General features: G+C 66.5%; 211 protein-coding genes, 1 tRNA gene and 1 other RNA gene (2 of these 213 only partly in view). 137 read left to right on the top strand and 76 right to left on the bottom strand.

Translation table 11 applies throughout. The annotated features are described in order from the left end of the window. The 35 genes from ACEN9H_RS23490 to ACEN9H_RS23320 form a co-directional block, all read left to right on the top strand. Positions 1-137 carry the 3' portion of a hypothetical protein gene (locus ACEN9H_RS23490; RefSeq protein ID WP_413672285.1) on the top strand. Its footprint begins 67 nt before the window's first position, so the window shows 137 of its 204 coding nt (coding positions 68-204); its start codon lies beyond the left edge, outside the window; the stop codon is at positions 135-137. Further along, positions 134-589, top strand: a complete 456-nt coding sequence (locus tag ACEN9H_RS23485; protein WP_413672284.1) for a hypothetical protein — start codon at positions 134-136, stop codon at positions 587-589. The genes ACEN9H_RS23490 and ACEN9H_RS23485 overlap by 4 nt, the downstream gene beginning before the upstream one ends. Then, positions 589-658, top strand: an RNA gene (locus tag ACEN9H_RS23480) — hammerhead ribozyme type II. Before ACEN9H_RS23485 ends, ACEN9H_RS23480 begins: the two co-directional genes overlap by 1 nt. Positions 659-665: 7 nt before the next feature. Further along, on the top strand, positions 666-1,163 hold the full coding sequence (locus tag ACEN9H_RS23475; RefSeq protein ID WP_413672283.1) for a hypothetical protein: 498 nt from the start codon (positions 666-668) through the stop codon (positions 1,161-1,163). A 3-nt stretch (positions 1,164-1,166) separates the two neighbouring features. Next, positions 1,167-1,592 (top strand): gp16 family protein, encoded by a 426-nt coding sequence (locus tag ACEN9H_RS23470; protein ID WP_413672282.1) that lies wholly within the window; start codon positions 1,167-1,169, stop codon positions 1,590-1,592. Further along, complete coding sequence (locus tag ACEN9H_RS23465; RefSeq protein ID WP_413672281.1) at positions 1,582-2,010, top strand: hypothetical protein; 429 nt, start codon at positions 1,582-1,584, stop codon at positions 2,008-2,010. Before ACEN9H_RS23470 ends, ACEN9H_RS23465 begins: the two co-directional genes overlap by 11 nt. A 185-nt stretch (positions 2,011-2,195) precedes the next feature. Further along, the gene (locus ACEN9H_RS23460; protein WP_413672280.1) at positions 2,196-2,447 is read left to right on the top strand and encodes a putative holin; all 252 of its coding nucleotides are present in this window, start codon (positions 2,196-2,198) and stop codon (positions 2,445-2,447) included. After that, positions 2,444-3,058 carry a transglycosylase SLT domain-containing protein gene (locus ACEN9H_RS23455; RefSeq protein ID WP_413672279.1) on the top strand — a complete coding sequence of 205 codons (615 nt, stop codon included), beginning with the start codon at positions 2,444-2,446 and terminating at the stop codon, positions 3,056-3,058. Before ACEN9H_RS23460 ends, ACEN9H_RS23455 begins: the two co-directional genes overlap by 4 nt. Next, entirely contained in the window at positions 3,055-3,471 is a 417-nt protein-coding gene (locus ACEN9H_RS23450) for a hypothetical protein (RefSeq protein ID WP_413672278.1), read from the top strand. Before ACEN9H_RS23455 ends, ACEN9H_RS23450 begins: the two co-directional genes overlap by 4 nt. Before the next feature lie 78 nt (positions 3,472-3,549). Next, positions 3,550-3,798 carry a TraR/DksA C4-type zinc finger protein gene (locus ACEN9H_RS23445; RefSeq protein ID WP_413672277.1) on the top strand — a complete coding sequence of 83 codons (249 nt, stop codon included), beginning with the start codon at positions 3,550-3,552 and terminating at the stop codon, positions 3,796-3,798. A gap of 22 nt (positions 3,799-3,820) precedes the next feature. Continuing rightward, entirely contained in the window at positions 3,821-4,156 is a 336-nt protein-coding gene (locus ACEN9H_RS23440; RefSeq protein ID WP_413672276.1) for a hypothetical protein, read from the top strand. Beyond that, positions 4,156-4,665 (top strand): DUF1804 family protein, encoded by a 510-nt coding sequence (locus ACEN9H_RS23435; protein ID WP_413672275.1) that lies wholly within the window; start codon positions 4,156-4,158, stop codon positions 4,663-4,665. Before ACEN9H_RS23440 ends, ACEN9H_RS23435 begins: the two co-directional genes overlap by 1 nt. Next, positions 4,662-6,434 (top strand): hypothetical protein, encoded by a 1,773-nt coding sequence (locus tag ACEN9H_RS23430; RefSeq protein WP_413672274.1) that lies wholly within the window; start codon positions 4,662-4,664, stop codon positions 6,432-6,434. Before ACEN9H_RS23435 ends, ACEN9H_RS23430 begins: the two co-directional genes overlap by 4 nt. Continuing rightward, positions 6,431-7,996 (top strand): DUF935 domain-containing protein, encoded by a 1,566-nt coding sequence (locus ACEN9H_RS23425; RefSeq protein WP_413672273.1) that lies wholly within the window; start codon positions 6,431-6,433, stop codon positions 7,994-7,996. The genes ACEN9H_RS23430 and ACEN9H_RS23425 overlap by 4 nt, the downstream gene beginning before the upstream one ends. Before the next feature lies 1 nt (position 7,997). Further along, positions 7,998-9,242 (top strand): phage minor head protein, encoded by a 1,245-nt coding sequence (locus ACEN9H_RS23420; protein ID WP_413672272.1) that lies wholly within the window; start codon positions 7,998-8,000, stop codon positions 9,240-9,242. A 121-nt stretch (positions 9,243-9,363) separates the two neighbouring features. Beyond that, positions 9,364-9,870, top strand: a complete 507-nt coding sequence (locus ACEN9H_RS23415; protein ID WP_413672271.1) for a phage virion morphogenesis protein — start codon at positions 9,364-9,366, stop codon at positions 9,868-9,870. A 125-nt stretch (positions 9,871-9,995) separates the two neighbouring features. Next, a complete protein-coding gene (locus ACEN9H_RS23410; protein ID WP_413672270.1) occupies positions 9,996-10,796 on the top strand; it encodes a DNA adenine methylase in 801 nt (266 codons plus the stop codon). Between the two features lie 271 nt (positions 10,797-11,067). Beyond that, positions 11,068-12,198 (top strand): phage protease, encoded by a 1,131-nt coding sequence (locus ACEN9H_RS23405; RefSeq protein WP_413672269.1) that lies wholly within the window; start codon positions 11,068-11,070, stop codon positions 12,196-12,198. Between the two features lie 31 nt (positions 12,199-12,229). Continuing rightward, complete coding sequence (locus ACEN9H_RS23400) at positions 12,230-12,634, top strand: hypothetical protein (RefSeq protein ID WP_413672268.1); 405 nt, start codon at positions 12,230-12,232, stop codon at positions 12,632-12,634. A 10-nt stretch (positions 12,635-12,644) separates the two neighbouring features. After that, a complete protein-coding gene (locus ACEN9H_RS23395) occupies positions 12,645-12,848 on the top strand; it encodes a hypothetical protein (protein WP_413672267.1) in 204 nt (67 codons plus the stop codon). A gap of 8 nt (positions 12,849-12,856) precedes the next feature. Continuing rightward, the gene (locus tag ACEN9H_RS23390) at positions 12,857-13,780 is read left to right on the top strand and encodes a Mu-like prophage major head subunit gpT family protein (protein WP_413672266.1); all 924 of its coding nucleotides are present in this window, start codon (positions 12,857-12,859) and stop codon (positions 13,778-13,780) included. A gap of 63 nt (positions 13,781-13,843) precedes the next feature. Further along, positions 13,844-14,437: a hypothetical protein gene (locus ACEN9H_RS23385; RefSeq protein ID WP_413672265.1), complete on the top strand. Its 594-nt coding sequence runs from the start codon at positions 13,844-13,846 to the stop codon at positions 14,435-14,437. Between the two features lie 2 nt (positions 14,438-14,439). Continuing rightward, on the top strand, positions 14,440-14,838 hold the full coding sequence (locus ACEN9H_RS23380; protein WP_413672264.1) for a gp436 family protein: 399 nt from the start codon (positions 14,440-14,442) through the stop codon (positions 14,836-14,838). Then, the gene (locus ACEN9H_RS23375; RefSeq protein ID WP_413672263.1) at positions 14,835-15,257 is read left to right on the top strand and encodes a hypothetical protein; all 423 of its coding nucleotides are present in this window, start codon (positions 14,835-14,837) and stop codon (positions 15,255-15,257) included. Before ACEN9H_RS23380 ends, ACEN9H_RS23375 begins: the two co-directional genes overlap by 4 nt. Next, the gene (locus tag ACEN9H_RS23370) at positions 15,254-15,496 is read left to right on the top strand and encodes a hypothetical protein (RefSeq protein ID WP_413672262.1); all 243 of its coding nucleotides are present in this window, start codon (positions 15,254-15,256) and stop codon (positions 15,494-15,496) included. Before ACEN9H_RS23375 ends, ACEN9H_RS23370 begins: the two co-directional genes overlap by 4 nt. Then, the gene (locus ACEN9H_RS23365) at positions 15,489-16,436 is read left to right on the top strand and encodes a phage tail tube protein (protein ID WP_413672261.1); all 948 of its coding nucleotides are present in this window, start codon (positions 15,489-15,491) and stop codon (positions 16,434-16,436) included. Before ACEN9H_RS23370 ends, ACEN9H_RS23365 begins: the two co-directional genes overlap by 8 nt. A 45-nt stretch (positions 16,437-16,481) precedes the next feature. After that, entirely contained in the window at positions 16,482-16,847 is a 366-nt protein-coding gene (locus tag ACEN9H_RS23360) for a hypothetical protein (protein ID WP_413672260.1), read from the top strand. 77 nt (positions 16,848-16,924) lie between these two features. Beyond that, the gene (locus ACEN9H_RS23355) at positions 16,925-17,296 is read left to right on the top strand and encodes a DUF1799 domain-containing protein (protein ID WP_413672259.1); all 372 of its coding nucleotides are present in this window, start codon (positions 16,925-16,927) and stop codon (positions 17,294-17,296) included. Positions 17,297-17,311: 15 nt separating this feature from the next. After that, positions 17,312-23,164, top strand: coding sequence for a phage tail length tape measure family protein (locus ACEN9H_RS23350; protein WP_413672258.1), 5,853 nt, complete (start codon positions 17,312-17,314; stop codon positions 23,162-23,164). Further along, positions 23,161-24,753 (top strand): hypothetical protein, encoded by a 1,593-nt coding sequence (locus ACEN9H_RS23345; protein WP_413672257.1) that lies wholly within the window; start codon positions 23,161-23,163, stop codon positions 24,751-24,753. Before ACEN9H_RS23350 ends, ACEN9H_RS23345 begins: the two co-directional genes overlap by 4 nt. Next, the gene (locus ACEN9H_RS23340) at positions 24,750-25,778 is read left to right on the top strand and encodes a hypothetical protein (RefSeq protein ID WP_413672256.1); all 1,029 of its coding nucleotides are present in this window, start codon (positions 24,750-24,752) and stop codon (positions 25,776-25,778) included. The genes ACEN9H_RS23345 and ACEN9H_RS23340 overlap by 4 nt, the downstream gene beginning before the upstream one ends. Beyond that, complete coding sequence (locus tag ACEN9H_RS23335) at positions 25,778-26,359, top strand: DUF4376 domain-containing protein (RefSeq protein WP_413672255.1); 582 nt, start codon at positions 25,778-25,780, stop codon at positions 26,357-26,359. The genes ACEN9H_RS23340 and ACEN9H_RS23335 overlap by 1 nt, the downstream gene beginning before the upstream one ends. Before the next feature lie 4 nt (positions 26,360-26,363). Then, positions 26,364-26,918, top strand: a complete 555-nt coding sequence (locus ACEN9H_RS23330) for a hypothetical protein (protein WP_413672254.1) — start codon at positions 26,364-26,366, stop codon at positions 26,916-26,918. A gap of 11 nt (positions 26,919-26,929) precedes the next feature. Continuing rightward, on the top strand, positions 26,930-27,226 hold the full coding sequence (locus ACEN9H_RS23325; protein ID WP_413672253.1) for a DUF5658 family protein: 297 nt from the start codon (positions 26,930-26,932) through the stop codon (positions 27,224-27,226). A gap of 8 nt (positions 27,227-27,234) precedes the next feature. Beyond that, complete coding sequence (locus tag ACEN9H_RS23320) at positions 27,235-27,381, top strand: hypothetical protein (protein ID WP_413672252.1); 147 nt, start codon at positions 27,235-27,237, stop codon at positions 27,379-27,381. Positions 27,382-27,387: 6 nt separating this feature from the next. Here ACEN9H_RS23320 and ACEN9H_RS23315 read toward each other — a convergent pair whose 3' ends face one another. Both ACEN9H_RS23315 and ACEN9H_RS23310 read right to left on the bottom strand, forming a co-directional pair. Beyond that, positions 27,388-27,942, bottom strand: coding sequence for a hypothetical protein (locus ACEN9H_RS23315; RefSeq protein WP_413672251.1), 555 nt, complete (start codon positions 27,940-27,942; stop codon positions 27,388-27,390). Between the two features lie 263 nt (positions 27,943-28,205). Continuing rightward, positions 28,206-28,296, bottom strand: a tRNA-Ser gene (locus tag ACEN9H_RS23310). A gap of 162 nt (positions 28,297-28,458) precedes the next feature. On the opposite strand from ACEN9H_RS23310, the gene ACEN9H_RS23305 reads away from it, so the two are divergent. Continuing rightward, on the top strand, positions 28,459-29,241 hold the full coding sequence (locus tag ACEN9H_RS23305; protein ID WP_413672250.1) for an HNH endonuclease: 783 nt from the start codon (positions 28,459-28,461) through the stop codon (positions 29,239-29,241). A gap of 16 nt (positions 29,242-29,257) precedes the next feature. Here the strand turns inward: ACEN9H_RS23305 and ACEN9H_RS23300 are convergent, their stop codons facing one another. Then, positions 29,258-30,154, bottom strand: coding sequence for an AraC family transcriptional regulator (locus ACEN9H_RS23300; RefSeq protein ID WP_413672249.1), 897 nt, complete (start codon positions 30,152-30,154; stop codon positions 29,258-29,260). A gap of 97 nt (positions 30,155-30,251) precedes the next feature. Between ACEN9H_RS23300 and ACEN9H_RS23295 the strand changes: the two genes are divergently transcribed. The 5 genes from ACEN9H_RS23295 to ACEN9H_RS23275 all read left to right on the top strand — a co-directional run bounded on the left by ACEN9H_RS23295 (position 30,252) and on the right by ACEN9H_RS23275 (position 35,557). After that, a complete protein-coding gene (locus ACEN9H_RS23295; protein WP_413672248.1) occupies positions 30,252-30,995 on the top strand; it encodes an SDR family oxidoreductase in 744 nt (247 codons plus the stop codon). Between the two features lie 124 nt (positions 30,996-31,119). Continuing rightward, on the top strand, positions 31,120-32,085 hold the full coding sequence (locus ACEN9H_RS23290) for an HDOD domain-containing protein (RefSeq protein WP_371765773.1): 966 nt from the start codon (positions 31,120-31,122) through the stop codon (positions 32,083-32,085). A gap of 109 nt (positions 32,086-32,194) precedes the next feature. After that, on the top strand, positions 32,195-32,647 hold the full coding sequence (locus ACEN9H_RS23285) for a nuclear transport factor 2 family protein (RefSeq protein ID WP_413672247.1): 453 nt from the start codon (positions 32,195-32,197) through the stop codon (positions 32,645-32,647). Continuing rightward, positions 32,644-33,297: a methylamine utilization protein gene (locus tag ACEN9H_RS23280; RefSeq protein ID WP_413672246.1), complete on the top strand. Its 654-nt coding sequence runs from the start codon at positions 32,644-32,646 to the stop codon at positions 33,295-33,297. Before ACEN9H_RS23285 ends, ACEN9H_RS23280 begins: the two co-directional genes overlap by 4 nt. Position 33,298: 1 nt before the next feature. Then, entirely contained in the window at positions 33,299-35,557 is a 2,259-nt protein-coding gene (locus ACEN9H_RS23275) for a putative bifunctional diguanylate cyclase/phosphodiesterase (RefSeq protein ID WP_413672245.1), read from the top strand. Positions 35,558-35,575: 18 nt separating this feature from the next. Here the strand turns inward: ACEN9H_RS23275 and fliD are convergent, their stop codons facing one another. Both fliD and ACEN9H_RS23265 read right to left on the bottom strand, forming a co-directional pair. Continuing rightward, a complete protein-coding gene (gene fliD, locus ACEN9H_RS23270; RefSeq protein ID WP_413672244.1) occupies positions 35,576-36,889 on the bottom strand; it encodes a flagellar filament capping protein FliD in 1,314 nt (437 codons plus the stop codon). A gap of 54 nt (positions 36,890-36,943) precedes the next feature. Continuing rightward, positions 36,944-37,876 carry a PAS domain-containing protein gene (locus ACEN9H_RS23265; RefSeq protein WP_413672243.1) on the bottom strand — a complete coding sequence of 311 codons (933 nt, stop codon included), beginning with the start codon at positions 37,874-37,876 and terminating at the stop codon, positions 36,944-36,946. A 229-nt stretch (positions 37,877-38,105) separates the two neighbouring features. Here ACEN9H_RS23265 and ACEN9H_RS23260 point away from each other — a divergent pair, with 229 nt between their 5' ends. Next, a complete protein-coding gene (locus ACEN9H_RS23260; RefSeq protein ID WP_056126260.1) occupies positions 38,106-39,506 on the top strand; it encodes a GntP family permease in 1,401 nt (466 codons plus the stop codon). An 84-nt stretch (positions 39,507-39,590) separates the two neighbouring features. Here the strand turns inward: ACEN9H_RS23260 and ACEN9H_RS23255 are convergent, their stop codons facing one another. The 6 genes from ACEN9H_RS23255 to ACEN9H_RS23230 all read right to left on the bottom strand — a co-directional run bounded on the left by ACEN9H_RS23255 (position 39,591) and on the right by ACEN9H_RS23230 (position 47,704). Beyond that, positions 39,591-40,181 carry a PEP-CTERM sorting domain-containing protein gene (locus ACEN9H_RS23255; protein WP_413672242.1) on the bottom strand — a complete coding sequence of 197 codons (591 nt, stop codon included), beginning with the start codon at positions 40,179-40,181 and terminating at the stop codon, positions 39,591-39,593. A 22-nt stretch (positions 40,182-40,203) separates the two neighbouring features. Next, positions 40,204-41,697 (bottom strand): PhoX family protein, encoded by a 1,494-nt coding sequence (locus ACEN9H_RS23250; RefSeq protein ID WP_413672241.1) that lies wholly within the window; start codon positions 41,695-41,697, stop codon positions 40,204-40,206. Positions 41,698-41,823: 126 nt separating this feature from the next. Next, a complete protein-coding gene (locus ACEN9H_RS23245) occupies positions 41,824-42,504 on the bottom strand; it encodes a GNAT family N-acetyltransferase (RefSeq protein WP_413672240.1) in 681 nt (226 codons plus the stop codon). 7 nt (positions 42,505-42,511) lie between these two features. Then, complete coding sequence (locus tag ACEN9H_RS23240) at positions 42,512-43,312, bottom strand: alpha/beta hydrolase (RefSeq protein WP_413672239.1); 801 nt, start codon at positions 43,310-43,312, stop codon at positions 42,512-42,514. Between the two features lie 133 nt (positions 43,313-43,445). Further along, positions 43,446-45,233: a phytase gene (locus tag ACEN9H_RS23235; RefSeq protein WP_413672238.1), complete on the bottom strand. Its 1,788-nt coding sequence runs from the start codon at positions 45,231-45,233 to the stop codon at positions 43,446-43,448. Further along, positions 45,233-47,704 carry a TonB-dependent receptor gene (locus ACEN9H_RS23230; protein WP_413672237.1) on the bottom strand — a complete coding sequence of 824 codons (2,472 nt, stop codon included), beginning with the start codon at positions 47,702-47,704 and terminating at the stop codon, positions 45,233-45,235. The genes ACEN9H_RS23235 and ACEN9H_RS23230 overlap by 1 nt, the downstream gene beginning before the upstream one ends. A gap of 252 nt (positions 47,705-47,956) precedes the next feature. On the opposite strand from ACEN9H_RS23230, the gene ACEN9H_RS23225 reads away from it, so the two are divergent. The 5 genes from ACEN9H_RS23225 (at position 47,957) to ACEN9H_RS23205 (ending at position 53,495) form a co-directional block, all read left to right on the top strand. Then, positions 47,957-48,796: a GGDEF domain-containing protein gene (locus ACEN9H_RS23225; protein ID WP_413672236.1), complete on the top strand. Its 840-nt coding sequence runs from the start codon at positions 47,957-47,959 to the stop codon at positions 48,794-48,796. Beyond that, positions 48,772-49,809, top strand: coding sequence for an AraC family transcriptional regulator ligand-binding domain-containing protein (locus ACEN9H_RS23220; protein WP_413672235.1), 1,038 nt, complete (start codon positions 48,772-48,774; stop codon positions 49,807-49,809). The genes ACEN9H_RS23225 and ACEN9H_RS23220 overlap by 25 nt, the downstream gene beginning before the upstream one ends. 120 nt (positions 49,810-49,929) lie before the next feature. Next, complete coding sequence (locus ACEN9H_RS23215; RefSeq protein ID WP_056126276.1) at positions 49,930-50,142, top strand: tautomerase family protein; 213 nt, start codon at positions 49,930-49,932, stop codon at positions 50,140-50,142. 118 nt (positions 50,143-50,260) lie between these two features. Beyond that, positions 50,261-50,818, top strand: coding sequence for a type II secretion system protein (locus tag ACEN9H_RS23210; RefSeq protein ID WP_413672234.1), 558 nt, complete (start codon positions 50,261-50,263; stop codon positions 50,816-50,818). Between the two features lie 106 nt (positions 50,819-50,924). Continuing rightward, on the top strand, positions 50,925-53,495 hold the full coding sequence (locus ACEN9H_RS23205) for a PAS domain S-box protein (protein WP_413672233.1): 2,571 nt from the start codon (positions 50,925-50,927) through the stop codon (positions 53,493-53,495). Between the two features lie 9 nt (positions 53,496-53,504). Here the strand turns inward: ACEN9H_RS23205 and ACEN9H_RS23200 are convergent, their stop codons facing one another. After that, positions 53,505-54,488, bottom strand: a complete 984-nt coding sequence (locus ACEN9H_RS23200) for a GlxA family transcriptional regulator (protein ID WP_413672232.1) — start codon at positions 54,486-54,488, stop codon at positions 53,505-53,507. 92 nt (positions 54,489-54,580) lie between these two features. Here ACEN9H_RS23200 and ACEN9H_RS23195 point away from each other — a divergent pair, with 92 nt between their 5' ends. Together ACEN9H_RS23195 and hisN are read left to right on the top strand one after the other, a co-directional pair. After that, complete coding sequence (locus tag ACEN9H_RS23195; RefSeq protein WP_413672231.1) at positions 54,581-55,381, top strand: MBL fold metallo-hydrolase; 801 nt, start codon at positions 54,581-54,583, stop codon at positions 55,379-55,381. A gap of 43 nt (positions 55,382-55,424) precedes the next feature. Then, positions 55,425-56,219 (top strand): histidinol-phosphatase, encoded by a 795-nt coding sequence (gene hisN / locus ACEN9H_RS23190; protein ID WP_413672230.1) that lies wholly within the window; start codon positions 55,425-55,427, stop codon positions 56,217-56,219. On the opposite strand, the gene ACEN9H_RS23185 is transcribed toward hisN, so the two are convergent. The 4 genes from ACEN9H_RS23185 to ACEN9H_RS23170 all read right to left on the bottom strand — a co-directional run bounded on the left by ACEN9H_RS23185 (position 56,196) and on the right by ACEN9H_RS23170 (position 63,722). Continuing rightward, positions 56,196-59,786: a GAF domain-containing protein gene (locus ACEN9H_RS23185; protein ID WP_413672229.1), complete on the bottom strand. Its 3,591-nt coding sequence runs from the start codon at positions 59,784-59,786 to the stop codon at positions 56,196-56,198. The genes hisN and ACEN9H_RS23185 overlap by 24 nt on opposite strands. A gap of 164 nt (positions 59,787-59,950) precedes the next feature. Next, the gene (locus tag ACEN9H_RS23180; protein WP_413672228.1) at positions 59,951-62,251 is read right to left on the bottom strand and encodes a xanthine dehydrogenase family protein molybdopterin-binding subunit; all 2,301 of its coding nucleotides are present in this window, start codon (positions 62,249-62,251) and stop codon (positions 59,951-59,953) included. Continuing rightward, the gene (locus tag ACEN9H_RS23175; RefSeq protein WP_413672227.1) at positions 62,248-63,246 is read right to left on the bottom strand and encodes an FAD binding domain-containing protein; all 999 of its coding nucleotides are present in this window, start codon (positions 63,244-63,246) and stop codon (positions 62,248-62,250) included. Before ACEN9H_RS23175 ends, ACEN9H_RS23180 begins: the two co-directional genes overlap by 4 nt. Then, the gene (locus tag ACEN9H_RS23170; RefSeq protein ID WP_413672226.1) at positions 63,243-63,722 is read right to left on the bottom strand and encodes a (2Fe-2S)-binding protein; all 480 of its coding nucleotides are present in this window, start codon (positions 63,720-63,722) and stop codon (positions 63,243-63,245) included. The genes ACEN9H_RS23175 and ACEN9H_RS23170 overlap by 4 nt, the downstream gene beginning before the upstream one ends. A 295-nt stretch (positions 63,723-64,017) precedes the next feature. Here ACEN9H_RS23170 and ACEN9H_RS23165 point away from each other — a divergent pair, with 295 nt between their 5' ends. From ACEN9H_RS23165 to ACEN9H_RS23135, 7 genes are all read left to right on the top strand, one after another. Continuing rightward, the gene (locus ACEN9H_RS23165) at positions 64,018-65,862 is read left to right on the top strand and encodes a diguanylate cyclase domain-containing protein (protein ID WP_413672225.1); all 1,845 of its coding nucleotides are present in this window, start codon (positions 64,018-64,020) and stop codon (positions 65,860-65,862) included. A gap of 93 nt (positions 65,863-65,955) precedes the next feature. After that, positions 65,956-67,806 carry a potassium transporter Kup gene (locus ACEN9H_RS23160; RefSeq protein WP_413675624.1) on the top strand — a complete coding sequence of 617 codons (1,851 nt, stop codon included), beginning with the start codon at positions 65,956-65,958 and terminating at the stop codon, positions 67,804-67,806. A 72-nt stretch (positions 67,807-67,878) separates the two neighbouring features. Beyond that, positions 67,879-69,468, top strand: coding sequence for a diguanylate cyclase (locus ACEN9H_RS23155; RefSeq protein ID WP_413672224.1), 1,590 nt, complete (start codon positions 67,879-67,881; stop codon positions 69,466-69,468). Between the two features lie 84 nt (positions 69,469-69,552). Then, positions 69,553-70,017, top strand: coding sequence for a MarR family winged helix-turn-helix transcriptional regulator (locus tag ACEN9H_RS23150; RefSeq protein ID WP_413672223.1), 465 nt, complete (start codon positions 69,553-69,555; stop codon positions 70,015-70,017). A gap of 102 nt (positions 70,018-70,119) precedes the next feature. Beyond that, the gene (locus tag ACEN9H_RS23145; RefSeq protein ID WP_413672222.1) at positions 70,120-70,773 is read left to right on the top strand and encodes an outer membrane beta-barrel protein; all 654 of its coding nucleotides are present in this window, start codon (positions 70,120-70,122) and stop codon (positions 70,771-70,773) included. A gap of 21 nt (positions 70,774-70,794) precedes the next feature. Further along, positions 70,795-71,496, top strand: a complete 702-nt coding sequence (locus ACEN9H_RS23140) for a hypothetical protein (RefSeq protein ID WP_413672221.1) — start codon at positions 70,795-70,797, stop codon at positions 71,494-71,496. Beyond that, entirely contained in the window at positions 71,493-72,530 is a 1,038-nt protein-coding gene (locus ACEN9H_RS23135) for a glycoside hydrolase family 43 protein (protein WP_413672220.1), read from the top strand. The genes ACEN9H_RS23140 and ACEN9H_RS23135 overlap by 4 nt, the downstream gene beginning before the upstream one ends. Here the strand turns inward: ACEN9H_RS23135 and ACEN9H_RS23130 are convergent, their stop codons facing one another. Continuing rightward, entirely contained in the window at positions 72,531-73,412 is an 882-nt protein-coding gene (locus tag ACEN9H_RS23130) for a LysR family transcriptional regulator (RefSeq protein ID WP_413672219.1), read from the bottom strand. Positions 73,413-73,527: 115 nt separating this feature from the next. On the opposite strand from ACEN9H_RS23130, the gene ACEN9H_RS23125 reads away from it, so the two are divergent. The 6 genes from ACEN9H_RS23125 to ACEN9H_RS23100 all read left to right on the top strand — a co-directional run bounded on the left by ACEN9H_RS23125 (position 73,528) and on the right by ACEN9H_RS23100 (position 79,248). Beyond that, positions 73,528-74,397, top strand: coding sequence for an SDR family oxidoreductase (locus tag ACEN9H_RS23125; protein WP_413672218.1), 870 nt, complete (start codon positions 73,528-73,530; stop codon positions 74,395-74,397). 149 nt (positions 74,398-74,546) lie between these two features. Then, positions 74,547-75,359 (top strand): prohibitin family protein, encoded by an 813-nt coding sequence (locus tag ACEN9H_RS23120; RefSeq protein ID WP_056126330.1) that lies wholly within the window; start codon positions 74,547-74,549, stop codon positions 75,357-75,359. 226 nt (positions 75,360-75,585) lie between these two features. Continuing rightward, a complete protein-coding gene (locus ACEN9H_RS23115) occupies positions 75,586-76,146 on the top strand; it encodes a porin family protein (protein WP_056126331.1) in 561 nt (186 codons plus the stop codon). 218 nt (positions 76,147-76,364) lie between these two features. Further along, on the top strand, positions 76,365-77,567 hold the full coding sequence (locus tag ACEN9H_RS23110) for an MFS transporter (RefSeq protein ID WP_413672217.1): 1,203 nt from the start codon (positions 76,365-76,367) through the stop codon (positions 77,565-77,567). A gap of 274 nt (positions 77,568-77,841) precedes the next feature. Beyond that, on the top strand, positions 77,842-78,444 hold the full coding sequence (locus ACEN9H_RS23105) for a hypothetical protein (RefSeq protein WP_413672216.1): 603 nt from the start codon (positions 77,842-77,844) through the stop codon (positions 78,442-78,444). A gap of 87 nt (positions 78,445-78,531) precedes the next feature. Beyond that, on the top strand, positions 78,532-79,248 hold the full coding sequence (locus tag ACEN9H_RS23100) for a hypothetical protein (RefSeq protein ID WP_413672215.1): 717 nt from the start codon (positions 78,532-78,534) through the stop codon (positions 79,246-79,248). Positions 79,249-79,344: 96 nt separating this feature from the next. Here the strand turns inward: ACEN9H_RS23100 and ACEN9H_RS23095 are convergent, their stop codons facing one another. After that, positions 79,345-81,786 carry a TonB-dependent receptor gene (locus ACEN9H_RS23095; RefSeq protein ID WP_413672214.1) on the bottom strand — a complete coding sequence of 814 codons (2,442 nt, stop codon included), beginning with the start codon at positions 81,784-81,786 and terminating at the stop codon, positions 79,345-79,347. A gap of 245 nt (positions 81,787-82,031) precedes the next feature. Here ACEN9H_RS23095 and ACEN9H_RS23090 point away from each other — a divergent pair, with 245 nt between their 5' ends. The 5 genes from ACEN9H_RS23090 to ACEN9H_RS23070 all read left to right on the top strand — a co-directional run bounded on the left by ACEN9H_RS23090 (position 82,032) and on the right by ACEN9H_RS23070 (position 90,606). Continuing rightward, positions 82,032-83,039 (top strand): LacI family DNA-binding transcriptional regulator, encoded by a 1,008-nt coding sequence (locus ACEN9H_RS23090; protein ID WP_056126339.1) that lies wholly within the window; start codon positions 82,032-82,034, stop codon positions 83,037-83,039. 61 nt (positions 83,040-83,100) lie between these two features. Continuing rightward, the gene (locus tag ACEN9H_RS23085) at positions 83,101-85,458 is read left to right on the top strand and encodes a glycoside hydrolase family 65 protein (protein WP_413672213.1); all 2,358 of its coding nucleotides are present in this window, start codon (positions 83,101-83,103) and stop codon (positions 85,456-85,458) included. Further along, on the top strand, positions 85,455-86,099 hold the full coding sequence (pgmB, locus tag ACEN9H_RS23080) for a beta-phosphoglucomutase (protein ID WP_413672212.1): 645 nt from the start codon (positions 85,455-85,457) through the stop codon (positions 86,097-86,099). The genes ACEN9H_RS23085 and pgmB overlap by 4 nt, the downstream gene beginning before the upstream one ends. A gap of 27 nt (positions 86,100-86,126) precedes the next feature. Further along, a complete protein-coding gene (locus tag ACEN9H_RS23075; protein WP_413672211.1) occupies positions 86,127-87,392 on the top strand; it encodes an MFS transporter in 1,266 nt (421 codons plus the stop codon). A gap of 355 nt (positions 87,393-87,747) precedes the next feature. Next, a complete protein-coding gene (locus tag ACEN9H_RS23070) occupies positions 87,748-90,606 on the top strand; it encodes a TonB-dependent receptor (RefSeq protein WP_413672210.1) in 2,859 nt (952 codons plus the stop codon). A gap of 74 nt (positions 90,607-90,680) precedes the next feature. On the opposite strand, the gene ACEN9H_RS23065 is transcribed toward ACEN9H_RS23070, so the two are convergent. Both ACEN9H_RS23065 and ACEN9H_RS23060 read right to left on the bottom strand, forming a co-directional pair. Beyond that, positions 90,681-92,792, bottom strand: coding sequence for an EAL domain-containing protein (locus ACEN9H_RS23065; RefSeq protein WP_413672209.1), 2,112 nt, complete (start codon positions 92,790-92,792; stop codon positions 90,681-90,683). A 109-nt stretch (positions 92,793-92,901) separates the two neighbouring features. Beyond that, positions 92,902-93,687, bottom strand: a complete 786-nt coding sequence (locus ACEN9H_RS23060) for a hypothetical protein (protein WP_413672208.1) — start codon at positions 93,685-93,687, stop codon at positions 92,902-92,904. A 408-nt stretch (positions 93,688-94,095) separates the two neighbouring features. On the opposite strand from ACEN9H_RS23060, the gene ACEN9H_RS23055 reads away from it, so the two are divergent. From ACEN9H_RS23055 to ACEN9H_RS23005, 11 genes are all read left to right on the top strand, one after another. After that, complete coding sequence (locus ACEN9H_RS23055) at positions 94,096-95,442, top strand: MFS transporter (RefSeq protein ID WP_413672207.1); 1,347 nt, start codon at positions 94,096-94,098, stop codon at positions 95,440-95,442. Positions 95,443-95,555: 113 nt separating this feature from the next. Beyond that, the gene (locus ACEN9H_RS23050; RefSeq protein WP_413672206.1) at positions 95,556-96,503 is read left to right on the top strand and encodes a glycoside hydrolase family 43 protein; all 948 of its coding nucleotides are present in this window, start codon (positions 95,556-95,558) and stop codon (positions 96,501-96,503) included. A gap of 11 nt (positions 96,504-96,514) precedes the next feature. Then, complete coding sequence (locus ACEN9H_RS23045; protein WP_413672205.1) at positions 96,515-97,573, top strand: aldose epimerase family protein; 1,059 nt, start codon at positions 96,515-96,517, stop codon at positions 97,571-97,573. Positions 97,574-97,594: 21 nt separating this feature from the next. Further along, complete coding sequence (locus ACEN9H_RS23040) at positions 97,595-98,482, top strand: SMP-30/gluconolactonase/LRE family protein (protein WP_413672204.1); 888 nt, start codon at positions 97,595-97,597, stop codon at positions 98,480-98,482. A 140-nt stretch (positions 98,483-98,622) separates the two neighbouring features. Further along, the gene (locus ACEN9H_RS23035; RefSeq protein WP_056126361.1) at positions 98,623-100,365 is read left to right on the top strand and encodes an IlvD/Edd family dehydratase; all 1,743 of its coding nucleotides are present in this window, start codon (positions 98,623-98,625) and stop codon (positions 100,363-100,365) included. Positions 100,366-100,438: 73 nt separating this feature from the next. Beyond that, positions 100,439-101,431 carry an AraD1 family protein gene (araD1, locus tag ACEN9H_RS23030; RefSeq protein ID WP_056126363.1) on the top strand — a complete coding sequence of 331 codons (993 nt, stop codon included), beginning with the start codon at positions 100,439-100,441 and terminating at the stop codon, positions 101,429-101,431. After that, positions 101,428-103,008, top strand: coding sequence for an aldehyde dehydrogenase (NADP(+)) (locus ACEN9H_RS23025; protein ID WP_056126365.1), 1,581 nt, complete (start codon positions 101,428-101,430; stop codon positions 103,006-103,008). The genes araD1 and ACEN9H_RS23025 overlap by 4 nt, the downstream gene beginning before the upstream one ends. A 59-nt stretch (positions 103,009-103,067) precedes the next feature. After that, positions 103,068-103,835 (top strand): SDR family NAD(P)-dependent oxidoreductase, encoded by a 768-nt coding sequence (locus tag ACEN9H_RS23020; RefSeq protein WP_056126368.1) that lies wholly within the window; start codon positions 103,068-103,070, stop codon positions 103,833-103,835. A 170-nt stretch (positions 103,836-104,005) separates the two neighbouring features. After that, entirely contained in the window at positions 104,006-105,559 is a 1,554-nt protein-coding gene (locus ACEN9H_RS23015; RefSeq protein WP_056126370.1) for an alpha-N-arabinofuranosidase, read from the top strand. A gap of 3 nt (positions 105,560-105,562) precedes the next feature. After that, on the top strand, positions 105,563-106,567 hold the full coding sequence (locus ACEN9H_RS23010; RefSeq protein ID WP_413672203.1) for an arabinan endo-1,5-alpha-L-arabinosidase: 1,005 nt from the start codon (positions 105,563-105,565) through the stop codon (positions 106,565-106,567). Next, entirely contained in the window at positions 106,564-108,927 is a 2,364-nt protein-coding gene (locus ACEN9H_RS23005; RefSeq protein ID WP_413672202.1) for a beta-L-arabinofuranosidase domain-containing protein, read from the top strand. Before ACEN9H_RS23010 ends, ACEN9H_RS23005 begins: the two co-directional genes overlap by 4 nt. Positions 108,928-109,053: 126 nt before the next feature. Here the strand turns inward: ACEN9H_RS23005 and rsgA are convergent, their stop codons facing one another. After that, positions 109,054-110,076, bottom strand: coding sequence for a ribosome small subunit-dependent GTPase A (gene rsgA / locus ACEN9H_RS23000; RefSeq protein WP_413672201.1), 1,023 nt, complete (start codon positions 110,074-110,076; stop codon positions 109,054-109,056). 371 nt (positions 110,077-110,447) lie between these two features. Between rsgA and ACEN9H_RS22995 the strand changes: the two genes are divergently transcribed. From ACEN9H_RS22995 to ACEN9H_RS22945, 11 genes are all read left to right on the top strand, one after another. Next, positions 110,448-111,410, top strand: coding sequence for an ABC transporter substrate-binding protein (locus ACEN9H_RS22995; protein ID WP_056126376.1), 963 nt, complete (start codon positions 110,448-110,450; stop codon positions 111,408-111,410). 11 nt (positions 111,411-111,421) lie between these two features. After that, positions 111,422-112,939 carry a sugar ABC transporter ATP-binding protein gene (locus ACEN9H_RS22990; RefSeq protein WP_413672200.1) on the top strand — a complete coding sequence of 506 codons (1,518 nt, stop codon included), beginning with the start codon at positions 111,422-111,424 and terminating at the stop codon, positions 112,937-112,939. Continuing rightward, entirely contained in the window at positions 112,936-113,970 is a 1,035-nt protein-coding gene (locus ACEN9H_RS22985) for an ABC transporter permease (protein WP_056126380.1), read from the top strand. The genes ACEN9H_RS22990 and ACEN9H_RS22985 overlap by 4 nt, the downstream gene beginning before the upstream one ends. Beyond that, positions 113,967-114,950 carry a galactofuranose ABC transporter, permease protein YjfF gene (yjfF, locus tag ACEN9H_RS22980; protein WP_056126382.1) on the top strand — a complete coding sequence of 328 codons (984 nt, stop codon included), beginning with the start codon at positions 113,967-113,969 and terminating at the stop codon, positions 114,948-114,950. Before ACEN9H_RS22985 ends, yjfF begins: the two co-directional genes overlap by 4 nt. Positions 114,951-115,047: 97 nt before the next feature. Beyond that, the gene (locus ACEN9H_RS22975) at positions 115,048-116,001 is read left to right on the top strand and encodes a glycoside hydrolase family 43 protein (protein WP_413672199.1); all 954 of its coding nucleotides are present in this window, start codon (positions 115,048-115,050) and stop codon (positions 115,999-116,001) included. Between the two features lie 53 nt (positions 116,002-116,054). Next, on the top strand, positions 116,055-116,996 hold the full coding sequence (locus tag ACEN9H_RS22970) for a LysR family transcriptional regulator (RefSeq protein WP_036238599.1): 942 nt from the start codon (positions 116,055-116,057) through the stop codon (positions 116,994-116,996). Between the two features lie 151 nt (positions 116,997-117,147). Continuing rightward, the gene (locus ACEN9H_RS22965; protein WP_413672198.1) at positions 117,148-118,833 is read left to right on the top strand and encodes a methyl-accepting chemotaxis protein; all 1,686 of its coding nucleotides are present in this window, start codon (positions 117,148-117,150) and stop codon (positions 118,831-118,833) included. A 98-nt stretch (positions 118,834-118,931) separates the two neighbouring features. After that, a complete protein-coding gene (locus ACEN9H_RS22960) occupies positions 118,932-119,630 on the top strand; it encodes a fumarylacetoacetate hydrolase family protein (RefSeq protein WP_413672197.1) in 699 nt (232 codons plus the stop codon). A gap of 5 nt (positions 119,631-119,635) precedes the next feature. Continuing rightward, positions 119,636-120,565, top strand: a complete 930-nt coding sequence (locus tag ACEN9H_RS22955) for a 2-hydroxyacid dehydrogenase (protein WP_413672196.1) — start codon at positions 119,636-119,638, stop codon at positions 120,563-120,565. A gap of 79 nt (positions 120,566-120,644) precedes the next feature. After that, complete coding sequence (locus ACEN9H_RS22950) at positions 120,645-121,673, top strand: M4 family metallopeptidase (protein WP_413672195.1); 1,029 nt, start codon at positions 120,645-120,647, stop codon at positions 121,671-121,673. Then, a complete protein-coding gene (locus tag ACEN9H_RS22945) occupies positions 121,673-121,963 on the top strand; it encodes a protealysin inhibitor emfourin (RefSeq protein WP_371765839.1) in 291 nt (96 codons plus the stop codon). The genes ACEN9H_RS22950 and ACEN9H_RS22945 overlap by 1 nt, the downstream gene beginning before the upstream one ends. A gap of 1 nt (position 121,964) precedes the next feature. On the opposite strand, the gene ACEN9H_RS22940 is transcribed toward ACEN9H_RS22945, so the two are convergent. The 5 genes from ACEN9H_RS22940 to ACEN9H_RS22920 all read right to left on the bottom strand — a co-directional run bounded on the left by ACEN9H_RS22940 (position 121,965) and on the right by ACEN9H_RS22920 (position 127,913). Continuing rightward, entirely contained in the window at positions 121,965-123,113 is a 1,149-nt protein-coding gene (locus tag ACEN9H_RS22940) for an HlyD family efflux transporter periplasmic adaptor subunit (RefSeq protein ID WP_413672194.1), read from the bottom strand. Between the two features lie 4 nt (positions 123,114-123,117). Next, positions 123,118-124,542 carry an efflux transporter outer membrane subunit gene (locus ACEN9H_RS22935; protein ID WP_413672193.1) on the bottom strand — a complete coding sequence of 475 codons (1,425 nt, stop codon included), beginning with the start codon at positions 124,540-124,542 and terminating at the stop codon, positions 123,118-123,120. A gap of 16 nt (positions 124,543-124,558) precedes the next feature. Beyond that, positions 124,559-126,061: an MDR family MFS transporter gene (locus ACEN9H_RS22930; RefSeq protein WP_160410626.1), complete on the bottom strand. Its 1,503-nt coding sequence runs from the start codon at positions 126,059-126,061 to the stop codon at positions 124,559-124,561. A gap of 26 nt (positions 126,062-126,087) precedes the next feature. Further along, a complete protein-coding gene (locus ACEN9H_RS22925; protein ID WP_413672192.1) occupies positions 126,088-126,534 on the bottom strand; it encodes a MarR family winged helix-turn-helix transcriptional regulator in 447 nt (148 codons plus the stop codon). A 329-nt stretch (positions 126,535-126,863) separates the two neighbouring features. Further along, positions 126,864-127,913 (bottom strand): asparaginase, encoded by a 1,050-nt coding sequence (locus ACEN9H_RS22920; protein ID WP_413672191.1) that lies wholly within the window; start codon positions 127,911-127,913, stop codon positions 126,864-126,866. Positions 127,914-128,245: 332 nt separating this feature from the next. Here ACEN9H_RS22920 and ACEN9H_RS22915 point away from each other — a divergent pair, with 332 nt between their 5' ends. Further along, positions 128,246-128,614 (top strand): hypothetical protein, encoded by a 369-nt coding sequence (locus tag ACEN9H_RS22915; RefSeq protein ID WP_056126400.1) that lies wholly within the window; start codon positions 128,246-128,248, stop codon positions 128,612-128,614. 64 nt (positions 128,615-128,678) lie between these two features. Here the strand turns inward: ACEN9H_RS22915 and ACEN9H_RS22910 are convergent, their stop codons facing one another. Further along, positions 128,679-129,533 carry a pirin family protein gene (locus tag ACEN9H_RS22910; protein WP_413672190.1) on the bottom strand — a complete coding sequence of 285 codons (855 nt, stop codon included), beginning with the start codon at positions 129,531-129,533 and terminating at the stop codon, positions 128,679-128,681. A gap of 120 nt (positions 129,534-129,653) precedes the next feature. On the opposite strand from ACEN9H_RS22910, the gene ACEN9H_RS22905 reads away from it, so the two are divergent. From ACEN9H_RS22905 to ACEN9H_RS22880, 6 genes are all read left to right on the top strand, one after another. Beyond that, the gene (locus ACEN9H_RS22905) at positions 129,654-131,183 is read left to right on the top strand and encodes a dipeptidase (protein ID WP_413672189.1); all 1,530 of its coding nucleotides are present in this window, start codon (positions 129,654-129,656) and stop codon (positions 131,181-131,183) included. 322 nt (positions 131,184-131,505) lie between these two features. Beyond that, positions 131,506-132,600, top strand: a complete 1,095-nt coding sequence (gene galT, locus ACEN9H_RS22900; protein WP_056126407.1) for a galactose-1-phosphate uridylyltransferase — start codon at positions 131,506-131,508, stop codon at positions 132,598-132,600. After that, complete coding sequence (locus ACEN9H_RS22895) at positions 132,597-133,712, top strand: M24 family metallopeptidase (protein WP_413672188.1); 1,116 nt, start codon at positions 132,597-132,599, stop codon at positions 133,710-133,712. Before galT ends, ACEN9H_RS22895 begins: the two co-directional genes overlap by 4 nt. A gap of 1 nt (position 133,713) precedes the next feature. Next, entirely contained in the window at positions 133,714-134,814 is a 1,101-nt protein-coding gene (gene galK / locus ACEN9H_RS22890; protein ID WP_413672187.1) for a galactokinase, read from the top strand. After that, the gene (locus ACEN9H_RS22885; RefSeq protein WP_413672186.1) at positions 134,801-136,603 is read left to right on the top strand and encodes a glycoside hydrolase family 2 protein; all 1,803 of its coding nucleotides are present in this window, start codon (positions 134,801-134,803) and stop codon (positions 136,601-136,603) included. Before galK ends, ACEN9H_RS22885 begins: the two co-directional genes overlap by 14 nt. Positions 136,604-136,825: 222 nt before the next feature. Beyond that, positions 136,826-139,429, top strand: a complete 2,604-nt coding sequence (locus tag ACEN9H_RS22880; protein WP_413672185.1) for an NAD(P)-binding protein — start codon at positions 136,826-136,828, stop codon at positions 139,427-139,429. A 22-nt stretch (positions 139,430-139,451) separates the two neighbouring features. Here ACEN9H_RS22880 and ACEN9H_RS22875 read toward each other — a convergent pair whose 3' ends face one another. The 8 genes from ACEN9H_RS22875 to ACEN9H_RS22840 all read right to left on the bottom strand — a co-directional run bounded on the left by ACEN9H_RS22875 (position 139,452) and on the right by ACEN9H_RS22840 (position 145,224). Further along, complete coding sequence (locus ACEN9H_RS22875; RefSeq protein ID WP_413672184.1) at positions 139,452-140,132, bottom strand: hypothetical protein; 681 nt, start codon at positions 140,130-140,132, stop codon at positions 139,452-139,454. A 141-nt stretch (positions 140,133-140,273) separates the two neighbouring features. Next, on the bottom strand, positions 140,274-140,675 hold the full coding sequence (locus tag ACEN9H_RS22870) for a VanZ family protein (RefSeq protein ID WP_229412275.1): 402 nt from the start codon (positions 140,673-140,675) through the stop codon (positions 140,274-140,276). Positions 140,676-140,748: 73 nt separating this feature from the next. Beyond that, complete coding sequence (locus ACEN9H_RS22865) at positions 140,749-141,072, bottom strand: hypothetical protein (RefSeq protein ID WP_082577584.1); 324 nt, start codon at positions 141,070-141,072, stop codon at positions 140,749-140,751. A 533-nt stretch (positions 141,073-141,605) separates the two neighbouring features. Next, a complete protein-coding gene (locus ACEN9H_RS22860) occupies positions 141,606-142,373 on the bottom strand; it encodes an SDR family NAD(P)-dependent oxidoreductase (RefSeq protein WP_413672183.1) in 768 nt (255 codons plus the stop codon). A 48-nt stretch (positions 142,374-142,421) separates the two neighbouring features. Continuing rightward, positions 142,422-143,231, bottom strand: coding sequence for a TPM domain-containing protein (locus ACEN9H_RS22855; protein WP_056126425.1), 810 nt, complete (start codon positions 143,229-143,231; stop codon positions 142,422-142,424). A 41-nt stretch (positions 143,232-143,272) separates the two neighbouring features. Continuing rightward, positions 143,273-143,782: a TPM domain-containing protein gene (locus ACEN9H_RS22850; RefSeq protein ID WP_371768451.1), complete on the bottom strand. Its 510-nt coding sequence runs from the start codon at positions 143,780-143,782 to the stop codon at positions 143,273-143,275. Further along, positions 143,782-144,636, bottom strand: coding sequence for a TPM domain-containing protein (locus ACEN9H_RS22845; RefSeq protein WP_413672182.1), 855 nt, complete (start codon positions 144,634-144,636; stop codon positions 143,782-143,784). The genes ACEN9H_RS22850 and ACEN9H_RS22845 overlap by 1 nt, the downstream gene beginning before the upstream one ends. A gap of 9 nt (positions 144,637-144,645) precedes the next feature. Continuing rightward, the gene (locus ACEN9H_RS22840) at positions 144,646-145,224 is read right to left on the bottom strand and encodes a LemA family protein (RefSeq protein WP_056126473.1); all 579 of its coding nucleotides are present in this window, start codon (positions 145,222-145,224) and stop codon (positions 144,646-144,648) included. A 153-nt stretch (positions 145,225-145,377) separates the two neighbouring features. Between ACEN9H_RS22840 and pyrF the strand changes: the two genes are divergently transcribed. Further along, complete coding sequence (gene pyrF, locus ACEN9H_RS22835; RefSeq protein WP_413672181.1) at positions 145,378-146,199, top strand: orotidine-5'-phosphate decarboxylase; 822 nt, start codon at positions 145,378-145,380, stop codon at positions 146,197-146,199. A gap of 84 nt (positions 146,200-146,283) precedes the next feature. Here pyrF and ACEN9H_RS22830 read toward each other — a convergent pair whose 3' ends face one another. The 3 genes from ACEN9H_RS22830 to ACEN9H_RS22820 form a co-directional block, all read right to left on the bottom strand. Then, the gene (locus tag ACEN9H_RS22830; RefSeq protein WP_413672180.1) at positions 146,284-147,507 is read right to left on the bottom strand and encodes an MFS transporter; all 1,224 of its coding nucleotides are present in this window, start codon (positions 147,505-147,507) and stop codon (positions 146,284-146,286) included. 41 nt (positions 147,508-147,548) lie between these two features. Beyond that, positions 147,549-148,997, bottom strand: coding sequence for an exodeoxyribonuclease I (sbcB, locus tag ACEN9H_RS22825; protein ID WP_160410566.1), 1,449 nt, complete (start codon positions 148,995-148,997; stop codon positions 147,549-147,551). Between the two features lie 66 nt (positions 148,998-149,063). Then, positions 149,064-150,017, bottom strand: a complete 954-nt coding sequence (locus ACEN9H_RS22820; RefSeq protein WP_371765860.1) for a GGDEF domain-containing protein — start codon at positions 150,015-150,017, stop codon at positions 149,064-149,066. A 108-nt stretch (positions 150,018-150,125) separates the two neighbouring features. On the opposite strand from ACEN9H_RS22820, the gene ACEN9H_RS22815 reads away from it, so the two are divergent. Next, entirely contained in the window at positions 150,126-150,914 is a 789-nt protein-coding gene (locus ACEN9H_RS22815) for a helical backbone metal receptor (RefSeq protein ID WP_413672179.1), read from the top strand. On the opposite strand, the gene ACEN9H_RS22810 is transcribed toward ACEN9H_RS22815, so the two are convergent. From ACEN9H_RS22810 to ACEN9H_RS22785, 6 genes are all read right to left on the bottom strand, one after another. Beyond that, positions 150,907-152,001, bottom strand: coding sequence for an acyltransferase family protein (locus tag ACEN9H_RS22810; RefSeq protein ID WP_413672178.1), 1,095 nt, complete (start codon positions 151,999-152,001; stop codon positions 150,907-150,909). The genes ACEN9H_RS22815 and ACEN9H_RS22810 overlap by 8 nt on opposite strands. 120 nt (positions 152,002-152,121) lie before the next feature. Then, positions 152,122-152,496 (bottom strand): HPF/RaiA family ribosome-associated protein, encoded by a 375-nt coding sequence (locus ACEN9H_RS22805; protein ID WP_056126439.1) that lies wholly within the window; start codon positions 152,494-152,496, stop codon positions 152,122-152,124. Between the two features lie 75 nt (positions 152,497-152,571). Next, a complete protein-coding gene (locus ACEN9H_RS22800) occupies positions 152,572-153,240 on the bottom strand; it encodes a DUF1345 domain-containing protein (protein WP_413672177.1) in 669 nt (222 codons plus the stop codon). Then, entirely contained in the window at positions 153,240-154,502 is a 1,263-nt protein-coding gene (locus tag ACEN9H_RS22795) for an MFS transporter (RefSeq protein ID WP_413672176.1), read from the bottom strand. Before ACEN9H_RS22795 ends, ACEN9H_RS22800 begins: the two co-directional genes overlap by 1 nt. 78 nt (positions 154,503-154,580) lie before the next feature. Continuing rightward, a complete protein-coding gene (locus ACEN9H_RS22790) occupies positions 154,581-155,339 on the bottom strand; it encodes a methyltransferase domain-containing protein (protein WP_413672175.1) in 759 nt (252 codons plus the stop codon). A gap of 120 nt (positions 155,340-155,459) precedes the next feature. After that, positions 155,460-156,488, bottom strand: coding sequence for a CDP-6-deoxy-delta-3,4-glucoseen reductase (locus ACEN9H_RS22785; RefSeq protein WP_413672174.1), 1,029 nt, complete (start codon positions 156,486-156,488; stop codon positions 155,460-155,462). 11 nt (positions 156,489-156,499) lie between these two features. Between ACEN9H_RS22785 and ACEN9H_RS22780 the strand changes: the two genes are divergently transcribed. Further along, a complete protein-coding gene (locus tag ACEN9H_RS22780; protein ID WP_413672173.1) occupies positions 156,500-157,381 on the top strand; it encodes an SDR family oxidoreductase in 882 nt (293 codons plus the stop codon). 147 nt (positions 157,382-157,528) lie between these two features. Then, positions 157,529-157,792 carry a hypothetical protein gene (locus ACEN9H_RS22775; protein WP_371768440.1) on the top strand — a complete coding sequence of 88 codons (264 nt, stop codon included), beginning with the start codon at positions 157,529-157,531 and terminating at the stop codon, positions 157,790-157,792. A 5-nt stretch (positions 157,793-157,797) separates the two neighbouring features. Here the strand turns inward: ACEN9H_RS22775 and ACEN9H_RS22770 are convergent, their stop codons facing one another. From ACEN9H_RS22770 to ACEN9H_RS22740, 7 genes are all read right to left on the bottom strand, one after another. Next, positions 157,798-158,517 carry a glycine-rich domain-containing protein gene (locus tag ACEN9H_RS22770; protein ID WP_413672172.1) on the bottom strand — a complete coding sequence of 240 codons (720 nt, stop codon included), beginning with the start codon at positions 158,515-158,517 and terminating at the stop codon, positions 157,798-157,800. A gap of 164 nt (positions 158,518-158,681) precedes the next feature. Continuing rightward, positions 158,682-160,535, bottom strand: a complete 1,854-nt coding sequence (locus tag ACEN9H_RS22765; RefSeq protein ID WP_413672171.1) for a CHASE domain-containing protein — start codon at positions 160,533-160,535, stop codon at positions 158,682-158,684. 190 nt (positions 160,536-160,725) lie between these two features. Then, complete coding sequence (locus ACEN9H_RS22760; protein WP_413672170.1) at positions 160,726-161,796, bottom strand: hypothetical protein; 1,071 nt, start codon at positions 161,794-161,796, stop codon at positions 160,726-160,728. Positions 161,797-162,091: 295 nt separating this feature from the next. Further along, the gene (locus tag ACEN9H_RS22755) at positions 162,092-163,948 is read right to left on the bottom strand and encodes a CHASE domain-containing protein (protein WP_413672169.1); all 1,857 of its coding nucleotides are present in this window, start codon (positions 163,946-163,948) and stop codon (positions 162,092-162,094) included. A 213-nt stretch (positions 163,949-164,161) separates the two neighbouring features. Beyond that, a complete protein-coding gene (locus ACEN9H_RS22750; RefSeq protein ID WP_413672168.1) occupies positions 164,162-165,088 on the bottom strand; it encodes a glycine-rich domain-containing protein in 927 nt (308 codons plus the stop codon). 312 nt (positions 165,089-165,400) lie between these two features. After that, complete coding sequence (locus ACEN9H_RS22745; protein ID WP_413672167.1) at positions 165,401-167,191, bottom strand: CHASE domain-containing protein; 1,791 nt, start codon at positions 167,189-167,191, stop codon at positions 165,401-165,403. Between the two features lie 235 nt (positions 167,192-167,426). After that, on the bottom strand, positions 167,427-169,175 hold the full coding sequence (locus ACEN9H_RS22740) for a glutamine--tRNA ligase/YqeY domain fusion protein (RefSeq protein WP_413672166.1): 1,749 nt from the start codon (positions 169,173-169,175) through the stop codon (positions 167,427-167,429). A 183-nt stretch (positions 169,176-169,358) separates the two neighbouring features. Between ACEN9H_RS22740 and ACEN9H_RS22735 the strand changes: the two genes are divergently transcribed. From ACEN9H_RS22735 to ACEN9H_RS22715, 5 genes are all read left to right on the top strand, one after another. Next, the gene (locus tag ACEN9H_RS22735) at positions 169,359-169,649 is read left to right on the top strand and encodes a DnaJ domain-containing protein (protein ID WP_413672165.1); all 291 of its coding nucleotides are present in this window, start codon (positions 169,359-169,361) and stop codon (positions 169,647-169,649) included. Between the two features lie 41 nt (positions 169,650-169,690). Beyond that, positions 169,691-170,206 carry a hypothetical protein gene (locus ACEN9H_RS22730; protein ID WP_413672164.1) on the top strand — a complete coding sequence of 172 codons (516 nt, stop codon included), beginning with the start codon at positions 169,691-169,693 and terminating at the stop codon, positions 170,204-170,206. Next, a complete protein-coding gene (locus ACEN9H_RS22725; protein ID WP_413672163.1) occupies positions 170,203-170,985 on the top strand; it encodes a hypothetical protein in 783 nt (260 codons plus the stop codon). Before ACEN9H_RS22730 ends, ACEN9H_RS22725 begins: the two co-directional genes overlap by 4 nt. 17 nt (positions 170,986-171,002) lie before the next feature. Next, the gene (locus ACEN9H_RS22720) at positions 171,003-171,896 is read left to right on the top strand and encodes a hypothetical protein (protein ID WP_413672162.1); all 894 of its coding nucleotides are present in this window, start codon (positions 171,003-171,005) and stop codon (positions 171,894-171,896) included. Positions 171,897-172,042: 146 nt separating this feature from the next. Next, positions 172,043-172,363, top strand: coding sequence for a hypothetical protein (locus ACEN9H_RS22715; protein WP_056128981.1), 321 nt, complete (start codon positions 172,043-172,045; stop codon positions 172,361-172,363). A 7-nt stretch (positions 172,364-172,370) separates the two neighbouring features. Here ACEN9H_RS22715 and ACEN9H_RS22710 read toward each other — a convergent pair whose 3' ends face one another. The 3 genes from ACEN9H_RS22710 to rfbD are packed head-to-tail and all read right to left on the bottom strand — an operon-like array spanning position 172,371 to position 177,771. Beyond that, positions 172,371-173,639: a CaiB/BaiF CoA transferase family protein gene (locus ACEN9H_RS22710; RefSeq protein ID WP_413672161.1), complete on the bottom strand. Its 1,269-nt coding sequence runs from the start codon at positions 173,637-173,639 to the stop codon at positions 172,371-172,373. A 35-nt stretch (positions 173,640-173,674) separates the two neighbouring features. Next, complete coding sequence (locus tag ACEN9H_RS22705; protein ID WP_413672160.1) at positions 173,675-175,456, bottom strand: cation:proton antiporter; 1,782 nt, start codon at positions 175,454-175,456, stop codon at positions 173,675-173,677. A gap of 53 nt (positions 175,457-175,509) precedes the next feature. Further along, on the bottom strand, positions 175,510-177,771 hold the full coding sequence (gene rfbD / locus ACEN9H_RS22700) for a dTDP-4-dehydrorhamnose reductase (protein WP_413672159.1): 2,262 nt from the start codon (positions 177,769-177,771) through the stop codon (positions 175,510-175,512). 300 nt (positions 177,772-178,071) lie between these two features. Between rfbD and trpS the strand changes: the two genes are divergently transcribed. Together trpS and ACEN9H_RS22690 are read left to right on the top strand one after the other, a co-directional pair. Next, positions 178,072-179,094 (top strand): tryptophan--tRNA ligase, encoded by a 1,023-nt coding sequence (gene trpS / locus ACEN9H_RS22695; protein ID WP_036238519.1) that lies wholly within the window; start codon positions 178,072-178,074, stop codon positions 179,092-179,094. A 125-nt stretch (positions 179,095-179,219) separates the two neighbouring features. Next, a complete protein-coding gene (locus tag ACEN9H_RS22690; RefSeq protein ID WP_371764866.1) occupies positions 179,220-180,269 on the top strand; it encodes a serine endopeptidase in 1,050 nt (349 codons plus the stop codon). 3 nt (positions 180,270-180,272) lie between these two features. Here the strand turns inward: ACEN9H_RS22690 and ACEN9H_RS22685 are convergent, their stop codons facing one another. Continuing rightward, positions 180,273-180,731 (bottom strand): DUF3597 domain-containing protein, encoded by a 459-nt coding sequence (locus ACEN9H_RS22685; protein ID WP_413672158.1) that lies wholly within the window; start codon positions 180,729-180,731, stop codon positions 180,273-180,275. Positions 180,732-180,762: 31 nt separating this feature from the next. Continuing rightward, complete coding sequence (locus tag ACEN9H_RS22680) at positions 180,763-181,281, bottom strand: hypothetical protein (RefSeq protein ID WP_229412274.1); 519 nt, start codon at positions 181,279-181,281, stop codon at positions 180,763-180,765. Between the two features lie 136 nt (positions 181,282-181,417). Here ACEN9H_RS22680 and ACEN9H_RS22675 point away from each other — a divergent pair, with 136 nt between their 5' ends. From ACEN9H_RS22675 to ACEN9H_RS22630, 10 genes are all read left to right on the top strand, one after another. Then, entirely contained in the window at positions 181,418-182,383 is a 966-nt protein-coding gene (locus tag ACEN9H_RS22675) for an alpha/beta fold hydrolase (protein ID WP_413672157.1), read from the top strand. Positions 182,384-182,434: 51 nt separating this feature from the next. Then, positions 182,435-182,776, top strand: coding sequence for a DUF1294 domain-containing protein (locus ACEN9H_RS22670; RefSeq protein WP_056129002.1), 342 nt, complete (start codon positions 182,435-182,437; stop codon positions 182,774-182,776). A gap of 22 nt (positions 182,777-182,798) precedes the next feature. Continuing rightward, positions 182,799-183,551, top strand: a complete 753-nt coding sequence (gene ugpQ, locus ACEN9H_RS22665) for a glycerophosphodiester phosphodiesterase (protein WP_413672156.1) — start codon at positions 182,799-182,801, stop codon at positions 183,549-183,551. Between the two features lie 69 nt (positions 183,552-183,620). Then, positions 183,621-185,279 carry a flagellinolysin gene (locus ACEN9H_RS22660; RefSeq protein WP_413672155.1) on the top strand — a complete coding sequence of 553 codons (1,659 nt, stop codon included), beginning with the start codon at positions 183,621-183,623 and terminating at the stop codon, positions 185,277-185,279. 114 nt (positions 185,280-185,393) lie between these two features. After that, on the top strand, positions 185,394-188,009 hold the full coding sequence (gene alaS / locus ACEN9H_RS22655) for an alanine--tRNA ligase (RefSeq protein WP_056129012.1): 2,616 nt from the start codon (positions 185,394-185,396) through the stop codon (positions 188,007-188,009). Between the two features lie 323 nt (positions 188,010-188,332). Beyond that, on the top strand, positions 188,333-188,560 hold the full coding sequence (locus ACEN9H_RS22650) for a sulfurtransferase TusA family protein (RefSeq protein ID WP_036238555.1): 228 nt from the start codon (positions 188,333-188,335) through the stop codon (positions 188,558-188,560). A gap of 201 nt (positions 188,561-188,761) precedes the next feature. Continuing rightward, complete coding sequence (locus ACEN9H_RS22645) at positions 188,762-189,511, top strand: electron transfer flavoprotein subunit beta/FixA family protein (RefSeq protein WP_198118438.1); 750 nt, start codon at positions 188,762-188,764, stop codon at positions 189,509-189,511. A 13-nt stretch (positions 189,512-189,524) separates the two neighbouring features. Beyond that, the gene (locus tag ACEN9H_RS22640) at positions 189,525-190,457 is read left to right on the top strand and encodes an electron transfer flavoprotein subunit alpha/FixB family protein (RefSeq protein ID WP_413672154.1); all 933 of its coding nucleotides are present in this window, start codon (positions 189,525-189,527) and stop codon (positions 190,455-190,457) included. 131 nt (positions 190,458-190,588) lie between these two features. After that, positions 190,589-192,379: an acyl-CoA dehydrogenase gene (locus ACEN9H_RS22635; protein ID WP_413672153.1), complete on the top strand. Its 1,791-nt coding sequence runs from the start codon at positions 190,589-190,591 to the stop codon at positions 192,377-192,379. Between the two features lie 170 nt (positions 192,380-192,549). Further along, on the top strand, positions 192,550-193,269 hold the full coding sequence (locus ACEN9H_RS22630; protein WP_413672152.1) for a hypothetical protein: 720 nt from the start codon (positions 192,550-192,552) through the stop codon (positions 193,267-193,269). A gap of 17 nt (positions 193,270-193,286) precedes the next feature. On the opposite strand, the gene ACEN9H_RS22625 is transcribed toward ACEN9H_RS22630, so the two are convergent. Beyond that, on the bottom strand, positions 193,287-193,700 hold the full coding sequence (locus tag ACEN9H_RS22625) for an NINE protein (protein ID WP_413675623.1): 414 nt from the start codon (positions 193,698-193,700) through the stop codon (positions 193,287-193,289). A 203-nt stretch (positions 193,701-193,903) separates the two neighbouring features. On the opposite strand from ACEN9H_RS22625, the gene rpsP reads away from it, so the two are divergent. The 10 genes from rpsP (at position 193,904) to ACEN9H_RS22575 (ending at position 202,481) form a co-directional block, all read left to right on the top strand. Continuing rightward, positions 193,904-194,152 (top strand): 30S ribosomal protein S16, encoded by a 249-nt coding sequence (gene rpsP / locus ACEN9H_RS22620; RefSeq protein ID WP_036238507.1) that lies wholly within the window; start codon positions 193,904-193,906, stop codon positions 194,150-194,152. Positions 194,153-194,217: 65 nt separating this feature from the next. After that, positions 194,218-194,748, top strand: a complete 531-nt coding sequence (gene rimM / locus ACEN9H_RS22615) for a ribosome maturation factor RimM (protein ID WP_371764853.1) — start codon at positions 194,218-194,220, stop codon at positions 194,746-194,748. A gap of 26 nt (positions 194,749-194,774) precedes the next feature. Further along, positions 194,775-195,536, top strand: coding sequence for a tRNA (guanosine(37)-N1)-methyltransferase TrmD (trmD, locus tag ACEN9H_RS22610; RefSeq protein WP_413672151.1), 762 nt, complete (start codon positions 194,775-194,777; stop codon positions 195,534-195,536). A gap of 90 nt (positions 195,537-195,626) precedes the next feature. Further along, positions 195,627-196,013, top strand: coding sequence for a 50S ribosomal protein L19 (gene rplS / locus ACEN9H_RS22605; RefSeq protein ID WP_056129035.1), 387 nt, complete (start codon positions 195,627-195,629; stop codon positions 196,011-196,013). Positions 196,014-196,073: 60 nt separating this feature from the next. Beyond that, positions 196,074-196,739, top strand: a complete 666-nt coding sequence (locus tag ACEN9H_RS22600) for a CoA pyrophosphatase (protein WP_056129038.1) — start codon at positions 196,074-196,076, stop codon at positions 196,737-196,739. Positions 196,740-196,818: 79 nt separating this feature from the next. Continuing rightward, on the top strand, positions 196,819-197,778 hold the full coding sequence (locus ACEN9H_RS22595; protein ID WP_413672150.1) for a CobD/CbiB family protein: 960 nt from the start codon (positions 196,819-196,821) through the stop codon (positions 197,776-197,778). A 113-nt stretch (positions 197,779-197,891) separates the two neighbouring features. Further along, complete coding sequence (locus ACEN9H_RS22590; protein WP_056129044.1) at positions 197,892-198,236, top strand: DUF3579 domain-containing protein; 345 nt, start codon at positions 197,892-197,894, stop codon at positions 198,234-198,236. Between the two features lie 62 nt (positions 198,237-198,298). Continuing rightward, positions 198,299-198,748, top strand: a complete 450-nt coding sequence (locus ACEN9H_RS22585) for a CBS domain-containing protein (RefSeq protein ID WP_413672149.1) — start codon at positions 198,299-198,301, stop codon at positions 198,746-198,748. 67 nt (positions 198,749-198,815) lie between these two features. Beyond that, on the top strand, positions 198,816-201,548 hold the full coding sequence (locus tag ACEN9H_RS22580; RefSeq protein ID WP_413672148.1) for a M16 family metallopeptidase: 2,733 nt from the start codon (positions 198,816-198,818) through the stop codon (positions 201,546-201,548). 150 nt (positions 201,549-201,698) lie between these two features. Beyond that, complete coding sequence (locus tag ACEN9H_RS22575; protein WP_371764849.1) at positions 201,699-202,481, top strand: SDR family oxidoreductase; 783 nt, start codon at positions 201,699-201,701, stop codon at positions 202,479-202,481. Positions 202,482-202,492: 11 nt separating this feature from the next. Here the strand turns inward: ACEN9H_RS22575 and ACEN9H_RS22570 are convergent, their stop codons facing one another. The 15 genes from ACEN9H_RS22570 to ACEN9H_RS22500 form a co-directional block, all read right to left on the bottom strand. Beyond that, the gene (locus ACEN9H_RS22570) at positions 202,493-202,750 is read right to left on the bottom strand and encodes a hypothetical protein (protein ID WP_371764848.1); all 258 of its coding nucleotides are present in this window, start codon (positions 202,748-202,750) and stop codon (positions 202,493-202,495) included. 23 nt (positions 202,751-202,773) lie between these two features. Beyond that, entirely contained in the window at positions 202,774-203,514 is a 741-nt protein-coding gene (locus tag ACEN9H_RS22565) for a GntR family transcriptional regulator (RefSeq protein WP_056129052.1), read from the bottom strand. A gap of 55 nt (positions 203,515-203,569) precedes the next feature. Then, positions 203,570-204,637 carry a flavodoxin family protein gene (locus ACEN9H_RS22560; RefSeq protein ID WP_413672147.1) on the bottom strand — a complete coding sequence of 356 codons (1,068 nt, stop codon included), beginning with the start codon at positions 204,635-204,637 and terminating at the stop codon, positions 203,570-203,572. A 410-nt stretch (positions 204,638-205,047) separates the two neighbouring features. After that, entirely contained in the window at positions 205,048-206,346 is a 1,299-nt protein-coding gene (locus ACEN9H_RS22555; RefSeq protein WP_056129057.1) for a tetratricopeptide repeat protein, read from the bottom strand. Between the two features lie 194 nt (positions 206,347-206,540). After that, entirely contained in the window at positions 206,541-208,025 is a 1,485-nt protein-coding gene (locus tag ACEN9H_RS22550; protein ID WP_413672146.1) for a glycoside hydrolase family 3 protein, read from the bottom strand. Positions 208,026-208,034: 9 nt separating this feature from the next. Then, positions 208,035-209,045 (bottom strand): SIS domain-containing protein, encoded by a 1,011-nt coding sequence (locus tag ACEN9H_RS22545; protein ID WP_413675622.1) that lies wholly within the window; start codon positions 209,043-209,045, stop codon positions 208,035-208,037. Further along, positions 209,038-210,147, bottom strand: coding sequence for an N-acetylglucosamine-6-phosphate deacetylase (gene nagA / locus ACEN9H_RS22540; RefSeq protein WP_413672145.1), 1,110 nt, complete (start codon positions 210,145-210,147; stop codon positions 209,038-209,040). Before nagA ends, ACEN9H_RS22545 begins: the two co-directional genes overlap by 8 nt. A gap of 11 nt (positions 210,148-210,158) precedes the next feature. Next, the gene (locus ACEN9H_RS22535; RefSeq protein ID WP_413672144.1) at positions 210,159-211,034 is read right to left on the bottom strand and encodes a BadF/BadG/BcrA/BcrD ATPase family protein; all 876 of its coding nucleotides are present in this window, start codon (positions 211,032-211,034) and stop codon (positions 210,159-210,161) included. A gap of 64 nt (positions 211,035-211,098) precedes the next feature. Beyond that, entirely contained in the window at positions 211,099-212,217 is a 1,119-nt protein-coding gene (locus ACEN9H_RS22530; RefSeq protein WP_413672143.1) for an AI-2E family transporter, read from the bottom strand. Beyond that, entirely contained in the window at positions 212,214-213,083 is an 870-nt protein-coding gene (gene htpX, locus ACEN9H_RS22525) for a protease HtpX (RefSeq protein ID WP_056129068.1), read from the bottom strand. Before htpX ends, ACEN9H_RS22530 begins: the two co-directional genes overlap by 4 nt. Positions 213,084-213,206: 123 nt before the next feature. Further along, the gene (locus tag ACEN9H_RS22520) at positions 213,207-213,605 is read right to left on the bottom strand and encodes a GFA family protein (RefSeq protein WP_413672142.1); all 399 of its coding nucleotides are present in this window, start codon (positions 213,603-213,605) and stop codon (positions 213,207-213,209) included. 8 nt (positions 213,606-213,613) lie between these two features. Further along, positions 213,614-215,542: a CocE/NonD family hydrolase gene (locus ACEN9H_RS22515; protein WP_413672141.1), complete on the bottom strand. Its 1,929-nt coding sequence runs from the start codon at positions 215,540-215,542 to the stop codon at positions 213,614-213,616. 58 nt (positions 215,543-215,600) lie between these two features. Beyond that, entirely contained in the window at positions 215,601-215,975 is a 375-nt protein-coding gene (locus ACEN9H_RS22510) for a hypothetical protein (protein ID WP_160410538.1), read from the bottom strand. Positions 215,976-215,985: 10 nt separating this feature from the next. Next, positions 215,986-217,353 (bottom strand): GIN domain-containing protein, encoded by a 1,368-nt coding sequence (locus ACEN9H_RS22505; protein ID WP_413672140.1) that lies wholly within the window; start codon positions 217,351-217,353, stop codon positions 215,986-215,988. 234 nt (positions 217,354-217,587) lie between these two features. Continuing rightward, positions 217,588-218,568 carry a hypothetical protein gene (locus ACEN9H_RS22500; RefSeq protein ID WP_413672139.1) on the bottom strand — a complete coding sequence of 327 codons (981 nt, stop codon included), beginning with the start codon at positions 218,566-218,568 and terminating at the stop codon, positions 217,588-217,590. A 205-nt stretch (positions 218,569-218,773) separates the two neighbouring features. Here ACEN9H_RS22500 and ACEN9H_RS22495 point away from each other — a divergent pair, with 205 nt between their 5' ends. The 8 genes from ACEN9H_RS22495 to ACEN9H_RS22460 all read left to right on the top strand — a co-directional run bounded on the left by ACEN9H_RS22495 (position 218,774) and on the right by ACEN9H_RS22460 (position 224,703). Next, a complete protein-coding gene (locus ACEN9H_RS22495) occupies positions 218,774-218,959 on the top strand; it encodes a hypothetical protein (protein ID WP_036238481.1) in 186 nt (61 codons plus the stop codon). Then, the gene (locus tag ACEN9H_RS22490) at positions 218,941-219,426 is read left to right on the top strand and encodes a hypothetical protein (protein ID WP_056129086.1); all 486 of its coding nucleotides are present in this window, start codon (positions 218,941-218,943) and stop codon (positions 219,424-219,426) included. The genes ACEN9H_RS22495 and ACEN9H_RS22490 overlap by 19 nt, the downstream gene beginning before the upstream one ends. 15 nt (positions 219,427-219,441) lie before the next feature. Beyond that, a complete protein-coding gene (locus ACEN9H_RS22485; RefSeq protein WP_413672138.1) occupies positions 219,442-221,031 on the top strand; it encodes an AAA family ATPase in 1,590 nt (529 codons plus the stop codon). Position 221,032: 1 nt separating this feature from the next. Then, a complete protein-coding gene (locus ACEN9H_RS22480) occupies positions 221,033-221,740 on the top strand; it encodes a general secretion pathway protein GspB (RefSeq protein WP_413672137.1) in 708 nt (235 codons plus the stop codon). Further along, positions 221,727-222,263 carry a molybdopterin-guanine dinucleotide biosynthesis protein B gene (gene mobB / locus ACEN9H_RS22475; RefSeq protein WP_229412271.1) on the top strand — a complete coding sequence of 179 codons (537 nt, stop codon included), beginning with the start codon at positions 221,727-221,729 and terminating at the stop codon, positions 222,261-222,263. The genes ACEN9H_RS22480 and mobB overlap by 14 nt, the downstream gene beginning before the upstream one ends. 93 nt (positions 222,264-222,356) lie before the next feature. Further along, a complete protein-coding gene (locus ACEN9H_RS22470; RefSeq protein WP_371771517.1) occupies positions 222,357-222,557 on the top strand; it encodes a YjfB family protein in 201 nt (66 codons plus the stop codon). Between the two features lie 236 nt (positions 222,558-222,793). Next, the gene (locus ACEN9H_RS22465; protein ID WP_056129100.1) at positions 222,794-223,063 is read left to right on the top strand and encodes a DUF2282 domain-containing protein; all 270 of its coding nucleotides are present in this window, start codon (positions 222,794-222,796) and stop codon (positions 223,061-223,063) included. An 8-nt stretch (positions 223,064-223,071) separates the two neighbouring features. Then, the gene (locus ACEN9H_RS22460; RefSeq protein ID WP_413672136.1) at positions 223,072-224,703 is read left to right on the top strand and encodes a DUF692 family multinuclear iron-containing protein; all 1,632 of its coding nucleotides are present in this window, start codon (positions 223,072-223,074) and stop codon (positions 224,701-224,703) included. A 17-nt stretch (positions 224,704-224,720) separates the two neighbouring features. On the opposite strand, the gene ACEN9H_RS22455 is transcribed toward ACEN9H_RS22460, so the two are convergent. From ACEN9H_RS22455 to fumC, 3 genes are all read right to left on the bottom strand, one after another. Beyond that, positions 224,721-224,984 (bottom strand): DUF883 family protein, encoded by a 264-nt coding sequence (locus ACEN9H_RS22455; protein ID WP_413672135.1) that lies wholly within the window; start codon positions 224,982-224,984, stop codon positions 224,721-224,723. Positions 224,985-225,144: 160 nt separating this feature from the next. Then, a complete protein-coding gene (locus tag ACEN9H_RS22450; protein WP_036238457.1) occupies positions 225,145-225,357 on the bottom strand; it encodes an RNA-binding S4 domain-containing protein in 213 nt (70 codons plus the stop codon). A 118-nt stretch (positions 225,358-225,475) separates the two neighbouring features. Further along, complete coding sequence (gene fumC, locus ACEN9H_RS22445; protein ID WP_371764829.1) at positions 225,476-226,870, bottom strand: class II fumarate hydratase; 1,395 nt, start codon at positions 226,868-226,870, stop codon at positions 225,476-225,478. Positions 226,871-226,957: 87 nt separating this feature from the next. On the opposite strand from fumC, the gene ACEN9H_RS22440 reads away from it, so the two are divergent. Beyond that, positions 226,958-228,031, top strand: a complete 1,074-nt coding sequence (locus tag ACEN9H_RS22440) for a hypothetical protein (protein ID WP_413672134.1) — start codon at positions 226,958-226,960, stop codon at positions 228,029-228,031. A 355-nt stretch (positions 228,032-228,386) separates the two neighbouring features. Next, positions 228,387-228,782: a winged helix-turn-helix transcriptional regulator gene (locus tag ACEN9H_RS22435; protein WP_056129116.1), complete on the top strand. Its 396-nt coding sequence runs from the start codon at positions 228,387-228,389 to the stop codon at positions 228,780-228,782. A 6-nt stretch (positions 228,783-228,788) separates the two neighbouring features. Here the strand turns inward: ACEN9H_RS22435 and ACEN9H_RS22430 are convergent, their stop codons facing one another. Beyond that, a protein-coding gene (locus tag ACEN9H_RS22430) for a flagellar protein FliT (RefSeq protein ID WP_056129118.1) crosses the window boundary here: on the bottom strand, positions 228,789-228,916 show its final stretch. The gene runs 157 nt beyond the window's last position; 128 of the gene's 285 nt are visible here — the last part of the coding sequence; its start codon lies off the right edge, out of view — the gene reads right to left on this strand; the stop codon is at positions 228,789-228,791.

Genomic DNA, 228,916 nt, shown 5'->3' with positions numbered 1-228,916 from the left:
CTACCGTCCGCGTGCGCGCCGCGCAACTCGCGCCCTACCTGAACGAGCGCGCCAAGCTGCGGATTCTGGACGATCAGAACAACGCCCGGGCGCACTGCAAAGGCCCGGACTTTACTTGGGAGGAATGGAAGCAATGAGTGACACCGCACAGATGGTCAGCGATATCGATGTGCAATGCACTCGCTGCCGCAACAAGCACAAGGAATCCGACCGTCAACATAAAACCGGGAGCAACGGCTGGGGGCAACTGGTCTGTCCTCGCTGCCAGTGCACTACCTACTTTGACATCCGCCCGCAGGTGGCGTGGTGCTGGGCATCCGGATTGATCGAGACGGGTGATGTGGATGCGATGCCCGAAGGCGCCATCCTCGTCGCGAGTGGACCGAAGGCGCACCTGCACGGGACGATCTCCGCGCTGGCTCGCATCGGTCGCGGCGCCAGCGAGGGCAAGTTCCTGGTGCCGGGTGTTCCCGAGTTGGACGACCAGAAGGCGAAGAACGATGCACTGGCGAAGTGGCTGACCTGGTGCGCCCGGAACAACGGGCACAAGGGCCGGCATGGCGTCGTGTTCGTGACGCCGAACTATTGAAGCGAAACCGGCCGCTATCGGCGGTCGGTCTGCCAGGCATGGTTGCCTGGTACTGACGAGCAGCCAAAGGAGAATTATGAAACTGAGCAAAGAGCAACAACAATCTGCAGTGGACAAATTGAGCACACCCTGGGGCCGGGCTACGCTTCGGTGCGATGGCTACCTGGTTACCCTGGACGTTCGCCGGATTAGTAAGGCGAGCATGTCCTATCGCGTCTTCGTCTACGTCAACGGCACCATGAATTCCGCCTGGTGCTACGAAAAGAATGCGGCGCCAGAAGCCAAATTCCTGCGCAAGTCGGTTCGGCCCAACGTGAGCCCGGTAAAACGGAAGGAGGTCGAGAAGGCTTTGGGCAAGCGTCGCATGGCGAAGGACCCGTATTGGAGCGGTTCGATGACGCTGTATTTGCCTGACTTCGCAAATGGCAAGGCGGCCATCAGCCACCTCTGCAAGGTGTGTGAATCCGTTGAGCTGCTGGACGACGATGCCGCTCGGGAAGCGCTGGCCGCGATCGCGGCGCCGGCCGGTGCAGCGGAAGCCGACGCGACCGCTGGGGCCGCACTGGAGGCGTGACAAATGCCGCGCAACGCATCCCTCGCCAAAATCCACATCGCCAAGAAGCAGCTCGGCCTGGACGATGACACCTACCGCGCCATGCTTCAGCAGCACGGCGGCGTGACCACGGCGAAAGACCTGACGCCGCTTGGCGCCGCCAAGGTGCTGCACCACCTGGAGAAGGCCGGCTTCAAGCCGAAAGGCAACCCCGGCAAGCGTCCGAAGCCCGCAGCCGGCCGGGCCGCACTGGTCAGCAAGATCGAGGCGCAGCTTACGGACGCTGGCCGGCCGTGGGCGTACGTCGACGGTATGGCGAAGAAGATGTTCAAGGTCGAGAAGGTCGACTGGCTTGACGAGCAGCAGCTCGGCAAGATCGTCGCCGCGCTCGCATACGACGCCAAGCGCCGAGCCAAACAAGCCGGCAAGGACGGCGCCGATGGGCAATGACCTGTCCCATCTGCCGGACAGCGTGCAGAAGCTGATCGCATTGATCGGCCTGCCGCTGACCCTGCGCATGGTCGACGTGTTCGGCGGGACGACGCTGTACCTGTACCGCAGCGACGCATGCGCCGAGAAGCTCTCGGCGGTCGTCGGCGCCGGCGCGGCCGACAAGATCATCCGATTCTTCGGCAATACGCCGTTGACGATCGCAACGTGCAAGAATGCGATGATCATCGTGCGTAACCGCGACATCCTGGCCAAGTTCGACCAGTTGACCCTCCGCGAAGGCAAGTCGGCGCGGGCCAGCGTTCAGGAGATCGTGCGCGACTATACGCCGCACTTACATGAGCGTACTATCTGGCGCGTGTTGAAAAAGACCGGCGAAGTGGAGCCGGTCGATCCGCGCCAGATGAGCCTGCTGTAACCGGCCTGGCGCTTCCGCGTCAAGGCCGCACCTCTCTTTTCCCCTCCTGTATTACCCACCGCTGACATCCGTCAGCCTTTGGCGCCGCGCCGCGCGCCCGTACAGTCCTCCCGTATCGCGTTTCCGCGAATCACTAATTGACCGGAGGAACTGTGCATCAAACCCAACGCAAGGATTGGCACCGCATGATGAAGTGGCTGCTGGTCGCGCTCATGCTCTACACGGCCGCGTTCGTCATGCTGCAGGCCGGCTACAGCGGCCCCGTGCAGACCGTGGTCTGGAAGCTCGGCCATGTCACCCTGGGCGGCTACGCCGGCTACTGGCTCGACCGTGCCGCGTTCCGCGACCGCATCCGCTGGGATACCCCGCCGCTGGTGATGATCCGCCGCGCGATCATCATGGCGGCCGCGATGTACACCTTGGGGACCGGCCTGTGATTCGTCTCCTGTCCCGTGCCCTGGTGATGGCGGCCAGCGTGCTGCTGACCACCTGTTTGTCGCCAGCCCATGCGGCCGACCCGTGCGATCGCTACCGCGCGACGATCACCCGTGAAGCGCAGGCCGTGTTCGGCCTCGGCGCTCCGGTTCCGGCATTGGCGGCGCAGCTCCTCAAGGAAAGCAGCTGCCGTGCAGACATCACGGCATGGGACAACGGCCGGGGCATCGCCCAGTTCATGGACCCGACCGCCGCCCAGGTCGCCCGCCTGTTCCCGGAGTTGGGCGTGCCCGACCCGTACAACCCGACCTGGTCGATTCGTGCCCAGGTCCGTTTCGACCGCTGGATTGGCCAGCGCGTCCAGGCCGTCGACGAGTGCCAACGCTGGGCCGCGACCTTCAAGGGGTACAACGCCGGCCTGGGATACGTGCAGCGTGCGCAGCGGATCTCCCCGCAGCCTGGCACATGGTTCGGCGTCACCGAGGACATCAACGCCGGGCAGAGCGTCGCCAACTTCAAGGCGTCGCGCCAGTACCCGCGCACGATCCTTTTCACCCATCAACGCCGCTACCTCGCCTGGGGAATGCCGCTCTGCGTCCAGGCGGCACCATGAAAGCCGGCGCTGCCGTCATCGCTGCCTTGGTCTGGTCCCTAACGGTCGGCGGTAGCGGCTTCGCGCTCGGCTACCTCGTCCGGGGCGCGCGGCAGGCGACAAAAGAAGTGCAAACGCTGCGCTCGGCCGCGACATCCAAGGTCCGCCAGGACCGTAAGGCGTTGGCGGCCGGCGTGCGCACCGAGCAGGCCAACACCGGCGCCGACCATGCCTTCCAGACCATCCGATCCGACTATGAAGCAGACCTACGCAAGAACCCTGACGCTGGCTGCGTGCTTGACGCTGACAGCCTGCGCCGTTGGAACGAAGCCAACGCCGAGTCCGAGCGCGACGCCGCAGGCGAACCTGCTGCAGCCGTGCCCGGCGCTGCCGAAGGCCAAACCGGGACAGAACGCGGTAACGAACCACATTGAAGTCGCCAGGTTGTACCGGCTCTGCCAGATCAGGACGGCGGGCTGGATCGACTGGTACGAGAGCACGAAGGAGACCGATTGACCGAAATCCTGGACGAAGCAAGCCGCGTCGAGATGGCCGAGCGTGAGGCGTTGGTCGTCGACCAGCAGGCCCGCGCCCGGCTCGCGGCGAAACAGGCCGGTGACCGCGAAGCAGCACGCGCCGGCCAGGTCGCCTTATGCGTCGGGTGCGAATCACCAATCCCTGAAGCGCGGCGCCTGGCTGTTCCTGGTTGCCTGCGCTGCATCGAGTGCGAGCGCGCCAAGACCGCCCGCGTTCCCCGATAACCTACAAATGGACCGCATACCAATGCAACCACTGCAAGTCAGCAACGACGATCTCGGGCGTATCCTGGGTCGGATGGAAGCCCTCCTCAATGAGCAGGTTTCCGCTACCAAGCGCGTCGAGGAGGCTGTCGCCAACGTCGACCGCAAGGTGACGCAACGCCTGGACGAACATGACGTCCGGCTGCGCCGCCTCGAAGTGGCGAACCCGGAGAAGATCGCCGAGGCTGTCGCCGCCCACGGCAAGCGCATCGAGGCGCTGGAGCAGACCGCCGCTCGCTCGGGAGTGATCGCCGGCATCGCGTCCGGTGTCACCGTCAGCGCGCTGGCAAGCCTGCTGCGCGCCAAGCTGGGGCTGTAATGGCGAAGGGGGCGGACGTCCGCGCCAGGGTGCGCAAGCATTACGTGTTCGACCGGCTGTCCCTGGAGCAGTCGGCCAAGCTCGCCGACGTGTCGTACTCGACGGCCAAGCGCTGGCGTGACGCGGCCGCTACCGAAGGCGACGACTGGGAGCGCATGCGCACCGCGTCCAGCCTGAGCGGTGGCGACGTCGAGCAGCTTTCCCAGCAGATCCTGACCGAGATGCTCATCCAGTTCAACGCAACGCTCGACCTCATCAAGGCAGACGCCGAGATGCCGGCGCTGCAGCGTGTCGAGCTGCTGTCGAGCCTGATGGACAACATCCACAAGAGCATGGCGGCAATGAAGAAGTTCCTGCCGGAGGCCAACGCGCTGTCTATCGGCATGGCCGTCGTCCGTGGCCTGGTCGAGTTCGTTCAGGACCGCTATCCCCAGCATGGCGCCGCCATGGTCGAGATCCTGGAGCCGTTCGGCGACGTGCTGCCGAAGATCCTCGCGAGTGTCAAATGATCAGCAAGGATCTCACGCCCAAGGAACTCAAGGAAGAGCTGGCCGACCTGGTCGGCTCTTTACGCAAGGATATCGAGGCTCACGCTGCCGGACTGGACGGGTCGCCCGCCGCGATCGCGGCGCGGCGCAAGCGCGTGCTGTCGGGCGACTTCCAGTTCTTCGCGTACACGTACTTCCCCCACCATATTCGGGGCACGCCGTCCCTGTTCCAGGCGCAGTTTTGCCAACGCTACCCCCAGCTGCTGGCGCAGCCGGGCGGCGTTAAGGAATGGTGGATCGCGCCGCGTGGCGAGGCGAAGTCGTCGATGCTGACCAAGATCGGGCCGACGTGGGTCGCCGTTCAGGCGCTGCTGCAGCGGCCCGAGGTGCGCAAGGAAGTCGGCGTCGCCGCGCCGCCGCAGTTCATCGACTACGTCATTCTGCTGGGCGCCGAGACCGAGCTGCCGACCAAACTGGTCGAGGTCGTCAAGACGGAACTCACCGGCAATGCGGCCCTGGCCCTGGACTTCCCCGAAGTGTGCGGCCGAGGGACGATGTGGAAGATCGGCGAGTGCGTCACCAAGACCGGTGTGAAGCTGGAGTCGTTCGGCGCCGAGCAGGCGATCCGGGGCACCTTCCACGGCGCGAGCCGGCCGAAGCTGCTGCTGGGTGACGACCTGATCACCGACGCCGAGGCGAAGAGCCCGACCGAGCGTGAGAACCGCTGGACCTGGCTGACGAAGGCGATCGACTATCTCGGCCCGCCTGATGGCTCGGTCAAGTACTGCGGCGTCGGCACGATCCTGGACAAGGACGATCCGATCAGCCGGGCCAAGCGGACCATCGGCCACGTCGTCCACCACTTCCGCGCGCTGGCCCAGATGCCCCAGCACATGGACCTGTGGGCGAAGTGCGAGGAGCTGATGCGCAACGACGACGTCGGTGCCGTCCAGGAAGCGGCCGAGCGAGGCCAGGTCATCCCCGACACGGGAATGCCCTCGTATCGCTTTTACCTGGCCAATCGGGCGCAGATGGACGAAGGCGCAGTCGTGTCCTGGCCGAGCGTGCGCAGCCTGTTCTGGCTGATGCGCCAGCGCGCCACCGCGCCCAAGGCGTTCAACACCGAGATGCAGGGCGACCCGCGCACGGACGAGGACAAGACTTTCCACCACATCACGTACTGGGCGCAGCGGTCGAAAGACTGGCTGATCTTCGGCGGCTGCGATCCGTCGATGGGTGCCAACGAGAAGTCCGACCCGTCCGCGATCCTGGTCGGCGGTCTGGACCAGCGCATGAAGCGGCTGCACGTCATGCATGCCGAGATCAAGCGCCGTGTGCCTTCCAAGCTGGAGAGCGACCTGATCGCCGCTCAGCGAGAATTCCGCTGCCTGGCTTGGGCGTTCGAGAACAACAACGCCTACGAGCACTCGCGCCAGACCTTCATTTTGGCCGGCCTGGCCAAGGGCGTGCCGCTGCCGCTGGTGGGCGTCACCGCGACGGTGCCGGCGCCGGTACGGATCGACTCGCTGGAGCCTTTTGTCACCGACCTCCTGATGCCGCAGATCTTGCTGCACGCCGGGTTGACCCAACTCCTGTCCGAGTTGGACACCTGGCCGGAAGCGCAGACCAACCACCACTACGACGGCCTGACCGCGCTTCACCTGCTGTGGCATGTCGCCATCACGCGCGGCATGGGCAAATACGAAATTCAGACGACGCCGCGAGCCGGATCGTCCGGCGGCGGCCGCGACGATGACGACTTCGGCTCGTCTTCGAGGAGAATGTTTTGAGCAAGATTCTTGACCAGTTCGGCAAGCCGATCGCGACGGCGTCCCTGGACGAACCGCAGACCTCGCGGGTCCATACCTTGCAGAATCAGTACCTGACCCCGATGCTGGCCGGGCTGACGCCAGCGCGCCTGGCGCGCACCCTGCAGGCCGCCGACCAGGGCGACCTGGTGGAGCAGCACCGCCTGTTTTCCGACATGGAGGAGCGCGACGGCCACATCCGCAGCGAGATGGACAAGCGCAAGGCGGCGGTCGCTCGGCTGGAGTGGAATATCGTCCCGCCCAGGAACGCTTCGGCGGCCGAAGAGGCCGCCGCCGAGTGGGTGCGGGAAACGCTGCAGGACGCCGTCGATCCGATCGAGGATGTGATCCTGGCCATGATGGATGCCGTTGGCCAAGGCTTCGCACCGATCGAGCTGGAGTGGCGGCGCGAGGGCGTAGAGTGGCTCCCGACCATTCATCCTCGCCCGCAGGAGTGGTTCCGGCTGAACACGGAACGCACCGAGCTGCGCCTGCAGACCGCGTCAATGGATGGCGACGTCCTACAGCCGTTCGGCTGGATCATGCATACCCACGGCAAGGCCAAGACGGGCTATCTCGGCCGGATGGGCCTGTATCGCACCCTGGTGTGGCCGTTCCTCTACAAGGCGTATGCGCTGGGCGACTTCGCCGAGTTCCTGGAAACCTACGGCCTGCCGATCATCGTCGGCAAGTACTTCGCCGGCGCCACGGCCGATGAGAAAGCCAGCCTGATGCGCGCTGTGACGGCGCTGGGCCACGACGCCCGCGCGATCATGCCGAAGGAGATGGAGCTGGAAATCCAGAAGATCACCGGCGGCGCCGGCGACTCGGCGCACCTGTCGATGATGCAATGGGCCGAGGGTTCGCAGTCCAAGAGCATCCTCGGCCAGACCCTGACCACCGATGCCGGAAAGAACGGTGGCGGTAGTCTGGCCCTGGGCAAGGTGCACAATGAAGTGCGGCATGATATTCGCGACAGTGACGCGGAACAGATCGCCGGTACACTCACGCGGGACTACATTTACCCTCTGGTTGCCCTGAACCGCGGCGTCGATGGATTGCGGCGCAGCCCGCGCCTGGTGTTCACGCTGACCGAACCCGAGGATATGAAGCTGTACGCGGACGCGCTCCCGAAACTGGTGGCGGTTGGCGTCCAGATCCCGGCTGCCTGGGCGCATGAGAAGCTGCGTATTCCGGTCCCGAAAGATGGCGAGCCGGTGTTGCAGGTGACAAATAAGCTGCCAACCGATAGCGAGGCGACCGACTCCGCGACCGCGCGCCTGTCGGCGGATGTCCCGCCGCCGGCCGGCAAGCCAGCCCAGCAGACGGCGGACGATCTATCCTCGGCCGCCGCGCCGACGTGGGCCCAGCTGCTGGGCGAGATCCAGGCGAAGGTCGAGAGCGCGGCCGACCTGGCGGCGCTGCAGCGCGACCTGGTCGAGTCGTTCGCGGACCAACCGCAGGAGCAACTGGTCAAGCTGATGGCGGCGGCGTTCGCCCTGGCCGAGCTGAAGGGCATGGTCGACGTTCAGGACGGGGCATAAGATGCCACTGGCAATCGGCAAGAACACGCCGTTCGAAGAGCAGCTGACGTTCTTCAAGAACAAGCTCAACCTGCCCACGGAGCGTTGGGACGACATCATGCGTGCGGCACACGACCGTGCCTTCGTCGTCGCCGGCGCCGCCAAGGCCGACCTGCTGGCCGACCTGCGCACGGCCGTGGAGCGCGGGATCGAGACCGGCAGCGGCCTGGAACAGTTCCGCAAGGACTTCAAGGAAATCGTCCAGAGGCACGGCTGGACCGGCTGGACCGGCCAGGGCACGGCAGCCGGCGAAGCCTGGCGCACGCGGATCATCTACCAGACCAACACGGCAACCAGCTACGCGGCCGGCCGCTGGCAGCAGCTCAACAACCCGAAGCTGCTGCAGCTGAAGCCCTACTGGAAATACGTTCACGCTGACGGCATCGCTCATCCCCGGCCACTGCACGTGTCGTGGGACGGCCTTGTGCTGCGACACGACGACGAGTTCTGGAAGACCCATTTCCCGCCGAACGGCTGGATGTGCCACTGCCGCGTGGTCGCCGTTGACGCGCGCGCTTACCAGGCGGCCGTCGACGCCGGCAAGGGTGCGGCTCCGGAAGGCTGGGCCGAGATCAGCCCGAAGACCTGGGCGCCGGTAGGGATCGACAAGGGCTTCGACTATGCACCTGGTGCGCGTGCCAATGCCCCGCTGCGCTCGCTCATCGACGACCGGCTGGTGCGCCTGGCGTCGCCGATCGGCTCTCGCCTGTACCAGGCGATGCAGCCGGTCCTGCAGGCCGAGCAGCGGCAGGCTTACCAGGGCTTCGTCGCCGAGGTGCTGGCCGACCCGGTCAAGCGCGGCCGCACGGCGATCGTCGGCGCCATCGAGCCGGCAGTCCTGGACTGGCTGCAGGTGAACAAGGGCATTCAGCCGGCCAGCGCCGAGATCGCAGTCCAGGACAAGTTGCTGGTCGGGAAGAAGGCCCAGCGGCACGACGCCGCCGGCGACGCGCTGACCGACGAGGAGTGGCTCGGCCTGTTCGACACCCTGGCCAACCCGTTGCAGGTGCTCTACGACGTCAACACGGGCAAGCTGCTGTATGTGCTCCCGGCGGCCGACGGCCGAGCGCAAAAGCTCGCCGTCGAGTTCGACTTCCAGGTGAAGAAGCGTGAGGGAGCGCTGAATATGATCGTCTCGGCCTTCAAGCCGCTGCTGGAGAAGATCGAGGGCGCAATCGTGGGCGGGCTGCTGCAGGTAGTGAAATGAGCCGGAGGGAGGCCGGACGTCCCTCCATCCATGATCGGCCACGGCGAACCGTGGCCGGACAAGCCTGTGGACTCCGAATTTCCACAGCTCCCCGACTCACCTGGCCATTATAGGCAAAACCGTGAACCAGCATATCGAAATCAACAACGGCTCCGTCGACCAGCTGCTGAAGCAGCTCGGTCAGCGCGCCGGGGACATGGAGCCATTCCTGCGCGCCCTGGGCGAGGACATGGTGGAGCGGATCAAGGGACGCTTCGGCACCGGCACCGCGCCGGACGGCGTGCCATGGGCACCCAACAGCGCGGCGACCCTCGCCCGGTACATCCAGTCACGAGGACGTAGAACCGGCCGACGCGCCCCGCCAGCGCCCGCCAAACGGCCGCTGATCGCCAGTGGCGAGATGAGCCGGGGTATCCACTACCAGGTCGGCACGGACGCGCTGTTGATCGCCTCGCCGGCGCCACAGGCATTTATGATGCAGTTCGGAGGGACGAAGGCGCAGTTTCCGCACCTTTGGGGAGACATTCCAGCTCGCCCGTTCTTTCCCGTCCGGCCAGACGGATCGCTGTATCCCGACGAAGAGCAGGACATCGTCGACGCACTTACGTTTTACCTGACTGTCGAATAAGGACAGAGCGACCGACCAGGTGCTGTAACACCGGGCCGGCCACTCCGCACGCAGCCTGAACTGCATGCTTCGCCAAGGCTCTGCCACCCCGTACGGAGGCGGGCGGAATTTTAACACGGAGAAACATGTACCAAACCGCAACTCCCATCATCCCCTGGATGGGCGGCAAGCGCCGCCTGGCAGATAAGCTGCTGCCGCTGTTCCCCAGCCACGAATGCTACGTCGAGGTTTTCTGCGGCGGCGCCGCGCTCTACTTCCTCAGGGCCTTCCCGGCCAAGACCGAAGTCATCAACGACATCAACGGCGAACTGGTGAACCTGTACCGGGTGGTGCAACATCACATGGAAGAGTTCGTCCGCCAGTTCAAATGGGCCATCTCCAGCCGCCAGATATTCAAGTGGCAGCAGATGACTCAGGCGGAAACCCTGACCGACATCCAACGCGCGGCCCGGTTCTACTACCTGCAGCAGCACGCTTTCGGCGGCAAGATCGACGGCCAGACCTTCGGTACGGCTACGACCGGATCGCCGATCAACCTGTGCCGGATCGAGGAGAACCTGAGCGCGGCCCATCTGCGCCTGGCCGGCACCTATGTCGAGAACCTGCCTTGGCGCGAGTGCGTCAAGCGCTACGATCGCGCCCATACGTTCTTCTATATGGACCCGCCGTACTGGCAGACCGAAGGGTATGGCGTCGACTTCGACTTCCAGAACTACCTGGACATGGCGGAGCTGATGCGCACCACCAAGGGCAAGGTCATGGTCAGCATCAACGACCACCCCGACATCCGCCGCGCGTTTGAAGGGATGCACTTCCTGGAGTTGGACATCAAGTACTCCGTCGCCAACAACCACGGCGCGGCGGCGACGAGCGGGGAGCTGGTGATCACGAACTGGGATTGCAACGCTCCAGGCGGGCTGTTCTAATATATAGATGCGCGGAAAACGACAAATGAACATTCCGCGCCGCAAGAAAATCGAAATCCGCGCTTTACGGCGTTTTTCTGGCTCGGGTGGGCACATGCCCTCAAGCTCGATAGGAAAACGCCTCCTAGCCCCGTTAGTCCGCCGTTAATTCCGATGCCCAGTCCATGTGCTGGGCGGCAAGTCGGATTTCCTGTTGGATTTTAAGTTCCGCAAGGCACTGCTGACATCTGTCAGTCTGTTTCCGCATGGCTATCGCTGCGACGATAGCTCCATGCCCAAACGTTCCAAACCCACCGTCACCCAGCCCTTCGGCATCGCCGCGTGCGCGCTGGCCGTCACCTCCGGCAGCGAGCTGCAACTCCTGCCGGCCGGTGGCTTCCACGCCCGCGATGGCCGGCCCCACGACGCGCCAGGCTGGCACGTCGACGCGGCGCTGGCTCAACGCCTGATCGAGGCTTCGGCGGCGCGCGGCACCCCTTACGTCATCGACTACGAGCATCAGACCCTGCTGGCCAAGGAGAACGGCAAGCCGGCGCCTGCGGCCGGCTGGTTCCATCGGCTGGAGTGGCGCGAGGGTGTCGGCCTGTTCGCTGTCGACGTCGAATGGACGGATGGCGCGGCCGCGATGATCGAGAAGAAGGAATACCGCTTCATCTCGCCGGTCATCGGTTACGACAAGGCAACGGGCGCCGTCACCTCTTTATATATGGCGGCAATCACCAACAACCCGGCGATCGACGGCATGAGCGAAGTGCTGCTCACGGCTGCGGCCCTGCATTTCACTCTTTCCCCACCCACTCCATTAACCGAGGACACCGCAATGGAAGAACTCCTGGAGCAGCTCCGTTGGCTGCTCAACCTGCCGGTCGGCACGCCGGCCGAGGGCATCGTCTCGCACCTGCAGACCCTGATCGACCAGCTCAAGGCCGGCGATCCGGAAGCGACCGCCGCCGCATCGTTCGACCTGGTCAGCTACCTGGCAACGCAGCGCCAGACCCTGGCATCCCTGTCGACCGCGACTCCCGATCCGGCCAAGTACGTGCCGATCGGAGCCATGGTCGCGCTGCAGGGCCAGCTGGCCGCGCTGACGACCAACCAGTCCACCACCCGCGTCGACGAAGTCGTGTCGGCTGCGCTGGCCAGCGGCAAGCTGCTGCCGGCCCAGGAAGAGTGGGCGCGCAGCTACGGCGCCCAGGACATCGCCGGCCTGACCGCCTATCTGGATGCTGCACAGCCCATCGCGGCGCTGTCCGGCCTGCAGACCCACCAGACCAAGGTGGTGCCGCCGAACCCGTCCCACGTCGCGGCGCTGACGGCCAGCCAGAAGAGCATGTGCCGAATGATGGGCGTGTCCGAGGCGGATTACCTCAAAACCCTGCAGGAACTGGCCACCGTCGCGTAAGCGCCGCTCGGTCCCTCAACTGGAGAAATAGATGGTTGCACTGACTGCATCCCGCAACACCCCGAACAAGGACGGCCAGCTGGCCGTCTTCCCGGTCGCCGCCGGCGTCAAGATTTTCGCCGGCGCCTTGGTCGCGTTGAACGCGGCAGGCTTCCTGGTGCCCGGCTCTGTCTCGACCACCCTGCGTTACCAGGGCCGCTCCGAAGACTGCTGCGACAACACAGGCGGCGCCGACGGTGCCAAAACTCTCGCTGTCCGCCGCAAGCTGGCCTTCAAGTTCGCCAATCACGCGGGCGATCCCGTCGCCCAGGCCGACGTCGGCAACGTGGTCTACATCGTCGATGACCAGACCGTGGCCAAGACCAACGGCACGAACACCCGCTCGGCCGCCGGCAAGCTGCTGGCTGTCGACGTCGACGGCGTCTGGATCGAATAAGCGGCCGGCCATGAAAACCACGATCTCCGTTACCTGGTGCGTGCTGGCCCTGTGCCTGGCGGTTACGGCGGGCGCCCTGGTGTTCGCCGCCGTGCCCGGCCCGGCCCGGCCGGCCGTGGTGCTGCCGGAAGTGTTTCCGCAGCCCTGCGGCCTGCGTCCCGATTGCGCCGCCAACGCGCGCCTGGCCGCCGCCCAAGCCCCCCTGAACTCCTAGGAATCAACATGCTCATCAATCGCGAAAACGTCAACAACCTCTTCATCAGCCTGAAGACCACCTTCAACAACGCATTCAACGGTGCCTCGGGCGACTGGGAACAGATCGCCATGAAGGTGCCGTCGACTACCGGCCAGAACGACTACGCCTGGCTGTCGAAGTTCCCGCGCATGCGCAAATGGATCGGCGAAAAGACCGTCAAAGCGCTGGCCGCGTTCAAGTACGTCATCGTCAACAACGACTTCGAGGCCACCGTCGAAGTCGATCGCAACGACATCGAGGACGACAACCTGGGCATCTACCAGCCGCAAGCCATGGCCGCCGGCGACTCGGCCGCCCAGCTGCCCGACGAGATCATCGCGGACGTCGTCAACAGCGGCTTCGTGACTAAGTGCTACGACGGCCAGTACTTCTTCGACGTCGACCATCCGGCCAAGGATGAAAACGGTCTGGATATCTCGGTATCGAACAAGGGCACGAAGGTGCTGAGCGCGGCCAGCTACCAGGCCGCGCTGGACAGCCTGGGCGCCGCCGAGACCGCGATGATGGAATTCAAGGACGACGACGGCCGTCCGCTGAACATCAAGCCCAACATCCTGATGGTCCCGCCGGCGCTGAAAGCAGTCGCGAACACCCTGGTCACCGCCGATCGCCTGGATGACGGCAAGGCAAATCCGTTCAAGGGCGCCTATACGGTTCGCGTCGACGCCCGCCTGAAGTCGCGTACGGCCTGGTTCCTGCTCGATACCACCAAGCCGGTCAAGCCCTTCGTCTACCAGGAGCGCAAGGCACCCGTGTTCGTTCAACAGATCGACTCCCAGTCGGACGATGTCTTCAGCCGCAAGAAATACAAGTTCGGTGCGGAAGCGCGCGCGGCCGGCGGCTACGGCTTCTGGCAGCTGGCCTACGGATCGGACGGCACGGTCGCCTGAACGTAATGACGTGTCCATCTGGACCAGGTGGGCACCGGCGAAACATCTAAAAGGGAAGCGAACATGGCAAAAAACGGATCGGCCGCCAGAGCTCGGGACGGCGGCAAAGCGCAGGAGACGACTGTCCAGAGCAGGAGCGGAGCGGCGCCGCGCTCCGAATTGAGCGGGGCAACCCAGGCGGTTGGCAACCCGGCGCTGAACTCTGGTTCCGGGACCGACAACCTGCAGGGCAACGCCAGCGGCGGGACGGAAACCGGCAACTCGTCGGCAGCGGACAACAGCAGCCTGCAGGAAACCAGCCTGGCGACCGGCGGCACGCTGAGCATCGGCACCCAGCTCATCGGGGAGGACGGCCACGAGCTGCGCCTGGACCTGTCGACGCTGCTCAACCGCGACGCTTCCAGCGACAAGTCCAATACGGGCGCGGCGGCCGTTATTGGCGAAAGCTTCGACAAGATGCTCGCCGACTCGTTCCGAAGCATGCATGGTCTCAAGGTGACATCCAGTCAGGCGGGCTTCCGCCGGGCTGGTCGCGCCTGGAATACCACGCCGACCGTGATCGCGCTTTCTGAGCTGACCGACGACCAGGTCACGCTACTGAAGGACGAGCCGATGCTGTCGGTCGAACTGGTCGACCTCGAGGGCGAGGACGCCTGACCATGCCATACCTCGACCAATCCGCCCTGGAGCGTCGTTACGGAGCCGACGAGGTCGCCCAGCGCCTGTCCATGCTGCCGCCTGGCGCCCTGGACGACATCCTGCGCGACGCCGGCTCGATGATCGACGGCTACCTGGCAAGCCGCTACACCCTGCCGCTGACCGACGTGCCCGAGGCTCTGGTTGCCAACGCCTGCGCGATCGCGCGTTACAAGCTGCTGGGCGACTCCGTGACCGAGAACGCCCGCACCCAGTACGTCGACGCCGTGGCATGGCTGCGCGACGTGGCCGCCGGCCGGGTCCAGCTGCAGCAGCTCGCGCCGGTTCCGGGCAACTCGCCCGCGACCGTAGTCATGTCGGCCCCGAGCGAGCGGGTATTCGGACGGAGCTGCCGGCCATGATCAACCAGACTGTTGAGCGCATCCATGCGGCCGTTTCGGTATTCAAGCTGGTCGGCGGGGCGATCGACTTCCAGGCGGCCGTCGAGAGCAATCCCAAGGCCGTGCCGGCGTGCTTCGTGATCCCGATGCGCGAGCAGCCCGGCCCGAGCATCGCGGCCGACATCCTGCAGCAGAAGGTAACCGTGACGATCGGCGTGATCCTGGTCGTGAGGAACCTGGGCGACCAGGTCGGTGCTGCAGCTGGCGCCGACCTGGAGCAGCTGCGCCGCGCCGTGCGGGAACAGTTGTACGGCTGGACGCCCGATCCGGTGTTCGACCCGCTTGAACGCGGTATGGGCCAGTTGCTGGCCTTCCGCGATGGCCACGCATGGTGGCAAGACCTTTTCACCACTTCCTATTACGACAGGAGCGTTCTGTGAGCACAGACAACGACAACGTCCAGGCAGAGGCACCGCACGCCCTGCTGGACTTCATCAACTGCCCCGACTGGGGTAAGGGCGGCAGCTACATCTACGACCCCGCGACCAAGATCCGCATCCGCGTCGAATCGGAAGATCCGGCGACGGACGCCCAGGCGCAGGCCGCGTCGGCGCAACTGGAAGCGGCGCCGGCGGCGGATACCCCGACCACGGTTAAGAAGGAGCGTACGCGTGCCTAATATCCTCACCGCGCCACGCAAGTGGAAAAACAAGGTGTTGCTGCTGAAGCAGGAAGTCACCTACGGCGTTGACTCGACCCCGGCCGGGGCGACCGACTGGATCGAGGCTCGCGACGTGACGCTGACGCCGATGGACACCGACAAGGTCGACCGCAACATCATCCTGCCGTATTACGGCGACCCCGGCAGCATCCTGACCGGCTTCTGGGCGAAGCTGTCCTTCAACGTCGCCCTGGTTGGCTCCGGCACCGCCGGCACCGCGCCGAAGTGGGCTTCGGCAATGCTGGCCTGCGGCCACGCGCAGACCATCGTTGCCACGACGTCGGTGGCGTACAACCTGGTCAGCACTGGCCAGGTCAGCGTCGTCGGCTACATGAACATCGACGGCGTCCTGCACAAGCTGCTGGGTATGCGCGGGAACTGCAAAGGCAGCTTGGCCAAGAAGGACATTCCGAAGCTGATGTTCGACTTCGATGCTCTCTACGTGACCCCGGTCGCCGGCGCCTTGCCGACCGTGACGCGCACGGGCTGGCAGATCGAGGAAGGCATCAACAGCGTGAACACAGGGCCGGCATCGATCAACGCGATCAACCTCGCGTGGTCGACCTTCGAATGGGATCTCGGCAACCAGGTCAACCGCGTGGATATGCCGGGTCCGCAGAAGGAGATCGTGATTGCCGATCGCAAACCGACCGGTTCGATCACGGTACTCGCTCCTGACCTTGCGACGTTCAACCCGTACACGCTGGCCGAGTCGAACAGCACCGTGCCGATGAGCGTCACCCACGGGACCGTGGCGGGCAAGAAGGTCAAGGTCGACCTGCAGGCCAAGATCCTCGACGTCGGTTACGAAGAGATCGACGGCATGGTCGGCTACAAGCTGACGCTCGATCCGACTCCGGTCGTCGGTAACGACGAGATCGCCGTCACCTGCCTGTAATCCAAGTGCCCCGCAAGGGGCCAAATAAATCGCAAAAGGAAAAATATGTTCAAGATCAGCTCCATCAGCCAGACCTACATCACTCCCGTCACCGTCGACGTCCCGGACGGCAAGGGTGGCAGCGACAAACACAAGTTCGCCGTCGTCTTCAAGCGCCTGCCACAGGACGACCTGGACGAGCTGCACCGCCGCCTGAACCGCGACAAGCTGCATGAAGGCGAAACGCTGCTGAGCGACGACGAAGTGCTCGACCAGGTCGTCACCGGCTGGCAGGACGTGCTGGACACGAACGATCACCCGCTGGAATTCAACCCGGAAAACTTCGCCGCACTGAAGAACGTATTCCCGACCCGTCCGACCCTCGTCACGGCCTTCTTCGAGTCGATCAAGACGGCCAAACGAAAAAACTGATCGGCGCCGCCGAGTGGTGGGGAAAGGCGGTCAGCGGCGCCGCTCCGAAGCCTACCCGGCCGGCGGTCTCCGACGACATGGCCGACGACATGAAGTTCTTTGGCCTGGACGACGAGATCGCCGATGTGCCACGGGAAACCGAGGTCGAGACCGAGAGCTACACGGTCTGGTCCGACAACCTCCTGACGCTGCAGTTGTTCCTGCGTCTGGAAAACAAATGGAACGTCGTCATCGCCCCGGACGGCGAACTGATCAGGACCGGGATCTGGTTCCCCAACATCGAAGGGGTTCTTCGGACAACGAACGGCATCCCCAAGAGAAAGTGGCCTGAGGTGCTGGCGGACCTTGAGGCAATGGAAGATGCCGCCCTGGAGGCCATGCACAAGGTACAGGGGGAACGGCGAGAGAAACGTCTGCGGGAAATGCAGACGAAACACTGGCAAAAGTAAGGAAGACGCGAACGCATGAGTAACCAGGTCGAGTACGGTATCCGCATCAACGTCTCCGGTAACCGCGCAGCGGTCACCGCCGTCGACGAAGTGAGTGCGGCCCACGATCGGCTTGGTGCCTCTGCCGAGCGTGTCGGCGGCGCCCTGCAGGACGTCCTTGGGGCGCAGGGCGCCGCGACAACAGCACTGACGGGCACCGCGAACGTGAGCCGGACCACGGCTGATGCGATCGACCAGGTCAGCGCGGCCAATGACCGCCTCGGCGCCTCCTCGGATCGTGTCGGTGGCGCCCTGCAGGTGGTGCAGGTTCACCAGACCGCGAGCACGGCCGCGATGACGGCGACCACCACGGCCGGCCGTTCGGCCGCCGACGCCATGGACCGCGTGGCTCAGGCCGACGCCGGCCTGAGCACAGCAGCTCAGCACGTCACCCAAGCTCAGGTCGGCCAGGCCGCGAGCGCGACAACGCTCCAGGCCGCGCAGCAGAACCTGAGCAGTACGCTGGCGACGCAGTCCTCCCAACTGAACAACACCGTCGGTGGGCATCAGGCCGTCCAACAGGCCACGCGCAACACGGCGAACGTCACCCAGCAGCTCGGGGTCAGCCAGGCCCAGCTCAACAACGCCATGCGCCAGGTGCCGGCGCAGTTCACCGACATCGTGACGTCCCTGCAGGGCGGCCAGGCGCCACTTACGGTCCTGCTGCAGCAAGGCGGCCAACTGCGCGATTCGTTCGGTAGCGCCGGCGCGGCCGCGCGTGGATTGGCATCGTACATTGTCGGTCTGATCGGCCCGTGGACGGTCGCGGCCGCCGTCGCCGGCGCGCTGGCGATCGCATACAACGCCGGCGCGAACGAGGCCGAGGAATTTGCAAAAGCTTTGGCACTGAGCGGCAACGCCGCCGGCGCCACTGTTGGCCAACTGCAGGACGTCTCCCGCGAGATCGGCGAGATTACGGGATCGCAGCACGAAGCGGCGGCGGCCGGCGCCGCGCTGGCTGCGAGCGGCCAGGTTGCGATGGGCAACATGCGTCTGTTCGGAACGGTGGCCGTGGAAGCCCAGCGCGATCTCGGCCGCAGTGTGGCGGACACGGTCGAAGAGTTCGCCGCGCTCGGCAAGGCGCCGCTTTCCGCTCTGGAAAAGATCAACGACAAGTACCACTTCATCACAGCCGCGACGTTCGACCAGGTGAAGGCGCTGCAGGACGTGGGCCGGGCGGCAGAGGCGGCCGACGTGGCCCAGCGCGCCTACGCGGACGGAGTCGACAAGCAACGGCAGAAGGTACTCGACAGCCTCACCGACTGGGAGCGCGGCTGGATCAGGATCAAGTCCGCGGCCTCCGGCGCCGCCGACGCCGTGATCGACTTCGCAATGGGACGTGGCCAGACCGCCCAGCAAAAGATCGACGCGCTGCTGAAACAGCGTGGCGAGATCGAAGAGGATCAGCGCCGCGCCCGTGAACGTGGGCTGACGCGCGACGTCGCCATCTACCAGGCCGAGCTGGACAACAATCAACGTCAAATCAATGTGATCCGTGGTCGGACGGATGCAGAGAAAGCAGCAGCGAAAGCACAGGACGAGGCCGCGCAGAAGGCCGTCGCCCGCAAGAAGTGGAACGACGATAGCGATAAATACCTGCCCCGTAGCCAGCAGCGGGACCGCGACCTGGAGAAAGCGCAGAACGAAGGCGTCGCCGCCGGTATCTCCCAAAAGCAAATCGACGAGCGCAAGGCCGCGATCCGCAAGTCCTATGCCGACTTGAACAACGTCGCTCTCGCCGCGATCGAAGGCCAGCGCAATCTGGAGAAGGAACAAACCGCGAACAGCCTGGCCGAGCTGGACAGCCGGCACAACCGGCAGCTGGTCAGCGACGTCGATTACATCAACAAAAAGCGGGTACTGGACGTCCAAGATCTGCAGCGTGACATTGATGCCGCAAAAAAGCGCGCGGACCTCGCCGGCGGCGTGGGCGACATCGCCGAACGAAACAAGTACCTAGCCCAAGTGCAAGCGCTGGAAGAGAAGCGGCGCGGCATCATCAAAGGCGCCGACAACGCCCTGGCCGAGTCGGCGTTCGCCGCGACCAAGGCCATTTCCGGCCAGGTGCAGGCATGGAGCAACTCGACGGCCACCGAGAAGGCGGCACTGCAGGACGAGACCGAACTGTTCGGAAAGTCGGCTGAGGCGCGCAAGATCGCGGCCGAGCAAATGAAGGTCGACGCCGAGCTTCGCCAGTTCGTTACGAATTGGCAAAAGCAGGGCCACGTTTTCACTGCGCAGGAGACTGCCGACCTGCAGGCATCCGCTGCGGCGCGCAAGGACGAGATTGCGTCCATCATGGGGCAGCGCCAGGCATTGGCCGGTGCCGAGCAGTTGCGGCAGCAAAACGCGAAGTTCGCAGCGGAATCGATCGTGGACGATAAGGCTCGCGCGCTCGCGCAGCTGGAGATCGACGCCGGCGTATGGCGCGAGCGCATCGAGCTGGCCGGCGACGGGACCAAGGCGCAAAAGCAGCTCCAGGCCGAGTACGACACCTGGTACGCCAACCGGCTGCAGGCGGCCCTGTCGAACGTCGACGTCACGAAGGCCAAGGATCTGTTGGAGATCATGTCCGCCCTGGACGAGTCGGCCAAGTCGGCGGCGGACGGCATGGCGGCGTCGTTCGGAAGGGTCGGGTCGGCGATCGGTGGCCTCACCACCACGTTTAGCGGTTACGCACGCGCTCAGGCCGCGATCGCCGCACAACTCGCAGCCGCGACCAAGGACGCTGGCGGCAACCAGGTGAAGATCCAGAAGGCCAATGAGGCCGCTGCTGCTGCCTCGGCCCAGGCACAGATCAAGTCGTACGGCGACATGGCCGGCGCGGCCAAGGGCTTCTTCAAAGAAAACTCGGCCGGTTACCGCGCCATGGAAGGTGTGGAGAAGACCTTCCGCGCGTTCGAGATGGCGATGGCCGTCGAGAACATGCTCCGCAAGACGGGGCTGCTGACCAGCTACACCACGGCCTTCATGGCAAGCAAACAGGCCGAGACGGCCGCCACCCAGGCCAGTGTCGCGCCGGACGTCGCCGCCTCCGTGGCGAAGGGCCAGGCCGCTGCCGCAGCCGGCGTCGCCAATCAGGCGCAGGGCGACCCGTACACGGCATGGGTGCGCATGGCCGCGATGGCCGCCGTGATGGCCGGTCTAGGTTTCGCCGTATCGGGTGGGTCGAGCGGTCCGAGCCTGTCCCAGCAGCGTCAGGAAACCCAGGGCGCCGGGTCCGTCCTGGGCGACAGCAGCGCAAAGTCGGAGTCGATCAAGAACGCGATCGAACTGTCGGCGTCGAACTCGTCCACGCAGATTAACTATCTCGCGGGCATGCTGGCGTCGCTGCGCAATATCGAGAACAACATCGGCAGCTTCGCCAGCCAGCTGGTGCGCACGACCGACCTTTCGGGATCGGGCGTTAGCCTGAACTCCAACAACGGCCTGGCGACCACCCTTGCTTCCGGCGGGATGACCGTTGGTGGCGCCGCGCTGGGCACATACTTGGGCATGGGCTCGTTCATGTCCGGTGGCGCCGCCATTGGTGGTCCGCTCGGGTTGGCTGCCGGAGCGCTGCTGGGCTACCTGGCCAGCAAGAGCAACTTCGTCGGTAAGATCGCCACGTCGATCTTCGGCGGCAAGCAAAGCGTCGAGGACACGGGCATCACGATGAGCCCAACCGCGCTTGCGGCCGTGCTCTCGGCCGGGGCTAACGCCAGCCAATACACGGCCGTCAAAACGTCCGGCGGCTGGTTCGGCAGCGATAAGCACGACACGGTCGACGCCGCTCTGGGCGCCGATGCGAACGCCCAGATCACGGCCGTCATCAAGTCGCTGGCGGATAGCGTGCAGGCCGCTGGGAGCCTGCTCGGCCTATCCGGGGACGAGTTCACCAGCAAGCTCAACAGCTTCGTCGTCGACATCGGCAAGGTGAGCCTGAAAGACCTCAAGGGCGACGATCTGCAGAAGGCGCTGGAGTCGGTATTCTCCAAGCTCGGCGACGACATGGCCCAGTTCGCCGTGGGTGGCCTGCAGCAATTCCAGAAAGTCGGTGAAGGCTACCTCGAGACGTTGGTTCGGATCGGATCGGACTACGCCAAGCTCGACGCCTCGCTCACGTCCATTGGCAAAACTTTTGGCGCTACCGGCCTGCAGTCGATCGCTGCCAGGGAATCCCTGGTCGAGATGATGGGCGGGATCGACGAGCTGCAATCGAAGGCGTCCAGCTACGCCGAGAACTTCCTTACGCAAGCGCAGCGCCTGGCGCCGGTACAGAAGTACGTCGGCGACGAACTGGCCAAGCTGAACCTGGGATGGGTCGATACCCGCGAACAGTTCGCCCAGGTCGTGGCCGGGCTCGACCTGACAACCGAGGCTGGTCGAAACACCTACGCGACCTTGATGGGCCTAGCCGACGCATTCGCCGCGACCCATGCGGCGCTGCAGGATACGTCCAGAAGCGCCCAGGACATCGCCGATGAACGCCGCGACCTGCAGAATCAGCTGGACGAGCTGACGATGACGTCCGTCCAGCTGCGCGAGAAGGAGCGCGCGGCGATCGATGGCAGTAACAAGGCACTGTACGACCAGGTGCAGGCGCTCCAGTCACAGGCCGCCGCGATTCAAGCGGTCCGGGACAGCGCGACGAGTCTGCTTGGCAACGTAGACAGCGCGTTCTCTCGATTGCAGAAGGTGGTCGATCGCGAGAAGACTGCTGTGCAATCCGTCATCAACACGCACACGGCCGCTGTCTCCAAGCTGCAGTCGCTGTCTCAATCGCTGCGGAGTACGCTCGACAACCTTAAGTCGCCCGACCAGAAGCTGGCGGGGCGCGCGGTCGGGCAAGCACAGATTCGCGCCGCGCTCGCGGCCGCGAGGGCTGGTCAGTCGCTGCCGGATGCCGATGACCTGAAGGATGCGTTAGGCGCTGTCGCGCAGGATGCGTCGAGCCAGTTTTCGTCGTACACGGACTATCTGCGTGACTTGTACGAGACGCAAAATGACATCGCGGCGCTGGGCGACGTGACTGACGACCAGCTATCTGTCGAGCAGAAGGCGCTGACAGCGGCTCAGGATCAATTGCAATCGTTGGACGATCAGCTTTCAAAAGCCCAAGAGCAGGTGGACATTCTGAAAGGGATCGACACGAACGGCCTGACCCTGATTGACGCGATGGCGGCACTGACCTCGGCGGTCCTGGCTGCAAATAGCAACCCGATCGTGAGTGCAACGTCTGCCATCAACGGGGCATACCAGTCGGCTCTGCACCGCGCGCCAGATGCAGCTGGTCTGGAGTGGTGGCAGAACGCTGCGGCGAATGGCGCACCGGTCTCGGAGATCGTCGACGGCATCAAGGGCTCGACCGAAGCAAGCCTCAATACGCTCTATCGAGACGTGCTGGGCCGCGAGCCAGATGCAGACGGGTTGGCCTTCTGGATGAATGCGTACGGCTCGACGATGAGCGAAGCCGAAAAGGCGGACTGGTTGAAGGCAGCCCAGAAAGATCCGGGCTACAAGATTCCAGGCTTTGCGACCGGTGGCAATTTCGCTGGTGGCTGGCGCATCGTTGGCGAGAACGGTCCGGAGCTCGAAGCAACGGGGCCGTCTCGGATCTTCAACGCAGGCCAAACGTCGGATCTGTTCTCGCGCCTGACCAGCTCGTCGAGCAACAACGATGCGCTCGTGGCCGAGGTCAAGGCTCTCCGCTTGGAAGTCCAGGCTTTCCGCACCGCGAACAGTGCGGAGAACATGGCGATTGCCAAGAGTTCGGCGAAGTGTGCCGACGCTCTGGACAATGCAAGTAACGGCGATAAGCCACTGGCAATGAAGGTTATCCCGGCATGATGATTATCGATCCCGTTACTTTCGGCGACGTGGCTTTCACGCGCCCGGCGCCCAAGTGGGTGTTTGACCGGACTGGCACGCTGGTACAGGTGCCGGCCGGTTCGTTCGCAGTGACGTATGACCCGATGGATCTGACGAAGGCACCGTATGCACTCATCGAGCCTGCGGCCACGAACTTGATCACCTACTCTGAAAACCTTGCGGCAGGTTGGACAGGTTCGGCGTCAGCGTCATTGTCCGGCGCGGATTTTCACGGCATCCCGTACTACTACGTTACCAAAACAAACAGCGGCACGTCCGAATTTCGCCAGCACTACGTGGGCGCCAGAAGCGCGGGGCAAAAGGTAGTTGCTACCTTGGCCATGCGCGCCGGCTCGACTGACTCGGCCACTGTTGGACTGTACGACTGGGCCGTCGGCGGGCCGGGGTGGGGCACTTTGGCGGATGCAACCATAGAAGTTTCGGGGGCAGGGAGCGTATTCTTCCAGACCGGGGCTGCGTTTTATATCTCAGGCCTAAGCCCCTCGGTGGACACTTTTATCAAAGTGACGCGGACCTATCCGGCGGGAACCCCTAGCGCGGCGCTGCTCATCTACCCTGGTACGGTCAATTCCTCGACGATCGGGCACTCCGTGCAGGCCACGCGGGTGCAGGTAGAGATCGGTCGCGCCACGAGTTACATTCGTACTGCCGGCGCTGCAGTAACCCGCGCAGCCGATGGCATCGCCTCTGGTGCCGGTCTGGTGTATTCGAACGTTCCGATCACGGAGCCTGATTACAGCAGCACGTCGTCGTACGCGAAGGACGTTGTTGTTCACGATCCGGCCACGCACAACACATACGTGTCGATCATCGCTGGCAACGTGGGCAAGGCTCTGACCGATACCTCGGCCTGGGCGCCAAATGGCGTGACGAACCGCTGGGCGATGCTGGACCAGTACAACAACACGCAGACCTCGAGCGCCGAGGAAATCATCGTCGTGTTGACCTCGCAGGAGCTTGCCCAGGGCGTCTACATCGGCAACGCCGACGCGAGCGATGTGCGCATTTCCTGCTATGACCAAAACGATGGATTGGTATATCAGGAGACGCAAGATCTGATCATCCCGGACTCCGGGAGTTCGTTCTACAACTGGTGCTTCAAGCCGATCCGAAAAAAGTCGTATGCCGTGTCGGTGCAGCTACCACCATATTACGCCGGGCTTGTGACTATAGCGCTGAGAAAGCCTGCCGGCACGGCCAAGTGTGGCATGTGTGTGCTGGGCCCATTGGTCGACATCGGTCTTTCGAAATACGGGCTGTCGCGCGAAATCAAGGACTACTCGACCGTGAACTTTAACTTCGACGGAACGAGCAACGTCCAGAAGCGCAACTTCGCGAAGGTCATGGACGTCGACGTGCTTATTGATAACGCCTATATCGATAGTGTTATCGAGGCGCTCGAGAACTACCGGCAGAAGCCGGTTGCTTGGATCGGCGTGGCCGCGTACGGGTCTGCTTGCCTGTTCGGCACATACACCAGCTTCAAGAGCGTTATTCAATACCCAACACAATCTGCAATGAACCTGCAAATCCAAGGAACTGTATGACGATTACCGCACTCACGGATATCACCAAGCTGCCGGCGCAAACACAAGACCAAAAAACCTTTAACGCAAACGTGGCGGACTACTTCGTCAATCTGCCCTTGCGCGCGCAGCAGGAGAACGATCTCGCCGCAAACCTGAACAGCATCGCGTTTGGCGGTGCCTACGCCATGCCATATACATTCAGCAGTTCGGCTTCGGAGGTTGATCCGGGTTCAGGCAAATTGGGCTTGTCGAGCACACCCCAGTCGTCATCCATCGCGCTACGCGTCAACCTGACAAGCTCGGCCGGCGTGGATATGACGAGCTTGCTAAATGATTTTGGCGCATCTACGTCTAGCGTGCCTGGTACTGTCCGGTTGCAGAAAGTTGGTGACACATCGAAGTGGCTTGTCTTCAACGTGACGAGTGTCGTTGACTATACGGCCTACAAACGCATCAACGTCACGTTCCGAGGTGGTAGCTCGGCCAGTCCGTTTGTTGCGAGTGATGCGGTCATATTGTCCTTCCAGAGGACCGGCGATAAGGGCGACATGGGCTCGTTCCCAACGCTGCACTTACGCGAGGAGCGCGCGAGCGGTACGGCCAGCACCGCGCCAACGAACAAATCCGCCAACGTGTGGCGTCGCCCGCTCAATGTGGCCAAGGTGAACACGATCACGGGGGCATCGCTCGGAACGGACTGGTTCGTTCTGCCAGCCGGAACCTATCGCGTACGCGGTGACAGCTTGAGTCTCGTGCAGACAGGATCTACAGGTCAAAAATACTGGCACAAGATGGCCTTGTACAGCGTAACCGACAGTGCGTACTTGGTCATCGGCCTCAACGGTCTCAGCTACGACCCGAAAGGCACTCAGGAATACGTGCAGATGAGCCCGCCGGTCCTGACCGGCAGCATCACCCTTACCGCGACAAAGACCTTGGAACTCCACCACCTCACGCCGAACGCAGCAATGTACGCTGTTCCGGCTGCTGGTTCCGGCCAGGTTGAAGTCTACACCGACCTCATCATTGAAAAGACCTCGTAATGGACAGCCAGACCATCACTGATATCCCTGAGCCGCAGCCATTCGGCTACGTTACGTATGACGATGCCGGTATGCTGGTCGGCTCTTACTTCCAGTTGTTGCTGCCTGAGCACGCGGCGAACCACATCGCGGTCGACGAGGAAACGCGGGCCAATTGGTATGCCTATCGCGCCAATGACGCACGCGATGGCGTTGAGCTCACTCCCGCCGCGCCGGCATCCGTCGATTTAGTTGAGATGAAGGCGGCAAAGAATGCCGCGATCAACGCCTGGCGCGCCACGGCGAACCAGACGACGTTCCCTCACGCCGGCAAGCTGATCGCGTGCGACGCACTATCCCGCTCGGACATCGACGGCGTTGCGAACAACATCGCGTTGTTCGGCGTCTTTCCGGATGGCTTCCCTGGAGCCTGGAAGGCCGTCGATAACACGATGATTCCGCTGGCCGACGTCGACGCCTTTCGGTCCATGTACGCCTCGATGACCGCACAGGGCACCGAGAACTTCAACCACGCCCAAGCTCTCAAGGCGCAGCTGGCGGCCGCCAGCACGCCGGAAGAGGTTGCGGCCATCGAATGGTGATGCGATGACGGGCCTTGCAGCGAGAACGTACGACGGCGGCCTGCCGCGAAAGGCCGGCTATGTCACCGTGCGTCTGACCAGCCGGTGGCCGTACAACCCGATCAGCCTGGTGGTCGGCGTGCTGTCCGGATCTCGCCAGTTCAGCCATGCGATCGCCATCATCGGCGATCTTGCATACGAGGCCTCGATGACACACGGCTGCCGTGCGGGCACCGTGGCCGAGCTGATGGAAGGGGTTGTCGTCTACCGCGACATGCGCGTATGGGTGCCGGACCTTGATGCGGCGATCACGTTTGCCAAGGCCCAATGCAACCCTGCTGCTCCGGCAGCGCCCAAGAAGTACGACTGGGCCGGCGCAATCGGCATCCCGTTGACCTACTCCGAGGACTGGGCCGACGACAGTCGCTGGTGGTGTTCCGAACTCGTCTTCGCCATTGTCCTGGCCGGCGGCGCGCGCCTATTCGACCCGGCCGTCATGAAACGAGTGCGCCCGATCGATCTGCAGATGTGCGACTACCCCAAGACGGCGCTCGTCTCCCTGAAATCTATTTCATTATAGGAGCAAATACGATGCACCCTCAGTCGCTTATTCCGTTCGCTCTACTGACGTTCCTGCAGACCGCCGATGCATACCTGACCTGGCGCGTACTGGCCAATGGCGGGCGCGAGCTGAACCCGATCGTCCGTATTTTGATGAAGTGGTTCGGAGTCGTTGCAGGCCTGGTTCTCGCCAAGGCTGCGCTGTTGGCCGCTGCGGCCCTTTGGTTGGTGGGCCACAGCGTGGCGACACTACTGTTGGTCGGGCTGTATTCCTGGGTCGTGGTGCACAACTGGAAACAGTTGACCGCACTGAGCAAGCGGTCCTAGGGAGGGAGATGGACTTCCATGTCATCACGCCGCGCGGCAGCGAGCTGATCATACAGATCGTCGATGATCAGCTTGTCATCGTTCCGCCGGTCGCGCTACCGGCCAGCCAACTCGACGAGCCTCGCAGTAAAGTTGCTATGCCGACAGGTGGATGAAGGCGTTCAAGTTGAGTTCCTGTCGGCTTTCGGAAATGGCTTCAATCCGGCCACAGTGAACTCGAAGTCTTGAAATCCGTTCTGATAGAAAAATACACGCAAGGTCATATGATTCGCGCTCGTCAGCCGAGCCAGCATCGCCTTGTCGTAAATGTTGAGCAAGCGCCGCTCATCCCCTGAGGCATACCATCTATACTCAGTCGCCTTGGCATCGTCGAATTTCACGAACAATAGGCAGCTATCGCGGCATTCAATTTGCCCCTTCTCAATCCCAAAATCAACACCCCCTCTGTCGTGTATCGTCAGTTCCCCTCGCTGTGTACCTTCGTAAGGGAACTTCAATTCCACAGTGTTATTGCTTTTGACCCAAGCATAGCTGGTTGTCTCCTCGGTCATCTTGTCTTTGTAGCTGGAGTAACTCCAGCCTTCTGGTGCGATTGAAGCCACAGCCAACTCAGCGGTCTTGGCGTCCTGGTCTCTTATTTCAGTGGGCTCACGGCTGCAGCCTACGGTAATAACCCCGAGGGCAATGGCGATACTGGCAACGGGAAGCGGTTTCATACAACGGCAGTGTGTTGAACGGAGGCAAATAGTAGCACCTAACGGTGACGCTATTTACCGATCGTTCCGCCTCGCTGTCGCAAGGATGGGTGACAAACGGACCGCAAAAGTTCGTGTCGATTCGTCAGTTGAGCGCGCCAAAACGCTCGCAAACGGGTGACAAACTCGCCGCGACGCTACACTTAACCTTTGTGGTCGCGCAACAATTACGGCGGTGGGCACAAAAAAATAGGCCACTCGAGGGTGGCCTATCTTTCGTGTTCTGGCGGAGAGAGGGGGATTCGAACCCCCGATAGGCTATGAACCTATACACGCTTTCCAGGCGTGCGACTTAAACCACTCATCCATCTCTCCTGATGGCTTCGCGAGCCAGTTGCTCGCGAAGCCGCCTATTATAGCAAGGATTCTCGGCTGTACAAGGGTGTCATGCTACGCCCACTAAAACGCGCCCCGTCCAGATCTCTCTGTTCAAAATCAATGCTATCTTGCCTGTTCAATATCTATTGAAGAGGCGATATGGATTTCGTGGAATGGATGCGGGCAAGTGGCTTATCCGAAAAGTCGGCCAATAACTACCTCAACGCCATCAAGGGAAGCTTGACCAACTGGGCGATCAGGCACAAGTTGACGACGAAACCGATTTCCGACATCTCGGATGTGGACGAACTCGCTGTCCTCATCGAGCGGCTAAGCCGAACCACCGAGTTCATCAATCGGAACGCGACAGGGAAGGGCATGCACGCTGCAGCCCTCAGCAACTATCAAAAATACTTGCTGGCCCAATATCATGGAAGGCCGAACGATTACGGGCCATATCGACAGCAAGTTGAAGAACTCGCAGCGGACACCGACGAGCCGTTCGATCCGACCGGCCTCAAGGACGCGCGCACGCGTGTCCTGCGCGACGTCGTCCAGCGACGCGGACAGCGCAAGTTCAGAGAGAAGCTGCTCGAAGCGTATGGCGGCCGCTGCGCGATCACGGGCTGTCCCGTGGTCCCCCTGTTGGAAGCAGCGCATATTACGCCCTATCTCGGCCCGGATACCAACACGATCAAGAATGGCATACTGCTGCGTGCCGACATCCATACGTTATGGGACTTGGGCTTATTGGCCGTCGAGCCCGATACAGGTGAGGTATGGGTCAGCCCCGACGTCGACGATCCGACTTATCGTATGCTGTCGGGACAACCGCTGAAGCATCCATCGCATCCCGCCCAGCATCCAGCGGTGTCTGCCTTGCAGCAGCAATGGGATCTCGTGCACAAGAAACACGATGAAGCAGCGTTAGGCATGCGGTAAGTCGGTTCGAATCCGATCATGCCGCCCGCGCATACCGTCCCGGCGGCTCCCCCACATGCCGCGCGAAGGCAACCGTGAACGTGCTCGCCGAACTGTACCCCACGCGCTCGGCCACCTCGGCGATGCTGCCCGCGCCGCGGCGCAGCAGGTCCTGCGCCAGCGCCATCCGCCAGGTCAGCAGATAGGCCATCGGCGCCATGCCCACGGTGCGGCTGAAACGCTCGAAGAACGTGGAGCGCGACAGGGCCGCTTCCCGTGCGAGATCGGCCACCGTCCACGCGCGTTCCGGCGCCGCGTGCAGCGCGCGCAACGCGTGCGCCAGGCGTGCGTCCGCGAGACCGCGCACGAGCCCCGGCGACGCGTCCGTGCCGCCGGCGCCGCGCAACGCTTCGATCAGCAGCACTTCCAGCAGGCGCGCCAGCACGACGTCGCGTGCGGGACGCCCAGCGCGCGCTTCGTCGTTCACCAACTGCACGAGTGTGGCCAAGCGTGCCTCGCCGCGCACGTGCACGACGCGCGGCAGCAGCGACACGAGCAGGGCCGCATCGGGCGCCGCGAACTCGCAGTGGCCGATGAGGAAGCGCACGTCCGGCGGGCCGTCGCGCGTGCCGTGGCGGACTTCGCCGGGCGCGACCTGTGCGGGCGGCTTGTCGAAGTCGCGTGCGGGCGGCGGGCGCAGGCTGGACATCGAGAAGTCGTACGTGGCAGGGATCAGCACGAAGTCGCCCGGCTCGAGCGCGATGGGATCCATGTCCGCGGCCGTGAGCAGGCAGGCGCCGTCGAGTACGACGCAATACGACGGCTCGCCCGTTTCCGTGCGCCGCACGCCCCAGCGGCCCGCCGCGCCGACGATCTTCGTGTAGCGCACGCCCGGCCGCAGCAGGCCGACCACGTCGGCCAAGGGATCGATCATTCCGGACTCCCGCAAAAGATATGTGGACTGGCGATTGTAGCGCGTCCGGGCGCCGGCAGCTATCGTAACGGTATCGCCAACCCACACAGGAGTTCACATGAAAACCGTCATGATCACCGGCTGCTCGTCCGGCTTCGGCCTCGAAATCGCCCGCCATTTCCTCGACCGCGACTGGCAGGTCGTCGCCACGATGCGCACGCCGCGCACCGACCTGCTGCCGGCGTCAAGCCGCTTGCGCGTCGTCGCGCTGGACGTGACGGACGCGGACAGCGTCCGCGCGGCCGTCGCCGCCGCGGGGCCGATCGATGCGCTCGTCAACAACGCCGGCGTCGGTCTGATCAATCCCCTGGAAGCCGTGTCGACGGACACGATCCGTGCGGTGTTCGAGACGAACACGCTCGGCACGATCGCCATGACGCAGGCCGTGCTGCCCGCGATGCGCGCCCGGCGCGCGGGCGTGATCGTGAACGTGACATCGACCGTTACGCTCGCGCCGCGGCCGCTGCTGTCCGTCTACACGGGCAGCAAGGCGGCGGTGAATGCGTTCACGGAATCGCTGGCGCTGGAGCTGGAACCGCTGGGTATCCGCGCGCGCCTCGTGCTGCCGGGCCGCGCGCCGGACACGCGCTTCGGCGAGAACGCCCGCCCGCTCATGCAGGACGACGTACCGGCCGAGTACGCGCCGCTGCGCGACAGCCTGTTTGCCGGCATGCGCGCGCCGGGGCCGGTGACGCATGCCGAGGACGTGGCGCGGGCCGTGTGGCGGGCTGTCACGGATCCGGCTGCGCCGATGCGCATCCCGGCCGGTGCGGATGCGGAAGCACTGGCGGCCTCGCTCTGACGCGCGGCGATAGGGAACGTTGTCGCGAATGTTGCCGCATGGCATCATTCGCATGCAAGTTCATGCGCGCACAGCCTGCAACAAGCTACAATGAAGCCATGACCGCAGCGCAGTCCCAACGCCTATGAAAAACTGGATCAGCCGCCTCCGTGGCGGTGCCGACAATACCGCCGACACGAAACCCGCTCCCGCGGCGGAGGCGGACGAACACCCGGGCGGCGTTCCCGCCGAAATCGAGGCCACGTATTACCGCTGGCTGACGGCGTCCTCCGGCTACGACGCATCGGACGCCGTCCAGACGGCGATCCTCGACCAGGTGCGCGCGCTCGCGCGCGATCCGGCCAGTGCGGCCGAGCTGGTGCCGCGCGTGCCGGAAGTGATCCCGCAACTGCTGCGCAGCCTCCAGGACGAAGCGTCGAACGCCGAACTGGCGCGCCAGGTCGCACAGGACGTCGTCCTCGTGGCCGAGGTGATCCGCGAGGCGAACAGCGCGTATTACCGGCCGATGTCGCCCGTGAAGACGGTCGAAGCGGCGCTCATGATGCTGGGCCAGAACGGCTTGCGCATGCTGCTGGCGCGTATCGCCTTCCGCCCGATCATCAAGCTGCAGACGACGGGTTTCACGCGCCTGGCGGCGCCGCACGTCTGGGCCCAGTCCGAGAAATGCGCGCTGGCCGCGAGCCTGATGGCGCCGGGCCTGACGGCCGGGCCGTTCGAAGCCTATCTGTCCGGCCTGATGCAGAACCTGGGGCTCGTCGTCGGCTTCCGCCTGGCCGACCGCCTGTGCGAAGAGAACAAGGTGCCCGGTTCCAGCGAATTCGGGGCGCAGTTGCTGGCCGAAGGCCGCCTGCTGTCGGCCGCCATCGCGAAGCACTGGGACTTCCCGCAGGAGGTCGCCGACGCGATCGCGCACGCCGGCGATCCGGGCGAGGAGAACCTGGCGCAGGCGCTCGCGCTGGGCGACCGCATCGCCAAGCTGCGCATGCTGATCGACGGCCATGTGATCGACGAGGACGACGATTTCGTCACCGACGGCCTGGACAACTTCCAGCGCCGCTGCCTCGGCAAGCTGGGCACCGTCGAAAGCTGATCCGCCACACCGTTCTTCTTCCGTGTTGCCACGGCTGGGTTTCCGTGTAATTATGATTTTCGGACAGGAAACTTTTGCTTGGGCAATAAATATACGTGGAGGAGACACCATGATCCGCAAGACGAAGGTTGCATCCCTGCTGCTGGCATGCGCATTGCTGCCCGTGTGCGGCGGCCAGGCCGTGGCCGGACCGCTGGACGAGGCGAAGGCGAAGGCCCACCTCGATGCCGTCGCCGCCGGCGACCTGGAAGCGCTGATGCGCGACTATGCCGATGACGCCTATATGGAGTGGGTCGGCGGCCCGCTCGACGGCCGCTACCGCGGCAAGGCCGCGATCCGCGCCGTCTGGCAGAAGTTCATCGCGGCGAATGCCGGCAAGCCCCGTCCCGCGTCGTTCGGCAAGCTGACGGCGCTCGGCAATCCGCGCGGCACGTCGCTGCAGGCGAAGGCCGACTACGGCGGCGCCGTTCCCGTGAAAGTCTGGCATGCGCTGACCTACCGCGACGGCGATTTGACCACCGAGGTATGGCAGATCGCACCCGCGCTGCAGATCGAACCGTGAGACGCGTGCTGCTGCCGCTGTCGTTCGCGGCGGTCCTGGCGGCGGGTAGCGCGCGCGCCGCGACGGTCGAGGTGCTCGTGCAGACGCCGGCCGGCACGCCGCTGGCCGACGCCGCCGTGCTCGTCGAGCCCCTCGCGGGCACGCCGGCGCGCCCACGTGCACGCGCCCCTGGCGCGAAAGGGGTAGCAATCGAGCAGCGGGGCCGCGAATTCATCCCGTGGATGACCGTCGTGCAGACCGGCACCAGCGTCGACTTCCCCAACAACGACACGATCCGCCACCACGTGTATTCGTTCTCCGAGCCGAAGCGCTTCGAGATCAAGCTGTACGCCGGCAAGCCGGGCCAGCCCGTCGTGTTCGACAAGCCGGGCCAGGTCGACATCGGCTGCAATATCCACGACTGGATGGAGGCGCACGTGCTGGTCGTCGACACGCCGTACTTTGCCCGCACGGGCGCGGACGGCCGTGCCGCCGTCACGAATGTCCCGGCGGGCCATTATCGCGTGCGGCCGTGGCATCCACTGCAGAAGGCGGCCGTGGCGCCGCAAGACATCGAGATCGAGGAGGCGCCGGTGCGCATGACGCTCGTGCTGGACGCGCGCGCCCGTCAACCGAAGCCGCACACCGAGGACGACCCGGACCGTTACTGACATGTCATCGAGATCGCTGCGGCATCGGATCGCCATTGTCTTCGTGGGCCTGCTCGTGCTGGTCATGGGGCTCGTGCTGGCGCTCGTCCACCACAGCAGCGAGCGGATCGTGGAGCGCGAGACGCGGCGCGAACTGGCCGTCGGCGCCAAGGTGTTCCAGCGCCTGCTCGAACAGAACCAGCGCCAGCTCGAGACGGCGGCCGCCGTGCTGTCCGCCGACTTCGCGTTCCGCGAGGCGATCGCCACGCAGGACCAGCCCACCGTGCGCTCGGTGATCCGCAACCACGGCCAGCGCATCCACGCGCAGGTGATGATGGTCGCGGGCACCGACGGCAGGCTGATCGCCACCACGCAGCGCGCCAGCGCGGCCGGCGATCCGTTCCCGTTCCCCGACCTCATCGCCGCCGCCGAGGTGTCCGGGCGCAGCGCGGGCTTGCGCCAGATGCGCAACGGCCAGCTCAGTGGCCAACTTTATCAAGTCGTACTCGTGCCGATCCAGGCGCCCACGCGCATCGCCTGGGTGGCGATGGGCTTCCACGTGGATGACCGCTGGGCGGCCGACATGGCCGGCATCACGGGCCTCGGCGTGCAGATCGTGCGGACCGGGGCGCCCGGCGTGCTCGCGTCCTCCGGCGCATCCGCCGGCACGCAGGATGCGTCCGTGGAGGTGCCGCTGGACGGCGGCCTGCAGGCCGTGCTGCGGCTGCCCGTCGCGCAGGTCCAGGCGCCGTTCGAACAGTTGCAGGGACGGCTGCTGGGCGTGATCGTCGCGGCCGTCGCGGTGTTCGCGGCGGGCAGCGTGATGCTGGCCGGGCGCATCGTCCGGCCCCTGCACGAATTGTCCGCCGCCGCGCGCCGCATCGCGCAGGGCGATTACGCGCAGCCGCTGCCGCCCGCGCCGCGCGACGAGATCGGCCAGCTGGCCGGCAGTTTCGAGCAGATGCGCACGGAGATCGCGAGCCGCGAGGAGCGCATCGCCCGGCTGGCCTATGTCGACGCCTTGACGGACCTGCCCAACCGCACGCGCTTCCTGGAAGCGTTCGGCCGCCTCTCGCCGGGCGCGGGTGGCGCCGTGCTGGTCGTGAACGTCGACCGCTTCGCCCTCATCAACAATGCGCTGGGCCACGTCGTCGGCGACCGCCTGCTGCGCGCCGTCGCGGGCCAGTTGCAGCCGCTGGTGCCGGAGGCCGGCATGCTGGCGCGCCTGTGGGGCGACCAGTTCGCGTTCCTGCTGGAGAGCGCCGGCCCCGAGGCCGCGCGCCGCTTCGCCGACACCGTGCTGGCCGCGCTGCGCGACCCGGTCACGCTGGACGGCCAGCGCCTCGACATCGGGGCCAGCGTCGGCATCGCGCTGTTTCCGGACGACGGCCTCGATGCGGCCACGCTGCTGCGCCGTGCCGAGCTGGCGCTGGCCACCGCCAAGCGGCGCCATGCCGGTATCGCGTTCGCGCAGGAGACCGGCGGCGAGCCCGCGCACGAGCAGCTGTCCCTGATCGGCGACATGCGCCGTGCGCTGGCGGCCGGCGAATTCACGCTCGCTTATCAACCCAAGCTGGCGCTGGGAAGCGGGCGCATCGTGGCGGTGGAAGCGCTGCTGCGCTGGCAGCATCCGGAGCGCGGCAGCATCGCGCCGGCACGCTTCATCCCGTTCGCCGAGCAGACGGGGTTCATCCGCGAGATCACGCCGTGGGTGCTGGAATCCGCGGTGCGCCAGGCCGCCGCGTGGCATGCGGCGGGGCTGGACATCGCCGTGTCGGCGAACCTGTCGACCCTGGACCTGCTCGATCCGCACCTGGGCCGGCGCGTGCGCGACCTGCTGGAGGCGCATGCGGTGCCGGCGCGCCGCCTGTGCCTGGAGATCACGGAAAGCGCGCTGATGGACGATCCGGCGCTGGCGCAGGCCCACCTCGACGAACTCGCGGGCCTCGGTATCAAGCTGTCGATCGACGACTACGGCGTGGGCCAGGCGTCGCTGGCCTACCTGAAAAGCCTGCCCGTGGACGAACTGAAGCTCGACCGCAGCTTCATCACCGCGATCACGGAGTCGCCGCGCAACGCGGCCATCGTCGAATCGACCATCATGCTGAGCCACGCACTGGGATTGACGGTCGTCGCGGAAGGCGTGGAAACGCCGGCGGAACTGCGCTGGCTGCGCGAGCACGGCTGCGACATCGCCCAGGGCTACGGTATCGGGCGGCCGATGACGGCGGCGCAGTTCGAGCACTGGCTCGCGGAGTTCGCCCTGCGTACCGTCGCTTGAACTGCGGTCGCCTGGACGTCAGGCGAGGAAGTCGAACGCGGACATCGGGCGGCCGCCGTTCATCAGGCCGAACAGCGAATTGCTGCCGGCATTCGCGTACTGCTGCACCAGGCTGCTGGCCTGCGCGTTGACCGCCTGCGTCATCTGCGTCTTCTTGTCCGTGAGCGTGTCGCGGTCCTTCGCCACGGCCGCGGCCTGGCCGGCCAGCGTGCCGCCCGTCGCCAGCTGCTGCGCGATGCCGGTGCCCACCTTGTCGGCGAGGCCCGAGCCGCCGTTCGCGAACAGCTTGGCCACCCGGTCCGGGTCGGCGGCGATGGCGGCGTCCAGCTTCGCCGCGTCGACCGCCAGCTTGCCGTTCTTCGCGCTCACGCCGATGGCCGCCAGCGCGGCCGGATCGACGCCGCCGACGAGGCGCGTGACCTGGTCCTGGATCTGGGCGAGCGTGCGGTCGGAGGCGGTGTCTCCCGTCTTCAGCGCGGCCAGGCGGCCAGGCAGCGCGTTGACGGCGTCGGCGAACGCCTTGACGTTCTTCGCGATGGCCGTGTTGTCGCCGGCCAGCGTCACGGTGCCGGCACCCTTGGCCTTGAGGTCGAGCGTGACGCCGGCGATGGCGCCCGTGAGCTTGTTGCTGCCGCTGGTGACGGTCTTGCCGTCGACGTTGACGACCGCATCCTGCGCGGCACTCGCCTGCGTCACCGCGCCGCGCGTGCCGGGCTGGTAAGACAGCAGCGCCTGCAGGGCCGGGTCGCCGGACACGCCAATGCGCATGGCATTCGCCGCGCCGGGCTGGCTGGTGAGGCTCAGCGCGACGCCCTTGTCGGCGGAGACGAGCTTCGCATCGATGCCGGCCGCCTTGAACGCGGCGGCGATGCCGTCCGGCGTGTTGTCGGGCGCGCCGATGCGGATGGTCTGCGTGCTGCCGCCCGCTTCGATCCTGACGACGGTCGGCGCGCCGCTGCCGATCGTCGTCGTGGCCGTCGGCACCCGGATCGTGACCAGTTGCTGGGCCTGGGCCAGCTGCTTCACGTCGATCTTGTGCGTGCCGGCGGCCGCGCCGGAAGCGGTGATGCGCGCGTCGAGGACCTTGCCGTCGACCTGCGTCGCGAGTTTCAGGCCGCTCGCGGCGAGGGTGCCGGCGACGGACCTGACGTCGTCCAGCACGTTGGCCAGGCGCCCCAGCGTGGACAGGCGCGCGTCGTCGCGCTTGATCTGCGCGTCGATGCCCTGCAGGCCCGTGTTGCGGGCGCTCAGCGACTTCACGGCGGCGCCATACAGGTCGGCCAGGCCCTGGTTGGCGGTCGCCGTCGTCCTCGATGAAATGGTGGTCGTCATGGCTCGATATTATCGCTGCAAGCTTGCCGTTTCATTTACTGAACATCGTCCGGTTTACCCGTCAATCTCTGCGTTTGCCGCGGCGGCGGGTGCCTCGACGAAGCCGGCGACGGCGCCCACGACTTCGCCCGCTTCGTCGCGCAGGGGCAGGGCGTTGATGACGACGTGCAGCCGCTCGTCGTCGGCAAAGCGCACCGTCAGCGGCTCGTCGCGCACTTCCTCGCCGGTGGCGGCGGCGCGCTGCAGCGGCAGCTGGTCGAGGGCCAGCAGCGTGCCGCCCGCATACACGGCGAAGGCGCGGTGGCCGGGCGCGTCGGCCGCGGGGTTCTCGCCGCGGCGCAGGCGCAGCAGGCGCTCGGCGGCGGGATTCGCCTTGATGCGCCGGCATTCGCGGTCGCTGGCGACGAACAGCGCGGCGGGCGCCGCCTTCATCAAACCTTCCAGCTCGTTCGTGCGGCGCTGTTCGCGCCGCTGGCTGTCCTTCAGGGCGCCGGCGAGGCGCTGCTGTTCGGTGATCTCCTCGACGACGACGGTCACGCCCAGCATGGCGCCGTTGCGGTCGACGACCGGGTAGATGCTTTCGCGCCATACGCGGCGTACATGCGCCTGGGCCGGCGTCGCGCCTTCGAACACGAAACCGAGGAGGGGCGCGCTGCGCGCCATGACCTGGCGGATGCGCACTTCGGCGGCGGGGGCGATGTCGGGAATGACGTCGTGGATCGATTTGCCGATGTGGTCCTCGGCCGGCAGGCCGTTGATCTCGGCGAGCAGGCGGTTGATGCGCACGTAGCGCAGGTCGAGGTCCAGCACGGCCAGTCCGACCGGCACGTGGGCGAACGCGGCTTCCAGGGTCAGGATGGCGCGGTGCGTGTCCAGGCTGTCGCGCCGGGCGTCGGCCAGACGCTGCTGCTGCCATCCCAGCAGGATGGCGATGACTGCCGCGAGCGGCATCAACATCAACAGGAGTTCTGCACTGACAACAGGCACGTCGGTCTCCGCAATACATCGATGGGTGTTTCACAAAATATCATTTCTTTTGCGAAATTCCTAATGTATGTACACCGATCGGCGACGCTGAACGAGGGAAGTGGAAATGCAAACCTTTCCATATGTGGCAACGCAACGTCACCCCTGAATTCTGTAACAGTAATTTTACGTATTTCAAAGATTTGCCCAATCAATAATAATCGGCTGCATCAAAAGAAAGAGGAGGCCTATGTCATTTCTGATCGTTCTCGCCGCGCTGGCGTTCCTGATGTTCGCCGCCTACCGCGGCTACAGCGTCATCCTGTTCGCCCCGATCGCCGCCCTGGGCGCGGTGCTGCTCACGGCGCCGGACGCCGTCGCACCCGTATTCACCGGCATCTTCATGGAAAAGATGGTCGGCTTCGTCAAGCTGTACTTCCCCGTGTTCATGCTGGGCGCCGTGTTCGGCAAGGTGATCGAGCTGTCCGGCTTTTCGGAATCGATCGTCAATGCCGCCATCCGCTACATCGGCCGCTCGCGCGCGAACGCGGTGATCGTGGCCGTGTGCGCGCTGCTGACCTATGGCGGCGTGTCGCTGTTCGTCGTCGTGTTCGCGGTGTACCCGTTCGCGGCCGAGCTCTACCGCCAGAGCAACATCCCGAAACGGCTGATGCCGGGCGCCATCGCGCTGGGCGCGTTCTCGTTCACGATGGATTCGCTGCCGGGTACGCCGCAAATCCAGAACATCATCCCGACGACGTTCTTCAAGACGACGTCGTGGGCCGCGCCCGTGCTGGGCACCGTCGGCTCGCTGTTCATCATCGTCGTGGGCCTGTCGTACCTGGAGTGGCGCCGCCGCGCGGCGCTGGCGCGCGGCGAGGGCTACGGCACGTCGCTCGTCAACGAGCCGGAACGCACGCCGGCGACGTCGCTGCCGCATCCGGCGCTGGCGATCCTGCCGCTGATCGTCGTGGGCGTGGCCAACTTCGTCCTCACGCGCATGATCCCGCAATGGTATGGCGATTCGTTCACGGTGCCGGCCGAGATCCTGCCGGGCGTGCACACGCCGGTGACGGCCACGATCAAGACCGTCGTCGCGATTTGGGCGGTGGAAGCGGCGCTGCTGCTGGGGATCGTCGTCGTGATCCTGACCGCGTTCCGGCGCGTGAGCGCCCGTTTCGCGGACGGCTCGAAAGCCGCTGTCGGCGGCGCGCTGCTGGCCGCGATGAACACGGCGTCAGAGTATGGCTTCGGCGGCGTGATCGCCGCGCTGCCGGGTTTTATCGTGGTCGGCGATGCGCTCAAAAGCATCCCGAATCCGCTCGTGAACGCGGCCGTGTCGGTCAGCTCCCTGGCCGGCATCACGGGGTCTGCATCGGGCGGCATGAGCATCGCGCTGGCCGCGATGTCGGACCTGTTCATCAAGGGCGCGCAGGCCGCGCAGATCCCGCTGGAAGTGCTGCACCGCGTGGTGTCGATGGCGAGCGGCGGCATGGACACGTTGCCGCACAACGGCGCCGTCATCACCCTGCTCGCGGTGACGGGGCTGACGCACAAGGAATCGTATCGCGAGATTTTCGCGGTGACCGTCATCAAGACGCTGGCGGTGTTTTTCGTGATCGCGTTTTATTACGTCACGGGACTTGTATGACTCGTCGTTCCCGCGAAAGCGGGAACCCATACTGAGCATCAGAATTCAGCTCAGCATGGATCCCCGCGTTCGCGGGGATGACGCTCAGCCGCGCTTGCGCTTGTACGCCGCCGCCATGCCCAGCAGCGCCGTCATCGCGAGCAATGCGGTCGACGGCTCCGGCACCTCGGCCGCCGCCACGGTCGCCGCGGTGATCGTGAACGTGTCGCCCGCGCGCAGGCCGTTCGTATCCAGCAGCCAGTCGGCAGCACCCGGCACGCCCAGCGCATTCCCGAACTGGAACTCGGCCCACTCCGGCGCGCTGAACACGACGTTCGCCGTGTGCGCGCCGGACGTCGTCGAGCCGACCGTGCCGAACGCCGGCGTCACGCTGCCTGCCGCGAAGAAGGCGATGCCGTTCAACGAAAAGCTGAAGTCATCGAGCGCGGTGCCGGCCAGGTTGCGCACGAGCGCGTTGAAGGCGAGGGGACCGGCCAGGTCGCCGGCTTCCAGCACGAAGCTGAACGTCGTCGGCGTGAACGTGGCGAGGTCGAGGTCGAACGAGGCCAGGCCCGCGCCGCTGTAATCCGTCACGGTATTCGATCCCGTGGTGCCGGTCAGGACCGCGGCCTGGGACAGTTGCGGCAGTGCCAGCGCGGCCGCCAGGGCGAATGCGCCCATCAGTTTGTTGTTCATGTCGGTTCCTTTCGATGGCGGATCAGAGCGGGCCCTTGGCCCACGGACCGGAGATCGCGAACGTGATGCCCGGCGTCTGGATGTTCACGAACAGGTAGCGGCCCGTCGGGTCGAAGCAGGCGCCCGCGAACTCGTTGCCGCGGTGGTCGCCCGCCAGCGCATCCAGCTTGCCGGCCACATTCAGTTGCGACGTCGTCAGCTGCACGTTGTTCTTGGCGAAGATGTAGGCGTCGCCGCCCTGCGTTATGCCCATCAGGCGCTGGCCGTAGCCGAAGGCGTCGGTCGTGGCCGTGGACGCGTCCTCGCAGATCAGGATGGCGTTGCGCGGGCTGACCGTGAGGTTGTCCCCCATATTGCCCACCGTCGTGTTCGGGCTCGAATAGATGCAGCGGAAGACCTGCGTGGCGAGGTCCAGTTCCCAGATCGCGCCGCGCGCCACGCTGCCGCCCGACGTGTCCATCACGTACATCTTGCCCTGCGCGTACCAGATGCCTTCGCCGCGGTTCATGCGCAGCGCTCCCTGCAGCCAGCCCTGCACGAACGGGCCGGCCGCGTTGTTGATCGTCGTTCCGGACGGCCCCGTCGCGTTGCCGCGGTTCTGGTCGGGATCCGCGACGGGCACCCATTCCAGCACGTACGCATCGCCCTTCAGCGCGCCCGCCACGTTGGCGTTCGGCGTGCCTTTGACTCGCGCCATCTGCAGCACGCCGCCGCGCGCCAGCGCGCCGTAGCCGCCATTTTTATCGTCCGGGATGTAGCGGTAGAAGCCCGACTTGCCCGACGAATCCTCCGTCATGTAGACGATGCTCGTGGCCGGATCGACGGCCGCCGCCTCGTGCGCGAAGCGGCCCATGCCGACGATCGGCTGGCCCGTCGTCTGCGTGGTGTCCGGCGACACTTCGAACACATAGCCGTGCTTCTTGCCCGATGCCGTGACGTTGTCGGAGCCGATCTCCTCGCACGACAGCCACGTGCCCCACGGCGTGATGCCGCCGGCGCAGTTGCCGTCCGTGCCGCCCAGGCTCGGGGTCACGCTGACCCAGGCGCCGTCGCGGAACAGCAGGTTCGTCGTGCCGCCGCCCAGCACCGTGCTGGCGCCGGCGCTGCTCGCGCCCGTGTCGTACGCGCCGAACGCGTTGATGAATTTGTTCGGGCTGACGGCATGCGCCTCGTGGTTGCGGATCAGGACGAGCTCCGTGCTGCGGCCCACCTTGCGCGCCAGGACCACGCCCATGCCGTCGTGCGCGGCGGGGCAGGGTTTACCGTCGGTCATGGTGTCGCCGGTCCAGCCGAAGCTCTTGTACGTGAACCCGGCCGGGAGCTGCAGCAGCGGCAGGCCGGTGGTCAGGTCGTTGACGGGGGCGATGGGGCCGTACGGGCTGTCGATCAGGGCGCTGGCGCCGCCCGCGGCCAGCGCTTCGCGCGCCTGCAGGGCGGCGAAGGCGCCGATGAACGGTAACGTGCCCATGCCCTTGAGCAGGTTGCGTCGCGACGGCGAGATGTCGTTGTGAGTCATGCTGAGCTTTCTCCATAGGGATGGATTGCACCGGCACTTCGCGGCCGGTTTGCGTGCCGGGATGGCACGTGCTCATGCATTAAAACAAACGAAAACTACCGTTCGATGACAGCAAAAAGACAATACTCAGACGGGCGTGACGACCCGCACCACCGTCTCGCCATAGTCGCGGAAGCCCATGCGCAGGTAGAAGTCGTGGGCGGCCTGGTTGGCGCTCATCACATGCAGGAACGGGATCTCTCCGCGCGCGAGCTGGCGCATGATGAGCTTTTGCATCAGGCGCTTGGCGTAGCCGCGGCCCTGGTGGCCGGGGTGCGTGCAGACCCCGCTGATCTCGCGATAGCGGCCCGCCGTCGTGCGTTCGCCGGCCATCGCGACGAGGCGGCCGTCCTCGAAGCAGCCGAAGTATTCGCCCATCTCGATCGTGCGCAGGCCGAACGGGCCGGGACGCGTCAGCCGGGCCAGCGCCAGTGCCTCTTCCGCGTGGGTGGGGCCCAGCGGCAGGGCGTCCGGCGCGGGATCGTCGGCCGGGCCCGGGCGGCCATCCCACGCGAGGCGGAACATCTTCGCATCGACCTCGATGCGCCAGCCGTCCGGCGCGGGACCGGACCAGACGTCGCAATAGAACTGCTCGCCGGGCGTACAGAACGGGCGCAGCGCGGCGAAATCGGGCCGCTCGGGATCGGGAAAGCCCACGATGGGCGACAACCCCGGCGCATAGCGGCGCGCCCGGTCGGTGCCGGTGGAAAGATGGCGGTGCGGGCCGTCGAGGCAGTTCCAGAAGATGTTGTCGAGCGGGTGGGTCATGGTCTTATCATGCAGGCAGCTTCAGGATCCAGTCCAGCAGCGGCCGGGCCGCGTCTTCCCAGTGCGGATCGAGCATCAGCGCATGCGCCAGCTGCGGCACGAGGTGCGGTTTCACGCCGTAGTAGGTCGCGGTGCCGCGCACGGCGTCGGGGCGGATGAAGCGGTCGTCGTCGCCGCCCAGCACGAACACGGGCGGCGCCTGCCAGGGCATCGGCGCGAACGGCCGCCAGCCCTGCAGTTCGATGCCCACGTGGCGCGATTCGCCCTGCACGCGGCGCGCGAAGCGGGCATAGTCGGCATCGGGCAGGTCGTCGGAAAAGAGGTGGCGGCGCATGACGTCCGGGTCGAGCGTCCGCGGTTCGGCGAAGGAGAGGCGCGCCAGCTGCTGGAACAGGTCGGGCGAGGACAGCATCATCTGCCACGCCGAATACGCGAGGCCCCACGGCGGCACGGACGCGAGCAGCGCGACGCCGGCCGCGTGCCCGCCGCTGCGGATCCAGTCCTGCACGACGGCGCCGCCGAGCGAGTGGCCGACGACGACCAGCGGCCCGTCGCCCAGCCGCGCGATGGTCGTGCGCAAGTCCTCGGTGTAGTCGGCCAGGCGCCAGTCGTTCAGCCGTTCGCGCCCGCCGCTGCCGCCATGGCCGCGCAGGCTGAGCGCATGCACTTCGAAGCCAGCGTCGGCGAACCAGGGCAGGACGTGTTCCTCCCACACCCAGGCGCCCACGCAGATGCCGTGCACCAGCAGCAGGCGCGGGCTGTCCGGACGGGGCGTTGCCGGGCGGCGGGTGATCAGTTCGAGTTCCATGCGGTCGTCGTGAGTCGCTCTCGACTGTATGGTAGCGCAAACGTCATTACCATGTAATACCGCCGTTCGCCTCATGCAGAGCGTCCTGGTCACCTCAGTATGGGTCCCCGCCTGCGCGGGGACGACGGTCACTTCAGTCGCCGAGCCTCAACGCCTTCGCGACGTCCTCCCACGCCACCAGCTTGAAGTTCTGCGGCCCGTCCGGCAGCCGCTTGTGGCCATCCTGCACGACGAGCAGGCCTTTGCCATACGGCCCGCCCAGGCGCGCGGACGTGACGTCCAGTCCATCCGTCTCGGACGTCCCGTCGATACCCCTGGCCGCGTCGATGCCGATCCGGAACGCGCCGCGCACCGTGAACGGCGCCGTGCCATCCAGCACGACATAGCTGTCGTTGCCCTGGCTCGACACGACGATCCAGCTGCCCGTCTTGCCGTGATAAACGCCCATGCCTTCGACGTCCGCATGCAGCAGGCCGCCCACCGGCAGCACGAGGCGCGGTGTCATCGGCTTCGCTGCGTCGGCATCCGCCACCCACAGGCCGCGCTTTTCCTCGCCCATGAACAGCAATCCGGTGCGTTCGTCCGCCACGCAACCCTCCGGCTGGCTCGCGAGGCGCCAGCTGCGCGCCAGCGTGGCGCCGAACCGGCCGTCCGTACGCGTGATGCGGTATTGCTGGAAGCGTCCGTCCTTGTCGTTGACGATGGCATCCAGCCCGCCTTGCCGTGTGCGATAGAGGCAGGCGCCGTAGATGTCGGACAGCGTCGTGGGCAGGCGCGCGGCTTCCTCGACGGTGCCGTTGCCGTCGATGGCGAACAGCACGATCGCGTTCTCGTCGCGCTGCGTGGCCATCGCGAGATCGACGCGGACGCCGGCGCCGAACGCGAGGTCCTGGCGTACGTCCACGTTGTTCAGGCGGCCCGCTTCCAGCAGCTGCGTCTGGCGGCCCGCGAGGTCGTACACGAGCAGGCCCTGTTTTTTGTTCGTGCCGAGGATGCGCGCGCCGTCCGGGTCCGCCGGGTGGATCCAGAGCGCGGGATCGTCGGCGGCGTCGCCGGCGCGCGCGACGGGCGCAGTCTGCGCGCGCGGCAGCACGACCGGCAGCGCCGCCGGCTTCGATGCCGACGCTTTCCATGCCAGGCCGGCATCCGTCCAGCCGGCGTCCGTGCGCGCGAGCAGGCGCGCGCCGGATGCCAGCGCGTGTGCATTCAAAGGCAGCGCAGCCTGTTCGCGCCACGTGTCGCCCGCGCGGCGCCATGCGTGCAGCGTGCCGCGCCCATCCAGCGCGGCCACGCCGCCGGGCAATACGGCGATGGCGCCCGCACCCTTGGCCAGCTTGCCGAACGGCGCCGCCAGTGCGACCGGCACGCGGGCGCCGGCGCTTTCCGGAGCGGCGTCGTAGGCCCACAGGCCCAGGCCACTTTCGGCTACGTACAGCGTCGCCTCCGTATCGTCCACGCGGCAGTGCTTCACGTGCGGCGGCAGCGCCATGTGGCGCACCAGGCGGGCCGGCTCGCCCAGCAGCCATTGCTGCGCCTGGCCATCCTTCGCGATCAGGAACGCGTGGTCGAGGTGCTGCGCGTCGCGGTACAGGCAGGCCGCTTCGATGCCGAAGCCGGTCTCGGGCAGCGGGGGCAGGGCGTGCAGGCCCTTCGCATCGATGCGGACGGGGACCGCGCGTTCGGCGTTCGCATCGACGACGAGCGCCAGGCCGTCGCGCACGTCGAACTGGCGGCCGCGCACGGCGACGCTGGCGCGTTCGTTACCGCTGCCATCGACGAGGCGCAGCGCGTGCTTGTCCAGCGCAAGCCAGCCGCCGCCGGGCAGCGCGGCCAGCTCGTTCGCACCGTGCAGCGCGGGCGGGATGACTTGCGCGTGGGCCGTCGTGGCGAGCAGGGCGGCGTACAGGAAGATTGCTTTCATCAGAACAGGCTCGCTTTCAGGCCGATCTTGTAGGTGCGGCCGTAGCGTTCGTACTGGACGTTGTGGCCCTTCACGCCCTGGTACACGTAATAGGTTTCGTTGTTCAGGTTCGCGGCGTCGAACGACAGCTGCCAGCGCTTGCCCAGTTGCCAGGCGAGCGAGAAGTCGACCTGCTTCTGCGCGTCGACGAGATGGTCCTGCATCGGGTCGCTCACGTCCCCGCCCAGCTCCAGCAGATACGGCGACTTGTAGTTGACGGCGATGCGCGTGGACAGCGGACCCGCCTCGTACCCCAGCATCACGTTCGCCATGCGCTGCGCCTGGCCCGGCATGCGGATGCCGCGACCGCCGATGTCGGCGCTGGACGACGTGAGCGTCGCGTTGGCGCCGACGAGCAGGCCGTTGAACGGCGCGGGCAGCATGCGCAACGGCTGCTGCCAGGCCAGTTCGAGGCCGCGCACGTCGGCGCCGTCGCCATTCGCATACGACGTGGCGGTCGTATAGCCCACCCACCGGCCCGTGCCCGCGAGGTTGGCGGCATACGTGAAATTGCGGATGTCCTTGTAGAACGCATAGGCCGATACGACGCCGCCGCTGCCCAGGATGCGCTCGATGCCGATGTCGAGATTGTGGGCCTTCAGCGGCGCGAGGTCCGGGTTGCCGATCGTCGCCTCGGTGGCGCTGGCCAGGCTGATGCCGGGCGCCAGCTGGCTGAAGTTGGCGCGCACGACGGCGTTCGTCCACGCGGCACGCACGCTCGTGGCGCGGTCGATGTCGTAGCGCAGCTGCACGCCGGGCAGCCAGTTGGTGTAATTGCGATCTGCGTGGCGCGGCGTGATCGTGCTGCCTGCCACCTCGTTGCCGTCGGCCGCGAAGCGCGTCCGTTCGGCGCGCACGCCGGCCAGGATCGTCCACGGACCGCGCATGAAGCTCGCCTGCACATAGCCGGCATCGATGTCTTCGCGCATGCCGTAGTCGTTCAGTGCCGATTCGGCGACCAGGCGCGCCGCGGCGCGATCGAGCCCCGCCACGCGGGCGCGAATCAATGCCGGGTCGAGCGCGGCGCCGATCGTGCCCAGCGCATAGTCTAGGGTGGCGCCGTTCGTGAACGCGGACATGGCCGTCGAACCGGGGCCCCAGTAATTGCCGCCCGTGGTCTTGCTGCTGTTGTAGGCCCACTGGTTCGTGTCGTTGTCCTTGTCGCGCCGGATCGCCTTGGCGCCGAACTTCACGACGCCGCGCCAGTCGCCCGCGTCGACGTCGCGCGCGAGGTCCACGCGCAGCTGGTGCGTGCGGTCGGACGAATAACGCTGCTGCAGCGTGATGGCGTTCAGCGCATAGCTGGCCGGATCGAACACGGCCGCGGGCGCGATCAGGTGCGGCTGCATGCCGTCCGTGAAGCCGATGCCGGCAAAGCTGGACGTGCCGCGGAAACGGCCGTCGTTCAGCGACTCGGGCGTGTCTTCGCTGGCGCGCGTGCCGGCCGCTTCCGCATGGATCTTCCACGCGTCGATGCGGTGATCGGCGGCGAGGCTGACGGAGCGGATCTCCTGCGTGTACTTGCGCTGGCGAATGCGGCGTTCCACGCGGGCCGTATCCGTCTGTCCCTCGGCCAGAGCGCCGCCCTTGACGTTGCCGACCGTGAGGCGGTCGCGCACCTCGTCGTCCGAAAAGCGCGACAGGAAGCTGCGCAGCGCGACGCTGGTGCCGGCATCGGGACGCCAGTCGACGTTCAGCGCGCCCGCGCGGCGCGTGCGCGCCGGCAGGTAGTCGCGCAATTCGAAGCCGGACAAACGGTTGCCGCTCCACGCGCCGCCCGTCTCCACGTTGTCCGAGCCGAACCTGCGCTTCTCTCCCGACAGGCCGGCCGCGATGCCGAGCGTGCCGCCCGCGAAGCGCTGCGCCCACAGCGCGTTGGCGGAGGGGCTGGTGCGGTGCGTGAGGTCGTCGTGGCTGGCGGCCGCGCCCATGCTGAGCAGGCGGCCCGGCAGGTCGAACGCGGACAGGGTCTTGACGTCGATGCTGCCGCCCAGCGCGTTCGCGTCCTGGTCGGGCGTGAGGGTCTTGGTGACGGCCAGTTCGCGGATCAGGCCTGCCGGCAGCACGTCCAGCGCGACGGCGCGGCGCGACGCTTCCGGCGACGGCACGGTCGCGCCGTTGATGGTGACGCTGTTGTAATCGGCATCCAGGCCGCGCACGACGACGTAGCGGCCTTCGCCCTGGTCGCGCTGCACGGCGACGCCCGGCAGGCGGGCCAGCGCCTCGGCGGCGTTCTTGTCCGGCAGGCCGCCGATGTCGTCGCTGCTGACGACGGAGACGATGTTGTCGGCCTTTTCCTGCGCCGCGATGGCGTGCGCGAGGCTGGCGCGCTGGCCGGTCACGACGACGGTGTCGGCCGCGTGCACGCCGCCGGCGGCCAGCAGGCCCGCGCCGAGCGCTGTCAAAGTCTTGGGAAGGTCGAGAGGTCGCATTGTTGTTCTGTCAGGACGTGGTTGGAATGCGGCGCATTCTCGGCACCGAATATGACGGGTCGGTGACGTCCGGCGCCGCGCCAGGCCTTAAGACCGCGGAATGAGCCGAATTGACCCGGCACGCCCGCGGGCAGACCGTCCACGGTGCTCGGGAAACGCGTGCGGCGTGAGCCGTTCGGACCCGTGCGCCTGTCATCAACCTGTCACACGCCCGCGCTACCTTCGGCCGTCATTTTTCGCAACCACGCCGCCATGCCTGCCTTCGTCCGTCCGCTCCTCGTCCTCGCCTGCGCATTGGCCGCATTCGCCGCGATGTACGCGTCCGCCGGCACGTATAAGCCGTTCGCGAGCTGGCACTGGATGGACATCGTCGACGAGGGCGGCACCGCGCTGATGGCGCTCGTGTGGTGCCTGCTCGTGCTGGCGAGCCGGCCGGACGGACGCGTGACGCGGCTGCTGGCCGGCGGCCTTGCGTGCATCACGCTCGGCTCGTGGGCCGACTGCCTGGACGAGTTCTGGCGCATCGACAAGGACGCGCTGTGGGACAACGCACTGGAAGGTCTCGTGCCGTTCGGGATGCTCGTGCTGACGGCGGGGCTGTACTACTGGCGCCGCGAACAGGCGCTGCTGACGGACCACCTGCGCAAGCGCGAGCGCCTGTTCCGCAGCCACCGGCCGTTCGACCGCGTCACGCAGCTGGCCGATGCCGGCTACCTGCGCGAGCAGCTGCGCCGCACGACAGGGACCGTGGTCCTGCTCGACATCGACGGCTTCCACCGCATCAACCGCGAGCACGGAAGGGCGGAAGGCGACCGGGTGCTGCAGGCCGTCGCGCACATGCTGCTGCTGAACCTGCGCAACGACGACCTGCTGTGCCGCTACGCGGGCGACCGCTTCGCCGTGCTGATGCCGGACCTCGGCGTGGACGCCGCCGCGGACGCCGCGCGCCACCTGTGCGCGATGGTCGGCGCCATGCGTCATCATGCGGGCGAACGCCGCGTGGCACTGAGCCTGCGCCACGACTGCGCGCCGGCCGACGGCGCGCCCGAGATCCTGCTGGCGGACCTGTGCCGCCGGATGGACGCGGCGTGATCGCCTGGTGCGCGGCGGCCGACCCGGCTATCCCGGGCTATCTGCAGCCGGCCCTCGTGCTCGAATACGGCCGCGCGGCCGATGCGGACGACGCCGTCCTGCTGCGCGACACGGGCCTGGCCGATCCGCTCGACCCGGCGACGCCGGTGTCGGCGAGCCAGCTCCTGCGCCTGCTCGCGAACACATTGCGCGCACTGGACAGCCCGGACACGTCGTTCATGCTGGGCCAGCAGCTGCTGCCGGGCCACGACGGCGCGGCCAGCCACGCGCTCGTGCAGGCGCCCACGTTGCGCGCGCTGCTCGAGACGCTGTGCCGCTGGCATGCGCGCCTCACGCCCCTGCTGCGTCCGCGCCTGGAGACGTGGGGCGACGTGGCGCTGCTGTACTGGGTGGACAGCCACGGCGCGCCGGGGCTGCGTCCCGCGCTGGTCGAGATGCACATGACGGCCGTCGTCGCGCTGTGCCGCTGGCTCGGCGGGGAAAGGCTGCCGTGGCGCTTCTGCTTCAACCGCGCGGCCCCGCGTCACGTCGAGCAGCACCACGTCCATCTGGGGAGCGCGCTGCGTTTCGACTGCCAGCTGGACGCCATGCTGATCGATGCGGCCTGGCTCGACCGCCCCTGGCCGCGCGGCAACGGCGTCGCGGCCGGCCTCGCGCAGGCGGCAGCCGCCGCGGAACCCGAACGGCCGCCTGGCCTGCTGGCCGCGCTGTACGACTACCTGCTGGAGCGGGTGTGCGCCGCGCCCACGCTGGAGCGCACGGCCCACGATTTCGGCGTCAGCCCGGCCACGCTGAAGCGCCAGCTGCTGCGCCATCACACGCATTTCCAGGCCGAGCTGGACCAGGTGCGCACGCACGTCGCGCTGTGGCTGTTCCAGGCCCGCCGGCTCGACAATGAAGCGGCCGCGGCCTACCTGGGCTTCCACGACGCCGCCAATTTCCGCCGTTCGTTCAAGCGCTGGACGGGCATCACGCCGGGACCGCTGCGGCTCGCGCTGGACGCGGCCCTGTGAGCATCATTGTTGGGCGAGGTTGAACGGACTTCGCCATTTCTCCACATTTATCGCATCGGCGCGAACGCCGACAATGCGTGCATCGGCGACATCCGTCGCCATTCACGACAAGGAGGCATCATGCCATTCGCAAATTTCAAATTCCCGGCAGGCGTCGTCGACGCGGCGCGCAAGGAAGAGATCATCCACCGCACGACCGCCATGTTCGTCGAGTATTTCGGCGAGCAGGCCCGGCCTTATTCGATGGTGCTGGTGGAAGAGGTCGCCGACGGCGGCTGGGGCAGGGCGGACGAGACGCTGACCCTGGCCAAGATGGGCCTGGCCAAGCCGTAGAGACGCAAGGTTACAACGGTCGGCCAACCAAATGATAGATATGTGGCGAGTGTATTGATATACTGAAACAATTCTTTGTGGAAAAGAATGTAACCAGCTTATCTATCGAGCGCGCGCCATGTATCGACATCAAAATGGAATTCACGCCCCGACTGCCGCACGGACCCGGGGCTTCACGCTGATCGAACTGATCGTCGTCATCGTCATCCTGGGCGTCCTGTCCGCGGTCGCGTTGCCGAAATTCGCCGACCTCGGGGGGGACAGCCGCAAGGCGTCGATCCACGCGCTGACCGGCTCCGTCAACACGGGCATCAAGCTGGTCAAGTCGCTGACCGCGATCCGCGGCGCCGGCACGCCGCTCGCCATCGCGAACCTGACGAACGTCGACATGGACGGCACCAACATCCGTGTCTGGAGCGGCTACCCCGACCGGTGGTGCGACGGCATCGGCTCGGTGGTGCAAGGCCTGACGGTGCCGGCCAACGGCTGTTACCTGTCCTCGGCGGCGGTCGAGGCCGACGGCTACACGTTCTATGGCTACGGCAACAACAAGATCCCGAACGGCGATGCCGGATGGCGCATCGAGAGCGCGCCGAATCCCACGCAATGTTCCGTGCAGTATTCCTATGACGGCACCGGCGTCCCCAACGTCAAGGCGAATACCGGCGGTTGTTGAGTCCGGGGAAACCCGGCACGGCTTGATTGCACCTGCAATGCATTAGCGCGCCACGGCGGTGTGCTTTTCGGTAGCATGGGGTGTCAATACGAGCGATACAGTGCCGATGGAGATCCCAACCCCTGCCGCCGTCTCCTGCGTGGACGACGTGCTCATCACGGAGGAACTGGCGCGGCGTCCGCGCCGGGCGCCGGACTACGCGGCCGAAAACCGGGCGATGGTTGCGCTCGCCCGGCAGCTGGCCGCCGATCCGCACGGTGTTCCGCAGAAACTCGCCGAACTGGTGCTCGAATTGTGCAATGCCGGTTCGGCCGGCATCAGCCTCCTCGAGGAACAGGACGGGGGCCGCTATTTCCGCTGGCACGCGGCGGCAGGGCTGTTCGCGGAGCATCTTGGCGGCACGATCGCTTTCGACGTCAGCCCGTGCGGCGTGGTAGTCGACCGCAATCAAACCATGCTCATGCGGTACGGCGAGCGCTGCTTCGCGGCAATGGCCGGCTTCGACCCGCCGATGATCGAAAACCTGCTCGTGCCGTGGACGGCCCAGGGCCGCGCGGTGGGCACGGTGTGGGTGATCAGCCATCGCCCCGACCGGGAATTCGATGCCGAGGATGCGCGCGTGCTGCGCAACCTGGCCGACTTCGCCGCCGCCGCCTACCAGACCATCGTCGCGCTCGAGGAAACGGCCGAGGGCCGGCGCGAACTGATGCAGGCGGCCGAGGAACGCACGCGCGTGCTGGCGGGGCACAACCGCATGCTCGAACACGGGATCGCGCAGCGCCGCCAGGCCGACGACGCACTGCGCGCCAGCGAGCAGCGCTACCGCGACCTGATCGGCGCGATCCCGGCCGGTGTCGTCGCCTGCGATGCGGCGGGAACGGTCGTGTTCCACAACGCCTGCGCCGACGCGCTGTGCGGCGGTCCGCCCGGCGAGGCGCCCGCGTGCTGGGGGCCGGAGGCGTGCGCGCACAACGGCCACCGGCTGGAAAACTTCACGGCGCCGCTGCGCGAGGTGCTGGCCGGGGGACATGCCGTCGTCGACCGCGACCTGGCAATCGAACGGCCGGACGGCAGCCGCATCGACGTCCTGCTCAACATCACGCCGCTGCGCGACCATGCGGGCCGTATCGCCGGCGCCGTCAACATCGTGCAGGACATCACGGCGCGCAAGCGCGTCGAGGACGAGCTGCGGGTGTCGGAACAGCGCTTCCGCACGCTGGCGAATACCGTGCCCGTGCTGATCTGGCAGAACGACGAAGCAGGCCGCAACGTGTTCGTCAACCAGTACTACCTCGATTTCACGGGCAAGGCATTCGAGGACGTGATGGGCATCGGCTGGCACGAACTGGTGCATCCGGACGACGCGCCCGCGTACATCGCCGACTACATGGATGCCGTGCGCACGCGCCGGCCCTGGCGCAACGTCGACCGCGTGCGCCGCCACGACGGCCAGTGGCGCTGGTTCGACAGTTACGCGCAGCCGCTGTTCGCGCCGGACGGCAGCTACGCGGGCCACGTCGGCGCTTCGCTCGACATCACGGACGCCGTGCTGGCCGAGCAGGCGTTGAAGGAGACGGACCGCCGCAAGGACGAATTCCTGGCCGTGCTGGCGCACGAGCTGCGCAACCCGCTCGCGCCGATCAGCAACGCGGTGCACCTGCTGCGCCATCCGGACGGCCGCCGCCGCGCCGACCGCCTCGTCGAGATGCTGGGCCGCCAGGTGCGCCAGATGATCAAGCTCGTCGACGACCTGCTCGAGATCTCGCGCATCACGCGCGACAAGATCGAGCTGCACCGGCAGCCGCTGCTGCTGGCCGACGTCGTGCACGGCGCCGTCGAGACGAGCCGGCCGCTGATCGACCAGCACCACCACCAGCTGGACGTGCGCCTGCCCGACGAAGCGCTGACGCTGAACGCGGACAGCGTGCGCCTCACGCAGGTGCTCGCGAACCTCCTGAACAACGCGGCCAAGTACACGGACCAGGGCGGCAGGATCGCGCTGGAGGCGCGGCGCGACGGCCTGGAAGTCGAGATCGCGGTGCGCGACAACGGCATCGGCATCCCGGCCGGCCACCTGCCCGCGGTGTTCGACATGTTCACGCAGGCGCACCGCGCGGCCGGGCGCGGGCAGGGCGGGCTCGGGATCGGCCTCGCGATGGTGCGCAGCCTCGTGCTGATGCATGGCGGGACCGTGGAGGCGAACAGTGCCGGGACGGGGCTGGGCAGCGAATTCATCGTGCGCCTGCCGCTGGCCGAACCGCCCGGCGCCGCCCACGACGGCGCCGCCGCGGGGGCGGGCGCGGCGCCGCTGGCGGGGCAGCGCATCCTCGTCGTGGACGACAACCAGGACGCCGCCGACACGCTCGCGATGCTGCTGGACGCGGACGGCGCCCAGGCGCGCGCCGTGTACGACGGCCCGTCCGCGCTGGCCGCGTTGCCGGTCCTGCGGCCGCACACGGTGCTGCTCGACCTGGGCATGCCGGACATGGACGGCCTCGACGTGGCGCGCCGCATCCGCGCCGATCCCGCCTGGTCCGGCGTGCGCATCGTCGCGCTGACGGGGTGGGGACAGGAGAGCGACCGCGAGCGCACGCGCGGGGCCGGGTTCGATTTTCACCTCACCAAGCCGGTCGACCTGAATGTGCTGCGCGCGTGGCTGGGCGCGGGCCGTGCGTAGGGTGGACGGCTAGCCGTCCGCACCACGCCGAAAGGCCTTCCGGTACGCCGCCGGCGACGTCTGCAGCGCGGCGCGGAAGAGCTGGCGCAGCGACAGCGCGGAGCCGAAGCCGGCCTCCTGCGCCACGACCTCGACGGCCGCATCGGATGTCTCCAGCATCCAGCGCGCGTGCGCCAGCCGCTGGGCCAGCAGCCATTGCTTGAACGACGTGCCCGTCGCCTGGCGGAAGTGGCGCGTGAAGTTACGCCGGCTCATGGCGGCGCGCTGGGCCAGGTCGTCGATGCCGTGTTCCTCGCCGAGGTGGCGCGTCACCCACTCCAGCACCGCGGACAGGCGGCCGTCGCTGGGCGACACGGGCAGCGGCCGTTCGATGAACTGGGCCTGGCCCCCTTGCCGGTGCGGCGCCACGACGAGCATGCGCGCCACGTGGTTCGCCGCGTCCGCACCGCACAGCCGGCGCATCAGGTGCAGGCAGCAGTCGATGCCCGCCGCCACGCCCGCCGACGTCAGCACGTCGCCATCGTCCACGTACAGCACGTCCGGATCGACTTTCACGCGCGGGTGGCGCCGCGCCAGCTCGGCGGCGAGGGCCCAGTGCGTGGCGACCGTGCGGCCGTCCAGCAGGCCCGCCTCGGCCACCGGGAACGCGCCGAGGCACAGCGCGACGATGCAGGCGCCGCGCGCATGCGCCGCACGCAGCGCGTCCAGCAGCGCGGGCGGCGCGGGGCGGCAGTCGTCGTACCAGGCGGGCATGACGACGATGTCGGCATCCCGCAGCGCTTCCAGGCCGTGGCCCGGCACGATGCCGAAGCCGGCGCTCGTGGCCAGCGGCGCATCCGTGCCGGCGCCGCACACCGTCAGCGCGAAGTGCGATCTCGCATCCGCGCCGGGACGGCCGCTGAACACGAGGCAGGGCACGGACAGGTGGAAGGGCGTCATGCCGTCGAAGGCAATGACGGCGACACGCCAGGTGGAGGGTTCGGTTCGGGGCATGGCCCGATTATATCGAAGGTTGTCCTCCGGGCCACTGTCGGGCAACCGTCCGCACCGCGAGAATGGCGTCACACACACCAAGGAGAGACACCATGCAAGTGACCCAGATCCGCAACGCCACCCTGCTCATCGAATACGCCGGCAAGACCTTCCTTGTCGATCCGCTGCTGGCCGACAAGGGCGCCTACCCGGGCTTTGCCGGCACGGCCAACAGCCACCTGGCGAATCCGCTCGTCGACCTGCCCGTGCCGTTGGCGACGCTGTTCGATGTGGACGCCGTGCTCGTCACGCACCTGCACGCCGACCACTGGGACGACGCCGCGCGGCGCGAACTGCCGCGCGCATTGACCGTGTTCGCGCAGAACGACGCCGATGCGCAAGCCATCCGCACCGACGGCTTCACGGATGTGCGCACGCTGTCGGCGCAAGGCGACACGCCGTTCGACGGCATCCGCATCGCCCAGACGCGCGGCCAGCACGGCAGCGACACCGTCATGGCCGCCATCGGCGCGCGCATGGGCGAAGTGAGCGGCCTCGTGCTGCGCCATCCGGACGAGCCCACGCTGTACATCGCCGGCGACACCGTGTGGAACGTGCACGTGGCGGCGGCGCTGGAGACGTACGACCCGGACGTCGTCGTGCTGAACTGCGGCGACGCGCAGGTGCCGGGCCTGGGGCCGATCATCATGGACCTGGACGACGTGGCCAGCGTGGTGGAGGCGGCGCCGCGGGCGGCCATCGTCGCGAGCCACCTGGAGGCCGTGAATCACTGCATGCTGTCGCGGGCCGCGCTGCGGGCGTGGGTGGAGACGCACGGCCTGATGGCGCGGGTGCGGGTGCCCGACGATGGCGAAGCGTGCGTATTTCACCAAGCCGCCGCGGGTTCGCGGTAGGATGGCGGAGGCGGCGCCGTGCCGCCTTCCTGCGAGATAGCCGATGCCCATCGATGCCACCGAATTCGACGAGTACCTGCAGTTCGCCAACGAGCTGGCCGACGCGGCCGCCGGCGCCATCCTGCCGCATTTCCGCGCCGGCAGCGGCGCCGAGAACAAGAGCGCGCACGGCTTCGATCCCGTGACCGCGGCCGACCGCGGCGCCGAGCGCGTGATGCGCGCGCTGATCCGCGCCCGCTATCCGCACCACGGCATCCTCGGCGAAGAGGAGGGCGCGCAGGTGGGCAGCGGCGGCCTGACGTGGGTGCTCGATCCCATCGACGGCACCAGGGCCTTCCTCCTCGGCCTGCCGCTGTGGGGCACGCTGATCGCGCTGAACGACGGTACGCGCCCGATACTGGGTCTCATGAACCAGCCTTTTACGCGCGAGCGCTTCGTCGGCACGGCGCACTGCGCGTGGAACGGCGGCCACGTGCTGCACACGCGCCCGTGCGCGCAGCTGGCGGACGCGCACGTGATGTGCACGTCGCCCGACATTTTCGATCCCGCCCAGCGCATCGCGTTCGACGCCGTCGCAGGCCGCGCGCGGCTGCTGCGCTATGGCGGCGACTGCTACGCCTATTGCATGCTGGCGTCCGGCCTCGTCGACGCCGTCGTCGAGGCGGGCCTGCAGCCGTGGGACGTGCAGGCGCTGGTGCCCATCATCGAAGGGGCGGGCGGCGTGATCACGGCGTGGGATGGCGGCGACGTGCAGCACGGCGGCACGGTGCTGGCGTGCGGCGACCGGCGCCTGCACGCGCAGCTGATGGACGAGTTACGCGCCGAGCCACGCGGCTAGCGCCGCCAGATCGACCGGCTTGGTCATGTGATGATCGAACCCGGCAGCGCGCGTGCGTGCGCGGTCGGCCTGCTGGCCCCAGCCCGTGAGGGCGACGATGCGCACATGCGCATGGCCTTCCGCGCGGATGGCGCGCGCGACATCGAAACCGTCCATCTCCGGCATGCCCAGGTCGAGCAGCACGACGCTGGGCGCGAACGCCGGCAGCGCCGCCAGCGCGGCCGGGCCGCCGTACACGGCCCGCGCCCGCGCCCCGTGCATGTCCAGCAGCTGGGCCAGCGTGTCGGCCGCGTCGGCATTGTCGTCGACGACGAGGACGCGGTGGCCGGCCAGCGCCGCACACGTCGTCCCCGCTTCGCCGTCCGGCGCGGTGTCGTGCAGCAGGGGCAGCCGTACGACGAATTCGCTGCCGCAGCCCGGTCCCGCGCTGTGCGCTTCCACCGTCCCGTCGTGCATCTCGACGAGCTTGCGCACGATGGCGAGGCCGATGCCCAGGCCGTCGCCGTCGCCCCGGGTGCCCAGGTGCGGCTGCGCGAACATGTCGAACACGTGGGGCAGCTGCGCGGCCGGGATGCCGCGGCCGTTGTCGCGCACCCGCAGCGCGACGGCACTGCCCTCGCGCCGGGCGAGCAGGTCGATGCGGCCGCCCGCGCCGGTGTACTTGGCGGCGTTGTTGATCAAATTCGTGAGCACCTGCGTGAGGCGCACGGCGTCGCCGTGCACGACGAGGGAGGCGTCGGGCTCCGTCACGTCGAGGACGTGGCCGGCGCGTTCGATCTGCGGGCGGCTCGCCTCGACGGCGTCGCGCACGATGTCGGCCAGGGCCAGCGCGCGCCGGTCCAGTTCGATCTTGCCGCGCGAGATGCGTGCGATCTCCATCAGGTCGTCGACGAGCTTGACGATCTGCCGCACCTGGCGCTCGACGATGCCTGTGAGACGATCGGCGGCATCGCGGCTGTCGGCGCGGCGCATCAGCTGGATCGCGTTGCTGATCGGTGCGAGCGGGTTGCGCAGCTCGTGCGCCAGCGTGGCCAGGAATTCGTCCTTGCGCCGGTCCGCGTCCTTCAGCGCCTGCTCGGCGCGCACGCGCTCGATCGCGGCCCACGTGCGTTCGGCCGCTTCGCGTACGAGGTTCACTTCGGCCGCGTTCCAGTGCCGCGGCGCCGCGTGGTGCACGCAGAACACGCCGGCGATGCGCCCGCCGGAATACAGCCCGACGCCGACGTGGGATGCGATGCCGACGCCGATCCAGCCGGCGCGCGTGGCGCTGTCCGTGTGCGGGTCGCGCGCGGTGTCCTCGACGACGAAGGGTTCGCCCCGCTCGAACGCCGCGAGCGCCCGCGCGCCCAGCGACGGCATCGGATACGTGCCGGCCAGCGACGCGACGCCCTCCACGTGGTCGCGCCGGATGTGGACGCGGCCTTCCTCGAATTCGCCGATCAGCACGCGGCTTGCGCCCAGGTGCGCGGCCACCATGCGCGTGGCCGTCGCCTCGATTGCGTCGGCATCGTCCAGCGAGCGCATCGCGTCGGACAGGCGCAGCAGGAAGGCCGCCCTTTCCTCGCTCTCGCGCAGGCGCGCTTCCAGCATGCGCCGGCCGGTCGTGTCGCGCGAGACGCCCACGACCTGCTCGACCGTTCCGTCCTCGGCCAGCACGGGCCCCCAGCGGAACTGGAAATAGGCGCTCGTGCCGGTGGGGCTCGTGAAATACACCTCGTCCTGGATGGTGACGCCGGTGCGGAAGATGGTGTCGAGGTGGCCGTCCAGGCGCGCGGCCAGGTCGGACGGGAAGTCCAGGTCGGCGAAGCTGCGGCCCACGAGCGCGCCGGCCGCCATGCCGTACAGTTCTTCCATCGCGCGGTTGACGTAGACGAAGCGGTGCGCGCGGTCGAACGCGTAGACGAAGTCGGGCAGCGCATCCATCGTCGTCGCGACGAAGCGCGACTGGCGCATCAGTTCCGCGTGGGCGGCCTCGCGCTCGGCCTGCGCCTGCGCGCGCTCGACGGCGGCCCAGGTGCGCTCGGCCGTCTCCTGCATGACGGCCAGGTCGGGGGCGCTCCAGGCGCGCGCCTGGCCGTGGTGCGCGAACAGGATCGCGACGAGGCGGCCGTCCTTCACGAGCGGCACGTCGGCCACGGAGAGGGCGCCGAGCGCGGCATGCGCCTCGCGTGCGGCCGCGTCGAGCTCGGGATCGGACAGGATATCCGGCCGCACGACCGGCCGGCCCTTGCGCAGCGCGGCCAGCAGGCCGGGACCGAAGTCGGCGTAGCGCATCTTGCTGCCGAACGCGGACGCGCTCGAGCCGTCCGCATGGGTGACGATCAGGTGCTCGCCGTCGCCGCAGTCGGCCGCGTAGCCGATCCGGTCGACGCCGAGATGGGCGCGCAGCACGCGCGCGGCTTCTTCCTGGATGCGGCGCGGGTCGGCCAGCGGGCGCAGGGCATCGTTCAGGCGCAGCAGGAAGGCCTGGCGCCGCTCGTCGTCACGCCTTGCCGCTTGGCTGCGGTGGCGTTCGATGGCGCCGGCCGCCGTGCGCACGAGCAGGTCGAGCAGGCCCGTGCCGTCCGCCGCGGGCGGCCGCACGAGCGCGAGGCGCAAGGTGCCGAGCACGGTGCCGTCGTGGGCCGTCAGGGGGAGCGCATACGGCGCATCCGTCGCGGCGGCGCGCGCGACGGGCACGACGTCGTTGCGGTAGCCGGCGGCGGCGCCGTGCGTGCGCTGGGCCACGATGGCGCGCCCCGCATCCGCGCCGGCGGCGAATTCGATGCGGCCGTAGGCGGCGCCCGCCAGCGCGCAGGCGCGGTTCAGCACCGGGGCCAATGCCGCGGGCAGGTCGACCTCGCTGGGCGGCGCCACGTGCAGTTCGAGCAGCGGTCGCAGGATCGCGGGACTGGCCAGCAGCGCGGCTTCGGCGGTGCCCCCGGCGCGCGTCTCGACATGGTGGCGCAGCGTCGCGAGGCCGCGCTCGACCTGGCTTGCCGACTGCGCCCCGTCCAGCGCCTTCACGACCTGGTGCGCGGCCGCGGCGAACGACGACAGTTCCGCCAGCAGGCGCGCATCCTCGGCATCGAACCGCCGCTCGGGATCGTGGGCGATGACCCAGACCGTGCCGATCGGCTGGTCGTCGATCGCCCAGGGCACGAGCAGGCATTCGAGCAGCGGCGGGCCGTCGCAGCGCAGCGAGGCGAAGCGGCGTGCCGGCCCATCGAACAGCAAGGTCGTATTGCGTTCGATGACGACGCCGCACGGGCTGTCTCCGCGCGGCACCGCGCCGCCGAGCGCAGCGGCGTGCGCGCCGGCCAGCGCGTGCCAGCGGAACACGTCGCCATGGGGACCGGACTCCAGGATGCTGACGCCGGCCGTGCCGGCACGGCACAGCTGCAGCGCCAGTTCGGCGAGCCGCTGCACGACGCCGCGCGGATGGGTCACGAGCTCCTGGCCGAGCAGCGTGAGGGCGCGGCTCTCCGCGCGGTGGTCGGGCGCACGCACCGGGCGGCGTGCGAGTTCGTGCGTGATCAAGACTTCGTCGAGGGTCACCTCGACATTGCCCGTGTCGTTATGCGTCATGTCTTCTCGTCCGTTGTCATTCCGGGCAGACTCTCCGCGGCTGAACCGCGAACGGGAAGAATAGGGTCAGATTGTTTCGCTGGGCAAGCGAAAGATGAGTTTTCGTGAGATTTCGTTTGTCCCGTGTTGCCGATGCGACGATTCAAATTCCGAGTGGAAAATTTTTACTTGCCGACAGGCACTTCGTGATCCCCCAGCAGCACTTTGTCGGGCGTGATCGGCGTCGTGCGCAGGCGCTTGCCGGTCGCGTGGAACACGGCGTTCGCGACGGCCGCCGCCACGCCCACGATGCCGATTTCCCCCACGCCCTTGGCACCGAGCTGCTTGCTGACGATGCGGTCTTCCTCGTCCGCGAAGATCACCTCGATGGCGGGGATGTCCTTGTTGACCGCGACGTGGTACTCGGCGTAGTTATGGTTCATGAAGCGGCCGAGACGGTGGTCCGTGAACGTCTCCTCGTGCAGCGCCTGGCTGATGCCCCACACGACGGCGCCGCTGACCTGGCTCGCGGCCGTCTTCGCATTGATGATGCGGCCGGCCGCGACGGCGGACACGGCGCGCGTCACGCGCACCATGCCGAGCCGCTCGTTCACGCGCACCTCGACGAACACGGCCGAGTGCACGGCGCGCGAAAAATTGCGCTGCTTGAGCATCTGCGGCGTCATGAGGTATTTTTCCTCGATGCGCTCGCGCCCCGCCTGCGCCAGCAGGTCGGACAGCAGGATGCCTTGCTCCGGCTGCCCGTGCGGGTGGATGCGGCCGTCGTTGAAGTCGACGTCCTTCAACTTGAGGCCCTTGAACGCAGGGGCCTTCTGTGCGAGCTTCAGCAGCGTGGCCTTCAGCTTGTCGCAGGCGCCGGCCACGCCGCCGCCTACCGTCGTCACGTGCGACGAGCCGCCTTCCACGGGGGCGAGCGGCAGGGTGGAATCGCCCAGCTGGAACGTCACCCGTTCGAGCGGCAGGCCGAGACGCTCCGCCGCGATCATCGCCATCACGGTGTACGTACCGGTGCCGATGTCGGATGCCGCGCTCGACACGACGAGGCGCCCGTCCGCATGCAGCACGGCCGACACGCGCGCGATCATCACGAGCGAATCCCAGATGCCGGTCGCCATGCCCCAGCCGACGAGTTCATCGCCGTCGCGCATCGAACGGGGCTCGACGGGCCGGTCCTTCCAGCCGAAGCGCTCGGCCCCGAGCCGGTAGCACTGGCGCAGTTCCTTGCTGGAGAACGGCTTGTCCTCCAGGTAGTTGTGCTCCGCGTAGTTCTTCAGGCGGAACGCGAGCGGGTCCATGCGCAGTTCGTACGCCAGTTCGTCCATCGCTACTTCCAGCGCATGCACGCCGTGCGCGGCGCCCGGCGCGCGCATGTCGATGGGCGTCGCGCGGTCCTGCTCGACGAGCTGGTAGCCGAGGTGGATGTTGTCGCACGCGTACAGCTGCCCGGACCAGTTGACGACGACCTCCACGTAATCTTCCAGGCGCGACGTCTCCTGGATCGCCTCGTGCCACACCGCCTGCAACTTGCCGTCCCTGTCGGCCGCCAGTTTGATCTTGTGCCACGTCTCGGGCCGGTGGCCGAAGCTGAACATCTGCTGGCGCGTGAGCACGACGCGCACGGAACGCTTCAGTTTCAAGGCGCCCATCACCGCGAGCGGCAACTGGTATTGCGGGCGCAGCCCCGATCCGAACGCGCCGCCCACGTACGGGTTGCGCACCGTGACCTTGTTCTTCGACAGCCCGAACACGTGCGACACGTACCAGCGGCTGTTCTGCGAACTCTGGGTCTTGTCGTAGATGGTCAGGTGGCCGTCCTCGCCGTAGACGACGGTGGAGGCGAACATTTCCATCGGGTTGTGGTGCTCGACGGCGTTGTAGTACTCCGCCTCGATCTTTACGGGCGCCGCGGCGAACGCCTGGTCCGCGTCGCCTTTCGAGCCTGGCGGCGTGAACCCGGCCTTCATCGGGCGCGGCTTGTAAGCCTTGTTCAGCGTCGAAAGGAGATTCGTGTCGTGCTCCTCGATGTCGTACGTGACGCGCACGAGGCTCGCCGCGTAGCGTGCGGCCTCGAACGTCTCGGCCAGGACGAGCGCCACCGGCTGGCCGCTCCAGAACACGCGGCTTGAAAACAGGGGACGGAACGGCGAGCCGCCGGGTGCCGTCATGTCCTTGTACGCGAGGTCGTTGCCGCGCATCTTAGGCCGGTTCTCGTGCGTGATGACGTCGATCACGCCGGGCACGCCGCGGGCGGCCTCCGCGTCGATGGCCTTGATGCGGCCGCGCGCGACGGTGCCGCTGACGACGACGCCGTACGCGAGGTCCGGCGCCGGGATCTCGGCCGCGTAGTGCGCGGCGCCCGTCACCTTGGCGCGGCCGTCGGTGCGCGACACGGCCATGCCGCTGTGTACGCGGCCCGTGCCTTCGGGGGCGGTCGGCGTGCGCAGGTCGGGGATCAGGTCGGTCATTGCGTGTCTCCCTTCCTCGCGGCGTTCGTCAACGCCTGGACGATGGCGTTCCGCGCCAGCGGTATCTTGAAATCGTTCTGGCCGTAGCCGCGCGCGCCGCGCAGGATGCGCTCCGCGGCCTGTTCGAACGCGGTCTCGCCGGCGGGGCGGCCCACGAGCAGCGCTTCCGCTTCCTCGACCCGCCACGGCTTGTGCGCGACGCCGCCCAGCGCGATGCGGGCCGCGCGCACGGTGCCGTCGGCGGCGAGGTCCAGCGCGGCGGCCACCGAGACGAGCGCGAACGCGTACGACAGGCGGTCGCGCACCTTCACGTACTCGCAGCGCTGCGCGAAGCGGCGCGCGTCGGGCAGGGTGATATGCGTGATCAGTTCACCGTGCTGCAGCGTCGTGTCGACGTCGGGCGTGTCGCCCGGCAGGCGGTGGAAGTCGGCGAACGGAATCGATCGTTCGCCGTTCGCCGCGCGCACGTGCACGGTGGCGTCGAGCGCGCGCAGGGCCACGCACATGTCGGACGGATGCGTGGCGATGCACTGCGCGCTCGTGCCGAGGATCGCGAGCTGGCGGTTGATGCCGGCCTTGGCGGGACAGCCCGTGCCCGGCTCGCGCTTGTTGCACGGCGTGCCCACGTCGTAGAAATAGACGCAGCGGGTGCGTTGCAGCAGGTTGCCGCCGTTCGTCGCCATGTTGCGCAACTGGGGCGACGCGCCGGCCAGGATCGCGGCGGCCAGCAGCGGATAGCGTTCGCGCACGAGCGGGTGACAGGCCGTGTCCGCGTTGCGGGCGAGGGCGCCCAGGCGCAGGCCCGTGCCGTCTTCCTCGATCGTGTCGAGGTCCGCGATCGGGTTGATGTCGACGAGGCCGGACGGCTGCATGACACCCTCCTTGATCAGGTCGAGCAGGTTGGTGCCGCCGGCGATGGGACGCGCGCCCGGCGCGGCGAGGGCGGCCAGCGCGGCGTCGACGTTGGCGGCCTGGGTGAAGTCGAACGGATTCATTCGGCGATCCCCATCACTTCGCACACGGCCTGCGCGATCTGCGGATACGCGCCGCAGCGGCACACGTTCCCGCTCATCAGTTCGCGCACGTCGTCGACCGTCCGTGCCTGGCCCTCGGCGACGAGGCCGGCGGCCGAACAGATCTGGCCGGGCGTGCAGTAGCCGCACTGGAAGGCGTCGTGGTCGATGAAGGCCTGCTGCAGCGGATGCAGCGTGTCGCCGTCGGCGAGACCCTCGATCGTCGTGATTTCGTGGCCGTTCTGCATGACGGCGAGGGAGAGGCAGGCGTTGATGCGGCGGCCGTCCAGCAGCACCGTGCAGGCGCCGCACTGGCCGTGGTCGCAGCCCTTCTTGGTGCCGGTGAGGCCGGCGCGCTCGCGCAGCAGGTCGAGCAGCGTCACCGTGGATTCGACGTCGAATGCGCGGTCTTCGCCGTTGATGCGCAGGCGGATGGGGTACTGCCGGTAAGCGTCCATGGCCGTCCTTGTCGGGGCAAAGGCCACACCTTACGGTTCCGGCCACCACCGTTCGGTTAGGTCACACACAATATGATCGATCTGGCAATGCGGTGTGTCATTTGTGCACCAGTCAGCATGGTTTTTGCATAAAAGGTGAATTCTCATCAATTATTTCGAAGTAGAATGTTTTCAAAATTTTACAGCGGCACGGGATGTACCCGGAATGCAACGGATGTGGCTCTATCGCACGGATTGGTGATAATCGGATAGAATTTGCCGCACAGGCTGCGTGCTTCGCCGATCAAGGATGCCCATGCTCAGTCAACAAGATCTCGCTGAAGAAGCACGCCTCCAGGCCCTTCACGCGCTGGGGTTGCTCGACACGCCCCGCGAAGACCGGTTCGACCGGTTCACCCGTCTCGCCACCGCCGCGTTCGACGTCCCGATCGCCCTCGTGTCGCTCGTCGACCGCGAGCGCCAGTGGTTCAAGTCGCAGGCGGGCCTCGACTACTGCGAGACGCCGCGCTCGCTCGCCTTCTGCAGCCACGCCATCGCCCTGGACGACATGCTGGTCGTGCCGGACACGCTCCTCGACGAGCGGTTCGCCGCGCACCCGCACGTGACGGGCGCGCCCCGCATCCGCTTCTATGCCGGCCAGCCGCTGCACAGCGTGGACGGCCAGCCGCTCGGCACCCTGTGCATCATCGACAGGCGTTCCCGCACGTTCGGCGACGCCGACCGGCGCATGCTGCGCGACCTCGCGCAACTGGTGCAGGACGAATTGAACCGCGACGTGCTGGTCGCCAACCGCACCCGGGAACTGCAGGACAAGAACGCCACGCTCGAACTGACGATGCGGCTGCGCGAGACGGCCGAGCAGGCCCTGCGCCAGAAGCAGGAATTGCTGGACGCCGTGCTGGAAACGGTGGACGTGGGCGTGGTCGCGTGCGACGCCGACGGCCACCTGATGCTGTTCAACCGCGCGGCGCGTGCTTTCCACGGCCTCGACGCGAACACCGCGTTGCCGCAGGCCGCCTGGCCCGCGCACTACGATCTGTACGGCGAGGATGGCCTCACGCCGTTGGCAGCGGACGACGTCCCGCTGGTGCGCGCGCTGCGTGGCGAGCGCGTGAAGGACGCCGGCATGACGATCCACGTGGCGGGCGAGGCGCCGCGCCGCCTGCTCGCGAGCGGCCGCGCGCTGCACGGCACCACCGGCGAGCCGCTGGGCGCCGTCGTCGCGATGAAGGACGTGACGGAACTGGATGCGTCGCGCGCACGCCTGGCCGAAAGCGGCGAATGGCTGCGCACCATCGCCGACAACGTGCCGGCGCTGATCGCCTACGTCGACACCGACATGCGCTACCGCTTCGCCAACGAACGCTATCGGGAATGGTTCGGCGTGAAGACCAGCGACATGATCGGCAGGACGGTGCTGGACGCGATGGGAGAGGGGTTCTACGCACCGCGCCGCGAAGCGCTGGAGCGCTGCCTGGCCGGGCACGCGTCGCACCTGGAGATCGAGGAACAGCGCCGCGGCCGCACGCGCGTGATCAGCTCGACCTATCTGCCGCACATCCGCGACGGCATCGTGCAGGGCATCTACGTGCTGTCGACGGATGCGACGTCCGCGCGCGAATACGAGCGCCAGCTGCACGCGCTCGCCCATTCCGACCACCTGACCGGCCTGCCGAACCGGCGCAGCTACGAGGAGCGCTTCGCGCAGGCCATCGCGCGCGCGCGCCGCGGCGCCACGCCGCTGGCGCTGGCCTACCTCGACATCGACCACTTCAAGCAGATCAACGACAGCCTCGGCCACGCGGTGGGCGACGCCGTGCTGCGCGAGTTCGCGCGCCGCCTCGGCGCCACGGTGCGCGCCACGGACACGGTGGCGCGCCTGGCCGGCGACGAATTCGTCATCGTGCTGGAACAGGTCGGCTCGCCGCTGGAATGCGAGCGCATCGCGGCCAAGCTGCTCGATGCGATCCGCGCGCCGTTCCTGCTGGACGGGCACACGCTCGCGGTCACCAGCAGCATCGGCATCGCGTGGAGCGCACGGCCGGAGCAGGTCGCGCTGGCCCATGCGGCGGACGACGGCTTGTACCGGTCCAAGCATGCGGGGCGCGATACGGTGTCCGTGCTCGCGCTGGGTAACTAGGCTCGACCTTTTTACAAAATCTTTACGGCGCCGCCAGTACGATACCAGCACGAATATTGCTGGAGAACCTGGTTGGATACGCAGAACAAGAACATGGCCGGCCTCGCGCTGGCCGCCATCGGCATCGTGTACGGCGACATCGGCACGAGCCCGTTGTATTCGCTGAAGACCGTCTTCGACCCCGCGCACGGACTGCCCCTCACGCCGGCCAACCTGGTCGGCGTCGTGTCGCTGATCTTCTGGGGCCTGTCCGTCATCGTCTCGTTCAAGTACGTGACGCTCGTGCTGCGCGCCGACAACCGCGGCGAGGGTGGCATCATGGCCCTGCTGGCGCTCGCGCTGGGCGCCGTCGGCGACCGCAGGCGGATGCACCTGGGCCTGCTGCTGATCGGCGTGTTCGGCGCGTCGCTGTTCTACGGCGACAGCGTGATCACGCCCGCGATTTCGGTGCTGTCCGCCATCGAGGGGCTCGAAGTCGCGACCCCGGCGCTGCAGGCCTATGTCGTGCCGCTGACGATCGTCGTCCTGATCTGCCTGTACGCGGCGCAGCGCCACGGCACCGCCGGCATCGGCCGCTGGTTCGGCCCCGTCATGCTGGTGTGGTTCGCGGCGCTGGCGGCGATGGGCGTGCTGAACATCGTGCGCAGTCCGGGCATCCTCGTCGCGCTCAATCCGTGGCATGCGGTGCGCTTCTTCCTCGACAACCGCAGCCTCGGCTTCCTGGCGCTGGGCGCGATCGTGCTGGCCTTCACGGGTGCCGAAGCGCTGTATGCCGACATGGGCCATTTCGGCCGCAAACCGATCCGTCTCGCGTGGTTCGCCGTCGCCTTTCCGGCCCTCGCGCTGAACTATCTCGGCCAGGGCGGGCTGCTGCTGGCGCGGCCGGACGCGATCGCCAATCCGTTCTACCAGCAACTGGGCAGCTGGAGCGTCTATCCGCTCGTCGTGCTGTCCACCATCGCCACCGTCATCGCGTCGCAGGCGACGATCTCCGGCACCTTCTCGATGACGAAGGAGGCGATCGCGCTCGGCTTCCTGCCGCGCATGCGCACCGTGCACACGTCGGAGCGCGAGATCGGCCAGGTTTATCTCCCCGTCATCAACTGGCTGCAGCTGATCGCCGTGCTGCTGGCCGTCGTCGGGTTCGGCTCGTCCGACGCGCTGGCGTCCGCCTACGGCATCGCGGTCACGGCGACGATGCTGGCCACCACCATCCTCACTTACTTCGTGATCCGTTACCGCTGGCGCATGAATCTGCTGCTGTGCCTGGGCGCGACCGGCTTCTTCTTCGTGATCGACGCGGCGTTCTTTTCGGCCAATGTGCTGAAACTGCTGCACGGCGGCTGGTTCCCGCTGACGCTGGGCGTGCTGCTGTTCACGTTGATGCTCACGTGGCGCCGCGGCCGCGCGCAGATGTTCGAGAACCTGCAGAAGCACGCCATCCCGCTCGATGCTTTCCTCGAATCATTGTTTATCGCGCCGCCGACGCGGGTCGCCGGCACGGCCATCTTCCTGCGCGGCGAAAGCGATGGCGTGCCGCATGCGATGCTGCACAACCTGCTGCACAACAAGGTGCTGCACGAGCGCGTCGTGTTTCTCACCGTGTACATCGCCGACGAGCCGTACGTCGATGCGGCGTCCCGGATCCGCATTACCGATCTTGGACACGGCTGCCACCAGGTCGACGTGAAATTCGGCTTCAAGGACGAGCCGGACATCCCCGGCATCCTCGACCAGTGCGCGGCGCATGGCCTGGCGTTCGACATGATGCAGACCTCGTTCTTCGTCGCGCGCCAGACCGTGATCTCGACGCCGGGCGGGGGCATGACGCCGTGGCGTGAGCACCTGTTCGTCGCGATGCAGCGCAACGCCCGCGATGCCGCCGACTACTACCGCATTCCGACCAATCGGGTCATCGAGCTGGGTACGCAGGTGGAAATCTAGCGCCGCCGCTCGTGCGAATGTGGACGGCGGACGCCGACGCGGATAAGCTGGAGCCGGAGGGGAGTCCGCACCATGCACGATGCCGACCACAGCGCCGCCGACCACGACGGCCAGGGATTGTCCGCGCCCGACGGCCAGCGCCGGCCGCTGGTCGCGCTGGCCGTCGGGCTGCTCGCCTGCTTCTGCCTGCTGCTGGGCGGCCTGCAGGGCTGGAGCGCCTGGCATGCCTACGAGGCCGAACGGGAAGACAGCCGCGTCGCCACGGCCAATATGGCGCGGGCGCTCGCGACGCATGCGGAGACGTCGATCCGGCTGGGCGACGCCGTGCTGACCGAGATGGTCGAGCGCGTCGAGCACGATGGCCTGGGCGAGGCCGCCACGGCACGCCTGACGGGACGGCTGCGCGCGATCACGCACGACGTGGGCGAACTGCACGGCCTGTTCGTGTACGGGCCGGACGGCAAGTGGCTGACATCGTCGCTGCCGCGCCCCATGCAGGGCAATAATTTCGACCGCGAATACTTCCAGTTCCACCTGCTGCACGGCGGGCGCGGGACGCACGTGGGCGTGCCCGTGCGCAGCCGGTCGACCGGGGTGTGGATCCTGCCGCTGTCGCGCCGGCTCGAAGCACCCGACGGCAGCTTTGCCGGCGTGGTGCTGGCCACGCTGAACCTGGCGTGGTTCGGCCGCTTCTACGACAGTTTCGATGTCGGCGAGAACGGCACGATCCTGTTCGCGCTCGACAACGGCACGCTGATCTACCGCCGGCCGTTCCACGACGACCAGGTCGGCATGGACATCCGCAACGGCACCATCTGGCAGCAGATCCAGCGCGACGGCCAGGCCGGCTCGATCGTGGCGACGCCGCGGATCGACAACGTCGAGCGCCTGTACAGCTACCGGCACCTGGTGGGCTATCCGCTGTTCGTCGCCAGCGGCCAGGCGACGGACGAGATCCTGTCCGGATGGCGGCGCACCACGGTGCAGACGGCGATCCTGGGCGCGGCGGCAATGCTCCTGCTGGCGTGCGGCGGCGTGATCCTCGTGCGCCAGATCCGCGTCCGCGAACGGCTCGAGCGCGACCTGATCCGCGTGGGCGTCTCGCTCAGGCGCCACAACGCGTCGCTGCAGAACCTGGCCGACAGCGACGCGCTGACGGGCCTGGCCAACCGCCGCCTGTTCGAAGACCGCCTCGTGCGCGAATACGAGCGCGCGCGCCGCAGCGGGGCGCCGTTCGCCCTCATCCTGGCCGACGTCGACCACTTCAAGCAGTACAACGACCGCTACGGCCACCCCGCCGGCGACGAGTGCCTGCGCAAGGTGGCCGGTGCCATCGAGAGCGGGGCGCGGCGGCCGGGCGACCTGGCCGCGCGCTATGGCGGCGAGGAATTCGCCATCATCCTCGCCGACACCGACCTCACCGGCGCCAACGCGGTGGCCGACACGATCCGCGCGGCCGTGGCGGACCTGGACCTGCGCCACGCGGACAACCCGACCGGCCGCGTCACCCTCAGCATGGGCCTGTACGTGGGCCATCCGGCGCTGGCCGAGCGCGACGATCCGCTGGCCTGGGTCGACGTGGCCGACCGGCTGCTGTACGAGGCCAAGGATGCCGGCCGCAACCGCGTCGTGTCGCGCGAGGGACACGAAGCGGCCGTGTGATTCGGCCGTGTGATGCCGTGCGCTGGCCGGCCGTAAAAGGTCTACACTGATGTGGAGGCTGCCTCGCGATCTGATAGGCAAACCATGGAAGCGAACGACACATCGACCAAGCAAGGCAAGCGGACCCCGCTGCTCGACGACCAGTTGTGCTTTGCGCTGTATTCGACCGGTCTGGCGATGAACAAGGTGTACCGCAAGCTGCTGCGCAAGCTGGACCTGACTTACCCGCAATACCTCGTCATGCTGGTGCTGTGGGAAAAGGACGAGCAGACGGTGTCCGAGATCGGCGCCCGGCTGTTCCTGGACTCGGCCACGCTGACGCCGCTGCTCAAGCGGCTGGAGGCGGCCGGCCTGGTGAGCCGGACCCGGTCCGCCGCCGACGAACGGCAGGTCGTCGTGGCCCTGAGCCCCGCCGGCCGCGCGCTGGAGCAGGAAGCCGCCGCGATCCACGACGGCGTGCTGTGCGCCACCGCGTGCGAACCGTCCGATCTCGCTGCGCTCAAGCGTCAGCTGGACATGCTGCGCGGCAAACTGGCCGACCACCCTTGAATAATGCATATTTTTAGTCACAAACGCTTACGCGCCGGATGATGCGATCTTGAACACGGACTGCTATCCTGATCGGAGGCTTCCATGACAAAGGGGACACGCATGAACACCATCCATCTCGCATTGGCCGCCGGGCTGCTCGCCGCCGGCGGCGCGCACGCGCAGCTGCTGGACGGCGCGGCGGCATCGAAGGACTTGTCGGCCACGCGCACGCTGTCCCCGCCGTTCGCGAAGATCCAGCCCGTCCCGCGCACGTACATGGGCAATGCGGCGGAAACGGATGGCCTGCGCTACCAGGACAAGAGCGCGTTCGGCGTCTACGTCTCCGATCCCAAGCTGTTCGCGGGCGTCAACCTTTCGCCGAACTTCGCCATCGAGACGGGCTACGCGAACCTGTACACGCGCGGCTTCCACTTCGCCGATTACGCCCGTCCCGACGAGGTGAACGGCGCGCTCGGCACCAAGGGCGCGAACAGCTACCTGGCGGCACGGCTCGACGTGCCCGTCGACGACCAGTTCTCCGCCTACGGCAAGCTGGGCGTCGCCGTCAGCGAGCGGGTGGCCCACGACAAGAGTCTCCGTAACACCGTGTCGGACACGGACGTCGGCCCGTACGTGGGCATGGGCGCGCGCTACAAGGTCAGCGAGAAGGCGTCCGTGACGGCGGGCTACGAGCAGTACGGCAACAGCGCGAAGAAATGGGGCAGCGAGACCAATAACTCGGGCCTGCAGGCCAAGTTCAAGATGGGTTTCTAGCGCTGTGTCACAATCGCGGGCATGGATAAACTGCTCTCTGAATTGAACCGCCTGTACCTGCTGCCGGACAGCCCGGCCGCGCAGCGCGGCCCCGGACCGGACGCGGACCTCGTCTCCGGCGCGGGCCTCGTGCGCGCCATCGCGATCCCGTTCCGCAAGGCGCCCGGCGCGGACGCCCAGCACTGGGAACGCCTGTGCACCGTCGCGAACGGACTGCAGGCCGACTTCGGCTTCCCGGCCCCCGCGGTGAGCGTGACGAGCACCGGCGGCTTCATGCTGTGGCTGTCGCTGGCGGCGCCCGTGCCGGTCGCGGACGCGCGCCGCTTCGTCGCCGGCCTGGGCCGGTTGTGGCCGGACACGCTGCCGCCCGCCGACACCATCGGCGTCCCCGTGGAACTGCCGCCGTGCCCGAACGCGGCGACCGGGACGTGGGCCGCGTTCATCCATCCGGGCATGGGCGCGTCGTTCGCGGACGAGTCCGGGCTCGACATGGCGCCGCCCGCGGCAGGACAGGTCGCCTTCCTGGAAGGCCTGGACAGCATCGCGCCCGGCCAGTTCAGCGCCGCGCTGGCGCGGCTCGAGACCCCTGCGGCACCTGCCGCCGCGCCGCCGTCTCCGGCCGCCGACGGCCTGCTGCTGAAGGACGCGACGCTGGAAGACATCGTGCGCGTCCTGCACGCGCGCGGCATCGAACCCACGTTCCGCTTCACGCTGCCGCGATGAAGCGCGCCTTGCTGGCCGCGGCCGCCGCCGTCGCGCTGCACGCGCAGGCGGCCAACCCGATCGTCAAGGGCTGGTATGCCGATCCGGAAATCCGCCTGTTCGGCGACACGTACTGGATCTATCCGACGTATTCCGCGGACGACGAACAACCGGCGCGGCCGACGGCCTTCACGCCGGACCAGCAGCGGATGCGGGCCCGCTCCGACCTGGTCTGGGCGCCGTTCCTGAAGCAGACCTTCCTCGACGCGTTCTCGTCGCGCGACCTCGTGCACTGGACGCGGCACGAGCGCGTGCTCGACGTCGCGCACGTGGCCTGGGCCGCGTACGCCGTGTGGGCGCCGTCGGCCATCGCGCACGACGGCAAGTACTACCTGTTCTTCGGCGCGAACGACATCAAGAGCAACGACCAGCTGGGCGGCATCGGCGTGGCCGCCAGCGACCGGCCCGATGGTCCGTTCAAGGATGCCCTCGGCAAGCCGCTGATCGGCCAAATCCACAACGGCGCGCAGCCGATCGACCAGATGGTGTTCAAGGACGACGACGGCCAGGCCTACATGGTCTACGGCGGCTGGAAGCACGCCAACGTCGTGAAACTCGCGCCGGACCTGCTCGGTGTCGTGCCGTTCCCGGACGGGACCACGTACAAGGACATCACGCCCGATCCGGACTACGTGGAAGGCCCTTTCATGGCCAAGCGCCGTGGCGTGTACTACTTCATGTGGTCGGAAGGGGAGTGGACCGGACCGGACTACCGCGTCGCGTATGCGATGGGCCGGTCGCCATTCGGACCGTTCAAGCGCATCGGCACGATCCTCGCGCAGGATGGCAAGATCGCGCGCGGCGCGGGCCACCACTCGATCGTCAACGTGCCCGGCACCGACGAGTGGTACATCGCCTACCACCGCCGCCCGCTGGGAGAGACCGACGGCAACCATCGCGAGCTGGCCGTCGAGCGCCTCTACTTCAACGACGACGGCACGATCCGGCCCGTGGTCATGACGAACGAAGGCGTGGCACCGCGGCTCGTGCGCTGATCACGGCGCGAGATAGGCAGCCAGCTCATCCGGCGTCCCTTTCGGAAACGCCGCCTTCAGATACTCGAGGAAGGCCGACACGCGCGCGCTCAGCAGCCTGCGCGACGGGTACAGCGCCCACAGCGCGATCTCGGGCCCGGCCACGTCGCCCCAGCGCACCAGCCGCCCCGCCGCGAGATCGTGACTGACGACCGACGCGGGCAAACAGCCCGCACCGACGCCGGCCCGCACCGCGTCGCGCACCATGACGAGCGACGACAGGCGCAGTATCGGGTCGATCGCGATGTCCGGCGCGCCCGCCACTTGCCACGCCGCCTGGTCGCCCACGGGCCGCACGACGGCGGGCACGGGCGCCCCATCGGCCGGCCGCGGCAGATGCCGTGCCGCCACGACGACGAGCCGGTCGCGCAGGAAGATGCGGCCGACGAGGTTTTCGTCCGGATCGGGATTCACGCGGATGACGAGGTCGTAGCCTTCCTCGACCATGTCCACCGGCCGGTCTTCCGTCGTCACCTCCAGCCGCACGTCGGGATACGCCCGCGCGAAGCCTGCCGCCAGCGTGCCCATCGCCGTCTGCGAGAACAGCAGCGGGGCGCTGATGCGCAAGCGGCCGCGCGGCCGGTCGCCGCCCGAGGCGAGGGCCGCCGCCGTCTCGTCGATCTCCGCGAGGAGTGCCCCGGTCCGCTCGTACAGCGCGCGTCCTTCCTGCGTCAGCTTCAGCAGGCGCGCGCCCCGTTCGAACAGGCGCAGGCCGAGATCCGCTTCCAGCTCCGCGACGCGGCGCGACAGGGTCGCCTTCGGCCGGCCCGTCTCGCGGGCAGCACGGCCGAAGCCGCCGTGGCGGGCGACGAGATTGAAATCGGCGAGGGCAAGCAAGTCCATGTGTTCCACCTGTGAGACGGGATGTCCAATATTACCGTCTATCGGTCCGCCTGTGGGATGGCTAATCTGTGAAGCGTCAACCGACACTTTTCACAACCCAACAGGAGCACACATCATGACCATTCTCGTCACCGGCGCCACCGGCAACATCGGCCACCACGTCGTCAACCAACTCGTGCAGCGCGGCGCCCCGGTGCGTGCACTCGTCCGCAATACCGCCAAGGCCGACTTTCCGGCCGGCGTGGACGTCGTCCAGGGCGACCTCCTCGACGTCGACGCCCTGCGCCGCGCATTCGACGGCGTGTCGACGCTGTTCCTGCTGAACGCCGTCGTCCCCGACGAATTCACGCAGGCGCTCGTCACGCTGAACGTGGCGCGGGAAGCGGGCGTGCAGCGCGTCGTCTACCTGTCCGTCATCCACAGCGACCTGTACGTGAACGTGCCGCACTTCGCCGGTAAATTCGGCGTCGAGCGGATGATCGAGCAGATGGGCTTTGCCGCCACCATCCTGCGTCCGGCCTATTTCATCGACAACGACGTCACGATCAAGGACGTGGTGCTGGGCTACGGCGTGTATCCGATGCCGGTCGGCGCCAGGGGCCTCGCGATGGTCGATGCGCGCGACATCGCGGAGGTGGCCGCCATCGAGCTGATCCGCCGCCACGATGCCGCGCAGCCGTTGCCGCTCGAACGCATCAACGTCGTCGGCCCGGACACGCTGACGGGGACCGACATCGCCGCGATCTGGTCCGACGTGTTGCAGCGTCCGATCGCGTACGGCGGCGACGACACGGCCGCCTTCGAACAGAACCTGCGCCAGTTCATGCCCGCCTGGATGGCCTACGACATGCGCCTGATGAGCGAGCGCTTCGCCACCGACGGCATGGTGCCGGAAGCCGGCGACGTCGAGCGCCTGACCGCGCTGCTGGGCCGTCCGCTGCGCAGCTATCGCGCCTTCGCCGCTGCCATCGCCGCGGCAGCCTGAATCCAGCGCTTCGGCTTTCCCGAACTTCTGCTTCTGATATTTCTGATTCTATTGTTCCTCTGACAGCTTTACACTTTGTCCGTCGTCAATATAAGACGACCTGCCGATCCAGAGTCGATCGGCCGAACCAGAGCTGAAAGGGAATTGAAATGAATCGAGTGTCATTGAACGCCGGCGTGAAGCTCGTCATCGCCGTCGTCGTGCTGATCCTGCTGTTCGCGCTGGCACCGTTCGGGACGGTGCCGGCCGGCCATCGCGGCGTGATGACGACGTTCGGCAGCCCGAGCGACCAGGTGCTGAGCGAGGGCATCCACTTCCGCGTGCCGATCGCGCAGAAGCTCAACCTCGTCAACGTTTCGATCCAGAAGGGCGAAGGCGATGGCGATGCCGCCTCGCGCGACCTGCAGACCGTGCACACCCGCGTCGCGCTGAACTACCATGTCCGTCCGGATGCCGCGATGACGGTGTTCCGCGACCTGGGCAACGAGCCGGGCCAGCGCATCATCATCCCCGCCGTGCAGGAAGCGGTGAAGGCCGTCACGGCCCGCTTCACGGCCGAGGAACTGATCGCCAAGCGCACCGAGGTGCGCGACCAGATCGTCACCCAGCTGCGCGAACGGCTGGCGCGCCACGGCATCGTGGTGGACGAGTTCTCGATCGTGAACTTCAATTTCTCGCGCTCGTTCAATGAGGCGATCGAAGCGAAGACGACGGCCGAACAGCTCAAGCTGAAGGCGGAACGCGACCTGCAGCGCATCGAGGTGGAGGCGAAGCAGCGCGTCGCCCAGGCCAGGGCCGAAGCCGAATCGCTGGCCGTGCAGCGCCAGCAGGTGACGCCGGAACTGATCCGCCTGCGCGAGATGGAAAACCAGCGCATGGCCATCGAGAAGTGGGATGGCAAGCTGCCCAGCGTGGCCGGCGGCGCGGTCCCGTTCATCAACGTGAGCAATGGCGTTAAATGATCCTCACAATGGTAAGCAAGTGAAACAGGAGTAGCGTCGGCGTATGGCAGGGATCGTGCAGCCAACGCCGCGCTACGGCTTGCAACGCACTTTTGCTTGTCTGCATGCATATTTGATCTGCGGGTCATTTATATGCACAGCGGTAACAGATCCTTACCAATCCCCAATGTTTCGTTCTTGAACACATTGCTATCGTGGCGGCTTCACACCACCACAGGAGACAGCAATGAAAGCACTGACCTTCGCCCTCGCCACTGCCACGCTTGTTGCCGGCACCGCCGCCCACGCGCAGCAGTCGACGACGTTCAGGCCGTATATCGGCGCGGGCGTCGCGAGCACCAGCAACCGGGATACCGACAGCCGTAATGCCGACGCGAAAATCTTCGGCGGCGTGGACTTCTCGAACAACCTCGGCGTGGAAGCGGGCTACGTCAATTTCTCCAGCCGCGACCGCCAGTATTCGGAAGCGTTGACGGGCGTCCCGGGCGGCGTGAAGACGACGACGAAGGGATACGGCGCGTACGTCGCCGCGAAGTACACGGTGCCCATCACCGACCGCTTCTCCGCGTACGGCAAGCTGGGCCTCGCGCACAGCCAGCGCAAGTGGAACAATGACATCGGCTACTCGGCAACGGAGAACGACAACGACGTGTACGCCGGCGTGGGCGCGCAGTACAAGCTGAACGACACGCTGTCCCTCGTCGGCGAGTACGAGAACTACGGCAAGCGCAAGGACTTCGGCGCGCGCGCGGGCGTGTGGTCGGCGGGGGTGAAGGTCGGCTTCTGATTGCCGGGTAAGCAAAACCACGTTAGACTCGCAGAGTCGGAAAAGGCAGACTTGGTTATAGGTAGGCCCAAGTCCTTTCGGAAACGAAAGCTCTGTTTCATGCGTCCGCGCATGCGAACCCTCGACGAACACTGGCGCCGGTTGGCGCCAACTGTTCGTCCGTGTGGTCGTCATGTCGATGCACTGCTCCGGTCGAACAGACGATCAAGGAGCAGTCCATGGACGCATCGTCATCCTCAATCATCCCTCGTTTCACCGGACGCACCGGCATCATCGCCGTCTCCGTCTTCTTCAACTTCGCCGGCTTTACCCTGATCATTCCCGTGCTGCCGTTTTCGGTGGCACGCTACGTCGCGGCACCGGACGTCGCCTGGTGGGTGTCGCTGATCCTCGCCCTGTACGCGCTCTGTTCGTTCGTCGCCGCGCCCGTGCTGGGCGCGCTGAGCGATCGCTTCGGGCGGCGGCCGGTGATGCTGGTGTCGCTGTGCGGTTCCGCGCTGGGATTCGCCGTGTTCGGCGTCGGCGGGGCGTTATGGGTCCTGGTGCTGGGCCGCGTGATCGAAGGCCTGACGGCCGGCAGCATCTCGGCATTGTATGCGTATGTCGCGGACACCCACGGCCCCGCCGAACGCGGCCCGGCGTTCGGCATGCTCGGCGCTGCCGGGGGCCTTGGATTCATGGTGGGGCCCATCCTCGGCGGGGCTCTCGGCCAGGTGTCGCTGGCGGCGCCGCTGTATGGCGCGGCCGCCGTGGCGCTGCTGAATTGTGTGCTCGTCTGGTCCTGCATGCCGGAAAGCCATCCGCACGCGCGCCGTAGCGCACGCCTGCATTGGGGCCAGTTCAACGCCGTGGGCCAACTGCTGCGCGCGCTGCGCGAAACGCGCCTGCGCCTGCTGTTCGCGGTCGTGTTCTGCTTCGCGCTGGGCGGCACGGTGCTGCAGGCGAACCTGACGGTGCTGCTCAAGGACTTGCTCGCCTTCCAGCCCGGCAGCATCGGGCTGGTGCTGGCCGGCGTCGGCGTGATGGACATCGTCAGCCAGGGATTCGCCGCGCCGCGGCTGCAAACCCGCTTCGGCGAGCGCCGCGTCGCCGCTGCCGGCCTCGCGATCAATGGACTCGGCCTCGCCATCGTCGCGCTGCTGCCGCTGCACGCCATCGTGCCGCTGCTCGCGGCCGGGATCGCGGTCTTCACGTTCGGCGACGGCCTGTTCCAGCCATCCGCGAGCGCGTTGATCGCCAATGCCGCGCCGGCGGAACGGCAGGGCGAAGTGCAGGGCGCAAACCAGGCGCAGCAGGCCATCGCCCGGACGGCGGGTCCGCTGGCGTCGGCCTGGCTGTACGGCGTCGCGGCGAGTGCGCCGTATGCGGTGGCGGCGATCGTCGTGCTGGCCGCGGCCGTGGCGCTGACGCGCGAATCCTGAAAGACAAAAAAAGGCTGTGTTCCCATTTGTCTGGCAACTGAAACTATTTGTGAATGTCGCTGTAGTCGATAATCGCGCCTGTGCTATTGGATATTGTGAAATTCAGATTGAAAAAGGTATTCTTGAATATCACAAATAATCGCGCACATCGAATAAAAACGTAAAATCCATGAATCAAATTGCGGACGCAATTCATATTTTTGTGTAACAATCTCGGCGCCGACTTTGGTCGGACTGGACACATTTATTCAACCGCGATTTGAAAGTGAGATTTATGAAACGCTTAATTTTGGGGGGCGTTTTCGCCGCTGCCATGGCCGCTACCGGTTTCGCTCAAGCAGGTGATTCGCTGAGTGCGCTCGTCCCCCTGACGGCTGGTCAAACGCTGGAATCCGGGAACGGAAAATACATGCTCATCATGCAAGGCACGGACGGCAACCTGGTCGTCTACCGCAAGGCGGACGGGAAGGTGATCTGGACAACCGGAAAGCCGGCCGGCGCTGGCGCCTGGGCCGTCGTTCAGACCGACAAGAATTTTGTCGTGTATAGCGGCCCCTATCCGGCTCATGGAACGGCCGCGTGGTCAGCCGGCACGGCCCAGGCGGGCGTCAACGACCCCAGTGCCCAACTGAAGATTTGGCCGGACGGCAGCCTGACGCTGATGACATCGACCTCGCAAGGCGTGCCTTACTGGTCCACGCCCGGGGACAGTACTGTGTGTCCGGACGGTAATGCCAAGACGGCTTACCCGATCTGTATGCGTCCAGGGACGAATTATCAGTCCAACAGCTATGTCTACGCATGTACCTATGCACAGGCGCAAGTATTGGCCAGCCAGTTTGTGAACGCCGGTGCCGTGATGGGGACGTGCCACTGATCTACGAGCTGATCGCGGTCAGATCGACGATGCAGGCCCGGCGATTGCCGTGTGGCCTGCCGTTTGCAACACATGTGTCAAACCGCCATGACATCAAAGAAAATCTATTGTGCAGGCGCCCTGTTCGTAGCACTTATCGCATGGTTCTTTCATGGGACGCACGCGCCGCAACGCGCCGCTGCCGATGCTGATATCGCAGCGGTAGCCCCACGCAATGTCGAGCAGCCACGTTCGACAGACCATGGATCGCTGGCCTGGTTGGACGCACGATTCGGCCAGGCCGATGCAACGAGCGCACCACCGCAACCCGCTCATATCCACGCCCGCCAAAAGAAAATGGAAAGCCTTGGATATGGGTCGCCCCCGGAATACTACGAGATGGATTTGAAGACGTTAAAAAAGCTGGCCAAGCTGCACGATGGCGACGCCATGCTGCAACTCGCTGAGCAATATTATAACGAGGCAAATATCATCTATTCCGATCCCGAGTTTCCGAAGAACGGGGATCCAAAAGCCATCGCCAAGCAGTATTTGACCGATGCCTTTGGCGCTGGTTTCAGCCGCGCCGCATCTGTACTCGCGAAACACAGTTTTGACGAGAATGATCTTGTGGAAGCTTACGCCTGGCGGCTGGTAGCGGAAAAAGTCGGCGATAGCGATAACCCAGTATGGGGCGGCAACACGAATCAATTTGCAAATCTCAGCCAGGATGAAATCGCACGCGCGCGAAAGCGCTTCGACGCAATCTGGCAAACGAGCATGGATTCTCATGAAAGCCAACGCGCTTTCCAGCCTGCACGATAACTGCCTCGGACTGATTGCCGGGGCGCGCAGCGATAAAAAAAGCGGGACCGAAGTCCCGCCAAGAGGGTACAGCAGAAGAGGAGGTAAAGCGTTACATCAGAAGCGGTAGGTCAGCGACGCCTCCCACGCGCGGCCGAAGATCGGACGGGCGTTGATCGGGCCGGTGCTGGCGCCGACGAGGCGCGAGTTACCTTCCGTCAGGCCCAGCGAATTGTTCACGTTGGTGCCCGTGACGCGGAATTCCAGCTTGTCGGACAGCTCGGCCAGGATGCCCAGGTCCAGCGTGTTATACGACGGCAGGTACTGGGTGTTCTGCTGGTCCGCCCAGCGCGCGCCGATGTGCGAGTAGGTGCCGTAGAAGCGCAGCGCGTAGTCGCCGATCGGCAGGCGGTAGCTCGGCGAGAAGCGGTACTGGAACTTCGGCTGGCGCTGCACCTGGTTGCCGGCGATGGTCGGATTGTCCTTGTACGTCGAATCCTGCCAGTCGCCCGTCAACTGCAGTTGCAGGCCCTTGAGCGGACGGAGGGCCAGTTCGAATTCCACGCCCTTGCCGTGCGAGCCGCTCACCGAATACAGCACGCCCGACGTCGTGATCTGCTGGAACGAGATGCCCGTGAAGTCCGTGAAGAATGCGTTCACGTAGGCGCTGTACAGCGGCGTCGCGGTCTTGTAGCCGATCTCGTACTGCGTGACTTTCGGCGTCGGGACGCGGTTGCGGTCGTTCACGACGTCCTGCGTGCCGGCGTTGCGCAGGTCGTCGAAGTAGATGAACGTGTGGCCCTGGTTGGCGCGCACGAACACGCTGGAATCCTTGGTCAGCTTGTACAGGCCGCCCGCGGTGAACGAGTTCGCGGTGTCGTCGCGCGACAGGCCCGTGAAGCTGCCGCTCGGCGTCGACGTGCCGTTGTTGTAGACCGTCAGCGCATTGTTGTCCGGATCGACCGAGGTCAGGTTCGAGATCGAGCCCGAGATGTGCTGCTTCTCGTGGCGCATGCCGGCGTCGACCTTGATGCGGTCGTTGATGCGCCATTCGTCGGCGATGAACACCGCCGTGTTGCGGCCGTCGTACGAGGCGATCGGCGCGTAGAACACGTTGCCGTCCGTACCATTCTTGGAGACGACGGCGCCGTTGTTCAGCTTGACGTCGATGAGGCGCGCGTTCGGCGTCGCCGTCATCAGGTGGCTGTTGCCCAGGTACCAGACGTCGTGCGACGAATAGTTCGCGATATACGCGCCGGTCGTGATCGTGTTGTCATGGCCGATGTCCTTGCTGACGCGGAACTCGTCCGTGAACGAGCGCAGCTTCTTCTCGACGGCCCACAGGCCCGCCTGCACCACCTGCTGGTTGCCCGCGACGGTGCCGCCGCCGTTCGTGTAGGTGATGGCGCCGCTGGTAGCCGGCGCGCCTGCTGCCGCGACCACGGCCGCATTGCCGTTGGCGGACGCGATGGCCTGGCTCACGTAGTCGGCGGCGCTCAGCGGGTTGTTACCCGTGAACATGGCGATCGTGTTCAGGTCGCCCTTGAAGTAGTTGAACTTGTTCGACACGTCCCAGCCGTTGAGCTTTTGCTGGAAGTCCGCGCCGACCAGGTTCGACGAGAGGCCGCGGCCGTCGCCCAGGTCGTAGGTCAGGGTCTTGCCCGGACCCGCTTCCACCGTGAAGTTGCGCATCTCGTTGCTCATCAGGGTGCCGCGCAGCGGGTCGAAGCCGGGGAACGACGAGATCGTGTGGCCGTTGTTCGACGAGATCAGCGGCACGCCCGTGTAGAAGGCGTTCTTGTCCGACGTCGAGCGGGCGTAGACCGTCAGTTCGCCCTGGTCCAGCTTGCGGGTCAGCGAAGCGGACAGCTGGCCGCCGTCGTCGGCCGGGAAGCCGGCGTCGCGCACGCCGTTCGTCGTGCGGTAGAAGCCGCCGATCATGCCGTACCAGCCGTCGGCGATCTTGCCGCTGTAGACGCCGTCGAAGCGGCGCAGGCTGCCGGTACCGGTCGTGAAGCGCAGGCTGCCTTCCGGCTCGTCGCCGCCTTTCTTCATGATGAAGTTCATCGTGGCGCCCGGCTGGCCGCTCGAGTAAATGGTGCTCGGACCGCCGCGCAGCACTTCCACGCGCTCGATCGTGTCATCCAGGCGGAACGCGGACGAGCCTTCGAAGAACGACAGCACGGGCACGGGGAAGATCGGGTTGCCGTTCATCTGCACGGAGACGAACGGCGAGTCGCTGCCCGACGGGAAGCCGCGCACTTCGATGTTGGCGCCGGACTGGCCGCCCGTCGCTTCGGCATACACGCCCGGCACGATCTTCAGCACGTCGGCCGTGCTGGACGGCGCGGCCTGCTTCAGTTGTTCTTCGGTCGCGGTCGTGATCGAGAAGCTCGTGTCGATCTTGCGCGTGCCGGACGCCGATGCCGTACCGGTCACGACGACTTGCTGGATTTCTTTCTGGACGTTGTCCTGAGCGACCGCCTGGGACTGGGCAACGAGGGCGAGGACAGCGAGGGCAATTGCTGACGGTTGCGGGAACTGCATGGTGTTTTTCATGTTGTGCTCTCTTGTGATTGGGAACCGGCTGCGGGGCGTCTCCTCCCCGGTTTTCCTGGCGATTGATGGTTCGACAAGGAAACTGCGGCCATTGAAACATCGGATTGACATCGATGTCAATCAAAATGCTATCGATGTCATTTTTTGTCGACACGACAAAAAAATCTGTCATAATCCATCCCGCTCAAGTAATCTGTTACCGCTACCCCAAGCTTATTTCTCACGACCTATTGCTCACGAACGACATGGCGCAAGCGAAAAAAAACCAGCCCGGCGATACCGCCGTGACGATGGAAGACCTGGCGAAGATCGCCGGGGTCTCCACGATCACGGTGTCGCGGGCATTGCGCGACAGTCCGCTCGTGACGGAAAACACGCGGGAAAAGATCCGCAAGATCGCGCAGGAGCAGGGCTACCGCTTCAACATCAGCGCCCGCAACCTGCGCATGCGCCGGTCGTATTCGGTCGCCGTCGTCGTCGAGATGACGCCCGTGAAGGGCCGGCCGATGTCCGACCCGTATCCGCTCGAACTGTTGGGCGGCATCACCCAGGAACTCACCACCGCCGGCTACAGCGTCGTGCTCACGTCCAAGCAGCTGCTCGACACGGCCCCGGTACAGGGCGCCGACGGCCTGATCCTGCTGGGCCAGGGCTCGCACGGCGAGGCGGTGAAGGCCTTGCAGCAGACCACGTTGCCCCTCGTCGTGTGGGGCGCGCCGGAAGAGGGCGCCACGTACACGGTCGTCGGCTCCGACAACCGCAAGGGCGGCGCCAGCGTCGCCGAGCGCTTCCTGGAACAGGGCCGGCGCAAGCTGATCTTCGTCGGCGACGTCGACCACGCCGAGGTGCAGGAACGCTGCGCCGGCTTCATCGACGCGCTGTCCGGCCGCGCCACCGTGCACATCCTGCGTCCGAAGGCGTTCACGTTCGAAGCGGGCTTCGACTGCGTGACGTCGATCCTGAAAAAGAAGAACGGCCACAGCATCGACGGCCTGTTCGCCGCCAGCGACCTGCTGGCCATGGGCGCCATCCGCGCGCTGACGGAAGCGGGCCTGCGCGTGCCCGACGATATTTCCGTAATCGGCTACGACGACACGCCGGGCGCCGCCAGCTTCGTGCCGCCGCTCACGAGCGTCCACCAATACCTGCGCGACGGCGGCGTGCTGCTCGCGAAAAAAATGCTGGCCATGATCGAAGGCCAGCCGGCGCAATCGGAAATGCTGCCGACCACGCTGATCGTACGCCACACCTGATCACGCTACATCACCCATAAGCTTGAAGAACGCGCTCCGCGCACGAGACGAGGAAACTGAAGTGAAAGATGACATCGATAACACCAATGACATCGATAACAATAATGGACTGGCGGCGGAGCCGTGGCGCATCCGCGAAGATACGCTGGAGTCTTCGCGCGCGTTCCTGCACGAGACCCTGTTCACCCTGGGGAATGGCTGGATCGGCATGCGCGGCACGCCGGACGAGGGCACCGTCGGCGGCGCGGGCGACACCCTGGAAGGCACGTACCTGAACGGCTTCCACGACACCGAAGCCATCCGCTATCCGGAGAACGCCTACGGTCTCGCCCGCATCAACGAATTCATGCTGAACGTGCCGAACGCCAAGCGCATCGCGGCCGTCATCGATGGCGAACGCTTTGCGCTGGACGCCTGCAACGTGCTCGCGTGGGAACGCACGCTCGACTTCCGCACCGGCCTGCTCGAGCGCACGGTCGAGTGGGAGACCGCCAGCGGCAAGCGCGTGCGCATCGCCAGCCGCCGTCTCGTGTCCCTCGGGCGCAAGCACGTCGCCGCGATCGAATACGCCGTCACGCCGCTGAATTTCTCGGGCACCGTGCGCATCGTCGCCGACATCGATGCGGACGTGACGAACCTGCAGGCCGGCGACGACCCGCGCGTCGGTTCCGCGCTGACGGGGGCGTCGCTGATCGAGACGCAGCGCGAGGTGGGCAGCGAGCCCGGCGCACACGACGTGCTGCTGCTGCAGCGCACGCGCCACAGCGGGTTTACGCTGGCCACGGCGACGGATGCCGTGCCGTCCGGCGCCGCCCGCGTCGAGCAGGTCGGACTGGGCCACGCGTTCGATGCCGACGTCGCGCAGGGCGCCACGTTCACCGTGCACAAATACGTCGCCTACGCGAGCTCGCGCGACATGGCGGCCGACGCCGTCGGCCCGCACGCGCGCGCCGAGCTGGCGCAGGCCCGCGCGGCCGGCTTCGATGCGCTGGCGCGCGAACAGGCCGGGTACCTCGCGCGCTTCTGGGAAGACGCCGACGTGGCCATCGCCGGCGACGACGCCCTGCAGCAGGGCGTGCACTTCAACCAGTTCCACCTGCTGCAATCGGTCGGCCGCGACGGCAAGACGAATATCGCGGCCAAGGGCGTGACGGGCGAAGGCTACGAAGGCCACTATTTCTGGGACACGGAAATCTACGTGTTCCCGTTCTTCCTGTACTCGCGTCCTGAGATCGCGCGCGCGCTGCTGCAGTACCGCTACAACGGCCTGCCGAAGGCACGCGAGCGCGCCCGCCAGATGGCGCACGAGAAGGGCGCGCTGTACCCGTGGCGCACGATCGCGGGCGAGGAATGCTCGGCCTACTTCCCGGCCGGCACCGCGCAATACCACATCAACGCGGACGTCGCGTACTCGATCCGTTTATACCTGCTGGCGACCGGCGACTTCGACTTCATGGCGGAGCAGGGCGCCGAGATCGTGCTGGAAACGGCGCGCATCTGGACGGGCATCGGCAGCTACGACCGCGCGCACCGCTTCTGCATCAACGCGGTGACGGGACCGGACGAATACACGGCCATCGTCAACAACAACTACTACACGAACGCGATGGCGCGCATGCACATGACGTTCGCGGCGGACGTTGCCGAACGCCTGCGTGCCGAGCGCCCAGCCGACTACGCGCGCGTGGCGCACGCCATCGGCCTCGAGGACGCCGAGATCCAGGCATGGCGCGCGGCCAGCGCCGCGATGCGCCTGCCGTACGACGACGCGCTCGGCATCCACGAGCAGGACGACAGCTTCCTGTCCAAGAAACCGTGGGACTTCGCGAGCACGCCGAAAGAGAATTACCCGTTGCTGCTGCACTACCACCCGCTGGTGATTTATCGCCACCAGGTGTGCAAGCAGGCCGACGTCGTGCTGGCGCTGCTGCTGCTGTCGAACCAGTTCTCGCTCGACGACAAGCGCCGCGACTTCGATTTCTATGAGGGCGTGACGACGCACGATTCCTCGCTGTCCTCGTGCATCTTCAGCATCGTCGCGAGCGAGATCGGCTATCGCGACAAGGCGTACGGCTACTTCATGGAGACGGCGCGCCTGGACCTCGACAACACGCACGCGAACACGCAGTACGGCGTACACACGGCCGCGATGGCCGGCACGTGGCTCGGCGTCGCCTACGGCTTCGCCGGCATGCGCCTCGACGACGCGGGCCTGCGCTTCGCGCCGACGCTTCCCGACCGGTGGACGGGCTACCGCTTCAAGGCGCAGGTGCGCGGCGCGCTGCTGGAAGTCGCGGTCGACGGCACCGGCACCGACTACCGCCTGCTGCGCGGCGCCGGTCTCACCTTCGCGCACGCCGGCACCACGATCGCCCTGGACGCGCAGCGCGCCCACATCCGCATGGAGAACCCACAATGACTTCACGATTCAAAGCCGTCATCTTCGACCTCGACGGCGTCATCACCGACACGGCGCACTACCACTACCTGGCGTGGAAGCGCCTCGCGGACAGCGTCGATGCGCCCTTCGACGAAGCGTTCAACGAACAACTGAAGGGCGTCGACCGCATGGGTTCCCTGGACCTGATCCTCGCGCGCGCACCGCGCACGTACACGCCCGAGGAAAAGCGGCTGCTTTCCGATGCGAAGAACACGCATTACCAGGAACTGATCGCGACGATGACCCCGGACGATTTGCTGCCGGGCGCCCTGCGCGCGCTGGAAGAGGTGCGCGCGGCCGGACTCCATATCGGCCTCGCGTCGGTCAGCCGCAACGCGTTCACGGTGCTGGACCGCCTGGGCATCCGCGACCGCTTCGACGACGTCGTCGACGCCGCGACCATCGTCAACGGCAAGCCCGATCCCGAGATTTTCCTCACCGCGGCCGCGCACCTGGGCGTCGATCCCGGGGATTGCCTCGGCGTGGAAGATGCCGCGGCGGGCGTCGCGTCGATCAAGGATGCGGGCATGTTCGCCGTCGGTGTCGGCAGTCCCGCGGTGCTGCATCGCGCCGACCGTGTGATACCGTCGATGGAAGCATTCCGGCTGCAGGACTACTAAAAAAGCCACTATAAAACTGGAGACAACATGAACCAACGACGCATCCTGCTCGCCCTGTTCATGATTTATTTCGTGTTCGCCATCCTGCTCAACAGCGTGGGGACGGTGATCCTGCAGGTCATTCACACCTACGGCGTCGACAAGGGCGCGGCGAGCGTGCTGGAAGGGTTCAAGGACCTGCCGATCGCGATCGTGTCGTTCTTCGTCGCGTCGACCCTGCCGCGCTTCGGCTACAAGAAGGCGATGCTGGTGGCGCTGGCGATCGTCACCGCCGCCACGCTGGCGATGCCGCTGATCCCGGCCTTCGCGACGGCGAAACTGCTGTTCCTGTGCGTGGGCGTCGCGTTCGCGCTGGTGAAGGTGTCCGTGTACTCGACCATCGGCCTCGTCGCGCGCGACCGCAAGCACCATGCGGGCATCACGAACATGCTGGAGGGCTTCTTCATGGTCGGCGTGCTGTCGGCGTACTGGATCTTCGGCTTCTTCATCGATGCCGATCATCCCGCGTCGACGAGCTGGTTGAACGTCTACTGGCTGTTGTCGGTCCTGTGCGCGGCCACGTTCGTGCTCGTGCTGGCGACGACGTTCGACGAAGTCGGCGCCGCGCCGCCGGACAGCCGCGGGCCGGCGGCCGACTTCCTGCAGATGCTGCGCCTGTTCGTGCGGCCGCTCGTGTACGTGTTCGTGCTGACGGCGTTCCTGTCCGTCCTCGTCGAGCAGGCGATCGGCTCCTGGCTCCCCACGTTCAACAACGAGATCCTGATGCTGCCCGCCACGATGAGCGTGCAGGTGACGAGCATCTTCGCAGGCTGCCTCGCGGTGGGACGCCTGCTGGCCGGCGTCGTGATGCGCCGCCTGAACTGGTATCCCGTGCTGACCGTGTGCATGCTGGCGATGGGCGCGACGGTTCTTCTTACGCTGCCGCTCACGCACGGCGTCGATCACGATCCGAACGTGACGTGGTCGACGGCACCTGTCGCCGCGTTCCTGTTCCCGCTCATCGGCCTGTTCATGGCGCCGATCTACCCGGGCATCAATTCCGTGATGCTGAGTTCCCTGCCGCGCCATCAGCACGCACCGATGACGGGCCTGCTCGTGATCTTCTCGGCCCTCGGCGGCACCACGGGGTCGCTGATCACGGGGTATGTGTTCGGGCACGTGAACGGGCACTTCGCGTTCTACCTGACGCTCGTGCCGATCGTGCTGATGGTGGGGAGCCTGTACGCGTTCAAGCGGCAGGTGGAAAAGACCGCCGGCGCGGCCTGGACGGCGCGGCCGCACGAGTTGATTTGACTTGCTTTACGGATCCGCAAGGACATGTTTGTTGCTGATCCGCTACGTTCCCACATGCATGACCCTGCCGGCGGCCTTCCTTGTGCCGCCTCTTGATCGCTGCCCCATGCGCAGCTGATCGTCCCCGTTTTCCCCGCCCATCCCACTACGGTTTCCCTCTGCGAAACCGGCTGTTGCGCCGTTTGATGGCGCGCAAAATCGACTTTCAATTTGTTGTCACAAAGTTTGGTTTGATATCAAAACCGATATGGGAAACCCAGAAAAAATCATTGGATCGATCATTGCCGGGTCTCTAACATTCAAAACATGCCAGTTGAGAAGTCAATATTTCTATAACTAGAAACACAGGAGACGTATGAAATCGCAATTATCTGCACGTCCTTTGGCCCTGAAGGTGTCCGTGACTGCGTTGATGGGCGCCGGCCTGCTCACCAGCGCCTCGGTATGGGCGCAAGCGGCCCCCGAAAAGACAGAGCCGGTCGAGACCGTGGTGGTCACCGGCGTCAAGGCCTCGCTGATCAAGAGCCTGGCGATCAAGCGCACCAACGACCAGGTCGTGGAATCGGTCGTCGCCGACGACATCGGCAAGCTGCCGGATAACAATGTCGTCGAAGCGCTGCAGCGCGTGACGGGCATCCAGGTCACCGACCGCGCCGGCGGCGAAGTCGGCACCCTGTCCATCCGTGGCATGCCCGACGTGCAGACCACCTGGAACGGCCGCACCATTTTTACCGCCTCCGGCACGCAGGTCGCGCTGCAGGACATTCCGTCGACCCTGGTGCGCCAGATCGACGTCTACAAGACGCGCGACGCCAGCCAGCTGGAAACCGGTATCGCAGGCCAGATTGACGTCAAGTCGCTGCGGCCGTTCGATTTCAAGGGTTCGAAGGTGTCGCTGTCGGCACGTGAAACCTATCTCGATCCCGCGAAGAAGGGGAACCCGCAGCTCAGCGGCATGTTGAGCAACCGCTGGGACACCGGCTTCGGCGAATTCGGCGCCCTGGTCAATCTGTCGGATACCAAGACGAAATACCGCAATGAAAGCGTGGCGCCGGGTGCAATGGTGCCGTTCGTCAGCCCCAATGCCGCTGAAGACCCCGCCGGTTACACGCCCTTGCAGCGCATCACCGATACCAGTATCTGGACGCCTGGTACGCGTCCCGGCTTGCCGACCGCGGCGGGTTCGACGCTGGATTTCAACGGCAAGGCGTATCCGTACTACCTGTCGCGTGACGCCATTTTCCAGAACGACCTTCAGGGCGAGCGCGAGCGTCCTTCCGCCAACATCGCCCTGCAGTGGAAACCGAACAGCGATTCGATCTACACCTTCGAATCGATGTACAACGGTTATCGTAACAAGACCTTCAACAAGCTGTTGTTCAGCTTCGTCGACTGGTGGGGCGATCTCGGCGCCAACCCCGCGGGGTCGATCACGACGTTCCCGGGAACGAACATCATCCAGAGCCGTACGGTCAACAACGTCTATGGCTTCAACAGCGGCGACTACACCACGTCGGCAACCGATTCCTACGTGTATGCCCTGAACGGCAAATGGGACATTAGCGACCGCCTGAAGCTGGAAGGTGACGTGTCGTACCAGACGAGTACCTATCACTCGGAATTCACCGCCACCCGCATCGATCGCGTTGCGCCGTCCATCAACGTCAAGTTTAATGACGGCAACAACAACACGGCGTTCCATTTCAACAACGACGCCGACCTGACCGACCCGAGCAAGTGGAATGTCGCGCAGTTCTACGATAACGCCAACCGCAACAAGGGCAGCGCCGCGACGGCCAGCCTGGCGGGCGTCTTCGATGCCGGCTGGGGTGCGCTGCAGACGCTCCAGTTCGGCGCGCGCTTCGACGACCGCAAGGCGTCGGAGGCCAACCGGGCGCAATCGGCCTTCCTGGGCCGCAGCCTCGCCTCCCTGGGGCCGGAGTATGCCTCCGTCAACTCGAACTTCGGCACGGCGATCTCGGACGTTCCGCGCTCATGGGTGGAGGCCAATGCCTACTACATCCGTGACCATATCGATGACTGGCGCAAGCTTTATAACTCGGTCGATGCGAACTTCCTGACGTCGGACAAACTGAGCCTGCAGAAGACGTTCGACGTCGATGAAAAGACGACCAACCTGTTCCTGATGGGGAATACCCAGAACGACCTGTTCGGCCATCGCCTGCGCGGCAATTTCGGCGTGCGCTACGTCAAGGTCAAGACCGACATGAACTTCTACAAGGTGGATGCGACCACCAAGGCGGTCACGGCGTCCGGTGCCAGCAAGTCGACCAACAAGTTCTTGCCGAGCATGACCCTGATTTACGACCCATCCAAGGACGTCGTGCTGCGCTTCAACTATGGTGAAACCCTGCGCCGCCCGAGCTTCGGTGATCTGAATCCTGTCTATCAACTCGGTGATGACGTCTCGCGGGTCGGTTATGGCTCGGGCAGCGGCGGCAATCCCGACCTGAAACCGACGCACTCCAAGAACCTCGACCTGACGGCTGAGTGGTATTTCCAGAAGGACAGTGCACTCTACGGCACGCTGTTCAAGCGCAAGATCGACGGCCTGATCGTGAATACGCGTCGCAAGGTTCACGTCGATCCGGCGGACGACCCGTTCCGCAACTCGACTGGAGGCGGCGACCATACGAACGGCTATGACTATGTCATCAGCTCGCCGGCGAACGCATCCGACGGCACCATGAAGGGCGCCGAGCTCGGCTTGATCTACTTCCCGAAGTGGCTGCCGAGCGCGCTGGACGGCTTCGGCATCCAGGCCAGCTATACGCGCCTCACCTCGTCGCAGAACGTGCCCGAGGTTAATGATGCCGGTGTCATCGTCTCGCAGCTCGAGACACCGTTCTTCGGCGTGTCCAACAAGTCCTACAACGCCACGCTGGCGTACGAAAAGGGCCCGATCAGCGCGCGCTTGTCCCAGGTCTGGCGCTCGGGCTTCCTGGCCTCCAACGAAGCTGCGTTGTTTGCCAATCCGATCGGTATCTGGCGTCATCCGGAAAAGAGCGTGGACATGCAGATCTCCTACAAGATCAACGACAACACGACGCTCGACATCAGTGGTGTCAACCTGACCAACGAAGTGCAGCAGGCCTATTACCACTTCGGCACCGCGGGTAACGCGCAGCTGACCAATTTCGGTACGCTCCAGATTGGACGTTCGGTCGCGGTTGGCCTGCGCTGGAAGTTGTAAGACCTTGGGGTCGAACGACCCCGCCAGCCGGACAGGGCGTTGCTCGGTTCACACCCGCAACGCCCTGTCCGCATCTACGTTTTGCATCCTGGACCGGCCTGGTTTGGCGCCGCGGTCTGCGCCAGCAGCAGCGCCCGGAAATCTGCCGACCGCATCGGCTTGCCGATCAAATAGCCCTGCAACACGTCGCATCCGGTCGAACGGATCGCTTCCTTCTGCAGCTCCGTCTCGATCCCCTCGCAGATCACGTCCAGCTTGAGCGACTTGGCGAAGGCGATGACGCCGTTGACGATGTCCAGGCAGCGCCGGTCCTGCTCGATCTCGCGCACGAACGAGCGGTCGATCTTGATCGCGGTGATCGGCAACGTGCGCAGGTACGACAGGTTCGAATAGCCGGTGCCGAAGTCGTCGAGCGCGATGCGGAAACCGTCGCGCTGCAGTGAGCGCAGCACCGCCGCCGCCTTGTCGATGTCCTGCATCAGCATGCTTTCGGTGACTTCCAGCTTGATGCACTCGGGGTCGAGGTCGTAGCGGTTGACGAGGTTCTTCAGCAGCGGCGGCAGGTTTTCGTCCGTCAGCTGGCGCGGCGAGACGTTCACCGCCATGCGCAGCCGGTAGCCCAGCAATTCCCATTCGCGCGCCTGGCGGCACGCTTCTTCGCACACCCAGGCGCCGACGGCCGTGATGGCGGGCGAGCCTTCCAGCATCGGCAGGAACAGGTCGGGGGCGAGCAGCCCGAGGCGCGGATGTTCCCAGCGCAGCAGCGCCTCCGCACCGACGACGGCGCCGTTCACGGCGCTCACCTGCGGCTGGTAGAACAGCACGAACTGGCGGCGCTCAAGGGCGGAGAACACGTCCTGGCGCAGTTCCAGGCGCTGCTTGAGCAGGTGGCGCGCGGCCGTCGAGAAGATGGCGTATGTGTGGCGGCCATTGTCCTTGGCCTCGTACATCGCCGCGTCCGCGTTGTTGAGCAGCTCGTCGGCCGAATACTCGCGGCCGTTGCCGATCGCGATGCCGATGCTGCCGCCCACCGTCACGCAATGGCCGTCGACGGCGATGGGCGTCGCGAGGTGCTGCAGGACGGCCGCGGCCACACCCTTCGCGCCATCGGCGTTCATGCCTTCGAGGACGATCACGAACTCGTCGCCGCTGATGCGCGCGACCGTGATGCCGGCGCCGGCGAGGCTGCCCAGGCGCCGTCCGATTTCCTGCAAGGCCATGTCGCCCGCGCGGTGGCCATGGGCGTCGTTGACTTCCTTGAAATGGTCGAGGTCGACGAACAGGACGCCGACCGGCCGCTCGTCCTCGACCGAACGTGCCAGCGCCTCGTCGAGCGCGCGCAGGCAACTGAGGCGGTTGTGCAGGCCCGTCAGGCTGTCGTGCGTGGCCAGGTGCAGCAGCCGCGTCTCCGCTTCCTTGCGCTCGGTGACGTCGGCGAAGAATGCGGTGACGCCTTCGCGCGACGGGTACACGCGCAATTCGAGCCAGATGCCCAGCGGCGCGTAGAAGTTCTCGCAACGGGCGGCTTCGCGGTCGTGCATCGCTTGCTGGTAGGCGTCGTAGAACGGGCCGCCGACGGCTTCCGGGAACTCGTCCCACATGTTCTTGCCGATCAGGTCTTCCGGACTACGGTCGATCCAGGCCGCGCCGCGCGCGTTGACGTACGTGAAGCGCCACTCGCGGTCGAGCGACACGCAGCCGTCGGAGATGCTCTCCAGGACGGTGCTCAGGCGTTCGCGCGCCTGCACGGCGGCCTGCTCGGCTTCGACGACTTCCGTCACGTCCTGAAGGAAGGCGACGAAGTGGGTGGGCGTGCCCCCGTTCTCGCGCACGGGAAACAGGTGCATGCGGCACCAGAACGGGGTGCGGTCCTTGCGGTAGTTGCGCAGCAGCGCCGTGCAGATCTCGGCGCGTTCGACGCAGTTGCGGATCAGCGCGATCTCGGGCTGGTCGCGGTCGTCGCGCTGCAGGAAGCGGCAGTTGCGGCCGACGACTTCGTACAACGCGTAACCCGTCATCCGTTCGAACGCGGGGTTGACGTAGGCGATGGGATTGTCCGGCAGGCTCGCGTCGGAAATGATGATGCCCGTGTTGCTCGCCTCGATCAGTCGCTTGAAGAACGGCACCGGCAACTGTTCGATCTTGTCGAGGAGGGAGCGGACTTCTTCGGGAGAACAATTCTGCATGATCGTCTACCTTGGCGCTGGACGTTACCAGTGTAACGCCGCCCGAGGCCGGCATGCAGCACGAAAGACAGCGGCGTCCGCAGGTTGTTGCCTATGGGATGGGACCGGTTCAATCCACGCCCAGCGCCGCCATTTTCGCCCGTAGCGCCAGCCGGTCCGCATCGATCTGCGCGCCGTTCGTCTGGCGCGACAGCGCGGCCTTGTCCTTGCGGCCGAGGAAGTACGCGATGCGCTCGGCGTTGGCGCCGGACGGGTGCGGGATGCCGTGCAGTATCCGGTCCGCATCCAGCACGCCGCGCGCCGCGAGCCAGTCGAGCGCGAGGCCGACTTTCGGGCCCAGCGGCACGTACACCGCATCGGGCAGCGACGCCGCTTCGGCCGCGAAATAGTCGAGCAGCTGGGCCTGCAGCAGCGGCGTCGTCAGCATGTTCGGCGCTGCGCCGTTGTAGTTCTTGTCCTTGACGAACACGGGATGGCGCAGCACGGCCGTCACGTGCATCAGGTGCGCGTGCGCGCCGAACAGCGACGCGCAACTGGCGATGTCGAGCCAGCGCTGCAGGCCAACGTGGTCGAGCAGGGCGACGAGGTTCGGCCGGATCGCGCCGGAAAACGCGCCCGTGTACTTGGCCGCCTTCAGCACCTCGTCCTGCGCGGCACCTTGCGCCAGCAGGCGCCGGGCCTCGCGCACGGCGTTCTTCCATTGCACGAAGCCGGGCGAGATGCCGACAAGGACGAGCCGCGCCCCGTGGTTCACGTAATCGAACGGGATGTAGTGCGCGCTGATGGTGCCCGCGCGCGCCAGCAGGAAGCCGGCCGGGATCTGCGCGGGCGTGGTCGCGAGGTCCGGATCGGTGTCCAGGATGAGGTCGCGGAACGTGGAAAAGGTCGCCTGCATGAAATTGTCAAAAGTGAGGATACCTCGCATTGTGCCACGTGAAATCGTTGTCATACTGCCCGATCTGCGCCTACACATATAAAAAACGGTATCGAAGTTGCGGAAAAATTGATTGGATCGTTCTCGATGTTGCGCCTAACATTACCGATGAGCATGCCAGTTCGGAAGCCGTTCAGGGCTTCGAAAACATAACAATACTTATATGGAAATTGGAGACGATATGGAACCCTCCGCATCGGGCCGTTTCGCGCCCGCCGCCCGCACCTTTGCATCGCGCCGTTACGACAGAATCGTGGGCTTTGCCCTCCGTTGGAAACACTGATTCAGGTTTCTAATCACTAGGCAATAATCAGGGTGCTGCGCGGAACGAATCCGGGTAGCACCTTCGTCGTTTGGAAAGAGGTCCGTATGCACACCCAGAAACTCTCCACGCTCGAAAAAGTGGGCTTCGGCGCCGGCGACATGGCGCTCAACGTGGTGATCTCATCGATGATGCTGATCATCACTTTCTTCTACACGGACGTCTATGGACTCAAGACGACCGACCTCGCGCTGCTGTTCGTGCTCGTCAAGATCGTGGGCGCGATGTCCGACCTGGTCGTCGGCCAGATGACGGACAGTTTCCTGTCCCGCTGGGGCCGCTATCGGCCGTATTTCCTGTTCCTCGCGATCCCGTACGGCCTGTCCGTGTACGCCGTGTTCAGCACGCCGGACTGGAATTACGACGCCAAGCTCGTGTGGGCCTATTCCACCTACGTCATCATGACGCTGATGACGTCGGGCGTGGGCGTGCCGTACATCTCGCTGATCAGCGGCCTGACGAGCGACCCGCAGGAGCGCCTGTCGGCCAACGGCTACCGGCTGTTCCTCGCGAAGGTCGGGGCGTTCATGGTCACGATCGTCGTGCCGATCCTCGCGCAGCGCTGGGGCCACGGCAACCAGGCCGCCGGCTACCAGGCGGCGATGGCCCTGATGGCGGTGCTGGGCGTCGTGCTGTTCCTGTTCACGTTCTTCACGACGACCGAACGCGTCGTCTATAAAACGAAGCGCCAGCCGCTGCTGGAACAGATCGCGGTGCTGGCCCAGAACGACCAGTGGCTGATCCTGTGCGCGGTCTGCGTGACGGGCACCATCGGCTACGTGATCCGCGGCTCCGTCGCGATCTATTACGCCAAGTATTATCTGCACGGCGACACGGAGACCGTGTCCGCCTTCCTGTCGACGGGTGTCGCGGCCGCGATCATCGCGATGGTCGTGTCGACGTGGGTGACCAAGTTCTATTGCAAGGTCAAACTGTTCCGCTACACGCAGCTGATGGTGGCGGTGCTGTCCGTGATGATCTATTTCCTGGTCAAGCCGGGCGACACGGCACTGGCCTTCTTCCTGTACTTCCTGCTGTCGCTCGTCGTCGACCTGCACGCGCCGGTGTTCTGGTCCGCGATCGCTGAGACCATCGACTATGGTCAAGTGAAAACGGGCAAGCGCGTATCGGGCTTCGCGTTCGGCGGCATCTCGGTCGCGCAGAAGGCGGGCATGGGACTCGCGGGCGGCATGGTGGGCCTGCTGCTGAACTATTTCCATTACCAGCCGAACCAGGAACAGAGCGCCCTGGCGCTGCAGGGCATCGCGCTGATGCTGTCCGTCATTCCCGGCTTCTTCCATTTCCTGATGGGCGCGCTGATGTTCAAGTACCGTATCAGCGATGAGTATTACTCTACCGTCAAGGAAGATTTGCGGGCGAGCCAGGCGACTTAACCGACGTCGTCCCTGCGGAGGCGGGGACCCAATTTTGCATGCGTGATCGGTAGCACCCACTTGGGCCCCGCCTGCGCGGGGGCGACGTATCAAATGTAACTCTAGAGAACACGATGGAAACCGTACTGAAACCCCTCATCGAACAACGCGCCGACCCGTACATCTACAAGCACACGGACGGCTATTACTACTTCACCGCCTCGGTCCCGCAGTACGACCGCATCGAGCTGCGCCGCGCGAAGACGATCGCGGAACTGGCCGCCGCGCCCACCGTCGACGCGTGGATCAAGCCGGACACGGGCCCGTACAGCGAACTGATCTGGGCCCCCGAGCTGCACTTCAACATGGGCGCGTGGTACGTCTATTTCGCCGCCGCGCCGAGCCGCGAGATCAAGTACAAGCTGTTCCAGCACCGCATGTACGCGATCCGTAACACGAACGCGAACCCGCTCGAAGGCACGTGGGAATTCATGGGCCAGGTCGACACGGGCATCGACACGTTCTGCCTGGACGCGACCACGTTCAACCACAACGGCCAGCTGTACTACCTGTGGGCGCAGAAGGACAATGAGATCGAAGGCAATTCGAACCTGTACATCGCGAAGATGAAGACGCCGTGGCAGATCGAAGGCAAGCCCGTGCTGCTGTCGAAGCCCGAACACGATTGGGAGATCCGCGGCTTCTGGGTCAACGAAGGCCCGTCCGTCCTGCGCCGCAACGGCAAGATCTTCATCTCGTATTCCGCCAGCGCCACCGACGAGAATTACGCGATGGGCCTGCTGTGGGCCGACGAGAATGCGGACCTGCTCGATCCGGCCGTATGGACAAAGTCGCGCGAGCCCGTGTTCCGTACATGCTACGATCACGGCATCTACGGACCCGGCCACAACAGCTTTACCTATGCTGAAGATGGCGACACCGTCATGCTCGTCTACCACGCGCGCACTTATACGGAAATCGTCGGCGATCCGTTGTGGAACCCGGACCGCCATACCTTCGTCAAACCGCTGCGTTGGGACGAGAACGGCATGCCGGTATTCGGGCGGCCATCTACCCTCTGAGGAATAACAACGTGCAAAACGGAATTACCCAAGCGCCGTTCGGGACCTTGCCCGACGGTCGGCAAGTCAACCAGTACACGCTCAAGAACAATAACGGCATGGTCGTCAAGGTGCTGGATTTCGGCGGCATCATCACCGAGATCCACGTCCCGGACCGCGACGGCGTCTTTGCCGACGTCGCCCTCGGCTTCGAAACGCTCGGGCCCTATGTCAAGGACAGCCCGTATTTCGGCGCGCTGATCGGCCGCTACGGCAACCGCATCGGCAAGGGCCGCTTCACGCTCGACGGCAAGGACTATCAGCTGACGACCAACAACGGCAACAACCACCTGCATGGCGGCGACCCGGGCTACGACAAGGTGCTGTGGACGGCCGCTGCCGAAGGCGACAGCCTCGTCCTGCGCTACCACAGCCCGGACGGCGAGCAGGGCTATCCCGGCAACCTCGACGCCACCGCCACGTATGTGCTGACCGACGACAACGAGATCGTCGTGCGCTTCCACGCCGTCACCGACCAGCCGACCCCCGTCAACCTCACCCAGCACAGCTATTTCAACCTGGCCGGAGCAGGGCAGGGCGACATCCTCGCCCACGAGATCACGATCGACGCGGATAAATTCGTGCCCATCGATGCGGAATCCATCCCGTTCGGCGAACTGGCCCCCGTGACGGGCACGCCGTTCGATTTCCGCAAGCCGCGCGCGATCGGCGAGCGCATCACGCAACCGGACAAGCAACTGCGCCACGGCACCGGCTACGACCATTGCTGGGTGCTGAACAAGCACCTGGGCGACAAGGGCCTGAAGCGCGCCGTCCACGTGTTCGAGCCCACGACGGGCCGCGTGCTCGAACTGTTCACGCAGGAACCGGGCGTGCAGTTCTACAGCGGTAACTTCCTCGACGGCTCGCTGAGCGGCAAGGGCCATCCCTGGATTTTCCGCAGCGGCTTCTGCATCGAGCCGGAACACTACCCGGATTCGCCGAACCAGCCGACGTACCCGAACACGATCCTGCGTCCGGGCGAGGTCTATGAAACGGAATCGCGCTTCCGCTTCTCGGTGGCGCAATAAGTCAAACAGGAGAGACGCTACATGATGGAACTGGTGGTGGATGGCCGGAACGTACTCGGCGAGGGAATCATCTGGGACGACAAGGGCGCGCGCCTGTTCTGGACCGATATCGAAAGCAGCGAACTGTGGTCGCACGCCCCCGCGACGGGCGCGTTGCAGCGCTGGCCGCTGCCCGAGCGCCTGTGCTCGATGGCGCTGACGCACGACGACGGCCGCCTGCTGCTGGGCCTCGCCTCCGGCCTCGCGTTCTTCGATCTCGCCAGCGGAGACCTCGACCGCATCTGCGACGTCGAGGCAGACCTGCCCACCACGCGTCTCAATGACGGCCGCACCGACCGCCAGGGCCGCTTCGTGTTCGGCGTGTTCAACCAGGCCGAGAACCCGAAGGAGCCGATCGGCGGCTTCTACCGGCTGAACCACGACCTGTCGCTGGAGCGCCTGCCGCTGGGCGGCGTCGCCATCGCCAACAGCATCTGCTTCAGCCCGGACGGCCGCACCATGTATTACGCGGACTCGGGCACGCGCGAGATCCGTTGCTGCGACTACGACCCGGACACCGGCGCAGTGGCTAACCTGCGCGAATTCGCGGCGGCCGACGCGGCCCCGGGCGATCCGGACGGCTCGACGATCGATGCGGACGGCTATCTGTGGAGCACGCGCTGGGGCGCGGGGCAGGTCGTGCGCTTCGCCCCGGACGGTACCGTCGACCGCGTATTGACGCTGCCAGCGCCGCAGCCGACGTGCCCGGCGTTCGGCGGCCCCGGCCTGGACATGTTGTATGTCACTTCCGCAACAGTCGGCCTGCGCGCCGGCCAACTGGCGGATGCACCAAAATCGGGCGGTGTGTTTGCAAAATTGCTAACAATTAAGGGCTTGGCAGAGGTTAAATTCGCTGGTCGGCGCCGATAGCGGTAACAGCGATGTCGATAACGATATCGATTGCTGCTAAAAATTGATTGGAAAGTTATCTTAGCGGCCTTTAGACTTCCTTCATCGCTGAGCTGGACGACGACAAGGGTCGCTCAGATTACAAAAACGACGGAGGAAGAATGTCCGAGACAAAAAAGAAGCCCACCCTGCGTTCCGCAGCGTGGTTCGGTACCCAGGACAAGAACGGCTTCATGTACCGGAGCTGGATGAAGAACCAGGGTATCCCCGATCATGAATTCCAGGGCAAGCCGATCATCGGCATCTGCAACACCTGGTCCGAACTCACGCCCTGCAACGCCCATTTCCGCAAGCTGGCCGAGCACGTCAAGCGCGGCATCCTGGAGGCGGGCGGCTTCCCGGTCGAATTCCCCGTCTTCTCGAACGGCGAGTCGAACCTGCGCCCGACCGCCATGCTGACCCGTAACCTGGCCAGCATGGACGTCGAAGAATCCATTCGCGGCAACCCGATGGACGGCGTCGTCCTGCTGGTCGGCTGCGACAAGACCACGCCGGCCCTGCTGATGGGCGCCGCGAGCGTCGACATTCCGGCCATCGTCGTCACCGGCGGCCCGATGCTGAACGGTAAGTTGAACGGACAGGACATCGGCTCCGGCACCGCCGTCTGGAAACTGCACGAGCAGGCCAAGGGCGGCCAGATCTCGATGCACGACTTCCTCGCCGCCGAAGCCGGCCATGCACGCTCGGCCGGCACCTGCAACACGATGGGCACCGCGTCGACGATGGCCTGCATGGCCGAATCGCTCGGCGTCTCGCTGCCGCACAATGCCGCGATCCCCGCCGTCGATGCGCGCCGCTACGTGCTGGCGCACATGTCGGGCATGCGCATCGTCGAGATGGTCAACGAAGACCTCAAGCTGTCGAAGATCCTCAAGCGCGAGAACTTCGAGAACGCGATCCGCACGAACGCCGCGATCGGCGGCTCGACCAACGCCGTGATCCACCTGAAAGCCATCGCCGGCCGCATGGGCGTGCCGCTGGAACTGGAAGACTGGACCGCCGTCGGCAAGGGCACCCCGACCATCGTCGACCTGCAGCCGTCCGGCCGCTTCCTGATGGAAGAGTTCTATTACGCCGGCGGCCTGCCGGGCGTGCTGCGCCGCCTGGGCGAAAGCAACCTGCTGCCGCACAAGGACGCGCTGACCGTGAACGGCAGGACGATCTGGGAAAACGTCCAGGACGCGCCGATCTACAACGACGAAGTGATCCGCAAGATCGACAACCCGCTGATCGACGACGGCGGCATCTGCATCCTGCGCGGCAACCTGGCCCCGCGCGGCGCCGTGCTCAAGCCGTCGGCCGCCTCGCCGCACCTGATGAAACACCGCGGCAAGGCCGTCGTGTTCGAGGACTTCGACCACTACAAGGCGCGCATCGTCGATCCGGACCTGGACGTCGACGAGAACTCGATCCTCGTGATGAAGAACTGCGGTCCGAAAGGTTACCCGGGCATGGCCGAAGTGGGCAACATGGGGCTGCCGCCGAAGCTGCTGGCGAAGGGCATCACCGACATGGTCCGCATCTCCGACGCGCGCATGAGCGGCACCGCCTACGGCACCGTCGTGCTGCACGTGGCACCGGAAGCGATGGCCGGCGGCCCGCTGGGCATCGTCAAGGACGGCGACTTCATCGAACTCGATTGCAAGGCCGGCCGCCTGCACCTGGACGTGCCGGAAGACGAGATCAAGACCCGTCTCGCGGACCGCGCCGAGAACCAGAAGGAAGCGCCGCGTACCGGTTACGCGGGCCTGTACCTGGATCACGTGCTGCAGGCGGACGAGGGTTGCGACTTCGACTTCCTCGTCGGCTGCCGCGGTTCGGCCGTGCCCAAGCATTCCCATTGATAGCTTGACGCTGGACGCGTGAACGGCTTGGCCGTTCCCGCGTCCATGTCATTCTGAACGAACGGATTCCACCATGCTGCTCATCCAATACAAATCCGCCGCCGGCGACCGCCGCGTCGGCATCCTGAACGGCGACACCGTCACCGCCATCACCGGCTACGCCACCACGCTGGAACTGGCCAAGGCCGCCATCGCGCAGGGCAAGAGCCTCGCCGCGCTGGCCGACGCATCCGCCACCGGCGACAAAGATTCCTACGAAGCGATCGCGCAGGCAGGCCGCGTGCTGGCCCCGATCGACCACCCGGACGCCGCCCACACCTACGTCACCGGCACGGGCCTGACGCACCTGGGCAGCGCCGACGCGCGCGACGCCATGCACAAGAAGATCGGCGGCGACGTCGAGTCGCTGTCGGACTCCATGAAGATGTTCCGCATGGGCGTCGAAGGCGGCAAGCCGGAAGCGGGCAAGGCCGGCGTGCAGCCGGAATGGTTCTACAAAGGCGACGGCTCGATCGTGCGCGCCAGCGGCCAGGACATGGAAATGCCGGACTTCTCGCTGGACGGCGGCGAAGAGCCGGAGATCGCCGGTCTGTACGTGATCGGCGACGACGGCCAGCCGTACCGCGTCGGTTTCGCGATCGGCAACGAGTTCTCGGACCACGTGACGGAACGCCAGAACTACCTGTACCTCGCGCACTCCAAGCTGCGCAACTGCGGCGTCGGCCCGGCGCTGCTGGTCGGCGAACTGCCGGCCCACGTCGAAGGCGTGTCGCGCATCCGCGCAGCCGACGGTGCCGTGCGCTGGGAAAAAGCGTTCGTGTCGGGTGAGCAGAACATGTCGCACACCATCGGCAACCTGGAATACCACCACTTCAAGTACGGCCTGTTCAACCGCCCGGGCGACGTGCACATCCACTTCTTCGGCACCGCGACCCTGAGCTTCGCCGACAATATCAGCGTGCAGGCCGGCGAGACGTTCGAAGTCGAATCGCCGCAATTCGGCCCCGCGCTGCGCAACAAGCTCGCCGTCCAGTCCACCCAATTCGCAAAAGTTAACACGTTATGACCATCGCACAAATCACGGGCGAAGCCCTCATCGGCGGCGTCGCCCAGCGCGGCGCCGGCGGTTCGTTCAAGGCCTGGAATCCGGGCGCGCGCACGCACATCGAACCCGCCTTCAACATGGTCGACATCGGCCAGATCGACCAGGCCTGCAGCCTGGCCGGCAAGGCGTTCGACGTCTTCCGCAACACGACCGACGACGAGCGCGCCGCGTTCCTCGACACGGTCGCCGAGCAGATCATGGCCCTGGGCGATGCCCTGGTCGAGCGCGCGATGGCGGAAACCGGCCTGCCGCGCGGCCGTATCGAAGGCGAGCGTGGCCGCACCTGCACCCAGCTGAAACTGTTCGCCAGCCTGCTGCGCGAAGGGTCGTGGCAGGATCCGCGCATCGACCCGGCGCTGCCGCAGCGCACGCCGCCGCGTCCGGACCTGCGCAGCCGCCTGATCGGCGTCGGCCCTGTCGCCGTGTTTGCCGCATCGAACTTCCCGCTCGCGTTCTCCGTCGCCGGCGGCGACACGGCATCCGCCTTCGCGGCCGGCTGCCCGGTCGTCCTGAAGGCCCACTCGGCCCACCCGGGCACGTCGGAACTGGTGGCGCGCGCCGTCGTGAAAGCCGTCGAACTGTGCGGTCTGCCGGCCGGCACGTTCGCGCTGCTGACCGGCACGGGCAACGGCATCGGCCAGGCACTCGTCGCGCATCCGGCCATCCAGGCCGTCGGCTTCACCGGTTCGCGTTCGGGCGGCACCGCACTGATGGCCGTCGCCGCGGGCCGCCAGCAGCCGATCCCGGTCTACGCCGAGATGAGCAGCATCAACCCGGTGTTCCTGCTGCCGCAGGCGCTGGAACAGCACGCCGAGCGCATCGGCCGCGAATTCGCCGCGTCGCTGACCTTGGGCGTCGGCCAGTTCTGCACCAACCCCGGCCTCGTGCTGGCGATCGACGGCCCGGGCCTGTCCACGTTCTGCGCCGCCGCCACGGCCGCGCTGAACGACACGCAGCCGGCCACGATGCTGTCCGCCGGTATCGCGTCGAGCTTCCGCCGCGGCGTCGCCGCGCTGGGCAGCAACGAAGCGGTGACCACGCTGCTGCGCCTGGAGCACGAAGAGAACCAGGGCCACGCCGCGCTGTTCCGCGTGGAAGGCGATGCCTTCCTGGCCCGCAAGGAGCTGCACGAAGAAGTGTTCGGCCCGGCCTCGCTGCTGGTCGTGTGCAAGGACGTCGAGCAGATGCGCGCCATCGTCGAGCACCTGGAAGGCCAGCTGACGGCCGCGATCCACCTGGAAGAGGGCGACATCGCAGCGGCGCAGGTCCTGCTGCCGACGCTGGAGCGCAAGGTCGGCCGCATCCTGGCCAACGGCTTCGGCACCGGCGTGGAAGTGGCGCACGCGATGGTGCACGGCGGTCCGTTCCCGGCCACGGCCGACGGCCGCAGCACCTCGGTGGGCACGGGCGCGATCTTCCGCTTCCTGCGCCCCGTGGCGTACCAGAACCTGCCGCAGGCACTGCTGCCGGCGGTGCTGCGCGACGAGAATCCGCGCGGCATCTGGCGCCGCCGCGACGGCGCGCTGGGCAAGGAATAAGTATCATGCGGCGCCGGGTCTTTCCTGGCGCCGCCTACAATAAAAGTAAGGAGACGACGATGGGACCTTTAGCCAAGTACGGTAGCCTCGAAGGCAAACGGGTATTCGTGACGGGCGGCGGCAGCGGGATCGGTGAAGCGATCGTCGCCGCGCTGGTGGAGCAGGGCGCGCTGGTCGGCTTCGTCGACATCATGCGCGATGCCAGCGAGGCATTGGTGGCGCGGCTGGCAGCGGCTGGCCACACGGCCCCGATCTACCGCTACTGCGACATCACCGACATCCCGAGCCTGCAGGCCGTGATGGCCGAGATGGCCGCCAAGCTGGGCGACTTCGACGTCATCGTCAACAACGCCGCCAACGACCAGCGCCATCAGATCGGCGACGTGTCGGTCGAATACTGGGACGAGCGCATCGCCATCAACCAGCGTCCGATGTTCTTCACCGTGCAGGCCGCGCTGGAAGGCATGAAGCGCCGCGGCGGCGGCTCCGTCATCAACTTCAGTTCGATGTCGTGGCACGCCAAGAACCCGAACTACCCGATCTATGCGACCACGAAGGCATCCGTGATCGGCCTGACGCGCTGCCTCGCGCGCGACCTGGGACAATTCAACATCCGCGTCAACACCGTGACGCCGGGCTGGGTGATGACCCAGCGCCAGATCGACCTGTGGCTGGACGAGGCAGGCGAGGCCGAGATCGCGCGTTCGCAATGCCTGCCGGGCAAGCTGATGCCCGAGGATATCGCCGCGATGGTGCTGTTCCTGTCCGCCGACGACAGCAAGATGTGCACGGGGCAGGAATTCATCGTCGATGCCGGGTGGGTGTGACGGATATACCGTCGCATTTCCGATCCCGCCACTACCTTCAAGACCGTCATTCCCGCGCACGCGGGAATCCATACTGAGCCTCTCCGGCACGTGTCCTATGGATTCCCGCTTCCGCGGGAATGACGGCTGTTAATGCAATCACCTTAACGACCAAAACAAACGGAGACCACATGAAGGCATTCCAACCCAAAGTCCTCGCCCTCGGCCTTGCCGCCGCATTCTGCGCCGGCGCCGCGTTCGCCCAGGTGAACGTCACCGTCGACGCGTCCAAGCCGGGCGCGGTGATCGACAAGGACGTCTACGGCCAGTTCGCCGAGCACCTCGGCACCGGCATCTACGGCGGCCTGTGGGTTGGCCCGGATTCGAAGATCCCGAACACCAAAGGGTGGCGCAACGACGTCGTCGGCGCGCTGAAGGACATGCACGTGCCGCTGGTCCGCTGGCCGGGCGGCTGCTTCGCCGACGAATACCACTGGCGCGAAGGCATCGGCCCGCGCAACAAGCGTCCGGTGAAGGTCAACACGAACTGGGGCGGTGTGCCGGAAAACAATGCGGTCGGTACGCATGAATTCTTCGACCTCGTCGAGATGCTGGGCGCGGACGCCTACGTCAACGGCAACCTGGGCACCGGCACGCCGCAGGAAGCGGCCGAGTGGATCGAGTACATGACGTCGGAAGGCAAGTCGACGCTGGCCGAACTGCGCGCGAAGAACGGCCATCCGGCGCCGTTCAAGGTCGCCTATTTCGCCATCGGCAACGAGTCGTGGGGCTGCGGCGGCAACATGCGTCCCGAGTACTACGCCGACCTGTACCGCCAGTGGAACACGTTCCTGAAGGCGCCGCAGCACCTGCGTCCGAAGATGATCGCCAGCGGCGGCACCGGCGACGACACGGCATGGACCGACATCCTGTCGCGCGACCTGAAGGGCCGCACGGACGGCATCAGCTTCCACTACTACACGCTGCCGACCGGTAAATGGGAAGTGAAGGGCGCCGCCACCGGCTTCCCGGAATCGGAATGGTTCTCGACGATGTCGCAGACGCTGCGCATGGAAGACTTCGTCCGCAAGAACGTCGCGATCCTCGACAAGAACGACCCGGAGAAGAAGATCGGCTTCGACGTGGACGAGTGGGGCACCTGGTACGACGTCGAGAAGGGTACCAACCCGGGCTTCCTGTTCCAGCGTAACACGATCCGTGACGCCGTCGTGGCCGCGCTCAACTTCAACATCTTCCATGCCCACGCCGACCGCGTGCGCATGACGAACATCGCGCAGATGGTCAACGTGCTGCAGGCGATGATCATCACCGACAACGAGAAGATGCTGCTGACGCCGACCTACCACGCCTTCAAGATGTACGTGCCGTTCCAGGGCGCGACGTCGCTGCCGGTTTCGCTGTCGAACAACACGACCTACGGCTCGAACGGCCAGGGCGTGCCGGGCATCAGCGCGTCCGCCGCGAAGGCGAAGGATGGCAAGACCTACGTCGCCCTCGTCAACACGAACCCGCATGAGGCAACCGACGTGGTCCTGAACGTCGCCGGCCAGAACGTCGGCGCCGTGCGCGGCCAGCTGCTGACGGCCGATGCGATGGACGCCCACAACACCTTCGAGCACAAGGACGCCGTGAAGCCGGTGCCGTTCAGCGCCACCGCCAGCGGCGGCAAGCTGACGATCAAGGTGCCGGCCAAGTCGGTGCTGGTCGTGGCTGTGGAAGGCTGACGCGTGAAGGTGCACGCAATCGCGGCAACGATGCTGCTGGCCGGGGCGGCCCATGCCGCCCAGGTCGGCGTGCACGATCCCGTGATGGCGAAGGACGGCAACACGTACTACCTGTACAGCACCGGCCCCGGCATCACGTTCTACTCGTCGTCCGACATGCTGCACTGGAAGCCGGAAGGCCGCGTGTTCGCGGGCGAACCCACGTGGGCGAAGCGTGCGGCACCTACGTTCAACGACCATATCTGGGCGCCGGACGTTCACCAGCACAACGGCCGCTGGCTGCTGTACTACTCGGTGTCCGGCTTCGGCAAGAACACGTCGGGCATCGGCGTGACGGCCAATGCGACGCTCGACCCGCGCGCGCCGGACTACCGCTGGGAAGACCAGGGCATGATGGTGCAGTCGGTGCCGGGCCGCGACCTGTGGAACGCCATCGACCCGAACGTCGTCGAGGACGACAAGGGGCAGGGCTGGATGAGCTTCGGCTCGTTCTGGGGCGGCATCAAGCTCGTGAAGCTGGACGACAGCTGGACGAAGCTCGCCGAACCGCAGGAATGGCACACGATCGCGCGCCGCGAGCGTCCCGCGTTCACGCCGGACGAGGACGCGGCACCGGCCGAGATCGAAGGACCATTCATCTTCAAGAAGAACGGTTACTATTACCTGTTCGTCTCGTGGGGCCTGTGCTGCCGCGGGCCGAAGAGCACGTACCACGTCGTCGTGGGACGCGCACAGGACGTCAAGGGGCCGTACCTCGACCGCCAGGGCAAGGATATGGCCAAGGGCGGCGGCTCGCTCGTCGTCAAGGGCGACAAGGACTGGCAGGGCCTCGGCCACAACAGCGCCTACACGTTCGACGGCAAGGACTACCTCGTGCTGCACGCCTACGAGACGGCCGACAAGTACAAGCAGAAGCTGAAAGTGATGGACATCCGCTGGGACAAGGATGGCTGGCCCACGGTGGACGCCAAAGACCTCAACAAGTATGTGAGCGAAGAACTGAAATGAAGCCGACCCGCATCGCCGCGCTGTTGTTCACCCTGGGCGCGACGTGCGCCCAGGCCGCCGACCTGTTCCCGCTGCAGGCCGTGCGCCTGGGGCCCAGCCCCTTCCTCGATGCCCAGACGACGGACCTGAACTACCTGATGGCGATGGAGCCGGACCGCCTGCTGGCGCCGTTCCTGCGCGAAGCGGGGCTCACGCCGAAGCAGCCCAGCTACGGCAACTGGGAATCGTCGGGCCTGGACGGCCACATGGGCGGGCACTACCTGTCGGCCCTGGCGTTGATGGTCGCGTCGACCGGCGATGCGGAAGTCAAGAAGCGCCTCGATTATTTTGTCGCGGAGCTGAAGCGCGCGCAGACGGCCAACGGCGACGGCTACGTGGGCGGCGTGCCCGGTGGCCGCGCCGCGTGGCGCGACGTCGCCGCGGGCAAGCTCCATGCGGACAACTTCTCCGTCAACGGCAAGTGGGTCCCGTGGTACAACCTGCACAAGGTCTACGCGGGGCTGCGCGACGCGTACCGCTATGCCGGCAACGAAGATGCGAAGGCGATGCTGATCGCGATGGCCGACTGGGCGCTGCGCCTGACCAGCCGCCTGACGGACGAGCAGATGCAGCAGATGCTGAAGGCCGAACACGGCGGCATGAACGAGGTGCTGGCCGACGTCGCACAGATGACGGGCGATTCGCGCTACATGGACCTGGCGCTGAGGTTCTCGCACCAGGCCATCCTGCAGCCGCTGGAACAGCACGAGGACAAGCTGACGGGCCTGCACGCGAACACGCAGATCCCGAAAGTCATCGGCTTCAAGCGCATCGGCGAACTCACGGGCCGCAAGGACATGGCGGATGCAGCCGCGTTCTTCTGGCAGACCGTCGTCGACCACCGCACGGTAGCCATCGGCGGCAACAGCGTCAGGGAGCACTTCCATGACGACAAGGACTTCAGCCCCATGATCAACGAGGTCGAGGGGCCGGAGACCTGCAACACGTACAATATGCTCAAGCTGACGGAGATGCTGTTCGAGACCTCGGACAAGGCCTCCTACGCGGACTACTACGAGCGCGCGCTGTACAACCACATTCTCGCGTCCGAACATCCGGGCACGGGCGGCTTCGTGTACTTCACGCCGATGCGTCCGAACCACTACCGCGTGTATTCGCAGGTGGACCAGGCGATGTGGTGCTGCGTGGGCTCCGGCATCGAGAGCCATGCGAAGTACGGCGAATTCATCTACGCGCATGAAGAGAAGGATGGAAAGGCGGCGCTGTTCGTGAACCTGTTCATCCCGTCGACGCTCGACTGGCGCGAGAAGAACGTCAAGGTCACGCAGGCGAACAACTTCCCCGACCAGGCCAGCACGCGCATCACTGTCGACGGCGATGCCAGGTTCGCGCTGAAGATCCGCTATCCGGCCTGGGTCGCGCCGGGCAAGCTGGGCGTGAAAGTGAACGGCAAGGCCGTGAAGGTCGATGCGGCACCGGGCAGCTACGTCAGCATCGAGCGTGCGTGGAAGAGGGGCGACCGCGTCGACGTCAGCCTGCCGATGACGATGCGCCTCGAGCAGATGCCGGACAAGTCGAATTACTACGCGGTGCTGTACGGGCCCGTCGTGCTGGCCGCCAAGACGAATCCATTCCCGACCGAGCACCTGAACTTCCTCGCGGACGATTCGCGCATGGGCCACAGCCCGTCCGGCCAGGTATGCCCGCTGGAGGCGGCGCCGACCTTCGTCTCGGACAGCAAGGATTTCACCCGGCGCTTCAAGCCGGTAAAAGGCAAGCCGCTGACGTTCACGGCGCCCGGCGTCGTGCAGGGCGGGGCGGGGTCGTCGACGGAATTCATCCCGTTCTTCCGCCTGCACGACTCGCGCTACATGATCTACTGGCAGCAGAGCACCCCGGCCGAATTCGCCCGCATGAAAGAAGAGAACGCGGCGAACGAAGCGGAGCGCCTGGCGCTGGACGCGCAGACCATCGACCAGGTCGCGCCGGGTGAGCAACAGCCGGAATCGGACCATGGCTTCAAGGGCGAGGGTGCGGACGCGGGCCTCAACAACGGCCGCCACTGGCGCCATGCCACCAAGTGGTTCAGCTACCAGTTGAACGATCCCAGGCACGAAGCGAAGGCGCTGCGCCTCACGTTCGCGCGCGGGGACGCGGGCCGCAGGTTCGACATCGTCGTCGATGGGCAGCGGATCGCCGAAGTGGAACTGGCGGCCGGCGAGGCGCAGGAGTTCTATACGCGCGACTTCGCGCTGCCGCCCGCGCTGGTGCAGGGCGCGAACGGCAAGCTGGAAGTCAAGTTCGTCGCGAAGGAAGGCTCGATGGCGGGTGGGTTGTACGGGCTGCGATTGATGCGTTGACCTCCGATCCGTCGTCCCCGCGCAGGCAGGGACCCAAGTTGCACGCGTCAACGCGGCGCATGCGGAGCTTGGATCCCCGCCTGCGCGGGGATGACGTTTTTCTTACGCAGCGGTACTAAGGTGGCGCTAACGCTTTGCCTGCGCCCGCGCCATCTTGTTCAACACCTTCCACCTGGCCCGCTCCGCGATACGATCCAGCGGCGTCGCCGCCGCATGCCGCACCTCGCGCAACAGCTTGTGATAGTTGCGCAGCCGGTCCGCATCCACGGCGCCGCGCACCGCGCATCCCGGTTCCTCCACGTGCGAGCAGTCGTGAAAGCGGCAGTGCGCCGCCAGCGTCTCGATGTCGTCGAACGCAGCGTTGACGTCGTCCTCGTCGGCGTCCGGCTGCCAGCTGCGCAGGCCCGGCGTGTCGATCACGCAGGCGCCGCCCGCGCACAGGTGCAGCGAGCGTGACGTCGTCGTGTGGCGGCCGCGGTCGTCGCCCTTGCGTACGCCGCCCGTCTGCTGCCGCGCGCCGGTCAGAGTGTTCGTGAGCGTCGACTTGCCCACGCCGGACGTGCCGAGCAGGACGAGCGTCTGGCCTTCTCCGGTCCACGGTGCCAGCGCGTCTGCGGCGCCCGCTTCCTGCGGATGCGCGCGCACCACGGGCACCGTCGCCGGCAGGCGCGCGCCCACTTGCGCCGCTTTCGTATCCGCGTCGGGCACGAGATCGCCCTTCGTCAGCACGATCACGGGCGCCACGTCGCAGGATCTGGCCACCATCAGGTAGCGCTCCAGCCGGCGCAAATTGAAATCGCCGTCGAGGCCCATCACCAGCAAGGCCGTGTCGACGTTGGCCGCCAGCCGCTGGCGCGTGCCGTGGGCATCGCGCCGGACCAGTTCATTCAGCGGGTCGACGAGCGTGTGGACCCACGCTTCGTCTTGCTCGTTGAGGTGGAACAGCACCCAGTCGCCGACGGCAAGCGAGGCGTCGAGGGATGGATGCGGCCGGGCAGGAAATTCCCGCAGGCCGTCGTGGAGGACGAGGACGGTGCGGTGCACGCTCGCCACGCGCGCGGGTCGTCCGCGGTCGTGCAGGGCGAGGCGTGCGGCGATGGGGGTGGTGAGTCCGATGCGGCGCAGTGCCGCGATATCGAAGGCTATCATGGTCGTTGTGTTCCTGTTGCGAAGCGCGCGGACGCGCGGGCACGCTGCCGCACGCAATAAGCTGCGGCGGCAACGGTGGATTCGGTCAGGGATAGTCGGCGCGGCTGGCGCGCCCATTCGCAACGACGATGAGCGACGACGGTGATCGGCGGAGAAAGGCGGTCAGGCGGCCGACGGGAGGGCAATATCCGGCTGGTTCATGGGGCGCTCCTCGTCAGTGAATGAAAAGGGAAGTATAGCGCGGCAGCTCGGCCATGCAACCGACATTTGTATTGATGTCGAAATGGATATGTCTACCGTCAAAAAAATGATTGGATAGATATGTCAGTTCTGTCATAGTATCCATGCACAACAATTCCGGAGACTAAGTGATGATCATCACCCGCAGGACCCTCCTGGGCGCAGCTGCCGCCATCGCGTGCGCCGCCGCCATCCCGGCATTCGCCGCCAAACCCCTCACGATCGGCTTCTCGCAGGTCGGTGCCGAAAGCGAATGGCGCACCGCGAATACCGCCTCGATCAAGGACGCCGCCAAGAAGGCCGGCGTCAACCTGAAATTCGCCGACGCCCAGCAACAGCAGCAGAACCAGGTCAAGGCCATCCGCTCGTTCATCGCCCAGCGCGTCGACGTGATCGCGTTCTCGCCGGTCGTGGAAACCGGTTGGGAGACCGTGCTGCGCGAAGCGAAGAACGCCAAGATCCCCGTGATCCTGACCGACCGCGCCGTCAAGGTCACCGATCCGTCGCTGTACGTCAGCTTCATCGGTTCCGACTTCGTGGAAGAGGGCCGCCGCGCCGGCCGCTGGCTGCTGGATTACGCCAAGAAGAATGGCGACAAGCCGCTGAACATCGTCGAGCTGCAGGGCACGACCGGTGCCGCGCCCGCGATCGACCGCAGGAACGGTTTTGCCGAAGTCATCGGCACGAATCCGAAGCTGAAGGTCATCCGCTCGCAGACCGCCGACTTCACCCGCGCCAAGGGCAAGGAAGTCATGGAAGCCTTCCTGAAGTCGGAAGGCAAGAAGATCAACGTGCTGTACGCGCACAATGACGACATGGCCATCGGCGCGATCCAGGCCATCGAGGAAGCGGGCCTGAAGCCGGGCAAGGACATCATCATCATCTCGATCGATGGCGTGAAGGGCGCGTTCGAAGCCATGAAGGCCGGCAAGCTGAACGTGACGGTCGAGTGCAATCCGCTGCTCGGTCCGACGCTGATCCAGACGGCGCAGGACGTCGTGGCCGGCAAGCCGGTCCCGAAACGCATCGTCGTCAACGAGGGCGTGTTCCCGGCTGAGGTGGCGGCGAAGGAACTCCCGAACCGCAAGTACTGATCGGGCGGGGCATGATCGATTCGAAGAAGCCGGTGCTGGAAGTCACCGGCATCCATAAAGCCTTCCCGGGAGTGAAGGCGCTGTCCGATGCCGGACTGCGCCTGTTCCCCGGCGAAGTCCACACGCTGATGGGCCAGAACGGCGCGGGCAAGTCCACGCTGATCAAGGTTCTCACCGGCGTCTACCAGCCGGACGCCGGCAGCATCGTGCTGGAGGGCCGGGCCATCCAGCCGCGCTCCACGCAGGATGCGCAGAACCTCGGCATCAGCACCGTCTACCAGGAAGTCAATCTGTGCCCGAATTTGTCGGTCGCGGAAAACATCTTCATCGGCCGCTATCCGCGCCGCTTCGGCATGGTCGACTGGCGCTCGATGCGGTCGCAGGCCATGGCGCTGCTCGCGCGCCTCGAGATCCACGTCGACGTCAGCAAACCGCTCGCCGATTACCCGCTCGCGATCCAGCAGATGGTCGCCATCGCCCGCGCGCTGAACACGGAATCGCGCGTGCTGATCCTCGACGAGCCCACGTCCAGCCTGGACGAGGCGGAAGTGCAGATGCTGTTCTCGGTGCTGCGCCGCCTGCGCGAAGAGGGCATGGCGATCCTGTTCGTCACGCACTTCCTCGACCAGACCTACGCGATCTCCGACCGCATCACCGTGATGCGCAACGGCGAGCGCGAAGGCGAGTACGCCTGTGCGGACCTGTCGCGTCTTGCCCTCGTCAACAAGATGATCGGCGCGCCGGCCGACGCGGAGCACGCGGCCGAAACGGCAGCGGCAGGCGAAACGAATGAACACGGTGAGGTCTTCCTGCGCGCCCGCGGCATCGCGCGCAAGGGTGTGCTGTCGCCGGTCGACCTGGAAATCCGCCGCGGCGAATTGCTGGGCCTTGCCGGCCTGCTGGGCTCCGGCCGCACGGAAACGGCGCGCCTGTTGTTCGGCGCCGATAAAGCCGACAGCGGCAGCTTCGACATCGACGGCAAGCAGGTGAGCTTCTCGAATCCGCGCGACGCGATTCGCGAGGGCATCGGCTTCTGCTCGGAAGACCGCAAGCATGAAGGCGCGATCCTCGCGCTGTCCGTGCGCGAAAACCTGATCCTCGCGTTGCAGGCGCGGCAGGGCATCTTCCGCGCCATTCCTTTCAAGCGCCAGCAGCAGCTGGCGACCGACTACGTCAAGTGGCTGGGCATCAAGACGGCCAGCATCGAGACGCCGATCGGCACGCTCTCCGGCGGCAACCAGCAGAAGGTCTTGCTGGCGCGCTGGCTCGCGACCGATCCGCGCCTGATGATCCTCGACGAACCGACGCGCGGCATCGACGTGCGCGCCAAGCAGGAAATCATGGATTACGTCAGTAACCTGTGCCGTAAGGGCATGTCCATTCTCTTCATCTCGTCCGAACTGCCGGAAGTGCTGCGCGTGTCCGACCGCATGATCGTCATGCGCGACCGCAAGGCGTGCGGCGAATACCAGCGCGGTGAACTGGACGAGACGTCCGTGCTGCACGTGATCGCAGGGGAGACGGCATGAGCACGACCGGCGCTACCGTCAAACCGTCCGCGCAGGCGGCGGCATCGCGCACCGCCTGGCTGCAGCACCCGCTCGTGCGGCCGCTGGGCGCGCTCGTCGCGCTGCTGCTCGTCGACGCGTTCCTCGTGCCCGGCTTCTTCCACCTGCAGGTCAAGGAAGGCCACCTGTACGGCGCGATCATCGACATCCTCAACCGCGCCGCGCCGCTGATGCTGGCGGCGCTCGGCATGACCCTGGTCATCGCCACGCGCGGTATCGACATCTCGGTGGGCGCCGTCGTCGCGCTGTCCGGCACCGTGTCCGCGATGCTGATCGGAGGCAGCGAGCCCACGACGCCAATGGCGCTCGCACTGGCGGCCTCGCTGGGTGTCGCGCTGCTGTGCGGCCTGTGGAACGGCGTCCTCGTTGCCGGCATCAAGCTGCAGCCGATCGTCGCCACGCTGATCCTGATGGTGGCGGGCCGCGGCCTCGCGCAGCTGCTGACGGACGGCCAGATCGTCACCGTGTACTACGAGCCGTTCTTCTTCCTGGGCAGCGGCTACCTCGCCGGCCTGCCGTTCTCGCTGTTCGTCGTCGCTGCCGTCTTCGCGGCCACGCTGCTGCTGGTGAAGAAGACGGCCCTCGGCCTGTTCATCCAGGCGGTCGGCATCAATCCGGTGGCGGCGCGCCTCGCGGGCCTGCGCACGGCGACCCTGATCACCTTCGTGTACGTGTTCTGCAGCGCCTGCGCGGGCCTGGCCGGCATGCTGATCACGTCGAACATCAAGAGCGCGGACGCGAACAACGCGGGCCTGCTGCTGGAGCTGGACGCGATCCTCGCCGTCACGCTGGGCGGCACGTCGCTGGCCGGCGGCAAATTCAGCCTGGTGGGCAGCATGATCGGCGCGCTGATCATCCAGACCCTGACCTACACGATCTACTCGCTGGGCGTGCCGCCCGAAGTGAACATGGTCGTCAAATCCATCGTCGTCTTCGTCGTCTGCATCTCGCAGTCGAGCGAATTCAAGAACATCCTGCGGAGGTCCGCATGAGCGCGGTCGCAACCGGTACCCGCGGCGTCACGAGCGCGCCGTGGTTCACGTCTCTCGTCACCGTGGTCCTGCTGGTGGCGATGCTGGGCATCGGCGGGTCGGTGTACCCGGGCTTCCTGTCGCTGCAGGTGATCTTCAACCTCCTGATCGACAACGCGTTCCTGCTCGTGATCGCGGTGGGCATGGGCTTCGTGATCCTGGCGGGCGGCATCGACCTGTCCGTCGGTTCCGTGCTCGCGCTGTCGACGATGATCTCGGCCTGGCTGCTGCAGCACGCGCACTGGCCGCCGGCCGCCGTCATCGCGCTCGTGCTGCTGCTGGGCGCGTGCTTCGGCGGCGCGATGGGCGCGATCATCCACCTGTTCAAGCTGCAGCCGTTCATCGTCACCCTGGCCGGCATGTTCCTGGCGCGCGGCCTGTGCTACCTGATCAGCGTCGAGTCGATCACGATCGATGACCCGCTGTTCACGGCGATGTCGCAGACGCAGGTGCCCATCCTCGACGGCTTCCTGTCGCCGGGCGCCATCATCGCGCTGGTCGTGCTGCTGGTCGCCATCTGGCTCGCGCACTTCACCGCGTTCGGCCGTGCCGTGTACGCCGTCGGCGGCAACGAGCAATCTGCCGCGATGATGGGCCTGAACGTGGGCCGCACCAAGGTCCTCGTGTACGCGCTGTCGGGCTTCTGCGCGGCGCTGGGCGGTGTGCTGTTCGCCTTCTACATGCTGTCCGGCTACGGCCTGCACGGCCAGGGCACGGAGCTCGATGCCATCGCCGCCGTCGTCATCGGCGGGACGCTCCTCACCGGCGGCTACGGCTACATCGCCGGCGCATTGTCGGGCGTGCTGGTGCTGGGTGCCATCCAGACGCTGATCGCCTTCGACGGCACGCTCAGCTCGTGGTGGACCAAGATCGTCATCGGCGCACTGCTGTTCGTCTTCTGCGTCGTGCAGAGGGTGATGGGCGGCCGCGCGAAGCAATAACAAGTCACGTTGCCACGGCGTTGAACTTGCGCCCCCGCCCCCGCGGGGGCGACGGGGGCTTATTGCCCACCGAATAAACATAAAAACTGGAGACTACATGCTCAAGCCCCTGATCGCTGCGACGCTGCTCGCGACGACGGCACTCGCCGGTGCCGCCAACCCCCTCACCAGCAGGATCTTCACCGCGGACCCCGCGGCCCTCGTCGACAACGGCCGCGTCTACCTGTACGTGGGCCACGACGAAGCCCCTGTCGGCGGCAAGGATTACGTGATGAACGAGTGGAAGGTGTTCTCCAGCTGCGACATGCAGCACTGGACCGAGCACCCGGCCGGCGTGCCGTTTTCCACGTTCAAATGGGCCGCCAGGGACGCCTGGGCCAGCGACGTCACCAAGCGCAACGGCAAGTACTACCTGTACGTGACGGTCGAGCACAAGACGATCCCCGGCAAGGCGATCGGCGTGGCCGTGTCGGACAGCCCGACGGGCCCGTTCGTCGACGCGCGCGGCACGGCCCTGATCACGAACGACATGACGCACGAGACGGAAATCAGCTGGGACGACATCGACCCGGCGATCTTCGTCGACGACGATGGCCAGGCCTATCTGTACTGGGGCAATACCGTCATGAAGTACGCGAAGCTGAAAGCCAACATGACGGAACTGGACGGCCCGATCCACACGGTGGGCCTGGACCAGTTCACGGAAGCCTCTTACCTGCACAAGCACGCCGGCAAGTACTACCTGTCGTATTCGCGCAAGTGGCCGGAAGAGACCGTGTACATGACGGGGCCGACGGCCACCGGGCCATGGTCGTATGGCGGCGTGATCATGGAAAAGAACACGAACGTCGGCACGATCCACCACGCGATCATCGACTTCAACGGCAAGTCCTACATCATTTATCACAACGGCAAACTGCCGACCGGTGGCGATTACCGACGCTCGGTCGCCATCGAGGAAATGCACTACGGTCCGAACGGCAAGATCCTGCCCGTACCGCAGACTGAGCAAGGTCCTGCCGCCAATCCGTCGGCAGCGTGCAAGCGATAAAAGTTGCGCGCCAATCTGCGTAAAACCGATATCGATAATGATATGATTGTCTGATGGACACGACCAATCCGAACTGGTTTCTCAAGGCCCGCCTCAAGACGCGTCAACTGCTGCTGTTGATCGCGCTGGACGACTACCGCAACATCCACCGCGCGGCCGACGAACTGCACATGACGCAGCCGGCCGCCTCCAAGCAGATCAAGGATCTGGAGGAGATGCTGGACGTCAAGCTGTTCGAACGCCTGCCGCGCGGGATGGAGCCGACGATCTACGGCGAAACGATGATCCGCCACGCGCGTATGGCCCTGACGAGCCTGGCGCTGGCGCACGACGACATCGTCACGCTGAAGGCCGGCCTCACGGGCCAGGTCGAGGTTGGCGTGATCATGACGCCCGCGATGGCGCTCCTGCCGCGCGCCATCGCCCGCGTCAAGGAAGAGGCCCCGCTGCTGCGCATCGGCGTACAGCTGGAAACCAGTAACCTGCTGCTGGACAAGCTGCAGCATGGCACGCTGGACTTCATGATCGGCCGCATCTTCGACACCGGCGACACCTCCGGCCTGATCTACGAAGAGCTGACGGAGGAACCGGCCTGCGCGGTCGTGCGCCCCGGCCATCCGCTGCTGGAACGCAAGAACCTCACCTTGCAGGACATCGCGCCGCTGCCGTGGATCGTGCCGCCGCACGGCAGTATCCTGCGCTACCGCTTCGACATGATGTTCCGCCGCGCCGGCCTGGAACCGCCCGCGAACGTCGTCGACACGACGGCGATGCTGATGATCACGGCGCTGCTGCAGCAGACGGATTCGCTGCACGTGATGCCGATCGAGGTGGCGCAATACTATGCGTCGCTGAACGTGATGCGCATCCTGCCCATCGAGATCCCGTGCAAGATGGATGCGTTCGGCATCATCCGTCACCAGGACCATTTGCTGTCGCCGGGCGCCGACCTGCTGCTGCGTGCCGTGCGGGCCGCGGCCAAGGAAATTTATTGAGTTTGCACCAAAGTGTTGCGTGCAAACTTCATCATTTAAATATATTGCCCTGATTTAACATCTCGACATCGACTCGACTCTTTCCGCACCGTAACATTTCTCGGATGTGGGAAACCGGCAAAACGGGACATCCGTGCGGAAAGAGAGAACGATGAACATTCGAAATTTAAAAATTGGTACGCGCCTCGCGCTGGGCTTCGGCTTCCTGTGCGTGGCGCTGGTCTTCATGGTCGGGCAGGGCACGATCATGCTGGGCCGGGTCAATGACGGCACCGACGAGATCGTCAACAAGCGGCTGCCGCGCATGGAACTGACGGCGCGCATGCTCAGCGACGTGAACGACATCGCCATCGCGTTGCGCAACATGATGCTGGACGACAGCGCCGACGACCGCGCGAAGCAGGTCGCCAGCATCACCGCCATGCGCAAGGACCTCGACAGCCTGCTCGTGCAGCTCGACGGCCTGCTGCGCGCGCCCAGGTCCCGCACCTTGCTGGCGCAGGAAGTCGAACTCAATGCGAAGTACACGCAGGGACAGATCGACCTGATCCGCCTGATCGAGAGCGGCGACGACGCGGGCGCGCGCGCCTACCTGAAGACGAAGCTGCGTCCCATCCTGGCGGACTACAAGGCCGTGATCGGCGAGCAGATCCAGGTCCAGGCCGGCCTCGCCCACGACACGGCCAAGGAAGCGCAAACCATGTACGCGAACACGCGCACCCTGATGATCGTGCTGGGCGCCGTCATGCTGGCCATCGCCTGCGCGCTGGCCTGGTGGATCAGCGCCTCGATCACGCGGCCGCTGCGCCGTGCGCTGGACGTGGCGACCGCCGTCGCCGGCGGCGACCTGACGACGCGGGTGGACGTCGACAGCACCTGCGAAGTGGGCCAGCTGCTGGGCACCCTGAAGCGCATGAACGAGAACCTGGTGGCCACCGTCGGCACCGTGCGCGGTGGCACCGACGCCATCGCGCTCGCGTCCGGCGAAGTGGCGGCCGGCAACCGCGACCTGTCGGCGCGCACCGAGCAGCAGGCCAGTGCGCTGGAAGAGACGGCGTCGTCGATGGAAGAACTGACGTCGACCGTGAAGCAGAACGCCGACAACGCGCGCCAGGCCAACACGCTGGCCGCGACGGCATCGACGGTCGCGGCCAAGGGCGGTGACGTGATCGAGCAGGTCGTCGACACGATGACGCAGATCCACACGTCGTCCAGCCGCATCGTCGACATCATCGGCGTCATCGACGGCATCGCGTTCCAGACCAACATCCTCGCGCTGAACGCGGCCGTGGAAGCGGCGCGCGCCGGCGAGCAGGGCCGCGGCTTCGCCGTCGTGGCGGGCGAGGTGCGCAACCTGGCGCAGCGCTCGGCCGCCGCCGCCAGGGAGATCAAGGCGCTGATCGACGACTCCACCAGCAAGGTCGACACGGGCAGCTCGCTCGTGCGCGAGGCGGGCAGCACGATGGGCGAGATCGTCGACAGCGTGCGCCGCGTGGCCGACATCCTCACGGAGATCACGGCCGCGAGCCAGGAGCAGAGCGCCGGCATCGAGCAGATCAACCAGGCCATCACGCAGATGGACGACGTGACCCAGCAGAACGCGGCCCTCGTCGAGCAGGCGGCCGCCGCGTCGCAGGCGATGCAGGACCAGGCCGCGCGCCTGGCGGAGGCCGTGGCCGTGTTCCGGCTCGACGGCGGCGCGCCGGCGGCAGCGCCGACGCGTGCGATGACTCCCGCGCCCGCACCGCGGTTGAGCAAGCCGGTTGCGAAGGCGCCGGCCCGTCCGCAGGCCACCGCCGCGAAGGTGTCCGCCGAGAGCGACTGGGAAGAGTTCTGACCGTTATTGCTTCTTCGTCCAGCTTGCGATTGTGATAGGCTGTCCGGTGCATCAGGCCTTGGGCCCGATGCGCCGACACTGTCTTTACAAGGATACGCATGACTGGCTTCGTCATTACGCCTCCCGCCGTCCCGGCCCTCGCCGTGGCCGGCTCCGACCAGGTTTTCCCGCTGCGCCGCGTGTTCTGCGTTGGCCGCAACTACGCGGCCCACGCGCGCGAGATGGGTTCCGATCCGAACCGCGAACCGCCGTTCTTCTTCACCAAGCCGGCGGATGCCGTCGTGCCGGCCAGCGGCACCGTGCCGTACCCGTCCTCCACGCGCGAGCTGCATCACGAAGTCGAACTGGTCGTCGCACTGAAAGGCGGCGGCACGAACATCGCGCCGGAACAGGCGCTGGGCCTCGTATGGGGCTATGGCGTGGGCCTGGACCTGACGCGGCGCGACCTGCAGGCCGTCGCCAAGAAGGACGGCCGCCCGTGGGACATGGCGAAAGGCTTCGACGCCTCTGCGCCGTGCAGCCCGCTGATCCCCGTCGAGCGCACCGGCCACCCCTCGGCGGCGCGCATCTGGCTCGAAGTGAACGGCCAGCTGAAGCAGGAGGGCAACCTGAACGAAATGATCTGGCCGATCCCCGACGTGATCGCGGCCCTGTCGCGCCTCGTCGCGCTGGCGCCGGGTGACCTGATCTACACGGGCACGCCGGCCGGCGTGGACGCGCTGAACCCGGGCGACAAGGTGCGCGGCGGCGTCGACGGCGTGACTTCGTTCGAACTCGAGATCGGCGCGGCAGAATGAGAGTAATGCGGAAGACGGTCCTGCAGATCGGAGGCTTCGCGCCCGAGATCCAGGCCCGGATCGACGCCGAATTCCGCTGCGTCGGCCTGGCGGATCTCGAACGCGAGCCCGGCCTGGCGAACGAGGTCGGCGCCATCCTCACGCGCAGCAACCAGGAGGTGCCGGAGGATGTGGTGCGGCGCCTGCCGGCGCTGGAAATCATCGCCACGTGCGGCGTCGGCTACGACCTGATTCCGCGCGCGCTGGCAGCCGAACGGGGCATCGTCGTCGCCAACACGCCGGACGTGCTGAACGCGGCCGTGGCGGAGCTGTGCATCGGCTCCCTGCTGGCATTGCTGCGCCGCCTGCCGCAGGCCGACCGCTACGTGCGCGCAGGCGCCTGGAAGAACGCGAACTTCGCGCTGGCGACGAGCCTCGCGGGCAAGCACGTGGGGATCGTCGGCATGGGGCGCATCGGCAAGGAGATCGCGCGCCGGCTGGAGACGTTCGGGGTGGCGCTCGCCTACCACGGCCGCACGGACCAGCAACTGGCGTGGCGCTACGAGCCCGACCTGGCCGCACTCGCGCGCGATTCCGCCATCCTCATTGTCGTGGCGCCCGGCGGGGCCGACACGCAGCACCTGATCGATGCGCGCGTGCTGCACGCGCTCGGACCGAACGGCTACCTCGTGAACGTGGCGCGTGGCACGCTCGTCGACGAGGCGGCGTTGCTCGCGGCGCTGGAGCAGGGCACCATCGCCGGCGCGGCGCTGGACGTGTTCGACAACGAGCCGGACATCGACCCGCGCTTCTTCAAGCTGGACAACGTGCTGCTGACGCCGCACCTGGGCAGCGCCACGCACGAGACGCGCGCGGCGATGGCGCAGCTCATGCTCGACAACGTGCGCAGCTGGTTCCGCAGCGGGCGCGCGCTGACGCCGGTCGAACCCGGCTGACGCACCGCGGGTACTGTGCGCCGCAGCGCGGCCGTGTGGATTACGCTCTTCAGGCAAGCGCAATCCGCATGGAGGCAATATGCACATCCACACGCCCGCGTGCCCCTGTTTCATCATCCCGTCGTCCATGTTGCGCAAGCTGGCCATCCAGGCGGACGCAGCGGAACGCCAGCAGCTGCTGGAGCAACTGGAACGCTCGGCTTTCCTGCGCGGCCAGCGCGCCGCCAGCGGCCTCGCCGCGCCGGGCCTGCTGGTGGCGCCCGGCGTCAGGCATCGCACCGTGTACGACGCGCACCACGGCACCCGCCTCCCCGGCAAGCTCGTACGCACGGAGACGGCGGCGCCCGTGACCGACACCGCCGTCAACGAAGCGTTCGACGGCGCCGGCACCACCTACGACTTCTACCAGCAGATCCTGAAACGCAATTCCATCGACGGCCGCGGCATGGGCATCGATTCGAGCGTTCATTACAGCAAGAGCTTCAATAACGCCTTCTGGAACGGCCGCCAGATGGTGTACGGCGATGGCGACGGCAAGCTGTTCACCGGCTTCACGCACGCGCTCGACGTGATCGCGCACGAGCTGACGCACGGCGTCACGCAGTACACCGTGCCGGGCGGAGGTCTCGTCTACGATGGGCAGAGCGGTGCGCTGAACGAATCGATGTCCGACGTGTTCGGTTCCGTCGTCAAGCAATGGCATGCGAAGCAGACGGTCAGGAAGGCCGACTGGCTGATCGGCGCGGGCATCATGACACCCGCCGTCGGCAAGGCATTGCGCTCGATGGCCGATCCGGGGAATGCGAAGCTGACGTGGTCGGGCGACGACCAGCCGGGCACGATGAGGGGGTATGTCGAAGGCGGGGACGTGCACACGAATTCCGGCATCCCGAATCACGCGTTCTACCTGGCGGCGATGAAGCTGGGCGGGCATAGCTGGGACAAGGCCGCGCCGATCTGGTACCAGGCGCTGTCGCTCCTGCATCCCGACGCGACGTTCGCGGACGCCGCCCAGGCCACCGTCAAGGCGGCCGAACTGCGCCACGGTGCCGGATCGGGCGAGGCCGCGGCCGTGCACGGCGCGTGGCACGAAGTGGGCGTCGTGTGATGCGCTTGTCGCTGCATTCCGCGGGCGGCTTCACGGGGCCGGCGGGCGCGCAGACGCGCAGCGTCGACGTCGACAGCCTCCCCGCGGCGGAGGGCGCGCGCGTGCGCGCGCTCGTGCAGGGGCTGGATGCGGCGCCGCTGCCGGCGACCCTGCTGAAACCGCGGCCGCAACCGTGGGATTTCACGTACACGCTGACGCTCGACGGCAGGCAGGTGCGCTTCCACCTCGACGCGGCGCCGGCGGCGTTGCGCGAACTCGTCGGGATCCTCGAGGCGCGGCCGCCGGACTGAATCAGTTCGCCATGTTTTTTGCGACGATCGCGTCCGTCGCGACCTGCGCCTGCTGCAACGGCTGGTTCAATACAGTCGTCGCATATGCGGGCGCCGGCGCGGCCACCGTGCCGAGCGCGCTGCCGCCTTTCTGGCTGATGTCCACGTCGACCGTGGCCGACAGGCCCACGCGCAGCGGGTGCGCCGCGAGTTCCTTCGGATCGAGCGAGATGCGCACCGGCACCCGCTGCACGACCTTGATCCAGTTGCCCGTCGCGTTCTGCGCCGGCAGCAGCGAGAACGCGCTGCCCGTGCCCGCACCGAGGCCCACGACCTTGCCGTGGTAGACGACTTTGCTGCCGTAGATATCGGCCTCGATGGTGGCCGCCTGGCCCACGCGGATGTCGCGCAATTCCGATTCCTTGAAATTGGCGTCGACCCACAGCTGGTCCAGCGGCACGATCGACAGCAGCGGCGCGCCCGGCGCGATGCGGCTGCCGACCTGCACGCTGCGCTTGGCGACATAGCCCGACACCGGCGCGACGATCGCGTTGCGGCGGGCGGCGAGCCACGCGGACAGGTAATCCGCCTTCGCGGCCAGCACGTTCGGGTGTTCGGCCGGGGACACGCCCGCCACCGTCACGCGTGCGGCCGCCAGCTGCTTCTGCGCGACGGTCAGCGCCGCCTGCGCATCGTCGACGGCGCGGCGGGCGTGCGCCACGTCTTCGCCGGAGACGATGTTGTCCGCTGCGAGCGGCGCGCGCCGTGCCAGGTCTTCCTGCTTCGCCTTCAGTTCCACGCGGCGCTGGTCGACGAGGGCCTCGTACTGCGCCACGTTCGTGTAGCGCTCGCGCTGCTGGCGCACGGCGGTGCCCAGCCGCGCCTCGGCCTGGGCCAGCGCGACTTCGGCGTCGGACGGATCGAGGCGGACGATCTCCATGCCCGCCTGCACGAGCTGGGTCTCGTCGGCGCGGATCTCGACGACGCTGCCCGTCACCTGCGACGACACGTTCACGAGGTTGCCGCCGACGTAGGCGTTGTCCGTCTCGACGCGTTTCGACAGGACCAGGGCGTAATAGGCCGCATAGGCCGCGCCGGCGACGAGGAAGGCGGCGGTGATGCCGGCCAGGACGACGCGGCGCTTGTTGTTGGTGGGTGCTTGGGTGCTCATGGTTTTATCTGGTATTCGAGAGGGTGTGATAACCGCCGCCGAGCGCCTTCACGAGGGCGACCTGCGTCTGCAGGCGGGCATCCGTCAGCTGCAGGTCGACGTCGCGCTGGCGCAGCACGGCCAGCCGCGCCTGCAGTACGGCGGCACGATCGGCGAGGCCGCGCTGCATGCGCGCCTCGGCGTTCGCGGCCAGCTTGCGGCTCGCGTCAATGGTCGCGGCGTGTGCTGCCGTCTCCTTCGCGATGCCTTGCAGGGTGGCCGCTTCGCGCGCGACGTCGCGCACCGCGTTCAGCACGGCCTCGTTGTACTCGGCCAGCAATTCGTCGCGGCTGCTGCGCGCCTGGCCCAGCCGGGCGTGCAGGCGGCCGCTGTCGAATAGCGGGAGGTCCAGCGTCGCGCCGATCAGCGGCGTGCGGCTCGGGTAGCGCAGCAGCTTGCCGAGCGACGTCGCATCGAGGCCGATGGCCGCGGCGAGATTGATGTCGGGCCGGAACGCGGCTTCGCTGGCGGCCACGCGGCCCAGCTGCGCCTCGACGCGCCAGCGCGCGGCCTGCAAATCGGGCCGGCGCGCCAGCAGCTCCATGCCCAGCTCGCGCGGGACGGCGTCGATTGCCGGTGCCGGCTGGAAGCGGGCGAGATCGGTCAATGCGGCGGCGTCACCGCCGGTCAGCGCGCGCAGGCCTTCGCGTTCGCGCGCGGCGTCCGTGTCGTAGCGCGCGGCCTGTTCCTGCAGGCCGGCGAGGTCCTGCTCCGCGCTTTGCAGGCTGTCGAGACTCACGAGTCCGTGGGCCATGCGCGCCTTGCGGCCGGCGATGACGTCGCGCTGCACGGCGATGAGGGCGTTCGTATTGTCCTGGCGCGCCCACAGCATCTGCAGGCGCAGATAGCTTTGCACGACCGACGCCGCCAGCACCTGGCGCGCCTGCGCGCTTTCCGCGGCGGCCGCATTCGTTTCGCCCAGCGCGGCGGCGATGAGGGCGCGGTGCTTGCCCCACCAGTCGACGTCGTAGCTGGCGCGCACGGACACGCTGGCGTCGTTGAACCACGCCCCGCCGATCGGCGGCGGGAAGAAGCCGTTGGACGAATAGCGCTGGCGGTTCAGGCCAGACGCCAGGTCGACCTTGCCGCCTTCGTTGGCCACTTCCGCGCCGAACGCGGTGCGGGCGCTGGCCACGCGCGCGGCGGCGACGGCGAGCGTCGGGTTGTCGCGCAGGGCGCGGGCCACGAGCGCGTTCAGCTGCGGGTCGTGGTAGTCGAGCCACCATTGCTCGGCGGGCCAGGCGGCGGCGGGCAGCTGGATCGCCGCCGCATGCTGGGCCTTGGCGTAGTCCGGGCCCGGTGCCTTGTTCGCGTCCGGCGGGACGCTGATGCAGCCGGACAGCAGGGCCAGCGCGGCGGCCGCGATGGGGATGAGTTTGAAATGTCGCACGGTGTCGTCTTGTTGGTTATTCGAGGGCAGCATGGTCCACCTGCGCCGGCGCGGCGGCCGCCTTCGGTGGACGGATCAGCAGCAGCATCGGGATCACGGCCATGGTCAGCAGCATCATGAGCCAGTAGTCGTCGACGTAGGCGATCATCGACGCCTGGCGCGTGATCTCGTTGTTGATGAGGGCAGGGCCGGCTTGCGTGGCCATGTCGTAGAGGCTCGTCGGATCGTGCACGGCGGGATTCGCCGCGGTGACCTGCGTGGCCAGCGATGCGTGCGCGATCTGCGTGTTGCGCACGAGGAGCGCCTGCACGAGGGCGATGCCGATCGACGAGCCGATGTTGCGTACGAGGCTGTACAACGCCGTGCCTTCCGCGCGCATCTGCGGCGAGAGGGTCGCGAACGTGGCGGCCGACAGCGGCACGAACACGAGGCCCAGCCCGACGCCCTGGATCACGCCGGGCCACACGATGTCGGACTGCGACAGCACGAGCGTGTAATGCGTCATCTGCCACAGCGAGAACGCGGTGATGGCGAAGCCGACGCCCAGCAGCAGCCGGAAATCGACCTTGCCCGTGAGGCGTCCGACGATCATCATCGCGGCCATCGTGCCGAGGCCCGACGGCGCCGTCACGAGGCCCGCCAGCTTGGCCGGATAGCCCATCAGGCCTTGCAGCATCGTCGGCATCAGCGCGCGCGTCGCGAACAGCACCATGCCGACGATGAAGATCAGCAGCAGGCCGGTGACGTAGTTCGCGTTCTTCAGCAGGCGGAAATCGACGAACGACTGGCCGGCGGGGCGCGTCAGCGTGTGGCCGATGAAATAGGAAAACGCGAGCGTCGTCAAAATCAGTTCGACCCACGTCTCGGTCGACGCGAACCAGTCGTTCTGCTCGCCGCGGTCCAGCAGCATCTGCAGCGCGCCGATGGCGATGGACAAGGTGACGAAGCCGAACGTGTCGAAGCGGACGCGCCGGGCCGGATCGGCCGCGTGGATGTAGCGCCAGATGCCCCAGAAGGCCAGCGCGCCGATCGGCACGTTGATGAAGAAGACCCAGCGCCAGCTGTAGCTGTCCGTCAGCCAGCCGCCCAGCGTAGGCCCGAGGATCGGTCCGATCATCACGCCCATGCCCCACACGGCCATCGCGGAGCCGTGCTTTTCGCGCGGGTTGATGTCGAGGAGGACGGACTGCGACAACGGCACGAGCGCGGCGCCGAACACGCCCTGCAGCATGCGCGCGATGACGATTTCCGTCAGCGTCGCCGAGATCCCGCACAGCACCGAGGCAAGCGTGAAGCCGGCGACGGAGACGAGGAACACCTTCTTCAGGCCGAAACGGTCGACGAGCCAGCCGTTCAGCGGCGTCGCGATGGCGGCGGCCACGATGAACGACGTCAGCACCCAGGTGATCTGGTCCTGCGACGCCGACAGCGATCCCTGCATGTGCGGCAGCGCCACGTTGGCGATGGTGCCGTCCAGCGCCTGGATGATCGTCGCCAGCATGATCGAGATCGTGATCATGGTGCGGTTGATGGGTGCCGCTGTCGTCACAGGCCGTCCTCGAGGCGCTTCCTGAGGGTATCCAGCAGGACGGTCGCGGCGGCCAGCGCCTGCGGGTCGAGGCCGGCCAGCAGGTCGGCGCGGAACGGCGAGGCTTCCGCGAGCACTTCGGCGTAGACGGTCTTGCCGGTGTCGGTCAGCTGCACGAGTTTGACGCGCCGGTCGGTGGGCGAGGGGGCGCGCGTGACGAAGCCGTCGCGCTCCAGGCGGTCCAGCATCGACACCATCGACGGCCCCTCGACGCCGACCAGGTCGGCGAGTGCCCGCTGCGACATCGGCGCGCCCGACTTGGCGATCATCGCGATCGTCATCCAGCCGGACTGGCCGATGCCCAGGTGCTTGAGGCGCTTGTCCAGCGCGAGCCGCCACAGGCGCGCGCTCGTGTGCAGGGCCGCCGAGAAGCGCTCCTCGACCGACTCAGGTAGTTTGCTCATCATTAGCCACGAAATAGATAGGAACCTATCGATTTTATGCCGTGCAACCGAACTGCGCAAGTGGCAACACCAGGGTCAGCCCCCGTTTTCTGGAAATTGCCCAGAATCGGGGTCAGACCCCGGTCTGTCGAAAATTCGGGGTCAGAGCACTTTTGGGATCAATGGCTCTCGAAGCGTAAAAGTCGTCCTTGCCGGTAAATCGCCATGCTGGCGGCAGCACCTTGTGCCCCGGAAGCTGGGTACATGGCCGACGAGCCATTTCTCGAAAAAGTGCTCTGACCCCGAATTTCCAGAAAAATGTGCTCTGACCCCGAATTTTTGCGGGGCGGTCAGACGGGCGATTCGGCTTTGTCCAGCGTGAACACGGCGTGCACGTCGCCCGCCACGACGCCGCGCGCGTTCTTGATGGGCGGTGCGCGGTATTGCTCGAGATGCTTGCGGCGCGTGTCGTCCAGCAGGCCCAGTTGATCGAGCACGGCGAACGTGGCCGGATGCAGCGTACGCACGGCGCCATCCGCCACCTTGATCGCGATGCCGATGCCGGCCGAGCGGATGCCGATGGCCTGTACCGCGTCCGCGCCGATCTTCGCGACCCAGTCGCCGCCGCCGGCCTGCATCCACGCGAGGTCGGTGCGCGCGTCGCCCGACACCATGTCCGGATGCGCCGTCATCGCGTCGAACAGGTCACCCAGCGCGGCGCCGAGGCGCGCGTCCGCGCTGCCTTGCGCGAGGCGAGCGTACAAGTGCGCGAGGCGCGCCAGCGGCATCGCGTAGTTCGGCGCGGAGCAGCCGTCGATGCCCATCGGGAGCGTGTCTTCCGTCATCTGCACGCAGTCGGCGAGCGTGGCGCGGATCGCGCGCTGCAACGGGTGCGCGGGATCGACGTAGCCTGCCGTCGGCGCGCCGTGCAGGCGGCACCAGGCGAGGAAGCCGCCGTGCTTGCCCGAGCAATTGTGGTGGACCGTGCGCCAGCGCCGTTCGGCCGGCACGGGCAGGCCGGCGGCGTCGTAGTACAGCGGCGCCGCGCAGCCGCAGGCGAGGTGGCTTTCGTCCAGGCCGATCTTGTCGAGGATGGACGTCACGCCCACCAGGTGCTTTTCTTCGCCCGAGTGGCTGGCGCACAGCAGGGCCAGCTCGGCACGCGTGAGGCCGAAGCGCGCGGGGCCGTCGTCGAGCACGAAAGGCAGGGCCTGGAACGGCTTCAGCGCGGAACGGGTGAAGGTCATGAAGTCGGGATCGCCCGCCGACCACAGCAGGCGGCCGGCCACGTCGACGACGGCGATCGAACCGTAATGGATGTTCTCGACCGCGTAGCCGCCGGCAAGCGCGCCGTCGGGCGGATAGCCACGCGTGGTGGCGACCAAAGGCACTGGATGCATCGGTTCGCTCCTTCGTCCGGATGGGCTGTTCGAAGCCGACACTGTAACGGATTCCGGCCGCCCAGGGAGCGCAAAAGCGGCCCGGAACGATGCCGGAAACTATATGCATCCACAGCATTTCGGGCCGGTTTTTCGACAGTTCATCCCTCCATTTCGACGCTTTGGCGTCTCCCCGATGACGCCTCGAGCTGCCGTTCCTACACTGTCATCACTCGCCGCACATTAACGACGCGGCGATATGAAAAACGGTGGACCGCTGGAGCATCCGACGATTCTTTTGAAATCGTGCTCATGGTCCGTAATACATATCGAAAATTAATCTCGGAGCAATCATGCGTATCGTACAAGCCCTGGTCTTCACCGCCGCCGCCACCCTTTCCCTGGGCGCCTTCGCCGACCCGTCCGTCGCGCCGTCCTCGGCCACCGCCAGCGCCGTCATGATGTCGTCGTCGACGCACACCGCCTACCGCCTGACCCAGGATGAGGCCGAACACATGCGCGGTTCGTTCCGCCTCACCGACGGCCGCACGATCACGGTCACCAACCGGATGAACAAGCTGTTCGTCGACCTGGACGGCAAGCGCGAGGAAATGGTGCCGGTCGCTCCGAAGAAATTCGTCACGCGCGACACAGGTGCCGAGATCGCCTTCAACCAGGTGCCGTTCGCCGACGAGGTCGTCGTCAACCAGGCCGCGCGCTGATGCGCGGCGTCGAACACGGCCGGCCTGGCCGATGCGGACCGGGCCGGCGCATGTCGACAGCGGCTCAGATCGGCGCGCCGAAGCGCCCGGCCTGGTAATCGATGATCGCCTGCTGGATTTCTGCGCGCGTGTTCATCACGAACGGCCCGTGCGCCACGACGGGTTCGCGGATCGGAAAGGCGTGACCGAGCAGCAGCACGCTGTCGTGGTCGGCCAGGATGTCCAGTTCATCGCCCTCCGCATCGAACTCCGCAAGGTGCATTGCGCTGACCGTTTCCGGCACACCCTGGATCACGCCGCGCACGACGTACAGGAACACGTTGCGGTCGAGTAGTCCATCCACGTGCAGGCGCGCACCCGCCTTCATCTCCACCGTGCACAGCGACACGTCTGTCAGCGATGTGATCGGCCCCGTCACGCCGCCATACGTGCCCGACACGAGGTGCAGGCGCACGCCATCGCCCTTGTCCACGACGGGTATCTCGTCGCGCTGCAGCCCGATGTAGCGGGGCGCCGTCATCTTCAGCGCGGGCGGCAGGTTGACCCACAATTGCAGGATCTCGAGCGGCCCGCCGCGTTCCATGAAGTCGCGCGGCGACACTTCCGCATGCACGATGCCGCGGCCGGCCGTCATCCATTGCACGCCGCCGGGACCGATCACGCTTTCATGGCCGGCGCTGTCGCGGTGCGCGAGCAGGCCGTCGAGGATGAATGTCACCGTCTCGAAGCCGCGGTGCGGATGCGGGCCGAACGGCAGGCCGCGGTTATGCGGCGGATAGACCTGCGGGCCGTGATGGTTGAGGAACAGGAAGGGATCGACCTGGTCGAGATGCGGACCCGGCACGGGGCGCTGGGTGATGAGGTCGCCGATGTCGTCGCGCAGCGCGGGGTGCACGCGCCGGATGATCTTGTGGGTCATATTCGTCTTCGTTGGAATGTGCAGCACCTACGATAACCGATCGCGCCGGGAGGAGTCGCCAGCAATCTTTACGCATCCCTGCTATGCTCGTTTCCCCCTTTCAATCTGGAGATGGAGACAATGCATACGAAGACCAGCGCACGCAACCTGGCCGTGGCCATCAGCCTCGCCTGGGCAGCAAGCGCGACGGGCGCACCCGCCCAGGCCGTGCCGGGCGGCATGGCGATCAAGGCGGCCAAACATGCCGTCACGGCATACCGCGACGACGTCGTCGACACCCTGGCCAAACTGGTCAGCTACAACACGGTCGCGGACAAGGACATCCCGTGCGACCGCAACCCGCGCCACCAGGCGTTCAAGGACACCCTGAAACAGGAAGCGGCGCGCCTCGGCCTGGACTACGCAGACTACGGCTGCGTGGCCATCGTCGGCCTGGGCAAGGGCGCTGAGCGTGTGGGCCTCGTCGCGCATGGCGACGTGCAGCCCGTCGACGCGAGCAAGTGGAAGAAGTCGCCGTTCGAGCTGGACCGCACGAGCGAACCGGGTCGCCTGCTGGCGCGCGGCGCCGAGGACGACAAGGGCCCGATCGCCACCGCGCTGTATGCGATGAAGTCGCTGAAGGACCTGCAGGTGCCGCTGTCCAGGCGTATCGAACTGTACGTCTACATGGCCGAGGAATCGGATTGGGCGCCGCTGGAAGCCTTCATCAAGACGCATACGCTGCCGCAGATGAACATCACGCTCGACGCGGAGTATCCGGCCGTGACGGCGGAGAAGGGCTACGGCACGCTGGCCGTGACGATGCCGGCCACCACGGCCGCGCCGCCGGCAGGTAGCCCGTTCGTCAAGGCATTCAAGGGCGGCTTCTTCGGCAGCCAGATTCCGGAAGACGCGCAGGCCACGATCGCCAACGCGACGCCGGCACTGGAAGCGCAGATCCGCGCGCGCGCCGGCAAGCAGACGGGCATGCACTACCAGTTCGAGCGCCAGGACGGCGACCTGCTCGTCGTCGCGAAGGGCCTGTCGGCGCACTCGTCGAAACCGGAAGACGGCGTCAACGCGATCAGCATGCTGGCCGACGCGCTCGCCGTGCAGGCGTGGCCGGACACGACGGCAGGCAGCCTGGTGAACTTCCTCAACGAGATGGTGGGTACGGGTTATTACGGCGAGAAGTTCGGCAGCATCGCCTACCGCGACGCCTTCATGGGCCCGATGACGTTCGCGCCGACCGTGATCCGCCAGCAGGACGGCGGCGCCATCGAACTCGCGATCAACATCCGCCGCCCGCAAGGCAAGACGACGGAACAGCTGACCAACGAGATCAATGCCGCGCTCGCGCAGTGGCAGGGCGCGCACGTGCAGCTGGCGAAGGTGAACATGCAGATCGGCGACCCGTGGGTGCAGAAGGATGCGCCGCAACTGCCGGTGCTGATGAAGACGTTCGCATACTTCACGGGCACCAAGGAGCCGAAGCCGGTCGCGATCGGCGGCGGCACGAATTCGCGCCTGTTCCCGCACGCCGTCAGCTTCGGCCCGGCGATGCCGGGCACGGTCTACACGGGCCATTCGGAGCATGAGTTCATCACCACGAAGCAGCTGCTGCTGAACCTGCAGATGTACACGGCCGTGCTTGCCGAGCTCGCGAAATAACTGTCACAATCCAGCGCCGCCGGGCTCGCTTCCGGGGGCGCTTCACGACGTTGGGCGCCCGGCAGTCATGTAGGCCGGTTTCTCGCCAAAATGTGTAAATCCTTCCAAAAATTTTGTAGGTTTAGGCCTACATGAGCATGGTCTTCATAGGGACTACCTACCCGTTTCCCTAGGAGAGACAGCAGGCCGGGCCACGGCCGCCCGATCGGCCCTTCTACGCCCAGTTGATTGTCGGAAAAGCTAGAGGTGGCCCCGAGAAAATGTGGTGAAAACGCCATGATAGGATCGGACCTGACGTAGCAATGCCTGACCTGCCGATGCCATGCACAGCCAAGAACTGATCAAACCTGACGGAAGACAACTGACGTTGTACAGCAGCCGGCCCATTCCGGACGGCATCGTCGCGACCAGTCCCTTCGCCGAGCCGCAACACGCCAACCCGCACCTGCGCTGGCATCCGCTGCGCGGCGAATGGGTCACGTATGCCGCGTTCCGCCAGAACCGCACGTACCAGCCGCCCCCGCAGTACAACCCGCTGGCCCCCACACGCGATCCCGAACACCCGACCGAGATGCCGGCGGGCGACTACGAGATCGCCGTGTTCGACAACCGCTTCCCGTCGCTCGCGCTGGACGCGCACGAGCCGCCGACGCTCACCGTGCCGACCGCGCCCGCCAACGGCAAATGCGAGGTCGTCGTATTCACGCAGGATCCACAATCGGCGCTGGGCCGGCTGCCGCTGGCGCGCATCGAACTGCTGCTGGAAGTGTGGGGCGACCGCACGCAACGCCTCAAGGGCCAGCACCACATCCAGTACGTGCTGCCGTTCGAGAACCGCGGCGCCGAAGTGGGCGTGACCTTGCACCACCCGCACGGCCAGATCTACGCGTACCCGTTCATCCCGCCTGTGCCCGCGCGCCAGCTCGCGCAGGAACGCGAGTATTACCTGCAGCACGGCACCAGCCTGTTGTGCGACATGGCGCGCGACGAGGCGGCGGACGAGAAGCGCGTCGTGTACCGCGACGACGAGGCGATCGCCTTCGTGCCGGCCTGCGCGCGCTATCCGTACGAGGTGTGGGTGATGCCGACCGCGCCATGCAAGGATTTCGCGGCCTTGAGCCCCGCGCAGCGTACGAGCCTGGCGCGCGCGCTGAAGACGGTGCTGCTCAAGTTCGACACGCTGTGGGAGCGCCCGTTCCCGTACCTGATGACGTGGTACCAGGCGCCGACGGATGGCGCGGATCACCCCGAGACGCAGCTGCACTGCCAGTTCTATCCGCCGTACCGCACGCGCGACCGGTTGAAATACCTGGCCGGCACCGAGATCGGCGCCGGCATGTTCGCGATGGACGTGCTGCCCGAGACCACGGCGTACGAACTGCAGCAGGTCGAGGTGCGGCTGGAGGCTGAAGCATGAGCCGCGCGGCGGAAGTGGCCGACAAACTGGCGCTGATGCGTGCCGCGCTGGCGGAGGCGGGTGCGCAGGCGATCCGGCTGCGCGGCACCGACTGGTTCGCGTGGGCGACGGCGGGCGGAGATTCGTCCGTGCTGCTGGCCGCCGAATGCGGCGTGGCCGAGGTGCTCGTCACGCGTGACGAGGCCGTGATCCTGACGGACGCCATCGACGCCGAGCGCCTGCGCGTGGAACAGGTGCCGCCGGGCTTTACGTTCCACATCGCGCCGTGGGCCGAGACGGAGCTGCGCGACACCTATGTGCTGGGCGTGGCGAATGGCGGCGTCGTGCTGTCCGACCATCCTCGCCATGGCAACGGTCATGCCGAACAGCCGCTGCCCGCGAGCCTGCGCCTGCGCCGCATGGTGCTGCTGCCGGCCGAACAGGAACGCTACCGCGCGCTCGGGCGCGACGCCGCGCGTGCGATGGCGGAGACGCTCCGTGCCGCGCGGCCCGCATGGACCGAACTCGAACTCGCGGCGGCTGGCGCACAAGCGTTGTGGCGGCGCGGGATCCAGCCCGCGCTCGTCCTGGCCGCGGGTGCGCGCAGGTTGCCGCTGTTCCGCCATCCCGTGCCGACGGACGAGCCGCTGGGCGCACGCGCGATGCTCGCGTTCTGCGCGCGCCGTCATGGCCTCGTGGCGAACCTGTCGCGCGGCGTCGCATTCACTCCGCTCTCTGACGACGAGCGCAATGCGCAGGCCGACCTGCTGCAGGTCGAGGCGACGGGGCTCGACGCCGTGCGTCCGGGCCAGTCGCTGGCGGCCGTCTATCACGCGCTGGAGGCCGCGTACCGCCACGTGAACCGGCCGGAGGCCATCCGCGAGCATCACCAGGGCGGCATCACGGGCTACCAGGCGCGCGAGATCGTCGCGAGCCCGAGCACCGCGACCGGTATCGAGACGGGCATGGCGTTCGCGTTCAACCCCAGCTTCGCCGGCCGCTTTGGCTATGCCTTGGTGGAAGACACGTTCCTGCTCGGCGCGCATGGGCTGGACAACCTGACGCTGGATCCGGACTGGCCGGCGACGACAATCCAGGGCCGTGCGCGGCCCGTCTGGCTGGAGGTGACATGATATGAACAATCCCGAGACCTTCTTCGGCGGCGCTCCGGAAGCGTTCGCGTCGGCCCCCGGCCGCGTCAACCTGCTGGGCGAGCACACGGACTACAACGACGGCTACATGCTGCCCGTGGCGACGCCACAGCGTACCGAGATCGCCCTCGCGCGCAGCCACGACGACCAGCACCACCTGTACTCCGGCACGCTGGACGGCAACGTCACGTTCGCGGCGCAAGGGGGCAGTGCGCCGCAGGGCTTCGGCAGCTATATCGAAGGCTGCATCCGCCTCGTGGAAGCGACGGGCGTCACCGTGCCGCCGCTGCGCGTGTTCGTGACCACGACCCTGCCCGTCGGCTCGGGCCTGTCGTCGTCGGCGGCGCTCGAAGTGGCGATGCTGCGCGCCATGCGCAACCTGCTCGGGTTCTCCCTCGACGACGTGAAACTCGCGCAGATCGCGCAGCGCGCCGAGATCGAATTCGCCCGCGTCAACTGCGGCATCATGGACCAGATGGCGGCCAGCCTGTGCGACGAACGGAGCATGCTGTTCATCGATGCGCGCACGCTGGAACATCACCTCGTGCCGCTGCCGGAAGGCGCGGAGCTGATCGTCGTCGACTCCGGCGTGCCGCGCACGCTCGCGGCCAGCAAGTACAACGAACGCCGTGCCGAATGCGAAGAGGCGTCGCGCAAGCTGGGCGTGAAGGCGCTGCGCGACGTGACCGATCCGGCGGCCGTGGAGTCGCTGCCCGAGCCGCTGCGCCGGCGCGCGCGCCACGTCGTGCTGGAAGACCTGCGCGTGCTGGAAGCGGCGAAGGGCGTGTCGGCCGAACGCTTCGGCGAACTGATGAACGCGTCGCACGAGAGCCTGCGCGCCGACTACGAGGTTTCGATTCCCGAGCTCGACCAGCTGGTGGCCGCGTTGCGCGCCGCCCCGGGCGTGCTCGGAGCACGCCTGACCGGCGCGGGATTCGGCGGCGCGACCGTCGCGTTATGCCGGGCAGGCCAAGCAAGACAGGCAGCGGAAACTGCACTCTCCACCTACAACAAAGCAGGACGTCAGGGTCGCATCCTGATCCCGGTCCCGACCCAAGGAAAGGAAAACAATGAGCCAGTTTGAGTATCCCCGCCCGCAGCTGGTCCGCGACAATTGGATCAACCTGAACGGTAAATGGCGCTTCCGTTTCGACGATGAGCTGGTCAACAAGATGCCGGCCGGCGTCACCGGCTGGACCCACGAGATCAACGTGCCGTTCGCACCCGAGACGGAGATGTCCGGCATCCAGGACACCGGCTTCCACCGCTTCTGCTGGTACGAACGCGACTTCGAGCTGATGCCGTCCGAGGAGCGCGTCATCCTGCACTTCGGCGCCGTCGATTATTTTGCCCGCGTGTGGGTCAACGGCCAGCTCGTGGCCGAGCACGAAGGCGGCCACACGCCGTTCAGTGCCGACATCACGTCCGCGCTGAACGGCAACGGCAGGCAGATCGTGACCGTGTTCGTCGAGGATGATCCGGCCGACCTCGCCAAGCCGCGCGGCAAGCAGGACTGGCTGCTGGAGCCGCACTCGATCTGGTATCCGCGCACGACCGGCATCTGGCAAACCGTGTGGATCGAGAAGGTGGCGCGCACCTTCATCCGTTCGCTGCGCTGGACGCCGATCTTCGAAACGTTCGAGATCGGCTGCGAAGTATTTGCCGGCGGCGACATCCAGGAAGACATGTTCGTCGAGGTCAAGATCTGGCACGGCGAACAGCTGCTCGCGGACGACAACTACAAGCTGCTCCAGGGCGAGGCGAACCGCAAGATCGCGCTGTCCGACCCCGGCATCGACGATTCCCGCAACGAGCTGCTGTGGAGCCCCGAGCGGCCCACGTTGCTGGACGCGGAGGTGATCCTGCGCTGCGGCGACAAGGTGGTCGACACGGTCAGGTCGTACACGGCGCTGCGCGCATTCCACATCAACCGCGACCGCCTGCTGCTGAACGGCCGCCCGTATCCGCTGCGCCTCGTGCTGGACCAGGGCTACTGGACCGAGTCCTTCCTGACGGCGCCGTCCGACGAGCATTTGAAACGCGACGTAGAACTGGCCAAGCTGATGGGCTTCAACGGCGTGCGCAAGCACCAGAAGATCGAAGACCCGCGCTACCTGTACTGGGCCGACAGGCTGGGCCTGCTCGTGTGGGAAGAGATGCCATCGGCCTACCGGTTCTCGCCGCGCGCGATCACGCGCATCGTCAAGGAATGGACGGAAGCGATCGAGCGCGACTACAGCCACCCATGCATCATCGTGTGGGTGCCGTTCAACGAATCCTGGGGCGTGCCGAACCTGACGCTGACCCAGGCGCACCGCAATGCGGTCGAGGCGCTGTACCACCTGACGCGCACCCTCGACGCGACCCGCCCGGTGATCGGCAACGACGGCTGGGAAGCCTCGGCCACCGACATCCTGGGCATCCATGACTACGACTGCAATCCGGACAAGGTGAAGGCGCGCTACGAGGTCTCCGACCCCGTGCGCACGCTGTTCGACCAGCGCCGCCCCGGCGGACGCATCCTTACTTTGGACGGCTTCCCGCACCGCGGCCAGCCCATCGTGCTTACCGAATTCGGCGGCATCGCATTCGATCCGAAGGCGACGCCCGAGGACGGCACGTGGGGCTATACCCGTGCCCATACGGCCGAGAGTTATCACGCGCTGTACCGAGATCTGCTGAAGGTGGTCAACGAGACCTTCATGTTCAGCGGTTTCTGCTATACCCAGTTCGCCGACACGTTCCAGGAAGCTAACGGCCTGCTCAATGCGGACCGTACACCCAAGCTGCCGTTCGAGTTGATCAGCGCGGCGACGCGCAACGTCACCCTCGAACCCAAGGACGTGGAAGAGGAGGGAGACAAGCCGGGCTGACGCAGGCGCCGCCCGGCGCGCTCCGAACCCCGACGCGAGCACGGCACCCTCAGGGCGCCCGCCCCATCGCAGCGCGGCCACGGTTGACTAGCTCACCCTTGACCGCGCTGTGGACGGGTTCGCTCGTCCGTGCCGCGTGCAGAGCGTTCGCCGCCGCGGCGCGGTCGGTCGGCCCACGCCACCGATCAATTGAACGCCCCGCGCGGGCGAGAAGGAGCCATCATGTCCACGATCGTCGTTTTCAGCCACCTGCGCTGGGATTTCGTGTTCCAGCGGCCGCAGCATTTGCTGTCGCGCCTGGCACAGCATTACCCGGTCCTGTTCGTCGAGGAACCGGTGTACGATGACGGCGCCCCGTTCATGGAGCGATCCAGCCCCGCGCCGAACGTGACCGTGTGCCGCGCCCACACCCCGATCCATGCCAACGGTTTCCACGACGACCAGCTGCGGCTGCTCCAGCCCATGGTGGCGCAGCTGGCACCGCCAGGTGAGGAGGTCGTCGCGTGGTTCTACACGCCGATGGCCCTGCCGCTGCTGCAATCGCTGCGGCCCGCGCTCGTCGTGTACGACTGCATGGATGAACTGGCCTCGTTCCGCAATCCTCCCAAACAATTGCTGCAGCGTGAAAGCGCGCTGCTCTCCATCGCCGACCTCGTGTTCGCCGGCGGCCCCAGCCTGTACGAGGCCAAGCGCCACCGTCACCCGAACGTGCACTGCTTTTCCAGCAGCGTCGACGTCGTGCACTTCCGGCAGGCGCTGGACCGCACGCGCACGCATGCTCAGCAGGACGCCATCCCGCACCCGCGCCTCGGCTTCTACGGCGTGCTGGACGAGCGCTTCGACCCGGACCTCGCCGGCGTCGTCGCCGACGCGCACCCCGAGTGGCAGATCGTGCTGGCCGGACCGGTCGTCAAGATCGATCCGGAGCGTCTTCCACGCCGCCCCAACATCCACTACCTGGGCCAGCAGCCGTACGCGGCCTTACCCGACCTGCTGGCCGGCTGGGACGTGTGCCTGATGCCGTTCGCCATCAACGAGGCGACCAGGTTCATCAGCCCCACCAAGGTGCTCGAATACATGGCGGCGCAACTGCCGATCGTCAGCACGCCGATCGCCGACGTGGCCAATCCCTATGGCCACGTGGTCGCCATCGCGTCCACCGCCGACGAATTCGTCGCGGCCTGCGAAGCGGCGCTCGCGCAGACACCGGAACAGCGCCGCCACATGGTCGACGCGATGCAGGCCGTCGTCGCCGCCACGTCGTGGGACAACACGGCCGCACGCATGCGCGAGCTGATCGACACGGCGCCGCCGCACACGGACCGGCGCGCCACGCCGCGCAGCCTGGATGCGGCCAACGATCCGGCCGCCGCGTCCTTGCGCGGATCGAAAGTGAACCCGCTGCGCGCGCACGAGCCGCACGTGGGTACGGTCGTCATCGGCGGCGGGCCGACGGGCCTGTCGGCCGCGTACCACCTCGGCGCCGATACCTTGCTGCTGGACCGCAACGAATCCGTCGGCGGCTGGTGCCGCTCCATCGAGGACAACGGCTTCACGTTCGATCACGCGGGCCACATCATGTTCTCGAATGACCCCTACGTCCTCAAGATGTACGAGGTGCTGCTGGGCGATAACGTGCACTGGCAGAACCGCGAAGCCTGGATCTACAGCAAGGGCGTCTACACCCGCTACCCGTTCCAGGGCGCGTTGTACGGCCTGCCGCCGAAGGTCGTCACGGAGTGCATCATGGGCGCCATCGACGCCCGCTACGAAAGCGCGGAGAGCAGGACGGCGGCGGCGCAAGCCGTCGACGACTGCTGCGCCGACGGCACGACGGACGTGTGCAACACCGATCGCTCGGTGAAAGGCGAAGTGAAGAACTTCGAACAGTTCATCTACAAGGTGTGGGGCAAGGGCATCGCGAAACACTTCGCGATCCCGTACAACCGCAAGATCTGGACCGTGCCGCTGTCCGAGATGGAGACCTCGTGGCTGGGCGGCCGCGTGCCGCTGCCGAACCTGGAAGAGATCATCCAGGGCGCGCTGGAACCGTCGCCGAAGCCCCTGGGCCCGAACGCCCGTTTCGGCTATCCGCTGAAGGGCGGCTTCCAGGCATTGATGAATGGCTTCCTGCCGCATATCAAGGGCAAGATCGAACTGAATGCCGACGTCGTGCAAGTGCTGCCGCGCGAGCACATCGTCGCCCTGCGCGACGGGCGCCGCTTCCGCTACGACGACCTGATTTCCACGATGCCGCTGCCGGAGCTGGTCAAGGCGATCGGCAACGAGGCGCCGGAAGAGGTGAGGGCGGCGGCGAAGGGGCTGCGCCACGTGTCGATCCGCTGCGTGAACATCGGCATCGACCGCGTCGCCACCGACAAGCACTGGATCTACTATCCGGAAGACACGATCTTCCACCGCATCTTCGTGCAGGGCAATGCGAGCCCCGGCTGCAATCCGCCGGGCGGCTTTGGCTTCACCTGCGAGATATCGTACTCACCGTATAAACCGTTGCCCGTCGACGGCGAGGCGCTGATCGCGCGTGCCATCGAGGATTGCCGCAAAGTCGGCATGATCCGGGACGGCGACACGATCCTCGCCGCGAACCAGGTCGACATGCCGTACGCCTACGTGCTGTACGACCATGCGCGCGCCCGCAACGTCGAGACGTGCAAGGCATGGCTGAAGCAGTACGACATCACGCTCGTCGGCCGCTACAGCGAGTGGGAATACTACAATTCCGACCACGCCCTGCTGGCCGGCAAGCGCGGCGCCGACATCGTGCACGCCAAGCGCGCGCGGGCGCAGAAAGCCAGTTCGGAATAGGCGCGCGCCCGCCTGGTGCTGCTTAGTGTTGTATGGCGCCGCCGGACAGGCTGACCCGGTCGCCGGTACGGAAATCCGGCGTCGTCTGCTGGGTCACGACCTGCGTGCTGCCATCGTCCATGCGCAGGGTGACGCGGTAGACGCGGTCGGGCGAGGAACCCGTCGTGCCGCCGGAGCTGCTGCCCATGGCGGCGCTGGCGCTGGTATCGCCTTCGGTGGCGGCGCTGCTCGACCGGGGCATGACTTCGATGGCGGCGACGGTGGCGTTCGGGCTCATGCTGGACGCGGACGTGCCGCCGCCAGACGCGCCGTAGCTGCTCTGGCTGCCGCCGGTCATGCCGCTGCCGGTGGTGGCGCCCTGGTCCTGCATCATGCCGGAAGTGCCTTGCGAGCCGGACGTGTCGTACCCGCTCGAGCTGCCCGCGGCGCCGGCGCTGCCGGAGGAACCGGACGAACCGGAGGAGCCGGAGGAACCGCTGCCGCCACCCCAGCTGCCCGATCCTTGCGATCCGGTGCCGCCGCCGGAGCCCGACATGCCGCCGCTGGTCGATGTGCCCGTGGCCGTGCCGCTGCTGCCTGTCTCGCCGGCGCTGCCGCTGCTGCCGCTGCTGCCCATGCCGCCGCGCCAGGAACTGCACGCGGACAGCCCGACTGCCAGCGCCAGCAAGCCCGCCAGGAAGACGCTCTGGTGTTTTTGCTTCATGATCAACTCCTTCTGATGGGATAGTGTCAGGTTAGATGAGTGACGATGCCGCGTGCCACTTTGGTAAGAGGCGTGTTCGGTATCGGCGTTCAAACTGCCTGTCGTTGAACATGAGCCACGTCAAAGTCGTGGCGCGCCGGCTCAGCGTCCGGCGTCGACGGTGGCGCGCGCTGCCAGCAGGGCCATCACGCTGCCCGCCACGATGGCGGCGCTGACGTCGACGGCCCAGTCGCGCACGCTGGCGCCGCGGTAGGGAAAGAAACTCTGCACGTACTCGTCGCCCGCGCCCATCGCCGCGACCGCCAGCACGGCCTTGCAGGCGCGTGCGAGCGGCGTGCCGCGGCTGCCGCTGAACCACAGCGCGGCCAGCACGGCATAGGCGATCGAGTGCAGGACCGCTCCCGGTGCGTAGGCAGCGATGTCGGCGCGGGCGCCTGGAACGTTACCGACCGTAATGATGGTCACGTACACCAGGACGGCTCCTGCAAGGCACAGCAGGCGCACGCGCGGATTCTGCAGGAAGGTGAATAAAGGCATCGTCATGGCAAGGCAGCTCGAAAAAAACGCTCACCTTACCATGCTCGTTGTGCACGTGCACATGACACGTGCGCTGGCCTCAGATCGTGAGGGCTGGCGCGCCGTTCGGGTAGTGGGCGTCGAAACAGCTGGCGCAGTCGGCGCAGAACAGGTGGGCGACGCGCACCGAGGATTGGCGCAGGACCAGTTTCAGGTGGCCGCTCTGGCATTTCGGACAAATCTCCCGGACGCTGCCGAAAGTCAGTACGTCAAGAGGTTGCCCTTCATCGTCGAGGTGGTCGATGACCATGCGCGGATTGAGCTCGCTGAGAACCAGACAGTCTTCCGGTTCCGCATGGCGGCGGCGCGATGGTTCGGGGTCCTGCTGGGGTGGCGACATCGTCTCAGGTACAGGTAAAGTCATTGGACCGGCTCCTTGGAATAGTCTTGTCCCCACGCGACTGGGAAAATCGCGAGGCGCGAGTTTCATCATAGCGGAAACCTGAAATGGTTCAAGTACGACAACAAAAGAATTGTGCAGTGCGTGGCGAACACAACAACAAGGATACGGAACAAAAAAAAATGCCCGCCAACGGAGGACGGGCACAACCCAAGATCGGGCCAAGAGACGCAGAATCCGGTGCGGTGTGCCGCGAGCGGCACACCTTCTGCGATCACGCATATCGGTTGCGTGTATGCAGATGAACTCAGTATAAAGACACAATGTGAAAGGACCATGACACATCTCAAGAGTGTGCCGGTTTGTGCCGGAACGTTTTCGGATGGGGCTGGTCACGTCGCGTGACGCCAAAAAAAAAGCCCGCTGTTAGCGGGCTTCAAACTATTTTCTTGGAGGAGAATAGTGGAGACAGGTGCCATTATGTTGCGGTGCGATATATGTGTCCAATGATGAATTCGGATACCTGTCATTACCCCGGGTGATAATGGTTCATCTCGCTATTCATTCTTGACGGGCACCGTGTAGTTCAGCGCCATGCGGCCACCGTCCGCATACAGCGTCTGGCCCGTCATGTACGACGCATCGTCGCTGGCGAGGAACGCGGCGATGGCGGCGATTTCTTCCGGCTCGCCGCAGCGGCCCAGCGGCGTGCGCGACAGGATCGTGTGGCGCGCCTCCGGGCTGCCCAGCACGGCCTGCTTCGCCAGTTCCGTCAGGATCGTGCCCGGGCCGATCGCATTGACGCGGATGCCGTGCTGGGCCAGGCTGATGGCCATCACGCGCGTGAGCTGGTTGACGCCGCCCTTGGACACGACGTACGGGATCTGGTTGGGAATCGTCAGTTCCGCGTTCACGCTCGACATGTTGATGATGCAACCCGACTGCCGTTTGACCATGTCGCGCGCGACGGCCTGGCTGCACAGGAACATGGACTTCAGGTTGATGCGCAGGACGCGGTCGAAATCCTCCTCGTCGAGGTCGAGGAAATCGGCGGCATGCGTGACGCCGGCATTGTTGACGAGGATATCGACGTGGCCGAACGCGGCCAGCGTGGCGGCGACCATCGCGTCGACTTCGGATTTGATGCTCACGTCCGCCTGGAAGAAGCGGGCAGTGTCGCCCAGCGCCTCGGCCGCGGCCGCGCCTTCGGACCGCACGTCGACGAGCATCACGCGCGCGCCCTCGCGCACGAGGCGTTCGGCGCACGCCAGGCCGATGCCCTGGCTGGCGCCGGTGACGATGGCGGTTTTCCGGGTGAGTTTCATGGATGTCCTCGCTGCTGCAATGAAAAGCCGCCATTGTAGCGGGCCCCGTCAATCGCTCCAGTCTCCGGAGGCGCCGCCGCCGTCGAAGCTGCCGCCGTCGCCGGAGAAGTCGCTGCTGCTGTCCGAGCTGCTGCTGTCGTCGTTGCTGAAGGCGAAGGCAGGGGCGCTGTCGACGTATGTCGTGTCGCGTGGCGCGCGGCGGACCGGTCGTGACGTGCGGCGGGAACGCCTGTCGGCACGGATCACGATGAATGCCACGATGATGACAATGAGCCCAGCCACGGCGAAGAAGGCCAGCACGATGTAACCGGCCATCTCCGACCCGGCGCGCCGCCGCGGCGCCATGAACGACTCGTGGTCGAGCAGCACCGCGATGGCGCCCACACCCGCATGGACACCGCCGTACCAGTCCTGCTGACGGAAATACGGCGCGATCGTGTCTTCCAGGATGCGTTTCGATTGCGCGTCCGTGAGCACGCCTTGCACGCCACGCCCGGCTTCGATGCGCAGCCGGCGCAACGCCTTCGGATTGTCCTTCGCGACGATCAGCAGCACGCCATCATCGATGCCGGCGCGCCCGAGCTTCCATGTGTCGGCCACGCGGATGCCGTACTGCTCGATCGCTTCCGGTTCGGTGGACGCCACGATCAGCACGGCGATCTGACTGCCCGTCTTCGTTTCGTAGTAGGCCAGCGCGCTTTCCAGTTGCTGGCGCTGAACCGGCGTCAGCATGCCGACCTCGTCGGTGACGCGCGTCCGCAGCGGCGGGACCGGTTTGAACGGCGCTTGTGCGCGGGCATGACAGGCCAGCAGAAAGAGCAGCATCCAGACCCACAGCAAGCGCGGCAGAGCATTCATCGCATGGCCTCGTTCAACGACGTCGACGGGCCGCGACTCGATCAAAGCATCACGGGCCGATCCGGCAATTCATTCGGCCGCGCACCCCCGGACGGGAAATGCTGGCGCAGCAGCTGGTTCACCTGGGCGATCGCGGCCAGGGTCGCCGCGTGGAACTCGCCGCGGGCAAAGCCGCGCGTCATCGTGTCGCACACGCCTTGCCACGTGGCCGCGTCGATCTTGCGGTCGATGCCCCGGTCGGCAATGATATCGACCTTCCGGTCCGCAAGATTTACGTAGATCAACACTCCGCAGTTGTCTTCGGTATCCCAGATGCCGTAGTCGGCGAAGAGGGCGATGGCGCGCTGGCGGGTCGTCACGCCGGCCCACGCGAGCGACAGCGGCATGCCTTTTTCGACGATCAGCCGCACTTCGCCGCGGTGCGTCTGTTCGCCCGCCGTGATGGCTTCCGTCATCGCCGTGAGCGCTTCCGGCGGGAACGCGCGCTCGGCTTCGTTGCGCGTGCTGAGCAGGTGGCGCAGGGCGCGCCGCAGGCGGTTCGGTTCTTCCATCACCAGTCTCCCGAGGCGCCGCCGCCGTCGAAGCTGCCGCCGCCACCGCCCGAAAAGCCGCCGCCGCCCCCGTCGGAAAAGCCGCCAGAAAAACCGCCGCCGCGCCAGCGGTCGTTGTCGTGCTGGTTGGCCGCGTTGGCGAGGATGTTGCCGAGGATGAAGCCGGTGGTGCCGCTGCCCCAGCCGGCGCCATAGTGGCCCGGCTGCGCGAGGCGCGTGCGGCGCGGGCGGAACACCGAGCGCAGGACGGTGATGCCGACGAGGATCAGGAAGATGCTGACGACGACGTTGGGGCCGTCATCCTCCTGTTGCTGTTGCGCGGACGGCTGCGCCTGCGGTGCCGGGAACTTTTCCTGGTTCAGCAGGGTGGCGATGGCGCCCACGCCCGCGACGAGGCCGCCGTACCAGTCCTGCTGGCGGAAGTGCGGGGCGATCGTGTCTTCCAGAATGCGCTTCGATTGCGCATCCGTGAGGACGCCCTGCACGCCGCGCCCGGCCTCGATGCGCAGGCGGCGCAGCGCCTTCGGATTGTCTTTCGCGACGACCAGCAGCACGCCGTCGTCGACGCCCTTGCGTCCGAGCTTCCATGCGTCGGCCACGCGGATGCTGTACTGCTCGATGGCTTCCGGTTCCGTCGACGAGATCAGCAGCACGGCGATCTGGCTGCCCGTCTTGGCCTCGTAGTCGGCCAGTACGCCTTCCAGTTTCTGGCGCTGGTCCGGCGTCAGCATGCCGACCTCGTCGGTGACGCGCGCGCGCAGCGCCGGCACCGGCTTGAACTGCTGGGCGTGCGCCTGGCAGGCCAGCAGCAAGGTCAGCATCCAGGCCCACAGCAACCGCGGCAGGGCGTTCATGGCATGGCCTTATTTGCCGAAGTTGACGGTCGGCGCCGTCGAAATGGCCTTCTCGTTCTCGACCGTGAACGACGGCTTGGCCTGGTAGCCGAACATCATGGCGGTCAGGTTGGTCGGGAAGCTGCGGACGGTGACGTTATAGTCCTGCACGGCTGCGATATAGCGCTGGCGGGCCACCGTGATGCGGTTCTCCGTGCCTTCCAGCTGCGATTGCAGATCGCGGAAGCTGGCGTCGGCCTTGAGCTGCGGATAGTTCTCCGACACGGCCATCAGGCGCGACAGGGCACTCGACAGCTCACCCTGCACCTGCTGGAATTTCTGGAAGGCTTCCGGGTTGTTCAAGACCTCCGGCGTGATCTGGAAACTGGTCGCGGCCGCGCGCGCGCGCGTGACGGCTTCCAGCGTATCCTTCTCGTGCGTCGCATAGCCCTTGACCGTGTTCACCAGGTTGGGGATCAGGTCGGCGCGGCGCTGATACTGGTTGACGACCTCGGCCCAGGCAGCCTTGGTGGCCTCGTCCTTGGCCTGGAACTGGTTGTAGCCGCAGCCCGACAGCAGCGTGGCGGCCAGTACGGCGGCCAGCACCATGCCGGCCCAGCGCGTGAACAGGGAAGGTTTCATCTGACGTCCCGTAACTAGTTGTCGAATGGCCAAAATATAACCGAAATGCCACAGTGATGGCGAGACAAACGGGCGCAAGGCTACAATAGAGGGTTTGCAATCAGATCAGAGAGGCCGCCCATGAACTTCATCGACAAACTGAACGCCGCCTGGAAGCGCAACGATTCCCTGCTGTGCGTGGGACTCGACCCGGACACGGCCCGCTTCCCCGCACACCTGCGCGATCGCCCGGACGGCATCGTGGAGTTCTGCAAGGCCATCATCGACGCGACCGCCGACCTGGCCTGCGCCTTCAAGCCGCAGATCGCCTATTTCGCCGCGCTCGGCGCGGAAGACCAGCTGCAAGCCATCTGCGACTATCTGCGCGCGACCTACCCCCATATCCCGCTGATCCTGGACGCCAAGCGCGGCGACATCGGCGCGACCGCGCACCAGTACGCGCGCGAAGCGTTCGACCGCTATGGCGCCGATGCCGTCACCGTGAACCCGTACATGGGCTTCGACTCGGTCGAACCGTACATGGCGTGGAAGGACCGCGGCGTGATCGTCCTGTGCCGCACGTCGAACGCGGGCGGTTCCGACCTGCAATTCCTCGACGTGGGCGGCCAGCCGCTGTACCAGCACGTGGCGCGCCTCGTCGCGGAAAAGTGGAACAGGAACGGCCAGTGCGCCCTCGTCGTGGGCGCCACGTTCCCGGAAGAACTGGCGCAGGTGCGCGCCATCGTCGGCGACATGCCGCTGCTCGTGCCCGGCATCGGCGCGCAGGGCGGCGACATCGAGGCGACCGTCAAGTCGGGTCGCACGGCCGCCGGCGCGGGCATGATGATCAATTCCTCGCGCGCCATCATCTACGCGCAGCCGCAGGGCGGCGAGGACTTCGCCGCGGCCGCGCGCCGCGTGGCGACCGAAACGCGTGACGCCATCAACGCGCACCGCGGTTAAGAATCCGTCCCAGTAGGGTGGCACCCCTGTGCCCACCATGCGTTAGCGCGACGCATACGTTTGGTGGGCGGAGGGCCGCCCACCCTACCGTATCAGGCCGCCCCCGCGCTGCCGGGCGACAACCAGGTAGCGCATCCCGACCGCCAGCGCCGCGAAGCCCGATGCGGCGGCGACGCCCAGCGCCCAGCGCGGCCCCGCGTGGTCGGCCACCCAGCCGACGATGGGCGCGCCGATCGGCGTCGTGCCCAATGCGATGCCGAGCCGCAACGCCATCACGCGGCCGCGCATTGCGGGTTCCGTGGACAGTTGCAGCAGGCTGTTCGACGTGTTCGTGAAAGTGAGGGCGGCCACGCCCGTCAGCGCCAGCGCGGCCGCGAACCACAGGTAGCCGGGTGACACGGCCGCCAGCGCGCAGCCGGCGCCGAACACGCCGGCACCGACGACGAGTGCGCTGAACCGGGTATGCTCGCGGCGCGCGGCGAGGAGCGCGCCGACGACGCTGCCGACGGCCATCGTCGACGACAGCAGGCTGTAGCCCCGCGCATCCGTGTAGAACACCGAGACGGCCATCGTGCCGATGAAGATCGGGAAGTTCAGGCCGAACGTGGCGATCAGGAACAGCATGCCCAGCAGCGCCATCAGGTCCGGCCGCTTCCATACGTAGCGCACGCCGTCCAGCATGCCCCGCCCGCCTGCGCTCCCGGGCGCGCGCGGGTGCAGCTCGTCCTTGCGCAGCCAGGCCAGCGAGCACAGGATCCCGACGTACGACAGCCCGTTGACGACGAATGCCCAGCCGGTGCCGACGCCGGCGATCAGGAGGCCGGCGGCCGCGGGGCCGATCATCCGCGCGGCGTTGAACGACGTCGAGTTCAGCGCGACCGCGTTGGGCAAGTCGGCATCCCCGACGAGGTGCGCGACGAACGTCTGGCGCACGGGCGCGTCGAAGGCCGATGCGCAGCCGAACAGGAAGGCGAACACGTACACGTGCCACAGCGCGACGACGCCGCTCAGCGTCATCGCACCGAGCACGAGGGCGAGTGTGCCCATCGCGGTCTGGGTGCCCATCATCAGCTTGCGCTGGTCGACGTGGTCGGCGGCCCAGCCCGTCCACGGCAGCAGAAGCAATTGCGGGCCGAACTGCAGGGCCATCACGGTGCCGACGGCCGACGCGTTGTGGTGCGTCAGTTCCGTCAGCACGAGCCAGTCCTGGGCCGTGCGTTGCATCCACGTGCCGACGTTCGAGACCAGGGCGCCGGCGGCCCAGAGGCGGTAATTAAAATTGCTTAACGAACGGAATGCACGGGACATCGGCGTGAATGGTGGACACACGGTGCCCACCGTCGCGCCGATCAATACCGGCTGGGGGCGATCATCTCCGCGTAATCATACAGGGCCCCGAGGATTTCCTCAGCCCGCTCGTCCGCCGTCTCGGACAGCGCGTCTATCTCGGCAAACAATTGATCGATCGTGCGCGCAGCGCCCGCGCCGTCGAACAGGCGCGCGGCGCGGTGGTCTTCCCAAGCCTGCTGCTCGTCCTCGCCCAGCGTGTGCGGGAAGTTGCGGGCGCGGTAGCGGAACAGCAGGTGCGACAGGCGCTCGTCCTCGAACGACGGGCGCAAGGTCGCCAGCTTCGGCGCGGCTTCCGCCCGCAACGATTCCAGCCGGCGCCGGTCGCCGTTCGAGACGAAGCCGCCGTACAGGTCTTCGTCGACGTCGACGCTCGCGGTGACCGCATCGCGCTGGTACACCTTCTGCCAGATCGCCGTCATGTCCGGCCCGGCCGCGGCGCTGCGGGCGTGGGCGAGACATTGTTCGACGTCCAGTTCCCACCGGGCCGCCATCTGTGTGCTCAGCGTTTTCAGGTTGCCGACCAGCATCGGCGACTTGTTCAGGTGCACGCTCTTGATCGGGAGGCGCGTCATGCCCTCGGGCATCTCGGCGGCGCGGGTGAACATCCGCTGGCGGATCGTCTCGACGTTCAGGTTGAACAGTTCGGACGGGTCGTGGCGGCAGTCCCACACGAGGACTTCGTTCTTGTTCGTGGGATGCGTCGCGAGCGGCCAGACGACACCCAGGCAGCCGCGCTCGGCCGGGAACATGCCGGAGACGTGCAGGAACGGCTGGCGCAGCGCGCGGTCCAGGTGCAGGCCCATCTGTTCCGCGACCTTGTCCTTGCGGCGCAGTTCGAGGCAGAAGTCGAACAGCTTCGGCTGCTTGCTGCGCAGCAGGCGCGCGAGCGCGATGGTGGCGCGCACGTCGGACAGCGCGTCGTGCGCGGCGTCGTGCACGAGGCCGTTGTCGCGCGTGAGGTGTTCGAGCTTGAAGCTGGGACGGCCGTCATCGTGGCGCGGCCAGGTGATGCCGTCCGGCCGAAGCGCATAGGCCATGCGGACGACGTCGAGCATGTCCCAGCGGCCGCAGCCGTTCTGCCATTCGCGCGCATACGGGTCCATCAGGTTGCGCCACAGCAGGAAGCGCGTGACCTCGTCGTCGAAGCGGATGGTGTTGTAGCCGACGCCGATCGTGCCCGGCTCGGAAAACGCGGCGCAGATGCGGGCCGCGAATTCGTGTTCGGGCACGCCGTGTTCCAGGCAGTGCTGCGGCGTGATGCCGGTGATCAGGCAGGCTTGCGGGTCCGGCAGGTAGTCGGGCGCCGGCTGGCAATACAGCATGATCGGTTCGCCGATCTCGTTGAGGTCGGCGTCGGTGCGGATCGCGGCGAACTGTGCGGGACGATCGCGCCGCGGTTCCGCGCCGAAGGTCTCGTAGTCGTGCCAGAGGAAGGTGTGGTTGCTCATCGTGGCGCCATTCTAACGTGCATGATTCGCACGGCCTAGCACCGGCTCAATCCGGTTTTGGGAACTTCACGTGCCGATGCGGTCGCGGCCTGCTTCCTTGGCGCGGTACAGCGCGGCGTCGGCGGCCTCGATCAGGCCCCGTTCGTCCTGGCCGGGCAGCAGCGTGGCGACGCCGAACGATCCGGTGACGTGCGGCAGCGGCAGGCGCATGTCGTCGAACACGGCGGCCTCGCGCATGCGCACACACAGGCGCTCGGCGACCGTCAGCGCCTGCGCCTGCGGGGTGGCGGGCAGGATCGCCATCATTTCCTCGCCGCCGTAGCGCACGGCGAAATCGGTCGGGCGCAGGCCCGCGCGGATCACGCCCGCGGCCGCGCACAGGGCGGCGTCGCCCGCGATGTGGCCATGCGTGTCGTTGAAGCGCTTGAAGTGGTCGAGGTCGATCATCACGAGCGACAGCGGCCCGCCGTCCTGGCGCGCGCGCGTGACGAGCTTGGGCAGCGCGTCGTTCAGCCAGGCGCGGTTGTACAGGCCCGTGAGGCCGTCGTTGAACGACAGCTGGCGGTAGAACTCGCCCAGCTTCTGGCGCCGGCGCAGGCGGGCGTTGGTCGCGCGGATGCGGAACGACAGCAGCCGCAGCAGGTTGCGCGCCACGCCGTTGTGCCCGTCGATCAATTGCCACACGCGGTCGGGTTCGATGACGAGCAGCTCGCTGTCTTCCAGCGCGACGATGGCGTCGAGGTTGGCGGCATCGTCCAGCACGGACTGCTCGCCCACGCTTTCGCCCGGCAGGATGCGCTCGACATTGCCTTCGCCCAGCGCGCCCTCCACGGCGAGGCTGCCCGCGAGCAGGATGTAGAGGCGGGCGCGCAGGCCGTCCTCGAGCGCTTCGCCCCGCGGCAGCCGCACGAGCCGGGAATCGGCGAGCGCTTGCGTGACGGCGGGATCGTCGATGTCGCGAAAGAGCTGCAAGTCGCGAATGCGGTAGGGGGATGCACCGAAAGTGCCGGTCACGATCATCAGATTGACTGCCAGGCGACAACTTATATTGACAACCTCGCATGATACCTTAACGAAACACCAGCGCCGATGCTTGGCGCCGATAAACAACAGTGTTTCAATGGCGGCATGACTACCGCCCCCGACTTCCTGGCCGACGCTCTCGGCCACCACCACGCACCCGCGCCCGATGCGCGCATCGTCTCCCTCGTGCCCTCGATCACCGAGCTGCTGTGCGACCTTGGCCTCGCCGGCAAGCTCGTCGGCCGCACCGGCTTCTGCATCCATCCGCGCGACGTGGTCGCGGCCATCCCCAAGGTGGGCGGCACGAAGGACGTCAACATCGAGAAGATCCGCAAGCTCGCGCCCACGCACGTCGTCGTCAACATCGACGAGAACGAAAAGCCGACCGTCGAGCAACTCGCCGGGTTCGTGCCGCACGTCGTCGTCACGCATCCGAACACGCCGCGCGACAATGTGCCCCTGGCGCGGCTGATGGGCGGGATCTTCGGGGCGGAAGAGGCCGCCGCGCGCTGGTGTGCCGCCTTCGAGGCCGAGTACGCAGCGCTGCATGCGGCACCGGCAGGTCCGGCGCGCACGGTGCTGTACTGCATCTGGCAAGACCCGTGGATGACGGTGTCGAAGAACACGTATATCGCGAACATGCTGGCCGAACTGGGCTGGCGCGTGCCGGACCTGGGCACGGACCGGTATCCGCGCTTCGCCTGGTCGCAGGCGCTCGTCGACGGGCTCGATGCCGTGCTGCTGTCGACCGAGCCCTACCGCTTCACGGAAGACCATGCGGACGCGCTGGAAAAGCAGCTGGGGATTCCCGTTCATCTCGTCGATGGCGAGATGATGTCGTGGTACGGCAGCCGGGCGCTGGCCGGGCTGCGCTATCTGCAGACGCTCAAGTAAAGGCCGGCGCCGCGCCGCGGCGGGCCCACACGTTGCGCAGCCACCTGGCCACCGGCTTTTCCACGCAGCGGTGCACGACCAGCGCCGCCACGCAGGCCACGGCCACGGCACCGGTCAGCAGCAGGGCGCCCGATCCGGCGTAGTGCAGCTTGCGCGCGGCCTCGACGGCGATGCTGATCGCGATGCCGTGCGTGAGGTACAGCGGATAGGACAGCGCGCCCAGCAGGCCGCCGATGCGGCCCACGCGCAGATTGCCGGCGGTTTCGGCTGTGACGAGACCAATGATGATGCAGGCGGAACTCACGCCGTACAACACGACCGGCAACAGGCCGTGCTCGGCCATGCTCTTGTAGAGACCGGTGTTTTCCACGAGGCCCGTGGCCAGGAAGGCGAGGGTTCCCGCCAGCGCGAGCAGCCGCGGGAAGGCGATCGTGCGGTGGCGCAGCACCCACGCGACGCCCATGCCGAGGAGGAACAGCAGGTTGTACGGGGAGGCGAGGGTCCGGACGGTGTCGCCGAACAGCCCGGCCGGCAGCTGCAGATCGACCACGCGCGCCGTGCAGAACAGGATCGCCCAGGAAAGCAGCACCCAGCGGCTCACGCGCACGCGCCAGATGGCCAGGCCGAACAGGGCGTAGAACAGGACTTCGTGGACGAGGGTCCAGGACTGGATCAGCATCGGCAACTGGTTCTGCGGCAGCAGCAGCACGGATTTTATCCAGTAATCCCACGCAAAATTCCCCGCGAACCCGTATTTCGCGGTGATCAGCACCATCACGACCAGGTACAGCGGATAGATGCGCGTCGCGCGCTTCCATGCGAACGAACCCAGCCTGCTGGGACGGTCGAGGTCGGCATGGTGGATGTAATAGATGATGTAGCCGGACAGGACGAAGAAGAAGGGCACGCCCGCATGGCCGAAGGTGAACAAGCCGCCGAACGGCGCGCCGCGTTCCGGCTGGGCCAGTTCGACGACGTGCGATCCGTGGAAGAAGGCGACGAGCAGGGCGGCGATGCCGCGGGCCGCTTCGATGGTCAGGAGCTTGTCGGTCCGGGCGGCGGGTGTGGGTTGTGCAGTCGTGGTCATGGTGCTCGCAGTTGTCCGTACAAGCGTATATGGACGCTCCGGATGACGCAAGCATATTTTAATTTTTGCAACACTTTTGGCGGACAACGGACTGGCGGCAGTCCGTTGCCGCGACCGCGATCAGGAATTGCTGGTCAGGTCTTTATCGGACTCGGCGTCCACGGGCAGCGGTTCGCGCTTGTTCTTGTCGTTCAGGCGGCCGATGGCGCTGTCCAGGGCGCGCTTGAGCTTGCCGACGGCGCTCGTGATCGACTGCTGCAGGTTTTCCGCATGCGCATGCACGACGACGGGCGCATAACCCGAGACGAGCGCTTCCATCATGCAGTAGTTGCTGCCGTCTTCGTGCTTTTCCTTGTTCTCGTTGGAGAGGTGCACGTCCACGCGGCGCACGTGGTCACCGAAGCGGCCGATCGCTTCTTCGACCATGGTGCGGACGCGTTCGTCGAGGCCAGAATGGCGCTGGATGGTGTTATCGGTGTTGACATTAACTTCCATAAACTCCTCCAAAAGTGGACACATTTGCATCGATATTACCCGCTCCGGAGAAAACCCGCCGTTCCGCACGCGCACTCAGGTGTTCACGAGGCTTGCCGCGATGTTCACGGACAGGCCGAGGATGACGAGGTTGAAGAAGAACGCGAGCACGCAATGGCCCAGCACGAGCTTGCGCATGGCGCGCGTCCTGACGGTCACGTCCGACGTCTGCACGGCGACCGACAGCGTGAACGAGAAGTACAGGAAGTCCCAGTAGTTCGGCTGCGTGTGCCGGTCGGGGAATTCCAGCGGCAGCGCGTGCTTGCTGGCCGTGTAGTAGATGTGCGCGTAATGGAAACAGTACATGACGCCGACCAGCAGCCAGGAACCGATCACGGTCAGCGCCGTGAAGCCGTAGTGCAGCGCCTTGACGTGTTCCGTCGCCTCCTTCATGTTCGCCAGTTCCGTCACGATCGCGTACACGCTCAGGATCGCGCCGACGACGACGGCGCCCAGCACGGCGCCCCCGCTTTCGTCCTGCCTTTCGGCGATCGCGCGCACGCGGCTGTGATCGGCGCGGAACATCGTCCACGCCATGATCAGCAGATAGGACCAGACGCCGCTGTTCCAGCCGATCAGGGCGCGGCGCAGGTCGTTGTAGTGCGCCGGCACGAGCATTCCGACCGCCACGCCGAGCATCAGCGCGCCGAGCAGGTACGGGCGGCTGCGGATGAAGCGCAACAGGAAGCCTGGCCGCTGTTCCATCACGTGGTCCCGGCCTTGGCCGCCTGTTCCGCCTCGTGGTGCGGGAAGCGGTCCATGCGCGACAGCACGGGGAACAGCTTCATCCACGTGCCCGTGACGACGAGCGTGGCGACGCCGCCGAACACGATCGCGCGCACGAGGCCGAACCAGCTCGCCGTCAGGCCCGATTCGAATTCGCCCAGTTCATTGGAGGCGCCGATGAACACGGCGTTCACGGCGCTGACACGGCCACGGATCTCGTCCGGCGTCTCGTACTGCACGAGCAGGTGGCGGATGTAGACGCTGACCATGTCCCCCGCGCCCAGCAGGAACAGCGCGACGAGGGCCACATAAAAACTGTGCGTGAGGCCCATCGTCACGGTGGCCGCGCCGAACAGGGCGACGCCGCCGAACATCCACGCGCCGACCTTGCGCGTGATGGGCAAGAACGCGAGCGCGATCGAACACAAGGTGGCACCGGCGCCGGGGGCCGTGCGCAACAGGCCCAGGCTCGTGGGGCCGGCGTGCAGCACGTCGTGCGCATACGCGGGCAGCAGGGCGGTGGCGCCGCCGAACAGCACGGCAAACAGGTCGAGCGAAATGGCGCCCAGCACGATCGGCCGCGACCACACGAAGCGCAGGCCTTCCAGCAGGGTGTGCCAGCTGACGGGCGCTTTGTTCATCGCCTGCGGTGCGCTTTTCGTGCCGGACATCAGCAGCACCGCGATGACGAGCAGCGTGCTCGACACGCCATACACGACGTTCGGCCCGAACACGTACAGCAGGCCGCCCAGCACCGGGCCGACGATCACGGCCACCTGGAACGTCGAGGAGCTCAGCGCGACGGCCTGCGAGAAATCCTTCGTGGCGACGAGGTTGCGCAGCACCGCCTGCGACGCCGGCTGCATGAAGGCGCGCGCGCTGCCGAACAGCACGAGCACGGCGTACACGGGCCACACGGTCTTGCTGCCGGACAGCGTGAACGCGACGAGCAGCAGGCTGCACAGCAGCTGCGTGGCCATGCAGGCGAGGACGATGTTGCGGCGGTTGTGCGTGTCGGCCACGTGGCCGGCCCACAGGATCAGGACAAGGAATGGCGCGAACTGGGCGAGGCCGATGAGGCCGAGGTCGAACAGGCTGTGCGTGATCTGGTAGACCTGCCAGCCGATGGCCACGCTCTGCATCTGGACGGCTAGCGTGCCGAGGAAGCGCGAGGAGAGGTAGAACGAAACGTTACGGTTGCGCAGGACGGCAAGGCGCCCTGTCGGAGAAAGCACGGACATAGGTTGGGAGAGGGAATGGCGGGAATGCAACCCTCATTGTGCCTGATGTCCGCGCAACGCGCTGTCTTGACAGCGGTCTTATTTCTTGACGAACCGGATCGCGAACTTGTCGTCCGGCGCGCCCTTCATTTCGAAGAACGGCTGCTCGCGCGGGTCGGACGGCGCGCGCAGGTAGTCGCTCTTCGCGTCGACCTTGAAGCCGGCCTTCGTCACCTCGTCGACGACCGTGTCCTCGTCGATGCGGTGCAGGGTCTTCGTCGCCGTGAGGCCGCTGCCCTTCTTCGCCGCGTTGTCGATGACGACGAGGTGGCCGCCCGGCTTGAGGGCGTCGTACAGGCGCTTGTTCAGCGCGGCGCGGTCGGCCGGCGTGTTGACGATGTCATGGTACGACATGTTGATCGTGACGAGGTCCAGCGGCGGCGTGCCTTTCGGGACCGGATCGTTGAAGTCCGCCACGACGGCGTGCAGGTTCGGCAGCGTGGCCTGGCCCAGGCGCGCGTCCAGCTTGGCGTTCGGCTTGGCGTTCTGGGCCCAGACCTCGCCCTTGGGGCCCACGGCCGCCGTCAGCAGGGCCGCGGTGGCGCCGCCGCCGGACGCCACGTCGAGCACCTTCATGCCCGGCTTCACCTGGGCGAACGTGAGGAATTCGGCGGATTTGCGGTGTGCGTCGCCCTTGCGGTCGTCGTCCGTGCGGAGCGGGCTGGCGAGGACGGTTTGCCAGTTGTTGCCGGCCTGGTCGGCAGCGTGGGCGGGGAGGGCGCCCGAAAGGAGGGCTGTCGATACGAGGGCGGCCGACAGGGCGAGCAGGACAGGGGCATGGCGGAGCGTCTTGTGCATGTTATTCGACCCTTTCATGTTTGGGAACCGGCCGGTGCGGCCGGGGCAAACGGGAACATACTCCAAATCCTTGTCGAGATATACAGGAATCGTGTCTGCATGCGGGCGCCGCCGGGCACGTCAGGGCTGGGCCAGGTCCGCTTCCGTCGTGAAGGCGTCGGCGTAGAACTCGTCGGCCGGCAGGCCGCATTGCTCGACGTAGTCGCGCCGTGCGGAATCGACCATGATCGGCGCGCCGCACGCATACACCTGGTGGTTCGACAGGTCGGGGATGTCCTGCATCACCGCCGCGTGCACGAAGCCCGTGCGGCCCGTCCAGCCGTCTTCCGGCAGCGCGTCCGAGATGACGGGCACGTACGTGAAGTGGGGCAGCTCGCGCGCCCACTGCTCGCATAACGCGTGCATGTACAGGTCCTGCGGCCGGCGTCCGCCCCAGTACAGGGCGACGGGACGTTCCGACTTCAGATGGATCATGTGCTCGACGAGCGCCTTGACCGGCGCGAAGCCGGTGCCGGAGGCCAGCAGCACGATCGGCTTGTTCGAGTCTTCGCGCAGGAAGAACGTGCCCAACGGACCCTCGAAGCGCAGGATGTCGCGTTCCTTCATCGCCCCGAAGACATGGTCCGTGAACACGCCGCCGGGGAGGTGGCGGATGTGCAGTTCGACCGGGCCGCCCAGCGACGGCGCGCTGGCGATGCTGTAGGCGCGGCGCTTGCCGTCCTTGAGCATGAATTCGATGTACTGGCCGGCGCGGTAGGCGAGGGCCTCGTTGGCCGGCAGCTGCAAGGTGAGGATGGCGACGTCCGGCGCGGCGCGGCGGATGGCGGTGACGCGGGTCGGCATCTTGCGCACCGGATATTCACTGCTGCCGCCCACTTCGCGCGCTTCGATCACGACGTCGCTCTCGGGCACGGCGCAGCACATCAGGGCGAGACCCTGCAGCTTTTCCTGGTCGGTCAGCGCGCGTGCCTGGTGCGGCTTGTGGTGGATCGTGCCTTCGACGACCTTGCCCTTGCAGGAACCGCAGGCGCCGTTCTTGCAGCCGTACGGCAGGCCGATGCCGGAGCGGATCGCGGCCGCGAGCACGGTTTCGTCCGCGTCGCAGTCGTAGTGGTGGCCGCTGGGCTGGACAGTGATCTGAAACGTCATACAATCCTCGAATGGATACAAAAAACAAAGTCAGGTTCAACAAGCCGCGCCTCCTGATCGTGGGCTGCGGCGACGTCGGCATGCGTTTGCTGCCGCTGGTGCGCGAGCGTTTTCGCGTGTTCGCCGTGACGAGCCAGCCGGCCCGGTGCGCGGCATTGCGTGCGGCGGGCGCCGTCCCCGTCGTGGCCGACCTCGACCGGCCAGCGACGCTGAAGCGATTGGCAGGACTGGCGCAGCGGGTCGTTCATCTTGCGCCGCCACAGCAGGACGGCGCGCTCGATTTGCGCACGCGCAATTTGATCGCCATTCTACCCGAGGGCGCGCGGGTGGTTTATGTCAGCACCTCGGGCGTCTACGGCGACCGTGACGGCGCGGCGACCCCCGAGACGACGCCCGTCGCCCCGTGCAATGCGCGTGCGCGGCGCCGCGTGGACGCCGAACGCGTGCTGCGCGCATGGGCCGTGGCGAGCGGGGGCAAGGTGGCGATCCTGCGCGCGCCCGGCATCTATGCGGCGGACCGCCTGCCCATCGAACGGCTGCAGCGGGGCACGCCGGCGCTGGCGAGCGCGGACGACGTGTACACGAACCACATCCACGCCGACGACCTGGCACGGCTGTGCGCGCTGGCGCTGTTCCGCGCATGGCCGGGGCGCGTCTACAACGCGTCCGACGACACGCGCATGAAGATGGGGGATTATTTCGATCTCGTGGCCGATGCATTCGGCCTGGCGCGGCCGCCGCGTCTCGCGCGCGCCGAGCTGGAGAAGGCGGTGTCGCCGATGCTGCTGTCCTTCATGTCGGAATCGCGCCGGCTGGACAACCGCCGCCTCGGCACGGAGCTGCGGGCCCGCCTGCGCTATCCCCATGTCGGCGACGGCATAAGGGCGTCTTAAGCATTTCGCAACTAATCCATGTATCATTCGGGTACGCCGTAGAGCGACCACACAAAGAACTTATATTTCCCGAAACTGGCTGATTTTCCATAACCCGCTATGGGTTGTGGAAAATTTCCCATGGATGTCACAAAGCGAAAGACGAACATGCCCATCAGACGCATACCTGACGGCGCCGAGTACGACCCGAACCGGGTCCTCGACGCCATCATCAATAAACTCAAGCTCAAGAACGACGCCGCGCTGTCGCGGCTGCTGGAAGTGGCGCCGCCCGTGATCAGCAAGATCCGCCACAACACCCTGCCGATCGGCGCCACCCTCCTGCTGCGCATGCACGAGGTGTCCGACTACAGCATCCGCGAGCTGCGCGCGCTGATGGTGCGGCCCCACGCGGAGGCCAGCGCGGCCTGACCCGCTCAGGCGGCCTTGTTGGCGGTGTGCGGGCTGGCGCACCAGGCGGTGGCGCCGCCGCCCTGGGTCAGCTTGCCGATGTGCGGGCTCGCGCACCAGGCGGTGGCGCCGCCGTCGTGGGTCAGCTTGCCGATGTGCGGGCTCGCGCACCAGGCGGTGTCGATCGCACGCCGGGTCAGTTTGTCGATGTGCGGGCTCGCGCACCACGCGGTGGCGGCAGCGCGCTTGCCGGCGGTATGCGGGCTCGCGCACCATGCGGTCGCGCTGTCCGTCGTCTGGCCCGGCTCGATGTGCGGGCTTGCGCACCATGCGGCCGCGCCGTCCGCGGCCTGGGCGGCGGCGCCCGGGTAGGTGTCGCCGAACGTGGCTTCGTACAGCTCGCGCATGCGGTCGCCGCTGTCGAGGCGGAACTGCTCGTCATCGTTGCCGCCCATGCCGACGTACGGGTAGTGGTGCAGGAAATAGCCGAAGGCCTGCTCGCAGTCGGCGGCATATTTCATCGTGTCGAGGATGTGGTAGTGCCAGAACGTGTCGACGTCGACCAGCGGCGCCGTGTCCTCGTCCGGATACATTTTCATCAGGCACAGGAAGCGGCGGTATTCCTTTTCCACGGCGTCGGCCTTCTCCTGGCTCCAGCCTTCGCCCGATGCCGCATGCATCAGCTTCATCTTGATCGGTTCCAGGTCGAGTTGCATTACGGCGTCGAACAGGTCGTTGGTGTTCATGGTCATCCTTGTCAAGGGTTCAGGAATGGTCGGGCGTGTGTTGCACGTCCTCAATGTAGTTGAGGTAATTCACCCGGTTTTTGATATTTGTCAAACAAATAATATGAGTTGTTTGAACGGCTATGCAGGAGTTCGATAGTGGAGTAAGGCGAGCCGGTGAAATGTCAGATGACGGCCGAACCCGCGCCCTGCTCCTGTTCCTGGGAGAGAACGGGTTCCGGGCCGCCGATGACAGGCGCGGAGACCATGACGGTCGTGCCGCCGCCCGGTTCGCTGAAGACGGTGCAGGTGCCGCCGAGGATCACGATGCGCTCCTCGATGCCGACCAGGCCGAATGACCCGTACTTGCTGCGCCCGCCGGGCGGCAGGCCGCAGCCGTTGTCGGTCACCGTCAGCGACAGCCAGTCGCCGTTCAGGCGCAGCTCCACTTTCACGCGCGTCGCGTTGGCGTGCCGGACGATGTTCGTGAGCGATTCCTGCAGAATGCGGAAAAAGGCCGTCGCGCAATGGTCGGGCAGGGCGATCTCGCCGTGGTCGTCCTGGATGTCGCACTGGATGCCGGTGCGGCGCTGGAACTGGTTGACCTGCCATTCGACGGCCGCGGACAGGCCCAGGTCGAGCACGGTCGGACGCAGGTCGTTGATGATCTGGCGCACGCTCCTGATGGTCGTATCGATCTGCTGCAGCGTGGAACGGGCGCGCGTGTTCAGGTGGTTATGCGTGCCCTGCGTGCGTCCCGCCAGCAATTCGGCTTCGATGCGCAGGGCGAGCAGGCTCTGGCCGAGGTCGTCGTGGATCTCGCGCGCGATGCGCTTGCGCTCCATTTCCTTGATCTGGTACGCATGGTCGGCGAGACGCCTGAGCTTCTGGTGCGACAACTGCAGCCTGGCCTGGCTTTCGCGCAGCTCGCTCGTCATCTCCCGCGCCAGCTCGAGGGCGGCGCGGCGCGACGACGTGAGCGTGTGCAGCAGGGCATAGAGCAGGATCGAGCCGAGGAAGCCGAAGGCCATCATGAGCTTCGGATAATAGGTGTCGAATTCCGTGTACAGCGCGGCCCTGGGGGCGCTGAACGTCGTTTTCCACGGACGCCCGTTGAAATCGAGCGGCAGGCTGGTCGTGAAGACGTCATCGCCGACGTCGAGCGCCGGCGTCGGCTCGGCGCGCGTGCCGCGGCTGTCGAACAACGCGAGCGGCTTCGATACCGTGGGTTGGCCGCGGGCGTCGATGCCGGGTCCGACGTCGTACAGCGTCATGCGCAGGTTCGCGACTGGAACTTCGTCCATGACGCCATTCAGCAGCTTGGGGATACTGAACGCGATGCCGAGCGAACCCGTGTAGGCCTCACGGCGCTGGTCGACCGTGCGCAGCGGCAAGCCCTTGCGGTAGACCGGCATACGCATTCCCACATAGATATTGTTCGGACGCGACAACATCGGGATCGGCGTACCGGTCGAAAAAATCATGCCGCTATCGCGCTCTTGCAGCAGCAAGTTCCCGAAATAGCGGTTGGCTTTCAGGTCGATCGCATAGTAGTGGGCGCCCGGCGGCGCAGGTTCGACGAAGGCGACGACCAGGTACGACGGCCGGATGCCGGGCGGCATGATGTCCAGGTCGACCGGCTTGCCAAAGATGTGCGACACGTCCGTGCGCAGTGCGGCAACGAATGCGTCGCGCCCCTCATGCGGCACCTGGACCGCGTAATTGATGTAGTCGACCGCCGGGAAGCTCCGGGCCAGGTCCAGTCCGGTCACGAATTCATGGAAGCCCTGGTGCGTCAGGACGTCGGAACTCTGGATCATGCTGCCCGTGGCGCGCAACAAGTCCGTATACGATTTCACGCGGACCGTGATGACGCTTTGCGCGTGCCTGGCATGGCTGATGAAACGGGCTTCGGCGTCGCTTTCGATGGAACGTGCCGTGAACAGATACAGCAACGCGCCGACGAGCGAAGACAGCAATGCTCCGGCCCAGAACGAGAACCGGGTCACGGAAAAGGTGTCTTTCAGCGTCGTCGCCATCAAATACGCTTTCTAAAAGAATGTGTTCCAGCACGGCTGGATATGCAATGTTAATTTGTTGCAAAACTTGTGTCGAGTGGCGCGCGAACTCCTTTGCACAAGAAAAAGCCCGCTCCGGAATCCGGAGCGGGCTGGGATGTTGCAGGAATTGAAAGGTGGCGTGTGGCGGGCCCCCGCCGATCACTGGCGTTCAGGCGGTGGCCGCTTCACTACGATCGGGCTGCGTCTCGACCCGCGGGCTGGCGCAGTAGGCCGTGCTGATCCGGGGGCTGGCGCAATACGCGGTCGCCGCCACCTTATCTTTGCGTGCTTCCTTGCGCGGGCTGGCGCAGTAGGCCGTGTCGATCCGGGGGCTGGCGCAATACGCGGTCGCCGCCACCGCGCCTTCGCGTGCTTCCTTGCGCGGGCTGGCGCAGTAGGCAGTGTCGATCCGGGGGCTGGCGCAATACGCGGTCGCCGCCACCGCACCTTCGCGTGCTTCCTTACGCGGGCTGGCGCAGTAGGCCGTGTCGATCCGGGGGCTGGCGCAATACGCGGTCGCCGCCACCGCACCTTCGCGTGCTTCCTTGCGCGGGCTGGCGCAGTATGCCGTGCCGATCCGCGGGCTGGCGCAATACGCGGTCGCCGCCACCGCGCCTTCGCGTGCTTCCTTGCGCGGGCTGGCGCAGTAGGCCGTGTCGATCCGGGGGCTGGCGCAATACGCGGTGGCCGCCACCGCGCTTTCGCGTGCTTCCTTGCGCGGGCTGGCGCAGTAGGCCGTGTCGATCCGCGGGCTGGCGCAATAGGCCGCCTCGATACGGGGGCTGGCGCAGTAGGCGGCTTCGATGCGCGGGCTCGCGCAGTACGCGCTGGCGCCGTCCGCGGCCTGGGCGACGGCGCCCGGGTAGGCGTCGCCGAACGTGGCTTCGTACAGCTCTTTCATGCGGTCGCCGCTGGCGAGGCGGAACTGCTCGTCATCGCCGCCGCCCATGCCGACGTACGGGTAGTGGTGCAGGAAGTAGCCGAACGCCTGCTCGCAGTCGGCGGCATATTTCATGGTGTCGAGGATGTGGTAGTGCCAGAACGTGTCGACGTCGACCAGCGGTGCCGTGTCCTCGTCCGGATACATTTTCATCAGGCACAGGAAGCGGCGGTATTCCTTTTCCACGGCGTCGGCCTTCTCCTGGCTCCAGCCTTCGCCCGATGCCGCATGCATCAGCTTCATCTTGATCGGTTCCAGGTCGAGTTGCATCACGGCGTTAAACAGGTCGTTGGTGTTCATGGTCATCCTCGTAGTAGTTAGTGAAGTACTGCTATCCCTAGTTATGGTTTTATGCGGTGAATCTGCTGCTTTCGAACAACATTTCCATCAGGCATGTGATGACGTCGGGCAATTCTTTGTCAGATTTGCGGACGTGTCTTACACGTGCTCAATGTAGTTGAGGCAATTCACCGTGTTATTGATATTTGTCAAAGAAACAACATTTGTTGCTTAGTTGGATACACCAAAGCCTTTGGATAGGGTAGGCGTATCCAGAGAGAATAACTGAGGGAAAGGAAGCAGAGGAAGGGGGAAGTCAGATGACGGACGAGCCGGAGCCGTGCTCGATCGGCGCGGGCAGCGGGCGGTCCGGGCTGCCGATGACGGGCGCCGACACCATGACGGTGGTGCCGCCGTCCGGCTCGCTGAAGACGGCGCAGGTGCCGCCGAGGATCACGATGCGTTCCTCGATGCCGACCAGGCCGAACGAGCCGTACTTGTTGCGCCCGCCGGGCGGCAGGCCGCAGCCGTTGTCGCGTACCGTCAGCGACAGCCAGCCGCCGTTCAGGCGCAGCTCCACCTTCACGCGCGTCGCGTTGGCGTGGCGGACGATGTTCGTGAGCGATTCCTGCAAGATGCGGAAGAAGGCCGTGGCGCAGTGGTCGGGCAGGGCGATCTCGCCGTGGTCGTCCTGGACTTCGCAGTGGATGCCGGTGCGCCGCTGGAACTGGTTGACCTGCCACTCGACGGCCGCGGACAGGCCCAGGTCGAGCACGGTCGGGCGCAGGTCGTTGATAATCTGGCGCACGCTCTTGATCGTCGTGTCGATCTGCATCAGCGTGGCGCGGGCGCGCTTGTGCAGGTGGCTGTGCGTGCCCTTCGTGCGGCCGGCCAGCAGTTCGGCTTCGATGCGCAGGGCGAGCAGGCTCTGGCCGAGGTCGTCGTGGATCTCGCGCGCGATGCGCTTGCGTTCCAGTTCCTTGATCTGGTACGCATGGTCGGCCAGGCGCCTGAGCTTCTGGTGCGACAGCTGCAGCTTGGTCTGGCTTTCGCGCAGCTCGCTCGTCATTTCCCGCGCGAGCGCGAGGGCGGCGCGGCGCGACGACGTGAGCGTGTGCACCAGGGCATAGAGCAGGATCGAGCCGAGGAAGCCGAAGGCCATCATCAGCTTCGGATAATAGGTGTCGAATTCCGTGTACAGGGCGGCCTTGGGCGCGCTGTAGGTCGTCTTCCAGGTACGGCCGTTGAAATCCAGCGGCAGCGTCGTGCTGAACATGCGCGTGTCGCCGTCCGCGAGCGGCGGCATCGGGTTCTTGCTGGTACCGTGGCTGTCGAACAGCGTGCGCGGCGTTCCCGCGGTTTCATGGCCATGGACGTCCAGGCCGGGACCGATGTCGAACAGCGTCATGCGCAGCCCCTTGATCGGTATCTCGTCCATGACACCGTACAGGAGTTTCGGCACGCTGAACGCAATGCCCAATGACCCGACGTAGGCGGCGCGGCGTGCCGCCACGGTGTCCGGCATGGTGCCGAAATAATAGATCGGCATGCGCATGCCCAGATGGGTATCGTTGGGGCCGGACAAGGCAAGGATGGGCGTGCCAGAGGCGTAGACCGTGCCATTGTCGCGCGACTCGGCCAATTGCTTGCTGAAATAACGGTTGGCCATCAGGTCGATGCCGTAATGGCCCGGGCCCGACTGGTCCGGCTCGATATAACTGATGATCAGATAGGCGTCGCGCTGCCCCGGCGGCACGATGTCCAGCGGCGCCGCGGCATGGATGTGCCCTCCCATTTCCTCGCGCAGGTCGCTGAGGAAGGGCTGGCGCCTGTCGTCCGTGACGTACAGCGCAAAATTGATCGAATCGACCGCCGGGAAGTTGTTGGCGAGGTCCAGCCCGAGCACGTATTCATGAAGTTTGCGGTGGCTCAGGATGTCGGTGCTATGGATCAGGCTTCCGGTCGCGCGCAGCAGGTCGGTATAGGACTTGATGCGCACGTTGATGACGCTTTGCGCATATTTGGCATGGTTGATGAACCGTTCCTGGGCATTCGTTTCGATCGACCGCTGGGTCATCACATACAGGGCGCTGCCGACGAGCGTCGACACCAGTGCGCCGGTCCAGAACGAGAACCGGTTAACGGAAAATGCGTCCCTCAGAACGGCCTGCATAATCTTCCCAGAGGCGTGCAGCCGAATCGCGTTCGGCGACACAAAGTTTGTAATTTGCAACTTACTCGTCTCGGATGCGGCGCGACACCTAGTCATTCGAAGAGTTGCTCACTGGCAGAATTATCTCAAAAGAAAAAGGCCCGCGCCTGTTCCGGAGCGGGCAATGCGTATGCGCGGGGAGTGCGTACGAGGAACACGCTCCCCGGCGGTACTTCACACGTTCAGCGGCGACGTCGCAGTGACCGGTTTCCAGGGCCCGGCGCAGTACGCGGTGGCGGCACTGGTCCCGGTCCGTGCACCCTCCTGTTTCCATGGGCCCGCGCAGTAGGCGGTGGCGGCATGCTTGTCCCACGGCCCGGCGCAGTAGGCGGTCGTGGCCTGGGCGGCGCCGTGGGCATGCGGCTTGTCCCACGGACCCGCGCAGTACGCCGTGTTGGCGTGCTTGTCCCACGGGCCGGCGCAGTAGGCCGTACCGGCGCCGGCGGCGGCGCGGGCAAGGGGCTTGTCCCACGGACCGGCGCAGTAGGCGGTTTCGCCGCGGACGGCGGCCTGCGCGCCCTGCTTGTCCCACGGACCGGCGCAGTAGGCGGTCTCGCCGCGGACGGCGGCCTGCGCACCCTGCTTGTCCCACGGACCGGCGCAGTAGGCGGTTTCGCCGCGAGCGGCGGCCTGCGCACCCTGCTTGTCCCACGGACCGGCGCAATAGGCCGTGCCGGACGCTTCCACCGGCGTCGCGTCCGCCACCGGATAGGCTTCGCCGAACGTCGCTTCGTACAGGCTCTGCATGCGCTCGCCGCTGTCGATGCGGAACTGCTCGTCGTCGCCGCCGCGCATGCCGACGTACGGGTAATGGTGGACGAAGTAGCCGAACGCCTGCTCGCAGTCGGCCGCGTACTTCATCGTGTCGAGAATGTGGTAGTGCCAGAACGTGTCCACGTCGACCAAGGGCGCGATGGACTCGTCGGGATACATCTTCATCAGGCACAGGAAGCGCCGGTATTCCTTTTCCACGGCATTGGCCTTGTCCAGGCTCCAGCCTTCGCCCGACTCCACGTGCATCAACTTCGTCTTGATCGGTTCCAGGTCGAGTTGCATTACGGCGTTAAACAGGTCGTTGGCGTTCATGTTGGTCATCCCCATTGGTTGTTGAAGATTGCGTTGTGACTGCTTCCCTAGTTGTGTTTGTGTCGGCTTGTCGGGCCAGCGCTGGACAGTAATTCCTCAAGGTTCGTGATGACATCTGCCAACGAGTTGGTCGATTCGTTGGCGCGCCTTACACGTAATCAATGTAATTCACGCAATCTGATGAGATATTGATATTTGTCAAAGAAACAACATTTGTTGTTGAAACGGATATACAATTTCTTTTTTATGAAGTTGCGATACCCGCGGGGAATAGGCGTGACGATGCGTCGCCCGGCCGGGCGGCGCTGGTCGTTGCGAAGGAAGGGTTTAGACGACGGCCGAACCCGGGCCGTGTTCCTGCTGCAGGGGAACGGCGGGTTCGGGCCCGCCGATGACGGGCGCCGACACGATCACGGTCGTGCCGCCGCCCGGTTCGCTGAAGACGGCGCAGGTACCACCGAGGATCGCGATGCGCTCCTCGATGCCCACCAGGCCGAACGACTCGTACTTGTTGCGTCCGCCGGGCGGCAGGCCGCAGCCGTTGTCGCGTATCGTCAGCGACAGCCAGCCGCCGTTCAGGCGCAGCTCCACCTTCACATGGGTCGCGTTGGCATGGCGGACGATGTTCGTGAGCGATTCCTGCAGGATGCGGAAGAAGGCTGTCGCGCAATGGTCGGGCAGGGCGATCTCGCCGTGGTCGTCGCGGATCTCGCACTGGATGCCCGTGCGCTTCTGGAACTGGTCCACCTGCCATTCGACGGCCGCCGACAGGCCGAGGTCGAGCACGGTCGGACGCAGGTCGTTGATGATCTGGCGCACGCTCCTGATCGTCGTGTCGATCTGCTGCAGCGTGGAACGGGCGCGCGTGTTCAGGTGGTTGTGCGTGCCCTGCGTGCGTCCCGCCAGCAGTTCGGCTTCGATGCGCAGGGCGAGCAGGCTCTGGCCGAGGTCGTCGTGGATCTCGCGTGCGATGCGCTTGCGCTCCAGTTCCTTGATCTGGTACGCATGGTCGGCCAGGCGCCTGAGCTTCTGGTGCGACAACTGCAGCCTGGTCTGGCTTTCGCGCAGCTCGCTCGTCATCTCCTGCGCCAGTTCGAGGGCGGCGCGGCGCGACGAGGTCAGGATGTGCAGCAGCGCGTACAGCAGGACGGAGCCGATGAAGCCGAACGCCATCATGAGCTTCGGATAATAGACGTCGAATTGCGTGCGCAGGCGGGCTTTCGGCACGCTGTACGTGGTTTGCCACGGACGCCCGTTGAAATCGAGCGGCAGCGTGGCCGTGAACACCTCATCGCCGCCGTCGAGCGGCGGCGTGGGGTTGGCGGCCGTGCCATGGCTGTCGAACAGCACCTTGGGCCAGGTTGTCGTATCGTGCCCGATCACCTCGCGCGGGCCGACGTCGAACAGCGTCATGCGCACGCCCGGAATCGGCATCTCGTCCATCACCCCGTGCAGCAGCTTGGGCAGGCTGAACGCGATCCCGAGCGAGCCGAGATAGGCCGCGCGCCGTTGTTCCGCGCCGGTCAGCAGCGGTCCGTGCCGGTACACCGGCAGGCGCATGCCGAGGTGGTTGTCGTTGGGCACCGACAGGGCCGCGATCGGCCGGCCAGACGCGCGCAACCTGCCGTCGTCGCGCGACTGCGCGAGCTGCGTGCGGAAATACGGATTGCTCATCAGGTCGAGGCCATACAGCCGCGTGTTCGTGGCGTCCGGCTCGATGTAGGTGACGACGAGGTAGGCGGGACGGCGGCCGGAGGGCGTGACGACCGGACGCGCGCCCGGGCCGAGGAAGGCTTGCAGTTCACGCGCGAATTCCGCCTCGAAATGCGGACGCTCGTCTTCGCGCACCCAGGTGGCGAAGTTCAGGGTGTCGACGGCCGGGTAATTCCTGGCCAGGTGCAGCCCCTGCACGTAGTCGTGGAACTGGCGGTGGCTGATCGTATCGCCGCTCTGCAGCAGGCTGGCCGCGCCGCGCAGCAGGTCAGTGTACGACTTGATGCGCATGTTGATGACGGCCTGCGCGTATTTCGCCTGGCGGGAGAAGCGTTCCTGCACGTCGCTCTCGATGGAGCGCGTCGTGACCACGTACAGCACGCTGCCGACCAGCGTTGACAGCATGACACCGGTCCAGAACGAGAACCGCGTAACGGAGAATGCGTCTCTCAGCGTGATCGACATGAGGCACCGCGACGGCAAGGAATTGTTGATTTAATTCAACTTACGCGTCTCGGGTGCATGATGAACCTAGCAGATCGGGGAGTTGCCGATCCGGCACGGCGCTGGGCTCCCAATGAAGCAAAGAAAAAGCCCGATTCGTCACCGAACCGGGCTTTTGCGCCAGATCAAATGAGAGTTACTTGCCCCAGCTGTCCTTGAGCGTCGTCACGCGGTTGAACACGGGTTTGCCCGGGACGGACTCCACGCGGTCGGCGACGAAATAGCCGTGGCGCTCGAACTGGAAGCGCTGGTCGGCCTCGGCCCTGGCCAGGCCCGGCTCCAGGTACGCGGTGACGGTTTCCAGCGCGTTCGGATTGAGCACGCTCATGAAGTCCTTGCCGCCGCCGTCCGGTTGCGGATCGAGGAACAGGCGGTCGTACAGGCGCACTTCCGCTTCCAGCGCATGCTGCGCGCTGACCCACGTGATATTGCCCTTGACCTTGTAGTTGTCCGCGCCCGGCGTGCCCGATTTCGAATCCGGGAAATAGTTCACGTGCACGGCGACGACGTTGCCGTTCTCGTCCTTGTCGAACCCGGTGCACTCGGTCACGAAGCCATATTTCAGGCGCACGCGCGAGCCCGGCTTGTCGTCGATCGGCGGATAGAAGCGGTGGTAGCCCTTGGACGGCACTTCCATGAAGTCTTCCTGCTCGATCCACAGCTCGCGCGAGAACGGGAACGAACGGGTGCCCCATTCCGGATGGTGCGGATGGACGGGCGCGCTGCACTCGACCGTTTCGCCTTCCGGGAAGTTGTCGACGATGAGCTTGAGCGGACGCAGCACGGCCACGGCGCGCGGCGCCTTCGGGTCGAGGTCGTCGCGCAGGGCGCCTTCCAGCGTGCTCATGTCGATCCAGCCGTCGGCCTTGGAGACGCCGATGCGCTCGCAGAACAGCTGGATCGATTCCGGCGTGTAGCCGCGGCGGCGCAGGCCGACGATCGTGGGCATGCGCGGATCGTCCCAGCCGTTCACGACACCTTCGGTCACGAGCTGGCGCAGCTTGCGCTTCGACGTGACGACATAGGTCAGGTTCAGGCGCGCGAATTCGTACTGGCGCGGCACCGGACGATCGAAGAAGCCGCCTGCCGCCAGCGTCTCGACGAGCCAGTCGTAGAACGGGCGGTGGTCCTGGAATTCCAGCGTGCACAGCGAATGCGTGATGTTTTCCAGCGCGTCCGAGATCGGGTGCGTGAAGTCGTACATCGGGTAGATGCACCACTTGTCGCCCGTGCGGTGGTGATGCGCATGGCGGATGCGGTACAGGGCCGGGTCGCGGTTCGTCATGATGGGCGACGCCATCGCGTCCTCGCTCATCCTGGCGCGCAGCACGTGTTCGCCGTCCTTGTACTTGCCGGCCTTCATGTCGCGGAAGATCTGCAGCGATTCCTCGACCGGACGGTCACGGAACGGCGAGTTCGTGCCCGGCGTGCCGAAGTTGCCGCGGTTGCGCGACATGTCTTCGGCGCTCTGGCTGTCGACGTAAGCCTTGCCGTTCTGGATCAGGTATTCGGCCATCGCGTACAGCTGGTCGAAGTAGTCGCTGGCGTAGTGCAGATATTCCTGCCCGCCTTGCTCCCACGTGAAGCCCAGCCACTTGACGCTGTCCATGATCGTGTCGACGTATTCCTGGTCTTCCTTTTCCGGGTTCGTATCGTCGAAACGGAGGTGGCAGCGGCCCTGGTAGTCGCGTGCCAGCCCGAAGTTCAGGCAGATGGATTTGGCGTGGCCCACGTGCAGGTAGCCGTTCGGCTCCGGCGGGAAGCGTGTGATCACGGACGGCATGCCGGCACGCGTGTGGGTGCCCGCGGCGAGGTCGGATTCGACGATCGCGCGGACAAAATTCGGCGACGGGGTGGCCGCCGCAGCGTTCTTGTCGTTACTCATGAAACCTATTGGAGATGGGTATGATTCCCGGCATTTTACCGTAGAAGACGCCATGCGGGCCGCTATGTGGTCAAGCGCACGGTCCACGCGCGGGGCAGTCCGCATACTGCGCCTGTCAAGTTGGCGCTTTCTATAGGATAATCTCGGTTTAATGTTTTTTCGGCCACAGCCGGAGAGTTCCAAGTGGAAAATTTATACGCGATCCTCGGCGTCGCGCCGAATGCCAGCGACGACGACATCAAGAAGGTCTACCGTTCGCTCGCCATGCGCTACCACCCGGACCGCAACCAGGCGCCGGGTGCGGAAGCGCGCTTCAAGGCCGTCACGAAGGCGTACGAAGTCCTGTCCGACTCCGCCCGCCGCGCGGAATACGACCAGAGCGTGAACCACCGCATCGTGCTCGACGCGGAAGCCGAAGCCTTCGAGCTGTGGCGCTCGGTCTTTGCACTGAACGGCGTCAATTTGGTCAACTGAGCTCCCTGCCTGAATACGTTCCAACAGAATACGAGTCAATCATGAAAAAAGTACATCCGGAGTTCGCCTTCCAGTCGCGCGAGCTGGAAGGCCAGATCGAAGGCACGCTGGGTGACCCGCCCAACCGCAAGAACTACGACCTGATGGTGCAGGCCCTCGTGTCCGAATACGCCAACGGCGACGGCCTCGACGACGTCAACATGATGGCGTTCGCGCTCGTCGACCGCATCCGCTTCACGGACCCGAAAGGCCTCATCCGCGAAGCCTACGACTACGAAGGCGGCGATCCGGCGAAGGTGTTCGCGATGGCCAATTGCGATGGCGACGACGAGGGCCGCGCGATGTATGCCGCCATCTGCGACAACCATCCGGACCTGGCGCGCCAGGCCATCGTGACGGCGTTCCTGTACAAGAACCAGGCCCGCTGGGAAGACGACGACCAGTCGCTCGACCAGCTCGCGAAAGACGACGAAGGCGACGACGAGGAGCTCGACGAGACGGCGGCGGGCGACGACTTCACCCAGATGTTCGACCAGGACGGAGGTGAGCGCGAATGAGCGACGACAACAAATCCAACCTGCCGGCCCTGAGCAAGCAGGTCGGCGAGCTCGTGCTGGCCGGTTCGCTGCAGCACGCCGAGGAGGCGCTGTCGCAGGCCGCCGACGAGCATGGCGACTACGCCGTGGCCGAAGTGCTGGCGACGTTGCCCCCGCAGGTGACGGCGCTGCACCTGGCCGGCTTCGACGGCGCCAAGACGTCGGTCGCGACGCTGCTGGTGCCGCCGAAGGCCTGGGCCGAAAGCCTCGCCTACCTCGCCGCCACGTGGCCGGACGACATGATCGAGGACGACCCCGAGCGCATCGCGGAAAACCTGTTCAACCACATCCACGGCATCGTCTACGCGACGGATGACGACGAGCGCCGCCACGATCTGCTGACGGAAGCGACGGCCACCGACTACGGCGCGACGGCGTTCGCCATCGTGTGGTCGCTGGCGCCGCGCGAGATCCTCGAAGTGGCCGGCGAGATCAACCACCGCGGCCCCCACATCAACGTGCACACGACGTCCGACAGCGACATCGTGCCGCTCGCCGTCGACCTGGCCAAGGCCAGCGAGGACGGCTGGCAGCGCTCGCTGCTGGAACTGTTCCCGGAATACCGCAACACGGCCGACCTTGCGGACGTCGAGTTGCCGGACGATCCGGACGAAGAGACGGAATTCCAGCAGCGCGGCACGCGCGAACTGCTGTACCGCCTGCGCAAGCAGGTGCCGTCCGTCCGCAGCCTGCAGCGCCGCAGCGGCCGCCGCAGCATGGGCACGGACATCTTCTCGTGACGGGGGCGAGCGCATCGATGCTGCCGGCAATCGTCATCGAAAAACTGCCCCGGCTGATCCGCGCGATCCGGCTGATCCCGGGGAACGCCAGCGCCGACGAGGCAGCCGGCCTCGCCGACGAGCTGGCCGGCATCACGGCGATGGTGGCCGAGAAGTTCACCAACGACCGCACGGCCGAAGGCATCCAGCGCGCGCAGCTCCTGAGCATCGGCTGCGTGTCTTTGGGGCTGGAGCACCTCGTCAAGGAAGAGATGGAAATGCGGGACGACGCACAGGGCGACCTGGACGCGCTCGACGTGCTGCTGGGCGAGGGCGCGGAATTCGTGTTCCAGCAGGGCTTCCGCCTGATCCGCGACCTGGCGGCGCTGCCGGAAGACACGCTGCTCGGCGAATTCGACAGCGACCCCGTGTACTCGGCGCGGCGGCTGAAGGAGCTGTTCGTCGACATCTGCACGGCCGACCCGGGCGAGACGTGGTCCGGCTACGAACGCTACCTGGGCCAGCTGAAACAGCGCCAGGACGTGCAGGCCATCGTGCGCGCCGCACAATGGCTGCGCCGGCACCACTGGGAAGGCCCCGTCAAGGATCCGGACCTGAACGCGGAAGGCGTGATCGCGCTCGCGATCATCTTCGGCATCGAGGGCGGCGGGCGCATCGTCGCGCGCACGGGGCAGAAGGAATTCGAGCGCTTCGTCCAGACGGTCCGCAAGGCGAAGCCGGACTTCGATGCGGGCTGGGCGGCGCTGCTGGAACAGATCCCGGCACCGCACCAGGCCATCATCGCCGACCGCATCCAGAGCTACCGCAACAGCATCCTCCTGCAGAACATCGCGGGCAAGGTGCCGCTGAAGGAGCTGTTCGTGGAGCTCGAGAACTACGCCGGCTCGGAGATCGACGCCGAATACCCGTAATCGTCAAATCCGGCAGTTCAAGGGGGTGGCGCCCAGCCCGTCGATACGGTTCGTGCGCCCCCCGATTCCCATCAGGACTACCATGACGCTCCAGCCCCGCATCCCGTGCGGATGCGGTATCGAGCCATCAATGCAAGGAGTACGTCATGTTGCAAGCAAACGAAATCCAGCAGCGATTCACTCATATTCAGCAAACCATTCAAGAAGCCCAGCAGGCCTGCCAGCAGGATGCGCCCAACGAGATCCGCGACTGCATCGAAAAACTGTCGCGCGAAGCCAGGCAGGCGCAGAGCGTGATGCAGTCGAACGACCAGCAGCGCATCCAGCAATGCGTGGACAGCCTGGAAGACATGGGCGACGAAGCCAAGCGCATCAGCCGCTCGCTGCCGACGATGCCCGCCCACCTCGAAGCCGCGGTCACCCGCGTGCATGCCGAACTGTCGGACCTGAAGCACAAGCTGCACTGACCACGCCTCACACGACGCCGCCCTCGCGCAGGGCGGCGATCTCCGCGTCGGTCTTGCCCAGCACGTCGCGCAACACTTCATCCGTGTGCTCGCCCAGCAGCGGCGGCGCCTTGTCGCTCGTGGCCGGCGTGGCCGACATGCGCATCGGGCTGCGCACCAGTTTCACCTGCCCGGCGGTCGGATGCGGCAGGGCGATCTCCATGCCGCGTGCGCGCACCTGCTCGTTGGCGAACACCTCGTCCAGGTCATTGATCGGGCCGCACGGCACGCCCACGGCTTCCAGCAGCGCGATCCATTCCGCGCGCGGCCGTTCGCGCACCATGTCCGCCAGCAGCGGCACGAGTACATCGCGGTTCTGCACGCGGGCAGGGTTGGTGGCGAAACGCGGGTCGCGCGCCAGTTCCGGACGGCCGCCCGCTTCCACGAACTTCTGGTACTGGCCGTCGTTGCCGGCGGCGACGATGATGTGGCCGTCGCTGCACGCGAACGTCTGGTACGGCACGATGTTGGCGTGCGCATTGCCCCAGCGTGTCGGCCGCTTGCCGCTGTTGAGGTAATTGCTGCCGACGTTCGCCAGCATCGCGACCTGCGTGTCCAGCAGCGCCATGTCGATGTGCTGGCCTTCGCCGGTGCGGTCGCGGTGGGTCAGCGCGGCGAGCACGGCGACGGTCGCGTACATGCCCGTCATCAGGTCCGTCAAGGCGACGCCGACTTTCTGCGGGCCGCCCCCCGGCAGGTCATCGCGTTCGCCCGTTACCGACATCAGCCCGCCCATGCCCTGGATCAGGAAGTCGTAGCCGGCCCGGTGCGCGTACGGTCCGTCCTGGCCGAAGCCCGTGATCGAACAGTACACGAGGTCCGGCCTGACGGCCTTCAGCGAGTCGTAATCGAGGCCGTAGCGCTTGAGGTGGCCGACCTTGAAGTTCTCGATCACGACGTCGCAATGACGCACCAGTTCGCGCAGCAGCGCCTGGCCCGGTTCGCTCGCGATGTCGACCGTCAGCGAGCGCTTGCCGCGGTTCGCCGCCAGGTAGTAGGCGGCTTCCGTGGTCGGCCGGCCTGCGGCGTCCGGCGCGTACGGCGGCCCCCAGGCGCGGGTGTCGTCGCCGGCGCCGGGGCGCTCGATCTTGATGATGTCGGCGCCGAGGTCGGCGAGGTTCTGCGCGCACCACGGCCCGGCCAGCACGCGCGACAGGTCGAGCACGCGGATGTGGCCCAGCGCGCCCTGCAGGCGATTGTCCGGACCGTTGTGCGGTCCGTTCGGATGAAATGCCATCTGGTCTCCGATTGATGAGTTGTTCTCGGCGCGGATTATACGTCGCGTTCGTCGCGCTCCCGCGAGCGCGCGTCGTCCAGCGCGGCGGCGAACGCATCGCGCTCGCGGTCGACGATGTCGTCGACCATGCGCTCGTCCAGCCCCATCCCTTCGAGCACGAAGGCCGACAGCTGCAGGCTCGCCTCCAGCGTTTCGGGCACGACGACGTTGGCGCCGGCCCGCTTGAGGGCGCGTGCGTGTTTTTCGTCGCGCGAGCGCGCGTACAACTGCACGTCGGGGAACTCGCGCCGGATGCCGCGCACGGCCTGCAGCGCGGAGGCTGGATGATCCATCGTCAGCACGATTGCCGGCGCCTCGTCCGCATGCACGCGGCGCAGCAGTTCCGGGCGCGCCGCGTTGCCGAAGAAGACCGGCGCGCCGTCCGCGTGCAGCTGCGAGACGAGCTTCGCATCGTTTTCGAACGCGACGTACGGGATATTCTGGGCCGCGAGCAGCTTGGCCAGCTGCTGCCCGACGCGGCCGAAGCCGGCGATGATCACGCGGCCTCGCGCCGCGTCCAGTTCGTTGTCGGTGAGGTGGGCCGCCGCGCCGTGGGCTTCCTTCGCCGAGCGTTCGCCGATCGCATGCCCGATCCGCGCCAGCAGCGGCGTGATGAACAGCGACAGGCCGACGGCCAGCATCACGCGCGCGCCGAGGGCGCCGTCCAGCAGCTTCGACGCGGTGGCGTAGCCGATCACGATGAACGCGAATTCGCCGCCCTGGCCCAGCAGCAGGGCGCCTTCGAGCGCGCGGCCCCACGGCAGGCCGCCGAGGCGCAGCAGCGGCGCGACGACGAGGCCCTTGAGCAGGACGAGGCCCAGCACGGCGCACGCGAGCCACAGCGGCGCGTGCAGGACCTGCAGCGCGTCCATGCCCATGCCGACCGTCATGAAGAACAGCCCCATGAGCAGGCCCTTGAACGGCTCGACCATCAGCTCGACCTCGTGCTTGAATTCGGTCTCGGCCAGCAGCAAGCCGGCAATCAGCGCGCCCAGCGCCATCGACAGGCCGGCCAGGTGCGACAGCGCCGCGATGCCGAAGGTCGACAGCAGGATCAGGGCCATGAACACGTCCGGCTGGCGATGGCGGGCGAACGCGCGGAACAGCGGGTGCACGACCTTGCCGCCGACGAGGTAGATGAGGGCGATGGCTACCGCCGCCTTGGCCATCGCGAGCAGGGCGATCAGCGCCACGTTTGAACCGCCCCCGTCGTTCTTGCCGAGCGCCCCGATCAGGATCAGGATCGGTACGACGGCGAGATCCTGCAGCATCAGCACGGCGAACGCGGCCTGGCCGAGGGGACTCGCGGTGCGCTGGCTCTCGGCCAGCAACTGCATCACGACGGCCGTCGACGACAGCGACAGCACGAGGCCCAGCACGAGCGCGGCATCCAGCCGCTGGTCGAGCAGAAGATAGGCCGCACCGCCGATCAACGCGGCGCACAGCACGACCTGCGCGCTGCCGGTCCCGAACACCCAGCGCCGCATCGCCCACAGGCGCGCGGCCGAGAGCTCCAGGCCGATCATGAACATGAGGAACAGCACGCCCAGCTCGGCCAGCATGGCGACGTTGTCGTTGTTGGGGAACGTGAACAGGCCGAGCGGCGCGAAATCCTGCGCCATGCGTCCGAGCCCAAAGGGGCCGAGCAGGGCGCCGACGGCGAGGAAGCCCAGCACCTGGTTGATGCGCAGGCGCTGCAGCAGCGGGATCAGGATGCCGGCAAGGGCGAGGAACAGCAGGATTTCGCGCAGAAAGGGGAAGGCGTGTTGCTCTTGCACGGGGTAGAACCTTTATCGGATGGTCACCCCGGCAATTTTAACGCGCCACGCCTTCAGGCCTGCCGACTCTCCGCCATCAGGATCACTTCCTCCATCTCCTGGTCGATCTCGTTGCGCAACTCGAGATAGCGGCCCAGCGCATGGTCCAGCGACGGCAGCAGGATCCCGCGCTCGCTGTGCAGTCCCGTGTAGCGCGGCCGCGGCGCCGCGAAGCCGTACGACTCGGCCGATACGGCTTCCAGCCGGCTGGCGTCGACGCCCGCGCGCGCCGCCGCCTGCTCGGCCAGCTCGACCCACGTCAGCGTGCCGACGTTGGCCAGGTGCCAGACGCCGGACTCGCCGTCGATCGCGAGGTCGAGGCAGGCGTGCGCGAGGTCCGGCACATAGGTCGGCGAGACGGCCATGTCGCGCGCGGCGCGGAACGGTTCGCCCCGCTCCAGCGTCTGCAGCGCCAGCGTGACGAAGTTGTACTTGTCCCACGGGCCGAAGAACGCGCTCGTGCGCACGACGAGGGCGCCCGGGTGCTTGTCCTGCACGCGCAGCTCGGCCTCGGCCTTGCTGCGGCCGTAGACGTTCAGGGGCGCGACCGCATCGCTTTCGACGTACGGCCGATCGAGCGCGCCGTCGAACACGAGGTCGCTGGAGAACGTCGTCAGGTGCACCCCGTGGCGGGCGCACGCGGCGGCCAGGATCGCGGGGCCGATCGCGTTCTCGCGGAAGCAGCGCTCGGCGTCGCGCTCGGCATCGTCCACGCGCACGTAGCCCGCCGTGTTGACGACGGCCCAGGGACGGTATTTGTCGAGCGCGCGGTCGACGGAGGCCGGGTCCGTGATGTCCATGTCCTGGCGCGACAGCAGACGGTACGCGAGGTTGCGCTTGCGGCAGATACGGGCGAATGCGCGGCCCAGGGTGCCTGTCGCACCCGTGATGAGGATCGGTGCCGCATCCTTGCCGACGAGCGTGTGGCCGTCGGCCGTGATCGACGTCAGCGCATCGGGCGTCGCGACGGGCGTGCACAGCCAGCGGCCCGGCCGGCGCCACCAGCCCTGGCCGCGCAGCACCGGGTGCGACAGCGGGGCGCCGGCCGACAGTTCCCGCATCATGCGCGCGACCGCTGTCGGACGCGGTTCCGGCGTGCGCACGTCGAACGGGCCCGGTTCGTAATAACCGTTGTTGCAGGTGACGAGGCTGTTCCAGTCGAACGAGCCCAGCAGCGACCAGACGGTGACGGCGCGCAGGTCGACGCCGTTTGCGCGCACTTCCTTGCCCGCTTCCCAGATCTCCAGCAGCCAGCGCAACTGGTCTTCGCGGTTGGCGTCGATGTGCGCCTCGGTGACGGCGAGCGGGATGTGGTACCGGTCCCAGATCTCGTGCAGCAGCGGGGCGATGCCGGCGGTGGGCGTCGCGAGCGCGCGCGAGGCCTCGATGTCGGCGCACGGGATGCCGTCGGCCACGCCGCGGTGGTGCGCCGGATAGCGATCCGGACGGTGGTCGAGCCAGCGCTCGCTCGTGACGTAGTAATTGACGCCGATGACGTCCGGCGGGCACGGATTGTCGCGGAACCACAGGAATTCCTCGGCCGGGATGCCGGTCTTCGTCAGGTACGACCACAGCGCGTGCTCGGGACCGACCATGCCGCACAGCAGGTCCCACGCGAGCCAGCGGCGCTCGTTATAAAACTCGGCCACGGTGGCCATCTCGGGCGTGCTGTAGGTCTTGCCGAGATCGTCCGTCTGCACCAGTTTCGCGTCCGGATTCACGGCGCGGATCGCGCGCATGGCCAGCACCACGGCGCGGCACTGGTTCAGCAGGGCTTGCACGAACGTGCGGTCGTCGCGGCCATGGGGATACCACACGCCGTACAGGCCGGCGAAGCGGGCCGTCGTGCACGGTTCGTTGACGGGGGTGTAGTACTCGATCCACGGATAGCGCGCGGCCACGGCGCCGGCATATTCCGCCAGCTGCTCCGCGAATGCGGGGTCGACCAGGCTCGTGTGGCGTGGGCCGCTGCCGTGGTGGATCAGGCCTGCGATCGGCGTGACGCCGTGGGCGCGGAGGGCGTTGAGGCGTTCGTCGGGCCAGGACCAGTCGGCGGCGTGGACGCCGTCCGGCGCCGTGCGTTCCCACAGCACGGGGTAGCGGATGGCGCGGATGCCGAGGGAAGCGAAACGGGCTATGTCGTCGGCCCGGGAGGCGTGGCCGTTACGGTCGAGTTGGTGGAAGTAGTCGTCGCGGACGCGGTTGACGGTGCATTCGAGGCCGCCCCACAGTTCGAGAGGGCGGGCGTGGCTGTTCGTGCTCTTCGTGGAATTCATAAATCACCAATGTGTTAGTTTTATTGCAACAAAAAATCCAGCATGGCCCCGAACTGGCAAAAAAGTCGGGGAAGCGTTTTGGCTTTCGAGCGGCGGCGGTTGACAGCGGCGCGTCAACCTGCAACCATGCCATCCATGAATTTTTCGTATCCACATCCTGTTCTCACCTGGTGGCGCCGCTGATTGCGCGCGGCCAGTGAATTGGATAGGTATTCCGAAACGCCGCCTCGATTCCAAGGTGGCGTTTTTGTTGGCGCAGCAGGGTCGAGGCAGGGCGGTCAATCACCCAAGGAAAACTCGATGAGTCTGCAAACCCCTACCGCTACCACGCCCATCATCCTCACCGGCGACCGTCCCACCGGGCCGCTGCACCTCGGCCACTTCGTCGGCAGCCTGCGCAATCGCGTCACTTACCAGGACCAATATCGCCAGTTCATCATGCTCGCGGACGCCCAGGCGCTCACGGACAATATGGATGATATCGGTAAGGTACACCGGAACGTGATCGAGGTGGCGCTCGATTACCTTGCCGTAGGGATCGACCCCGCCAAATCGACCATCCTGATCCAGTCGCAGATCCCGGAACTGGCCGAGCTGACGTTTTATTACCTGAACCTGGTGACCGTCGCGCGCCTGGAGCGCAACCCGACCGTCAAGCAGGAAATCATCCTGCGCGGCTTCGAGCGCGACATCCCGGCCGGCTTCCTCACGTACCCGGCGAGCCAGGCCGCCGACATCAGCGCATTCAAGGCGACCATCGTGCCGGTCGGCGAAGACCAGATCCCGATGATCGAGCAGTGCAACGAGATCGTGCGCAAGTTCAACCGCAACGCCGGCCGCGACATCCTCGTCGAGTGCAAGGCGATCGTGCCGGAAGTCGGCCGCCTGCCAGGCATCGACGGCAAGGCCAAGATGAGCAAGTCCCTCGGCAACACCATCAACCTGGGCGCGTCCGCCGACGAGATCCGCGCGGCCGTCAAGATGGTCTACACGGATCCGCTGCACCTGAAGGTGTCCGACCCGGGCCACCTGGAAGGCAATGTCGCGTTCCTGTACCTGGACGCGTTCGATACCGACAAGGAAGGCCTGGCCGAGATGAAGGCGCATTATGTGCGCGGCGGCCTGGGCGATTCCGTCGTCAAGAAGCGCCTGGAAGGCATCCTGCAGGACATGCTGGCGCCGATCCGCGCCCGCCGCGAGGAACTGGCCAAGGACAAGGGCCAGGTCATGCAAATCCTCAAGGAAGGCACGATGAAGGCGCGCGAGGTGGCGGCGCGTACGACGGACGAGGTGCGCAAGGCCCTCGGGTTGTCCTATTTCTAAACCGGATCGGGTAGCGATCCACGCGACGTGAGGTAGCGCAAGGTGATCGCCTTGCGCTTTCTTGTGGTCCGCTCCGTGTATTGATGGCAAGCTGCGGCTTTCGCCATCGATGGAGGAGCCGCACCATGAGCAAAGGATTGCGTTGGACCGAACAATGGATGCGCCGGGCGCTGTGGCTCGTCGCCTTCGTCTTCGCCGGATTCCTGATCGGGCTCGGCAACCAGGTCGTCGACAACGTGATGTACCTGGAGCCCGTGCCCCCAGCCGAACAATTTCTCGATCCCGCCAAGGCGGGCCCGCTGCGGGCCGCGTCCGAGCAGGCGCAGCAGACGCGCGAAGCGGCGGACGCGGCGCTGGAGCAGGCCCAGCAGAAACACCGCGTGGCGCAGGCCAACACGACAAGCGCGCGCGACGCCTTCGAGAACTGGATCGCGACGCGCCACGTGACAGCGCGCCCTGACCAGGACACGGAACTGATCGCGCGCAACCGCGAGCTGGATAAACTCGTCGCAGCGGAACGCGCCGCGCTCGCCGCGGTCGAAGCCCAGGAGCAGGTCGAACTCGACGCCAAACAGGCCCAGCAGAAGGCCGCGGCGGCCTACGAGGCGCTGCTGGAACCGGCACGCGAGGCCGCGAACGAGGCCGCGGCCAGGGCCGCACGCAAGGTCTTCCTGATCCGCCTCGGCGTGACCCTGCCGCTGCTGCTGGTGGCGGGGGCGCTGTTCAAGTACAAGCGCAACGGCACGTACTGGCCGTTCACGTGGGGCTTCATTTTCTTCGCGCTGTTCGCGTTCTTCGTCGAGCTGGTCCCTTACTTGCCCAGCTACGGCGGCTATGTGCGCTACGGCGTGGGCATCGTGGTGACGGTCGTCGTGGGCCGCTACGCGATCCGCTGGCTGCACGCGTGGCTGGAACGCCAGCGGGCCGCGGAGGCCATGCCCGATGCCGAACGCCGTACGACGATGCGCTACGACGTGGCGATGGAACGCATCGCCAAGAACGTCTGCCCGTCGTGCGAGCGCGCGACGAATTTCAAGGACGAACACCTGGCCCATTGCCCGCACTGCGGCATCGGCCTGTTCGACCGCTGCCCGGCGTGCACGTCGCGCAAGAACGCGTTCACGCGCTACTGCTTTTCGTGCGGCACGCCGGCCAACGTCAGTCTTGCGGACTGATCATTAGTCCTTCAGGTCGGCCGGCACCTTGCCGCCGTTTGCCGCCAGCTTGTTCATGACCTGGCGATGCAGCCAGATGTTCATGCTGGCCGAGTCGCTGGTGTCGCCCGAATAGTTCAGCTCGGCGGCCAGTTCCTTGCGTGACTGCAGGCTGGAATCGAGGCCCAGCAGCTTCAGCAGGTCGACGATCGACGTGCGCCAGTTCAGCTGTTGGCCGGATTGCTGCTGCATGTTGTTCAGCACGGCTTCCACGTCGACCTGCTGCATCGGTGCGGCCGCCGGCGCGCTTGCCGCGGGCGCGGCCTGCGGTTGTTGCGCGGGCTGCTGTGCCGGTTGCTGCGCGGGTTGCTGGGTCGGCTGCGGCGCACGTTGCTGGGCGCCCGGGGCCGCCTGGCTGCTGTTCTGCGCGGCGGGATGCGAACCCGGGAAGATTTTATGGAAGATATTGCTCAGGATACCCATGTCGACTCCTTCTCGATGTTGGTGGATGCGCTCAATGGCGTTGCATGCCCTGGGCCATGTGGCCGAGCGCGATCGCCAGCGCGGCGCCGCCGATAGCCTTGACCAGGGTCGGGTGTTCGGCATAGAAGTCGCCCATGCGTTCGACGATGCCGGGATTCTGCTGCTCGGCCTTGGCGGCCAGTTCCTGCACCTGTTCCGGCGACACCTGGCTCGCCTGTTCCGGCGACACGCGGGCCTGGTCGGCGCCGAGCAGGTTGCCGAGCGAGCCGCCCGCGACGGACGCGAGCACGGAAGGGCCGATATTGGCCAGCAGCTGGTTCAGCATGCCGGCGCGCTGGTCGGGATTGCTGTTGCCAAACAGCTGGCCGACCATTTGTGAAAACGGCGGTGTCTGGTCCGAGCGCAGCGCCTGCGTCACGCCCTGCGCGACGGTGGCGCGCGGCACGTTCTGCGCCACATGGTCGAAATCGTTCTCGGCCTGCGCCGGGTTGGCGTTCGGGTTGGCACCGCCCAGGTATTGTTGCAACAGGTTGCCCAAATCAAAGCTCATGATGTTCTCCGCGTTGAAACCTCGAACCGCAAGGGTAGGCGTTCGCGGGGCATCCCTCCGTACGCTCGCTAACGGACGGACGGCATCTATAATCCGCATTGCGGTACATAAATAAAACAACTGCCCGAGAGAGACTATGCATACCATCTTCCGTTCGGCCGCGCTCGCCGCCGCCGTCCTGTGCACTTCCATCCACGCCGCCGGCACCGCCGCGATGCAGCCCGGCGAACACCAGGTCGTCGTGGGCGACGTCCGCCTGTGGTACAAGGTCGCCGGCCACGGCGCGAAGGGCGCGCCGCCGCTGTTGTTCCTGCACGGCGGCCCCGGCTACAACAGCTACAGCTTCGAAGCCCAGGCCGGATCGGCGCTCGAGAAAACGCTGCAGGTGATCTACCTCGACCAGCGCGGCAGCGGCCGCTCCGAGCGCCCGTGGCGCGGCGAGTATTCCATCGCCGCCCTCGTCGACGACATCGAGGCGTTGCGCAAGACGCTCGGCGTCGACAAGCTCGCGCTGCTGGGTCATTCGTTCGGCGGCACGCTGGCGCTCGAGTACGCGGCCAAGTACCCCGGACACGTGGCGAAGATGGTGCTCGTGAGCGCCGCCTCGGACATCCCGGCCGCCTGCGCGGCGCGCGTGGACTACATCGCGCGGCACTACGGCGACCGGCTCGACAAGGCGCGCGCCGATGCGAAGGCGCGCAACGAGACGCCGGACGCCTGCTTCTACGCCTTCAACACCGTCGGCCCGGACCTGCACCAGCGCGTCAACGACGAGGTGATGTTCCCGGACATGCTGATCGGCAAACGCCAGGATGCCATCGACGCGAAGAGCGGCCTGCGCAACACGGGCGAACTGGGCAACGCGCTGTTCGGCGGCGGCTTCACGCAATACCGCTTCGCCCATCCGGAACGCGTGACGATGCCCGTGCTCGTGCTGGCCGGCGCCGCGGACTACGCGATCGGCCTGCCGGCCCAGCGCGCGCTGGGCCAGGCGTTGCCGCATGCGCGCGTCGTCGAATACGCGGGCGCCGGACACTTCCTGTACCTCGATGCGCCCGAGCGGTTTACGCGCGACGTCACGGACTTCCTGGCCACGCCCTGACGGTGGGGTTGCCCGGTGGACACCCGCGCCGCCGGCGCGTAAGCTGGCGCCATGATCTATACGCCGCTGCTCCTGTTCTTCGCCCTGTATGCCTACGCCGCGCTGGCCCTCGGGCTGCCGGCCGCGGTGGGCGGCGCGTACGTGCTCGCGAGTGCCGCCTGTTTCGCGCTGTATGCGCGCGACAAGGCGGCCGCGCGGCGCGGCGACCGGCGCACGCCGGAGCGGCACTTGCTGCTGCTGGGGCTGGCCGGCGGCTGGCCGGGCGGCTTGCTGGCGCAACAATGGCTGCGGCACAAGACCGTCAAACGTCCGTTCCGGCAGGGGTTCTGGCTGACCGTCGGCCTCAACCTGGCCGGTTTCTGCTGGCTGGCGCGCGCCCTGGCGCCGGCCTGAATACCGTTCGGGAGGAAACACTATGTGGCCTTACCCCAGGATCCTGGCCCACCGCGGCGGCGGCACGCTGGCGCCGGAAAACACGGTGGCCGGAGTGCGCCGCGGCATGGACGCAGGCTATCGCGCCATCGAATTCGACGTCATGCTGGCGCGCGACGGCGTCCCCGTCGTGCTGCACGACCCCGAGCTGGGCCGTACGGTGGCCGGGAGGGGATCGGTGGCGGACATGGATGCGCTCGACCTCGCTGCGCGCGACGCGGGGTCGTGGTTCGGCGCGACGTACGAGGGCGAACCGGTACCGCTGTTCGTCGAGTTCGCGCAGTATTGCAAGGCGCACGGCGTGTGGATGAACATCGAGATCAAGCCCGTGCCCGGCCATGACGCAGAGACCGGCGCCGTGGTCGCCCGCCTGGCGGCCGCGCTGTTCGCCGCCGAGATCGCCGCGGGGAGGGTGGGGCAGGTGCCGCTGCTGTCGTCGTTCAGCGAGACCGCGCTGGCGGCGGCCCGGGAGGCCGCGCCCCAGGTTCCGCGCGCCTGGCTGACGAAGGCGTTGCCGCCGGATTGGGAAGCCCGTGCGCGGGCGCTGGACGCCGTCGCGATCCATACCGACCATACGCGTCTGACGGCGGCCGGCGCCGCGCAAGTGAAAGCCGCGGGCTTCGGCCTGTTCTGCTACACGGTCAACGCGCCCGCGCGCGTGCGCGAACTTTTCGGCTGGGGCGTGGACGGGTTGTGCACGGACCGGATCGACCTCATCCCGCCTGATTTTTTCTAAAGCGAAAGTTTTCCCTCAAGAATTGTAACGGCTTGTCGTTAATGACATTCGGCTCCCGGTCACGGCCTTATGTCCTTATCGATCAACAACAACTCCCTGTCCCTGCACGCCCAGCGCAACCTGGCGGAGCACACGAACGAGGTGACGCGCCTCGTCGCGCGCCTGAGCTCGGGCACCAGCATTGCGAGCGCCGCGGACGATCCGGCCGGCCAGGCCATCACGGGCCGCATGAGGTCGCAGATGACGGGGATGCGCCAGGCCATGCGCAGCATCAACGACACGACGTCGATGCTGCAGGTGGCGGACAGCGCGCTGTCGAACATCAGCGACAGCCTGCAGCGCCTGCGCGAACTGGCGGTGGCGTCCGGCAACGGCTCGTACACGGACAGCGACCGCAACACATTGCAGGCGGAAGCGGACCAGATCCTGTCCCAGATCACCCAGGTGGGCAATGGCGCCTCGTTCAATGACCAAGCGATCTTTTCGCCGGCGTCCGAGAGCGGTAGCGAGGACAAGAAGAAGCGTGCCGTGCTCGACAGCCTCAAGGCCGGCTGGCTGAGCGCCGCCGAAGACATGGTCCAGCAGTACTACGGCCTGCAGGGCGATGGCTCGACCCTGAAGATCAACCTCGACACGACGGATGGCAAGAGTGGCGTGCTTGCGTCCGTCACGGGCGCGTCGGGGCTCGGCAACGACGTCACGCTGAACATCGACATGGCCGATTTCAGCGACATCAGCACGCCGGACGGCGGCACCGGACCGATGTACGACGACCGCGTCATCGCGCACGAGATGGTGCACGCGATCATGCTGCACTCGACCGGCATGAACCTTCCCCAGTGGTTCATCGAGGGCACGGCCGAGCTGATCCATGGCGCCGACGAGCGCCTGGCCGGCGCGCTGGCGGGTGGCCAGACGGCGCAGGGCATCGTCGACACGATCACGGGCGGCGGCTTCAGCTACGAAGGCGGCTACGTCGCCTCGCGCTACCTGCATGAGCGGTTGAAATCGATGGGCGTCGACGGCGGCATGAAGGGCCTGATGACTTACCTGAACGGGCACCAGGGGACCGACCTGGACACGGCGCTGAAGGCCGTCACGGGCGGGCAGTACCAGGGCACCGGCGACTTCATGACGGATTTCGCCGCCAATGGCGCCGGGTTCATCGGGGGCATGAACCTGGCGAATGCGGACACGGGCGCGATCGGCGGCCTCGACGCGGACGGTGGCCCGACGCGCGACGCGCGGGGCGTCGTGCCGGAATCCGGCTTCGGCACGGCCGCCCGGCCGCTGCGCAACTTCAAGGTCGAGTATCCGGACATCGGCGGCGGGAGTACGGGCCGGCATCGGGTGCAGATCCAGGTCGGCGCCTCCGCCGGAGACCTGGTCGACATGGAGTTCGCGGCCGTGAACGCCAGCGCGCTGGGCCTCGCGGACCTGGACATGCGCAATCCGGCGGTGGCGCTGCTGCACATCGACGACGCGCTCGCGTCCGTCAACGAGCAGCGCGTGCAGGTGGGGGCCTACAGCAACCGCATGGACGCCGCGGCCAGCAACAACCAGACGATGTCGATGAACCTGGAGGCGGCGAAGAGCCGCATCGAGGACGTCGACTACGCCGGGGCCGCGGTCAGGCTGACGCGCGCCCAGATCCTCCAGCAGGCGGCATCCGCCATGCTGAGCCAGGCCAATGGCGAGCCGAGGGCGGTACTGGCATTGTTGCGCTGACGTGCGCCGTTGTCGTTTCTGCAACGGCAAATCGCACAAGTACAGTTAACTGCCGATACCACGCTATAATCGATTTTCTTTATATAGCAAGCTGCCTGAATCCGCCCCTACGACATGAAATCCACCGAAATACGCGAAAAGTTTCTCAAGTTCTTTGAGTCCAAAGGCCACACGATCGTCCGCTCCAGCCCGCTCGTGCCGGGTAACGACCCGACGATGTTGTTGACCAACAGCGGCATGGTGCAGTTCAAGGACGTGTTCCTGGGCCTGGATACGCGTCCGTACAAGCGCGCCACCACCGTGCAGCGCTGCGTGCGCGCCGGCGGCAAGCACAACGACCTGGAAAACGTCGGCTACACCGCGCGCCACCACACGTTCTTCGAAATGCTGGGCAATTTCAGCTTCGGCGATTATTTCAAGCGCGACGCCATCCACTTTGCCTGGGAACTGCTGACCAAGGTCTATAACCTGCCGGCGGAAAAGCTGACCATCACCGTCTACTTCGAAGACGACGAAGCCTACGGCATCTGGGCCAACGAGATCGGCGTGCCGACGGAGCGCATCATCCGCATCGGCGACAACAAGGGCGCGCGCTACGCATCGGACAACTTCTGGCAGATGGCCGACACCGGCCCCTGCGGTCCGTGCACGGAAATCTTCTACGACCACGGCGCCGAGATCTGGGGCGGTCCTCCGGGCTCGCCGGAAGAAGACGGCGACCGCTTCATCGAGATCTGGAACCTCGTGTTCATGCAGTTCAACCGCGACGAAGCCGGCGTGCTGACCCCGCTGCCGAAGCCGTCGATCGACACCGGCATGGGCCTGGAGCGCCTGGCCGCCGTGCTGCAGCACGTGCATTCGAACTACGAGATCGACCTGTTCCAGAACCTGATCAAGGCCGCCGCACGCGAAACCGGCGCGACCGACCTGGCGAACAACTCGCTGAAGGTCATCGCTGACCACATCCGCGCCGCCAGCTTCATGATCGTCGACGGCATCATCCCGAGCAGCGAAGGCCACGGCTACGTCCTGCGCCGCATCATCCGCCGCGCGCTGCGTCATGGCCACAAGCTGGGCCAGACCAAGCCGTTCTTCTACAAACTCGTGGAAGACCTCGACATCGAGATGGGCGCCGCCTACCCGGAACTGCACGACGCGAAAGAGCGCGTGATGCAGACCCTGAAGGCCGAGGAAGAGCGCTTCGGCGAGACCCTCGAGCACGGCATGAAGATCCTCGAAGCGCAGCTCGCGAAGGATCCGCAGAACCTCGACGGCGGCACCGCCTTCACCCTGTACGACACCTACGGCTTCCCGCTCGACCTGACCGCGGACATCTGCCGCGAGCGCGGCATCAAGCTGGACGAGGAAGGCTTCGCTGCCGCCATGGAGCAGCAGAAGAAGACCGCCCGCGCAGCCGGCAAGTTCAAGATGGCCGCCAACGTGGAGTATTCGGGCGAGAAGACGACCTTCGTCGGCTACGACGCCCTCGTGCACAACAGCCGCGTGCTCGCGCTGTACTCGGGCGGCGCACCGGTCCAGGAACTGAAAGCGGGCCAGGACGGCATCGTCGTGCTGGACACGACCCCGTTCTATGCCGAATCCGGCGGCCAGGTGGGCGACAAGGGCCTGCTGAAGGCGCAGGGCGGCGTGTTCGAAGTGGAAGACACGCTGAAGATCCAGGCGGAAGTGTTCGGCCATCATGGCGTGCTGCAGTCGGGCTCGCTGAAAGTGGGCGACATGGTCGACGCGCAAGTCGATGAAGTGAAGCGCGCGCGCACGATCCGCAACCACTCGGCGACGCACCTGATGCACAAGGCGCTGCGCGAAGTGCTGGGCGGCCATGTGCAGCAGAAGGGCTCGCTGGTCGACCCGGACAAGACCCGCTTCGACTTCAGCCACAACGCGCCGCTGACGGCCGAGCAGATCGCCCAGGTGGAAACCATCGTGAATCGCGAAATTCTCGAGAATCACGCGACCCAGGCCCAGCACATGTCGATGGATGACGCGATCAAGCATGGCGCCATGGCCCTGTTCGGCGAGAAATACGGCGACACCGTGCGCGTGCTGGACATCGGCTCGTCGAAGGAATTGTGCGGCGGCGTGCACGTCACCCGAACGGGCGACATCGGCCTGTTCAAGATCGTGTCCGAATCCGGCGTGGCCGCCGGCATCCGCCGCGTGGAAGCCGTGACGGGCGAGGGCGCTCTGGCCCTGGTGCAATCGATCAACCGCAAGCTGAACGAAGCGGCCGGCGCGCTGAAGACGAGCCCGGACGAGCTGCCGTCGCGCATCGCCCAGGTGCAGGACCAGGTCAAGTCGCTGGAGAAGGAAATCGCCGCGCTGAAGTCGAAGCTGGCCGCCGGCCAGGGCGACGAGCTGGTGACGAAAGCCATCGACGTGAACGGCATCAAGGTGCTGGCCGCCACGATGGAAGGTGCCGACGTTGGGAGTCTGCGCGAGACGATGGACAAGCTGAAGGACAAGCTCGGGACGGCCGCCATCGTGCTGGCCTCCGTGCTTGAGGGCAAGGTCAGCCTGATCGCCGGCGTGACGCCGGACGCCACGGGCAAGGTCAAGGCGGGCGATCTCGTCAACTTCGTCGCCAAGCAGGTCGGCGGCAAGGGCGGCGGTCGTCCGGACATGGCCCAGGCGGGCGGTACCGATCCCGCGGCGCTGCCGCAGGCGCTGGCGGGCGTCGCCGGCTGGGTCGGCGAGCGCGTCTCCGCATAACCGTAATCACGCGTTGTAACCGCGCCGCCGCAATATGCATGTTGTGGCGGCGCGAGCGCTGTAAATCGAGGGGGATTTGAGCTGAATCAACTCTTGTTTCGATGGGTAAGTGGGCGGCACAGCCGTTCGCCCTGCATCCCTCTCATCCGGTCATCTCCGCCTCATCTCTATCTGCCTGTCAAGTAATTGCCGTTGTTACAACGCAACATGGATACCAAATTTTGGTGCGGCGCGTCATAATGGGTTAATTGGAGTACTATCGGGTCCATGCCCTACCAACTAGCAGGCAATCGATGAGCGAAACCATAATCGACACCGGCACCATCGAGGTCCAGAAGGACCTGGATGCGCGTGGCTTGAATTGCCCGCTGCCGATCCTCAAGGCCAAGAAGGCCCTCGCGGAACTGGCCAGTGGCGAGGTGCTGCGCATCGTCGCCACCGACACCGGTTCGGTACGCGACTTCCAGGCGTTCGCCAAGCAGACGGGCAACGCCCTGCTGGCGCACACGCACATCAACGGCGAATTCACGTTCTGGCTGCGCCGGAAATAACGACAGCCTTCTCCTGAAGCCCGGTACGCCGGGCATGCCATCCGCACCCGCAAGGAAACCCGCTAACGCACAATCAAGTACGATTAGGGCATTTCCTCTAACCGAAAAACGCACGATCGTGCTTTAATTCTGACCTGAACGGAATTTGCTTTTATAATTCGGATCATTTTTAGTCTTTCACCCATTTTTCAAAGGCACACTATGAAAGTCCTGGTACCCGTCAAACGCGTGGTCGACTACAACGTCAAGGTCCGCGTCAAGTCCGACGGCAGCGGCGTCGATATCGCCAACGTCAAGATGTCGATGAACCCGTTCGACGAGATCGCGGTGGAAGAAGCCACGCGCCTGAAGGAAGCCGGCAAGGTCACCGAGATCGTGGCCGTGACCTGCGGCGTGGCCCAGGCCCAGGAAACCCTGCGTACCGCGATGGCGATCGGCGCCGACCGCGGCGTGCTGGTCGAGACCGGTGCCGAGATCGAGCCGCTGGGCGTCGCCAAGGTACTGAAGGCGCTGGCCGTCGAAGAGCAGCCCCAACTGATCATCCTGGGCAAGCAGGCGATCGACGACGATTCGAACCAGACCGGCCAGATGCTGGCTGCGCTGCTGGGCTGGCCGCAGGCGACGTTCGCCTCGAAGGTCGTGCTGGAAGACGGCAAGGTCACCGTGACCCGCGAAGTGGACGGCGGCCTGGAAACCGTGCAGCTGACGCTGCCGGCCATCGTCACCACCGACCTGCGCCTGAACGAGCCGCGCTACGTCACGCTGCCGAACATCATGAAGGCCAAGAAAAAGCCGCTGACGACCGTCAAGCCGGAAGACCTGGGCGTCGACGTCACGCCGCGCCTGAAGACCGTCAAGGTCGCCGAGCCGGCCAAGCGTTCGGCCGGCGTCAAGGTGCCCGATGTGGCGACCCTGGTTGCGAAGCTGCGCACCGAAGCTAAAGTCATCTAATTAAGGAATAACCATGGTCGCACTCGTCATTGCTGAACACGACAACGCCCACCTGAAGGCTGTCACCCTGAATACCGTCACCGCGGCCGCGCAATGCGGCGGCGATGTCCACATCCTCGTCGCCGGCAGCGGCTGCGGCGCCGTCGCGGAAGCCGCCGCCAAGGTCGCGGGCGTGGCGAAAGTGCTGGTCGCCGACGCGCCGCAATTCGCCGACGGCCTCGCCGAGAACGTCGCCGAGCAGATCCTAGCCGTGGCCGGCGCTTACTCGCACATCCTGGCCCCGGCCTCGGCCTTCGGCAAGAACGTGCTGCCGCGCGTCGCCGCCAAGCTGGATGTCGCCCAGATCTCGGAAATCACCAAGGTCGATGCGCCCGACACGTTCGAGCGTCCGATCTACGCCGGTAACGCCATCGCCACCGTGCAGTCGACCGACAGCGTGAAAGTCATCACCGTGCGCGGCACCGGATTCGACGCCGCCGCAGCGGAAGGCGGTTCGGCCGCCGTCGAAACCGTCGCCGCCGTCGCGGACTCGGGCAAGTCGAGCTTCGTGGGCCGCGAACTGGCCAAGTCGGACCGTCCGGAACTGACCGGCGCCAAGGTCGTCGTCTCCGGCGGCCGCGGCATGGGCTCGGGCGACAACTTCAAGATCCTGGAGCCGCTGGCCGACAAGCTGGGCGCCGCGATGGGCGCATCGCGCGCGGCCGTCGACGCGGGCTACGTGCCGAACGACTGGCAGGTGGGCCAGACCGGCAAGATCGTCGCGCCGCAGCTATACATCGCCGTCGGTATCTCGGGCGCGATCCAGCACCTGGCCGGCATGAAGGATTCCAAGACCATCGTCGCCATCAACAAGGATCCGGAAGCGCCGATCTTCTCGGTGGCCGACTACGGCATCGTCGGCGACCTGTTCGAGGTCGTGCCGGCCCTGGTCAAAGAACTGGGTTAAACCGTCGTTCCCGCGCAAGCGGGAACCCATGCTGAATCAAACGTAGTCACTGCGGCGTGTATTTTGTATGGGTTCCCGCTTTTTTGCGCCCGACGATTGACGTTTACGTAAAGAGAAACTAGGAGACTGCGGTGACCTACAACGCCCCCCTGAAGGACATGCTGTTCGTCGTGAACGAACTGGCCAACCTGTCCGAGATCAATCAACTGCCCGGCTGCGAAGACGCGACGCCCGACACCGTCGAAGCCGTGCTGGAAGAGAACGCGAAGTTCTGCGGCGAAGTCGTCGCCCCGCTGAATCAATCGGGCGACAAGGAGCCGAGCTACTGGCACGACGGCCAGGTCACGACGTCGAAGGGTTTCAAGGAAGCGTTCCGCGGCTTCGCGGATGCCGGCTGGCAGGGCGTGCAGCACCCGGCCGAATTCGGCGGCCAGGGCCTGCCGAAGCTCGTCGCCACGCCGTGCATCGAGATGCTCAACAGCGCGAACATCGCGTTCGCCCTCGTCGGCCTGCTGACGGACGGCGCCATCGAAGCGCTGCTGACGGCCGGCAGCGCCGAGCAGAAGACCCGCTTCATCGAGCCCCTGATCAACGGCAAGTGGACCGGCACGATGAACCTGACGGAACCGCAGGCCGGTTCCGACCTCGCCGCCGTGCGCACGCGCGCCGTGCCGCAGGGCGACGGCACCTATAAAATCTTCGGCACCAAGATCTTCATCACCTACGGTGAGCACGATATGGCCGAGAACATCATCCACCTCGTGCTCGCGCGCACGCCGGACGCGCCCCCGGGCGTGAAGGGGATCTCGCTGTTCATCGTGCCGAAGTTCATGGTCAATGATGACGGTTCGTTGGGCGAGCGCAACGACGTGCACTGCGTGTCGATCGAGCACAAGCTGGGCATCAAGGCGAGCCCGACCGCGGTGCTGCAGTTCGGCGACCATGGCGGCGCGATCGGCACGCTCGTCGGCGAAGAGAACCGCGGCCTCGAATACATGTTCATCATGATGAACGCGGCCCGCTTCGGCGTCGGCATGCAGGGCATCGGCCTGGCCGAGCGCGCGTACCAGCAGGCCGTCGCGTTCGCGAAGGAGCGCGTCCAGTCGCGCGCCGTCGAAGGTTCCGCCGGCCCCGTCGCCATCATCCACCACCCGGACGTGCGCCGCATGCTGATGTCGATGCGCGCGCAGACCGAAGCGGCGCGCGCGCTGGCCTACGTCGGCGCCGGCCTCTCGGACCTGGCGCACAGCCATCCGGACGAAGCGACCCGCAAGGCCAACCTGGCCGTGTACGAATACCTCGTCCCGGTGATCAAGGGCTGGTCGACGGAGATGAGCGAGAACGTCGCCCGCGACGGCGTGCAGGTGCATGGCGGCATGGGCTTCATCGAGGAGACGGGCGCCGCGCAGCACTACCGCGACGCCAAGATCCTCACGATCTACGAAGGTACGACGGCGATCCAGGCCAATGATCTCGTGGGCCGCAAGACGGTGCGCGACGGCGGCGCCGTGGCGAAGGCGATCCTGGCCCAGGTACGCGCGACCGAGGCGCAGCTGGCGGAGGTGCAGGATGCGGACTTCACGGCGATTCGCAGCCAGCTGGTCGCGGGCAGCGCGGCGCTGGAAGCCGTTGTCGACTACGTCGTGGCGAACACGAAATCCGATCCGCGCGCCGTGTTCGCGGGCAGCGTGCCGTACCTGAAGCTGGCCGGCATCGTGCTGGGCGGCTGGCAGATGGCGCGCGCGGCCATCGTCGCGCGCCAGAAGCTGGATGCCGGCGCCGGCGACGCGGCGTTCTACCGCGCCAAGATCGCCACCGCGCGCTTCTTCGCGGACCACATGCTGGCGCAGGCGGACGGACTGCGCCACGCGATCGTGGACGGTGCTGCCGGCGTGCTGGCGCTGGACGTCGAGCAGTTCTGACGGCTGGAGGTGTTGTCGAAGCGGCCTGCGGGCCGCTTTTTTCATGGGCCGCAGCGGGCGATTTGTTGCGTGCTGCCGACCGCTGCTCCGCGTTTGATGTCCGTCATGCGTAGCGGGTAAGCGGCGCTCCTAGAATCGATTCGTCGCATCCACAATCGAAGGAGCGCCCCATGAATCCCCTGAAGCCTGGCAAGGTATTACCGATCGCCGTCGCCTGCGCCGCATTGTCCGCGCTGGTGGCCTGCGGCGGCGGCAGCGACGCCACCCCCACGACGGTCGCGAACGATCCGCCGGCGGTGCCGAGTCCCACGCCTGCGCCGGCACCCGCGCCCGCGCCGACACCCGCCCCGGCGCCGCAGCCGCCCGGCGATCCCGCGCCGCCGAAAGACATCGTGCTGGAGCCGGGCTATACCAAGCTCTATACGACGCTGAACAGCAGGCCGCAGTGGCCGGCATGGAGCCATGCGGGCACGGCCGTCGTCGATGGCGTGGGGTGCGCGAAGAACGAGGATTACCACATCCACGCGCTCCTCTCGATCTACCAGGACGGCATACGGCTCGGCTTGCCGGATTCGATCGGGCGCGGCAGTGGCTGTTCGTACGAAATGCACACCCACGACATCACGGGCATCCTGCACGTCGAGACGGATGTGCCCAAGGTGTTCACGCTGGGGCAGTTCTTTGCGTTATGGGGACAGCCGCTCGGCACTGCGGCGGTGGCGGGGCTGCCCGGCACGCCGACCTATTACGTGATCGACAAGGAAACGGTGACGCGCTTCACGGGTGATCCGGCCACGATCGCGCTGAACGCGCACCGCGAGATCGTGATCGTGACCGGCACGCCGCCCGCGCAGGTGCCCCGGTATGACTGGGGTGCGACCGGCTTGTGACGCTGATGCCGAACGTGTCAGCCGTACGCGCCGCCCGTGTAGAGCAGGTCGAACAGCCGCGAGATGGTGGCGATGAGCGCCGTCGTGCCCACCAGCATCGTGACCACGACGAGCAGGATCACGAACCAGTGCGACGCGGAGCGGCGGCCGGAGTTGCGGTTGTAGCGGGCATCCCATTTCTCGTCCGGCGTGAGGCCGAGGATCAGTGCTTCGCCGAAGCCGACGAGCCAGGACAGGATCAGGGGCAGCAGGACCCAGAACGGATTCGGCGCGTGGCCGAGGCCGTACACGAGGCCGGCCGCCGGCAGGCTGCAGACGTGGAGCAGGCCGAGGCGGTCGACGCTGCCCTTGAGATAGAAGCGGTGCGCGCCGAGTCCGCCGAGCAGGAAGGCGAGGGCGGTGGCGAATGTCTTGTTCTTGTGTTGCGACATCGAATAAATGTTGAAAGGAAAGTCATCAGTATCGTCCAAAAGCGGCCTCCATAGTGGCGGAGAGTCGCGAAATCGGCGATAATCTTGGATTCGGCCGGGACTGCGCGCCAGCGTTCTTGGTTTTTATGTAAATGCTTGCTGATGCAGGATAGAGCGCGCTATAATCGTCGGCTTTCTCCGTCCAGCTTACTTTTGGAAATATTATGGTCGTTATTCGTTTAGCTCGTGGTGGTGCCAAGAAGCGCCCGTTCTACAACATCGTTGCAACCGACTCGCGCAATCGCCGCGACGGCCGTTTCATCGAGCGCATCGGTTACTACAACCCGATGGCTTCGGGCAAAGAAGTCGCCCTGAACGTCACCGCTGACCGCCTGTCGTACTGGCAAGGCGTGGGCGCACAGCTGTCGCCGGCTGTTGCTCGCCTGGTGGCTACGCAAAAGGCTGCTGCCTAATACAGCGAAGGTTTTACGGTTTGACCGATTCTGCAGCACATTCGACATCGGCATCCGCGCAAGCGGTGCCTGACGACCTGATCCAGGTCGGCCACATCACCGGCGCCTACGGGCTCCGGGGCGGCGTCCGCGTGACGCCCTATTCGATGGATGCGGATGCGCTGCTGAGCGTCAAAACCTGGTGGATCGACAAGCCGTCGCTGCGTGCCGTGCAAATGCGGAACGCGAAGTACCACAGCGGCGACGTGACGGCCACGCTGGTCGACGTGACCGACCGCGAAGCGGCCGAGGCGCTCAAGGGTGCCACGGTGCAGGTCTCGCGATCGGACTTTCCGGAACTCCCGGAAGACGAGTATTACTGGACCGACCTGATCGGCTTGGATACGGTCAACTTGCAGGGCGAAGCGCTCGGCAAGGTCTCCGACATGATGCACAACGGCGCGCAGTCCATCCTGCGGATCACGCCCGTGCCCGATCCGAACGCCGCTCCCGATGCGAAAGCGCCGGAGCGGCTGGTGCCGTTCGTGGATCAGTACGTCAAGACGGTCGACTTGCAAGCCAAAGTGATTACCCTGGACTGGGGTCTGGATTATTGATCCCGTCCACCTGAAGCGAGGTCCCGATGCAGTTTGACGTCGTGAGCTTGTTTCCCGAAATGTTTGCCGCATTGACGCAGTCGGGCGTGACCCGGCGCGCGCACGAGCAGGGCCTGTGGAACCTGTCGATCTGGAATCCGCGCGATTTCACGACGGACCGCCACCGCACCGTGGACGATCGCCCGTATGGCGGCGGTCCCGGCATGGTGATGCTGGCCAGGCCGCTCGAAGCGACGATCAACGCGGCGAAGCAGCGCCAGATCGACATGGGCTTGCCCGCACCGCGCGTCGTGTTCATGTCGCCGCAAGGCAAACCGCTGACGCACGAACGTGTGATGGGCTTGAAGAACGAACCCGGTCTCGTCGTGCTGTGCGGACGCTACGAAGCGGTCGACCAGCGTTTGCTGGACCGTGTCGTCGACGAGGAAATTTCCCTCGGCGATTTCGTGCTGTCCGGCGGAGAACTCCCTGCGATGGCGCTGATGGATGCCGTGGTGCGGCAGTTGCCCGGTGTGCTGGGTGACGACGCGTCTGCGGTCGAAGACAGTTTTGTCAACGGCCTGCTGGATTCGCCGCATTACACGCGTCCGGAAGTCTATGAAGGCGTGGCCGTGCCGCCCGTGCTGATGGGTGGCAACCACGCCGAGATCATGAAGTGGCGCCGCCAGCGTATGCTGGAGGCGACCGCGAAGAAACGGCCGGATCTGCTGGACAAGGCGCGTGGCGCCGGTCTGCTGACGAAGGCTGACGAACAGTTTCTCGCAACCTTGCAAAAGGTCGCGGAATAAAGGCGGTGCCCATCGGGGTATCGCATGTTTTAATCCCATCCTCTACCGGGCATCGAACGCGCCGGCAAGATGGTAATAGGAGTCATAAAAATGGATCTGATCCAGCAACTCGAGCAAGAAGAAATTGCGCGCCTCGGCCGCAACATCCCTGATTTCGCACCGGGCGACACCGTTGTCGTCAGCGTCAACGTCGTCGAAGGCAACCGCAAGCGCGCCCAGGCATACGAAGGCGTCGTCATCTCGCGTCGTAACCGCGGCCTGAACTCGAACTTCATCGTTCGCAAGATCTCGTCGGGCGAAGGCGTCGAGCGTACGTTCCAGCTGTACTCGCCGCTGATCGCTTCGATCGAAGTGAAGCGTCGTGGTGACGTGCGTCGTGCGAAGCTGTACTACCTGCGCGAGCGTTCGGGCAAATCGGCACGTATCAAAGAGAAACTGCCGACTCGCAAAGTCGCTACGACCGCTGCTGCGAAGTAATAGCGTCTGTGCTAGGGAAAAGGCATCCGGTTGGATGCCTTTTTCTTTTGGAGAAAGCCCTTGGCAAAACTGCACATCGATCCCAAGCGCCTGCCCGTCGACGCGATCGCCGGCGAGCCCGCGTTGCCGGCCGAGCGCCTGGAGGTGGCCTGGCTGCGCGAGCGCCTCGCCCATCCGTCGTCGTGGGTGCCGGAATTGCCCGAGGACATGCGCGAGCGCTTCCCCACGTTGCGCCGCGCGGCCGTCCTCGTGCCCCTCGTGCGCCGGCCGGACGGCCTCACGGTCTTGTTGACGCAGCGCACCGAACACCTGAGCAACCACGCGGGCCAGGTCAGCTTCCCCGGCGGCCGTGCGGAAGAGGACGACTCGTCGCCCATCGAGACCGCGCTGCGCGAGACGGAGGAAGAGATCGGCCTCACGCGCCGCCACGTCGAGATCGTCGGCGTGCTGCCCGACCACGTCACGGCGTCCGCCTACATCGTCACCCCCGTCGTGGGCCTCGTCACGCCGCCGTTCGACCTCACGGCCGAATCGAACGAAGTGGCCGACATCTTCGAAGTGCCCTTGCGGTTCCTCATGGACGGCATGAACCACCAGATCATGTCGTTCGACCTGCCGGACGGCGCCGGCCGCCGCAGTTTTTATGCGATGCCGTACGAGCGCTTCTTCATCTGGGGAGCGACAGCAGGTATGCTCCGGAATTTGTTTCATTTGTTACGCGCCTGAAGGGGCATAGACTCCGGTCGGTCTCTGCGCTACCCTAGCGGGCAAATGAAGTAAGGCAACAACGTACAAAGGACCGTGCATGACTTTTTTCTCCATTCTGTGCGCGCTGCTCATCGAACAGCTGAAGCCGCTGCGCGCGGATAACCAGATCTACGCCGAGATCAAGCGCTTTGCCATGAAGATCGAGAGCTGGTTCAATGCCGGCCAGGTCAGTCATGGCCGGCTGGGCTGGTTCCTGATGATGGCCGCGCTGATGGTGCCGACGGCCGTCATCTACGGCGTCCTCGTGTACTACCGCTTCGTGTTCGCCGCGTTCGCCTGGAACGTGCTGATCGTCTACCTGACGCTCGGTTTCCGCCACTACAGCCATTACTTCACGTCGATCCAGTTCGCCCTCAACGCGGGCGACGAGGCGACAGCGCGGACACTCCTGGCCGAGTGGGCCAGGATAGACACGGTCGGCATGGATACCGCCGAGATCGCCCGCATCGCCGTCGAAAAATCCCTGATCACGACGCACCGCAACGTGTTCGGTGTGTTCTTCTGGTTCCTGATGCCGCTGGGCCCAGCCTGCGCCGTCATGTACCGCGTGTCCGAATACCTCGCGCGCGCGTGGAACGAACCGGATCATATGCGCAACGAGGCGTTCGGCCAGTTCGCGGCCCGTGCGTTCTACTGGATCGACTGGATCCCAGTGCGCCTGACGGCGATCGCGTTTGCCGTGGTCGGCAATTTCGAGGATGCGATCTATGCGTGGCGCAATTTCGCCAATCGGTGGACCGACGAATCGAAAGGCATCATCCTGGCCGCGGGCGGCGGCGCGATGGGCGTGCGCCTCGGCAGCCCGGCCGAGAACGCGCCGCACGTCCTGCCGGCCGACGCGGCGACGGTCGACAGCAGCGCCAGCGAGGACGACATGCTGCCGGGCGACGAGCCGAGCGTGCGCGCACTGCAAAGTACGGTCGGCCTGGTCTGGCGCGCGCTGTTATTATGGATGCTGCTCCTGCTGTTGCTGTCGGGCGCAGTCCTGCTCGGTTGATGTCCATCGTGCCGGTTCGACAAGAGCCGGCACATGGGGCTCGTCCGCAGGTCTTCTATAAGATATAATAGTCGGGTTGTTCTCATCCACGCCTTTGTTTCAGAAGCCGCACTATGGCCGACTCACCGCAAACCGGGAAAGGCGCCGACGAATTCTTCATTCTCGGCGTGACAAGTAAGGGCAGGCAATTCCGCCCGAGTGACTGGGCCGAGCGTCTGTGCGGCGTCATGTCGTGTTTCCGGCCGGCCGGCAGCGGTGGTCCGAACGCCCACCTGAAGTTCTCGCCCTACGTGCACCCGACCGTCGTGAACGGTGTCAAGGCGGTCGTCGTGAACAATGCCCTCAAAAGCATCGAACCGCTGGCCTACCACTTCGTGTGCAATTTCGCCAAAGACAACGACCTGCAAGTCGTCGAGGCGTGCTTCGTCCCGCCGGCGGACGAAAAAAAGAAGTCCTGATCTACCTCAAACCCTCATCGATGCACCATGGGTAGCTTTAACGTTTGACGTTGGAGCTCGCCATGGAAGTCGGAAAACTCTGCACGGTCGACACCGTCTGCTGCGCCCGCGATGAAAGCGTGCAGGCTGCGGCCTTACTCATGCGCAAACATCATGTGGGCGACATCGTCGTCGTCGACGACGTCGATGGCGAACGCACGCCCGCCGGCATCATCACGGACCGCGACATCGTCGTCTCCGTCGTCGCCCTCGGCCTCGATCCGGTCGGCCTGCAGGTCGGCGACATCATGACGGACGACCTGCTCACGGCCGACGAGCACGACGACGTCTCCGTCACCATTGAACGCATGCGCCTGCGCGGCATCCGGCGCGTGCCCGTCGTGGGCGAGGGCGGGCGTCTCGCGGGCATCGTCAGCGCGGACGACCTGCTCGGCTTCCTGGCCGAGGAAATGGAAGACCTCGCCCGCATCAGCCCTTACCAGCAACAGCACGAACGCCGCGTGCGGCAATAATGGTAAGCCTGGCCTAAGTACCCGTCTGTTACCATGTCCCGAGGACAACAGTAACTGACGGAGTGACATGAGCTTGACGTTTTTCCAGCGCGGCCTGGCCGCTTATACGGTCGCGGGCGGCCTGACGTTCATCGCGGCCGGCAGCGCCTTCGCTTTCGACCTGCCCAAGGGCGTCGTGCAAGGCCCGTCCGTCGAAGGCATCACGGAATACCGGCTGCCGAACGGCCTGAAAGTCCTGCTATTCCCCGATTCGTCGCGACCCACCGTCACCGTCAACGTCACGTACCTCGTCGGCTCGCGCCACGAGAATTATGGCGAGACGGGCATGGCCCACCTGCTGGAACACCTGATGTTCAAGGGGAGCCCGAAGCACCCCGACATCACGCGCCAGTTCCAGGACCGCGGCATGCAGTTCAACGGCACGACGTCGCTCGACCGCACGAATTACTACGAAGTGTTCCAGGCGTCGGACGATAACCTCAACTGGGCGCTGGGCATGGAAGCGGACCGCATGACGCATTCCAGCATCGCGAAGAAGGACCTCGATTCCGAAATGACGGTCGTGCGCAACGAGTACGAAAACGGCGAAAACTCGCCGGGTGCCGTCCTCATGAAGCGCATGCAGAGCGTGGCCTACGACTGGCATTCGTATGGCCGCTCGACGATCGGCAACAAGAGCGACATCGAGAACGTCAGGATCTCGAACCTGCAGAATTTTTATCACACGTATTACCAGCCGGACAATGCCGTGCTGCTCGTCGCGGGCAAGTTCGATCCCGCGAAAACCCTGCTGTCGATCAACCGCCTGTTCGGCGCGATCCCGAAGCCGAAGCGCACGTTGCCGGAATTCTGGACGGTCGAGCCCACGCAGGATGGCGACCGCACGTTCACCGTGCGGCGTCAGGGCGACGTGCAGATCGTCGCGCTCGGCTACAAGGTGCCGTCCGGCCTGCACGACGACAGCGACGTGCTGAGTTTCGCCTCGACCATCCTCGGCGATTCGCCGACGGGCCGCCTCCACAAGCTGCTCGTCGAGACGGGCAAGGCGAGCCAGGTATTCGCCTATGGCCAGACGGGCTATGCGCCCGGCCTGCAATACTTCGGTGCCGTGGTGAAGAAGGACGCGCCGCTCGAACCCGTGCGCGCCGCCCTCACGCAGGCCGTGGAAGAGTTCGCCAAGAACCCGCCGACGCCGGAAGAGATGGAGCGCACGAAGCGCACCTTCCTGAACGAATTCGAGCGCAGCCTGAACGATCCGCAGCAGGTCGGCGTCGCACTGTCGGAAGTGATTGCGCTGGGCGACTGGCGCCTGTTCTTCGTCGGCCGCGACCGCGTCAACAAGATTACGTCGGACGAGGTTGCCGCGGCAGCGGGGCGCTATTTCAAGCGCGATAACCGCGTCACAGGCGAGTTCATCCCGGACGACAATCCGCAGCGCGCCGTCATCCCGCCCGCGCCCAGCGTGCAAAGCCTGCTCAAGGATTTCAAGCCGCAGGCATCCACCCTGAGCGCCGAGGACTTCGATCCGAGCCAGGCCAACATCATGAAACGCACGACGCTGACGACGGCGGGCGGGGTGAAACTGGCCTTGCTGCCGAAGAAGAACCGCGGCCAGACGGTCACCGTCGACCTGCGCCAGCACATCGGCGATGAGCAGAACCTGTTCGGCAAGGCGGCGCTGCCGGGGCTGACGAACGCGATGCTGATGCGCGGCACGACGAAGTACGACCGCGTGCAGCTGGCCGACGCCTTCGACAAGCTCAAGATTTCCGGCAGCCTCACGCACTTCCAGACGACGCGCGACAACCTGCCCGAAGCGCTGAAACTCGTCGCCCACGTGCTGCGCGAACCGAGCTTTCCGGCTGCCGAATTCGAACAATTGCGCCAGCAATCGATCGTCGGGCTGGAAGCGAGCCGCAGCGAGCCGACCAATGTGGCGTCGCGCGCGCTGAACGAGCATTTTGATGTTTATCCCAAGGGCGATATCCGCCACGAAACGACGCTCGAGGAAGATCTTGCGGACCTCAAGGGCGCGACGCTGGACCAGGTCAAGGCCTTCCACCGCGACTACTACGGCACCGTGCCGGCCGAGATGGCCATCGTGGGCGATTTCGATGCGCAGGCGATCGCGCCCCTCGTCGACCAGCTGTTCGGCCGCTGGAAAGCCCCGATGCACGTGGCGCCCGTGCTGCGCAAGAACGGCAACATCGCGCCCATCCATACGTTCCTGAATACGCCCGACAAGGAAAACGGCTTTTATACGGCGCGGATCAACGTCGATCTCAACGTCGAGGATCCGGATTACCCGGCGCTGATGCTGGCCGATTACATCTTCGGCGGGGGCGGCATGCGCTCGCGCCTGATGGACCGCATCCGCCAGAAAGAGGGGCTGTCGTATGGCGGCGGTTCGAACCTTGTCCCCGGCGACCTCGACCGTGCCGGCATGTTCGCGATCAGCGCCATCGCCGCGCCGCAGAACCTGGCCAAGGTGGACGCCGCCGTGCGCGAGGAACTCCTGCGCGTGCTCAAGGATGGCTTCACGACGGCGGAACTCGCCGGCGCCAAGTCGGGTCTGATGCAACAGAGGATCCAGAACCGTGCCGACGACGGCGCGCTGGCCGCCGGCTGGACGTCGTACATGTATCGCGGCCGCACGTTCGAGTGGTCGGCCGAGTTCGAGCAGCGCTTGATGGCCGTCAGCTTGCCCCAGCTGAACGCGGCATTCCGCAAGGCGGTCGACCCCGCGAAGATGTCCGTCGTCATGGCTGGAGACAAGGCAAAAGTGAAACCTGCACCCTGATTGCAACACTCGGCCGTTCCTTCACTTGCAGAATGGCTGAGAAACTTGGTCAATGCCCGGGACGGGCGCTATCATGTTGCCTGAGCGCAGTATTGCTTGTAGGAAGCAAAGCTTGCGTCGGGATATTGAAAAGGAAGCATGATGAAGGGCATGACCAAGCAGACTCCGAGCGGCATTTCGTATGCGGGCAAGGTAGTGCTGGTAACCGGGGGCGCCAGCGGTATCGGCCGGGCGACGGCGCTGGCATTCGGGCGCGCGGGCGCCTGTGTCGTCATCGCCGACACGTCGGTCGACGGCGGCCACATGACTGCGGCCCTGATCGTCGAAGCGGGCGGCAAGGCGCTGTTTGTGAAATCCAATGTCACGGTCGCGGCGGACGTCGAGGCCTTGATGGACAAGGCGGTCGGCCATTACGGCCGCATCGACTGCGCCGTCAATGGCGCCGCTGTCGAGGAAGAATACCTGCCGCTGGCCGAAGGCGAGGACGACCAGTTCGACCGCATCATGGGCGTCAACGTCAAGGGTGTCTGGCTGTGCATGAAGAGCCAGCTGCGCCAGATGCTCAAGCAGGAAGGCGGCGGCGTGATCGTCAACATCGCGGACGCCGGCGGCCTCGTGGCGGCACCGCACCGCGCGATCTACTCGGCGTCCAAGCACGCCGTCGTCGGCCTGACGAAGAGCGCGGCCGTCGAATATGCCAAGGACGGCATCCGCGTCAACAGCGTGTGCCCGGGCGCCGTCAAGACCCCGATGCTGGCGCGCATGCTCGAGCGCGAGCCGGGGCGCGACAAGAAGCTCAAGGCGGCGCATCCGATGGGACGCATCGCCGACCCGTCCGAAATCGCCAACGCGGCGCTGTGGCTATGCTCGGAGCAGGCGTCGTTCGTCACCGGCCACCAACTGGCCATCGATGGCGGCCTGACGGCGATCTGACGGGCGTTTGCCTATCGTTTCTTGTGGGTGGCGCGCTGTTGCTTCGCTTGCGTGCTCACCCGGGCCTGGCGTGCCTTGTATAACGCCACGGCATCCTCGCGCGCACGCGTGAGCGTCCGCATGTCCGGATGGTCGTCGTGCGGCGAAAAATACTCGGCCGCCTGCGCGTCGACGACGAGCTTGATGGCGGTGGCGTCGTCGAGGTCGTACAGCTCGGTCAGCAGGGTGGCGACTTCGTCGAGATAGGCTTCGTAGGTCAGGTTGGTCATGGCGTTGTTGTTGTAAAAGTTGATCAGCCGGCGCTCAGCTCGGCCACGAAGTCGTACATGTCGCCCCGAAAATAGGAGCGGCAGAATTCCACGGCCTGGCCGTCCGGCAGAAAGCCCAGCCGTTCCACGCACAGGCCCGCGTCGCCTTCCCGCGATTGCAGCAACTTTGCCTGCTCGGCGTTCAGCAGCAGCGCGGACAGGCGCTGCAGCGCGCGCACGGGGCGCTTGCCGTTCGCTTCCAGCGCTTCGTACATCGACACGTCCACCGCATCCAGCGAGGGCAGGGCGGACGCGGCAATGGTCGCGTATTCCAGGCACATCGGCATGTCGTCGGCGTAGCGGATGCGGTTGAAGCGATAGACGGCGGCGCCCGGCGAGAGACCGAGACGCAGCGCTTCTTCCGGCGTCACCAATCCTTCCGAGCGCTTGAGCCAGACGCTGCGCGGCGTACGGCCGCGCGAGCGCATGTCTTCCGAAAACGACGTCAGCTTGGCGAAATTCTTTTCGATGCGCGTGTTGATGAAATTGCCGGACCCTGCGCGGCGCACGAGCAGGCCTTCCTCGACGAGGCCGTCGATCGCCTTGCGCACCGTGATGCGCGAGACGTCCAGTTCGGCCGCGAGCTGGCGCTCGGCCGGCAAGGCTTCCGCCGGGCCGTAGACGCCCCGGTCGATCGCGTCGCGCAGGGCGCGCTGCAATTGCTGGTAGAGCGGCAGGTTGCTGGTGGCGGAGAGCTGGTGCATCAGCTGCGCGAGGTGGGACATGCGGCGGGGTTCATTGGCAAGCGATCCCCGGATGATACCAAAAAAAGACCGCCCGTCACTTCGGCCGGGGATTGGCCAGCTTCCGGTCCGGCTGCAGCAGCTTGCCCGAGCGCACCGCCGCGACGGCCGCCGACACCGAGCGCGCCACGTTGCGCACCTCGTCCTGGAACGCCGTGTCCTTGTCGAGCGTGGCGTGGCTGTCCGCATACGACTCGTAATAGCCGACGTAGCGGTCGAGCAGGGCGGTGGGGCCCGCGTCGATCAGGCCCATCCAGTCGAGCCAGTCGGACAGCGAGCGCCGCGTCGATTCGATGCCGGCCACGTCGCCATGCACGACGAGGCCGTAGACGCGTCCCGCGAGATGCTTCGGATAGTGCCAGTCCTGCTCCAGCGCCTTCGCTTCTTCCGCCTTCTTGCCGTGCGTGGAGGTGGGATCGGGGTTGCCGCCGTCGGCGCACACGAGGCGGTCGATCATCAGCTTCAGCACGGAGGGTGACTGGTACCAGTACGTCGGCGTGAGGATGATGACCCCGTGCGCGGCCACCCAGCGCTCGTAGATCTCGTTCATCCAGTCGTTTTCCTGGTTCAGCGAATGGTTCGGGTAGCAGCTGCACGGCCAATGGCACAGCGGCATCGCCGTCGACACGCAGGCCTTGCACGGGTGGATGTGGCGGTCGTAGTCGGAAATGAGGCGCGACAGGTCGAGCAGGTCCGTCTCCATGCCCTCGGCCGCGATGACGGCCTCGCACAGCGTCGCGAGCCGCCACGTCTTCGAGATCTCGCCCGGGCAACTGCCGTCGTTGCGCGCCGCGCCATTAATCAAGAGGATGCGGCTCGGCGTCGCGGGATCTTTCTGGTGGGCCTCGGCGGCCAGCAGGCGGTCGTGCGCCTCTTTCCATTCGACGGACAGATCGTAGTCCGGGTCGGCGAACCCGGGGCCGGCCTTCACCGTGATCGGCGCCTTGTGCGAATCGACGTAGGCCCGCCACGCGACCTCTTCGACGGCTGCCAGTTCCTTGGCGACGGCCTGGTAGGCGGGATCGTAGAAGTCGCGCGAAAAGACGAGATGAAATTCGTCGCGGTTCAGCTTCGCGGGCGCCTGGCCCTTGCGTACGGTCGTCATGGCCGCCCTTTTCAGAAGAGTTGCGGCGATTATCGGCCGCATGCTCCGGCTCTGCCCGTACGGTAATTCACACAGACGAAAAAAAGCAGCGCGAACCATAACTTCCCGCGCCAAACAATTCGGGGTCAGAGCACATTTTTCAGAAAATTCGGGGTCAGAGCACTTTTTGGGACATGTGTTTTGAAGCATGCTAGTGCACATACCAAGCGCCGTCTGGCGTTCGCCTACTGTCATGCCGCGGTCGTGCACGGCAAGACGACACGGATCGATATGCTCTGGACATTGATTCGAAATGTGCTCTGACCCCGAATTTGGCGCGAAATGTGCTCTGACCCCGAATTTTCAGACGAAAAAAAAAGCGGCGCGAACCGTAGTCCGCGCCGCCTTGTCTGCCGGTGATCCGGCCGGGATTACTTGGCCGCCATCGCACCCGTCGGGTGGTTCAGCAGCAGGATCCAGTACTTGGCCGTGTCGGACAGGCCGCCGCCGGCTTTCACTTGCTGGAAGGTCTCGATGGCCTTGTCCTTCTGGCCGGCTTTCGCATAGGCCATGCCCAGGCGCAGCTTGGCTTCGTCCGGCGACTTCAGGCCGCCCTTGGCGATACCTTGCTGGATGAACGGGATGCCCTTGTCGAACTGGTCCATCGTGACGTACGCCCAGCCCAGGTTGACGAGGCCGGCACCGGTCTTGGCCTTGGCGGCGCCCGCTTCGCCCGCGGCGATGTTTTTCGCATCGCTTGCGGCTTCCTTGGTGGCGCGGTCGCGCAGCTGGCGGTCCTTGGCGGCGCCGCTGCCCGTGCCCAGCACGCCGGCGGCGAAGCCCGCGTCGACGACCTTCTTCGCTTCGGTCGGGAAGCCATCCTTCATGGCCAGCTCGGCCAGTTCCGTGTAGGCGTCCGACGACATCTGCTTGACGGCCGCGAATTCGAGACGCAGCACGTCAGGGATATTGGCGTCCTGGAAGCCCGGCTTGCGCACGATGCCGCGGCTGATCAGGTCGGTCCAGAAATCGTCGGTCGGGTAGTAGGCGGCCAGTTTTTCCAGGCCGCGCAGGTAGGCGGCATCATCCTTGACCTTGTTCGCGGCCGACGCGTACAGGCGCAGGTCTTCCTGGGTCGGGGTCTTGCCGGCCTGTTCCGCTGCCTGCAGCACCGGTTCCTGGGCTTTCAGCGCCGACGCGTAGTCGCCGCTCAGGTAGTACGAGCGGATCAGCGCCGAGTTGATCTGGTCCGTCGACTTGCCCGATGCCTGGATCTGCTTGTACAGCTCGATCGCCTTCGGATAATTCTTGGCGTTGTAATACATCGTGGCCAGCGCCTGCGTGAAGTTGCCTTTGTCCGCGTCCGGCAGCTTGCCCGACGCCAGGATCGCTTCCAGCGCGCCGATTGCCATCTGGTCGTCACCCGTCGACGTGCCCAGCGACAACTTCATACGGTTCAGCACATAGGTCTCGTACGGCGTCTTGTCCGGGAACGCTTCGGCCTGGGTGATGCGGTTCTTCACCTCGCCATAGTTCTTCGCGTCCATCAGCGGCTTGATCTGCGCCGGGTCGAGCAGCTTGTACAGTTCCGGGCGGACGGAGTCGGGCTTCGGCGCGGGCGCCTCGGCTTTCTTGTCCTGCGCCGACGCGCTGTGCATCAGGGCCGGCGCGGCGTTCAGGCCAAGGGCGGCCAGCATCATGGCAAGGCGGGCGAAACGGAATTGGGACATTGAAAAATCCTCTCTTAATGACGATAAAATTGCACCGCTCAGTGGCTGTAATGGCTTCAAATACATACGCCGACGGTGCTGGTGCCGATCTCGGACAAAGCGTGCATTGTCCCACAAACTGCTGACGGGCGTGGCAATTGTGCCCCAGCCGTGCGACGTCGGTATGCGGCGTTACAAGTGGTTACCCGACGCGGTCAAAAGCCGGGCACCGGACACTGTCCCGTCGCCTCGATGTCGCCGGCCAGCCACGATCGGACCGCGTCCAGCGCGGGCGGTGCGAAGCCATAGGTCATCAGCGCGGGCGCCGCGACGTCGAGCGCCTGGTACGGATTCCACAGCGCGAGGTGCAGGTCCGGCGTCCACGTGGCTCGCGCGTGCGCGCCGTAGCGGCGGCGCGACGTCGACGCGAGGATCGTGAAGCGGCCGTCGTCCGGCAGCGCATGCCAGTCGAACGTTTCCGCATCCGCGAACGTCACGAGGTCCACGTCGAACAGCGTCGCCAGCATCGCCGCGATGGCGCTGGCCGGCACGCCCGCTTCCGACACGCCGTCGCTGACCACGTCCTGGCGCGCGACGAGGCGCACCTTGCTGCCCGGTGCGGGACGCTGTGGATTGCCGCGCGCCGTGAGCGCCCGGCGCCATGCGTCCGCCATCAGCGCGCGGTCGGCGTCTTCGGTCGCGTACTGCACGGCGCCGGCCGGATGGGCGCGCGCGAGGCGGTCCAGGCGTGCCAGGCGCGCATGCACGTCGGCCAGCGGCAGGCGGCCGTCTTCGATGGCGGCCGCGATCGCCGCGATCGTGCGTTCCTGTGTATCGCGGCTGCCGATGGCCATCACCATGTCCGCGCCCGCCATCAGCGCATTCACGGCGGCGTCGCCCGCGTCGTACCGGTGCGCGATCGCGTGCATGTCCATGCCGTCCGTGATGATCACGCCGTCGTAGTGCCATTGGGTGCGCAGCAGGTCGTGCAGGATCGCACGCGACATCGTGGCCGGATTGTCGGCGTCGAGGGCCGGGTAGACGATGTGCGCCGTCATCACCGCGGGCGCGTGCGGCGCGGCCGTGCGGAACGGCGCGAATTCGAAGCGCTCCAGTTCCGGCAAGGGTTTGTCGACCGTGGGCAGGTCGCGGTGCGAATCGACGTGCGTGTCGCCGTGGCCGGGGAAGTGCTTGACGCAGCAGGCCACGCCTTCGCTGTCGCTGCCGGCCATCCACGCGAGCGCGAGGGCCGTGGCGCGATCCGGATCGGCGCCGAACGAGCGCTCCGCGATGACGGGATTGCGCGGGTTGTTGTTCAGGTCCAGCACGGGCGCGAAGTTCCAGTTGAAGCCCAGCGCGCGGATCGCGCGCGCGACGGCCGCGCCCACGTCGCGCGCGAGCGGTTCGTCGCCCGCCGCGCCGAGCGCCATCGCGGACGGCGGCGGCGGCACCCACAGCGCGCGCACGACGGCGCCGCCTTCCTGGTCGAGCGCGATCAGCGCGTGCTCGCCCATCGCATCTTGCAAATCGCTCGTGAAACGCGCGAGCTGCGCGGCGTCCGTCATGTTCTGGCGGAACAGGCACGCGCCGCGGATGCGGTTGGCGCGGATGAAGTCGGCCGTGTCGGCGTCGAGTGCCGTGCCGAACAGCCGGATCATGATCAGGCGGCCGGCCAGCTGGCGAAGGTCGTTCGTGGGCATCAGTGCGGCTCAGTGTGTTTTTGTGACTTTGTTCAGGTGGCGCGGCTTGTCCGGATCGAGGCCGCGCGCTTTCGACAGGTGCGCCGCCATCACGTAGAACGCGTTGATCGCGACGATCGGATCGAGGTCCGCGCAGGTCGACACGGGCAGGTCGAGGTCGCGCGAGGCGATGTCGGCCGGCGCCGCGAGCAGCACGCGCGCGCCGCGGCCGCGCATCTCGTCGGCCAGCGCGACGAGGCCCGCTTGCGCCGGGCCGCGCGTCGCGAAGATCAGCAGCGGATAACCCTCGTCGATCAGCGCCATCGGGCCGTGCTTGATTTCCGCGCCGGAGAAGGCTTCCGCCTGCAGCGCCGACGTCTCCTTGAATTTCAGCGCCGCTTCCAGCGCGATCGGGAAGCTGATGCCGCGGCCCACGACCATGATGTTGCGCGCCGGCGCCAACACCTCGAGTGCCGCCGACCAGTCGGTCCGCGCGGCCTGGCGCAGCGCGTCCGGCAGGGCGGCCAGGCCGTCCTTCAATTCCGTATCCTGCTGCCATTCCGCGACGAGGCGTGCGCCGGCCGTCAGGCTCGTGATGAAGCTCTTCGTCGCGGCGACGCTGTGCTCCTTCCCGGCGCGCAGCGGCAGCGCCCATTCGGCCGCGCGCGCGAGCGGCGAATCGATGTCGTTCACCAGGGCCACGGTCGTCGCGCCGCCCTGGCGGAAGTAGCGGATCGGTTCGACGACGTCCGGGCTCTGGCCCGATTGCGAGATCGATATGGCCAGTGTGCCGGACGCCTGCAGCGGCGCCTTGTACAACGTGACGAGCGACATCGGCAGCGACGTCACGAGACGGCCCATGCGCGCCATGATCAGGTAGGCGAGGTAGCTGGACGCGTGGTCCGAACTGCCGCGCGCCACCGTCGCCGCGTTATGGAAGGAGGCGCCCCGCAGGTGGTGGCCCAGCGCGGCGTAGCGGTCGGCGTCGTTGGCCAGCTGCAGGGCGACGCAGTCGGCCGCGGACACGGCTTCTTCAAGCATCAGCGAGGTCACACTGTTCTCCTTCGATATGAACGGTTTTCAGGTTCAGGTCGCGGTCGAGCACGACGAGGTCGGCGAAGCAGCCCGGCGCGATGCGGCCGCGGCGCGTTTCGCCCAGGTAGTCGGCGGCGTTCGTCGACACGCGGCGCGCGGCGTCGGCGAGATCGAGGCCGATCGAGACGAGGTTGCGCAGCGCCTGGTCCATCGTCAGCGTGCTGCCTGCCAAGGTGCCGTCCGCGAGGCGCACGCCGCCCATGCATTTGTGGACGACCTGGCGGCCCAGCATGTACTGGCCATCGGGCATGCCCGCGGCGGCCGTGGAATCCGTCACGCAGTACAGGTGCGGGATACAGCGCAGCGCCGAGCGGATCGCGCCCGGATGCACGTGCAACAGGTCGGGAATGATCTCCGCGTACTGCGCATGCGCGAGCGCGGCGCCCACCATGCCGGGATCGCGGTGGTGCAGGCCCGGCATCGCGTTGAACAAATGCGTGAAGCCGGCCGCGCCGTGCTCCAGTGCGCGCACGCCGTCGTCGTAGTTGCCGTTCGTGTGGCCGATCTGCACGCGGATGCCGGCGTCCGCCAGCTGCCGCACGAGAGACAGGTGGCCGTCGATCTCGGGCGCCACGGTGATCAGCCGCATCGGTGCCTGCGCGTTGAATCGCTCCACTTCCGCCATCGTCGCTTCGCGTGCGAACGGCGGCTGCGCGCCCAGCTTGCCCGAGTTGATGTACGGGCCTTCCAGGTGCACGCCGAGGATGCGCGCTTCGTCCTTGCCGCGCTGCTCGCACGCGGTGCCGATGGCGGCGAGCGCGCGGTCGATGTCGTCCAGCGGCGCCGTCATCGTCGTGGCCAGCAGGCTCGTCGTGCCGTGCCGCGCATGCAGGCGGGCGATCACGTGCGGCGCGTCGCCGCCTTCCATCATGTCGCGTCCCGCGCCGCCGTGCACGTGCAGGTCGATGAAGCCGGGCAGGATGTAGTCGTCGTTGTTCGATGCCGGATCGGCCGCGTCGCCTTCGATGGCGGCGATCGTCGTCGTGCCGTCTTCGATGACGATGCGGCCGCGGATCCAGCCGTCCGGAGTCAGGATATTGCCTTGCATGGTGGGTCCTTTCATGCCGCGACGTGCAGCTCGATCATCCGTAATGCGCCGCGCGCGGAATCGCCTTCCGGCGCGCGGGCGCGGGCCGCGAGCGCGGGCGGGAGCCAGTCGCGCAGGGCGCTCCCCAGGCCGCCGCACAGCGCGAGGGGGAGACGCTCGTCCGGATCGAGCGCGCGGGCGATGGCGGCCGCTTCCTCGCCGGCCTTCACCAGGATGGCGCGCGCGGCTGGATCGTCCGCGTGCTGCAGCACGAGCGGCGCGAGCGTGGCGTACGTCGTCTGCGTGGCCTGGCCGAGCCAGACCTGGATCGCGGCGCGGTTGCCGCCGCAGGCGTCGATAACGGCGTCGGCGAAGGCGCTGCCGGGCCGGCGTCCGTCGAGCACCTGTTCGATATGGTTGATGGCGGCGAGGCCGATCCAGCCGCCGCTCGCTTCGTCGCCGGCGGGGAAGCCCCAGCCGCCCACTTCGCGCCGCGTGCCGTCGGGCTGCAGCACTTCGCCGACGCTGCCCGTGCCGATGGCGACGATGGCGCCGGGACGGCCGCCGTGCGCGCCCAAAAGGGTAGAAAAAGCATCGGTTTCGAGGCGCAGCGCGGCGTAGCCGGGATCGGCGTCCACGAACGCCTGCGCCCACTGGCGATTGTGCACGCCGGCGAGGCCGAGGCCGATGGCGATGCGGTCAAGCGAAGGTTGTTCGATGCCGGCCGCGGCGAAGGCCTGGGCGACGGCGTCCTGGACGGAAGCCCAGGCGCGGGCGATGCCCAGGGCGAGGCCGGACGGGCCGCTGGCGCCCTGGGCCAGTTCGACGACACCGTGGGGAGAAATCCGCGCAAGGCGCACGCGGGTGCCGGTGCCGCCGCCGTCGACGCCGATGAGATAGTCGATCATATGAGTGCTGTGCCGGGAAGGTCAGGGCACTATAGGCAGCACTGATAGGCTTGTCAACAGGTATTTAATTGGTATTGTCGGTCCGGTCGACAGAGGCGGAATTGGTCTCGTCCGCTCTGCTGTAGACATCCACGTCGACTGGTGAATTGGTATTGAAGGCGGTATTGTCGCGCAGCCATTCGAACAGGATCGCCATCATGAACGGACCGACGAACAGGCCGATCACACCCAGGGTCGAGACACCGCCGAGAAGGCCGAACAGCACGGCGAGGAACGGCAGGTTGACGCGCCGGCCGATCAGCTTCGGGCGGATGAATTTATCGACGAGGAACAGCTCGAACGCGCCCCAGCAGAACAGGCCCAGCGCGGCGCCGGAATGGCCCTGGCCCAGCAGCAGCAGCGAGACGAGCGAGAACGACAGCGGCGCGCCGCCCGGCACGAGCGCGAAATACCCCGTGAGCACGCCCAGCAGCGCCGGCGCCGGCGCGCCCGCGATGGCGTAGGCGGCGCCGAGCACGCAGCCCTCGAGGATGGCGACGGAGACGAGGCCCAGCGCCGTGCCGCGCACGGACAGGGGGAACACGCGGCGCAGCATCGGATACTGGCGCGGCAGCGCGCGCATGCCGGCCGTGTCGACGTGGTGGATGGCGGCGGGGCCGTGCAGGTACAGGACGAACAGGGTGAGCAGGGCGAGGAACAGGTACAGCGCATTCGCGAGGATCGTCGAGCCCCACAGGCGCGCGGCGCCCGTCAGGTGCGGGGCGAAATCGCCGGCCGCGCTGCCGACGAGGCGGTTCAAGCCGCCGGGCAGGGCAAGGTGTTCGTTCCACCACTGGACAGCGTGTTCGGCCACCATCGGCAGGTGCGCGATCCAGACGGGGACGGGGATGCCCGTCTCGTTGGCGCGGGCCAGGAGGCGCTGCACGCCGGCCAGTTCGCCGCCCAGCGTATTCAGCAACAGGATGGATGGGCCGACGAAACCGAGGATCAGCAGGCCCACGAGGCAGGCCGCGCTGGCGGCCGGCGGCCAGCCGCGGCGCTGCAGGTGGACGTGCGCGGGCCAGGTGATCACGGCGAGCAGGCCGGCCCAGGCCAGCGCGCCGAGGAAGTGCTGCAGGAGGACGGCCAGCGCCAGCGCGAACAGCGCCGGCACGAGAAGTCTGGGGGCGCGCCGGTCCGTCATGCCTGCTGCAAGGCCGCGATGCGGTCCTCGCACGACGGGTGGCTGCTGAACAGGGCCAGCATGCCGCCGCCGGCGATACCCGCTGCTGCCAGGTTCTTCGGCAGGTCGGCGTGATCCAGGCCGCCCAGGCGACGGAGCGCGGCGATCATCGGGCGCGGCGTGCCCATGATCCGGGCGGCGCCGCGGTCGGCACGGTATTCGCGCTGGCGCGAGAACCAGGCCACGATGATGCTGGCCACGAGGCCGAACAGCAGGTCGCACACGACCGACGTGATCGTGAACGCGATGCCGGGACCGCGCTCCTCGCCGTCGCGGCGCAGGAACTGGTCGACAAAGTACGCGACGACGCGCGCCAGGAAGATCACGAACGTGTTCACGACGCCCTGGATCAGCGTGAGCGTCACCATGTCGCCGTTCGCGACGTGCGCCACTTCGTGCGCGAGCACCGCTTCCACTTCATCGTGCGTCATCGACGTGAGCAGGCCGGTCGACACGGCGACGAGCGACGCGTTCTTCGTCGCGCCGGTCGCGAATGCGTTCGGCGCGCCTTCGTAGATCGCGACTTCCGGCAGCGCGATGCCGGCCTTCTGCGCCTGGCGCGCGACGGTGTCGAGCAGCCAGCGCTCGGTGGGGTTGGACGGCTGCGCGATCACGCGCGCACCGGTCGACCATTTCGCGATGGGCTTCGACAGCCACAGCGAAATGAAGGCGCCGCCGAAGCCCATCAGGCCGGCGAAGACGAGCAGGGCGCCCAGGTTCAGGCCCTTGGCCGTCAGGTATTGGTTAACGCCCAGCAGGCTCGCCGTGATGCCAAGCACGAGCATGATGGCGAGGTTGGTGGCAAGGAAAAGCAGGATGCGTTTCATGGTCGTATCTCTCATCAATAACAAGAATCGCGGCGCAAGCGGCCGTGGTCAAGGCGAAGGATAGGACAAGGAGGCATCTTGGAAAAGCGAAGTAAACAGAAGGATTTCTTCGGAAAAATGGAATTATAACTGACACACGTCGGCCGGCGGGTTGTCCCAGTCGTCATCGCGGCCGTTCAGGTACGTGACGGGGAGCGCCGCGCGTGCGTCGGCCGCCAGGTCGTCCAGGCAGTGTACGCTGACCGCCACATACTCTCCCCAGCGCGGCGACGTGCCCGTGCCGAACGGCCGGATGCCGCACGTGGCGCAGAACAGGTGGCGTTCCGTGCGCGTGTTGCAGCGGTATTCCGTCAGCGCGCCGGCGCCATGCAGAAGGCGGAACGCGGCCGCGGGCACGATCGCCGCCCAGTTGCGCTGCTTGGTGCAGAGACTGCAGTTGCAGACGATCGTGCCGCGATCGAGGTCGATGTCGGCCGCGAAGCGCACGGCGCCGCAGTGGCAGCTGCCGTGCCAGGTGCGCACGCCGCCCGTCATTGCGCCGCTTTCACGAGCGGCAGTTCGACGTAGCTGCTGTGGTAGATGCGCTGCGTGGCCTTGCGGTAGTCCCCCGGCTGGGCGAAGAAGATGTTCGGCACGAACGTCTGCGGATTGCGGTCGTACAGCGGGAACCAGCTCGATTGCACCTGCACCATGATGCGGTGGCCGGGCAGGAACACGTGGTTCGCCGTCGGCAGCTTGAAGCGGTACGCCAGCGCCTTGTTCGGCGCCAGCGCCTTCGGCTTGTCGAAGCCTTCGCGGTAGCGGCCGCGGAAGATGTCGCCCGCGACCATCAGCTGGTAGCCGCCCAGCGCCGGCTGCGATCCCACCTGGTCCGGGTACACGTCGATCAGCTTGACGACCCAGTCGGAGTCCGTGCCGCTCGTCGACGCGACGAGGTGCGCGACCGGCTCGCCGCTGATCTTCACGGGCGCCGTCAGCACGTCGGACACAAACGTCGCGACGTCCGTGCGGCCCGACGCCTCGCGCTGGTCGTCGACGAGCCAGCGCGGCCACGTCTGCCCCTTCGCTTCGTCGTAGCCGTACGGCGGAATCGGACGCTGGCGGAAGGGCACGGGCTTGGCCGGGTCGGACACGTATTCGTCGTAGCCCTTCGCATCGGCCGCGCCGCCCAGCTGGGCCTTCTGGTTCGCGGCCAGGCGCAGCGCGACGGGTTCGATGGCGCCGCTCGGCCACGCGGCCAGGTTGCGCCACTTGTTCGTTCCGGTCTCGAACGCGGTCACCGTCGGAATCGCGGGTACACTCCCATCGCCTTTCAGGTAACGCGCGAGGAACGGTTTCAAGACCTGCTGGCGCCAGTACAACGCCGTGTCGCTGCCGAATTTCAAAGCGCCCAGCGTGGCGCCGTCGCCGATCGCGCCGCCGTGCGACCATGGGCCCAGCGACAGGAACACCTTGTTCTCCGTGTCGTGCGGCTTGATCGCCTTCCACACGGCGATGGCGCCGTAGATGTCTTCCGCGTCCCAGTAACTGTGCACGAGGAGCGTCGGCACCGTGACGGGCTGGCGCGCGAGGATAGTATCCATCGCCTGCTGCTGCCAGAACGCGTCGTACGCCGGATGCGCGACGACCTTGTTCCAGAAGCCGCTCTGTTCCAGGCCCCGTTCGCGGCCCAGCGCGCCCGCGGAACCGGCGCGCAGGTACATGTCGTAGTCGTCATAGTTCGTGACGGGCCACTTGGCCGTGTTCGCGCGCGTGACGACCTGTTCCAGCATGTACGACATATTGATCTGCCGGAAGGCGCCGTTGTGGAACCAGTCGTCGCCCTTCCAGCCGTCCACCATCGGATTCATCGGCACCGCGACCTTCAGCGCCGGGTGCGGATTCACGAGCGCCATCAGCGGCAGGAAGCCGTCGTACGAAATGCCGATGATGCCTACGCGGCCGTTCGTCTCGGGGACGTTCTTCGTCAGCCACTCGATCGTGTCGTACGTGTCGGTCGAGTGGTCGACGGGCGTCGGGTTCAGCGGGCCATGCAGCGGGCGGTTCATCACGTAGTCGCCTTCGGAACCGTACTTGCCGCGCACGTCCTGCACGACGCGGATATAGCCTTCTCCGGCGATGACGTCGGCCGCGTTGTCGTAGCCCGTCAGGATCGTCTCCAGGTCGGCGCTGTCCGCGTGGTTCACGAGGCTGGACGCATCATACGGCGTGCGCGTGAGCAGGATGGGTGCGTTCTGCACGCCCTTCGGCACGATGATGATGGTGTTCAGCTTCGTCCCGTCGCGCATGGGGATCATCACCGTGCGCTTCACGTAGTTGAAGCCGGCGTCGGGCGCCCTGAATTCGGCCGGGGTCTCGGACGGGAGTTCCGCATACTGCGGCGCCGTCTGCGCGTGCGCGAAACCGGCGAGCGCCACTGCACCGATGAGCGGCGCGAGGCGGACTGGGAATGACGTCATCGATATCCTTGGGCGTGTCGTGGGCGGCGCCCGCTACATTAGCACAAGGACCAGGCGTTCAGCCGTGGGCGGTACGTGGCGCGGCGTGCGGATGGTCGAGCTGGACTTCCCGCAGCGCGGCCTCGAACAGCACCACGCGGCGCGCGCGCGGCAGCGCTTCCCACCACGCGAGCGGGAAGGTCAGGCGCCGGTCGGCCATGCGCACGAACGCGTCGAAGCCGGGCTGCGTCTCGAGGAGCACGATGGCTTCAATCAGATGCGCGGCGCGCACCTCGATGCGCAAGCCGTCCTCGTTCGCATAGGCCAGCACGCGGCTCACGTCCGCCCACGGCACGACGGTGTCGTCGGCGGCGAAGCAGTCCGGGAACACGCGCACGGCGGGGGCAAGCGCCGGCACCAGGCGGCGTTTGATACGGGCGAAGACGGACAGCATGGCGACCTCCTTAGCGGGTCGTGTGCGAACCGCTGCGGTCGACGAGCAGCAGCTGGCCGCGCGCGACGGTCTTCGTGTCCGCGCGGTCGGGCTGGGAGACGACGTTGACCGAGGCGGTGCCCGGTCCGTGCACGACGATGTCGGCATGGGCGGCCGTCAGGCCGTGGCCATCGAGGCTGCCCGAGCCCGCGATCTGGGCGTCGACCTGGGCAACACGCCCATCGATGCGGGCGTCGCCCGGACCGTTCATGCGCAGCAGCAGGCGCTTGCCGGACATGCTCGCCTTCAGGCCGCCGGAGCCCGACAGGGCCGCGTCCAGCGTATCGCCCACGTTCGCCAGCGTGACGCCGCCGGGGCCGCGGGCCCGCACCGTGGCCTTGCCCGTCTTGAGGCCGGCCGCATCGAGGTCGCCCGAGCCGGCCAGTTCCACGTTCAGGTCGCCCACCGTGCCGGCCAGCGCGACGTTGCCCGGCCCGTTCATGCGCAACTGCGCCGTCCCGGCCTGCAGGCCGCGCACGGCCAGTTCGCCCGAGCCGTCCACTTCGCCGTCGAACTTGCGGATGGCGCCCGCGAGGCACGCATTGCCCGGTCCGCGCTGCACGCTGCGCGCGCCGCCGTCGATGCGCAGGTCGCATCCTTCGAAGTCGCCCGAGCCGGACATCTCCAGGTCCAGTTCGCGCGCGCTGCCCGACAGCTGGACGTTGCCCGGCCCGCGCATGCGTGCCGTCACCTTGCTCGCGCGCAGGCCGTCCGCTTCCAGGTCGCCGGAGCCGCCGGCCTGCACGGACAGCGTGCCGCTCACGTCGGCCAGTTCCACGTCGCCCGGACCGTTCAGCGCCAGGTCGACGTCGCCGGCCTTCAGGCGCCGCAGCTCCAGGTCGCCGCTGCCGCTGGACGTCACGGTCAGCTGGCGCACGGTGCCGCTCGCGTGCACGTCGCCCGGGCCGTTGCCGGCCAGCGTGAAGCGCTCGGCGTCGATGCGGTCGATCTCGACGTCGCCGCTGCCGGCCACCGTCAGGCGTTTCAGGGCAGACGCGCCGATGCGGACGGTGACCGTCTCGCGGCGCTTGCCGAAGTTGAAGAAGAAACCGTTGCGCTGCACGGGGCGCACGACGAGCGTGTCGCCGCGCACGACGGTCTCGATCTCGGCCAGCTGCTTGCGTTCGCCGCTCAGTTCCAGCGACGGCTTCGCCTGGGCGTCGATCACGACGTGGTACGGGCCCGCCAGCTCGATCGCGCTGAATGCCGTGACGGCACGCTGTTCGGTGGCGACGGCATTGCCCGTGTCCTGCGGCCGGGCGAACGAGGCGGGCATCGTGACGAAGGCGCCGGCCGCGAGCGCGGCGGCCAGGACGGTGAGCTTGAGGGCGTTTTTCATGGTGTCGTCGTTGTTGTCTGCGGCAGCGCCGGGAGACTGCACGATACGGCAGGCAGGACGCCGGCGCAGCCGGCTTTCGACGAATGCGCGAAAACGGGGGACAGGCTGCGGAAAACATGGAGTGGACGGCCCGTACCTCGTCGTTCCCGCGCAGGCGGGAATCCAATTTTGCGTGCTTCTCGGTAGCGCTACATTGGGCCCCTGCCTTCGCAGGGGCCACGGTCTTCAGCGCGGCTATTTGATCGGCGTAACCGAGAATCCAGCCTGTGCGAGATCGTCCAGCAGCCCGCCGCAATCCGCGTCGTCATGCCGCGCCGCGAACAGGTTGCGCACGGGGACCACGTAGAAATGCGCGCGCCCATCCGCCACCTTCGCCATGCGCGCGATCCAGTCGCGGTTGCGCGCGCAGACGAGGCCTGCGTCCAGCGGCGCCAGCCGGGTCAGCGGACTCCCGTCGGCCGGCGCGCGGCCGCGCAGCAGGGCGTCGAAGTCGCGCGTGAGGCGCGCCGTGGCCGTTGCGGAGGACGGCGCGCTGTCCACGACGTCCAGCAGCATCATCGTGCGGCGCGGCCCGGCGGCGCAGTAGGCATGCATCATGCCCGTGCGGTAATCGATGTCGTGCACGGGGATGTCCGGGCGCGCGCGTACGAGGGCCTCGGCGACGTTGACGCCTTCGTTGACGCCTTGTTTGTGGTCCGGCGCGGCGGACGCGAGCGAGGCCGCCTGGACCCGTGCGAATTGCAGCAGCGTGAATTCGTCGCTCATCTCGATCAGGCGCGCCCAGGACTGCGCCTGGGTGTCCGGGTCGGGCGCCTTCGCGAGCGCCTTGACGTCGAGGGCGTCGCGCCGGGCCATGTCGGCCTGCAGCGCGAGCGTGAGGATGCGCTGGCGCGCGTCGTTCAGCGTGGCAATGCCTTGCTCGTCGAGCTGGCGCAGGTCGCATCCCGGTGTCGCCGGGCCTTCCTCGCCATCGCCCACGCCTTCGACCGCCAGCGTGGCGGACGCGCGCAGCGCGGGCAGCACGGCGCGCGTGTAATAGGCGTCGAATTCGGCCGGCAGGCCGGCGGGCGTCGCGGCGAGCACGTACAGCGTGGTCGTGCCATGGCCTTCGACCGCGTGCGTGGCTTTCCACAGGCGGGGCGTGGCGGCATGCGCCGTGCAGGCCGCCAGGGCGAGCGCGCAGGCGAGGAGGCGGGGGAGGCGGGCGGTCGTCATGCCGGCGATTATAGGTCGCGGCCCGCCTGCCCGCCGGGATCGCCTTGGCAGCATGACAACCGCGACCGGCTGCAGATGTGGCTGGAGCGCAACGACGTAGCCTGCCGGGCCATTACGCGCACGCCATCCCGGCGCACGCCTGGTGCCCGGCCGTGGCCGGAACGGAGGGCGAATGTCATAATGGGCGCTCGTCAAGGAGATCATCGTGATTCGCTACATGGGCACCCGCAAGAATGCGGAAGGTGCCTCCGTCTATATATTCATCGTCAACGGCATGGAAAAGGAAGTGCGCGAGCACGCGCTCAAGCAGCATCCAGGCTGTTACGAGGCGCTGCCGGCCTCGGTGAAGGCGAAGATCGCCGCCAACCGCGCATGGTTGGGAAAATTGTAGGCCTGCTGGCTGCCGCACTGGCGCTCGTCGCGCCCGTGCACGCGCAGACCCAGGACAAGCCGCCGTCCACGTTCGGCCCCGTCATCGGCGCGGCCCTGCTGTGCCACGACCATCTCGACAACAAGTATTTCTATGCCTGGCTGAAGACCCATTTCGGCCCCGCGTACAAGCACGAAGGCGGCGCGTACTGGTTCCGCACGGGCGAGACGACCCTGTGGGGCGCGCCCGTCACCGAGGTGATGGTCAGCGACGACACGAGCGAATGGGTGTTCGTGGGCGCCGTCGCCGACGTGGCGCCGGACGAACTGGAACAGGCCGTCCGCAAGGCGGCGGGCGTGCGCCATCTGGCGGCCGATGCCTCGCCTTACCCTTTGCGCGTATCCGTCCCCGGCAGCACGATCGCTTACTACAATGCCAAAAGCAAAATATACTGCGCGAAGTTCAAACCGCTGCCACCGCGCCGGTAAGCTTTTGGTATTGACATGTACACAAACTATTTCCACTTAAAACAGGCGCCGTTTTCCATCGCGCCCGATCCGCGTTACCTGTTCATGAGCGAACGCCATCGCGAGGCGCTCGCGCACCTGCTCTATGGGATAGGCAGCGGCGGCGGCTTCGTGCTGCTCACGGGCGAGATCGGCGCGGGCAAGACGACCGTGTGCCGCTGCTTCATCGAGCAGGTGCCGGACGACTGCCGCCTGGCCTATATCTTCAACCCGAAGCTGACGGTCGAGGAATTGCTGCAGACGATCTGCGACGAATTCCGCATCACCGTGTCGTCCGCGGCGGGGGTGAAGGCCTATGTGGACGCGATCAACGCCTACCTGCTCGACAGCCACGCGCAGGGGCACAACAACGTGCTCGTGATCGACGAGGCGCAGAACCTGTCGGCCCAGGTGCTGGAGCAGCTGCGCCTCCTGACGAACCTGGAGACCAGCGAGCGCAAGCTCCTGCAGATCATCCTGATCGGCCAGCCCGAACTGCGCACGATGCTCGCGCGGCCCGAACTGGAGCAGCTGGCCCAGCGCGTCATCGCCCGCTACCATCTCGGGCCGTTGTCCGCCGACGAGACGGGCGCCTATGTCGCGCACCGCCTGGCCGTCGCGGGCGTGCAGGGCACGACGCCGGTTCCCGCCGCGCTGGCGCCATCGATCCACCGCCTGACGGAAGGCGTCCCGCGCCGCATCAACCTGTTGTGCGACCGCGCGCTGCTCGGCGCCTATGTCGAGAACAGCCGCGACGTCACGCCGGCGATCCTGCGCCGCGCCGCGCGCGAGGTGTTCGCCGGCGACGATGCGATCGCCGGCGGAGCGCCGCGCAAGCCGCTGCGCTGGCCGTTCGTGGCCGGCGGCGTGCTGGCCGGCGCCGCCATCAGCGCGGCGGCGTGGCAGGCGGTGCCGCATCGTACGACGCCTGCGCCGGCTGCGCCCGTGGCCGTGAAAGCGCAGCCCGCGTCCGCGAAGGCGGGCATGCAGCCCAAGCCGCTGGCGCTGTCCACGCAGGACGACGCGCTGCGCGAACTGGGCGCGCTGTGGGGCCAGCAGCTGCCGGCCGCCGCCGCGTGCGACGCCGCGCCGCGCGCCGGCCTGCGCTGCTACCAGGGCCGCGGCGGCCTGTATGAACTGCGCCTGCTCGACCGGCCGGCCATCGTCGGCCTGCACGACGGCGCCCGGGTCGGCTACGCCGTGCTCACCGGCATGGACGACGACACGGCCACGCTCGCGATCAACGGCCAGCGCCACACGGTCAGCCTGGGGCTGCTCGCGACCCGCATCGACGGCGAGTACACGACCTTGTGGAAGGTGCCGCGCGGTTTCCGCGACCAGGTGGGGCCGGGCGACAGCGGGCCGGACGTCGACTGGATCGCCGCCCGCCTCGCGGAACTGGACGGCAGGCGCGCCGCGCCGCCGGCCGGGCAAGTCCTGGACGAGCCCACGCGGCGCCTGCTGCGCGCGTTCCAGGTCAAGCAGAACCTGAAGGCGGACGGCCTGGCCGGTCCGCGCACCTACATGCGCCTGAACCAGCTGGCGGGCGTCGACGAACCGCGCCTGCTGGCAGCCACCGGGAAGTGATATGTCGTACATCCTCGAAGCCCTGAAGAAGGCCCAGGCCGAACGCCAGCTCGGCAACGCGCCGACGATCCACGCGCCGCAGGCGTCGACGCCCGCGCCGGCGGCCGCCGCGGCGAGCCGCAAGCCGCTGTTCGTCGGCCTCGGCGCCGGGGCGCTCGTCGTCGTCGCGGGGGCGCTGGTGCTGGGCCGGCCGGCGCCGGCGCCGCAGACCGTCGCGCAGCGCGCGCCCGCGCCGGAGCCGCTGGTGGTGAGCGCGCCGCCAGCGCCGCCGCCCGTGACCGTGCGCGAACGCGTACCCGCGCCCGCGCCGGCAGCGCCCGCGCCGGAGCCGCTGGTGGTGAGCGCGCCGCCAGCGCCGCCGCCCGTGACCGTGCGCGAACGCGTACCCACGCCCGCGCCCGCACCCGCACCTTCCCGCCCGGCCCCGGTGCCGGTGCCGGCCGCTGCGCCGGCGCCCGTCGCGAAGGCGGCGCCGGAAGACAGCCTGCCGTTCCTGCAGCAGCTGCCCGACGCCCAGCAGCGCGACATCCCGCGCGTCACGTTCGGCGGCTACATGTATTCCGCCAACGCGGCCGACCGCCTGCTGATCGTCGACAAGGCGCTGCGCCACGAAGGCGAGGAGGTCGCCCCCGGCCTCGTGCTGGAAAAGCTGCTGCCCAGGGCGGCCGTCATGAACTTCCGGGGAATCCGCTACCGTGTCGCCTACTGATTTCGCCGGCCGCGGGCCCGTGCTGGGCGTCATCGGATGGTCCGGCAGCGGCAAGACGACGCTGCTGGAACTCGTCGTCGCGCGGCTGGCCGCGTCCGGGCTGCGCGTCAACGTCGTCAAGCACAGCCACCACGACGTCATGCTGGAACCGCCGCACAAGGACAGCGCCCGCATGCGCGCGGCCGGCGCGGCCGAGGTCATGATCGCATCGCCGTACCGCGTGGCCATCATGCGCGAGCTGCGCGGCGCCGCGGAGCCGTCGCTGGCCGAACACCTGGCACGCCTCGCGCCGGCGGACCTGACCCTGGTGGAAGGCTATAAATGGGAGGCGCTGCCCAAGCTGGAGGTGTACCGGCCCGACGTCGGCAAGCCGCCGATGTTCCCGGGTGATCCGCACATCGTGGCCGTCGCGTCCACGATGGCGCGCCCGCAGGGGCTGGCGCCGCAGGTGGCGTGGCTGGACCTGCTCGACGCGGACGCCGTCTTGCGCTGGGTCAGGCAATTTAATGGTTTGCCCGCCTAAAGTTCCAGCCCGTCGTGTCGTTAACACTGGATAAGCGGTCGTGCGGGCGAACCCCGTGCTGGCCGACCGTCGACACACCCACCAGGAGCGCATATGGACGCCTTAGGTATCGCCAAGCTTGCCACCAGCATCGCCGACACCGGCATCCGCCAGGACGTCGCCGTCGCCGTGCTGAAAAAGACGCAGGACATCCAGGCCTCGGCAGCCACCCAGCTGCTGGAAGCGGTGCAGTCCGCCGCACCGGCGCCGAACCTGCCGCCGCACCTGGGCAACCACATCAACACGACGGCCTGACGCGCGCGCGTCAACGGAATTCCCGCCGCCCGCGTTATCGGCCCAGTACCCGGCACGACGGGGGCGGCCACACAATACCATCCGCTCAGCCGCCACCATCGGGCTGCCGCCAGCGACGACGACGTCCGGCGCGCAGCCGACAACGGCCGCCCCGGCCGGGTTACTTTTCCACTCGTTACGCTCCGGCCGGGATAGAATGCCTGCCGTGTACTGACCTGCATTTCGGAGAACCCCCAATGAACAAACGACAAGCCCTGATCGCTGCCGCGCTCGCGAGCGTCTGCGCCACCCAGGCCACGGCCGGCGGCCAGATGGATGCGCAATCCGGCAACGAAGAAAAATGCTACGGCGTCGCCAAGGCCGGCCAGAACGACTGCGGCACCGCCACCCACGGCTGCGCCGGCATGGCGACGGCCGACAAGGACCCGGGCGAATGGAAATTCGTCCCGAAGGGCACCTGTGAAAAAGACGGCGGCAAACTGAATCCGCCGAAACAGGGTAAATAAGCCTCACCATGGCCGCCGCCCGCCGTGCCGGCCTTGGCCTGCGCGCGCCGCATTACCGCGATTTCCTCGAACGCCGGCCCGACGTTGGCTGGGTTGAGGTCCACACGGAAAACTTTCTCGCACGCGCCGGCCACGACTGGCGCGTGCTGTCCGCGGTGCGCCGCGACTATCCGGTCAGCCTGCACGGCGTGGGCCTCGGCCTCGGGTCCGTGCACGGCTTTTCCGATGACCACCTGGCCCGCGTGGCCGCCCTCGTGCGTACACTCCAGCCGGTGCTCGTCTCCGAACACTTGTCCTGGGGCGCGCTGCGCGACCGCCAGCTGAACGACCTGCTGCCCCTGCGGCTGGACCGTGAGGCGCTCGACCTCGTCGCCGCGCGCGTCGCGCGCGTGCAGGACGTGCTGGGACGGCGCATCCTCGTCGAAAACGTCTCCACCTACGTGCGCTTCGCGGGCGACGCGATGAGCGAGGCGGACTTCCTCGCCGAACTCGCGCGCCGCACGGGCTGCGGCGTGCTGCTGGACGTGAACAACCTGTACGTCAACGAGCGCAATCACGGCGAGGATGCGCATGCCGCCATCGCCGCGCTGCCGGCCGGCTGCGTGGGCGAGATCCACCTGGGCGGCCATCTCGTCACGGACGATGGCCTCATCGACCACCACGGCGCCCGCGTCGCGCCGCCCGTGTGGGACCTGTACCGCGCGGCGCTGGCCCGCTTCGGCGCCGTGCCCACGCTCGTCGAATGGGACACGGACCTGCCGCCGCTCGACGTGCTGCTCGACGAGGCGGCGCAGGCGGATGCGATTGCCGCGACGGCGGGGCCGGGCGTGGTCGCCGACAGCGCCGTCGCGCCCGTCGACCCGGCACCGGCCGCCGGCCTGGAGGCTCTCCAGCAAACCTTCGGCGCGGCGCTGTTCGACGGCACGCACGACGCCGCATTAGCTCCGCTGCTGAAAGGCGATCCGCGCCGCGTCGGCATCTACCGGGGCAACCTGCACGCGCACTGGACGCGCGCGCTGGCGTCGGCGTACCCCGTGCTGCGCCAGCTCGTGGGCGAGGAATTCTTCGACGCGCTCGCGCGGGTCTACGGCCAGGCGCATCCGGCGCGCGATCCGGACCTCAATCGTTTCGGCGCCGCGCTGCCCGACTTCCTCGCCGGTTTTACGCCGGCGGCCGATCATCCCTACCTGCCCGACGTCGCGCGCCTCGAATGGTGCGTGCACGAGGCGTGGTACGCGCCCGATGCGGATGCGGCACCCGCGAGCCTCGCCGGCCTCGCGCCGGATGCCTTCGAGGCGGCGCGCGTCGTGCTGCATCCGGCGCTGCGCCTGCATGCGTCGCCGTGGGCCACGGTGGCGCTGTGGCGCGCGCACCAGGCGGACGGTCCGGACTTTCCGGATGAATTGCAGACGGCCACGCACGCGCTGGTGCTGCGGCCCCGGCTCGACGTGGAAGTGGAAGCCATCGGCGCGGCGGAACATGCGGCGCTGGCGTGCCTGGCGCGCGGCGACACCTTCGGCGCGGCGCTCGATGCGGCATTCGATGTGGACGAGGACTTCGATGTGGCCGTGCACCTGCGGCGCTGGCTCGATCGGGGAATGGTGGCGGGAATCAAAAACGGGGCAAACGCGGCGCCGTAGACGGTGGCGCCGCGCGGTCAGTGGTAGAAAGCGCGCAGGATGCGTTCTTCTCCGGTCTTGTCGTGGTGCAGCTCGTTGGCCGCACGCGTCGCGTCCATCATCCGGTTCAACTGGTCCTCTTCGAAGCGGGCCAGTTCCTCATTGGCGGCATTGAGCGCGACGGCCAGCTTGGCGCGGGCGTTCTGGTACACGACACCGGTGTAGTGATCGGTATTCTTGAGCAGTTCTTCCGCGTTTTCGATGACGAGACGCAGGTCGCCGATCAAGCGCTGCTGCGTCATGGAGCTTGATTCTGGGGTTTCCATCTTCCTCACCTTTGGGCCGAATGTTACGACTTCAATATAGAGAAGGGGGACTGCCCAAGTTTGTCAGCGCGCAAACGTCAACCCTACCGTCGGGGACGGCTCGCGCGGTGCGACCGCGGGGTGCGCCGGGTGCGCCTCAGCGCACTTGAATACGAATATCGCCCAGCGTTACGACCTGGCCCGCGCGGATCTTGGCCGTCTTGCGCAGTTCCTTCTTTCCATCGACCGACACGTCGCCGCTCGCCACCACGTGCTTGCCGGCGCCGCCGCTGTCCACCACGCCGACCAGTTTCAACAGCTGGTTCAGTTCGATGAACTCCGAAGTCAGTTCAAAAGTTGTTGTTTGCATTTTATCCTCTGTTAAAAATGGGCGTCGTACTGTTGTGTTCGTTTAGACAATACTTTTCAAAAAAACAACGTCGCCCCCACGTGGGCGGGGGCGACGTCGCGAATTCCATGCGGTACCGTCAGGCCGGGCTGGGCCGCGTCATCTCGATCGGCACGATCCACTGGTCGAACTGCGTCTCGTCGACGAAGCCCGATTGCAGGGCTGCCTGGCGCAAGGTCAGGCCGTTGTGCTGGGCCGTCTTGGCGATTTGCGCGGCGCGATCATACCCGATATGCGGGGCCAGCGCGGTCACCAGCATCAGCGACTGCTCCATCAATTCGCCGATGCGCTTGCGGTTCGGCTCGATGCCCTGCGCGCAATGCTCGTCGAACGAGCGCATGCCGTCCGCCAGCAGGCGCGCGCTCTGCAGGAAGTTGTGGGCGATCATCGGCTTGAACACGTTCAGTTCGAAGTTGCCCTGCGCGCCGCCGACCGTGATCGCCACATCGTTGCCGAACACCTGGCAACACAGCATCGTCAGCGCCTCGCACTGGGTCGGGTTCACCTTGCCCGGCATGATCGAGCTGCCCGGCTCGTTTTCCGGGATCGTGATCTCGCCCAGGCCGGAGCGGGGGCCGGACGCCATCCAGCGCACGTCGTTGGCGATCTTCATCAGCGCCGTGGCCAGCGTCTTGAACGCGCCGTGCGCCAGCACCATCGCGTCATGGCCGGCCAGCGCCATGAACTTGTTCGGCGCCGACTTGAATTGCAGGCCGGTGCGCGACGCGATCTCGGCCGCGATGCGGTTGGCGAATTCCGGATGCGCGTTCAGGCCCGTGCCCACCGCGGTGCCGCCGGCGGCCAGCAGCAGCAGGCCGGGCAACGTGTTCTTGATCGCGTGCTCGGCGAATTCGAGTTGCGCCACGTAGCCGGAGAATTCCTGGCCCAGGGTGAGCGGCGTCGCATCCTGCAGGTGCGTGCGGCCGATCTTGACGATGTCGGCGAAGTCGCGCGACTTCACTTCCAGCGTGCCGCGCAGCTTTGCCAGCGCCGGCAGCACGTCCCTGGCGACGGCGAGCGCGGCCGCCACGTGCATCGCGGTGGGAAACATGTCGTTCGACGATTGGCCCATGTTGACGTGGTCGTTCGGATGCAGCAGGCGCGCCTCGCCCCGCTCGCCGCCCAGCAGTTCCGAGGCGCGGTTTGCGAGCACCTCGTTCATGTTCATGTTGCTCTGGGTGCCGGAGCCGGTCTGCCACACGGACAGCGGAAATTCGGACGGATGACGGCCTTCCAGCACTTCGTCGGCCGCGCGGATGATCGCATCGGCCTTGTCTTGCGGGAGCTTGCCGAGCGAGCGGTTGACGGCGGCGGCCGCGCGCTTCACCTGCGCCAATGCGGCGACCAGTTCCGGCGCCATCTTCTCGCTCGAAATGTGGAAGTGGTGCAGCGAACGCTGGGTCTGCGCACCCCACAGTTGATCGTTCGGTACGTCGATCGGGCCGAAGCTGTCCTTCTCAATCCGGTTTTCCATGGATGCATCCTGTTGGTTTGACAATGGAATTAAAGAGTGTACCGCAACGGCCGTTAACCACGTTGAAGCCCCCATTTTTCCCACGCCATGGCCCGCCGCACCCGCCTTTTATTCTCCAGCCTTGCCCTTGCCGCGTTCGCATCCGCCCACGCGGCCGAGCTGGGCGACCCGCGCGTGTCGTCGCACATCGGCCAGCCGCTCGTGGCCGACGTCGAGCTGACGATGCTCGACGATGCCGCCGCGCCCGTGCAGGTGCGCGTGGCCAGTCCGGAGGTCTACAACGGCGCGGGCATCGCCGTGCCGCCCCTGCTGTCCAGCCTGAATTTGTCGGTGATGCGGCGCGACGGCCGCCAGTTCCTGCACGTGACGTCGCTGCGTCCCGTCGACGCGGACCACGTGCACTTGTACCTGGAGCTCGTCGACAAGGGCCAGCGTGCCGTGCGCCTGGCCACGCTGTGGCTGACGCCGGATCCGAATCCCGCGCCGCCGCCCGCGCCCGTGCGCGTGGCGGCACCTGCGCCGGCGCAAGTGCCTCCGACCAACCCCGACGCGGTATTGCTCGCGCAGGTGGAACGGGCCCGCGTGGCGCACGCGGCGCCGGTGGTCCGGCGCGAAGCCGCAATACCGCTAACGCCGCCGCCGCCCAGGCCGGTGGTGCGCCGTCCGCCGCCGGCGCCCGTCGCCAGGCCGGCGACCCCGCCGCCCGCCTGTGCGCCCCGGGCCGAGGAAGTGCAGGCTTGCGCGGCCCTCGGCGCGAAGAACGACGAATTGCGTTCCCGCCTCGGCCAGGTCGAGGACCGGATGAAGAAGCTGCAGGTGTCGCTGGCCGCGCCGGCCCTCGCGCACGAGGCGCCGAAGCCCGAGACCATGCCGGAGAGCAAGCCGGCGCCGCTGAAGGAAGCCGAGGTCAAGCCGGCGCCGCTGAAGGAAGCCGAGGTCAAGCCGGCGCCGCCGAAGCCCGCCGGCCCGCGCCCGATCTCGTCGATCAAGCCGCTCGTGCCGCACAAGCCGAAGGCGCTGGCGCCGGACGACAGCTTGCCCTGGGGCTGGATCGGCGCCGCCATCGGCGTGCTGGCGCTGGGTGGCGCGGGGGCATATGCCGTCCGTCGCCGCAAGGCGCCGCCGGCGGCAGGCGAGGCCGCCGAGCCGACGCTGGAATAGCGTTCAAAATCTTCCTGTGAGTCGTCTACACAAGTGCTGATTTTGCGTTATACTCAATCCCGAAGTACACGGATCAGGGTCCGCCGCAGCCACCACCGATAGCGTGGCGCGGGGTCGGACGGTCGCTGAGGAAGCGCCTGATGCCGGAAGCGGTTCGCTGCCAACAGTGGCAGACGGACGCCGGAGGCAACCGGCAAGAGGCGACGCCAGGGGATGCCTGGTAGTCGCGCTCCCCATTCCAGAGAGCCGCGCAGATGACCCACGTCGCTGCGCGGTTTTTGTTTGCGCGGCGCGCGTTGGCCTCCCGCTCGGGTTATCGCTACCATAGGGGCGGATCATCGATCGAGGAGGGGACATGAACGAGCTTGTGCGCGCGGACTTATTCTCCGAATACTGCCCGTCGCGTGAAGTGCTGAAACATGTGACGAGCCGCTGGGGCGTGCTGCTGCTCGTCGCGTTGATGGATGGCACGCACCGCTTCGGCGAACTGCGCCGCAAGGTGGGCGGCATCAGCGAAAAAATGCTGGCCCAGACGCTGTATTGGCTCGAGCAGGACGGGTTCGTGCAGCGCATTGCCCATCCCGTCGTCCCGCCTCACGTGGAATACCGGCTGACGCCACTCGGCGAGCAGATCGGGCACAAGCTCGGCGACCTCGCCGCATGGATCGAAGGGAACATGGATGGCATCCTGGCCGCGCAGAAAGCAAAAAGCCCCTTGGACGGCAAGTCGAAGGGGCTTCAGGCGGAGTAGGACGGATCAGTGGGCCGGGCTCAGTGCGCGGTCCAGCTGGCCCATCCACGGCTCGGTAATGTCGCGCACGGCGCGGTCGTTGGCCATGATCTGCTTGAGCAGGTCGACCTTGCGCTTGCGGGCGGCGCCTTCCA

It is taken from the genome of Massilia cellulosiltytica, assembly GCF_047325105.1.
GTDB lineage: Bacteria > Pseudomonadota > Gammaproteobacteria > Burkholderiales > Burkholderiaceae_D > Telluria > Telluria orientalis.
The sequence above is the reverse complement of the archived record's forward strand: the minus strand, read 5'-3'. Positions and strand labels throughout refer to the sequence as shown.

Coding starts and splice junctions, on each gene's coding strand:
- ACEN9H_RS23485 (WP_413672284.1), top strand. CDS start 134: ATGAGTGACACCGCACAGATGGTCAGCGATATCGATGTGCAATGCACT.
- ACEN9H_RS23475 (WP_413672283.1), top strand. CDS start 666: ATGAAACTGAGCAAAGAGCAACAACAATCTGCAGTGGACAAATTGAGC.
- ACEN9H_RS23470 (WP_413672282.1), top strand. CDS start 1,167: ATGCCGCGCAACGCATCCCTCGCCAAAATCCACATCGCCAAGAAGCAG.
- ACEN9H_RS23465 (WP_413672281.1), top strand. CDS start 1,582: ATGGGCAATGACCTGTCCCATCTGCCGGACAGCGTGCAGAAGCTGATC.
- ACEN9H_RS23460 (WP_413672280.1), top strand. CDS start 2,196: ATGATGAAGTGGCTGCTGGTCGCGCTCATGCTCTACACGGCCGCGTTC.
- ACEN9H_RS23450 (WP_413672278.1), top strand. CDS start 3,055: ATGAAAGCCGGCGCTGCCGTCATCGCTGCCTTGGTCTGGTCCCTAACG.
- ACEN9H_RS23440 (WP_413672276.1), top strand. CDS start 3,821: ATGCAACCACTGCAAGTCAGCAACGACGATCTCGGGCGTATCCTGGGT.
- ACEN9H_RS23435 (WP_413672275.1), top strand. CDS start 4,156: ATGGCGAAGGGGGCGGACGTCCGCGCCAGGGTGCGCAAGCATTACGTG.
- ACEN9H_RS23430 (WP_413672274.1), top strand. CDS start 4,662: ATGATCAGCAAGGATCTCACGCCCAAGGAACTCAAGGAAGAGCTGGCC.
- ACEN9H_RS23420 (WP_413672272.1), top strand. CDS start 7,998: ATGCCACTGGCAATCGGCAAGAACACGCCGTTCGAAGAGCAGCTGACG.
- ACEN9H_RS23410 (WP_413672270.1), top strand. CDS start 9,996: ATGTACCAAACCGCAACTCCCATCATCCCCTGGATGGGCGGCAAGCGC.
- ACEN9H_RS23405 (WP_413672269.1), top strand. CDS start 11,068: ATGCCCAAACGTTCCAAACCCACCGTCACCCAGCCCTTCGGCATCGCC.
- ACEN9H_RS23400 (WP_413672268.1), top strand. CDS start 12,230: ATGGTTGCACTGACTGCATCCCGCAACACCCCGAACAAGGACGGCCAG.
- ACEN9H_RS23395 (WP_413672267.1), top strand. CDS start 12,645: ATGAAAACCACGATCTCCGTTACCTGGTGCGTGCTGGCCCTGTGCCTG.
- ACEN9H_RS23390 (WP_413672266.1), top strand. CDS start 12,857: ATGCTCATCAATCGCGAAAACGTCAACAACCTCTTCATCAGCCTGAAG.
- ACEN9H_RS23385 (WP_413672265.1), top strand. CDS start 13,844: ATGGCAAAAAACGGATCGGCCGCCAGAGCTCGGGACGGCGGCAAAGCG.
- ACEN9H_RS23380 (WP_413672264.1), top strand. CDS start 14,440: ATGCCATACCTCGACCAATCCGCCCTGGAGCGTCGTTACGGAGCCGAC.
- ACEN9H_RS23375 (WP_413672263.1), top strand. CDS start 14,835: ATGATCAACCAGACTGTTGAGCGCATCCATGCGGCCGTTTCGGTATTC.
- ACEN9H_RS23360 (WP_413672260.1), top strand. CDS start 16,482: ATGTTCAAGATCAGCTCCATCAGCCAGACCTACATCACTCCCGTCACC.
- ACEN9H_RS23355 (WP_413672259.1), top strand. CDS start 16,925: ATGGCCGACGACATGAAGTTCTTTGGCCTGGACGACGAGATCGCCGAT.
- ACEN9H_RS23350 (WP_413672258.1), top strand. CDS start 17,312: ATGAGTAACCAGGTCGAGTACGGTATCCGCATCAACGTCTCCGGTAAC.
- ACEN9H_RS23345 (WP_413672257.1), top strand. CDS start 23,161: ATGATGATTATCGATCCCGTTACTTTCGGCGACGTGGCTTTCACGCGC.
- ACEN9H_RS23340 (WP_413672256.1), top strand. CDS start 24,750: ATGACGATTACCGCACTCACGGATATCACCAAGCTGCCGGCGCAAACA.
- ACEN9H_RS23335 (WP_413672255.1), top strand. CDS start 25,778: ATGGACAGCCAGACCATCACTGATATCCCTGAGCCGCAGCCATTCGGC.
- ACEN9H_RS23330 (WP_413672254.1), top strand. CDS start 26,364: ATGACGGGCCTTGCAGCGAGAACGTACGACGGCGGCCTGCCGCGAAAG.
- ACEN9H_RS23325 (WP_413672253.1), top strand. CDS start 26,930: ATGCACCCTCAGTCGCTTATTCCGTTCGCTCTACTGACGTTCCTGCAG.
- ACEN9H_RS23320 (WP_413672252.1), top strand. CDS start 27,235: ATGGACTTCCATGTCATCACGCCGCGCGGCAGCGAGCTGATCATACAG.
- ACEN9H_RS23315 (WP_413672251.1), bottom strand. CDS start 27,942: ATGAAACCGCTTCCCGTTGCCAGTATCGCCATTGCCCTCGGGGTTATT.
- ACEN9H_RS23305 (WP_413672250.1), top strand. CDS start 28,459: ATGGATTTCGTGGAATGGATGCGGGCAAGTGGCTTATCCGAAAAGTCG.
- ACEN9H_RS23300 (WP_413672249.1), bottom strand. CDS start 30,154: ATGATCGATCCCTTGGCCGACGTGGTCGGCCTGCTGCGGCCGGGCGTG.
- ACEN9H_RS23295 (WP_413672248.1), top strand. CDS start 30,252: ATGAAAACCGTCATGATCACCGGCTGCTCGTCCGGCTTCGGCCTCGAA.
- ACEN9H_RS23290 (WP_371765773.1), top strand. CDS start 31,120: ATGAAAAACTGGATCAGCCGCCTCCGTGGCGGTGCCGACAATACCGCC.
- ACEN9H_RS23285 (WP_413672247.1), top strand. CDS start 32,195: ATGATCCGCAAGACGAAGGTTGCATCCCTGCTGCTGGCATGCGCATTG.
- ACEN9H_RS23275 (WP_413672245.1), top strand. CDS start 33,299: ATGTCATCGAGATCGCTGCGGCATCGGATCGCCATTGTCTTCGTGGGC.
- fliD (WP_413672244.1), bottom strand. CDS start 36,889: ATGACGACCACCATTTCATCGAGGACGACGGCGACCGCCAACCAGGGC.
- ACEN9H_RS23260 (WP_056126260.1), top strand. CDS start 38,106: ATGTCATTTCTGATCGTTCTCGCCGCGCTGGCGTTCCTGATGTTCGCC.
- ACEN9H_RS23255 (WP_413672242.1), bottom strand. CDS start 40,181: ATGAACAACAAACTGATGGGCGCATTCGCCCTGGCGGCCGCGCTGGCA.
- ACEN9H_RS23250 (WP_413672241.1), bottom strand. CDS start 41,697: ATGACTCACAACGACATCTCGCCGTCGCGACGCAACCTGCTCAAGGGC.
- ACEN9H_RS23245 (WP_413672240.1), bottom strand. CDS start 42,504: ATGACCCACCCGCTCGACAACATCTTCTGGAACTGCCTCGACGGCCCG.
- ACEN9H_RS23240 (WP_413672239.1), bottom strand. CDS start 43,312: ATGGAACTCGAACTGATCACCCGCCGCCCGGCAACGCCCCGTCCGGAC.
- ACEN9H_RS23235 (WP_413672238.1), bottom strand. CDS start 45,233: ATGAAAGCAATCTTCCTGTACGCCGCCCTGCTCGCCACGACGGCCCAC.
- ACEN9H_RS23230 (WP_413672237.1), bottom strand. CDS start 47,704: ATGCGACCTCTCGACCTTCCCAAGACTTTGACAGCGCTCGGCGCGGGC.
- ACEN9H_RS23225 (WP_413672236.1), top strand. CDS start 47,957: ATGCCTGCCTTCGTCCGTCCGCTCCTCGTCCTCGCCTGCGCATTGGCC.
- ACEN9H_RS23215 (WP_056126276.1), top strand. CDS start 49,930: ATGCCATTCGCAAATTTCAAATTCCCGGCAGGCGTCGTCGACGCGGCG.
- ACEN9H_RS23210 (WP_413672234.1), top strand. CDS start 50,261: ATGTATCGACATCAAAATGGAATTCACGCCCCGACTGCCGCACGGACC.
- ACEN9H_RS23205 (WP_413672233.1), top strand. CDS start 50,925: ATGGAGATCCCAACCCCTGCCGCCGTCTCCTGCGTGGACGACGTGCTC.
- ACEN9H_RS23200 (WP_413672232.1), bottom strand. CDS start 54,488: ATGCCCCGAACCGAACCCTCCACCTGGCGTGTCGCCGTCATTGCCTTC.
- ACEN9H_RS23195 (WP_413672231.1), top strand. CDS start 54,581: ATGCAAGTGACCCAGATCCGCAACGCCACCCTGCTCATCGAATACGCC.
- hisN (WP_413672230.1), top strand. CDS start 55,425: ATGCCCATCGATGCCACCGAATTCGACGAGTACCTGCAGTTCGCCAAC.
- ACEN9H_RS23185 (WP_413672229.1), bottom strand. CDS start 59,786: ATGACGCATAACGACACGGGCAATGTCGAGGTGACCCTCGACGAAGTC.
- ACEN9H_RS23180 (WP_413672228.1), bottom strand. CDS start 62,251: ATGACCGACCTGATCCCCGACCTGCGCACGCCGACCGCCCCCGAAGGC.
- ACEN9H_RS23175 (WP_413672227.1), bottom strand. CDS start 63,246: ATGAATCCGTTCGACTTCACCCAGGCCGCCAACGTCGACGCCGCGCTG.
- ACEN9H_RS23170 (WP_413672226.1), bottom strand. CDS start 63,722: ATGGACGCTTACCGGCAGTACCCCATCCGCCTGCGCATCAACGGCGAA.
- ACEN9H_RS23165 (WP_413672225.1), top strand. CDS start 64,018: ATGCTCAGTCAACAAGATCTCGCTGAAGAAGCACGCCTCCAGGCCCTT.
- ACEN9H_RS23160 (WP_413675624.1), top strand. CDS start 65,956: ATGGCCGGCCTCGCGCTGGCCGCCATCGGCATCGTGTACGGCGACATC.
- ACEN9H_RS23155 (WP_413672224.1), top strand. CDS start 67,879: ATGCACGATGCCGACCACAGCGCCGCCGACCACGACGGCCAGGGATTG.
- ACEN9H_RS23150 (WP_413672223.1), top strand. CDS start 69,553: ATGGAAGCGAACGACACATCGACCAAGCAAGGCAAGCGGACCCCGCTG.
- ACEN9H_RS23145 (WP_413672222.1), top strand. CDS start 70,120: ATGAACACCATCCATCTCGCATTGGCCGCCGGGCTGCTCGCCGCCGGC.
- ACEN9H_RS23140 (WP_413672221.1), top strand. CDS start 70,795: ATGGATAAACTGCTCTCTGAATTGAACCGCCTGTACCTGCTGCCGGAC.
- ACEN9H_RS23135 (WP_413672220.1), top strand. CDS start 71,493: ATGAAGCGCGCCTTGCTGGCCGCGGCCGCCGCCGTCGCGCTGCACGCG.
- ACEN9H_RS23130 (WP_413672219.1), bottom strand. CDS start 73,412: ATGGACTTGCTTGCCCTCGCCGATTTCAATCTCGTCGCCCGCCACGGC.
- ACEN9H_RS23125 (WP_413672218.1), top strand. CDS start 73,528: ATGACCATTCTCGTCACCGGCGCCACCGGCAACATCGGCCACCACGTC.
- ACEN9H_RS23120 (WP_056126330.1), top strand. CDS start 74,547: ATGAATCGAGTGTCATTGAACGCCGGCGTGAAGCTCGTCATCGCCGTC.
- ACEN9H_RS23115 (WP_056126331.1), top strand. CDS start 75,586: ATGAAAGCACTGACCTTCGCCCTCGCCACTGCCACGCTTGTTGCCGGC.
- ACEN9H_RS23110 (WP_413672217.1), top strand. CDS start 76,365: ATGGACGCATCGTCATCCTCAATCATCCCTCGTTTCACCGGACGCACC.
- ACEN9H_RS23105 (WP_413672216.1), top strand. CDS start 77,842: ATGAAACGCTTAATTTTGGGGGGCGTTTTCGCCGCTGCCATGGCCGCT.
- ACEN9H_RS23100 (WP_413672215.1), top strand. CDS start 78,532: ATGACATCAAAGAAAATCTATTGTGCAGGCGCCCTGTTCGTAGCACTT.
- ACEN9H_RS23095 (WP_413672214.1), bottom strand. CDS start 81,786: ATGAAAAACACCATGCAGTTCCCGCAACCGTCAGCAATTGCCCTCGCT.
- ACEN9H_RS23090 (WP_056126339.1), top strand. CDS start 82,032: ATGGCGCAAGCGAAAAAAAACCAGCCCGGCGATACCGCCGTGACGATG.
- pgmB (WP_413672212.1), top strand. CDS start 85,455: ATGACTTCACGATTCAAAGCCGTCATCTTCGACCTCGACGGCGTCATC.
- ACEN9H_RS23075 (WP_413672211.1), top strand. CDS start 86,127: ATGAACCAACGACGCATCCTGCTCGCCCTGTTCATGATTTATTTCGTG.
- ACEN9H_RS23070 (WP_413672210.1), top strand. CDS start 87,748: ATGAAATCGCAATTATCTGCACGTCCTTTGGCCCTGAAGGTGTCCGTG.
- ACEN9H_RS23065 (WP_413672209.1), bottom strand. CDS start 92,792: ATGCAGAATTGTTCTCCCGAAGAAGTCCGCTCCCTCCTCGACAAGATC.
- ACEN9H_RS23060 (WP_413672208.1), bottom strand. CDS start 93,687: ATGCAGGCGACCTTTTCCACGTTCCGCGACCTCATCCTGGACACCGAT.
- ACEN9H_RS23055 (WP_413672207.1), top strand. CDS start 94,096: ATGCACACCCAGAAACTCTCCACGCTCGAAAAAGTGGGCTTCGGCGCC.
- ACEN9H_RS23050 (WP_413672206.1), top strand. CDS start 95,556: ATGGAAACCGTACTGAAACCCCTCATCGAACAACGCGCCGACCCGTAC.
- ACEN9H_RS23040 (WP_413672204.1), top strand. CDS start 97,595: ATGATGGAACTGGTGGTGGATGGCCGGAACGTACTCGGCGAGGGAATC.
- ACEN9H_RS23035 (WP_056126361.1), top strand. CDS start 98,623: ATGTCCGAGACAAAAAAGAAGCCCACCCTGCGTTCCGCAGCGTGGTTC.
- araD1 (WP_056126363.1), top strand. CDS start 100,439: ATGCTGCTCATCCAATACAAATCCGCCGCCGGCGACCGCCGCGTCGGC.
- ACEN9H_RS23025 (WP_056126365.1), top strand. CDS start 101,428: ATGACCATCGCACAAATCACGGGCGAAGCCCTCATCGGCGGCGTCGCC.
- ACEN9H_RS23020 (WP_056126368.1), top strand. CDS start 103,068: ATGGGACCTTTAGCCAAGTACGGTAGCCTCGAAGGCAAACGGGTATTC.
- ACEN9H_RS23015 (WP_056126370.1), top strand. CDS start 104,006: ATGAAGGCATTCCAACCCAAAGTCCTCGCCCTCGGCCTTGCCGCCGCA.
- ACEN9H_RS23005 (WP_413672202.1), top strand. CDS start 106,564: ATGAAGCCGACCCGCATCGCCGCGCTGTTGTTCACCCTGGGCGCGACG.
- rsgA (WP_413672201.1), bottom strand. CDS start 110,076: ATGATAGCCTTCGATATCGCGGCACTGCGCCGCATCGGACTCACCACC.
- ACEN9H_RS22995 (WP_056126376.1), top strand. CDS start 110,448: ATGATCATCACCCGCAGGACCCTCCTGGGCGCAGCTGCCGCCATCGCG.
- ACEN9H_RS22990 (WP_413672200.1), top strand. CDS start 111,422: ATGATCGATTCGAAGAAGCCGGTGCTGGAAGTCACCGGCATCCATAAA.
- ACEN9H_RS22985 (WP_056126380.1), top strand. CDS start 112,936: ATGAGCACGACCGGCGCTACCGTCAAACCGTCCGCGCAGGCGGCGGCA.
- yjfF (WP_056126382.1), top strand. CDS start 113,967: ATGAGCGCGGTCGCAACCGGTACCCGCGGCGTCACGAGCGCGCCGTGG.
- ACEN9H_RS22975 (WP_413672199.1), top strand. CDS start 115,048: ATGCTCAAGCCCCTGATCGCTGCGACGCTGCTCGCGACGACGGCACTC.
- ACEN9H_RS22970 (WP_036238599.1), top strand. CDS start 116,055: ATGGACACGACCAATCCGAACTGGTTTCTCAAGGCCCGCCTCAAGACG.
- ACEN9H_RS22965 (WP_413672198.1), top strand. CDS start 117,148: ATGAACATTCGAAATTTAAAAATTGGTACGCGCCTCGCGCTGGGCTTC.
- ACEN9H_RS22960 (WP_413672197.1), top strand. CDS start 118,932: ATGACTGGCTTCGTCATTACGCCTCCCGCCGTCCCGGCCCTCGCCGTG.
- ACEN9H_RS22955 (WP_413672196.1), top strand. CDS start 119,636: ATGCGGAAGACGGTCCTGCAGATCGGAGGCTTCGCGCCCGAGATCCAG.
- ACEN9H_RS22950 (WP_413672195.1), top strand. CDS start 120,645: ATGCACATCCACACGCCCGCGTGCCCCTGTTTCATCATCCCGTCGTCC.
- ACEN9H_RS22945 (WP_371765839.1), top strand. CDS start 121,673: ATGCGCTTGTCGCTGCATTCCGCGGGCGGCTTCACGGGGCCGGCGGGC.
- ACEN9H_RS22940 (WP_413672194.1), bottom strand. CDS start 123,113: ATGAGCACCCAAGCACCCACCAACAACAAGCGCCGCGTCGTCCTGGCC.
- ACEN9H_RS22930 (WP_160410626.1), bottom strand. CDS start 126,061: ATGATCACGATCTCGATCATGCTGGCGACGATCATCCAGGCGCTGGAC.
- ACEN9H_RS22925 (WP_413672192.1), bottom strand. CDS start 126,534: ATGAGCAAACTACCTGAGTCGGTCGAGGAGCGCTTCTCGGCGGCCCTG.
- ACEN9H_RS22920 (WP_413672191.1), bottom strand. CDS start 127,913: ATGCATCCAGTGCCTTTGGTCGCCACCACGCGTGGCTATCCGCCCGAC.
- ACEN9H_RS22915 (WP_056126400.1), top strand. CDS start 128,246: ATGCGTATCGTACAAGCCCTGGTCTTCACCGCCGCCGCCACCCTTTCC.
- ACEN9H_RS22910 (WP_413672190.1), bottom strand. CDS start 129,533: ATGACCCACAAGATCATCCGGCGCGTGCACCCCGCGCTGCGCGACGAC.
- ACEN9H_RS22905 (WP_413672189.1), top strand. CDS start 129,654: ATGCATACGAAGACCAGCGCACGCAACCTGGCCGTGGCCATCAGCCTC.
- galT (WP_056126407.1), top strand. CDS start 131,506: ATGCACAGCCAAGAACTGATCAAACCTGACGGAAGACAACTGACGTTG.
- ACEN9H_RS22895 (WP_413672188.1), top strand. CDS start 132,597: ATGAGCCGCGCGGCGGAAGTGGCCGACAAACTGGCGCTGATGCGTGCC.
- galK (WP_413672187.1), top strand. CDS start 133,714: ATGAACAATCCCGAGACCTTCTTCGGCGGCGCTCCGGAAGCGTTCGCG.
- ACEN9H_RS22885 (WP_413672186.1), top strand. CDS start 134,801: ATGAGCCAGTTTGAGTATCCCCGCCCGCAGCTGGTCCGCGACAATTGG.
- ACEN9H_RS22880 (WP_413672185.1), top strand. CDS start 136,826: ATGTCCACGATCGTCGTTTTCAGCCACCTGCGCTGGGATTTCGTGTTC.
- ACEN9H_RS22875 (WP_413672184.1), bottom strand. CDS start 140,132: ATGAAGCAAAAACACCAGAGCGTCTTCCTGGCGGGCTTGCTGGCGCTG.
- ACEN9H_RS22870 (WP_229412275.1), bottom strand. CDS start 140,675: ATGACGATGCCTTTATTCACCTTCCTGCAGAATCCGCGCGTGCGCCTG.
- ACEN9H_RS22865 (WP_082577584.1), bottom strand. CDS start 141,072: ATGACTTTACCTGTACCTGAGACGATGTCGCCACCCCAGCAGGACCCC.
- ACEN9H_RS22860 (WP_413672183.1), bottom strand. CDS start 142,373: ATGAAACTCACCCGGAAAACCGCCATCGTCACCGGCGCCAGCCAGGGC.
- ACEN9H_RS22855 (WP_056126425.1), bottom strand. CDS start 143,231: ATGAATGCTCTGCCGCGCTTGCTGTGGGTCTGGATGCTGCTCTTTCTG.
- ACEN9H_RS22850 (WP_371768451.1), bottom strand. CDS start 143,782: ATGGAAGAACCGAACCGCCTGCGGCGCGCCCTGCGCCACCTGCTCAGC.
- ACEN9H_RS22845 (WP_413672182.1), bottom strand. CDS start 144,636: ATGAACGCCCTGCCGCGGTTGCTGTGGGCCTGGATGCTGACCTTGCTG.
- ACEN9H_RS22840 (WP_056126473.1), bottom strand. CDS start 145,224: ATGGTGCTGGCCGCCGTACTGGCCGCCACGCTGCTGTCGGGCTGCGGC.
- pyrF (WP_413672181.1), top strand. CDS start 145,378: ATGAACTTCATCGACAAACTGAACGCCGCCTGGAAGCGCAACGATTCC.
- ACEN9H_RS22830 (WP_413672180.1), bottom strand. CDS start 147,507: ATGTCCCGTGCATTCCGTTCGTTAAGCAATTTTAATTACCGCCTCTGG.
- sbcB (WP_160410566.1), bottom strand. CDS start 148,997: ATGAGCAACCACACCTTCCTCTGGCACGACTACGAGACCTTCGGCGCG.
- ACEN9H_RS22820 (WP_371765860.1), bottom strand. CDS start 150,017: ATGATCGTGACCGGCACTTTCGGTGCATCCCCCTACCGCATTCGCGAC.
- ACEN9H_RS22815 (WP_413672179.1), top strand. CDS start 150,126: ATGACTACCGCCCCCGACTTCCTGGCCGACGCTCTCGGCCACCACCAC.
- ACEN9H_RS22810 (WP_413672178.1), bottom strand. CDS start 152,001: ATGACCACGACTGCACAACCCACACCCGCCGCCCGGACCGACAAGCTC.
- ACEN9H_RS22805 (WP_056126439.1), bottom strand. CDS start 152,496: ATGGAAGTTAATGTCAACACCGATAACACCATCCAGCGCCATTCTGGC.
- ACEN9H_RS22800 (WP_413672177.1), bottom strand. CDS start 153,240: ATGGAACAGCGGCCAGGCTTCCTGTTGCGCTTCATCCGCAGCCGCCCG.
- ACEN9H_RS22795 (WP_413672176.1), bottom strand. CDS start 154,502: ATGTCCGTGCTTTCTCCGACAGGGCGCCTTGCCGTCCTGCGCAACCGT.
- ACEN9H_RS22790 (WP_413672175.1), bottom strand. CDS start 155,339: ATGCACAAGACGCTCCGCCATGCCCCTGTCCTGCTCGCCCTGTCGGCC.
- ACEN9H_RS22785 (WP_413672174.1), bottom strand. CDS start 156,488: ATGACGTTTCAGATCACTGTCCAGCCCAGCGGCCACCACTACGACTGC.
- ACEN9H_RS22780 (WP_413672173.1), top strand. CDS start 156,500: ATGGATACAAAAAACAAAGTCAGGTTCAACAAGCCGCGCCTCCTGATC.
- ACEN9H_RS22775 (WP_371768440.1), top strand. CDS start 157,529: ATGCCCATCAGACGCATACCTGACGGCGCCGAGTACGACCCGAACCGG.
- ACEN9H_RS22770 (WP_413672172.1), bottom strand. CDS start 158,517: ATGAACACCAACGACCTGTTCGACGCCGTAATGCAACTCGACCTGGAA.
- ACEN9H_RS22765 (WP_413672171.1), bottom strand. CDS start 160,535: ATGGCGACGACGCTGAAAGACACCTTTTCCGTGACCCGGTTCTCGTTC.
- ACEN9H_RS22760 (WP_413672170.1), bottom strand. CDS start 161,796: ATGAACACCAACGACCTGTTTAACGCCGTGATGCAACTCGACCTGGAA.
- ACEN9H_RS22755 (WP_413672169.1), bottom strand. CDS start 163,948: ATGCAGGCCGTTCTGAGGGACGCATTTTCCGTTAACCGGTTCTCGTTC.
- ACEN9H_RS22750 (WP_413672168.1), bottom strand. CDS start 165,088: ATGGGGATGACCAACATGAACGCCAACGACCTGTTTAACGCCGTAATG.
- ACEN9H_RS22745 (WP_413672167.1), bottom strand. CDS start 167,191: ATGCTGTCAACGCTGGTCGGCAGCGTGCTGTACGTGGTCACGACGCGC.
- ACEN9H_RS22740 (WP_413672166.1), bottom strand. CDS start 169,175: ATGAGTAACGACAAGAACGCTGCGGCGGCCACCCCGTCGCCGAATTTT.
- ACEN9H_RS22730 (WP_413672164.1), top strand. CDS start 169,691: ATGAAAAAAGTACATCCGGAGTTCGCCTTCCAGTCGCGCGAGCTGGAA.
- ACEN9H_RS22725 (WP_413672163.1), top strand. CDS start 170,203: ATGAGCGACGACAACAAATCCAACCTGCCGGCCCTGAGCAAGCAGGTC.
- ACEN9H_RS22720 (WP_413672162.1), top strand. CDS start 171,003: ATGCTGCCGGCAATCGTCATCGAAAAACTGCCCCGGCTGATCCGCGCG.
- ACEN9H_RS22715 (WP_056128981.1), top strand. CDS start 172,043: ATGTTGCAAGCAAACGAAATCCAGCAGCGATTCACTCATATTCAGCAA.
- ACEN9H_RS22710 (WP_413672161.1), bottom strand. CDS start 173,639: ATGGCATTTCATCCGAACGGACCGCACAACGGTCCGGACAATCGCCTG.
- rfbD (WP_413672159.1), bottom strand. CDS start 177,771: ATGAATTCCACGAAGAGCACGAACAGCCACGCCCGCCCTCTCGAACTG.
- trpS (WP_036238519.1), top strand. CDS start 178,072: ATGAGTCTGCAAACCCCTACCGCTACCACGCCCATCATCCTCACCGGC.
- ACEN9H_RS22690 (WP_371764866.1), top strand. CDS start 179,220: ATGAGCAAAGGATTGCGTTGGACCGAACAATGGATGCGCCGGGCGCTG.
- ACEN9H_RS22685 (WP_413672158.1), bottom strand. CDS start 180,731: ATGGGTATCCTGAGCAATATCTTCCATAAAATCTTCCCGGGTTCGCAT.
- ACEN9H_RS22680 (WP_229412274.1), bottom strand. CDS start 181,281: ATGAGCTTTGATTTGGGCAACCTGTTGCAACAATACCTGGGCGGTGCC.
- ACEN9H_RS22675 (WP_413672157.1), top strand. CDS start 181,418: ATGCATACCATCTTCCGTTCGGCCGCGCTCGCCGCCGCCGTCCTGTGC.
- ACEN9H_RS22670 (WP_056129002.1), top strand. CDS start 182,435: ATGATCTATACGCCGCTGCTCCTGTTCTTCGCCCTGTATGCCTACGCC.
- ugpQ (WP_413672156.1), top strand. CDS start 182,799: ATGTGGCCTTACCCCAGGATCCTGGCCCACCGCGGCGGCGGCACGCTG.
- ACEN9H_RS22660 (WP_413672155.1), top strand. CDS start 183,621: ATGTCCTTATCGATCAACAACAACTCCCTGTCCCTGCACGCCCAGCGC.
- alaS (WP_056129012.1), top strand. CDS start 185,394: ATGAAATCCACCGAAATACGCGAAAAGTTTCTCAAGTTCTTTGAGTCC.
- ACEN9H_RS22645 (WP_198118438.1), top strand. CDS start 188,762: ATGAAAGTCCTGGTACCCGTCAAACGCGTGGTCGACTACAACGTCAAG.
- ACEN9H_RS22640 (WP_413672154.1), top strand. CDS start 189,525: ATGGTCGCACTCGTCATTGCTGAACACGACAACGCCCACCTGAAGGCT.
- ACEN9H_RS22630 (WP_413672152.1), top strand. CDS start 192,550: ATGAATCCCCTGAAGCCTGGCAAGGTATTACCGATCGCCGTCGCCTGC.
- ACEN9H_RS22625 (WP_413675623.1), bottom strand. CDS start 193,700: ATGTCGCAACACAAGAACAAGACATTCGCCACCGCCCTCGCCTTCCTG.
- rpsP (WP_036238507.1), top strand. CDS start 193,904: ATGGTCGTTATTCGTTTAGCTCGTGGTGGTGCCAAGAAGCGCCCGTTC.
- trmD (WP_413672151.1), top strand. CDS start 194,775: ATGCAGTTTGACGTCGTGAGCTTGTTTCCCGAAATGTTTGCCGCATTG.
- rplS (WP_056129035.1), top strand. CDS start 195,627: ATGGATCTGATCCAGCAACTCGAGCAAGAAGAAATTGCGCGCCTCGGC.
- ACEN9H_RS22595 (WP_413672150.1), top strand. CDS start 196,819: ATGACTTTTTTCTCCATTCTGTGCGCGCTGCTCATCGAACAGCTGAAG.
- ACEN9H_RS22590 (WP_056129044.1), top strand. CDS start 197,892: ATGGCCGACTCACCGCAAACCGGGAAAGGCGCCGACGAATTCTTCATT.
- ACEN9H_RS22585 (WP_413672149.1), top strand. CDS start 198,299: ATGGAAGTCGGAAAACTCTGCACGGTCGACACCGTCTGCTGCGCCCGC.
- ACEN9H_RS22580 (WP_413672148.1), top strand. CDS start 198,816: ATGAGCTTGACGTTTTTCCAGCGCGGCCTGGCCGCTTATACGGTCGCG.
- ACEN9H_RS22575 (WP_371764849.1), top strand. CDS start 201,699: ATGACCAAGCAGACTCCGAGCGGCATTTCGTATGCGGGCAAGGTAGTG.
- ACEN9H_RS22570 (WP_371764848.1), bottom strand. CDS start 202,750: ATGACCAACCTGACCTACGAAGCCTATCTCGACGAAGTCGCCACCCTG.
- ACEN9H_RS22565 (WP_056129052.1), bottom strand. CDS start 203,514: ATGTCCCACCTCGCGCAGCTGATGCACCAGCTCTCCGCCACCAGCAAC.
- ACEN9H_RS22560 (WP_413672147.1), bottom strand. CDS start 204,637: ATGACGACCGTACGCAAGGGCCAGGCGCCCGCGAAGCTGAACCGCGAC.
- ACEN9H_RS22555 (WP_056129057.1), bottom strand. CDS start 206,346: ATGTCCCAATTCCGTTTCGCCCGCCTTGCCATGATGCTGGCCGCCCTT.
- ACEN9H_RS22550 (WP_413672146.1), bottom strand. CDS start 208,025: ATGCCCACGAACGACCTTCGCCAGCTGGCCGGCCGCCTGATCATGATC.
- ACEN9H_RS22545 (WP_413675622.1), bottom strand. CDS start 209,045: ATGCTTGAAGAAGCCGTGTCCGCGGCCGACTGCGTCGCCCTGCAGCTG.
- nagA (WP_413672145.1), bottom strand. CDS start 210,147: ATGCAAGGCAATATCCTGACTCCGGACGGCTGGATCCGCGGCCGCATC.
- ACEN9H_RS22535 (WP_413672144.1), bottom strand. CDS start 211,034: ATGATCGACTATCTCATCGGCGTCGACGGCGGCGGCACCGGCACCCGC.
- ACEN9H_RS22530 (WP_413672143.1), bottom strand. CDS start 212,217: ATGACGGACCGGCGCGCCCCCAGACTTCTCGTGCCGGCGCTGTTCGCG.
- htpX (WP_056129068.1), bottom strand. CDS start 213,083: ATGAAACGCATCCTGCTTTTCCTTGCCACCAACCTCGCCATCATGCTC.
- ACEN9H_RS22515 (WP_413672141.1), bottom strand. CDS start 215,542: ATGACGTCATTCCCAGTCCGCCTCGCGCCGCTCATCGGTGCAGTGGCG.
- ACEN9H_RS22510 (WP_160410538.1), bottom strand. CDS start 215,975: ATGCTGTCCGTCTTCGCCCGTATCAAACGCCGCCTGGTGCCGGCGCTT.
- ACEN9H_RS22505 (WP_413672140.1), bottom strand. CDS start 217,353: ATGAAAAACGCCCTCAAGCTCACCGTCCTGGCCGCCGCGCTCGCGGCC.
- ACEN9H_RS22500 (WP_413672139.1), bottom strand. CDS start 218,568: ATGACGACCGCCCGCCTCCCCCGCCTCCTCGCCTGCGCGCTCGCCCTG.
- ACEN9H_RS22490 (WP_056129086.1), top strand. CDS start 218,941: ATGGTTGGGAAAATTGTAGGCCTGCTGGCTGCCGCACTGGCGCTCGTC.
- ACEN9H_RS22485 (WP_413672138.1), top strand. CDS start 219,442: ATGTACACAAACTATTTCCACTTAAAACAGGCGCCGTTTTCCATCGCG.
- ACEN9H_RS22480 (WP_413672137.1), top strand. CDS start 221,033: ATGTCGTACATCCTCGAAGCCCTGAAGAAGGCCCAGGCCGAACGCCAG.
- ACEN9H_RS22470 (WP_371771517.1), top strand. CDS start 222,357: ATGGACGCCTTAGGTATCGCCAAGCTTGCCACCAGCATCGCCGACACC.
- ACEN9H_RS22465 (WP_056129100.1), top strand. CDS start 222,794: ATGAACAAACGACAAGCCCTGATCGCTGCCGCGCTCGCGAGCGTCTGC.
- ACEN9H_RS22460 (WP_413672136.1), top strand. CDS start 223,072: ATGGCCGCCGCCCGCCGTGCCGGCCTTGGCCTGCGCGCGCCGCATTAC.
- ACEN9H_RS22455 (WP_413672135.1), bottom strand. CDS start 224,984: ATGACGCAGCAGCGCTTGATCGGCGACCTGCGTCTCGTCATCGAAAAC.
- ACEN9H_RS22450 (WP_036238457.1), bottom strand. CDS start 225,357: ATGCAAACAACAACTTTTGAACTGACTTCGGAGTTCATCGAACTGAAC.
- fumC (WP_371764829.1), bottom strand. CDS start 226,870: ATGGAAAACCGGATTGAGAAGGACAGCTTCGGCCCGATCGACGTACCG.
- ACEN9H_RS22440 (WP_413672134.1), top strand. CDS start 226,958: ATGGCCCGCCGCACCCGCCTTTTATTCTCCAGCCTTGCCCTTGCCGCG.
- ACEN9H_RS22435 (WP_056129116.1), top strand. CDS start 228,387: ATGAACGAGCTTGTGCGCGCGGACTTATTCTCCGAATACTGCCCGTCG.